The organism is Acinetobacter indicus (assembly GCF_009914475.1).
GTDB lineage: Bacteria > Pseudomonadota > Gammaproteobacteria > Pseudomonadales > Moraxellaceae > Acinetobacter > Acinetobacter indicus.
On record NZ_CP045198.1, the window covers coordinates 230686 to 461371 of the forward strand.

Below are 230686 nucleotides of genomic sequence, written 5' to 3' on the forward strand. Positions count from 1 at the left end.
GTAAAAACGGTTCAAACAAAGGTTTAAGCACAGAACAATTCAAGTTTTACCAACAGGCGTTAGAAGCACAAAGCCAGTCCTTAAAACAGCAGATGCAGGAATTGATTAACTCGCTTGTATGGTCAAATAAAGCCAAAATTGCGGTGCAAAAGTCCAAAGGGCAACTCAATATTGAGCAGTTGTATAAACAGATTGATGCGGATGTGTCGAACGTGAAGCATCAGTTAAAAGCGGAGAAGCAACGGCTGAGTTTTATGGGGAAAGAGAGTGGGCTAGGGATGTTGTTGGAGCATGGGGTTTTGTAAAGAATATAGTTTTTTTGAACTAAGCAAAAAGTTTGTATGCTATTCATTATGCTAAAATATTACAGAAATTAAGATTAGCGTTGAAGTCAGTGAATGAGCAATTTAGATTTAAGCATTTATCAAACGAGTGAAAAATTATCGGCACAACAAAAAAAGTTTAATCGGTTGCTTGAAAAAATTGAGCAATTACAAATGGTATTGGCGGACTGGCAACAAACGCAAAAACAAGTTCAAGAGGATGCAAGAGATGAGCTATTACCTTTATATCGTCAGTGGCACCACGTTTTGTTCGCTCAATTAGAGACGCTTTGGCAATATAAAAATACGCATAAAATCGCAAAAACATATTTAGTGCGTTTAGATGAAAAAATTTCAATTTTAGCGAGTCAGCTGCTTAATAATCCGAATCTTTCTGAACAACAACATGAGTTGACGCTTATCATTGCTCAACATTATGAGCTGATAGAAGAAAGTGCTGATGCTGAAGAAGTCAGCTCTCATGTAAATGATCATTCGCATCAAGCGCATGATGCTGATGAAATGATGCAAAAACAAGCCATAAAAGAAATGATAGCAGACCAAATCGGGGTACCCGTAGCTTGGCTTGACTTTGATTTGGATCTCAATAATCTCGACGCGTTTATGGAAAAAGTAAAAGATAAATTAGATCGAGAAGAAGCAAATTTTATTCAAAATCAGCTTAATGAAGATGAGCGTGATGAATATCAAAAGTTTGTTGAAAAGGAAAAAAAGAAAATTTTAAAGAAGCAAACACAGCTTGAAGAAGCGAAAAAAATGGCAGGGCAATCTCTAAAAAGCATTTATTCAAAAATTGCTGCCTTAATTCACCCTGATCGAGAGCAAGATGAACAAAAGCGCATTGAAAAAACCGAATTATTACAGCAAGCAAATGCTGCATTAGAGGAAAAAGATTTGCTTACTCTTTTGAAATTGCGTGTTTTTACAGCGCAAGGTGATCAGGAACAGGCAACAAAAATCGCGAATGAGCATTTGAAATCTTATAATTTATTGTTGGAAGAGCAAGTAGAGAAATTGCAATTTGAAATAGATGATATTATTTATTCATTTGATTGGATCGGCTCTGGTTTTTACAAACAGCGTTTTAAACCTGTTGATTTGATAAAAAAATATCAACGCGATTTAGCAGATATTCAAGCAAAACTGTTAAGAGATGAAAAGCGTTTAAATGATTATAAGGATTTTGATTACTTAAAAATTTTACTGAAAAGCAGAGCATTTAGTTGGTCATTTGAGTAATTTTTAGCATTGATTGTCATTCAGAGCATCGTCATTTTGACGATGCTTTTTTATGCACTTTAACCCGCTGATTATTCGCCTTCGCCAAATCCATGCGTCACACTGCCACCGATGCAGAACATTTAATGTGGCAACTTCTACGCGCCAAACGATTTATGAATCTTAAATTTCGTCGTCAGCATGTGATCAAACCTTATATTCTAGATTTTTACTGTCATGAAATTGGCTTGGTGATTGAGGTAGATGGTGGACAGCATGGAATAGATGATGCTATTGAATATGATGCTGCACGAACCAAGTTTTTAGAGGCTTTGGGTTTAACCGTTGTACATTATCGGAATCATGATGAGTTGGGGCGGACGGATATGGTTTTAGAAGATTTGTGGTAGAGATGTTTTGAACTAAAACAGACCTCTCCCTACCCCTCACTTGCGCTTTGTTTTAAAGCAGTGCTTTAAAACTTGTTCAGGAGAGGGAACTCGATTTTGAAATTCATATTGGCATTAAATCAAATGACGTTCGCTCTCCTTATGGGTGAGAGTTGGGGTGAGTGTATAATCAAGAGGATTGAATATTAATTTTATATAGGGAAAATAATGTCGTATTTGAATCTAGCTACACATCAAGTATTACTACGAAGTTATGAGGAATTAGCTATATTACATAATAGAAAAAATAAGCCTGAAAACTCAAAATTAACTGATGATAGATTTAGCGAGAGTTACTTGAAAGTATTTTGTAAGGAAGAAAAAATAATAGATAATTATGTGTATAACTTCCCATTACTTTCACTAAATGCTGCAATAGTAGAAGGTGCTTTACGATATATTTTATCTCAAAATTTAAGACAGGAAATTAATAAACATATTGAAGAAAATTTAAGAAGGGGTGCTACAGGTAAATCTCCCTATGAAAATATATTAGACACTTTTCTTATTAAATTAGAAAATGAAGGTGGGATTGAGAAATTATTTAATTTTTATATAGGATTTTTAAAATTTAATATTAATAAAGAAGTTAATCCTGATATTTGTAATAAAATCAGAATCTTATTTAGTTTAAGAAATATATTGGCACATGGAACAACATTTGTTGAAATTGATCCTGAGTTAATCGACGAAAATAATGAAGCATTCTTCAAGCAACAGAAAACTTTGGAGGCAGTAAGAAAATTATTGAATGAATTATATGGTCAAGATGATTTATTAAGAAACTTAAGTCATTTTGAGTTGCCAAAATATTTTATGGGAATCACACAAGAGTTTTTAAAAGAATTCAAAATTAAATTTGGTAACAAACACAAGTTATCTGATGATGATAATCGTTTTTTGGATAAGATAATTGAATACTCTTGGGGATATAGATTAGTTTGACTCGGCTTTGTTGCACAAAGATTTCATAACTATATGATTTTAGAAGTTTTGATTATTTTTTGATCCAAAATTAAATTTATTTAAATCAGATGCTTACATATTTATGCAACAAAGCCGTTTGACTCTAAAAATAAAGGGCTGAATAATCAGCCCTTTATACTATAAATTAGATCAAACTAACAATACATTAAAGCGCTGCAATTTGCTCCATATTCGCTTTAATCTTCGCTAACTGATCCGCAAACTCAGCAAGTTTCACTTTCTCGCCTTCAACCACAGCAGCAGGTGCTTTCGCCACAAAACCTTCATTGCTAAGTTTAGTGGCAATTTGGTCATGCTGCTTTTGAACCTTGTCTAAGTCTTTTTGTAGACGACTCAATTCCGCTTTAGGGTCAATTAAACCTTTCATTGGAACGAATACAGACACATGACCGACAACAGATGAAGAAGACAATGGTGGTTGTTCGCCATCAGCTAAGAATGTAATGCTTTCAACTTTAGCCAAGGCTTTAAACAATGGTTCAATACGAGCAATCTGCGCTTTTTCTGCATCAGTGGTGTTTTGAAGAAGAACAGGCAACAAACGCGCATTCCCTAGGCCCATTTCACCACGGATGTTACGTACCGCACCAATCAAACCTTGCAGCCATTGCATATCTGCTTCAGCTTGTTCATTCACTAATGCTTGGTCAGCAACAGGGTACTGTGCGAGCATAATCGTTTCGCCAGAAATGTTGAGTTTCGGCGCAAGTGTTTGCCAGATTTCTTCTGTTAAGTAAGGCATCAACGGATGTGCCAAACGTAAAGAGGCTTCCATTACAGAAAGAAGCACACGACGCACTTCAGCTTTACGTTCAACCGATACGTTTTCGTCATTCAGAACCGGTTTCGTCAGCTCGACATACCAGTCACAGTATTCATTCCAAATGAACTCGTAAATCGCTTGTGCAGCCAAGTCTAAACGATAGGTCGCAAAGGCTTGTTGAACCGCAGCTTCCGCTTTTTGTAGACGGCTGACAATCCACTGCTCAGGCAATTCCCAAAGGTCTTGACGAACGTCTTGACCAATCACTTGCTCTTCGCAGTTCATCATCACGAAACGGGTTGCGTTCCAGATTTTGTTGGCGAAGTTACGGTAACCTTCAACACGTTTCATGTCGAACTTAATGTCACGACCTGTGTTGGCAAGCGCACAGAAGGTGAAACGAACTGCATCTGTACCGTAAGATTGAATCCCTTCAGGGAATTCTTTACGGGTCGATTTTTCAATCTTCGCTGCTTGTTTCGGATTCATCAAACCTGTGGTACGTTTTTGTACTAAAGTTTCAAGATCAACACCATCAATCAAATCTAATGGGTCAAGCACGTTACCCTTAGATTTAGACATCTTCTGACCTTCGCCATCACGTACCAAACCGTGTACATACACAGTTTTGAATGGTACTTGTGGCGTGCCATCTTCATTTTTCATGAAGTGCATCGTAAGCATGATCATACGAGCAACCCAGAAGAAGATAATGTCAAAACCTGTCACCAATACATCAGTCGGGTGGAAAGTATTTAAGAAATAGTTTTCTTTGTCTTTCGCTTCGTCACCTGTCCAACCTAAAGTTGAGAATGTCCAAAGACCAGAAGAGAACCATGTATCCAATACGTCTTCGTCTTGGTTCAATTCAACTTCAGGGGCAATACCGTTTTTCGCACGAACTTCTTCTTCGTTACGACCCACGTAAACATTACCTTCTGCATCGTACCAAGCAGGGATACGGTGACCCCACCACAATTGACGCGAGATACACCAGTCTTGAATATTATTCATCCACGCCATGTACATGTTGCTGTACTGCTCAGGCACGAATTTGATACGACCGTCTTGAACCGCTTCAATCGCAGGTTTCGCAAGCGGTGCAATTTTTACATACCATTGATCCGTCAATAACGGTTCAACGATGACACCTGAACGGTCACCGCGAGGTGGTTTCAAGGTGTATGGTTGAATTTGGTCTAACCAGCCTTCAGCTTCTGCTTGTTCGACTAACTTTTTACGTGCTTCAAAACGCTCTAAACCAATGTAGTCTGCAGGGGCAGGAATGGTTTTAGAAATTTGCTCGCCCGCTTTCGCGATGTATTCAAACTCAGCCAACACTTCAGCATTTTTGTTGAAGATGTTGATGATTGGCAATTCGCAGCGTTTACCGACTTCATAGTCATTGAAGTCATGCGCAGGGGTAATTTTTACACAGCCGGTACCGAATTCTTTATCAACGTATTCATCTTTAACGATTGGAACCGCACGACCAGTAATTGGCAGGATGATATTTTGACCGACCAAGTGCGCATAACGTTCATCATCAAGGGCAACCGCAACCGCTGTATCACCCAACAATGTTTCAGGACGCGTGGTTGCAACCACGATGTGATCTTTACCATCGTGCGTGCGAAGTGACTTATCTTCAAAGAAGTATTTGAAGTGCCAGAGTGAACCTTGTTCTTCTTTATCAGACTCAACTTCTAGGTCAGATAGAGCAGTTTGCAGTTTAGGGTCCCAGTTCACCAGGCGTTTACCGCGGTAAATCAAGCCTTCTTCGTGAAGTTTTACAAACACTTCTTTCACTGCGTTTGATAAACCTTCATCCATGGTGAAGCGTTCACGTGACCAGTCGACAGAAGAACCTAAACGACGGATTTGACGGGTAATGTTACCGCCAGATTGTTCTTTCCATTCCCATACTTTTTCGATGAACTTTTCACGGCCCAAGTCATGACGGCTAATGCCTTGCGCACCGAGCTGACGCTCTACCACCATTTGCGTTGCAATACCTGCGTGGTCGGTACCCGGTTGCCATAAGGTATTTTTACCTGACATACGGTTATAACGGGTTAATGCATCCATGATGGCATTGTTAAAACCATGACCCATGTGCAAGCTACCGGTGACGTTTGGTGGCGGAATCATGATACAGAAAGACTCGCCTTTTTCAGACGGCTTGAAGTAACCGCGCTCTTCCCACGTTTGGTACCATTTTTTCTCGATCTCGGTCGGATCGTAAGTTGTAGCAATATTTTGCGCTGAATCAGTCATAGTTCGAACAGATCAAAAGTAGATAAAAAATTGCATCTATTGTAGCAAAAAAAATGGCGACTTAGGCAGCCTGAATCATTGGCTTGTTTAAGCAATTGGCATCTGCACTTACTCGTCGTATGATGTAGGCAAATAACAATGCGCAAAGTTCGCAGAACAACGACGAAAAAAAGCGAGAACAACAATGACCTATTCAATCGCACTAAAATTAAGCCCCGCTACCTATCAGCGTTTTCAGCAGTTACATCAACAGTTTAACCAGGGTAATCCGCACAGTCTGGCCAAGCCTTTAGGCGAGGTGCTGTCACATATTTCCTGTGAAATTGTCGATCAGGTGTTTGGTGAAATTGCCCGGACCAGCAGCTCGCCCGACCGTGAATCGGAAAAGATTGTGCAGCAGGTGATGGATACCGTGCAAAAATATATGCCATGGTCGGTGTCATTTTTTGGCAATGACCGTCTGGTGCCGATGGTGAATTATCTGCAACAGAAAACCTATGAAAAAGAGGGGCAGGCCTATGTGGCCTATCCGGTCGATAATGTGCTGATTAAAGAAACCTTGGGTTGTGTCGAACAAATCCGGCAGGGCAATAGTGCCTATATCCAGCCAGCCTTTCGGGCTTTTACCCAGATTGTCGATCAGGGCGTGACCAGTCTGGTCCGCGAGCCAAAGAAAATGCTGAAGTTTAATTTTATGGTCGATAAAACCCTGACCGGGGTGATTCAGCTGACTACCCAGCTTGGCTATAAGCGGCTGGAAAAACTCGGCACCCAGTTTGATACCCGCATAACGGAACAGTATTTCAATCATTTTCTGGGCTTTGTGGGCAATGACCCGCAGCCAGAGCGCGGTTACACTGATATTCATCACAACAAATGAACGTATAGAGGGACAGATTCATGGCCAAGCAGGATTTAACAGGAAAAGTGGTGTGGATTACCGGGGCATCTTCCGGATTGGGCAAAGCCTTGGCCAAAGAGTGTGCCTTGCAAGGCGCTGATGTCATTCTGACCGCACGCCGTTATGAAGAATTGGAAAAGGTGCGTGTGACTTTACTGAATCCTGAACGGCATGTGTCAGTTTGCGCCGATATTACCGATGAATCACAGGTGCGACATGCTTATGCGCAGGTGTTAGCGGCTAAAGGCCGGATAGACTGGCTGATTAACAATGCCGGTCTTAGCCAGCGCGCGCTGATTCAGGACACCACCATGCAGACAGAACGTGCCATTATGGAAGTCGATTATTTCTCGCAGGTGTTCCTGACCAAAACCGTGTTACCGACCTTTATTGCCCAGAAATCGGGACGGATTGCCTTTGTCTCTAGTGTCGCCGGTTTGCTCGGCACCCAGTACCGTGCCTCTTATTCGGCGGCCAAAGCCGCAATTCATATGTGGGCCAACAGTTTGCGTGCGGAAGTGGCGCAAGATGGCGTCGAGGTTTCGGTAATTTTCCCGGGCTTTGTCAAAACCAATGTATCTTTTAATGCCTTAAATGGCGAAGGCAAACCGCAGGGCCATCAGGATGAAGCAATTGAAAACGGTCTGGAGCCGGACCTGTTTGCCCAGACCACGGTCAGTGCCTTGCTGGCGGGTGAGGAATATATTGTGGTCGGTGGCGCCAAGGAAAAACTGGGGGTTTGGGTGTCGCGTCTGTCGCCAAGTACGCTGTATAAAATGATCCGTAAAATGAAGGTGAAGTAATACGTTCCAGAGCATTTGACGAGATGAAGACAGATCAGGCCATCAGCTTATTTCTTGATGGCCGTCCCATACGCAAACACTTCCACCATCCCACCTTGCATCCCCAGTTCGGTGGTGCTTAAACGCAGGCCTAAAATCTGGGTGGCGCCCATTTTCTCGGCTTCCAGCTTTAAGCGTACAATTGCTTCGCGGCGCGCACGTTCCACCACACTTTCATAACTGGTCAGGCGGCCACCGAGTAAATTCTGCACATTGGCAATTGCATATTTAAAGTAATCATGTGAAATCACCACATTGCTGCTGACCAGTTGGCCGGGTAGGTCAGTGCTTTTAAAGCGGCTGCTGTCGAGCTGGATATAGGCCAGTCGCTGTTCCTGTTCAGCCAGATATTGAAAATGCTTGCGTTCGTTATAACGGCCAAAACCAAAGCCAACGGCAAACAGGACCGCAAAAATCAGCAGCTGCAGGAGCAATCCATCCATGACTTAGTCCTGTGCAGGGAAGGGATCAGGCAGTTTTGGCATGATTGGATCGACAATCACCGCCGTGCCATAAACAAAAAGTTCAGATGCACCCTGGGCAATGTTGGAGGTGGAAAAACGGATTCCGACAATCGCATTGGCCCCCATGCTGCGCGCTTTGTCGATCATCCGGTTCATGGCTTCCTGACGCGATTCTTCCAGCAGTTCGGTATAGGCTGTCAGCTCACCACCGACAATATTTTTCAGTCCGGCCAGCAGGTCACGGCCGACATGCTTGCTGCGTACCGTGCTGCCATATACCACATCAATTTGCTGGCGAATGGTGTGTCCGGGTACAGATTCCAAATTACTCAGTAACATGTGATGACCAATAACAATAGATTGCTGATGAAGATAGAAAAACTGCGGGTAAAATGCAATCAAAAACATCTCTTTTGTAGTTTTATGCGGGCAGATGTGCATCCAATCCTTTGGCGAGTCACTACAAGCAAAACATGATTTCTTTGCTCTAATCATCACTGTATTGAACTGCTTTGATCTCATGGATGATCCAGGCACATCATCAGGCAAAGAAAAAGCCAGTCAGCGCGGGGCTCACTGGCTTGATCATCAAGCGGTGAGGATGAAATCACCCTGCTGCTTGAGGCTACAACTCAGACAATCTTATTGCTGAGCAGCGCGGCGTTGTTCTGCCACAGACGGCTGCTGGGTCACTTGATCTGAAGTGTTAGCTTTCAGGCCGCCACCTAAGGTTTTATACAGTTCCACCTGATTGTTCAAATTGGCCTGTTCCAGCAATAATAGCCCTTGCTCGGCCGCATAAGAGGCACGCTGTGCATCCAGTACGGTTAGATAGCTGTCAATGCCGGCACGGAAACGGGCTTCCGACAGACGATAGGTGGTATTGGTGGCTTCCACCAGACGGCGCTGTGCGGCAATCCGGTCACCAATATTTTCACGCACTGCCAAGGCATCATTCACTTCACGGAAAGCGGTCTGAATCGACTTTTCATAATCTGATAGCGCAATCTGCTGATCGGTTTCTGAAATGCGGATATTGGCCTGACGTGTGCCCCAGTCAAAGATTGGAATATCCAGACTTGGACCAATTGACCAGACAAAGTTGCCTGATTTGAACAGGTCACTTAAATCGGCCGAGGCATAACCGGCTGAACCGGTCAGGCTGATGGTCGGGAACAGACGGGCACGCGCTGCGGCAATATTGGCACCTGCGGCAGACAGACGGTATTCTGCTGCACGGACATCGGGACGGTTTACCAGCAGATCACTTGGTAAGCCCGCACCAATTGCCGTATTGGAGGTAATGCGGGTAATGCGCTGTGCCGGCAGCAGATTGGCCGGAACCGGTTGACCCACCAGCAGATTCAGCAGGTTTTGTGCCTGCGCCACCTGAGTCTTATAGTTAGCTACATCATTACGCGCGGTTTCGACTGAAATTTGCGCCTGACGTACCGGCAGTTCGCTGTCGATGCCAACGTCAAAACGTTTTTTGTTCAGGTTATACGATTCAAGCTGGGCCTTTAAAGTTTGCTCGGCCAGTTTCAGGTTGGCATTGGCAAAGGAATAGCTGAGCCAGGCCTGAGATACCTGACCAATCAGGGCAATTTGCGTGGCATCACGGGCGCTCTGGGTGGCCAGGAAATTATCCAGTGCATTGTCACGCAGGCTACGGACCCGACCCCAGAAATCCAGCTCATAGGCGGTGACCCCTAAACCTACGTTATAGGAGGTGCTTGGGCCACGACCCTGATTGCTCATGGTGTCCTGACGTAACACGCTGCCACTGGCGCCAATGGTCGGTAACTGGTTATTTTCAGTAATCTGGTACTGTTGCTGGGCACGCTGGATGTTCAGCGCCGCAGTACGTAAATCACGGTTATTGGTCAAGGCCAGATCCAGCACCTGTAGCAGGCGCTGATCGGCAAAGAAATCTTTATAACCCTGTTCTGCAACAGAGCTTCCGGAAGCATTGCTATAGCTGCTCGGAATATTCGCCTGAGCAACCGGCTCTGGCCCGCGCATACTCTGACAGGCTGTCAAAGCAAGCGCAAGGGCAGAAACCGCAATACCACGGCCTGTAAGAGACCATAAGTTTTGCATCACGATACATGCTCCTGATGATTTTGTTGTTTTGGTTTGTATTTAAAGATACTTCGAATCCACACGTAGAATACCGGGATAAAGAAGATACCCAACAAGGTCGAGCTGATTACGCCGCCCAGAACACCATAACCGACCGAGTGCTGGCTACCTGCACCTGCACCTGAAGACAGGGCCAGCGGCAGTACACCAAAACCGAAGGCTAAAGTGGTCATGATAATTGGACGTAAACGCATTTTTGCCGCATGTAAAGTGGCTTCAAACAGGTCTTCACCTTTTTCCTGCAACTCTTTGGCGAATTCGACAATCAGGATCGCGTTTTTCGCAGACAGACCAATCACCGCAATAATCGCCACCTGGAAGTAGATGTTATTCGACAGGTTCGGGTTCTGGAACAGCACCATCCCGCTGAAGGTCAGGAACAGGGCACCGACAATACCTAATGGTACGACCAGTAATACCGAGAACGGAATTGACCAGCTTTCATACAGCGCTGCCAGACACAGGAAGACGATTAACAGCGACAGGGCATACAGGAATGGTGCCTGATCACCCGATTCACGTTCTTCCAGTGACAGACCGGTCCATTCATAGTCGAAACCTTGCAAGCCCATGTCTGGCAGCTTGGCAATAATTTCTTCCATGGCCACCATCGCATCACCCGAGCTGACGCCAGGCGCTGGTGTACCCTGAATGTTCATGGAGGATACGCCGTTATAACGCTCTAAACGTGGTGAACCATAAGTCCATTCACCGGTTGCAAAGGCCGAGAATGGTACCATTTCGCCGCGGTTATTACGTACATACCATTGATCGAGGTCTTCCGGCATCATACGTGAGCCTGCTTCACCCTGAACATAGACTTTCTTGACACGACCGCGGTCGATAAAGTCATTGATGTACGAACCACCCCAGGCCATGCCCATGGTGCTGTTAATTTCAGCAATACTCACGCCCAAGGCACCGGCCTGCGCATGGTCCACAATCACGCGGTACTGTGGTGTATCTTCCTGACCATTTGGACGAACCCCGGCCAGACGTGGATCTTTGGCTGCTTCACCTAAAATGATGTTACGTGCCATGGTCAGTTTTTCATGACCCTGACCACTGGCATCTTTCAGCTGCAGGTTAAAGCCGGCACTCACGCCCAGTTCAGGCATGGCAGGCAATTGCAGTGGCATGATGTAAGAAGCATCTTTAACAATCATGTTCAGTGCCATACCACGCTGGATAATCGCACCGACCTGAGATTCTGGCGAAGTACGTTCTGACCAGTCTTTCAGCTTAATGAAGGCCAGACCTGCGTTTTGTCCAACCCCGGTGAAGGAGAAGCCGGCCACACTAAACACAGACTCGACATGCTCTTTCTCATTTTCCAGGAAGTAGTTGGTCATGGTGCTGACGACTTTGTCAGTCCGTTCCAGACTGGCATTTGGTGGCAATTGCACCAGTGTCATCACCACACCTTGGTCTTCATCCGGCAGGAACGAAGATGGCAGTTTCTGGAATAACAGCACAATCACAACCAGCACTGCACCGTAAATAATCCCGGAGAAAATCTTGCTGTGGGTCATACGGTTCACACCGCCCTGATATTTCACCGACATCTTGTCAAAGCTGCGGTTAAACCAGCGGAAGAAACGCGCAAACAGACCGTTGCTTTCCGGCTTGTTCGGATCATGCTGTTTCAGCATGGTCGCACACAGGGCAGGGGTAAAGGTTAAGGCTACAATCAGCGACAGTACCATTGCCGTGACCAGGGTCACCGAGAACTGACGATAAATCACCCCGGTCGTACCACCGAAGAATGCCATTGGTACGAATACCGCAGACAGCACCGAGGTAATCCCGATTAACGCGCCAGAAATCTGTTTCATTGACTTTTCAGTGGCTGCCACAGGGTCGAGATGTTCTTCGACCATGACACGTTCCACGTTTTCGACCACGACAATTGCGTCATCGACCAGCAGACCAATCGCCAGAACCATCGCAAACATGGTCAGGGTGTTAATCGAGAAGCCGAACATATTGATGACGGCAAAGGTTCCCAAGACCACCACCGGTACAGCCATGGTTGGAATAATGGTAGCGCGCCAGTTCTGCAGGAACAGGAACATTACCAGGAATACCAGAATAATCGCTTCAATTAAGGTTTTAACAACACTCTTAATCGACAATTCAATAAATGGTGTGGTGTCAAAGGCCAGCTGATCGACCATCCCTTGCGGGTAGTTTGGACGTAACAGCTTTAAGCGCTCTTCAACGGCTTGGGCGGTATCCAGCGCGTTGGCACCGGTTGCCAGTTTAATCGCAACACCACCGGCAGGTTTGCCGTTGAATTTGGAATCAAACTGATAGTTGTCTGCACCGAGTTCTACACGAGCTACATCACCCAGACGCACCTGTGCACCTGAAGCAGTATTTTTCAGGAAGATATTGCTGAACTGTTCTGGGGTTTGCAGCAGGCTTTGTGCCGTTACGGTTGCGTTGAGCACCTGACCTTCTATGGCGGGTGCACCACCTAACTGACCGACAGCGACCTGGGCATTCTGGGTACGAATGGCTGTGGCAATATCACTTGGGGTGACTTGCAGGCTGGCCATTTTGGCTGGGTCCAGCCAGATGCGCATTGCATAGGAACCACCAAACACCTGAACTTCACCGACCCCCGCCACACGGCTTAAGGGTTCAGAAATATTGGAGTTAACATAGTCTTTGATGTCATTTGCTGACATGCTGCCATCAGGCGAATAGAAGGCCAGAACTTGCAGGAAGCTGGCGCCTGATTTGGTGACCCTCACCCCTTGACGCTGGACATCTTCCGGCAGCAGGGCGGTGGCAGACTGTAATTTGTTCTGTACCTGAACCTGGGCAATGTCAGGATCGACGCCTTGTTCAAAGTTCAGCGCAATAGACGCAGAACCGTTACCGGCACTGTTCGATGAAATATAACGCAAGCCATCGAGACCATTCATCTGCTGTTCAATAATCTGGGTTACTGTGTTTTCAACAGTTTCAGCCGAAGCACCCGGATAGGTCGCAGAAATGGTGACCGTTGGCGGCGCAATGGTCGGATACTGGGCAATGGGCATATTGGATAGGGTTAGAATACCCGCCAACATGATCACCAGTGCAATCACCCATGCAAAAATCGGGCGATGAATAAAAAATTGAGCCATTGAAGTCTACCCCTTATGTATTTGAAGTAGCTTTTTGTTCAGCTTGAGCATCCGCCTGATCTGCTGGTTGTTTTGCTTTATCTGATGCAGCAGGTTGCTGGGCACCTTGTGGCGCGGCAGCTTGCGGTTGATATGGTTTGGCTACCACTTTCTGTTCCGGCTTGACTTTGGCAATACCTTCTACAATAACTTTATCGCCAGTTTGCAGACCTTCAGTCACAATCCAGTCTTTACCCTGAATACCGGCTGTGGTCACTGGACGTGGTTCAACCACACCTTTGGCATTGACCAGCATCGCCATGGCCTGACCGGTTGGGGTACGGGTAATGGCAGCTTGTGGAATCAGCACGGCATTTGGAATTACCCCTTGCACAATCTGTGCAGTGGCAAACATGCCTGGCAATAACAGATGGTTTGGATTCGGGAATACTGCACGTAAAGTCACGGTACCCGTATCCGGATTAACGCTGGCATCGGAGAATGCCAGACGGCCTTCAACCGGATAATAGCTACCATCTTCCAGTTTCAGCTTGACTGTGGTGTTGTTACTGCTGTTTAAATCACCTTTACTCAGCTGCTGGCGTAAACGTAGCAGTTCAGCACTCGACTGGTTGATATCCACATAAATCGGGTCCAGACGCTGAATGGTCACTAACGGTTCCTGCTGGCTGGCAGTCACTAATGCACCTGCCGTCACGGTAGAACGGTTGGTCTGACCTGAAATTGGTGCACGTACGGTTGAATAACCCAGGTTAATTTCTGCATTGCGCAGTTCGGCACGGGTGGCCGCGACATCTGCTTCAGCCAGTTTCACCTGCGCCACAATGTCATCATATTCCTGTTTGGAAATGGCATTGCTGCCCACCAATTGACGATAACGGCCTTCTTTGACACGTAAAACGTTCAGATTGGCCTGCTGACGTGCCAATGCTGCACGGGCACTATCTACCGATGCACGGTTGGTCCGTGAATCAATTTCATATAAGGCCTGACCTTCACGTACATAGCTGCCTTCGGTAAACAGACGTTTCTGCACCACACCGCTGGTTTGCGGGCGAACTTCAGAAATTTCAAAGGCAGTGGTACGGCCGGAAAGTTCAACAGACTGCTCGACACTTTGTGGCTGTACAACAATGACCCCAACTTCTGTTGGAGGCATTTGCTGCTGGGCTGCAGCTTGCTGCGCATCATTTGGATCTTTGCTACAACCCACAAGCGCGATGCTTGTGGCCAATGCGCAAGCAGTGAGGGCAGGGGCCCAAAGCTTTGCAGACATCATTCTTCCACCTCAATTAGATTTTTATCTATCTAAAAATTATTCATTGGTTTGCGCTGGCTGTACTTGATCAAGATCAGATAGAGCAGCGTGATCCAGATAAAACTTATGCTCCAGCCTGACAGGACATCTGAGGGAAAATGTACGCCAAGATACACTCTTGAAATTCCCATCAGCAACATCCACATAACAGCACATATTACAATGGCTTTATGTGCGGGATGTTGCATTGACACATAAATTGCAAGACAGCCCAGCGTTGCGGCATAAAAACTGTGTGCGCTGGGAAATGAGGCACCATAGCTATTGACCAGATGATACATTTCTGGCGGGCGCTCTCTTGCAATCAGATACTTGAGTATCCAGGCAGTGGCAAAACTCCCCATCAGTCCAATGCTGACCAGCACGATATTTGCATATTCCTTCTGCCTGGCCAGATACAGACACCAAAGACTGGATAAAAATAATACAAATGGCATGCCACCAACGACAGATAATCCCGTCATTAGTGAATTCAACATCTCGTTACGGTGCTGGCTGAACCAGTCTACAATTGCCGAATCAAGGGCAGTGAGCGCTGGAACATAAAGCATTAACACGCTGAAAAAACACAACAAACCACCGAGATAAAGCAAAAAATTAGGCATGCCGAAATCCTGGTTAGTTTAGCTGATCCGAGCGCAGTCCGGTAATGGATTAAAGTGTACTCGCCAGTACACTTCATTTCAAGCCTGTATAAATTATGCTAATTTCTTTTTCAATTCTTTTTAACACATGACAAAATAAATTAACAAATTCCTTAATGATGACCCTTGGCCGGGCCAGATTGTTCTTCAACTTCAACAGGTTGCTTCGGTGGCCAGAAAAAGTCACTGGGCCGGGTCAGGAAATGGGTCATGACCAGTTTGGCCAATGGCTTCCACTGTTCAAAACGTACCCGACGTGCGCGCAGGGCCACAATAATGGTGAGGGTAAAGCTGACAAATAAGTTGGTCAGGCCAATTAACAGTACACCCAGGAAAGACACAATAATCAGGCCAATTTCCGGACTACCGTTGACGTTCATCAAACCCTGAATAAAGTTGGCCGAGGCAAAGGCAATATGCCGGATATCTAAAGGCAGACCCAGAATATAACCAATTGTGCCCATACTGCCGAGCATAACCCCGAACAGGAAATTACCGGCCAGTGCGCCCAAGTTCCGTTCAATATAGGCGGCAAAACGGTCCAGCCGTTCCTGACTCATCCATTTTTTCAGTTTGGCATGCGCCTGTAGCCGTGGCCCGACTTTGCGATACACCGCCATATTATCGAAGTAACCGGCAATCAGGCCCGATAAAAACAGACATACCCCGGCAATGGCTGCGTGTGGAATTGCCAGAGAGGTAAACGGATTCAGGTCATGCAGCATTTTACTGGCTTTGGCATGGTTCATTAAAGGTTCATGCAACGCCGCATCCCACATAAAGGCAATTAGGGCGGCCACCGGAATGGCAATCGAGATATTGCCCAGAATGGCAATAAACTGGGTCCGGATAATATTGATAATCAGCGCGGCCAGCTCGGCAATTTGCGCCATTTTCGAGCCTTTGCGATGCTGTACGGTCGAAGCCAGTGCGGCAGCGGTCATCGCCGGCTGTTTGGTGGCCACAGTAAAGTGCAGCACATGAATCAGCATAAAGCCCAGCGAGTAGTTCATGCTGTTAATAAAGGCCTGCATCAGCGGCGCCAAGGTTAAACGTGCCGCCAGCACCTTAAGGGTGGCCATGGTGGCAATAATCACCCCGGCCCCGGCAGCCGATTTATACATTTCCAGAAAGCCGGCCTTGTCGGTACTTACATAATGTTCACCGGTTTTACTGGCATTTTCAGTCACCTGCAAGGCCATCAATTCACTGTTGGTAGCCAGCAGGGAGCGGACACTGCGTTCGCTATACAGCGCGGTGGTAATATCGACCAGTAGCTCGCCCATGGCGCTATAACGCACATCATCTTCTTCAACAATCAGGTTCAGCAGCAGTTCAATCCGGTCCAGACACTGTTCCAGTAAGGACAGCAAATAGGTCAGGCTGACACTGACCCCAATCCGTTTGGTGGCCCGGCGAATTTTATGGCTGACGTTACGGCACTGGTCAATCATTACCAGCGCCTGTGAGGCATCCGGTGGAATTACCGCTTCAAATTTGTCGGCACTTTGATGCAGGTTTTTATACTGCACAATGAAATCGTTGATTTCACGGTTCTGCACTAAAAATGGTGATTCGTATTCGGTCAGTTCCGGATGGGCATTAATAAATTCCGGATATAAACCAATCCCGCTGACCCGATAGGACAGCACGGTAATGGCTTTAATGATTTCCTGACGAATCAGTTTTTTATCATCCTGATTACGATGGCCCTGATTCAGCAGGCGAAACAGCTGCTGCCACTGCTGATCTTCAATATCATCCAGCCAGTATTTATCACTGCGCTGATGGAAAATGCGGCGCAGCAAGTCCTGCAGCTGGCTCTGATCATTAATCAGCGGTAAAAAATGCGCCCCTAGGCGCTGGAACAGCTGGCTCCAGAAACCATCTAAAGACAGGATGCCGGTATCGGCATACAGGCTGGTCTGTTTGTACTGGCTGATTAAGCAGAGCACAAAACTTTGTAAGGTATTGGCGGCATTGGGCGTAATCAGCAGGGCATGTAAAAAGGCCTGAAACTTTTCTTGTATTTCTTCGCTATTTTCGGTGTTGGCTGGTCGAATGCGGTTGACCAGCTCAATGAGCAGTTGCTCGTCAAGATCAGCGGGCGTGGTTTCCAGCTGATCCTGCATGTTCAGGAATAGGTCATAAAATTTTATATGCATAGGCAAGGATGAAGCTATTTATTGAATTCGGTGCAGGGCCAGCTTGGCCAGATTGACCAAGGCCTGACGATAGATTGTATCTGGCAAGGCATTTAAGGCCGCAATTGCGGCTTCGGTTTCTTCCGTGGCACGTTGCTGGCAATAATCCAATGCACCTGACGTCTGTACAATCTCGATAACCTGCGCCAATTCGGAGGTTCCACCCGTAGCAATACTGCGGCGGATAATTTCATGTTGCGCACCACTGGTATTTTTCAGGGCGGCAATTAAAGGCAAGGTCGGTTTACCTTCCATCAGGTCATCGCCGATATTTTTACCCAGGGTTTCGGCATCTGAGGTGTAATCCAGAATATCGTCAATGATCTGGAAGGCATTACCAAAATGGCCGGCAAAGACACGTAACGGTTCACGGTATTCCGGCTTGCCGGTTAAAATGGCGGCACCTTCGGTGGCCAGTTCAAACAGGCGCGAGGTTTTGCCGTGAATAATATCTAAATACGTCTGTTCGGTGGTGTCCGGCTGATGCTGTGATTGCAACTGTAGTACTTCACCTTCGGCAATTTCACAAGTACCGGTCGAGAAATCTTTTAGCAAGGTCATGTTGTTTAAATCGACCAGCAGGTCAAAGGCACGTGAAATCAGGAAGTCACCGACCAATACGGCGGTCTGGTTATTCCAGGTGGCATTGGCGGTTGGACGGCCACGACGCAAGCCAGATTCATCGACCACATCATCATGCACCAGGGTTGCGGTATGCAGCATTTCAATAATCGCCGCCAGTCTGCGCGCCTGTTCCAGATCTTCTGCGCCGCAGGCTTTGGCCGCCAGTAAGCACATGATCGGACGCATACGTTTGCCGCCGGCTTCCACCACATGCTTGCTGACCGCCATAACCAGTGCGACTTTTGAGGTAATGCCTTCATTAATAAACTGATCCATCGCGGCAAAATCGGAAGCAACAGGCGCGAGAATATCTTGCTTAAAGTCGATGGTCATGTGAAGGAGAACCTCAATTGTGTCAAGTAACAACGATATAGTGTAACAATGAAAAACGTCTGGACAGGAAATCTGCAATCTGCGGTGCGGCCATTGTGGTTGTCGTTATGAAGTACGAGGCAATGGTCTGCTTTCCTGTTCGTGCTGGCGCTGATGGCCTCCCGGTGACAGGCAGCGGTGATAGCATCAGCATGCTGGCGTTTTCGATTCTAACAAGCAATTTGATTAGATCAATGAAAAATGTAGGGTTTTGACCATTTTTGTTGCTTTTCGTTGCATGTTTATAAAATAAACAGCCGGCTGATGCAATATTTTGGCTAAATCTCTTGTTGTTTGCAGCGTTATCCCTTAAAATCTCTGCCCTTGTATAACCCCAGTGGCGTTCGTTTTAAGATCGGTATATCCCTTTACCGGCACGACGACACGGGCATGTTTGGAGTACATTATGTACGCAGTAATCCAAAGCGGTGGTAAACAGCACCGTGTAGTTGAGGGTGAAACCCTTAAAGTTGAATTATTGAAAGCTGAAACTGGCGCAACTATTACGTTTGATGACGTATTAATGCTTGTAAACGGTGATAGCATTCAAATCGGTGCTCCAGTTGTAGCTGGCGCTAAAGTAACTGCAGAAGTGGTTGGCCATGGCCGTCACGACAAAATCCGCATCATCAAAATGCGTCGTCGTAAGCACTACCGTAAGCAACAAGGTCACCGTCAATGGTTCACCGAGTTGAAAATTACTGGTATTTCAGGCTAATCACTAGGAGTAATGAGACATGGCATCTAAAAAAGCCGGTGGTTCTACTAAGAACGGTCGTGATTCGAATCCTAAGATGTTAGGTGTTAAAGTTTACGGTGGTCAAACTGTAACTGCAGGTAACATCATCGTTCGTCAACGTGGTACAGAATTCCACGCTGGTGCAAATGTAGGTATGGGCCGTGACCATACTTTATTTGCTACTGCTGACGGCGTAGTAAAATTCGAAGTGAAAGGTCAATTTGGCCGTCGCTACGTATCTGTTGAATAAGATTCAATAGAACAAAAACCCACAGTCTTCTGTGGGTTTTTTTATGCATGTCGCATCGGGAAAGAGAGCAACCCTGATCTTCATGATGATGGATAAAAAAGAACATTTGATATTAATAAACATACAAAACTTCTTATTTTCTCTAAATTTAGGCACTTTATTTGGTTTAAGATGAGTCCATGAATACATTGCGATATGCAACAATAAAAGGTGAATCTATGAAAATGCTTCGTCAAACCATGTGTGCTATGGCATTGGGTGCTGCAACGCTGGCACCAGTGATGAGTACGACTGTGTATGCTGCGCCTGTGGCAGCATCGGAGCAGCAAGCCACTGCCAATCTGGTCAAACAATTGAGTCATATTAAAAGTATGACCGCCAACTTCGAGCAGACCACCAAAACCAGTGGCAAAGCGCCTAAAAACAAGGGCCTGACTGCCCAGCATATGAATCAGGAATTTAAAGGCATAATGAAAGTGGCGCGCCCGGGTAAATTCTATTGGGAAACCACCAGTCCGGCCAAACAGACCATTGTGACCTCAGGGAAAACCGTCTGGATTTATGACCCGGACTTGCAGCAGGCCGTGCGTCAAAACCTGGATGAGCAGGTTGCCAATACGCCAGCACTGTTATTATCGGGCAATACCAACCAGATTATGCAGTCATACCGGGTGACCCAGCCAAACAAAGGCAAAACCTATTACACCCTGTATCCAAAAAGTGATGACGGTGCTTTCCAGAGTCTGACCATCAGTTTCGGTGCCAACAAAGCACCAAGCCTGATGATTCTGGAAGATTCTTTAGGTCAAACCACCTATGTACGTTTTAACAATGTGAAGGTGAACCCGAACATTGCCAACTCGACCTTTAATTTCACCCCGCCAAAAGGCACAGATATTATTGATCAATAAGGGATGATGATCATTTCTTAAAAAAGATTTTATCTGTGAAAGCAAAAACATAAAGGAGCCATTTTAATGGCTCCTTTATTTTTAGGTGAATAATCGTCCAATGGTAGGATTGAACGGAAAGTCAATTGAGCGAGTTGAGCCATGCGGACATGCATGAAATGGCAATAAAAATTGCCCTCCCTGAAAATGGTTAAAAATTAACCAAAAATAAGGGTTAACCAGAATCACGGCTGATCTGTCTGCTTTTGCTCTGTGAAAGAATCCACAATTTCTGTGGATAAATCTTGGGATAATTTATTTTTCCCGTTGAATGGGCCGCAGATGCACGATTAGGGTGCAGTCAGAATTTGATTTTATTTTAAAATTATCATTATGAATTTTAATGGAATATTATAAATTTTGGTATGTACCGCTGCGGATGGTTTTTGGTTGATTTTTCATTTTTTATCGCAGGTTACAGAACTGCTCTAGGATCGAACAGCAGGAGTTTTATATAGTGGTAAATAGCTAAATTGAGCGTATACAACGCCTTTGCGGGGTGAAAACTGCTGAAAATTGCAGCATGAACATAGGGGAAATGCAATGCAACATCTGAAATCAAATCTGCTCACCACGACCATCGCACTGACCACGGCATTAATGTTAAGCGCCTGTCAGCCGAAGCAGGATGCCGCACCTCAGGTGGAGGCCGAGCAAAGTCAGACTCAGGCAGCTGCCATTCCCGTGATTCAGGCCAAAGTGGTGCCGGTGGAACTGAAACAGCAGCAGCGCTGTGATGAAGAGGGCTGTACCGAATACGATATTCAGACGGTCAATACCAATGTGCCGTGGATCAATGCGTATTTTATGCAGCGGATTAAAAAGGCTGACCCGATTGCATTTAGTGAAGATGCCGCTTCTACTGCGTCAGCATCGTCAGCATCGTCAGCATCGTCAGCATCGTCAGCATCGTCAGCATCGTCAGCATCGTCAGCATCAGAGGCCAATAGCACAGAGGAGCCTAACCGTCTTAGCCTGAGTTCTACCTATGTACGTTATATTGGCCAGCATGGCCGTCTGGCTACCTTTAGCATGCAAAGCTATAGTTATCCGGCCGGGGCGGCGCATGGTATGCATCATCAGGAATTTGTGACCTTTGATTTAAACAGCAAGAAACGTCTGGCCTTGCAGGATATTCTACTGCCGAATAGTGAAGCCAAACTAGTACAAGAACTGTTTAACCATAATTACAACTGGCTGAATGAGCACGACATCCAGCGTGACAAACTGCGACTGAGTGACAATTTCTATTATGGTGCCAATGGTCTGGTGTTTGTCTATCCATTGTATGAGCTGGCTTCCTATGCAGAAGGCATGCCGGAACTGGAGCTGCCGTATTATGCGGTGGACAAACTGATTAAAGCTGAATATCTGCCAAGTTTGCCGAAGTATCCGGCCCAGTAAATTGTGAAAAAACTGCGCCAGATTGCTGTAATAAGCCCCAGCCGTGAAGCGGATTACTGTATTTTTTAACCCGAAGCGCTTACACTATAGCCAGTTTTTTTCTTTACAAAAGATTGGCTATGATCGACCCGAAATTACTCAGAAATAATATTGAGGCTGTAAATTTAGCCTTGGCAAAACGTGGTGTGCAACTCAATGTAGAAGAATGGGCATCATTGGAAGCTCGCCGTAAAGAAATCCAGTCCAAAACGGAAGCTCTACAGGCCGAGCGTAATGCCGGTGCCAAACAGGTCGGTCAGATTAAAAAAGCCGGTGGTGATGCTTCAGAAATCATGGCACGTATGTCAGCCATTGGTGATGAAATTAAAGCAGCCGAAGTGGCTTTAAATGAATTACAGGCGGAAATTGAAACCAAATCACTGACTATTCCTAACCTGCCACATGAATCTGTGCCGGAAGGTAAAGATGAAGCCGATAACGTGGAAATCCTGACCTGGGGTACACCACGCGAATTTGATTTTGAAATCAAAGATCATACCGACTTAGGCGAATGGATGGGTGGTCTAGAATTTGAAACCGCGACCAAGCTGACCGGTTCTCGCTTTAGCGTTTTAAAAGGGCCATTGGCGCGTCTGCAACGTGCTTTAACCCAGTTTATGCTGGATACGCATACCCTGAAAAATGGCTATACCGAAGCCTATGTACCGTACCTGGTCAATGCCGATTCTTTACGTGGTACCGGTCAATTACCAAAATTTGAAGAAGACCTGTTTAAGCTGCAAGGTGAAAAAGAGTTCTATTTAATTCCAACCGCGGAAGTGCCAGTCACCAACTTTGTCCGTGACGAAATTATTGATGCGGACCGTTTACCGCTGAAATATGCTGCGCATACCCCATGTTTCCGCAGTGAAGCTGGTTCTTATGGTCGTGATACGCGTGGTTTAATCCGTCAGCACCAGTTTGATAAAGTAGAAATGGTGCAAATCGTTAAACCTGAAGATTCTATGCAGGCACTGGAAGAGTTGACCGGTCATGCAGAAGGCATTTTGCAGGCGCTGGGCTTGCCGTACCGTAAAATCATCCTGTGTGGTGGTGATATGGGCTTTGGTGCGACCAAAACCTATGACCTGGAAGTGTGGGTGCCAAGTCAGAATACCTATCGTGAAATTTCTTCGTGTTCCAACATGGGGGATTTCCAGGCGCGTCGTATGAAAGCGCGTTATCGTGCTGACCAGAAGAAAACTGAATTTGTCCATACCTTGAATGGTTCAGGTCTGGCGGTTGGACGCACCTTATTGGCCGTGATGGAAAACTATCAGCGCGCGGATGGCTCAATTGAAGTGCCTGAAGTGCTACGTCCGTACATGGGTGGTGCAGAATATATCGACTAAATTCAGGTCGATGTACAGGATGCACCAATTTGTGCACAAAATTTGCTTAAGACAATCAGAACTAAATTACTGAGGTAGTGTGTGGATATTTTTCCAATCTCGTTAAAGTTGCAACAGCAACGCTGTCTGATTGTCGGTGGCGGCCATATTGCCTACCGTAAAGCCGGTTTACTGCAAAAAGCAGGCGCTATTATTGATGTGGTGGCGCCGGACATTGATGCCGCTTTACTGGAACTGGTTCAGCAGAGCCAGGGGCATTATGAGGCTGCTGCCTTCAATACTGAAATTCCGCTGCGCCAGTATCGTCTGGTGATTGCCGCCACTGATGATGCAGCAATCAACCGTCAGGTGTTTGAGGCTTGTGAAGCTGAAAATGTGCTGGTTAACAGTGTCGATGATCCGCCACATTGCCGCTTTATGGTGCCGGCTATTGTCGACCGTTCGCCTTTGCTGATTGCAGTGGCCACGAATGGTGCATCACCGGTGTTGTCGCGCCAGATTCGCACCCAATTGGAAACCAGTATTCCGCATGGCATGGGCAAACTGGCGAGTTTTTCCGGTCAATGGCGTGCTGCGGTTAAGGCCAAAATCCAGAATCCGGATGAACGCCGGATTTTCTGGGAAAACCTGTATGCCAGTCCGCTTAAAGAGCAGGTCTTTAATGACAATCTGCAAGAAGCCAATCGTTTGATTGAGCAGGCCTTGCAGGAATGGACCACGCCAAAAGGCGAAGTGTATCTGGTCGGTGCCGGTCCGGGTGATCCGGAGCTGTTGACCTTAAAAGCACTGCGCTTGATGCAGCAGGCCGATGTGGTGATTTACGACCGTCTGGTGTCTGATCCGATTATGGAGCTGTGCCGCCGCGATGCTGAAAAAATCTATGTCGGGAAGGCGCGCTCCAACCATGCTGTGCCACAAGAGGGCATTAATGCCTTGCTGGTCAAATATGCGCAGGAAGGTAAACGTGTCTGCCGTTTAAAAGGCGGGGATCCGTTTATTTTTGGTCGTGGCGGTGAAGAAATTGAAGAACTGTTTGCTGCAGGTGTGGCTTTTCAGGTGGTGCCGGGCATTACCGCAGCCTCGGGTTGTTCAGCTTATGCCGGTATTCCTTTAACCCATCGCAACTATGCGCAAAGCGTACGTTTCCTGACCGGGCATTTAAAAGAAGGTTCACCGGAACTGCCGTGGAGCGAGCTGGTCTATGAAAACCAGACTCTGGTGCTGTATATGGGACTGGTGGGACTGGAAAAAATCTGCCAGAAACTGATTGCCCATGGCCAGCGTCCGGATATGCCAGTGGCCTTGGTGTCTAAAGGCACCACACCGGAGCAGAAAGTGGTGGTCGGGACTTTGGCGGATATTGCATCTAAAGTTACTGAACATCAAATTCAGGCACCCACTCTGACCATTATTGGTGAAGTGGTGAAGCTGCGCGAACAACTGCAATGGCATGAGCGAGGATAAAGCAACACAACGTGTTGCCCGAGCGCAAGACGAAGGCTATGCCTGAGTAAAGAGGATAAAGCAACGCACTGCGTTGCCCGAGCGCAAGACGAAGGCTGCGCCTGTCAAGTGGCAGCTATGATGAATCATGGTTGCCGGAGATGCAAAAGGGCAATACTGCGTAGCGCTTTAACCCTGACAGCATCCTTGTCCCATCAAGAAAGTTTAATTGCTTAAATCAACCAGATAGTGAGTAAAAAGTGATCCACGTTGTGTTATATGAGCCTGAAATTCCTGCCAATACCGGTAATATTATCCGGCTTTGTGCCAATACCGGTGCTCAGTTACATCTGGTCAAGCCCCTGGGTTTTGAGCTGGATGATAAAAAGCTGAAACGTGCCGGTCTGGATTACCACGAATGGGCACGGATGCAACTGTGGGATTCAATTGAAGACTGTCTGGCCAATTTGGCCAGCAAAGGCATAGGCGTGGATGCGGTGTATCCATTAACCACCAAGGGTACAGAAACCCCGCATACTTCGGATTTAAACCGTCCTGTGGCCTTGTTGATGGGACCAGAAACCCGCGGTTTGCCTGAGCATGTGCGTTTGATGTTCCCACAAGAGCACTGGATTCGCTTGCCGATGGCAGAAAACTCCCGCAGTCTGAACCTGTCAAATGCCACAGCAGTTATTGTTTATGAAGCCTGGCGTCAGCAGGGTTTTCAGCCTTTAAGCTAGGGCAGATCATCGCGAAGAATAAAAAAACAGGATCACTGATCTTGGTTTTTTTATCGCTATTTATTTTTTCAGTGAGCAGGATCAAGCCGTCAAAACTTGACCTGAAACGTAGAAACAAAAAAGGTGCCGAAGCACCTTTTTAAATGACTTAAACTTAGAGTTTATCGTCAAATTCATTGTGTTGTGGCGCAGGGTGTTTAAAGCCTTTGGTTTTATAACCCAGGTATAAAATACCGGCCATTGCCCACCATAAACCATATTTCAATGATGTTTCATCAACCTCAAGCCACAGTGCAAACACCGCGATAAAACCACAAAGCGGCACCACCACAAAGTTCAGAATATCTTTAACGTTGCGGGTACGTCCATCACGCAGCGCATAGCGTGAAATGACTGACAGATTGACGAAACTGAATGCAGTCAGGGCACCAAAGCTGATCAGGGAAATCACGAAATCCAGATCCATAAAGCCTGCAGTTAAGGCCACCGCACCGACAATCAGAATGTTATAAGACGGTGTGAAGTTACGTGGGCTGATATGACCAAAGATTTTCTTGTTGATCACGCCATCACGGCCCATCACGTACATCAAACGGGATACACCGGCATGTGCAGAAATACCCGAAGCCATCACCGTTACAATTGCGAAGGTCAGTACATAGGACTGGAACAGTGAACCACCCACCAGCATCAGAATTTCTGGCTGAGTTTCAGCAATATTCTTGAAGTAGCTGCCCGGTTCATTCGGGAAGTAAATCTGCATGAAGTAGGTGCTGACAATAAAGATGATCCCGGCAATTAACGCAGTCAGGAAAATCGCTTTTGGCAGGGTCTTTTCGGTATCTTTGGTTTCTTCTGCCAGCGAGCTTAAGGAGTCAAAACCGGTGAAGGAGAAGCACAGTAAGGTAGCACCGGTAATCAGCGCACCGACTGAGGTCAGCTCATTCCAGAACGGTTCCAGGCTCCAGAGCTGATAACGCTGTTCGGCACTAATCGGGCCATCGGCATTAAAACCGGCCTGCAGTTTGGTAAATACCATCCAGGTAAAGATCGCGATGACCAGAAGCTGGATAAATACGATCAGACTGTTGAAGTTGGCGACAAAACGCGCACCACGCAGGTTGATGCCGGTCATAAACGCGGTCAGTACAATGACCCAGACCCAATGATTAACATCCGGGAACAGCGCTTCCAGATAAATCACGGCCAGAATAATATTCACCATTGGCGACAGCAGGTAGTCGAGCCAGGATGACCAGCCCACCATAAAGCCAACATTGGGGTGAATGGATTTCTGCGCATAAGTATAGGCAGAACCCGAAGATGGGTAGCGGCGAATCATGTGACCATAGCTTAACGAGGTCAGCAAGATTGCAACCAAGGCAAAAATATACGAGGTGGGTACATGAAAATGACTTTCTTCCGATACTAAACCGAAAGTGTCAAATAAGGTCATTGGCTGAATATATGCTAAACCAATAATAATGATGTGCCAGAGCCCTAGCGTTTTTTGCAGTTTAGCTGCCGATTGAGTCCCAGAGATATTTGTCAACGGCGTTATCCTCTTAATCGTTGATCAAGGATCAGTCATGTTCCTAAGGATCGTTTGAGACGAACGATCCCCCCTATCAATAAAACAAAAGTCCGCCAATCTACTCCAAAATGGTTGCTTTTGTCAGTAACTTTTTCAGAAATTTTTAGCAGAAAATATGCCAATCATCTGAATAAATAAGAACTTTTTCTTGGGTATAGTAAAAGCCTGATGCTTAAAAAAACATCAGGCTTCTAGAAATTTTGGCTATATTCGCCTATTTGCTGGAAATTACCAAGCCTTTTTTAAGATAGATTTCAAATCTTCCAGACTGGCTTCTTTCGGGTTGTAAATGATCGAGCCATCGTTTAGGGCTTTTTCGGCCACTTCATCTAGCTGTGCTTCTGTAACCTTGCCGGTTTCACTCAAGGTGCGTGGCAATTTGGTCATGGCATACAGACGGTCGCGCATGGTCAGCAGGGTAGCAATGGCTTTATCGGCACGCAGATGCGCCGGAGTCTGGGCATAAATATCCGGGCCGGCCAATGGCAGCAGCAGTTCGGCAATTTTGTCGCCATTGACATCTTTGTTGTATTCCAGCACATAGGGTAAGAACAGGTTCATGCACAGTCCATGCGGCAGATGAGCCACTGCACCTAAGGCATGCCCGAGGGAATGTACCAGACCCACCATCGAATTGGAGAAGGCAATACCAGCCATGGTCGAGGCCTGTGCCAGTTCCAGACGGCCATAGGCATCGCTTGGATTGTCCAGCACTTTAAACAGGTTATTGCTGATTTTCTTGATCGCGGCGGTGGCATAGGCATCCGAAATCGGATTCGAGGCCATGCAGCTATAAGCTTCAACCGCATGGGTCATGGCATCCATAGCTGTCATTGCCGTTAAATGCGGTGGCAGGGTCTGGGTCATGCGCGGGTCCAGAATCGCGGCATGCGGCATCAGGTAATAAGAGGCGAATGGCATTTTGACATTCTTTTCAGTATCTGACACCACCGCGACCATGGTGACTTCTGAACCGGTGCCTGAAGTGGTCGGAATCACGAAGAAGGGCTTTAATGGTTTTGGCAGATTGTGCGCACCGGAATATTTCAGCAGGTCATCGCCGCCTTCCGTCACCAGAATATTGGTAGCTTTAGAGGTGTCAATCACCGAACCGCCGCCGACAGCAATAATGGCATCACAGTTGTGGTCACGATACAGCTGCGTGGCTTTACGTACCGTGTCCAGACTTGAATCCTGTGGCACATCATCAAAAATATAGCCAATTTCAGCATCAGTCGATTCAAAAGCCGCTTCAACCGGGGCCAGCAGGTTGTTACCACGGACGCCTTTGTCGGTAATGATCAGCGGGCGTTTCGCACCTAAAGTCACCAATTCAAACGGAATGTGTTCCAGTGCGGCATTGCCGGCAATGACTTTGACTGGACAAAAAAATTCGTAATAAGGCTTCGCCATGTTATGCACTCCGTTGGAAATAGGACTGAGCCACTTTCAGGTAAATATGGGCAGCTCCGCTGAGTTTTTCTTTTAAGTTAAGTTCGGATGGGTATTGTTTGACGGCCAGCTCTGCCAGCAGTTTAGGCAAAATCAGGGCTTCCATTTTGTTCAGGCAACGCACCAGACGAATGGCATAAGACAGGTCACCATCGGCAATCATGCGGTCATGGGCAAAGGCCTGTGCCGTACTTTCCTGAAACGAGAACACCAAAAAGGCATGGGTCAGATGCTTGAAGGTAATGACCAGATCGGGTTTGCCATCCAGTTCAGGCAGCAGTTCGAGCTGATGATCTTCAGTCACCCGGGCAATGAACGCAGGTCCATTGGGAAACACTTTCATGGACAGGATAAAATTTGCGGGAAACTTTGCAACTTCCTGTTTTATTTCTTGATCGACCTGGCTTGCCATCACCAGACCTCTGCCAATCACATCCATCATGAGTTTGACATAGGCCTGTTGCAAAGCGGGCTTCACGGTTTTGCTTGAAATCACTCGCTGAGTCCCTTTGTTAACATCTATTATTGGGTTTAGAGTAAATACTCTAATTTATTTCTTATTCAAAAGTAAAGTCATTTAGGCTTGAATGGTTTGAACCTCACTAAAGTAACCACTGTGCTCTAAAGTTTCAATGATATCTCGGCATAAAGTTTCAAACGATGGATAGTCTGGGACTAAATCCTGAATGCGCACCATTTCCAGACCGGCATACCCACAGGGGTTAATGGTTTGAAAACCACTCAAATCACAGTCAATATTCAGCGCTAGTCCATGGTAACTACGGCCTTTGCGGATTTTAAAGCCCAATGAGCCAATTTTACGCTCCGCGACATAGACACCCGGCGCATCTGCTTTGGCATAAGCTTCAATACCATATTTTTTGAGCAGCGCAATCATCAGGTTTTCGGCATACGATACCAGCGTGCGGACATTCCAGCCCAAACGGTTCAGGTCAAACAGGAAATACGCCACCAGCTGGCCCGGACCATGCCAGGTCACCTGTCCACCACGGTCGGTTTGTACCACCGGAATATGGCTGGGAATCAGAATATGTTCTGCCTTGCCGGCCTGACCTTGGGTCAGCACCTCATGATGCTGCAAAATCCAGAGCTCATCGGGGGTATTGGCATCACGCTGTTCAGTCAACTGCTTCATCTCTAAAAAGCGGTCTTGATACGGTGTTAATTGCGAATACTGGCGAATAATGAGGGTCGGTTTTTGAAGCGCATCGGTCACAGGCTGCGTCCTTAAAAATGAAATCTGCTGATGTGAATTATAATGATTCAGAATAGGAATAGGAGTGTGCCTGCTTTAAATTACTGCGCTTGCACGGCACGCCATAAAAAAACACGCATGAAGCGTGTTTTTTTGAAACTTAAAGCGCGGTTTTAATCAGCGGGCAGGCAGCTAAATCGGCATAGACCGCATGCACCTGTTCCAGCTCCTCGAAACGCAGCTGTGCGGTAATCGAGTGGTATTTACCGGTACGCGACGGGGTCACGGTCATTTTGTCGCCATCAAAGTCCGGGAAGTGTTTCACGAAAATATCGTTCACCGCTTGACGCAGCTCTGCACCGGCCAGACCAATCAGTTTAATCGGGTAATCCATCGGAAAAACCCAAAGATGCTCTTGTAATTCACGAGAGGGAGTGCGGTCAATCATAATTACCTCAAAAGATTGAAAAACGCCTGCAAGGCGCAGGCGTTTTGGCATTGCTACTTAAATGGGGATGGATTGATCCCAATTCAAGCCGCTGCTGACTTAGTCGTTTTCCAGGAATGAACGCAGGTGTTCAGAGCGGGAAGGGTGACGTAATTTACGTAAGGCTTTGGCTTCAATCTGACGGATCCGTTCACGGGTCACATCAAACTGCTTACCGACTTCTTCCAGAGTATGATCGGTTGGCATATCAATACCAAAACGCATTTTCAGGACTTTGGCTTCACGTTCAGTCAGGTTTTCCAGCACTTCGCGTGTTGCTTCTTTTAAGCCTTCTGAAGTCGCTGCATCGACTGGAGAGGTGATGTTGCTGTCTTCAATAAAGTCACCCAAATGCGAATCTTCATCATCACCAATTGGCGTTTCCATGGAAATCGGTTCTTTGGCAATTTTCAGGACTTTACGTACCTTCACTTCGTCCATTTCCAGACGTTCACCGAGTTCTTCCGGTGTCGGTTCGCGGCCCATTTCCTGCAGCAACTGACGAGAAACACGGTTAATCTTGTTAATGGTTTCAATCATGTGTACCGGAATACGGATGGTACGTGCCTGATCGGCAATCGAACGGGTGATCGCCTGACGAATCCACCAAGTCGCATAAGTCGAGAACTTGTAACCACGACGGTATTCAAACTTGTCTACCGCTTTCATCAGACCGATGTTACCTTCCTGAATCAGATCCAGGAACTGCAAGCCGCGGTTGGTGTATTTCTTGGCAATCGAGATCACCAGACGCAAGTTGGCTTCGACCATTTCTTTCTTGGCGCGACGTGCTTTGGCTTCACCCACCGCCATACGTTTGGCAATGTCTTTAATGTCTTTAACATTCAGACCCAACTCTTTTTCGATGTCGGCAATTTTTTGCTGGAAGGCCAGTACGTCAGGACGCACTTTTTCCAGGTAGCCTTTCATCTCTGCAGGAGCTTTGGCAATCTGTTCGTCTAACCATGCCGGATTAGATTCCTGACCCGGGAAAGTCGTACGGAACTGGGTACGGTCCATACGGCCACGACGTACTGCATAACGCATTACTTCACGCTCTGCTGCACGAATCTGGTCATGCGTGCCACGAATCATTTCTGAAATAATATCAAACAGGCGCGGCGCAAATTTGAACATCATGAACACGCTGGCCAGAGCCTGTAACGCAGCTTCCGCTTCTTTGCTGTTACGGCCATGCTTTGCAATGACGTCTTTGGTGTTTTTCCAGGCTTCAGTCAGCTCGGCAAAACGTACTTTGGCAATTTCAGGGTCCGGACCAGAATCCGCTTCAGAATCATCATCCGATTCTGACTCTTCTTCTTCATCGTCGTCATCAAGTTTGACATCTTTGGTTTTGGTGCTCTTGCTGCTCGATTCTTCTTCATCGTCGAGCACGGCTTCATCTTCCAGCACTTCCGGAATTTCTTCATCGGTTTCAGGATCTAAGTAACCTGAAAGCAGATCGGCCAGGCGGCGTTCGCCATTTTCATAATCTTTGTATTCTTGTAGAACCACTTCAACGGCATTTGGCCAGTACGCAATTGAATGCAGCACATCACGGATGCCTTCTTCAATACGTTTCGCGATACTAATTTCGCCTTCTCGCGTTAACAGCTCAACGGTCCCCATTTCACGCATATACATACGCACAGGGTCCGTGGTACGGCCAGGCTCATTTTCTACAGAAGCCAGTACTGCCGCTGCTTCTTCTTCAGCGACTTCATCTGCAGCTTCTGTGGTGTCTTCGAACATCGCATCATCAGATTCAGGTGCACGTTCATGCACAGGAATGCCCACGTCCTGAAGCATCTGGATGATGTCTTCAATCTGTTCGCTTTCCGTGATTGAGTCTGGGAGATGATCGTTAACCTCGGCATAAGTTAGGTAACCTTGCTCTTTGCCTCGGCTAATCAGAGCCGCTACTTGCGAAGTAGGGGAAGTCATATCGCTCATCTTTGCTTACTCTTCGTTGAATCTGTGGCAGTGAAAAACCGTGCATGATAGCACAATTTGCTGTAAAAGTTTCTGATTTGATCAATCAAGCATGATTTTATAAAAATGTTTGAAAGCAAAACTGAATAGGAATATGGGGCATCTTGCCCGGTTTTCAAGTCTGGCATCCGTTTTGTCCGCGAAATATTCTTGTCATATGCTTTAAACTATACTTATTCAGATAAGGTCTTCATAAATACACAAATTTTAGCGCGAAATACAAGCCAAAAATAGTCGGGAAAAACAAAAAATATAAATAAAACTTGACAACTTTTTCAAAGGCAGATAAATAGCGGCTAAACCCATTCACATTTTTTCATTCTGAGGTAGTTTTAGTGTCTTCAACAGATTTTGAACTAGATGATAACTACGGTGATGATGATGTCAGCTTCGATGAAGCGGCAGGTAAAATCAGTGCGAAAGAATCGTTAGAAAAACGTCGCCTGATTGATGATCTGCTGGCACAGCGTCGACTGGAGCGTGATCTCAAGGATTTTGATTATGACTTCGACGAAGATGATTTTGACGACGAAGATGACTGAAATTTGGGTTCAGTAAAGTCTTCGGAAAATGCTATGCTATACCTTGTATAGACGATTTTTGGATTTAAGATGAGTGCTTTAGATTTAGACCTGTTGAGTGAATATCTAGATGGTGACCAGAACGAATACGGTCTAGATTTTGCTGCCACTCATGGTTTTTTGTGTGCCATTGCAGTCGGCCCGCAATTTGACCAATGGCTGGATGAACTATTTGAAGGCAACCAGAAAAAAGTGCCGGCAGAAATCGTAGCGCAGGTGAAAACCTGGCTCGAATCCATTCGTCAAAACCTGGCCAATGAAGAAGGCATCGAATTTCCATTCGAAATTGAAGAAGCAGATGTAGAATCGAGCTTGGGCGACTGGAGTGTGGGCTTTGTGGATGCCATGTTCCTGAATGAAGAAGCCTGGTTCACGCCAGAATTTGAAGAACAGCTGGTAGATCTGACTTTACCAATCATGGTGTTTAGCGGCATTGATGAAGAAGACCCGCAAATGGAAAGCTTCCGTCGTAATGGTCAGTTAATGGATGAGCTGGCGGAAGAAATTCCGGACAACCTTAATGAACTGTATTTGATGTATCACACTCCAAACTGATGCAAACCGAATAAATAAAAAAACACCTCCTCGGAGGTGTTTTTTTATAGCCGGATTACATTAGCGGGTCATACGGTTCCAGGCATCACGCACCGCATGTTTGGCATCTTCCCAGGCCAAACGGGTATCGCCCTTGGTGGACTCCCATTCGCTGCGTAAATCGGGTTCTACATCTTCAAAGCGTGTACCCGGTTCATAGCGTGAGCGCTGGGCATAACCGACCCGATAGGCGGCCTGATAATCGCGCTCATAGCTTAAGTCCGGATGTGTGTTTTGCAGGCTGGTATAGTAAGGCTGGCTCTGGCTGTGTTCACGCCAGTAAATATCTTCATCACCTTCGGTCGGGTTTTCGGCTTCTGCAGCGGTTTTACCAACCAGACCGCCCACCACGGCACCAATGGTACCTCCGACCACTGCGCCAATCGGGCCGGTGGTGGCCCCGACTGCGGCACCTGTAGCTGCACCGCCGACCGCACCGACACCGGTGCCTACCGGATGGGTGCCGGTTTCACCGGTTTTCGGGTTGGCATTCAGCTGTTGCTGCTGCTGTTTTGGCAGCTGTTTGACCTGTTCGCGTTTTTGTTCCTGCTGGCGCTGGGTTTCTATTTCTGGATTCGTCATGTCTGCATCCTCTTGGGTCTGATGATGATCTAAGTAAAATGAATCAAAAAATTAAGATCAAGCGGATCTCTTGAGGTTTAACTTAGATCAGACAGCACCTAGCGCGGGCAGGAGAATTGCACCTTTCACGTTAAGATAAATAACTTATGTCGGTTTCTGGTGACGAAAAGCAGGGCTTACTTACATACGGTTAAATTTTCTATGCAGATGCGCTGTCCGGAAGTCACCCATCTGCACGAAAGAATTTACTTCAGGATAATTTGATTTAACAGTGTCTGAAAATCGACTAACTATTACTGTTTGGCGCAATAAGCGGCATACCAGACGTAGGCGGCATAAAATACCGCACCATGGATGGCGACCATACATAGCATCAACACTGCCATGAGGGCCAGTCCCATTTTCTCAGCCGATTGAATAATCTGCTCTGCATAGGGGTTCATCAGCACCATAAAAAAGATAAACAGGCTGCCAATGATGATGGTCACGGCACTGCTGCCCCAAATCAGCTGAATTCTTTCATCTGAGGTCGGCAGGCGTTTTTCACGTTTTACAAAATGTTTGGCATTGATCAGCGCGACCACCACCAGTGTTGGAAAAAGGGTTAATACCCCAAGATTTAAACCATAAACTAGAACCATGGTCAGCAGGACCAGCGCAATGCTGTAGACCGCAGCCAAATGCAGCAAATAGTGTTTCATTGAATCCCCAAGTTTGGCCTGTAGCTCGGCCAATGCACATCACGAAGCGCGTTTACGCATATACCTACGGTATAGAATCCAGCCGATAATCGCAATCACAATTGCAATAATGACATAGCCGACCTGGCTAAAAATTTTCTGCATCAGCGCCTGATTTTCGCCAAAATAAAACCCCACCGCAGCCAGAAAAGTGGTCCAGATGATGGTGCCGAGGCTGCTGTAGAACATGAATTTCCAGAAGGGCATCCGGCTCATGCCGGCGGGAATACTAATTAAAGAGCGTACCGCCGGAATCATGCGTCCGGCAAAGACAATGCGATGCCCATACTGCTCGAACCAGTCCAGTGATTTTTTGACATCGGCCGATTTTAGGAACAGGTATTTTCCGTAGCGGTCGACAAAGCGGAAAATCGCATCATGTTCGAATTTATAGCCGACCAAGTACAGCAAGGCCGCGGCCAGTAGCGAACCGAAACAGCCGGCAACCACGACACCAACAAACAGTAATTCACCTTGTGAGGCCGAATAACCAGCAGAAGGCATAATAATTTCGGAAGGAATAGGGGGGAATACGTTGTCCAGAAACATAAGCAGGGCAATACCGAAGTAGCCCAGCTGTTCCATAATGGAAATAATCCATTCGGTCAGGTTCATAAAGTCAAGAAGGCCTAAAAATTAGACCTTCATGCTAAAGAGGATTGGTTTTTCAGTAAAGAGCTGAAACGTAACTAAAAATCTTCCTCAGCGGTATGCGACAGGGTGTGCACATAGACTTTTCGAAGCCCATACGCCACCAGCAGCGGCAAGACAGCGACAATCAGGTAACCACTCCAGATATTGGAAAGGTGATAGGCAATAAACATTGCCAGAATCGCGCCGAGCACGGTGCCAAACCCCACAATAAACAAGTGTGAACGCTGTTCAAGCTGCTGTTTCAGGTGGTGCAATTGCAGATCTTGCTGCTGATGCGCTCGTTGCAGTAAGGCAGTACGGAATTGGTGTTTATAGCGTGTTGTTATCGTTCTTTGCATAAGTCAATCCTTGTCCATGGGTGAGAATCTGTACGTCAAAATAAAACTGCATTGTTTTTGTTGTGATTTGGAGTTTAGCCTAAGCATGATTGGCTTCTGTTAGTACCAGAGGGTGCTTTGGTATTGAATTGATTCTGGTATGTGAATAGACGTAAAAAAAGCCCTATAAATAGGGCTTTTTGTAAAATTATTTGTACTGGTTTACATTATTACAGACGTTTGCGTTTTGCCGCTGCAATCTGAGATTGACGCATACGGAAGCCGGCTTTCTGTTTTTCTGTGGTTTTATCAATACAGTATTTACAAGATACGCCGTGTTCATAGCTTGGTTCTGCCACTTCTTCTGGCAGTAAAGGCCAACCACAGGCATGACACTTGGTATTTTGACCTTCTTCCACACCATGCGTAACCGCAGTACGACCATCAAATACGAAACATTCACCTTCCCACAGGCTTTCTTCTGCCGGGGTTTCTTCGAGGTATTTCAAAATACCGCCTTTCAGATGATAAACTTCCTGGAAGCCTTCTTGTAGCAATAACGAAGTGGATTTTTCACAGCGAATCCCACCGGTACAGAACATGGCAATTTTCTTGTCTTTGTGCTGTTCCAGTTCTTTTTTCACATAGTCTGGAAATTCACGGAAGGTTTCAGTTTGTGGATCAATCGCGCCTTTAAAAGTCCCGGCCTTGTATTCATAGTCATTGCGGGTATCAATTAAAATTACGTCATCACGTGCAATCAGTTCGTTCCATTCTTTCGGGTCCAGATAATGGCCGACCAGATCACGTGGTTTGACCTCTACACCCAAAGTCACAATTTCTTTTTTCAGCTTGATTTTCATTTTACGGAAAGGCTTGTCGGCGCTGTGCGACTCTTTATATTCCATCGCGCTAAAGCCTTCGTTTAAAAGAAACTGATGTACCTGATCAATGGCTTCGCGGTCGCCCGCCACCGTACCATTAATCCCTTCACCCGCCACAATGAGAGTACCGCACAGGTTGATGCTATTTACCAAGTCTAAAAGACGTTGTTGTAGATCCGCAGGATCTTGAACTTCTTTGAATTGATAAAGTGCGGCAACAACCCAACCAGAGGTCGCTTGCTGTTCTACAGGTGCAAGCTGTTCTACAGTAGCGTTCATGGAGTACTCCAATGTGATATAAAAAATTTGAGGGGCATATTTTAGCGTGAAAGTGCCCAGATAGCGAGAAATCCAGAACAGAAATATGGTTTTAAATCTGCGATAGAGTCGGCTATGATGCCTATCCTCGCCTATGATTTTACCAAAAGTAATACGGCCGCATTCAGGCCGGCATTACTGCGCTTTTCTGGAGTATATTTTGAGTACGGATCGTCGAATCGCCTCATTGACCCCGTGTGCAGGCCGCTGCTCTACGGTATTTGGTGATTCAGTGTGTCGTGGTTGTCGTCGTTTTAATCATGAAGTGATACGCTGGAATGGCTATACCTCCGAACAGCAAACGGCTGTCTGGCAGCGTCTGGATGCCCAGTTGGACCAGATTCTGGTACCAATGTTGCCATTTTCCCGTTTGCCGCAGGTAGAGCATTTTGTGCTGTCGAAGCGGGTGCGTTTACGTCCTGATGCCAGCGCAGGCCGCAAGTTATATCATGCGCTCAAGTTATGTGAAAAAAACAAGCATCTGGCCGATGACAGTGGCCTTGGCATTCAGGCCGCGCAGGTTAAACCACTGTGGCAGGAATTTGAGCGTCGGGTACTGGCACTGGCGACCGCGAGTTATGACCTGGCGTTTTTACGTGCCGATGGCATTAGCCAGCATTTATTAAAAGTCAGTCTGGAAGAGGATGACTAGTTTTTCATCCTAAGGTTTAAGCAAGAGTAGCGCAGGAGTACCACAGATGATCAATATGGCTGAATATCTGTTGTACTGTCTGGCGGTGGTGATCATGATTGCCACCCCGGGCCCGGTGATGATGCTGGTGATTGGTGCCGGACTCAAAGGGGGATACCGGCGGGCGTTTCAGACCATTGTCGGGACCAATTTAGCTTCTTTGCTGTTAATTGCCTGCTCGGTGCTGATTTTAAAAGGCATCTTCAATATTCAGGCCTTCTGGCTGGATTTAATTAAGCTGCTGGGCTGTGTCTATATTGCCTATTTGGGGGTGGACATTCTCAAGGAAAGCAGAGCTATTGCCGGACCGAAACTGGAGATGGCCAGCGCTGTAGGCGGATTTCGGCAGGGTTTTCTGGTCGGGATTTCCAATCCGAAAGATATTCTGTTTTTTAGTGCCTTTTTCCCGCAATTTATTCAGGTCACCAATCATTTTAATGACAGCTTAATCTTGCTGACCGCCAGCTGGATTGTGCTGGATTTTCTGACTTTATCCTTGTTGTATTTGGGTTTTTATCGTTTAACGCTATCACGCGGTTATCGGTCGGTGCTGGCGCTGTGCGGTGCTCTTTTAATTCTGATTGCGCTATATGGTCTGATTAGCACAGCAGGGCAGTATCTGTTTTAAATGATCCATGATCTAGATGCTATAAAAAAGCCCGCAATGTGCGGGCTTTTTCGTAGGATGATCTTAGGTCTTAAGCGACTTGTACCGGAATACAGTTGGCGGTGTGGCTCACGGTGTTGTCCGGGTTGGCATATACCAGACGTGGTTTATGCGCATTGGCTTCTGCTTCAGTGAAATCACCGAAAGTCGCAATAATGATGATATCGCCGACATCTGCCTGATGTGCTGCGCCACCATTGACTGAAATGATGCCTGAATTGTCTTCACCACGAATCGCATAAGTGGTAAAGCGTTTGCCGTTGGTCACGTTCCAGACGTGAATTTCTTCGTATTCGCGAATGCCAGCTAAATCCATAAGTTTGCCATCAATTGCACATGAACCTTCATAATGAAGTTCCGCATGTGTCACGAAAGCACGGTGAATTTTGCATTTTAATAAACGAGATAGCATGGCTAGCGTCTCCTTAGTGGACCTAAGATCTTTATCTTATGGTTGAATCAATCACTGCGACCGAATCAGCCGACGAGCGCATTTTGCGCCCAATTTTGCCAGATGGCAAGCAGGATTGTTCAACAATTATTAGGTTATTCGTTGGGTTTATAGGCATTAATCTGGTTCATGGCTTGCTGAATCTCACCATTGACCAGTAATTTCATGCGAGACAGCGCGTGGCTGAGGGCATCGTCCATCAAGCCTTGTTCCTGACTTGGGGCTTTGCTGAGCACATGACCGGAAACACGTTCTTTAGACCCCGGATGACCAATACCAATGCGTAAACGGTGGAAATTTGGACCGGTGTGTGGAACGATGTCACGTAAACCATTATGACCACCATGACCGCCGCCAGTTTTCAGGCGAATAATCCCCGGATTCATATCCAGTTCATCATGGGCAATCAGCATGGCTTCAGGTGCGATTTGATAGAATTTGGCGAAGGGCACAACACTTTGACCGGAACGGTTCATAAAGGTTGTTGGTAATAGCAGACGAACGTCCTGACCTTCAATATTACCGCGACCGCTGATGCCTTTGAATTTCGGATCAGCTTTTAAAGAGATGCCATATTGATCTGCAAGGCGTTCAACAAACCAGAAGCCTGCATTATGGCGGGTTTGGGCATACTCAGCACCTGGGTTGCCCAAACCAACAATCAGTGAAATATTTGACACTAATTTACACCATTAACACTTATGCGCGTTTGAAGTCAGCGTGCATTGGTGTGTTTTTAGCAGGGTGACGTTGTAACGCTTGGATTTTCACGTTTTCAACTTTGTCGCCTACTTTGATTTCTACAACTTCTTCAAAGAAAGCATTGCTTTCTAAAGCTTTTACAAGCTCACGAAGTTCTAAAGTTACTGCTACTGGCTCAGCGTCGCCACCATAAATGATAGCTGGAACTTGAGCAGCGTGACGAAGGCGGCGGCTCGCACCTTTCCCTTGGTTAGCTGCTTCACGCGCTTGAGCGTTTAATACGAAGTTTGCCATGATAGACATCCTATTTCAGGTTAAATAAACCAGACCTGCGACCGATCTGGTGATAGAAAGCCCTGCATAAAGCAGGGCTTTTGAAAATTTAGCGCACTATTATAGATAAGAATCGAACATTGCGCTAATAGATTCTTCGTTGTTAATACGACGAATTGTTTCAGCAACCATGCTTGCGACTGAAACCTGACGAATCTTGCCAAGGTTTTGAGCTTCTTCTGATAATGGAATGGTGTCAGTAACAACCAGTTCATCAATCACAGAATTCTTTAAGTTCTCAATCGCTTTACCAGACAGCACCGGGTGAGTAGCATAAGCAACCACTTTACGCGCACCAAAAGTTTTGAGTGCATCTGCTGCTTTACACAGGGTACCTGCGGTATCGACCATGTCATCCACGATGACGCAGTCACGATCTTTCACATCACCAATCAAATGCATCACTTGTGATTCATTGGCTTTTTGACGACGTTTATCAATGATCGCAAGGTCGATATCCCCCATTTGCTTGGCAACAGCACGGGCACGTACGACACCACCCACGTCAGGTGAAACCACCATCAGGTTGTCGTGTGACTGCTGGCGTAAGTCAGCAAGCAGCGCTGGCGTACCGTAAATGTTGTCTACAGGAATATCGAAGAAACCTTGAATCTGGTCAGCGTGCAGGTCAATCATCACCACGCGGTCAATACCGACAGTGGTCAACATATCTGCAACCACTTTTGCAGTAATTGGCACACGGCTTGAACGAGGACGACGATCTTGACGGGCATAACCGAAATAAGGAATCACGGCAGTGATACGGCCAGCACTTGCACGACGCAATGCATCTGCCATCACCAGGATTTCCATCAGGTTATCATTGGTTGGGGCACAAGTAGGCTGAACGATGAAAACGTCTTTACCACGTACATTCTCGGTAATTTCTACAGCAATTTCACCGTCAGAAAACTGACCGACTGAGGCAGCACCTAAAGGAATGTGAAGATGGCTTACGACTTTTTGGGCGAATTGTGGATGCGCAGTTCCACTAAAAACGACAAGATTGGGCATGAAGCACCCTTGGCGGTTGGAATGTATGGAAATAGATGGCAGGGGTAGCTGGATTCGAACCAACGAATGGCGGGATCAAAACCCGCTGCCTTACCACTTGGCGATACCCCTAATGCGGCAGAACTTTAATATTTTTGCTGGTCGATGTCAAGGTAAATTAACAGCAGAACAGCAAACCAATGCTCTGTCTTTTTCGAGAAAATGGCAGGGGTAGCTGGATTCGAACCAACGAATGGCGGGATCAAAACCCGCTGCCTTACCACTTGGCGATACCCCTAAATTTGATGACTGTAAGATGGCAGGGGTAGCTGGATTCGAACCAACGAATGGCGGGATCAAAACCCGCTGCCTTACCACTTGGCGATACCCCTAATACAGTACATCTACAGGTGAAAAATGGCAGGGGTAGCTGGATTCGAACCAACGGATGGCGGGATCAAAACCCGCTGCCTTACCACTTGGCGATACCCCTATTCAACTTTGAAATGAATTAATGGTGATTCGGCTAAACTGTGGACCAGGTAAGCTTTACATGGTGCCTGAGCCAGAATCTCATCAATCTTCATTTCTGAAGTCACTTCAATAAAAACACAGGCACCTGTACCTGTAAGCTTGGCAACTCCGAACTGATCCAGATATTGCATGGCTTCATCGACTTCAGGATATAAGGCTCTGGCCAGTGGCTCAAAGTTGTTTCCGAAATCAGATGGCTTCAACTGATAGGCGCAAAATTTAGATGGCTTCGTATCTCTTGTCAACGTTTTTTGTGAAAAAAGCAGTTGAGTGCTGATAAAACAGTCAGGTTTTAGCACTATGTACTGTTTTTGTTCTAAGTCTATGAATGTTAAGTGTTCACCAATACCTTCTGCCCAGGCATTGCGGCCATGGACAAAAATCGGCACATCGGCGCCCAGTTGCACCCCTAAATCGGCCAGCTGCTCAGAATTGAGTCCACATTGCCACAGTTGGTTCAGCACAATGAGGGTGGTGGCGGCATTGGATGAGCCACCACCAAGTCCGGCACCCATAGGAATCTGTTTGTCCAGCCGGATTTTTAAACCGGTCGGCGCTTGGGCAAAAGGTTTTAAGATCTGCGCCGCCCGATAAATCAGGTTCTGTTCCAGATCGACTGAATTTAAACCGTCGATCTGAATCTCGGCTGTATCCAATGGCTCAAATTCAAGCCAGTCGTAGAGATCGATCAGCTGGAAAATGCTTTGCAGTTCATGATAGCCATTTTCACGGCGGCCAGTAATATGCAAAAACAGGTTCAGTTTGGCAGGTGAGGGAACACGAATCATGACAGCACAAAATTAACGGTTTTGGATCACCATTGTAATACGGTTCTCCTGACCGGATTCAAATGTTTGCTTTAAAATTAAACGGTTTGGCAAACGCGCCTGTTCGTTATAGCTTAAATCAACGGTCCAGCCATCTTCTAGAAACTGGGTTGGACGACGCTGGCTATCGTAAGCGACTTTGGCCTGTGTGGTGGCCGGACGTGCCTGCACCCAGTCAATGATATGACTGATTGGCGCTTGCCAGCCGGTGGCCCGCTGCAGCAGTTCTTCGGCTGTTGCTGCCTGAATGGTGCCGGTTTTGGCGCTATTCAGTGTGACTTGTCCCGGCTGGCCGGAAATCTGTGTTTTACCGACGCCTAAAATGCCGCTTAGTTCAATATCAAACTGTTCCTGCTGTTGCAGCCAGTTAAAAAAGGCGCTGCCTGACTGCTGTGGTGTGCGTACCCCGATTTTTCCTTGCAGATGAAACTGATTTTCTGCCTCAACCATTGGGCTTGCGGGTGTTTGCGGTTGGGTGAACTGCTGACAACCACCCAGCACCAGGGTGCTGACCGTGACAAGACTAAGACTGAGTTTGGAAATAAGTTGCATGCGTATTAACTCTGAGGGCTGTGTTGCGGTAACAATAACGAATGAAGCTGTTCTAATTGCGGATCATTTGGATATTTTTGTTGGAGTTGTTGTAAAACTTGACTAAATTTTGTCAAATTGCCCTGCATATACAGCGCCTTGGCATAACGGACCCCAATTTTGACTGTTGCACTTAAGGCAAAAGCCTTTTCCAGCACCTGGGCAGAGGTGTCAAAATCATTTTGCAGATAGCTGATCAGGCCTAAAGTATCCAGAATTGAGGCCTGTTCCGGGGCGAATTCCAGTGCCTGTTCCACATACTGGCGTGCTTCATCCAGCCGGCGGTTTTGCAGCGCCAGGGTATAGGCATAGGCATTTAAATAAGTCGGACTGTTCGGCTCGACCTGTAACAGCTTTTTCAGCAAGCGGTCCAGTTTGTCTTTGTCCTGATAAGGGTCTAGCAGCAACACTTCTGAATACAGCAGTTCCGGATCATCGGGTAAATTGCGGATGGCTTCATCCAGCAGTCTTAAGGCGGCAGTCTTGTTGTTCATGCGCTTTAGAATTTCCGCCTGAGCCTGATATAAAAAACTGGCATGCTGCGGATAATTGACCCGTTCCTGGGTTAAAAAGCGTAAGGCTTCATGCTGGCGGCTTTGCTGGCTATAAATATTGATCATGCTGCGCCGCGAAACGGTATACAGGCTGCCATCGACCAGACGGTAATAGGCTTTGGCGGTTTCAAAATGCTGTTTACGCTCGGCATTGACCGCCAGATAGTAATAGGCTTCATTTTGATACTGGTTGGAATAGCGCAACTCGACCAGATATTTCTCGGCCTTTTCATACTGCTTCAAGTCAATACTGGTCAGACCAGCCAGAAACAGGGCTTCATCTTCCTTTGGCCATTTTTCCAGCATCGCTTCCAGTTTGGTCAGGGCCAATTCCGGCTGATTGGTTTTTAACAGATATTTGGCTTCAGCCAGACGTACTTCCAGATTGTTTTTATGTTTGCGGCTGGATTTGGCATACCATTCCTGGGCAGCTTTCGAGTCTTGCAGCGCACTTAGCAGGCTGGCTTTGAGCAGGATATAACCGGTCACTTTCGGACGTTTGCGTAGCACCCGGTTGACCGTTTCCAGCGCTTCTTCTAACTGGCCATTCTGGGCTTTTAAACCGGCAATCAGAATCAGAATTGAGGGATTATCTTTTTCTTTGCTGGTGCGTAGTGCCTGAATCAGAAACTCACGATCTTCTGGCGACTCCGGGGCAATACCGGCCAGAATCTGTTCTAAATCGGCAGTGGCATCAATGGCCAGAATCTTGTCCAGGGTTTCAGCGGCCAGGTCATATTCATGCGCTTTCAGGGCAATATGCGCCAGATAAAACAGGGCTGGAACATCTTCCGGTTCCTGAATCACCCAGTGGGTGGCAATGTCCAAAGCTGCATTTAAGTCATTGTGTTCCAGTGCAATATTCAGTGCGCGCTGTTTAATACTGGTTGAATTACTTTTAATTGCCAGTACAGTATAGTTATGTAAGGCGGTGGCCACGTCATTTGAGGCGAGGGCAAATTCCGCCACCATGCTTTGTTTTATGGCATTCAGATTTGTAGGTGCATGGAAAAAATCTCCAGATGCTCTAATATGAGCACTAGAAGCCATGCTACCCACGAGTAAGATTGTGGTAGAATATTGCTTAATTGTCGCGCCGCTAAGCCGGCTGGTTGTTTGACGCAATTTTTCTTGATCCAAGTAATGCTTTTTATGACACCGTTATTGCACAATAGCATAAATTTAGCGAAATGATGATCTGATATGTCTTTCTTTGCATTGGGTGTCAACCATCAAACCGCCTCTGTAGAATTGCGTGAGCAAATTGCTTTTAACCCTGAAAAGTTAACTCAATTACTTGCCGAACAAAGCCAGAGCCACCTGTTAAATGACATGGTGGTGGTTTCTACATGTAACCGAACTGAAGTGTACGCCATGTCTGACCATGCAGACACGGTGCTGGGCTGGCTCGCCCAGGTAAATGGTCTGGATGTCAAACAACTACAAAATCACGTTTATCGCTATGAAAATGCGCAGGCTGTCACCCACTTAATGCGCGTTGCCAGCGGCCTCGATTCCCTAATGCTCGGTGAACCGCAAATTCTGGGGCAGGTCAAATCGGCCTTATCTTTGGCCAAAGATGCCCACACGGTTTCGCAAGATTTAAACCATATTTTTGAATACGCCTTTTATGCGGCCAAACGGGTGCGTTCTGAAACGGCAGTCGGCAGTCATGCGGTGTCCATGGGCTATGCAGTAGCACAGTTGGCGCTACAGGTGTTTAGCCATCCGGACAAGCTGACCGTGCTGGTGGTGGCGGCAGGTGAAATGAACAGTCTGGTGGCCAAACATCTGGCGGAAATGGGCGTGGCCAAGGTCATGATCTGCAACCGCACCCGTGCCCGTGCTGAAAATCTGGCCCAGGAAATTGCCCATCGGGTAGAAGTTGAAATTATTGAATTTGAACAGCTGGCAGAACATTTGCATCGCGCCGATGTGATCTCCAGCTGTACCGGCAGCCTGCATCAGGTGATTGGCTATAAAGAAGTCAAAGCCGCGCTGAAAAAGCGTCGTTACCAGCAGATGTTGCTGGTCGATCTGGCTGTTCCGCGTGATATCGACCCGAAAGTCGAATCACTAGATGGTGTGTATTTATACGGTGTCGATGACCTGCAAAGCGTGATTGATGAGAATCTGGCACAGCGTCGTCAGGCCGCGGTAGAAGCCGAGGTGATGGTGAATCAGTTGGCGACCGAACTGGTAACCCAGCAAAAGGTCAAAAGTGCCGGCAGTACCATTCAGGCTTATCGTGAGCAGGGTGAAACGTTACGTCAGGAAGAACTGCAACTGGCGATGGCGCGAATTGCCAAAGGTGAAAATGCGGCACAGGTGTTACAGGAATTTTCTTACCGTTTGACCCAGAAATTACTGCATCCCACCTCGATTGTGCTGCGTCAGGCGGCCAAAGCCGAAGATCCGGAATACTTTGAAATGCTGCAAAGCGAACTGCAGCAGGTCAGTGCCAAGCGGCGTAAATCTAAACGCTAAGCCATTGTGATGGTTTAGCATTGTTTTAATGCCGCTTATTCTTCCAGTAAGGTCAGAGAACGTTTTTTGTCAATCTGATAAATCTGATGTTTCAGATTACGCATTTCTTCAATACTGCTAAATTTCTTCGAGCGGATTTTTTGCTGTAAGAAATGGTATTGCAGTTTAATGGAAAAGTCTTCGGCCAGCTTATCGGCTTTCTCCGGCGAAGTGGTGTAATCGCCGACATTGGCCTGCTGTAAAATGCGCTGTAATTCGTAGTGATAAGCCGCACAGGCGCCTAGCACATAGTATTTGGCCAGTTCTGGGTCATCCGGTAATTCATCAAAAATTCCGTTAAAGATTTGCAGGATTTTGGCCAGTAACTGATCGGCCGGAATCAGTGCGCGTAACGGTTCAAAATGAATATATAAATACGGATGGTTGATCAGAATCGCCACCACATATTCTTCGGCATCAACCTTGGTGCTAAAGCTGAGTGAGGCATCATTATTGGTATGTGGCTGCCATTTGCGGTTAAAGCCGAGCTTCTCGCGGAAAAACTGTTGCAGCAGATAACGGTAAGAGCCAGTTTTCGGTAACAGTTCGGTCAGCTGTTTTAACTCACCCATCACCTGACTTTTGCCTTCGGGCTTGCTGATATCATGGTTTTGACTTAAATGCGCAAACACAAAATCAGACAGTAGCGGTGCCTGATCGAGCAGGCGGCGGAAATTTTCAATACCTTCACGGCGGATCAGCGAGTCTGGGTCATGATCATCCGGCAGTACAAAAAACTTCAGTTCACGGCCATCATTCAGCAGGGGCAGGGCAATTTCCAGCGTACGTCGCGCTGCTTTCTGACCTGCGGCATCACCATCAAAGGCAATGGTAATGCGCGAGTTCTGCTTAAACAGAATATTCAGGTGTTCGGTATTACTGGCAGTCCCCAGCGTTGCCACGGCGCCATAAATGCCATATTGCTGCAGCGCAATCACATCCATATAGCCTTCCACCATCAGCCAGTCCTGGGCTTTCTGTTTGCGGCCTTCGTATAGGCCATATAACAGCTGGTTTTTGTGGAAGACTTCCGAATCGGGCGAGTTGATATATTTCGGCTTGATCTCGTCATTGAGCGCACGGCCACCAAAACCGACCACACGCCCTTTGTGATCGCGGATCGGGAAAATCACCCGGTCCCGCAGCAGGTCAAAATCACGGCCGGAATCGCTGGTACGAATCAGCCCCAGCAGTTTTAAACCTTCAATATCTTGCGGAAAGGCTTTTTCCAGATGCTGCCAGTCTTCCGGTGCATAGCCCAAACGCCAGAACTGGATGGTCTGTGCGCTTAAACCGCGCTGGCGAAAATATTGCTGTGCCGACTGGCTGTGCGGTAACTGCTGTTCATAAAACTGTGCCACATTTTCCAGCAGATCAAACAGGTTGCCTTCCTGCACCGCCTCCTGATCAAAATCCGGATACTGTTCAAAACCGGCAAAGGGATCATCTGCTGGCTGGAACTGCTCAAAAGGATCAAAATGTGCAGCAGGGACTTGATCAGTTTCGGTCGGTGTGGGTGTTGCTGGCGCGGGTGCAGTTTTGGCCGGTGGCTCCGGTTTTTTGGCCTCGCGTTTATAGACCAGTTTTTTGCTGTCCTGATTGTCTTTTGGCAGCTCGATACCGGTCTGACTGGCCAGATCTTTCATGACATCGACAAAGTTACGGCTGTCGATATCCATTAAAAAGCGAATTGCATTGCCGTTGGCCTGACAGCCAAAGCAGTGATAATACTGTTTGTCGCGATAAACGTGGAAAGACGGGGTTTTTTCCTGATGAAATGGACAACAGCCCGAATAGGTCCGCCCGGTTTTTTTCAGTTTCACGCGCTGACCAATCAGATCGACAATGTCGGTCCGATCCAGAATCTGATCAATCGTGTGTTGAGGAATAGCCATACTGTTTTTATCGGGTCGGTTAAGCGGTAGGTCGAACAGATCGACAGGGTATAGAGATTACAGTGTATTGTTTCCTTTCTATCCGGTTTTGCGTGTTCAGGCAAGTGGCCAAGATAAAAGGGCAAGTATAGTAACGTATGCTTTATATTTTGCAAAATTGAAAAACAGGTTAAAAGCTCTATCCTTACTCGCTATTTTTCAAAGCTGTACTTGTGTTAGGACAATAAAGGGAAGAAAAAAATTTTATTTTAAGTGTGTTGGGCCTCTATTTTCATTCGGCCTGTTAAGGGCTTTGTATGGAGAATTTCCTACTTTGGAAAGACCCAAAGTAGGCAAAAGTCTTTGTTCCCCATACACAACATCCTTGTTGTGATGGGGAACGTGTGGCATCCCTGCCACATCCGCGTATCCAATGGAATGTTTAAATCAAATTTAAGACAGTCATGGATGTTAATTATGTTTACTCGGCCGCTTCACTGTTTTCCTGTTTTTCAGGACGGTCCAGCAAACCAAAACTTAAACGGTTGGTCCAGCTACGTGGTTCTTCCTGCTGGTTGGCCAGTTTTTGCTGCTGTTCGGTGGTGGCCTGTGCTTCACGACCAAAAATACCCAAAGTCGCACGGTTTAGCCAGCTACCTTCATTCCGTGCAGCACGCAGGTTTACAGAGCCCTCGGCTTTAACCAGATTTGGATAGTTCAGTTTTAACAGGTCAATATACTGTTGTGCAGTGGCACGGTCACCCAGTTGGGTATAACCATAGGCTGCGGTGGCAATTGCTTCCGGAATCTGTGGGGTTTGCGGATAATGTTCGATTACCCAGAGTGAACGTTCCACCGCGGCGACCCAGGCCTTACGTTTAATATTAAAACGTGCCGCATTCATTTCCGCTTCTGCCAGCTCTTGCCCGATAAACTGCATACGTTGTGCAGCATCCACAGCATAGGTGCTTGATGGATAACGGCGAATGAAATCGACAAAGTTCTGATAAGCCACTTTTAAATAGCTGACATCACGATGCGCCTGTTTTAACGAGGTATAACGGATTAAACCATCATAGTTCTGTTCCATATTGGCCACGCCGCGCACATAGTAGGCATAGTCAGCATTTGGATGCTGCGGGTTCATCCGGATAAAACGGTCGGCCAGTGCGACTGCACCTTCATAATCTTTTTGCTGGAATTTTGCATACAGCAGCTCAAGTTGTGCCTGCTGGGCATATTCACCGGTAGGATAATAGGTTTCTAATGCTTCAAGATGCTGGATAGCATCGGTATATTGCCCGCGTTCCAGTGCTCGTTCTGCTTTTTGAATATAAACTTGTTCGCTAGATTGCGGACCTGTATCGACCACTTCTTTTTTTGGATTACTGCTACAGCCCACGATTGCAGATGCAACGCCAAGTGAAAGAGCTAGCATGGTAATTTTATAACGTGGTAGCGACATAAAAATTCCTCTGTTATTACGGGCAATGAGCTACAATTGCGCTATTAAACCACTTTTGTCTGAATGATCAAATGTCTCAAGCACAATCTTCCAATTCCAACATCCCTGAAACTGACTTCAATTTACTTGATGATTCTGAGGATGCAGATAATCATACTTCAGACCCAACTGCAACACGTTTATCGTTGCAATTTCAACTGGATGAAAGCTATCTGGGGCAACGTATCGACCAGGTTGCAGCTCTCATCTGGAGTGATTTTTCACGTGAAAAACTGAAACAGTGGCTAAAAGATGGCCATTTGTTGGTGAATGGTAACACTGTCAAACCAAAGTACAAGTGCGAAGGCAATGAACTGTTAAGTTTAAATGTTGAACTTGAAGCACAGACCAACAGTCAGCCTGAAAACATCCCTTTAGATATTGTCTATGAAGATGATGATATTTTAGTGATTAATAAACCGGTTGGCATGGTGGTGCATCCTGGTGCGGGCAATATTACCGGCACACTGGTCAATGCCTTGCTGTTCCATTATCCAAAATCGGCAGAATTGTCACGTGCCGGGCTGGTACATCGTATTGATAAAGACACCAGCGGTTTGCTGGTGGTGGCGAAAAATCTGGAAGCGCAGTTTGACCTGAGCAAGCAGCTGGCCAACAAGTCGGTGTACCGGATTTATGACGTGGTGGTATATGGCAATATCATTGCCGGCGGCACCATTGATGAACCGATCAAGCGCCATCCGGTCGACCGTGTCAAAATGACAGTGCTTCCGGGCGGGAAAGATGCCGTGACGCACTATAACGTGAAAGAGCGTTTCCAGCATTTCACCCGGGTTCAGGCGCGTCTGGAAACCGGCCGTACCCATCAGATCCGGGTTCATTTCAGCTATATTGGTCATGGTCTGATTGGCGATCCGGTGTATATGCCACGTGTGCGTGTGCCGGCTGGAGCCTCCGAGCTGCTGAATGAAACCTTGCGCGGTTTTAAACGTCAGGCACTGCACGCGGCCAAACTGGGGCTGGTGCATCCACGTACCAAACAGGACATGATGTTTGAAGCGCCGTGGCCGGAAGATTTCAGCCAGCTGGTGGATGTGTTGCGTAGCGAAAACGCTGCCTATTAAACCGTTCTGCGGCGTTGAGAAAGTATGATCTCAACGCCGCTTTTAAGTGAACACAGGAGCTGAGATGCAATTTATTCAGGGATTACCGGCACAGGTTTATGTGGCGCAAACGCGGATTCAGCATCAGCAGGCCTTGCCAGCGCAAGTACCGGAACTGGCCGGTTTTAACCTGGCCTTGCATGTGCAGGATGCAGCGGAACGGGTGCAGCAGCATCGTATGCTGTTACTGGAACAGCTGGCCGAATACGGTGTTAATACAATCAGCTGGATGAACCAGACCCACAGCACCTTGTGTCATGTGATAAATGATGAGCTGCATTTTAATGCACCGGAAGGCGATGGACTGGTCACGCAGCGCAAAGGCCATGCCTTAATGATGATGACCGCCGACTGCCTGCCCATTGTGCTGGGCAATCAGGATGGCACTGAAGTGGCCAATTTACATGCCGGCTGGAAAGGTCTGGCACAGGGTATTGTTGAAAATACCATTGCCGCCATGCAGCACCCACCGACCTGGGCCTGGTTAGGCGCGGCCATTAGCCAGCCGTGTTTTGAGGTAGGGGCCGAAGTAAAGCAGGTATTTTGTGAGAAATATCCCGCATTAAGCAGCGCCTTTCAGGCAGGGAAACAGGCCGGAAAATTCTATGCCGATTTATATGCGATTGCCCGCTATATCCTGACCGAGCAGGGGGTAACCACCATTTTAGGTGGTGATCAGTGTACCTATCGGCAGGCCGAGGAGTATTATTCGTATCGTCGTCAGGCCAAAACCGGACGCATGGCAACATTCGTTTTTATCGCTGATCAATGCTAAACTTGACTGAATTATTGGGTTTTTAAAGTTTCCATGTCTGTTACTGATCAAACATCTGTGTCGCAAGTAAAAGTCTGTGTTGTGTATCATAGTCCCTATGGCCATACCGCCAAGGTGGCACAGCATATTGTGCAGGGCGCCGAAAAAGCCGGAGCTGAGGTACATTTAATGGCAGTGAGCGAGGTCGATTGGGATGTGCTGGATCAGAGCGATATTCTGGTCATGGGCTGTCCGACCTATATGGGCAGTCTGACTTCGTCGCTGAAACAGTTTATGGAACAATCTTCAAAGCGCTGGCTGGCACGAAGCTGGCAGGGCAAAATTGCCGCAGGCTTTACCAATGGCGGCGGTTTAAGCGGTGACAAGCTGGCGGTGTTACAGCAGATCAATTTATTTGCCATGCAGCATGGCATGTTATGGTCGGGCTTGCCGTTTATGCCGACTGGCCGTAGCCCGCATGATATTAACCGGATGTCGAGCTTTCTGGGGCTGATGACCCAGTCTGACAATGCCAGCGTTGAGGTCACCCCACCAGAAGGTGACCTGGAAACAGCGGTGAAGTTTGGCGCTTATCTGGTGGGTTTAAAACAGAACTAAGCCTGATTCCCAATGACGCCATAAAAAATGCCTCCCATGTTGGAGGCATTTTTACATCAAGCACTTGTGTTCAGGCGTGCTTATTTATGCATTAAACGGGCTTTATCACGCTGCCAGTCGCGGTCTTTTTCAGTGGCACGTTTATCATGCAGCTGTTTCCCTTTCACCAGGGCAATTTCCAGTTTGGCCAGTGGACCTTTCCAGTAACAGACCAGCGGCACACAGGAATAACCTTTCTGATTCACCGCACCGAGCAGTTTGGCAATTTCTTTGCGGTTCAGTAACAGCTTGCGGGTACGGGTCGCTTCCGGCACCACGTGGGTCGAAGCAGACAGTAAAGGCTGAATCTGGGCGCCAAATAAGAAGGCTTCACCATTTTTAAAGGTGATATAGCTTTCGGTCAGGCTCATACGACCGGCACGCAAAGACTTGACTTCCCAGCCTTGCAGGGACAGTCCGGCTTCAAATTTTTCTTCAATAAAATAATCGTGGCGTGCACGTTTGTTCTGTGCAATCGTGCCACTGGTATTTTTTTTAACTACAGTTGCTTTCGCCATAATGAGTCACTTCCAACGTTAGGCCTATTGTGCCCCAAACACAGGCATGCTGACAATTCCAAAATCAGCGCTGAATTGCAGCACTATCGCAGGATTTTTGTGAAATTGGCCGAGTTTATTCACCAATAAATCAAGTTTTTGCTAAAATATGGCTCTACAAAACCAACTAGAGTAAAAATGGATGTCTAAAACTCGCGTGATTTATCCGGGGACCTTTGATCCAATCACCAATGGTCATATCGATTTAGTAACACGGGCGGCCAGAATGTTTGATGAAGTGGTGGTCGCAATTGCCATTGGTCATCATAAAAATCCGGTGTTTACTCTAGATGAGCGGGTAGAACTGGCCAAAACCTCACTCAGCCATTTACCCAATGTAGAATTTGTCGGCTTTGATGGCCTGCTGGTGAATTTCTTCCGCGAACAGCAGGCCACTGCCGTACTGCGTGGTTTACGTGCAGTGTCTGACTTTGAATACGAGTTTCAGCTGGCCAATATGAACCGTCAGCTGGATACCAATTTTGAAGCGGTATTTTTAACGCCGTCAGAGCAATATTCGTTTATTTCATCCACGCTGGTGCGTGAAATTGCGCGTTTAAAAGGCGATGTCACCAAGTTTGTGCCGCAAACCGTGGTCGAAGCCTTTGAACGCAAACATCAACAAGGTTGGTAGCGTGTCTTTATATATTACCGATGAATGCATTAACTGCGATGTCTGTGAACCTGTGTGCCCGAATGAGGCTATTTTCATGGGCGAGCTGATTTATGAAATCAACCCGGCGCTGTGTACCGAATGTGTCGGGCATCATGATAAACCGCAGTGTCAGTTATTCTGTCCGGTGGACTGTATTCCGCATGATCCCCATCATGTCGAAACCCAGGAACAATTGCTGGAAAAGTATCAAAAACTGATTGATCAAAAAAGCACGAGCAATTAGTGCATTTATTTGTTAAGATGCGCCCTCGAAGTGAACCAGACGATCGCTGCTGTGGAGGTCTCCGTGACTAAAGCAGGGGAGGAAAGTCCGGGCTTCATAGGGCAGGGTGCCAGGTAACGCCTGGGCGGCGTGAGCCGACGGAAAGTGCAGCAGAGAGTAGACCGCCTTCATTCAGGTTTCTTTTTCGGAAGAAATCGAAGGTAAGGGTGAAAGGGTGCGGTAAGAGCGCACCGCATGACTGGTAACAGTTCATGGCATGGTAAACCCCACCAGAAGCAAGACCAAATAGGAATCCTGAGGTACGGCCCGTACTGGATTCGGGTAGGTCGCTTGAGCGTATGAGTGATTGTACGCCTAGAGGAATGATCGTTCTCGACAGAACCCGGCTTATCGGTTCACTTCACCAAATTTTGTACAATTAGCCTGTAGAAGGGCTTGACGTTATAAACATTACAGCAGATAATGCGCGCACAGTTTACGGCTATGTAGCTCAGTTGGTTAGAGCACCGCACTCATAATGCGGGGGTCACAAGTTCAAGTCTCGTCATAGCCACCATTTTTAAAGATCACATCCTTATGTGATCTTTTTTTTGTCTTTAAAATCTGTGCTCGCAGTTGAGCTGCTGCACATCCAGCTTCAGCGTCTGCTGTAGCTGTTGAATCTGTTGCCAGCGTTGCTGCTGGTCGGCATAGACAAAAATTTTCTCATCGACCTGATCCAGTTTGGACACGGTAATTTTTTGTGCAGCACAATAACGGCCTTCATAGCGTTCCTGTGCAAGCGCCTGTTGTGCTTCAGGACTTAGGCGATCTGCGGTTAAAATCTTCTGCTGGCCTTTGGCATACTCGACCAGAATGCGTTTTTGCGGAATGGTGAACCAGAGATGACCATTAATAAATTCTGCGACATCGCGGCGTACCCCGTTATAGTCCACCATGAGTGGGGCAACCAGCTGACAGCCCGATAATGTCGCAACTAGCAGACTACTGATCCATATTTTTAACTGCATTGTGTTCAAATGATTGATCCTGGAAAGTTTCATCATAGTCAGCGAAAGGGTTTGACCCAAGTAAAAAATTGCAAATCCGGTTAAAAATTAATAAAAACGTCATGTTTTGCTTAAACAGTGTTCATTTGAGTAGATAAATATCTTGACGATAAAGTCCGAACTTTAGATAATGCGCACACAGTTTACGGCTATGTAGCTCAGTTGGTTAGAGCACCGCACTCATAATGCGGGGGTCACAGGTTCAAGTCCCGTCATAGCCACCATTTTAAAAGACCAAGCTCTCAGCTTGGTCTCTTTTTTTGTCTGTTCAAAAAGTCCAAAAAAATGTTGTGCAAACTCTCCGCGCAATTTAGATACCAGCGATGAGTAAAATGCTGGCTTAGGAATTCAGCTGTTGCTGTACCCAGCTTAAGAATTCCTGTTTATGCGCAAGGGCCGGCGCTTTAGAACCATCAATCACTTTAGGCTTGCCATTAAATATACCTTTAAACAGATAAGACTGCCCAGCTTCAAACTCGATACTGCCTGTATCATGGATTTCGGCGAAAAACGCGTTCAGGCGCTCATACTGGCTATAGCGATGAAAATGCGGACGTTCATTAAATAATGATAAATCTGTTCTAAAGTCTGCAGGGTATTTCTTAGTGTCATATGAAATCCATTGCATCCAATTTTAGCTCATGCATATCTTGAACATAGGGTTAAACATAGACCGTTGTCTATCTGTTTTTAGTCAACCTAGACGATTCATTGATATTGGTTTTTTTGAATGACGTAGAACTCAAAAATATAGGATCGGTTTAGATGGCAGGGGAAGATGCGTATTCTAAGTAGCCTCATTCCAGCAGACAATAAAAAACCCCAAGACTGGCTTGAGGTTTTTAGGATGGATCAGATCAGGAGCTTATAGGCCCGGTTTCCAGCCATTGACTAATGGATAACGGCGTTCACGGCTAAAAGAACGTGATGTAATGCGCGGACCAATTGCGCCCTGACGGCGTTTGTATTCATTGCGGTCAACCAGACGCACCACTTTTTCAACCACAGCCTGATCAAAGCCTTTGGCAATAATATCGTCCTGGCTCAGGTCTTCTTCAATATAGGCATACAGGATCGCATCTAGCACATCATACGGTGGCAAAGAGTCCTGATCTTTCTGGTCCGGGCTCAGTTCAGCTGATGGCGGACGGCTAATTACACGCTCCGGAATCACCGGCTGTTCGCTTATACTGTTCCGGTATTTGGCCAGTTCAAACACGATGGTTTTGTAGACATCTTTGAGAACTGCATAACCACCAACCATATCGCCATACAGGGTGCAGTAACCGACTGACAGTTCAGATTTGTTACCAGTCGACAGGACCAGGTTGCCAAATTTATTGGATAAGCCCATTAGCAACGTACCGCGGGCACGGGCCTGCAGGTTTTCTTCGGTGGTATCAACCGGGCTATTGCCAAAGAATGGATACAGGGTTTGCATAAAGCTGTTCACAATCGAGTGAATTTCGGCAATGCCAAAGGTCACACCCATGGTTTTGGCTTGCTGTGCAGCATCTTCTACACTAATTTGCGCGGTATAGGTATACGGCATCATCACCGCTTGTACTTTGTCTGCACCCAGGGCATCAACCGCAATGGCCAAGGTTAGTGCAGAGTCAATCCCGCCAGATAAACCCAGAATCACGCCTGGGAAACCTGAACGTTGTACATAGTCACGTGTTGCCAGCACCAGACCCTGATAAATTTCAGCCATGGTGTCGAGGGCTGCCGCCTGTTCGCCCGTTTTATAGCGCTGCTGTTCGGCTTCATACTCCACCACAAACAGGCCTTCCTGATAGGTTGGCGCACGTAAAGCCAGTTCACCGTCTTTGCTGATCAGGAAGCTGGTGCCATCAAAGATCAGATCATCCTGACCACCAACCTGATTGACATAGGCCAGGTTCAGATTCAGCTGTTTGGCCAGCGCAGTCATGGTATCAATACGGTGCTGTGGTTTACCAACTTCGTATGGCGATGAATTCAGCACCAGCACGGTTTCTACATTCAGCTGGGCCAGTTGCTGTACAGTGGCTAAAGACCAGACATCTTCACAAATCAGTACGCCAAATTTATGCCCCAAGTATTCAAAGACCAGATGTTGATGACCTTCGTTAAAATAACGTTTTTCATCAAACACGCCGTAGTTCGGTAAATTCTGCTTGTTATAAATACCCAGAATCTGGCCATCTTTCATTACCGCAGCCGAGTTATAACGCTGGCCATCTTCAGTTTCATTGACAAAACCAAATACCACGACGATGTCTTTAATCTGGCTGAGCTGTTCAAAGGCCTTTTGCGTGCGTTTTTTGAGGCTTGGGCGTAACAGCAAATCTTCTGCTGGATAACCAATCAGAGAAAGCTCTGGGAAAATGATCAGGTCAGCCTGTTGTTTTTTCGCTTCATTTGCTTGTTCAAGCATTTTTTGCGCATTTGCTTCGAGATTGCCAATGTATGGAGAGAACTGTGCAAGGGCAATTTTAAAAGATTTCATTAATTTACGTCCTATTCCTATAGGGTTTTGAATACACCGGCTGCCGCTTGTAATTATGGTGATCGGGCAGCGGTGCATTCTGATACTAAAAAGTACTGCCGACTGGCTCAAGTATAAAAAGTAATACGCATACGACTTGATAAAATCTTATTTTGCAATGCAAAAAATCAGACGGGTTTATTTTATCTTAAATTAATTCAGATGCTAGAGCATATTCAGGATAATTGCATAGTAGCGGCAATTCGCGCCGTGAGAGAAGGCGCATAATGCTTTATTTAGTAAGCTTGAGTAACAAAAGCATGGGTTTGGTGAATCAGGCCTGATGGCACAAAAAAACCGGCAGCTTGCAACATGAAAGCGCTATTGCAGCGCAGTTTAGGCCGGTGGATGCAGAATAATATTGTCAATCTTGTTTAAAAAAATATCGCGGGCAATATCGCCTTGCTGTTCAATGTTGTAGGCAAAAAACGGCTTACCGGGAATTAGCTGGTAACGGTAGGGATTATACCGCCCGGCAGACAGATAAAAAGCGGTTTGCAGCAGCGCACCTTTCAGCAGCACATTAATCTGCTGCTGATGCTGGTAAATATGTGTCATTTCATGAATCAGCACCGCCTGAAAGGCAAGCGGTGCCTGGCTATAATCTTCCCGGTACAATGGATCACGCACATGAATATAACCTTGCGGCGCCATCAGAATATGCGCCGGTTGCCAGGGCAAATAAGGATGATTCATGATGCTGACCCGGCTGTAATCAATCAGCTGCCCGAATACGCGCTGGCACAACGCAATTTCGCCCGGGGTTAAAGCCCGGCAGCGAAACTGCTCCAGTTTAAGCAGGCGCAGTAGCAGCGGTAACAGTTTCAATAACAGCATGGTGAAAGATCAGGTCGGGCCATTCAATTTTCCCAGTTATAACAAAACTGGCAGGCAGATATGTAGCAAAAATTTCATCTGCGGTGGCTTGCCGGTTTTTCTTCATTTCCGCAAACCGTTACAATGCAGTTTTTCGCGCAGGTTCAGGTATTCGATGAAAGCACGTATTCATACACTTATTTCGCAAATGTCTCAGCAGATGTATGAACGTGAACAGGTGATCGCACAAACCTTGCTGGCTGCTGTGGCTGGCAGTCATACCTTTTTATACGGCTTGCCGGGCACGGCCAAAAGCCTGATTTCCAGACGGGTTGCAGCCGCTTTTGAGGTCGATGCCTATTTTGAATATTTGATGAACCGCTTTAGTACACCCGAAGAAATTTTTGGCCCGGTGTCAATTAAAGCCTTAAAAGAAGATCACTATATTCGTAAAACCGAGCATTATCTGCCCTGTGCCGATTTTGCTTTTCTGGATGAAATCTGGAAGGCCAGCCCGGCCATTTTAAATACCTTGCTGACTTTGGTGAATGAAAAAGTCTTTAAAAATGGCGAGCAGCTGCAGCAGGTGCCCTTAAGTGTGCTGATTGGTGCATCCAATGAAATTCCTGAACCGAATCAGGGACTGGATGCGCTGTATGACCGTTTTATTTTGCGTCTGGTGGTCGAACCCATTCAGCAGGCCGGCAATTTTCATCAGCTGCTACAAGCCAAACCGGGCAGTGCTCATTTACAGATGGATGAATCACTTAAAATTACCCAGGCCGAGCTGGCCGAATGGCGCGAACAGATTCATGAAATTGAGCTGCCGGCTTTGGTATTACAGGTGATTGATCTGATTCGCCAGTATTTACAGCAGCATGTCGATGGCCTGTCGGTCTATATTTCGGACCGGCGCTGGCAACGTGTAGCCTATCTGCTCAAAGCTGCGGCATTTTTAAATGGCCGGCCGCAGGTCTTGGTCAGTGATCTGTATCTTCTGAAATCCTGCCTGTGGAATCAGCTGGAAGATATTCGGGAGATGCACAAGCTGATTGATCAGGCCATTCTGGAGATTGGCTTGCACGCCGATTTGCAATTGGAGTCACTAATTCAGCGCAAAGACGAGCTGGAACAGCAGATGCTGAACGCTTTTTACTATACCGATGATGTCTATGAAAGCTATCTGATTCAGGACAAGGAATACTTAAGAGCAGTGACTCACCTGGATCATCATTATCAGGATAAAGTGCTGTATCTGTTATTAAATAAAATGGACAGCAAACAGGATTTCTTTGCTGTGGATGCTTCCGGTGAGGAAATTCGCGGCATCGTGTGTAACTTTAATGGCGGCCGGGTCTGTACCTTAAAAGGCGGCTATTATGGGCTGGAAGAAGTGGTCACACCGTATATTAAATACCCGAAAGGCAGCGCACGCCGTGTCATTGATGAAAAGTTGGTGCAGCAGTTGCGGGGAGAGCTTGCCCAGCTACAAAATGCACTGAGCGAAGATTTAGCCCTGTTACAGCAGCGTTTTGATGCCCAGTCAGCACATTTTGCTTCAGTCTTTGTTGCCGCCGCCGACAGTGCCCAGTTACAACAGCATGTGCAGCAGCAGTTACAGCGCTATCAGCTGCAACTGCAAGACTGCGCGCGGCTGGAACAGCTATGTCAAGGCTAGACCTGCAGCAGCATCAGCGTCAGCATACAGCGTTAGAGCAGTTGACCGGACAGCTGTATCAGGAACTAGCCGACTCCTCCTTAAAACACTGGCTGGATGATCAGAAAGTCAGTCAGCATCTGGATGATAAAGTCCGGGCCTGGGCCTATCAGGCCAAATCCAGTCTCGATCAGCAGCATCCTTATAGGGAAGTGCAGCAGCAACTGGAACACTGGCTGGCGCAGCCCTCCATCAATAGCGCCGAGTTTCAGCAGATGCAGGTGCAATATCAGGATTTTCAGGCTCAGCTGGGGCTGCCTGATTTAAGCCCGTTTTGGACTCAAAGCGCTACTTTCTCTGCCGGACAGCGCGAGCTACAGGCACAGTTATTAACAGAAAAATGGCAACGTAAACTGACCGAAGCCATTGCTCATTGGGAATTTGAGCAGCTGGCCTTGCAGCGGGATGCTTTTCTGGATGAGATTCGCGATTTTCTCAGCCAGATGCAGCGACTGGCCAAATACAAAGATGCCACCGGCATCGAAACCGGTATTTTTATTGACTATTCCAGAGGCCAGTTACAACCACAGGATATCCAGCAGTTTGAGCAATGGGCCAGCTATTTGCAGGAGGATCGTGAGCTGCAAGCCTTGTGTCAGAAAATCGGTTCTGCCCAGCCTGCACATTATCCGCGCCAGGCCGTGCAGCAGCATCGGCCAGAGCAGGAGCTGGAATTGCTGGAGCAGCACTGGCATGAAGAAATTACCGGTATTCAGCTGGCGCAGGATTTGAATCTGGCGCTGCCGAGCGAGCTGGCCTTACTGGCCGATCCCGATCTGGCGCTTTTATTTGACCTGAAATATCTGGAATCCAACCTGATGAGCTTTAACCTGCAAGGTCAGCACAGCAGTCGGGTAATTCAGGATCAAACAGCACGGCACAAGCGTCTGGGGCAAAAAGGCCCGATGATTTTGTGTCTGGACACCAGCGGTTCCATGCACGGCCAGCCGGAGCTGATTGCCAAAGCCATGAGTCTGTATCTGGCAATTCAGGCCATGAAAGCCAAACGCCCGATGTATTTAATTAACTTCTCGACCCAGCTGACCAGCCTGAATTTACTCGAAGGCTATTCGCTGGATGATCTGATTCACTTTCTTAGCCAGTCTTTTCATGGCGGCACCGATGTTATTCCCGCCATCGAACATGCCCTGTCGATGCTGGCCCAGCCAAATTTTCACAATGCTGATGTGCTGGTGGTGTCCGATTTCATCATGGGGCAGTTACCGACAGAACTGATGGCCCAAGTCGAGCAGCAGAAACAGCAGGGCACCGGTTTTTATGCGGTCGCGATTGGTAACTTCCGTTTTGAACATCTGAATCAGGGCCTGTTCGATCATCAGTGGATTTATCAGTCCAAAGAACGCAAAGTGCGTTATCTGCCCAGTAACCGCAGTGACAGAGTGTCCAAATAGGCGCTGACCCCAATTGACAAGGAAATGAGCTCTGCGGAAAAAAGTGTGAGCAAATTGTCAGACAATATTTTTTAAAGTCACGATTTGCCAATTTTATGACGATTTTGGCAACTGGTTTCAATGCAGGGCTGGCTTAGTTTTGGTCTCATTCAGGTCGATGACCACGGTGTCTTGACCTGGCTCAAATGGACAAAACAAAGAGAATAGCCATGCAGATTGCTCAGTTTTTACCTCAGCCTGTTCGCCATTTTTTCAGCACGACACCTTTTGATGCCGAGAAACAGTCGGCTGCCCTCCCAATCCGGCATATGAAATTCGACTTTAAGGCCGAAGAAATAGATCCCAAATTTTACTTGAATGCCGAACTGGCCAGTGCCTATTTTGCCTCGCTGTCGATTTTCCTGACCTATGGCGAAGATCTGGTGATTGACACCGCGCGTTATCATCGTGAGCTGTTAAATGATCCCGTGCTAAAACAGCGGGTCACCTCCCAAATTGGCCAGGAGGCGCTACATTCCAGATTGCATGAAGAGCTGAATGATGCCTTTCGGGATGCCGATCTGCCGGTTGAGCTGTTCCGTTCCTGGGCCAGATTTGTCTTTGATCACGGCTTTAACCGTTTGCCACAGCCGATGAAACTGTCGCTGATAGCTGGCATTGAACATTTCACCGCGGTGCTGGCCGAGTACATGATGAATCATGAGGAAATTTTCTTCCAGTCGCATGATGAAAAGCAGCGTGCCATCTGGATGTGGCACATGCTGGAAGAATCGGAACACAAAGACATTGCCTATGATGTGTTCCAGTCTTTATCCAACAGTTATGGCTTGCGCATTGCCGGTTTCTTCCCGGCGCTCATCACCATCCTGGTGCTGATTTCCATTGCCTCGCTGCTGGTGCCGTTTTATCGCAAACCGTCTAATTTGTTTAGCCTGAGTTACTGGAAAGACCTGCCGCGTAGCATCAAGCTGATTTTTGGTCTGCAAGATGGCGTGTATGGCAGTAGCTGGGTGCATATTCTGGATTATCTGCGTCCCGGTTTTCATCCGAATGACCATGATACTTCGGCCTTTTTAGCCTATTACAAGGAACGTTTGCTGCATCCGGAAAGCGGGGTGTTAACGCCGTATTTCGTCAAGGAATTTACCCCGGCGCTCAAAGTGTAAGGATGAAGAAGGATGATGGGATTATTTGCAAAAAAAGTGCGACTGAGCCAGCAGGCCTATGCGGTGGTGACCGGTGCAGGCAGTGGGATTGGACGCAGTTTTGCGCTGGAACTGGCCAGGCGTGGTGGCAGCGTGATCTGTGCCGATATCAATCTGGCGGCGGCTCAAGCAACCGCCAAGCAGATTGAACACCAGTTTGCGACTGCGGCCTTTGCGTTGCAATGTGATGTGGGTGTGGCCGAGCAGGTGCAGCAACTGGCTGAACAGTCTGAACAGCTGTTGGGCCATCCGGTGACTTTGCTGATCAATAATGCCGGTGTGGGGCTGGGTGGCAAGTTTGATGAAGTCAGCCTGGCCGACTGGCAATGGTGTATGCAGGTCAACTTATGGGGCGTGATCCACGGTTGTCATTATTTCGTACCGAAACTGAAACAGCAGGGTGGTGGTGCGATTATTAATGTCGCTTCGGCTGCTGGTTATACCGCAGCGCCGGAAATGACCGCCTATAACGTCAGCAAGTCCAGCGTACTGGCCTTGTCTGAAACCCTGTCTGCCGAGTTACGTGGCGCCAATATTCGCATCAATGTGTTATGCCCAACGCTGGTGCCGACCAATATCATGAAAAATGGCCGTTTGCCTGCGCATTATTCGGGACTGGCAGATCATTTGCTGACCCATCATGCCTTTGTCAGCTGTGAGCAGGTGGTAGCGCAGACCTTAAACAATTTAGACCGGGGCGAGCTGTATACCATTCCACAGCCAGATGCCAAACTGTTCTGGTGGTTCAAGCGTGCCGCGCCGCGTTTATATACCAAGCTGCTGGGTGTGGGTTATCCATTATTCAATAAATATGTACAAAAATCCTGAGTAGAAAAAAATGAAACAAGATGATCAAGTCACGTTGCAAACGGTCGCTGAGCCGGCCGATCTTGTGCTCAAAAAGCCTAGTCGAAAAGCCAAAAGTGCCAGTGCAGCATCAGCAAGGGCAGGGGCCAATCAGCCAAATTCTCAAACAACTGAGCAGCGCGGTAGATCAACTACTATGCCAAGCCGGGTCTATGACACCATTATTATTGGGGCGGGTATTTCCGGTCTGGCAGCGGCCTATAAACTGAATCAGGCTGGCTATCAGGATTATCTGGTGCTGGAAAAAGCCGGCCGGGTAGGAGGCACCTGGCGGGACAATACCTATCCGGGTTGTGGTTGTGATGTGCCCTCGGCCTTATATTCTTTTTCCTTTGCGCCAAGTCATGGCTGGAGTCATTTATTTGCCAAGCAGCCGGAAATCCTGCGTTATCTGGAAGATGTGGCGACCCGTTTTCAGCTATATGCCAAGATTGAATTTCATAATGAACTGCAAGATGCACGCTGGAATGAGACTGAACAGATGTGGGAGCTCAACACCAGCAAAGGGCGATATCGGGCCAGAACCGTGATTTTCTCTACCGGCCCGATTACCGAGCCGCAACTGCCGAAAATTAAAGGTATCGACAGTTTTAAGGGCGAAATGTTCCATTCGGCACGCTGGAACCATGCCTATGACCTGCGTGGTAAACGCATTGCGGTCATTGGCACCGGCGCCTCGGCCATTCAGTTTATTCCGAAAATTCAGCCTCTGGCCAAAGAGTTATATATTTTCCAGCGTACAGCGCCGTGGGTCCTGCCAAAGCCTGATCTGCCTCTGAATCAGGTGATGAAAAGTACACTGGCCAAGTTTCCGGTCATCCAGCAGCGTTGGCGCGGTGCGGTATCGCAATCTTTGAATCTGATTAATTTTGGCCTGCGTCATCCACCTTTGTTGGAGCCCGTGAATGTACTCAGCCGGCAGCTGTTAAAATTACAGGTCAAAGATCCGGCTTTACGTCAGGCGGTTACCCCCAATTTTTCGGTCGGCTGTAAGCGTTTACTGTTTGCCAATGATTATTATCCGGCCTTGCAGGCCCCGAATAGCACTTTAATTCCGCATGGCTTGGTGGAAATTGAAGGCAATACGGTGATTTCCGCCAATGGTGACCGGCATGAGGTCGATGTGATTATCTGGGGAACGGGCTTTGAGGTGTCACATCCACCGATTGGTCGCCGTGTGCAGAATGCCCAAGGCCAACGACTTTCCGAGCTGTGGCAGAGCAGTTCACCCGAAGCCTTTTTGGGCACCAGTATCCAGCATTTACCCAATGCCTTTTTGGTGCTCGGGCCGAATATTCTGGTCTATGATTCCTTTATTGGCATTGCCGAAGCGCAACTGGACTATATTGTCAGTGGTTTATTGCAAATGAAAGCCAAGGGCTTAAAGCGCATTGAAATCAAGCCGGATGTGCTGAAATACCACAATGCCAAAGTACAGACTCATGTGCAGAAAACTGTGTTTAACCGTGGCGGCTGTCAAAGTTATTATCTGGACCAGAATGGTCGCAACTTTGCCGCCTGGCCGTGGTCACTGGCCGAGTTAAAGCGACGTTTACAGCGCCTAGATCTGGAGCATTATCAGGTAGCTTAACGTACTTTTGCGCTGAATATTGGCGTTGCCTCGGTCTGGTCGAAACGCGCATTTAGTTTGAATGTCCATAAAAAAACCACCCAAACGGGTGGTTTTTTCGTCGTTGAACGCGAACCGGATTAACGGTTGATGTCGCGTTGAACTTCGCCAGTGTAAAGCTGACGAGGACGACCGATCTTGTAAGGACCGCTGTGCATTTCTAACCAGTGGCTGATCCAACCAACTGTACGTGCAAGCGCGAAGATCACAGTAAACATTTCTGTCGGAATACCAATCGCTTTCAGGATGATACCAGAGTAGAAGTCTACGTTTGGATACAGGTTACGCTTGATGAAGTATTCGTCAGAAAGCGCGATACGCTCAAGTTCCATTGCTAACGCTAATTGTGGATCGTTGATACCTAATGCACCAAGAACTTCGTCGCAAGTCTCTTTCATTACTTTCGCGCGTGGGTCGAAGTTTTTGTAAACACGGTGACCGAAGCCCATCAGTTTAACTTCTTTAGTCTTCACTTTTTCCATGAAGCCAGCAACGTTTTCTACAGTGCCGATTTCATCCAGCATCTTAAGAACTGCTTCGTTCGCACCACCGTGCGCAGGACCCCAAAGTGCAGAGATACCCGCAGCGATACAAGCATAAGGGTTAGCACCGGTAGAACCCGCTAAACGTACTGTAGACGTAGACGCGTTTTGCTCGTGGTCAGCGTGAAGAGTGAAGATACGGTCCATTGCTTTGGCAAGAATCGGGTTCACTTTGTAGTCACGGTCTGCAGGTGTAGCAAACATCATGTACAGGAAGTTTTCAGCGTAGCTTAAGTCGTTACGTGGGTAAACGAATGGTTGACCAACAGTGTACTTGTAGCTCCAAGCTGCTAAAGTAGGAATCTTCGCGATTAAACGGATCGCAGTGATTTCACGGTGGTTAACATCTTCGATGTCCAGGTTGTTGTGATAGAACGCAGATAATGCACCCACAACACCAACCATGATCGCCATAGGATGCGCATCACGACGGAAACCGTTATAGAAGCGGCTAACTTGGTCGTGAACCATGGTGTGGTTACGAACTTTCGCGTCAAACTCTTCTTTTTGCTCAGCTGTTGGAAGCTCGCCGTTTAATAACAGGTAGCAAGTTTCCAGGTAATCAGCTTTAGTCGCCAATTGATCAATCGGGTAACCGCGGTGTAACAGAACACCTTTGTTACCGTCAATGAATGTGATCTTAGATTCACAAGAAGCTGTCGCCATAAAACCAGGATCAAAAGTAAAGTGACCTGCAGCCAACACATCCTTAACGTCAATTACATCTGGGCCCAATGTGCCGCTGTAAATTGGTAATTCAATTTCTTTGCCATCAAGCTGTAAAACGGCTTTCTTGCCAGTTGCTTCAGACATTCAATAGATCTCCTGTCCTGGTGAATGTTGATCTGACTCGTAGTATCAATCTTTTAATGCGCGAATCAGACGGATCGAAAATTTGCTATAAGATTAGTGTGTACTGAAATTTTGTCAATTATACTTATGGATAAAAAGTGACGCTGACACAGCAGCTTAGTCAAAAAATATTCGTATGAAAAACTGAGTAAAATCACAGCACCGACGCGCTATAATAAGTCAAATTCCCGGGCAGGTGCAGAAAAAAATAATAGGAATGCTTTAATTGTAAGCAATTTTTTAGCGTTAAAAGCTCTTGAAAAGCCGGGCTGCTGGAATTTTAAGCTTTCCGAAATATATCTGTTTTTCATAACTTAGCTGGGCTTTGCCGGTTCTGCTGCTGCTTTGTTATTCATAAATAAAAGCGCTAAGTCTGTCATTTTTTTAGGTTTAACTGGTTAAAAAATAGCTGATTAAATCAGCCATTCAGCCAGTTAACTTGTTCTGATGCGCTGAAATTGCAAGTAAAGTCAGAGCAATCTGTCAGCTTTTGCAAGACTCAAAATCCAAATGCCGGCCTGAAGCGGGAAGCACGGGCAGGGCGCTGAAAATATTTCATGTTGTTTGCCTGATAGCAAATATTCAAGGAAAAAATATTCAGGCACCCAAAGATAAAGTGAAAAGATTCAATAATATAGTGTCTAGACATTTACTGTGCTGCTTTAGTCTAAATATTTCAGTCCGGTGAAAATTGCAATTATAGCTAAAACCAATAGCAGAAATATAAAATAAATTAATAAAAAACAGTGAGATGATGCCTTAAAGATGTATCCGGTTGATGTGTTTCATAAATTACCTATTTGTTAATGATTCTTATTTAAGGGTTTTTTGTTCAAAAAGCCCAGTGCGGTTGTTTGTATTTTAATAGTTGACGTTTTATAATTCAGTGTCGTTTTGAATATAGGCATTCGAATGCCTAGCAATGCCAGCTTTCCTTCGAATTAATTCCAACAAACTCCGGATGGAGTTTTTACTTACAGGATGCCCGCTGTGAAAAGCAACAGACCTGTCAATTTGTCCATGGGTCAAGTTTTATCAGTAAACTTAAAATCACCTGTGGCTATTGCATCAATTTTACACCGTCTTTCAGGTGTCATCGTATTTTTACTCGTACCGGTACTTCTTTGGTTATTAGACAAGTCTTTGTCTTCGCCAGAAGGTTTTGCAGAAGTACAGGAAATCTTTAACGGTTTCTTTGTCCGCTTTATCGTATGGGTATTTGTAGCCGGATTAATCTATCACTTCATCGCTGGTGTCAAGCATTTACTTGCTGACCTTGGTGTTGCAGAGGAACTGCAAAGTGGTCGTGTTGCAGCTACTATCGCATTAGTCTTGTCTGCGATTGGTATTCTCGCAGCCTTTGTATGGATTGTTCTCTAATGAAAAGTGCTACAGGTTTAACGGGTTCAGGTTCTCGCGACTGGTTTATCCAACGCGTAAGTGCTGTTGTTCTTGCTGTTTATACCGTTGTGGTATTTGGTTGGATTCTGCTGAATGGCGGATTTAACTTTGAACAGTGGTACGGCTTTATGATGACATTACCAATGAAGATTTTATCTTTATTGGCAGTCTTATCTCTTGTTGCACACGCATGGATTGGTATGTGGCAGGTATTCACAGATTACGTGACTACTCGTCAGATGGGTCCTTCAGCTTCAGGTTTACGCCTAGTGCTGACTTCAGCAGTGATTATTGCTGTTTTTGCATACGCAATCTGGGCAATCCAGATTTTCTGGGCGAATTGATAGGAAGATATCATGGGCGCGATTAACCCTAAAGAAGATTATTCAAACATTCCACACCAATTTTTTGACGCAGTCATCGTTGGTGGTGGTGGTTCAGGTATGCGTGCATCTTACCAACTTGCTCAAGCGGGTTTGAAAGTTGCAGTACTGACCAAAGTATTCCCAACACGTTCGCACACGGTTGCAGCGCAAGGTGGTATTGGTGCATCTCTTGGTAACATGCAAGAAGATAACTGGCACTACCACTTCTATGACACAGTTAAAGGTTCTGACTGGTTAGGCGACCAAGACGCGATCGAATTCATGACGCGTGAAGCGCCACAAGTGGTTTATGAATTAGAACACTTGGGTATGCCATTTGACCGTAACGCAGACGGTACAATTTACCAGCGTCCATTCGGTGGTCACTCTGCAAACTACGGTGAAAAAGCTGTGCCACGTGCATGTGCTGCTGCTGACCGTACAGGCCACGCGCTGCTTCACACGCTTTATCAAAGCAACGTGAAAATGGGGACTCAATTTTTCGTTGAATGGATTGCACTTGACTTAATCCGTAACGAAGCAGGCGACGTACTGGGTGTAACTGCAATTGACCAGGAAACAGGTAAAATTGCGGTATTCCAAGCTAAAGCGACGCTATTCGCTACTGGTGGTGCAGGTCGTGTTTACCGTGCCTCTACTAACGCGTATATCAACACGGGTGACGGTCTTGGTATGGCTGCTCGTGCAGGTATTCCATTACAGGATATGGAATTCTGGCAATTCCACCCAACAGGTGTTGCTGGCGCAGGCGTATTGTTAACGGAAGGCTGTCGTGGTGAGGGTGGTATCCTTCGTAACGATTCTGGCGAACCGTTCATGGAACGTTATGCTCCAACTTTAAAAGACTTGGCGCCACGTGACTTCGTATCACGCTCTATGGACCAGGAAATTAAAGAAGGCCGTGGTTGTGGTCCAAACAAAGACTACATCTTGCTGGATATGACGCACCTGGGTGCTGACACGATCATGAAACGTCTGCCATCTGTATTCGAGATTGGCAAGAAATTCGCGAACGTTGACTGTACTAAAGAGCCAATTCCGGTTGTACCAACAATCCATTACCAAATGGGTGGTATTCCGACCAACATTCATGGTCAGGTTGTTGTTCCAGAATCTCGTGAAACGACTCCACTGGTTGCCAACTACGACAAAGACACTGACACATATTCTACAAATGCGGAAGGTCGTGACTTTGCGAAACCTGTAAAAGGTTTCTATGCAATTGGTGAATGTTCATGTGTATCTGTACACGGTGCAAACCGTTTAGGTACTAACTCACTGCTTGACCTGGTGGTATTTGGTAAAGCGGCTGGTCAACATATCATTGAGTATGTAACTAAACAGCACGATGGCGAGTACGAACCACTACCTACAACTGTACTTGAAAACACGCTGAACCGTATTCGTAAACTTGACGAATCAACTTCAGGTGAAAACGCTCAAGAAGTTGCGGATGCAATTCGTAACATCGTTCAGGATCACGCAGGTGTATTCCGTACTTCAGCATTGCTTGAAGAAGGTGTGAAACAGATTCTTGCGCTTGAACCACGTGTTCGCAATATCCACCTGAAAGACAAATCTAAAGTCTTCAACACTGCACGTGTAGAAGCATTAGAAGTTGAAAACCTATACGAAGTCGCAAAAGCAACCTTGATTTCTGCTGCTGCGCGTAAAGAGTGTCGTGGTGCGCACACTGTTGTAGACTTTGAATTACCACCAGATCACCCGACTTATTCTTATGGTCGTCGTGATGATGAGTGGATGAAGCACACTCTGTGGTTCTCTGCAGACAACCGTCTTGAGTACAAACCAGTACGTTACAAGCCGCTTTCTGTTGCAGCTATTCCACCTAAACCACGTACATTCTAATCAGGAGAAACAAGATGAGTAGAGGTACTCGTACATTTCATATCTACCGCTATGATCCTGATAAGGATAAAGCACCGTACATGCAAACATTCAAGCTGGAATTGACTGATAAGCATCGTATGTTGCTTGACGCACTTTTGGCGTTGAAAGTACAAGACGAAACTTTAACGTTCCGTCGTTCTTGCCGCGAAGGTATTTGTGGTTCTGATGGTGTAAACATCAATGGTAAAAACGGTTTGGCGTGTCTTTGGAACCTGAACGATTTACCAAATGAAATCACCATTCGTCCATTACCAGGTCTGCCAGTGATCAAAGACCTAGTTGTTGATATGAATCAGTTCTACGACCAGTACAACAAGATTCAGCCATTCTTGATCAACAACCAGCCTGCGCCACCAAAAGAGCGTTTACAGTCTCAGGAAGACCGTGAGCACCTAGATGGCCTGTATGAATGTATTTTATGTGCATGCTGTTCAACTTCATGCCCATCATTCTGGTGGAACCCGGACAAATTCCTGGGTCCTTCAGCGCTGTTGAATGCTTACCGCTTCATCATCGATTCACGTGATACTGCAACTCAAGAGCGTCTGGCGCGTCTTGATGACCCGTTCTCGCTGTTCCGTTGTAAAGGCATCATGAACTGTGTGTCAGTTTGTCCGAAAGGTCTGAACCCAACCAAAGCAATCGGTCACATCCGTAACATGCTTCTGGATACTGCGGGTTAATCTGAACGCCAGTTTGGTGAATTCAAAAAGCACATCTCTGGATGTGCTTTTTTTATGCTGTTTTATTGAACACTTGAATGGGGTTGGTCTGATGAGATGCATTGCTGCATACAAACTGGGTATGAAAAGTGCAGGTGAATAGTTTTAAATCAATCTTCTAAAAAAGTGTAATAGAGTGATGGTATTTTGTTTTAATACGCCCAGAAATGGGGCATGAGACTGCAAAAAGTGGTGCAAGATGTTATTATATAACGCAAGTTGAAGAGGGCAGATTGAAAGATGTGCTCTCTTTTGTTTTATGAAATAAAGAAGCCGTTGGACTTTGGTCTTAATTGCTTCTAATTATTAAATAAAGCACCATATGTTAGAGCAAAATATGTTTCTTGTATTTCGCCAATTTATAGGAGGTATACGTCAAAAAAATCAATTGAGAGTTGGAGATCATGTTACGATTAATAAACTTCTATATTTAAAAATTGAGGTTGAATTTATGTACATTTTTTCAACATTTAAAGAGATGTAGAAAGCCAGAAATTAGAGTAAACCTATTTAGAAAAGCTAATTTGCCGAATTAATTTTTCTAAGTCGATTTGCAAAAAAAATTGCTCGGTTTTGGCCGAGTATAAAATGAGTGATGATGCCAATCAGGGCGTTATGATTCATTATTCACATTGGGTAGTCCTAATGTAGTGATAACGCCTCATGACAGTTGTCGAATGGGGACGAATGTCATGTTACCAATTTGACATTATCAATCATGGGTTTTGCTTAAAAAGCATCCTGAAAAATGTTTTTGCAATAGGAAATGGGTCCACAAATGCAAGAAGTTGCTGACGCTCTGCGTCTTGACACTGAACTTTCCGCTGATAGTGCAGCGTATATTGAAGAACTTTATGAGCAGTATTTAACGTCTCCAGAGTCAGTTGGTGAAGACTGGAGAGTGTACTTCGATAAATTCCCAAAAGGTGATCAACCTCATAGCAATGTACGTGAGCAATTCCTTTTATTGGGTCGCAACTCAAATCGTATTCAGTCTGTGGCTCAAAGCGCGGTAAGCTCTGAGCATGAACGTCGTCAAATAGGCGTCCTGCAACTGATCGCAGCGTATCGTAATCGTGGTCACCAAAAAGCAAAATTAGATCCGCTAGGTTTGGCAAAACGCGAAGAAGTGCCAGATCTTGATCTTGCTGCGCACGGTTTAACCAAATCTGATTTAGATACCGTATTCAACACAGGCAACCTGGCGATTGGTAAAACAGATACCACGCTGGGCGAAATGGTTGAAGCGATGGAAGCAACTTACTGCGGTTCAATTGGTGCAGAGTACATGCACATTGTTGACACCAAAGAGAAACGCTGGATTCAACAGCGTCTTGAGAGTGCCCGTGGTCAGTATGGCTTCAATGCAGAACAGAAAAAACACTTCCTTGAGCGTTTAACTGCCGCTGAAGGTCTGGAAAAATATTTAGGTAATAAATACGTTGGTGCAAAACGCTTTGGTGTGGAAGGTGGTGAATCTTTCATTCCAATGGTTAACGAACTGATTCAACGTGCCGGTGCGGTTGGTTGTAAAGAAGTCGTGATTGGTATGCCACACCGTGGCCGTCTGAACTTGCTGGTTAACATCATGGGTAAAAACCCGGCTGACCTGTTTGGCGAGTTCGAAGGTAAATCTTTACACAAGAAAGGTTCGGGTGACGTTAAGTACCACCAAGGTTTCTCATCTAACGTAATGACCCCAGGTGGCGAAGTTCACTTGGCATTGGCGTTTAACCCGTCGCACCTTGAAATTGTTGGACCTGTGGTTGAAGGTTCGGTACGTGCCCGTCAAGTACGTCGTAAAGACATTGGTGGCGATGACGTATTGCCATTAATCGTACACGGTGATGCTGCATTTGCAGGTCAGGGCGTGAACCAGGAAACTTTCCAGATGTCACAAACACGCGGTTATACCGTGGGTGGTACTGTGCACATCGTAATTAACAACCAGGTTGGTTTCACTACCTCTGATCCACGTGATGCGCGTTCTACAGAATACTGTACCGACATCGCGAAAATGGTTCAGGCGCCAGTATTCCACGTGAATGGTGATGATCCTGAAGCGGTAATCTTCGTAACGCAATTGGCACACGACTTCCGTCATACTTTCCGTAAAGACGTAGTGATTGACCTGTTCTGTTACCGTCGTCGTGGTCACAACGAAGCGGATGAGCCATCTGCAACCCAGCCACTGATGTATCAGGTGATCAACAAGAAAGCCACTACACGTACTTTGTATGCAGACCAACTAGTACAACAGGGCGTATTAGATCGCGCTGCTGCAGACCAAATGGTTGAAGACTACCGTGCCGATCTTGAAGCAGGTAATCACGTTGCCAATGCGCTGGTTCTTGAACCGAACAAGAAAATGTATGTGGACTGGACGCCGTACCTGGGCCATGAATACACTGACGAATGGGATACCACTTTCCCGGCTGAGCGCTTAAAAGAGCTTGGTGAAGGCATGCGTAAACTTCCAGAAGGTTTCGTGATGCAGCGTCAGGTGTCTAAAGTGATTGACGAACGTCTGAAAATGCAGACCGGCGAAATGCCGCTGAACTGGGGTGCTGCTGAAACTCTAGCCTATGCAACACTGCTAGATCAGGGTTACCTGGTACGTATTACTGGTGAAGACGTAGGTCGTGGTACCTTCTCGCACCGTCATGCCAAACTGCATAACCAGGTTGATGGCGAAACTTATATTCCACTGTGCCATGTGAAAGAAAACCAGCCGCGTTTTGCTTTATATGACTCGCTATTGTCTGAAATGGCGGTACTGGCATTTGAATATGGTTATGCGACCACTATTCCACACGGTCTGATCATTTGGGAAGCACAATTTGGTGACTTCGCTAACTGTGCGCAAGTGGTGATTGACCAGTTCATCGCCTCTGGTGAAACCAAGTGGGAACGTGTATGTGGTTTAACCATGTTGCTGCCACACGGCTTTGAAGGTCAAGGTCCGGAACACTCATCTGCACGTTTAGAACGTTTCTTACAGCTGTGTGCTGAAGACAACATGCAAGTGATTACCCCGACTACACCAGCACAGATTTTCCACGCTTTACGTCGTCAAGCGATTCGTCCAATCCGTAAGCCAATGATTGTGATGTCACCGAAATCATTACTGCGTCACAAGCTGGCAACTTCATCTCTTGATGAGCTAGCAACTGGTACTTTCCAGACTGTGATTGACGAAATCGACAGCAACATCAACAAGGCCGACGTGACCCGTCTGGTACTTTGTGGTGGTAAAGTGTATTACGACCTGCTTGAAAAACGTCGTGAAAAAGAATTGAACAACACGGCAATTGTTCGTATTGAACAGTTGTATCCATACCCAGAACAACGCATTGCGGAAATTCTTGAAGCTTATCCAAACGTGAAAGAACTGGTTTGGACTCAGGAAGAACCGAAGAACCAAGGTGCTTGGTTGTTCATCGCGCCGCGTCTATATGATGACGTGATGAAAGCTGGTAAACAGGTTCGTATCAGCTTTGCTGGTCGTGAGGCTTCTGCCGCTCCAGCGTGTGGTTCACCATATTTGCATGCAAAACAACAAGCTCAGCTCATCAATGACGCGCTTGCGATCGTAGCTGAATAACAGGAGATTCGAAGTAATGGCAACCGAAATTAAAGCACCGGTATTTCCAGAGTCAGTTGCAGATGGAACAATCGCGACTTGGCACAAACAACCAGGTGAAGCAGTATCACGTGATGAAGTGATCTGTGACATTGAAACTGACAAAGTTGTTCTGGAAGTTGTAGCTCCTGCAGACGGTACGATTGCTCAAATCATTAAAAATGAAGGCGATACTGTACTTTCAAATGAAGTGATTGCACAGTTTGAAGAAGGTGCTGTATCTGGCGCTGCGCAAACTCAAGCAGTTCAGTCTGAAGAGAAAGTTGAACAGGCCGCTGCGAAAACTGAAGCAGGTGCAGCACCTGTAGTTGAGCGTGCTCAACCAGTTGCGGACCAGGCACCAGCAGTGCGTAAAGCATTGACTGAAACAGGTATCAACGCTGCTGACGTACAAGGTACAGGCCGTGGCGGTCGCATCACCAAAGAAGATGTGGCAAACCATCAGGCGAAACCAGCGGCTGCGCCTTTAACTGCAGCAGTAGGCGAGCGTATCGAGAAACGTGTTCCTATGACGCGTTTACGTAAGCGTGTAGCTGAACGTTTACTTGCAGCGACTCAAGAAACTGCAATGTTGACGACGTTCAACGAAGTGAACATGAAACCAATCATGGAAATGCGTAAGCAATATAAAGACGCATTTGAAAAACGCCACGGTGCGCGTCTTGGCTTCATGTCATTCTTCGTAAAAGCTGCGACTGAAGCGCTAAAACGTTACCCAGCAGTCAACGCATCAATTGATGGCGATGATATTGTTTATCACGGTTACTATGACATCGGTGTAGCTGTATCTTCTGACCGTGGTCTGGTGGTTCCTGTATTACGTGATACAGACCGTATGAACTACGCTGAAGTTGAATCTGGCATTGGCGCTTATGCTGCGAAAGCGCGTGAAGGCAAACTTGCGATTGAAGACATGACTGGCGGTACATTCACCATTACTAACGGTGGTACTTTCGGTTCACTGCTGTCTACGCCAATTCTGAATACACCACAAACTGCTATTCTAGGTATGCACAAAATCCAGGAACGTCCTATGGCAGTCAATGGTCAGGTTGAAATCTTGCCAATGATGTATTTAGCGCTGTCTTATGACCACCGTTTAATCGATGGTAAAGAAGCGGTAGGTTTCCTTGTAACAATCAAAGAATTGTTAGAAGAGCCAGCTAAACTTATCCTTGACTTATAATTTATTAATTAAAAATCTCTCCTAACCCCTCTAAAAAAGAGGGGAAAGGTTCCCCCTTGAGTAAAAGGGGGGATTTAGAGAGATTGATTGGAGATAAAAATGTCTCAACAATTTGATTTAGTTGTTATTGGCGGTGGTCCAGGCGGTTATGAAGCAGCCATTCGTGCGGCTCAGCTTGGTTTTAAAGTGGCATGTATCGAAAAACGCATCCACAAAGGTAAACCATCTTTAGGTGGTACCTGCTTAAACGTGGGCTGTATCCCGTCTAAAGCGCTGCTTGATTCTTCACACCGTTATGAAGATACCGTTCATCACCTGGCTGATCATGGTATTACGACAGGTGAAGTAAACTTTGACCTGTCTAAATTACTGGCACGTAAAGACAAGATTGTTGACCAGTTGACTGGCGGTATTGACCAGTTGCTGAAAGGCAATGGTATCGAATGGTTAAAAGGTACTGGTAAATTACTGGCGGGTAAGAAAGTTGAGTTTGTTCCTCACGAAGGTGAAACTCAGATTCTAGAACCAAAATACGTAATTCTTGCGTCTGGTTCTGTACCTGTGAACATTCCGGTTGCTCCTGTTGATCAAGACATTATTGTTGATTCTACTGGCGCGCTTGAGTTCCCTGAAGTACCGAAGCGTTTAGGCGTGATTGGTGCCGGCGTGATCGGTCTGGAGCTTGGTTCAGTATGGCGTCGTCTAGGTGCTGAAGTTGTTGTATTTGAAGCAATGGATGCCTTCTTGCCAATGGCGGATAAAGCGCTGGCAAAAGACTACCAGAAACTGCTGACCAAACAGGGTCTGGATATTCGTGTAGGCGCGAAAGTGTCTGGCACTGAAGTCAACGGTCGTGAAGTGACTGTAAAATACACCCAAGGCGGCGAAGAGAAAGAACAGACTTTCGACAAGCTGATCGTGTGTGTGGGTCGTCGTGCGTATGCTGAAGGCTTACTGGCTGATGACTGCGGTATCAAACTGACTGAACGTGGTCTGGTTGAAGTGAACGACTGGTGTGCGACTTCTGTTGAAGGCGTATACGCAATTGGTGACTTGGTACGCGGTCCAATGCTGGCACACAAAGCCATGGAAGAAGGCGTAATGGCAGTTGAACGTATTCACGGTCATGCTGCTCAAGTGAACTATGACACCATCATCTCTGTCATCTATACACACCCTGAAGCGGCGTGGGTAGGTTTAACAGAAGAGCAGGCCAAAGAAAAAGGTCATGAAGTGAAAACCGGTCAATTCGGTTTCGCAGTCAACGGCCGGGCTTTAGCTGCCGGTGAAGGTGCTGGTTTCGTGAAGTTCGTTGCCGATGCTAAAACAGATCGTTTACTGGGTATGCACGTGATTGGACCTGCGGCGTCTGACATTGTTCACCAAGGTATGATCGCGCTTGAATTTGTATCTTCAGTTGAAGATTTACAATTAATGACATTCGGTCACCCAACCTTCTCTGAGGTGGTGCACGAAGCGGCACTGGCCGTCGATGGACGTGCCATCCACGCGATTCAGCGTAAGCGTAAATAAATAAAAAAAGAGCGGTTTCGACCGCTCTTTTTCATTTGGTGGTTGTTTTTGTTTGAATAATCATCTAAAACTAAAACGATAAAACTGTATAAATGTTAATACTCACGACGATGGATGTTGGAGTTTTAGCGAGTCATAAAAAAACGTGAAAAGTAGTAAAAGGTAAATAAATGAATCTACATGAGTACCAAGCCAAAGCGCTATTAAAAAAATATGGTATGCCGGTGCAGGAAGGTCTGCTTGCAACCAATGCAGATGAAGCAGTACAGGCATTTGAACAGCTCGGTGGCAAATTCGCTGTCATGAAAGCCCAGGTGCATGCGGGTGGCCGTGGTAAGGCGGGTGGTGTGAAAGTGGTGAAATCGGCTGAAGAAGCGGCAGAGTATGCTAATCAGCTGATCGGTACTCGACTGGTCACTTATCAGACCGATGCCAATGGCCAGCCGGTGAACAGTATTCTGGTGGCCCAGGATGTCTATCCGGTAGAGCGTGAATTATATTTAGGTGCCGTGGTGGATCGTTCTAGCCGTCGCGTGACCTTTATGGCCTCAACCGAAGGTGGGGTCGAAATTGAAAAAGTCGCAGAAGAAATCCCAGAAAAAATTATTAAAGTTGAAGTTGATCCTCTAGTCGGTTTATTACCATTTCAGGCACGTGAAGTTGCGTTTGCCCTGAACTTAAAAGATGGACAAATCAACCAGTTTGTTAAAATCATGACTGCGGCGTATCAGGCCTTTATTGAAAACGATTTTGCCCTGTTTGAAATTAACCCATTGTCTGTACGTGAAAACGGCGAAATTTTATGTGTCGATGCCAAAGTCGGCATTGATTCCAATGCGCTGTACCGTTTGCCGGAAGTGGCGGCACTGCGTGACAAGAGCCAGGAAAATGAGCGCGAGCTGAAAGCCTCTGAGTTCGATCTTAACTATGTAGCGCTAGAAGGCAATATTGGCTGTATGGTCAATGGTGCCGGTCTTGCCATGGCAACCATGGACATCATCAAATTGTATGGTGGTCAACCGGCCAACTTCCTCGATGTCGGTGGCGGCGCAACCAAAGAGCGCGTGATTGAAGCATTTAAAATTATTCTGGCTGACAATTCGGTTCAGGGAGTATTAATCAATATTTTTGGTGGAATTGTACGTTGTGACATGATTGCGGAGGCGATTATTGCAGCAGTTCAGGAAGTCAATGTCAGCGTGCCGGTGGTGGTACGTCTGGAAGGAAACAATGCTGAACTGGGGGCCAAATTACTGGATGAATCTGGCCTGACCTTAATTTCTGCAAATGGCCTGGCCGATGCTGCAGAAAAAATTGTTGCTGCAGTAAAAGCTTAAGGAGATGCATCATGAGCGTATTAGTAAATAAAGACACAAAAGTATTGGTTCAGGGTTTCACTGGTAAAAACGGAACCTTTCATTCGGCTCAGGCGCTGGATTATGGCACGCGTGTTGTCGGCGGTGTAACTCCAGGTAAAGGTGGTCAAACCCATTTAGACCTGCCAGTATTTAACACCATGAAGCAGGCTGTCCGTGAAACTCAGGCTGACGCTTCGGTGATTTATGTACCCGCACCTTTTGTACTGGACTCGATTGTTGAAGCAGTCGATGCCGGTATTGAACTGATTGTGGTAATTACTGAAGGTGTACCGACCCTAGATATGCTAAAAGCCAAACGCTATCTGGAAACCAATGGTAATGGTACACGCCTGATTGGCCCGAACTGTCCGGGTATTATCACCCCGGGCGAATGTAAGATCGGGATTATGCCAGGTCATATTCATCAGCCAGGGAAAATCGGGATTATCTCGCGTTCAGGAACGCTGACCTATGAAGCGGTTGCGCAAACCACCAAATTGGGTCTGGGCCAGTCGACCTGTATCGGCATCGGCGGTGATCCGATTCCGGGCATGAACCAGATTGACTGTCTGAAACTGTTTCAGGACGATCCTCAAACTGAAGCCATTATCATGATTGGTGAGATTGGCGGCACAGCCGAAGAAGAAGCAGCCGAATACATTCAGGCGCATGTGACCAAGCCTGTGGTGGGCTATATTGCCGGTGTAACCGCACCAAAAGGCAAACGCATGGGCCATGCTGGCGCGATTATTTCTGGCGGTAAAGGAACCGCAGAGGAGAAATTTGCTGCCTTTGAACGTGCCGGAATGGCTTATACCCGTAGCCCGGCCGAGCTCGGTTCAACCATGCTGAAAGTATTGCAGGCCAAAGGTTTGGTGTAAAACCTACCTGACTAAAAAACCCCAGTTCTTGGGGTTTTTTATGGCAAAGAACATAGATAATGATGACGCTTCTATTGAGGAAAAAGTAAAGCATACAAAACAAATAAAATGATTGTTTTAGTAATTGTGATTTACATCACACTTTAATAGAATATCGAGCAATAATTATCAGAAACTTGAGAATTTATATGATCAAAATAACAACGATCATGCCGATTCAGTGTCTGTCGCTTTGCTCTTTTTTATTTTTTTCTTCTGCTCATGCCAATACGCTTGATCAGCAACGTGAGCACGCGGTGGAGATGGTTCGGTCCGGGCAGGTGGTCTCTGGACTCAATCGCTTGCAGGCGTTATTAGCTCAATTTCCCACAGATCAAAAGTTAATTGCGGATTATCTAGTTTTGGCCTATGGTCAGCCTGTGGTACATCCACAGGATTTATACCGCCTAACGCAGCAGATTCAACCTAAAACCTTTCCTGCCTATGCCCAGGTCAGCGCTATCAAGGTGCTCCGTGATGCCAAGCAGTACGCTCAGGCCAAAGCGTATCTGGCCCGGTTTCAGCCTTTAAATACCCAGGCCAGCGGCAAAGTCTGGCACGCGGTACTGGAAGCCGAGTCGGGTCAGGCAGCAGCCGCTAAAACGTTGCTGAAAAACCTGCAATGGCAACAGCTTAGTGCCGATGACCTGAGTTTATTGTCTTATACCTATCGTATCCTGAATATGCCGGTACAAGCCTTGCAGGCAGCCGAAGCCGGATTAAAAAAGCAAAGCAGCATTGCAGGCCATGAACAATATGTACTGTCGCTGATGCTTAATGGCAAGCATCATGCAGCAGAGCACTATCTGCTGCAACAACAGTTAGCACAGAGCCATCCTCGTTTGTTACTGCAAGTTAAACAGCACCAGTTTTCTACCCGGATTCAGAATGCAGTACAGGCCTATAAAACGGCACAACTGCGCAGTGAATATGCAACAGCCTATACCGAGCTGGATGCGGTACTGGCCGATATGGCTGCACATGAACCACAGGTGGCAGCTGACACCGAACTGCAGCGCGCATTCTATGCCGATTATCTGTATGCCTTGGGACAGCGTAAGCGTCATCAGCAGGTCTTGAAAATTGTGCAACAGCAGCATCAGCCAATTGCAAACTGGCCGGCTTATGTACGCCATGCCATTGCCGATGCCTATCTGGCCACCCGACAACCGGAACTGGCTGAACCGGTGTATTTAAGCCTGTTTCAGGAAAAGAACTATGCAGACTATACGGTGTATGCCGGTTTGTATTATGCCTATATCGAACAGGAAAAATTCAAGCAGGCTGATCAGCTGATTCAGGACATGGACCGTCAGTTACCGCGTTATCGTTATAGCGAGGCCAAAGGCGTGGACCGCAGTACCCATGAAGACCGGGAGCAGTATCTGGCTTTAAAAGGGCTGAACTATGCCTACCGCAACGAACATGCCAAAGCCGAGCAGTATTTTGAAACCCTGGTTTCAATTGCACCGAATAATCTGGCCTATCAGAACAATCTGGCACAAATTCAGCGCTGGCGTGAAAAACCACTGACTTCCCAACAAACGCTGGAGCAGTGGAATGGCCTGGATCAGGTCAGTCAAATCACCCAGATTAACCAGATGCAAAATGCCCAAGCCCTGAATGATATTAGGGGCTGGCGTCAGCTGAATCAGGCCTTGTTACAGACGGCTGCAGATGATACCGGTGTGCAATTAAGCCGCAAAGAATTAAAGGATCGCGATCATTTCAGCATTCAGCATGAAAGTTATTTTTCTGAAAGTCGTTCCGATCAGGAACAGTTGCTGAACCGTTTAAAAGGTTCAGAAGAGCGTACCCATTGGACCCGTCTTAACAGCCCGTGGCTAAATGAGCATTATCAGGTTTTTATTGACCATCAGCATCGGCAGGGGCGTTATGAAGATGGCACCCTGGATGATCCGCGTTTAGGTCTGGGTGTGGCCTGGTCCAAAGATCGCAAGTATGCCAGCCTGTTGCTGTCTCAATCTTTAGATGAAGACCGTGTGGGCGCTGCACTGGACTGGTCACACTGGTTAAATGATCATTGGCAATATCATCTGGCGGTGAATACCCAGGCCGATATTCCGTTGCAGGCAATGGCCAAAGCACATGAAGGACAGTCGTATCGGGCGGGTTTTAACTGGCAGGCCAACGAGTCGCGTAAAGCCGGTGCACAATTTCAATTGACCGATATTGATGATGGCAACACCCGTCAGGAATATCAGGCCTATTTTAGCCAGCAGTTTTATCAGGCCCCGCATCATCTGAGTCGTGCCACGCTCAGCGGCTATTATGGAAAAAATAAGCCCGTCGCCGTGGATTATTTTAATCCTGAATCCAGCCATAGTTTAGAGCTGAAACTGGAACATGACTGGATGACCTGGCGTCGTTATGAGCAACATTTTAATCAGCATTTTGAACTGACGCTGGGCACATTTGGACAGAAAGACTATTCCAATGAGCCGATATATAACCTGTTTTATCGCCATGACTGGCGTGTGTCACGAACCTGGAAACTGCACTATGGCATTGGTTGGGGCAGCCATCCGTACGATGGCAAAACAGAAGAAAAAACCTATGCAGTATTCGGCTTTGAAGGACGATTCTAATGCAAATGAAACCCGCTTTACTCCTGAGTGCCTGTATCGCTGCATGTGTTTATTCTCCTTTGACCGTGCAGGCCGAGACCAGCACAGCGCCAGCAGCAACTACAGCGCCGCTTGATGCGCAGGCCTATGAATTTGTTACCTTAACTTTTCATGATGTGCGTGATGACGTTGCCAAACAGGGTGACCGTGATTTATACGCCATCAGTACCCATAACTTTGCCCAGTTCCTGCAATGGATTAAAGAACATGGCTGGCAGCCCATTCGGCTAGAAGATGTCTGGCGGGCCCGTCAGCACAAGACAGCCTTACCGGAAAAAGCAGTATTAATTACCATTGATGATGGCGCACTCAGCAGCTATAGCCATATTTTTCCCTTATTAAAGCTGCATCAGGTTCCGGCTGTTTTTGCCATTCCGACCAGCTGGATTAATGGCAATACCAAAGATGCCTATGAAGCCTATGGGGAGGGCAACCTGATGAACTGGCCGCAGATGCGTGAAATGCAGCAATCCGGTCTGGTCGAGTTTGCCTCACACAGTGATGACTTGCATCACGGGATTATTGCCAATCCGCAGCTAAACCAGCAGCCAGCCGCGATTACCCGTGAATATTTCCCGGCCCAGCAGCGTTATGAATCTGATCGCGCCTATGCGAAGCGAGTGGTAAAAGACTTGCGTCAATCAAAGCAGATTCTGGATCGTGAGTTGGGAATCAATACCCGTGCCATTTTCTGGCCGTATGGTGCGGTGACCAAGGAAACTGAAGCGCTGGCCCGTGAAGCCGGTCTACCAATGTCGTTTAGTCTGGGCAGCGTACTGACATTGGCTGATGCCGATACCACCTATCAGCGTGCCCTGATTACGGAAAACCCATCACCTGAAGAAGTGTTTGGTGAAATTAAAGACTTCTTAATGAATAGCCGGGCGCCGCATAAGCAGCGTAAAAGTTTATTACGCATTAACCTGGCAGATCTGGCGGGGAGCAATATCACCGCATCAGAAGCACATCTGAGCCAGCTGCTCAATCAGGTCAATGCCTTTCAATCCAATACGCTGGTCCTGAATGCGGTGGCCGATCAGAATGCCGATGGCAAAATTGATGTAGCTTATTTTCCGAATCGAAGCTTGCCAGTGGCTCAGGATTTGCTGAACCGGGTGGTATGGCAGGCCCGGACCCGGATTGCTAATCGGGTATATGCAGAAATGCCGCTGAGTCTGGAAACCCGGCAAGGTTATGATCTGGCAGAATTGACCGCAGATCTGGTGAAAAACAACAGCTCGATTGAAGGGCTGATGATTGAAACCGGCGATGCGTTACATTGCGCCGTATTTCAGGCCGAATGGAGTGCAAGCTGTCAGGCACAGCTGCAACAGGTGTTGAGCATCAAGAACCGGACCAAAAGCCAGGGTAAATACTATGCCAATATCAGTAATAACTATCAGACTGCATTAAAGCTGGAGATTCAGAATCAGCCACTTGACGGACTGAAAAAACTGCTGCAGCAACTGCCGGATCATGCCGATTTCCTGTATCTGGCTGTCGATCCGTTGGCATCCCCCCAAGCCATCAAACATCTGCATCAGGCTTTAAACCAGTTAAATGATCGTGAAAAGCAGCATTTGATGATTAACTTGCAGATCAATCCGGACAGCACTGCAACAGACTGGCGGTATTATCAGCAGATGTATCAGCAGCTGAGACGTCAGGGCATTCAAAAAATTGGTATTGATAATTATCAGCCGACCCATGGGCAGGCCGTGCATCAGCACCTGTACCGGGCGTTGAGCCTGAATGCAAGTCCGCTGAGTTATCGTGATCCCTATGTCCTGGAACAGGGAGAGCCGCAATGATGGAAGTGTTCTCGAAATTGAGTTTTAACGATTTTTATTTTGGTTTTGCATTTTTATATCCTCTGCTGATGGCCTGGCTGTGGATTGCGGGCGGGATCTGGTTTTATTTTAAACGGGAATACCGTCAGGATCATTTCCCTGAACCGAGCGATGAAGGCTGCAGTATTATCATTCCTTGCTTCAATGAAGAAGAGCAGGTCAGACGTACCATCAAGTTTGCCATGCAAAGCCAGTATCCGGAATTTGAAGTGATTGCAGTCAATGATGGCAGTCAGGACCGGACTGCAGCAATTCTGGATGAGCTGGCCACGCAATATCCAAAGCTACGGGTGGTCCATCTGGCCGAAAACCAGGGCAAAGCCTATGCCTTAAGAGCCGGGGCAATGGTTAGTCGCTATGAATTTCTGGTCTGTATTGATGGTGATGCGCTGCTGCATCCACACGCAGTATTCTGGATGATGCATCAGCTGACCAGCTTTCCGCGTGTCGGGGCGGTTACCGGTAATCCACGGATTATTAACCGTTCCAGCGTGCTCGGTAAAATTCAGGTCGGTGAATTCTCTTCAATTATTGGATTGATTAAACGCGCGCAGCGTACCTATGGCCGGATTTTTACCGTATCAGGTGCGATTGCCGGTTTTCGTAAAACCGCGCTGGACCGGATTGGCTACTGGCGTGATGACATGATTACTGAAGATATTGATGTTTCGTGGCGTTTGCAGTTCGACCACTGGGATTTGCAGTATGTGCCCAAAGCCCTGTGTTATATCTATATGCCGGAAACGTTTAAAGGTCTCTGGAAACAGCGCTTACGCTGGGCACAAGGCGGGATTGAAGTGCTAATTGCCTATGTGCCAAAACTGTTTAAATGGCGCCTTAGACGGATGTGGCCGATTGTGATTGAATCGATCATCAGCGTGCTATGGGCCTATGTGATTATGGGCATCTTTGTGCTGTATTTTTATGGGCTGTTTTTCCCCTTGCCGGGCGAGTGGGCAATTCAATCGATTCTGCCGCAGTGGTACGGGGTGATTTTGGGCCTGACCTGTTTGCTGCAGTTTCTGGTCAGCTTAATGATCGATCATCAATATGATAAAAACCGTACCTTGAGAACCTATTTCTGGGTAATCTGGTATCCGCTATTTTTCTGGCTGATTACCGCGCTGACCACGGTGGTGTCTGTGCCAAAAACTTTGCTGAAAAAGCAGAAACGTGCACGCTGGGTCAGCCCGGACCGTGGTTTTACCAAGGAGCACGAGCATGGCTAAATTTAAAATGATTGAGGATGAAGCTCAGCTGGAGCTACCAGAATATATTGATGAGCCGCGCTATGTACGTAACAAGGCCGCAGGCTATGGACTATTCTTTCTGGGCTGGCTGGCCTGGATCTGGTTATTCCTGCCTCTGATCACTATGTTGCTGTGGCTGTTTCAGGGCTATACCGTATATGAGCAGCTGTTTGTGATGTCGGCACCGCAAAGCTCGTTCAGCCTGTTTTATCTGGGGCTGGCGATTATGGTGTTTATTCTGATTCTGCTGATCTGGGCTGTGTATAACTGGTTACGTTTTCGTGACAATGAGCGCCGGGCTTTTCCGGAGCATATTCAGACTGAGCAGCTGGCGGAAAGTTTTCAGGTCGACACAACTGAAATGGCGTATTTGAAGCAGGCCAAAAATCTGACCTTACATTATGATCAAGATGGACAGCTGGAAAAATTTGAAGTTCATCAGCCACTGTCTTCATCATAGAACATTGAAAAACAGCCATAAAAAACGCAGCCTTAGCTGCGTTTTTTTATTCACCTCATTTAAGTTGATGAAGTTTCCTGATTGATTTTCGGCTGAGATTTCAGGCTTTGGGTCAGACCGTTAATATCACCGCCATGAATACCCAGTTCACTCATCAGGCTGTCAATTAACGGCGCTTGCGAACGATAGCGCAGGGCACTGTTCACCACCTGATCAGACAGGGCCACTTGACCATGACCGTGTTCGCTGCCATCGACATGTGCGCTGCCCATCCCATTTAAACCATTGACGTGCAGAATCTTGATGTCATCAATATTTTCCATTGGCTTGACGCTTTCACGGATAATTTCTGGCAGGTATTTCAGCATGGCCAGACGTACCTGCATTTCGACCTGTTCCGTCGACAGGATGTTATTGGCTTCGTTGACTGCACGGGTACCTTCAGCATCAACCTGATACTGTTTTTCCATCGCTTGTGCCAGCAGGACTTTGGCATCGGCTTCACCACGCGCTTTTAAACGCAGCTGTTCTGCATTGGCTTCTGCGGTAATCCGCACCGCTTCCGCTTCATCGACCGCCGCCTGTTTGCCGGCTTCAGCAGCAACGGTAATGGCAATCGCATCTTTTTCAGCGGCCTGCTTGGCAGCCACCAGCTCGACTGCCTTGGCACGTTCTGCGCGCTGGGTTTCACGTACGGTAATCACTTCTTCTTCTGCTTTTACCGCTTGAGCACGGGCTAAATCGGCCTGCGCTTTGGCTTCAGATTCGGCACGGGATTTTTCCGCAATGGCAATGGCGCGGTCCTGTTCGGCCAGCTCAATGGTTTTCTTCTGTTCCACTTGGGCTTTTTGGACTAGCTGTTCTTTTAAAATATTTTCATTGGCGACATCACGTGCTGAGCCAATCCGTTTCAGTTCAATTTCACGTTCAGCAGCAATGCGGGCTTCTTCCGCTTCACGTTTTTTGGCTGCTTCCTGGGCTGCAATTTCCGCCATCTGTTCAGCACGGCGTACCGAAATTTCACGTTCTTGCTGTAACTTGGCATATTCTTCTTCACGAAGAATCTGCAGGCGCGCCTGTTCGGCTTCCAGGTTTTTGGCTTTAATGGCTAAGTCGGCATCCTGTTCAATGTCGTTACGTTTACGACGACGGTCTTCAATGGTTTCGGTTAATTTGGTCAGACCTTCGGCATCGAAAGCATTTTGCGGGTTAAAGTAGCGGAAACTGGTCTGATCCAGTCCGGTTAAAGATACAGTTTCCAGTTCCAGACCGTTTTTAAACAGATCTTCCGACACCACCTGCTGTACTTTCTGTACGAAGTCGACGCGTTTTTCATGCAGTTCTTCCATCGCCATTTCTGCGGCTACGGCACGTAAAGAATCGACAAATTTGCCTTCGACCAGATTTTTTAATTCATTCGGGGACATGGTTTTTTGCCCCAGCGTTTGTGCTGCGGTGGCAATAGATTCAGCGGTCGGTTTAACCCGCACATAAAATTCGGCCATGACATCGACACGCATACGGTCGCGGGTAATCAGGGCCTGATCTTCAGCACGGCGCACTTCCAGACGCAGGGTATTCATATTGACCGGAATAATTTCATGCAGCACCGGTAACACAATCGCCCCCCCGCCGAGAATGACATGCTCACCGCCAAAACCGGTACGCACAAAGGAAATTTCCTTGCTAGAGCGGCGATACAGGCGGGCCAGGATTAAACCAATCACAAATAAGGCCAGGAAAATAATTCCGGCAATAATCAAGACGTTATACATATTTGAACTTAACATTGTTATCTCTTGTGTTTTTCAGTTGTTAATTTAAATGCATGGCATAAAAGCCAATTTTGGTTCTCCCCGTTAAAATTACGGATTGACCCTGTTGAAAACTTTCGTCCTGTTCCGGTTCTACCAGAATATAGTGGGTCAGACCATGCTGATCCTGCACTTTGGCTTCTGCCGGAGAATTGGGAGTAGCCACACCTAAAATAATGGTGGCTGTGCGGCCAATCAGCTCGTCACTATAAATGGCGGTGGTTTCATCTTGCGGTAAAATGCGGGCAATCAGCATGGCGCTATAACGCACCAGGGGCATGCTCAGAAACAGACAGGCCGGTGCCATTATCCAAGCTGTAATATATTGACCGATCCATTGAAACAGCACTGATTGTAAAATCAGGCCAGACAAACCATATAAGGTCAGGAAAATAATCAGCCAGATCAGCAGCGGTACCCGGCCAATGTACAGCCAGTCTAACAACTGGACCAACAGGCCACTAGAACCATCAATATTCACTTCTACATCTTTATGCGGAATTAAGTCATCTGGCAGGAACTGGTCCAGAATGCCCTGACTGCCGCCACCGGCCAGTAACAGAAACACTTCCAGCAGGGCAAAGAAAAACAGCAGGCAGATACAGACACTAAAAATCAGATTGGAAGGGTGAGTGAGCAAATCCCACATAACTGAATACTCTATTGTTCTGTTGTGTTTAAATTATTGATATTCAAAATATATATTATTATTGAATGCGCCTAGCATAGCATTAGGCCGCGTTTTTGTCTAAAAAACCTGCATATTTTAGGCAAAAAAATACGCAATGATTGGGGTGATCATTGCGTAGAACAACGAATCTGCTTGCACAGTTTCGGTAAAGGAGAAATGTTATGAATTAGGATTGCTCCTAGAACATGTGACTAGAATACGCCGGCGTTGGGCTGGGTTCAGCAGCGTTCAGGTAAATTCATGTTAAAGATTGTTGCTTCTATAAAAAATTGTGTGACATTTCTCTCCATATTTTCTCCATCATTGTAAACGTGGCATAAAAAAGCCTTTCGCGAGGAAAGGCTTTTCAAGATCAGCATGGGGCTTAGAAGCGGAACACCCCTAAACCGGCTTTAACTTCATCTAAAGTAGCTTGAGTAATATCACGGCACTTATCAGTACCGGTTTTTAAGATATCCATGATGTAATCCGGATCTTTGGCCAGTTCTAAACGGCGTTCACGGATTGGACCAATCAGCTCTTTTAAAATGCCTTCCAGACGTTTTTTCACGGTACCATCACCCAGACCGCCACGGCGATAATGCGCTTTTAATTCTTCCAGTTCTTCTTTGTTCGGATCGAAAGCATCTAGGTAGGTAAATACCACGTTGCCTTCAACCTGGCCCGGATCTTCAATGCGGAGGTGGTTCGGGTCGGTGTACATGGCATTTACTGCTTTTTTAATGTCTTTGTCAGTGGCATCGAGCACAATGGTGTTGCCCAATGATTTTGACATTTTGGCTTTACCATCAAAACCAGGTAAACGGCCAACATTCGACAGCAGTGCTTTACATTCAGGCAGCAGGTCCTGACCTACCTGACGGTTAATGCGGCGTACAATTTCGTTGGTCTGTTCGATCATAGGAATCTGATCTTCACCCACGGGCACTACAGTCGCTTTAAACGCGGTAATATCGGCCGCTTGGGCAACCGGATAGCACAGGAAACCAGCTGGAATATCACGTTCAAAACCACGCATCTGAATTTCAGATTTAATGGTCGGGTTGCGCTCTAAACGTGCCACAGTGACAAAGTTTAAATACAGCATGGTCAGTTCATTCAAGGCCGGCAGGCAAGACTGAACACAAATGGTGGTTTTGGTCGGGTCAATGCCCACGGCCAGGTAATCGGTCGCCACTTCAATAATATTACGACGTACTTTTTCAAAGTTGTCGGCGTTATCAGTCAGGGCTTGAGCATCGGCAAGTAAAAGATGTTGATGGTGAGAATCCTGTAAACCTACACGTGAACGTAAAGAACCTACAAAATGACCGAGGTGAAGTTGTCCGGTTGGACGGTCGCCAGTCAAAATAACAGGACGATTATCTTGATTACTCATTATCTCTTCCAAGTCGTTGTTACGACATTTCTATACCGATGATTGGGCTACATTGTACGGCATAATATTTTTGAATGTCACGGGATAAGCCGAACAGAATCAACAATTGTCTGGAAATTTTAAAGATTTATTAATGAAGTAAATACAAAGTTTTGGAAGATTTCTCCTTAGAATAAGCCTAGAACACGATAAGGATAAAAATTATGGCGAGTAGCTTATTACTATTATTAGATGATATTGCCACTGTTTTAGATGATGTGGCGGTCATGAGTAAAATGGCCGCAAAGAAAACGGCCGGTGTACTCGGTGATGATCTGGCCCTGAATGCCCAGCAGGTCAGCGGTGTACGTTCGGAGCGGGAACTGCCGGTGGTCTGGCGCGTGGCCAAAGGTTCTTTTGTCAATAAACTGATTCTGGTGCCTTTAGCTCTACTGATTAGCGTGGTGGCGCCGTGGCTGATTAACCCGTTACTGGTCGTGGGCGGTTTATTCTTATGTTATGAAGGGGTTGAAAAAGTCCTGCATTCCTTGCACAAGAAAAAAGCCAAAACTGCCGAAGAAGCGCAGCAGGAATTAATTAAAACCGAAACCGATCTGGCCACGTTTGAAAATGAAAAAATCAAAGGGGCAGTCCGGACCGACTTTATTCTCTCGGCAGAGATTATTGTCATTTCCTTGGGTACTGTAGCTACCGCGGCCTTTGGTGTAAAAGTCACAGTGCTGAGTATTATTGCCATCGCCATGACCATTGGGGTCTATGGGTTAGTGGCATTTATTGTCAAGATTGATGATATTGGGCTGCATCTCTCGGAACAGGCTTCTAATTTTAAACAGTCGGTCGGGCGCGGCTTGTTGGCCTTTGCGCCAATCTTGATGAAAATCCTGTCGATTGTCGGGACTCTGGCCATGTTCCTGGTGGGCGGCGGGATTATCAACCACGCTATTCCATTGGTACATCACTTTACCGAAGACAGTGTGGAATACGTGCAGGAAATTCCCAATATCGGCAGTATTTTTGGTGCGCTTACTCCAACCTTGATCAATTTTGCTGTGGGCTTTATTGCCGGTTTGATTGTGGTGGCGCTAATTGGTCTGGTGAAAAAGGTCTGGCCACGTTCCAAAGCCTCTTAAACTATGTAAAATTCTAGCCAAGAGATAAAGATAATAAGGAGATTGCTATGCGTTGGAAAGGTCGTCGCGTCAGTAGCAATGTAGAAGATCGTCGCGGTGGTGGCGGTGCCAAAGCCGGCGGGATCAGTATTCTGGGTCTGGTGGTGGCTTTTGTGGCCTGGAAGTTTTTTGGGGTCGATCCGCAAACAGCCTATCAGGCCACCAAACAGGTGACCAATCAGGGGCAGAGCGCGGAAACGCGTGGTCTGGAAAATCCGACGCCGGAGCAGCAGGAATCGATGGAGTTTATTGGTACCATTCTGGCCGATACCGAAGATACCTGGACGCAGGTGTTTGCCCAGCAGCTGAACCAGCAATATGTGCCACCCAAACTGGTGATGTTTAATGGTGCGGTCAGTTCCGCCTGTGGCAATGCCAGCGCTGCCATGGGGCCGTTTTATTGCCCGGCCGATCAGAAAGTCTATTTAGATACTGGTTTCTTTAAAGATATGCGCACCCAGATGGGAATTTCCGGCGAGCAGAACCAGACCGAATTATCGCGTCAGGATCAGGCTGGAGATTTTGCCCAGGCTTATGTGATTGCACATGAAGTCGGCCATCATATTCAGACCATTCTGGGGATTTCCGGACAGGTACAGCAGATGCGTCAGCGTGCCAGTCAGGTCGAAGGCAACCAGTTATCGGTTCGTCAGGAACTTCAGGCCGATTGTCTGGCCGGTGTCTGGGCGCATCATAACCATCAGCGTACTCAATTCCTGGAACAGGGCGATGTACAGGAAGCGATGGATGCCGCACATAAAATTGGTGATGACTATTTGCAGAAACGTTCGAGTGGACAAGTAGTGCCGGATAGCTTTACCCATGGTACCAGTGCCCAGCGCGTGCAATGGTTTAATACTGGTCTGAAGTCGGGCAATATGAATGATTGCGATACCTTTGGACAAGCCATCTAAAGCGTTGCATCCGCTTTTTAACTCAAGGTGAATACAGGAGGATGTGCAACTGCATGTCCTCTAGTTTTTTAAGCCTAGCTTTTCTAACCAGCACAGCTTTTCATCCCAATAGATTTCAACACTCTAAGATTCTTTTTATGTCTATTCCAGCACGTCCCAGTCAGGAGTTGGCCGCTTATATCACCGCGGTGATTGCCCAGATTCCACCTGGTAAAGTTGCCACCTATGGTCAGATTGCAAAACTGGCCGGTTTGCCGAAACATGCGCGTCTGGTGGGTTATGTACTGAAACATCTGGCACCGGGGCATGTGTTGCCATGGCATCGGGTGCTAAATGCGCAAGGGAAAATTAGCCTAAGCAAAATCAATGCGCAGGGTGAAAATATACAGGCGTTAAAACTGATACAGGAGGGTGTAGTGGTCCTGAATAACAAGGTGAGCTTAAAGCAGTATCAATGGCAGCCCTAAAAATAAAAAATTCCCCATACCCGCAGGTACAGGGAATTTTCTGGAGGAAAGATTAACGTACGATGAGTACAGGAACATTACCTTCGCCCAGTACGCTTTGCGCGACGCTACCGAGGAATAACTTTTTCAAACCGGTACGGCCATGAGAACCCATCACAATCAGGTCTGCATTCATTTCAGTTGCAGCACGTGCAATTTCACGATGAATCACTTGACCTTCAAGCAGACGAGACTCAACTGCTACACCTTGTTCCTGGAATTTTGCTTTGGCTTCATCCAGTGTTTTGAGAATAGACACACGCGCACGTTCAATCAGGTCATTGGTCTGGCCTGCTGAAATGTATTCTGATGCAATATATGGATCGAGTGTTAACACCTGTGCAACGGTTACTTTACTGCCGAAAGCTTTGGCAAGCTCGACTGCTTTGGCAACTGCTGCGTAAGAAGTTTCAGAACCGTCCACTGGAACTAAAATGTGTTGAAATGTCATCGTTATTTCTCCTTATTGTGTCATTCAACAATAAAAAATTGAGGGAACACTTTCTATTGCCTTAATCTTATCTTAGCGCTTATTTTTAAATAATAAAACCCAGTAATTTCATAGGGATAATTATTTTTTTAAGGAAGTTTAAGCCTTTCTAATTTAACATGTTTTTGAGTAATTAATCAGCAGTTTACACTAAAGTTGAAGGCTTATTTCATTAAGTCTGGCTTTAGAATGTGTTTAGCTCAGGTTTTTTGAGTTTTAATATCGATTAGATGAAAGTTTTGACCTGATGCTTGGCCTAAGCAAAAGTCCAAGGGAATAATCAGCAGTCTTTGAAATAATCAACCAAAGCAGCAACATCCTCTGTCTGCAACTGTTCCCGCATCTTTAAAAACTGCTTTTCATCCATCTCGTAAATTTTAAGGGAAAGCAGTTTTTCTATATCTTCTTGTGGAAAGCGATATTTAATAATTTTGGCAGGAACTCCTCCCACCACGGCATAAGGTGGAACGTCTTTTGTTACGACCGCACCAGTTGCCACAATTGCACCTTCACCCAGCGTCACGCCTTGCATAATCATGGCACGTGAGCCAATCCAGCAACCATCACCAATAACAGTATCGCCAGCAGGTACAAAACTGCGCGTATCAAACGGAAAGGCAGAAATCCAGTCAGTTCGGTGTAACTGATTACCGCCCATCATAATCACGCATTCTGCCCCAAAACACACGAAATTGCCAATATAAAGCTGATCAATTGGCTTCTCAGGCGTAGAAGGCTTGTCATGCAAATAACGCACAACACAACGCTCAAAACCCTGATCCCAATAAGCAGAATAATAAGAATAGTTTCCCTTAATGTGAATATTAGGGTTTTTCATAGTTTTAGAAATAAATTCGAATTCACACCAATGCTTAACAGGGGAATTAATTAAGGGTTCAGCCATAAGAGCAATCAAAGAACAAGCGTAACGCCATTATAGCCGAAGTTAACTCAAATGCTTAAAGGCCTCAATTGCACGAACACGACTGCTTTTTAAATCTACAATCGGCTTTGGATAATCCAATTTTAGTTGTGGATTTTTCGCATAAGGTTCGTGAATTTGTTTCGCATTTAAATGTGAAATTTCAGGTACCCATTGACGAATATAATCGCCATTTGCATCAAACTTTTGCGACTGACTTACAGGGTTGAAAATACGGAAATACGGTGCAGCATCTGTTCCTGTAGATGCACACCACTGCCATCCACCGTTATTGGCAGCTAAATCACTATCAATTAAATGCTGCATAAACCATGATTCGCCTAAACGCCAATCTATCAGTAAATTTTTGCTTAAAAACATCGCGCAAATCATACGAACACGGTTATGCATCCAACCCGTTGCAAGTAACTGTCGCATGCCAGCATCTACAATTGGGATACCTGTTTGCCCATGCTGCCAAGCCTGTAAATCTTCAGGAGCATTGCGCCATACAATGCGTTGAGTGTCTAATTTAAATGGTAAGTTTTTCGATACGCGAGGGTAGTCGAATAAAATATGCTGATAAAACTCACGCCAAAGGAGTTCATTTAACCAAATTTGTTGCCCATTGTTTTCAAATTCCATACAGCCGTGACTGTGGCGAAACAAAGCTTGTAAACATTGGCGAATAGAAAGAATGCCAATATTTAAATAAGCTGCAAGTTTACTCGTGCTATTCAAATTCGGGAAATCACGTTCAATATGATAATACTCAACTTGATTTTCAATAAACTCATCTAAAAGTTCCCAAGCATGATGCTCACCAATTTGCCAAAGATTCTGTAGGTTTTCGCTGATTACTTTTTCTTCTGAATCTGAGTAAATATCACTTAATTGTGGAACTTCTCTTGTAAAGTCATTGTGCTGTGGAATTGGTTTTTGAACCTCAATAGTTGGGTAGCATTGTGGCAAGCTTATGCTGAGTTTCTCATAGCATTGCTTTTTAAATGCACCAAATACTTGATATGGATGACCAGTTTTATTACGAATGCTTCCAACAGGGAAAATAGTTCGGTCATGATACAACTCAAAACGAATATTATTCTTTTCTAATAGCTGTTGAGTTTGAGCATCGCGTTTTAATTCATTTACACCCAATTCTATATCGGCATGAACAGCTTGAATATTATGATTTTGGCATAAGCTTAATAATTGATTTGGCAGGTCTTTCCATAATGGAATAGTTAAAATAACAAGTGGAATATTTAACGTGGCAAGTTCATTTTTTAGATGATTCAGTTGTCTTAAATAGAAGTCAATTTTAATTAGCGCATCATTGTGCACTTGCCATTGTTTTGGCGATAGCACGACTAAGGCAATGCAAGGGCCAGCTTCGCGAGTATGCCAAAGAGCTGCATGATCATGAATTCTTAAATCTTGACGGAACCAAATAAGCTGCATTTTAAAATTTATAGAAAAATATTGACTATTAAAGCATATACATTTGCTGTAATTTTTTCGTGAACTTTTGTTTGAAAGATAATAAAAAAACCCCTCAGAAGAGGGGCTTTGGGATGTCAAACCATCTAAGGATTAGATGTATTCAACGCTGACGATTTCGTACTCAACTTCACCTTGTGGTGTTACAATTTTTGCTTCATCGCCTTCATTTTTACCTAAAAGACCACGAGCAATAGGAGAGTTCACAGAGATTTTATTAATTTTAAAATCTGCTTCATCATCACCTACAATTTTGTAAGTTTTACGTTCTTCTGTGTCAAGGTTTTCAATGGTTACTGTTACCCCAAATACAACACGACCATTTTGCTCAAGTTCTTTTACATCAATGACTTGGCAAGCACCGAGTTTACCTTCGATGTCTTGAATACGCCCCTCACAGAAACCTTGCTGCTCACGTGCTGCATGATACTCTGCATTTTCTTTTAGGTCGCCGTGTTCACGTGCTTCTGCAATCGCAGCAGTAATACGTGGGCGTTCAACAGTTTTTAACTGGTGTAATTCTTTCTCTAAGGCGACTTTGCCTTCAGGAGTCATAGGATAACGTTGCATTGTTGTCCCTCAAGTTGAATATTAGAAAAATACAGCTCTATAAATGAAAAAAAGCCCGCCACCGAGAGGTGACGGGACTTCTCGGTAGACAATTAACCTTTGCTTAAATCTTGCAAACGATAAACATCCATCGGCAATTTAATGGCTAACGCTTGGCATACCGCATCGGCACCATTCAGGGTAGTCGTATGATAGACCTTACCTTGCAGGGCAGAACGGCGGATTGAGAATGAATCCTGCTGCGCTTGTTTGCCTTCAGTGGTATTGATAATGAGGTGAATTTCGCCATTTTTCAAGCGGTCCACAATATTCGGACGACCTTCAGTTACTTTATTCACACGTTCACATTCAATTCCTGCGGCTTTGATCACATCATAAGTACCGCCGGTAGCGATAATTTTGAAGCCAAAGTCTGCAAGCTGTTTGGCAATACCTGCTGCACGTGGTTTATCAGAATCACGTACCGAAATGAATGCATGCTTGATTTCGCCTTCGGTTGGCAAACCTGGTAAGCGTTCATTCGAGCCTAACACAGCTTTGTAGAATGCTTCACCAAAAGTTTTACCCACACCCATCACTTCGCCTGTCGATTTCATTTCAGGGCCAAGGATTGGGTCAACACCCGGGAACTTGTTGAATGGGAACACCGCTTCTTTAACAGAGAAGTGTTCAGGAATAATCTCGGTCGTGAAGCCTTGCGACTCCAGAGATTGACCCGCCATACAACGTGCAGCAATTTTCGCTAATGATTCACCGATACACTTAGATACGAACGGCACGGTACGAGATGCACGTGGGTTCACTTCTAAGATGTAAACGTCATCGCCTTTTACCGCGAACTGTACGTTCATTAAACCGATAACACCCAGCTCTTTGGCCATCGCTACGGTTTGACGACGCATTTCGTCCTGTACTTCGTTTGATAACGAGTAAGGTGGAATCGAACATGCAGAGTCACCTGAGTGAATACCCGCTTGTTCAATGTGCTGCATGATCCCGCCGATCACCACATCCTTACCGTCAGATACGCAGTCTACGTCAACTTCAATCGCATCATCCAGGAAGCGGTCAAGAAGAACAGGGGCATCATTAGACGCTTGAACGGCATCACGTAAGTAACGCTTTAACTCTTCTTCGTTGTACACGATTTCCATCGCACGGCCACCTAGTACGTATGATGGACGTACCACCAGTGGATAGCCCACTTTCGCCGCTTCAGCAATACCTTCTTCAGCAGATTTTACGATGCTGTTGTTTGGTTGACGCAGTTGCAGACGTTGAATCATTTGCTGGAAACGTTCACGGTCTTCGGCACGGTCAATCGCATCTGGAGATGTACCAATGATTGGTGCACCAGCCTCTTCTAACGCACGCGCCAGTTTCAGCGGTGTTTGACCACCGTACTGTACGATAATGCCTTTAGGCTTCTCGGTACGCACGATTTCAAGCACATCTTCCAAAGTAATTGGTTCGAAGTACAGACGATCTGAGGTGTCATAGTCAGTAGAAACCGTTTCAGGGTTACAGTTCACCATGATGGTTTCATAACCGTCTTCACGCATCGCAAGCGCCGCGTGTACACAGCAGTAATCGAATTCGATACCCTGACCAATACGGTTAGGACCACCACCGATGACCATGATCTTGTCTTTCGCAGATGGATTCGATTCACATTCTTCATCGTAAGTTGAATACATATAAGCGGTATCAGATTCGAATTCTGCCGCACATGTATCCACACGTTTGTAAACCGGAGTCACGCCCAGGTTCCAGCGGTGTTTACGGAATTGTTTTTGTGAAATACCCATCAGGTTGGCGATACGCAGATCCGATAAACCTTTGCGTTTGAACGCACGGATATTGTCTGCGTTTAAGTCGCCGAAACCTAAAGTTTTGATCTGGTTTTCAGTATTGATGATGTCTTCAATCTGAATCAGGAACCAGCGGTCAATTTTGGTCGCTTCAAATACTTCGTCTAAAGTGAAGCCATGACGGAAGGCATCGGCCACGTACCAGATACGCTCTGGGCCTGGAACTTTAAGTTCTTGCAGGATTTTCTCGCGCGCACCTTCAGTACCCACTTCGATTTTTTCATCAAAACCAGAAGCACCGACTTCTAGACCACGAAGGGCTTTGTTGACAGACTCCTGGAAGTTACGGCCAATTGCCATTACTTCACCCACAGATTTCATCTGAGTCGTCAGTGTTGCATCTGCTTGCGGGAATTTTTCGAAGTTGAAACGTGGAACCTTGGTTACAACGTAGTCAATTGATGGCTCGAACGATGCAGGAGTTGTACCGCCAGTGATGTCGTTTTTCAGCTCATCCAGGGTATAACCCACTGCCAGTTTCGCTGCGATTTTCGCAATCGGGAAACCTGTTGCTTTAGACGCAAGGGCAGATGAACGCGATACACGCGGGTTCATTTCAATGATAACCATACGGCCATCTTTCGGGTTAATACCGAACTGAACGTTAGAACCACCGGTTTCTACACCAATTTCACGCAGTACCGCTAAAGACGCGTTACGCATGAGTTGATATTCTTTGTCGGTCAATGTTTGTGCCGGAGCAACTGTGATGGAGTCACCAGTATGCACGCCCATTGGGTCAAAGTTTTCGATTGAACAGACGATAATACAGTTGTCGTTTTTGTCACGAACAACTTCCATCTCGTATTCTTTCCAGCCAATGAGTGATTCATCAATCAATAACTGGTGAGTCGGAGACAGGTCGAAACCACGTTCACAGATTTCAAGGAATTCTTCGCGGTTGTACGCGATACCGCCACCAGAACCACCCATGGTGAATGATGGACGAATAATCACAGGGAAACCGAAGCGCGCCTGAATGTCCAGCGCTTCTTCCATAGATTCCGCAATCGCAGCTTTTGGACATTCCAGACCAATTTTACGCATTGCTTCGTCAAACAGTTTACGGTCTTCTGCTTTTTCAATCGCTTCTTTAGTCGCGCCAATCAGCTCAACATTGTATTTTTCTAAAATACCGTTGGCATCCAGAGCAAGGGCACAGTTCAGTGCAGTCTGGCCGCCCATGGTTGGTAAAACTGCATCTGGACGTTCTTTTTCAATGATCGCTGCAACGGTTTGCCAAGTGATTGGCTCGATATAGGTTGCATCCGCCATTGCCGGGTCAGTCATAATCGTCGCCGGGTTCGAGTTCACCAGAATGACGCGGTAACCTTCTTCACGCAGCGCTTTGCAGGCTTGAGCACCCGAGTAGTCAAACTCACAGGCCTGACCGATAACAATAGGACCAGCACCAATAATTAAGATGCTTTTAATATCCGTACGCTTTGGCATTATTTGCTCCTTAATTACTTCTTAGCTGCTTCAAGAAGTTCGATGAAATGATCGAACAGTGGGGCACAGTCGTGTGGACCTGGGCTGGCTTCAGGGTGACCTTGGAAGCTAAATGCCGGCTTATCTGTACGGTGGATACCCTGGTTGGTACCATCGAACAGTGAACGGTGGGTAACACGCAAGACTGCTGGCAGGTTGCTTTCATCCACTGCGAAGCCGTGGTTTTGCGAGGTAATCATCACTGTACCATCTTCGATGTTTTGTACAGGATGGTTGGCACCGTGGTGACCGTGCGCCATTTTCATGGTTTTTGCGCCAGAAGCCAGAGCAAGAATCTGGTGACCTAAACAGATACCAAACACAGGGAGATTGGTGGTTTCAACAATAGTTTTTACAGCTTCAATTGCATAATCACAAGCAGCTGGGTCGCCAGGGCCGTTCGACAGGAACACGCCATCTGGATTTAACGCAAGTACGTCAGCAGCAGGGGTTTGTGCAGGCACAACGGTCAGTTTACAGCCGCGGTCTGCCAGCATACGCAGGATGTTGGTTTTGACACCGTAGTCGTATGCAACCACATGGAATTTAAGTTCAGGTTGAGTAAAGCCTTTGCCAAGTTCCCATGAGCCTTCGGTCCATTCAAAACCGTTCGGGTCACAGCATTCTTTTGCAAGGTCTAAACCGTTTAAGCCGCCAAATGCACGTGCTTTTGCAATTGCTTCTTCTTCAGTGATATTTTCACCAGCCAGAATACAACCGTTTTGCGCACCTTTTGCACGTAAAATACGAGTCAGTTTACGCGTGTCGATATCGGCAATGGCAACCACATTGTGTTGCTTCAGGTAATCCGCTAAAGACTGTGTAGAACGGAAGTTGCTATGCAATAAAGGCAAATCACGAATGATTAATCCGTTGGCCCATACTTTATGAATACGACCAGATTCTGCGTCTTCTTCATTACAACCTGTGTTACCAATATGCGGGTAAGTTAAAGTCACAAGTTGCTGTGCATAACTCGGGTCAGTCAAAATTTCTTGATAGCCAGTCATGGCAGTGTTAAAAACGACTTCACCAGTCGTACTACCCGATGCACCGATTGACGTTCCTTTGAAGATCGTACCGTCGGCAAGGGCTAAAATGGCGGGGGTGCTCAAACCAAAGCTCCTGAAATTTAGGCTGTAAAAAAGCGAGTAGACGAAAAAAAAGGAAGGCTACTATACAACCTACCCTCCTCACATCTGCTCGCTTGAACTTAACAGCGCATTATACGCACCAACTCTGAAAAAGTCCACGTTATTGAAGCGGAATATCCAATAAAAAAGTATTCTTTTGGTGCAAAAGCATGTTTGTCACGCAATGTCACAGAAATGTAAGCATTTAATAATTGTCTAACAAATCAAAACTTAAATTTTATCTGTTTCTACTATGCTGTGGTCTTTCATAATAACAGGCGGGTGAACGGCAATGACAGCAGAACAAAAACAGCCAGCGGCTAAAAACTCCTTAAAAGACGTGGTGGCAGAAGGCACTGAAAAGCTTGAACAGGCAGCGCAAGAGGCCAAGCAGCAGGTTACTGAAGCAGTCGGGGAGACCCAGGAAAAACTGCAGACCGAAGCGAAAAAATTTAATGGCAGCGTGCAGGAGCAGCTCAGTCAGCTCAAGAAAGAGCTGCTACAGAAAATTGAATCGCTCAAGGAACATTTTGGCAGCTCACAAAAAGATCTTGGTGAACTGAAAGAGTTTGTGAAAACCGAGTTTAATGCGGTGATTGAAGATTTGAATAAAATTGGCAAAGAGCTTAAAGCCGATGTCAGCCAGATTTCAGTCAAGCATAAAGACCAGTTAACCGAAACCTTCAAGCGCTCCAAAGAACATACCTTAGAAACCTGGAAAAAAGTTGTACCAGCAAAAGAGGCGGCATCTGCTTCTGAAACCGACACCACCCTTAAAAGCTAAGGCGTGTTGTAGCGGGTGCGTGCGATGCAGGCAATAAAAAAGTGAGGTCATGTGCCTCACTTTTTTTATACTGCGTTTTAGTTCAGACATAATGCCTAGAACTGATGCAGCCAATCGCGCTTGTTATGAAAATCGGCCTGTGGGCTGCTGTGCTGCATGGCGTAATAGTGTTCACCTTCAGAAGTGTTTAACACGGCAGTTAAACCAATGAACAGATCCGACCACTTTAATTTATGCTTGGCCATGAATTCGCCCAAGTCCAGACTGACATTCAGTCCATAATGGGTGCGTTTCAGCTGGTTGAGCTCAATATCATAGGCGGCTTGCGGCGGCATATCTTCCGGATAGCGATATTCCTCAAACTGATAGGCCTGCCAGGCTTGAGATGGAGAAAGATTAATTTCACGATAAAAATCTTCCCCATGAACCCCAATAAACACTTCAAAACAGGTGTTCTGCCAGAGAAAATCCTGACGCGGATGCGCAGACACCAGATCGGGCCACTGCACATACTGGTTCGGATCACGCAGCCAGTAACCAATATTCAGGTTAAACGGGCTTTGCTGCTCAATCGCCCCGACCAGGGAGATGGCCTGAAAACGGCGATCAAAAGCACTCAGTTCATAACTTGCCATAAGGAAAAATTATTTTGCCAGATGCGCGTGACGAACCAGGTTCGATAATTTTGGATTTTGCGGTTTGGCTTTTTTATACAGCAGGGCAATTTTACCAATGGTCTGTACCACTTCTGCACCAGTCGCTTCTGCAATTGCCTCAATTACAGCTGCACGTGCTTCACGGTCTTCACCGCCAATTTTCACTTTAATCAGTTCGTGGTCGTTTAACGCACGTGTGGTTTCTTCAATGACATTTTCAGTAAGCCCTTGTCCGCCAATCATCACAACCGGATTGAGTGCATGACCGATTTGACGTAAACGCTTGCGTTCCTGAATAGATAAAGCTGCCATAAAAATAACCTGATTTTAAAAACGGCTTAGTATAGCAAATCCCAATTTGAAACGCTGTAAAATCTGCGCAAATAATCGATGCAAATAATAGAAAAAATCACACCCTCTACGTCCATTTAACTACACATCTGTACTGCAAGCGCGGCAATTTTCACGTACAATTATAAATTAGAAGGTTTTTAATATTTAGAGAGTTATGGCAACACGCATTACCAACCAGAAATTATCCAAAAGTAGTCGTGCGTGGATGAGAGAGCACCTGGATGACCCTTTCGTGAAAAAAGCCCAGAAGGAAGGTTATCGTGCGCGTGCTGCGTATAAACTGCTAGAGATTCAGGAAAAATATAAAATTATCAAACCCGGCATGACGGTGGTCGATCTGGGTGCTGCGCCCGGCAGCTGGTCGCAAATTGCCGGCAAACTGGTCGGTGACAAAGGGCTGGTGATTGCATCGGATATTTTGCCTATGGATGCCTTACCAGATGTGACCTTCCTGCAAGGTGACTTCCGTGAGGAAGAAGTTTTTGAAAAATTGTTAAATATTTTAAATGGCCGGACTGTAGACGTTGTAATTTCCGATATGGCCCCCAATACATCAGGTAATAGAGCAGTAGATCAGCCACGACAAATCTATTTATGTGAACTGGCTTTGGACTTTGCGCAAAAAGTGCTGGGGCCAAACGGACAGTTTGTTGTGAAGGTGTTCCAGGGTTCTGGCTTCGATGAAATTCGCAAACAGGTCGTCGACAGCTTCGATGTATTAAAGACTGCAAAACCGGCAGCTTCTCGTGCACGTTCGAAAGAAGTGTTTTTGATCGGACAGGGCCGGAAGAAGGCATTCAAATAAAGTTTACTTGCCAAGCCGTTAAAAATTGTGCATTTTGTACGTTTTTAAGAGTTTTGTAGGCTGATCTTCAGCTTTAACATTAAGGTCACCCTGTAAAGGGCATGATCAAATTAGATTGATATGGGAATAAAGCTTTGAGCGATCTCTTCAAGAATGCCGTATTGTGGCTAATTATACTTGGTGTACTGATTCTGATTTTCAGTAACATCAATGGCAGTGATAAGCCAACGTCAATGAACTATTCCGAGTTCGTTGCGGCGGTGGATGCTGGTCAAATTAAAAAAGTTACAATTGATGGCGAAAGAATTAGTGGTGAAAAAGCCAATGGCTCACCATTTGAAAGTATTCGTCCGGCGGTTCAAGATCCTGAACTCATGCCGAGCCTCATTGAAAACAACGTTGTTGTTGAAGGTACTGCACCTCAACGTCAAGGTTTGTTGATGCAACTACTCATTGCTAGTTTCCCTGTACTTTTAATCATTTTGTTATTCATGTTCTTTATGCGCAACATGGGTGGCGGTGCAGGTGGTAAAAACGGCCCAATGAGCTTTGGTAAGTCCAAAGCGAAAATGCTGTCTGAAGACCAGATTAAAGTAACCTTTGCCGATGTTGCAGGTTGTGATGAAGCCAAACAGGAAGTAGTAGAAATTGTCGACTTCCTGAAAGATCCGGCCAAATTTAAACGTTTGGGTGCAACCATTCCGAAAGGCGTGTTAATGGTTGGTCCTCCGGGTACCGGTAAAACTTTGCTGGCAAAAGCCATTGCTGGCGAAGCTAAAGTGCCATTCTTCAGTATTTCAGGTTCTGACTTCGTAGAAATGTTCGTGGGTGTGGGCGCCTCTCGTGTCCGTGACATGTTCGAGCAGGCGAAACGCCACGCGCCATGTATTATCTTTATTGATGAGATTGATGCGGTCGGTCGTCACCGTGGTTCAGGTACCGGTGGTGGTCACGATGAGCGTGAGCAGACCTTAAACCAGATGCTGGTCGAAATGGACGGTTTTGAAGGCAACGAAGGTATTATCGTCATTGCCGCAACCAACCGTGCCGATGTACTGGATAAAGCTTTATTACGTCCAGGTCGTTTTGACCGTCAGGTGATGGTGGGCTTACCCGATATTAAAGGTCGTGAGCAAATCTTGAATGTTCACCTGAAAAAATTGCCTTCAACCACAGGTGTGGATGTAAAAGTCCTTGCACGTGGTACACCGGGCTTCTCGGGTGCACAGTTGGCCAACTTGGTGAACGAAGCAGCGCTATTTGCTGCACGTCGTAACAAGAACACGGTCGACATGCATGACTTTGAAGATGCCAAAGACAAGCTGTACATGGGTCCTGAACGTAAATCAATGGTGATTCGTGAAGAAGAACGTCGTGCAACGGCTTATCATGAAGCAGGCCATGCCATTGTGGCAGAAATGCTGCCGGGTACGGATCCTGTGCATAAAGTCACGATTATGCCGCGCGGTTGGGCGCTGGGTGTAACCTGGCAGTTGCCTGAGTTTGACCAGACCAGCCATTACAAAGACAAGATGCTGAAAGAAATTTCAATCCTGTTTGGTGGTCGTATTGCTGAAGAAATTTTCATTAATCAGCAATCTACCGGTGCATCGAACGACTTTGAGCGTGCAACCAAAATGGCACGTGCCATGGTGACCAAATACGGTATGTCGGACAAACTAGGTGTGATGGTTTATGAAGATGATTCACAGCAATCCTTCATGGGCAGCCTGGGTAGCCGGACCATTTCTGAAGCGACGCAGCTGGAAGTGGATCGTGAAGTGCGCCGCATTCTGGATGAGCAATATAAAGTGGCCTGGGATATCCTGGAAAACAACAAAGAGATTGCCCATGCTATGGTAAAAGCGCTGATGGATTGGGAAACCATTGATCGTGAGCAGATTCGTGACATTATGGAAGGTCGTGAACCACAGCCACCAAAAGTATATGTTGCAGAAAATCCGGTGATTGATGTAACTCCAAGCAATGGTCCAAGCACACCACCACCATTGCCAGCCAACTAAGAATATTTTAAGAAAACCACCTTCGGGTGGTTTTTTTATGCATGAAATTTGCATGTATTTATCGGTAGCTGACCCAATTAGTTAGATGAAAGGTCTATGCAAGCCATAAACCCGGACAGGAGAAAAGACAACAATTAAAGATTGTAGAAATTTTTATCCTTTGTCATATTAAAAACGCAATAAAAATACCACGTGCCACAAGCACACACATGCCATTCACCACAGACCATAAGTACAGGGTGAACAGGGGATTCTCAACATGAATAACCAATCTAATCCAAGCGCGCTAAAAGCTGCACCTCTACCATCGATGCATCCGCTTAAACATAGTTATATGGATGACAGTCTGGCCCTGTTTTCGGGAACGCTGTTTGTCGGAATTACCCTGATTCTGTATGAACAGGCAGGTCTGCTGACCGGCAGTACCGCAGGGATTGCTTTTGTGCTGCACTATGCAACTGGCTGGTCGTTTAGTTTGCTGTATTTCCTGATTAATCTGCCATTTTACTGGTTTGCGTGGCGCAGGTTGGGCAAAAGCTTCACGCTGAAAACCTTTATTTGTGTGGCCTTACTTTCTTTATTGACCTATATTGTGCCGCAATATTTGGACATTCATTATTTGCATCCACTTTTTGCCGCCATTGCCGGTGGCTTAATGCTGGGAACTGGTATTCTGTTTTTGGCCCGGCATCAATCGAGTTTGGGCGGCGCCACCATCTTGTCGCTGTATTTGCAAGACAAAGCTGGCATCAGTGCCGGTAAAGTACAAATGGCCATTGATTGTGTGGTCGTTGCATTGGCCTTTGGGGTAATGCCGTATCAGCAGGTGTTGTGGTCTATCTTGGCAGCGGTGATTATGGGTATCTTTTTGGCCCTCAATCATCGGCCGGGGCGTTATCAAGGTCAGTCATAATCTCCTGTCTTTAATAGGGGATCTATCAGCTGTTTTGTCGGACGAAAAAAATGATCCCTTTTGTGAAATTAAGCCGACTGTCCAAGCTGTTGCAATATGCAAATAAGCCGCAGTTTGACATCTAAGGCTTTACTTTACTGAATTATCCATAAGACAATATTTGCCTTATTGTGAATGAGGAGAAAAACATGCAGCTGATGCCATTACCGCAGCGTCAATGGAGCTTTGGAGCTTTAACTTTGGATCTGTCTCAGCCGCATGTGATGGGAATCTTGAATGTAACCCCGGACTCGTTTAGTGACGGGGGGCAGCACAATGAAAAAGAGCAGGCGATTGCCCGTGCCAAACAGATGATTGCTGAAGGTGCTACCGTCATTGATGTGGGGGGGGAATCGACCCGTCCCGGCGCAGCGGTGGTGGAAATTGAGGAAGAAATCCGCCGGGTGGTGCCTGTGGTCGAGGAGCTGGCCAAACTGGATGTGGTGATTTCAATTGATACTTCACAGCCGGAAGTGATTCGTGCGGCAGTAGCGGCCGGTGCACATATCTGGAATGATGTGCGGGCTTTAACCCGTCCTCAGGCGCTGGAAACCGCAGCTGAATTAAATATTCCGGTGATCATCATGCATATGCGCGGTGAGCCAACCACCATGAATAATCTGGATCAATATGAAGATGTCACTACAGATGTTATTCGTGAACTCTCGCAACGGGTTCAGGATGCACTGGATGCCGGGGTCAAGGCTGAAAACATTATGATTGATCCGGGCTTTGGTTTTGCCAAAAATGCCCAGCAAAATCTGCAATTGCTAAATGAGTTCCATAAACTGACTGACATGGGTTATCCAATTTTATCTGCCTTGTCGCGTAAACGTTTTATTGGCAGTGTGCTGGATGCCGCAGAGCCACAGCAACGTGCAGTTGGTTCAGCTACTGCGCATTTGCTCAGTATTCAGCAGGGTGCCTGTATGGTGCGCGCGCATGATGTGAAAGCTACCGCCGATGCCATTAAAATCTGGCAGGCGATGCAATTGGCTTAAGGGCTGCTCTATACCAGCCTGCTTTATATCATATAGGTATTCAAATCTCGCTCAGTTTGGCTTTTCAGGGGCTTTGTGCTATATAGCCTGTCTTGAATTTGACCTTTTGTAGTTTTGAGTGCCTGTATGTTTACAGATTTACTTCTCCCCATGTTTGACGATGACTATTATCCCGATATTCTGGTCGCTGAAATCAAACAGTCCATTGAACAGTTTGCGAAAAAAGTCGCCAAGCCGAATTTATCCGAGGCTGATATTTATCACTTCGCACATGAAACGGTAAACGTTATCAACAAGATGAAACCACAATTTGAAGATCTGGATTCCTCACTGGATGATACTGCGGCGGACTATATTGCCGAAGCGATGATGATGGTGCTGCAAGATGCTGGCTATTTTGAGCTGGAAATGGAAGAGCTGGTATCGAATCGAGAGTGGTAAGCCGCTCTCTTTTTTTATGATGGGGTGATCTGGGTTTGAGATGATTCTATCGCTCAATCTTACAGGGTGTACAGTAAATAGCAGCTCTGTTTCGGATATGCTTTAGTCCTCTCATCTACCTGCACGACCTACTCAGTGTGTTACTCTGCTGTACGGGCGTTTCTTGATCATATTAAATGCTTGATTCATCGGCGGCATAAATGCTTGAAAAACAGCTTGGCAAGGTGAGTAGGGTGACCTGATATTTCATTCTTCTTTTTATATTTCTTCTCTTTCTATTCAATCTGTTTTATTAAATTTCGGGCATAAAAAAACCAGCTTGACGCTGGGTAATTTATTGCACCATTTTAAGATCTATTAAAATGGTGCCCGAGGCCAGACTCGAACTGGCACGCTTTGAGGGCGGGGGATTTTAAATCCCCTGTGTCTACCGATTTCACCACTCGGGCATGTGCGCAATAATAGAGGACGATGGAAAACTTGGCAAGTAAATTTGCTTACAATTGCTTTCTTTTCAAGCAAATCATTGTATTAGCCTAAACTCGAAGCAGGCTGGATGTCGACTGTCATCATTTTTTCATCAAAATGAGATCAAAGCTAAACCTCGGTTTTCTAAGGTAGATCAAATAAAAACAACAGGAAAACCGTATGACAACGCACATGAACCGTCGCGAACTGATTCAAAAAACCATTGCTGGTTTTGGGGCACTGTCTTTGCCACTCAGCTTAACTGCCTGTGGCGATGATGATCCAGAGCATTCATCTCCTGATGCGCCACAAATACAATTTTTACATGGCGTGGCCAGTGGTGACCCATTGGCAGACCGGGTGATTCTATGGACCCGTCTTAGCCCCGAAGATACGGCTATGCGTCTGGAAGTACAGTGGGAAATCGCGACTGATCAGGCGTTTCAGCACATTGTAAATACGGGCAAAGTGCTGACCACACAGGCGCAGGACTTTACCGTCAAAGTTGATGCAGACGGTTTAGAAGCCAATCAGACCTATTTCTACCGTTTCCGCTATGGCGCACAAAGCTCACTGGTGGGCCAGACCAAAACCTTGCCGCTTGATACCGCTGCCGTAAAGTTTGCAGTCTGTTCTTGCTCTAACTATCCGGCCGGTTATTTCCATGTCTATAAGGAAATGGCCAAGGAAAATCTGGATGTGGTCATCCACCTGGGTGATTATATTTATGAATATGGCGCCGATGGTTATGCCACTGAAGATGCCGAAAAACTGGGACGTACCCTGGCCGCCGATAACAATCAGGAAATTATCCGTTTAGATGATTATCGCAAGCGTTATGCTCTGTATCGTGGAGATGCCGATTTGCAGGCAGTGCACCAGCGTCATCCGTTTATTGTAATCTGGGATGACCACGAGCTAACCAATGACACTTGGATGGAAGGGGCGGAGAATCATCAGGACAACGAAGGTGATTTCTTTGCACGCAAGTTGGCTGCATTGCAGGCCTATTTTGAGTGGATGCCAATTCGTCCGGTCTCTGAAAATGACCATCTGAATATTTACCGCCAGTTCAATTTCGGTCAGCTGGTGCAGTTGAATATGCTGGATACGCGGGTACTAGCACGTCACAAGCAGCTGGATTATGCCCATTATTTAACCGCGACCGGTCTGGATGCCGCCCGATTTAGCGCAGATTTAACTGACACTAACCGTACCTTGCTTGGACGTACTCAGTTTGCCTGGCTGGCCCAGCAGCTGACTCAATCTCAAGCCACCTGGAATGTGCTGGGGCAACAGGTGCTGATGGCGAAAATGCTGATTCCGGCGGAAATCTTGCAGGTGCTCGGGCAAATCACCAGTGGTCAGGCAACCGTAGAGACCTTGGCCAATGTCGAGCGGATGCTGGTAGAACTGGTCACATTGAAAAGCCGTTATTTACAGGGCGATCCCACTTTAACCGCACAGGAAAAGGCCTGTATTTTGACCGTGGTGCCGTATAATCTGGATGCCTGGGATGGCTATGCTTATGAGCGTGAAGCACTGTATAGCGTATTGGGTCAACTGGGTAAAAAAGTGGTGGTGCTGGCGGGCGATACTCATAATGCCTGGTCTGCACAGCTGTATGATGCCCAGCAGAACTTTGTCGGGGTGGAGCTGGCCACCAGTTCGGTGTCCTCTCCGGGGATGGAAAAATATCTGCAGATTCCGGCGGCCAAGCTATACGAATTTGAATTTGCCTTTAATACCCTGATTGATGAGCTGAGTTATTGCAACCTGAATCAGCGAGGTTATCTGACCGTCAGCTTTACGGCAGATGAGATGCTGGCCGAGTGGAAATTCGTGAACACGGTCAAAGCAGCAGATTATCAACTGGATGATGCGCGTTATCACCGTCTGCAATACACGCCGGCTCTGGTGGAAATCAAAGACCTGCCGGCCAGTGCTTAAACCCTGTTTCTATAAAAAACCGGGCATGTCCCGGTTTTTTTATTGGCTGATTTCGTTGAGATAACTGTCCAGATCAATAAATTTAATCTGCTGCGCAAACTTGTGTTCAACCTGCATGATTTGCTGATGCAGATTGGCATATTTCATCCGCTGTACCGCCAGGTCTGCATAGCGTGCCGAACTTTTGGGATAAAAGTACATTTTTAGGTGGGTATTACGAAGCTGACGATATGACCAGTACGCTGCACGGCGAATCTGCTGCAAACAGTATTGCTGTTCTGGTGTAGCCTCATGACGAAACAGGTTTTCTTTATAAAAACGTACAAAGCCAAAACTCAGGGCAAAAAAGAACAGTATCCCTTGCAATAGCATGCTTTGCCAGTAATAGACATTTAGCGCCTGCACTAAAATCACGATCGCCAGTTTGATTGGGGTATGGCGGAGCATGCGATATAAGGCCGCTGCACTGTGTTTGAGTTGATAAATCACATAGGGTGTCGTGAGCATCAACAGCAACATGAGCGCTAAAATTGCCATACTTTTGCTTTGTGCGGCATCAAACTGTGGCAAGTGCTGCTGAATCACATCTGCAAGGACCATCGACAGCGGAATAAAAATCAGCAGGGCCAGCACCCAGGGGAGGATTTCTTTCCACTCATCCAGCATGCCTTTGATTTTTATTGCGCCATACAGCAGAAAATTGCGTTTAAATGCAGCCGGATGGTGTTGTTGTAGCTGTTGTAGAAAAAGCAGGGGCTGTTGTGGGGTCATGGACAGGGTCAACGCAGAAGCTAAATTGCAGGCATAAAAAAACCAGCTTGACGCTGGATTCTTTACTGCACCATTTTAAGATCTGTTAAAATGGTGCCCGAGGCCAGACTCGAACTGGCACGCTTTGAGGGCGGGGGATTTTAAATCCCCTGTGTCTACCGATTTCACCACTCGGGCATTTTTACCAAGATTGGAGGCGGAGGTCGGAATCGAACCGGCGTCCACGGAGTTGCAGTCCGCTGCATGACCACTCTGCCACCCCGCCACGTCTTGGTGATGCACATATTAGCAAGCTCTGGAAAAAAAACAATACTATAAATCGCGCATATGCACATAAATTCGGCATATGAAAGAAAATTGCCTAAATTATCATGTATTATTTGCAAAATTGATTCCTATCAACATTTGGAGATGTGCCGTGGCATTAGTTTTGGATGGTCGTGCATTAGCAAAGCAAATTGAAGCTGACTTGTTAACACGCGTAGAAGCATTAAAGGCGAAAACAGGTCGTACCCCAATTCTGGCGACTATTTTGGTAGGTGACGACGGTGCATCTGCAACTTATGTACGTATGAAAGGGAATGCCTGCCGCCGTGTCGGTATGGACTCTTTAAAAATCGAGCTTCCACAGGAAACCACCACTGAGCAGTTACTGGCTGAAATTGAAAAACTCAATGCCAATCCTGATGTACACGGTATCCTGTTACAGCATCCGGTACCGGCACAAATTGATGAGCGTGCCTGCTTCGATGCCATTTCACTTGAAAAAGATGTCGATGGTGTGACTTGTTTGGGTTATGGTCGTATGGCGATGGGTGAAGCGGCCTATGGTTCGGCAACACCAGCGGGCATCATGACTATTCTGAAAGAAAACAACATCGAAATCGCGGGTAAACATGCAGTGGTGGTTGGTCGTTCGGCTATTCTGGGTAAACCAATGTCGGCGATGCTGCTAGAAGCCAATGCAACTGTAACCACCTGTCACTCACGCACACAAAACCTGGCTGAATTCGTGAAGCAGGCAGACATTATTGTGGGCGCAGTTGGTAAAGCTGAACTGATTCAGAAAGACTGGATTAAGCCAGGTGCAGTGGTCGTTGATGCGGGCTTCCACCCACGTGAAGGCGGCGGTGTTGGTGATATCCAACTCGTTGGTATCGAAGACATCGCTTCTGCTTACACACCAGTGCCAGGTGGTGTTGGTCCGATGACGATTACAACCTTGATTCGTCAAACCGTAGAAGCGGCTGAGAAGGCTTTGGGTTAATAAATTGACCTCTCCCTGACCCTCTCTTGCGCTTCGATTTAAAAGCAGTGCTTTAAATCTTGCTCAGGAGAGGGAAAATTCATTGTAAAAATAATGGATACTCCTTCTCTTGCGCCGTATACGGCTCAGGGAGAAGGTTGGGATGAGGGTAAAACCTCTAACATCAGATTTTTGCTGAAATACATAAAGAATAAAAACCCAATGAGCTGCACCTTTCAATTTCCTAAAGCCCCTGAACATCTATTAAGTGCTTTGCATGATGTGATTCCACATTGTGAACTGCAGGCACAGCAATTGCCTGAAACACCGATTTCACTTTGGTTGATTCCGCCGGTTTTTCCCACCGATAAACTCGATGATGAAGTCATCCGCCGGATCTGGAATGATACGCCGTACTGGATTTTCTGCTGGGCCTCAGGATTGGCCATGGCGCAGTGGTTGCTGGCTGAACCACATCATGTGAAAAATAAAGTGGTGCTGGATTTTGGCGCAGGTTCAGGTGTGGTGGCGATTGCTGCCAAAATGGCAGGTGCCAAGCGGGTGATCTGCTGTGATATTGATCAGGTCAGTCTGGATGCCTGTCGAGTCAATGCCGAACTCAATGATGTCGAACTGGAATATCTTGATGATCTCTACAAAGCCGAGCAGGTTGATGTACTACTCGCAGCGGATGTGCTATACGATCAATGCAACCGTTTTTTCCTGGATGAGTTTTTAAAATTTGCCCCAGAAGTGTGGGTGGCGGACAGCCGGGTGAAAAACTTTAGCCATCCCAAATATGAAAAGCTGGATGAGCGTAGTGCCACCACTTGGCCCGATTTAGATGAGTCGCCCGAATTTCGTAATGTCAGTTTTTATAAGACGCTGTAAACAGCGTCTTTTTTATTGGCTTGCAGAAGCTTAAGAGCAGGTATAGCGCACCACAGTTAAAGTGCTTGGGCGGGCAGTGAGGGCATCACGTGTGGCCGGATTTTCACTGCTGTGCAGGCTAGGGGTATTCGACAGGCTGAAGGTGGCACGGGTATCGCCAATTTGACGTCCTGGAGCAGTAAGATTATTACCGGCCGCCGGGTTGGCAATTTCATTGACGCTGAGAATATTTAATTTAAAGACTTTATTGCTGGCCAGCACTTTCTGGCAGGCACGTTGTAGGCGCTGTTCATCTAATTGCTGATTGTTGCGTGTTGCAAGGGTGTAAGCCAAGGTGGCTGTGCTGTCAGTGCGGCTTTCGATCTGATAACCGACATTGCCATTAAATTCGCGTGGCCCACTCTGGCAGGCAGTGAGCAGGGTAACCGTACAGGCAAGTCCTAAAAGTTTATAAGTATTGTTCATCGCTATTATGGCTCATGATCTCTAATTTATACTTTCAAGTATGCCATAAAAGCCTGACCTGGGGACGACTGCTTTCCTCAATGATGTGTTGAAATTTATTGCCGGTAAAATGTAGCGTGTATAGGCAGGCAATAAAAAAGGCCGCTTTCGCGACCTCTTTCATGTTAATCAGCAATTAAGCAGATTTAACCGCTTCTAAAAGCTCAGCTTGACGTTTTTTCAATGCTTCTGGTAAACGATCACCCAGTTTATTGAATAACTCAGTGTGGCTTTCCAGTTCTTTGATCCATTGATCTTTGTCTTGTGCTGTCACAGTTTCAAATTGCTCTTTAGAGAAATCTAAACCAGTCCAGTTCAGCTGTTCGTAAGTTGGAACGCGGCCAATTGGAGTGTCTACAGCATCTGCACGACCTTCACAACGGTCAATGATCCACTCAAGTACACGCATGTTTTGACCGAAACCAGGCCATACGAAGTTGCCTTCAGCATCACGACGGAACCAGTTCACGTTGTAGATACCAGGCAGTTTGTTACCTGCAGCTTCAGCTTTCGCACCCACTTTCTCACCCATTTCTAACCAGTGAGAGAAGTAGTCCGCCATGTTGTAACCCGCGAATGGCAGCATTGCGAATGGGTCACGACGAACGATACCTTGTTGACCAACCGCAGCAGCAGTGGTTTCAGAACCCATGGTTGCCGCTTTATACACGCCATCAACCCAGTCAAATGCTTCTGAAATTAGAGGCACTGTGTCTGCACGGCGACCACCGAAGATGAATGCAGAGATTGGAACACCTGCTGGATTTTCCCAGTCAGCATCAATTGAAGGACATTGACCTGCAGATACGGTGAAACGCGCGTTTGGATGCGCTGCTTTTTCTTCACCAGTGTGTGGTTGACCTTTCCAGTTGGTCAGGTTGGCAGGTGCTTCTTTAGAAAGACCTTCCCACCATACTTCGCCGTTGTCTGTTACAGCAACGTTGGTATAGATCACGTCTTTGTGCAGCGTCGCCATACAGTTCGGGTTAGTTTTGGTGTTTGTACCAGGTGCTACACCGAAGAAACCAGCTTCAGGGTTGATTGCGTATAGACGACCATCTTCACCTGGTTTGATCCAGGCAATATCGTCACCTACAGTTTCAATCTTCCAGCCTTCATAACCAGCTGGTGGAATCAGCATCGCGAAGTTGGTTTTACCACATGCAGATGGGAATGCCGCTGCGATGTAGTGTTTTTCGCCTTGAGGATTGGTCACGCCAAGAATCAGCATGTGTTCAGCTAACCAGCCTTGTTGACGACCCATGAACGATGCAATACGTAACGCCAGGCATTTTTTACCTAACAATGCGTTACCGCCGTAACCTGAACCGTAAGACCAGATTTCACGTGTTTCTGGATAGTGCACGATGTATTTTTCTTTGTTGCAAGGCCATGCAACATCTTTTTCACCTTCGGCAAGCGGAGCGCCTACAGTGTGTACACATGGAACGAATTCGCCATCTGTACCTAATACGTCATAAACAGCTTTACCCATACGAGCCATTTTAGACATGCTGACTGCAACATAAGGAGAGTCAGTTAACTCGATCCCGATGTGTGCAATGTGTGAACCGAGTGGACCCATTGAGAATGGAACCACATACAGCGTACGACCTGCCATTGAACCGTCAAATAAACCGTTCAATTTTTCGCGCATTACTGCAGGCGCTTCCCAGTTGTTGGTCGCACCGGCATCTTCCTGGTTTTCAGAGCAGATGTAAGTACGGTCTTCAACACGAGCTACGTCAGAAGGATCAGAGTTTGCAAGATAAGAACCAGGGTGAGTTTCTTGGTTAAGCGCTTGCATTGTGCCGTTAGCGATCATCAAGTCGATATAACGTTGATATTCTTCTGCGCTACCGTCACACCATTCAATTTTTGCTGGTTTTGTTAATTTAGCAATCTCTTCCACCCAAGCAATAAGCTTAGGGTGACGAACGAATTCTGGTGCGTTCACTTGGGTCATGGTGAGGCCTATCTAAAATGTGTACAAACTGTTGTACAAAGTACAATCTGAGAGATGAAATGAACCGCTCAGATGAAATATGAAAAAAAAGTGGCTGTATTAAAGCACAAAATGACGAAAAAAATAAGACTAAAGGACTAAAGGAATTATTTTGGTAGTTAATGCAATCTAAATGATAAGTTTATAAAAAACAAAAAGATAATGTTTAAATAAGGGTTTGTCTTATTTATTTTTTATATTTATGTATATTATTTAATTTATTTATTTCTTTTTAAAACAATAATTTATATCTAAATTTTTTCTGAGAATCATTATTGATTAAATAAATGGTGGTAATTCGATTTTTACATAAAGGTGCTTTAAATTTCCACTTAATTGGCTGAAATTAGAACAAATGCTTTAAAGATGTGGACAAAATGTCTGAACAATTCAAGCCATTGTCTATTGTGTATAACAAAAAATCAGGCTTTCATGCGACCCATAAAACCGAGGTATATGAAGAGCTGATTCAGATTTTTTCCCAATACGGTTTTGAAATCCAGTCCTTTGATATCGAACAGTATTCTAGTTTTGATGAATTAATGGCGCAGGTATTTTTACGTCATCAGGACCCGGACAATTATGGCGTGGTGGTAGCTGCAGGAGGAGATGGCACCTTGAATGCTGTGGCCGCCAAACTGCTTTATACCGATATTCCCATGGGCATTTTACCTTTAGGTACCTTTAACTATGTGGCCCGCGTATTTGATATTCCGGTGGATATTATTCAGGCAGCGCATGTGATTGCAACCGGCCGGCCACGCAAGGCGCATATCGCGCGGATCAATGAACATATCTATTTAAACAATGCCAGCCTGGGGCTGTATCCTTTATTTATCCAGAAACGGGAGCTGTATAACCGCTATCTGGGCCGTTTTCCTTTACATGCCTATACCTCCGGTCTGGATGTGCTGATTCGTCATCGCAAGGAACTGAAATTAAAAGTTGAAGTGGATGGCAAGCTGTTTCCAGTGAAAACCCCGCTGGTATTTTTTGGCAATAACCAGCTGCAATTGTCGGAGATGAATTTGCGTATTGCCACAGCGGTAGCACAGGGCAAGGTGGCCGGCATTGTGGTGGCGAAAAGTGATAAGCTGACCCTGTTTAAAATTTTATGGCAGCTGGTGAAAGGGGAAATTGAACAAGCACCCGATGTATATACTTTTGCTGCAGATCAGGTGGTGATTCACGCACAACTAAAAACCATGCAGGTGGCCATTGATGGTGAAATTGTCCGGATGCGACCACCGCTAAAAGTCACAGTGGAAAAAAATGCCTTAAATATGATGGTGCCTTATGATTCTGCATCTGTCTGATTTGCATTTTGGCACCGAAAAGCCGGCCTGCATGGCAGCCATCCGGCAATTTTGCCTAGAGCATCAGCCTGAAGCGATAGTGGTCAGTGGCGATTTAACCCAGCGTGCGCGTTTTAAACAGTTTTATGACTGTAAGCAGTTTCTCGACAGCCTGGAGCGGCCGTATCTGGTGGTGCCGGGCAATCATGATATTCCGCTATTCGATTTATGGACCCGCTTTGTTAATCCATTTGCGCGTTATCAGCTGTTTTTTGGCAAGATGGAAACCGTGCTGGAAACCGAGCATTTTTTTCTGATTGGTTTAAACAGTATCCGGCGGCGTTACCATACCCGCGGGCATATTTCGCTGGCGCAAATCCAGTTGGTCGATCAGATTCTGGCCGCGGCACCGGCGCATAAAATCAAGCTGATTGCAGCGCATCAACCGTTTTATACCCCGCCGGATGATCCGCATGGGGTAAAAGACTGCCCGATGCTTGGCAAAATGGCGCTGGAAAGCTGGAGTCAGCATGGCCTGTTCGGGCTGTTGCATGGTCATCTGCATCAGTCCGCAGTCTATGATTTAAACCAGATTTATCATTTGCAGGCCAGTCATCCGGTGCTGGATATTCATGCCGGTACGGCGCTGTCTTATCGTCTGCATCATCGTTTTAATAACAGCTTTAATGTGATTCATGACAGCGGTGAAATTCAGGCCTATTTTTTTAATGAACGCACGCAAAAATTTGAACCGTATTAGAAATATGGGGAATAAAGCGACAGTGGTCTGATGGCTGGCGAAAAAAAAGACAAAAAACAGATTTTTTTTCATTTTTCCCCTTGAAGCGTTTTTTTCCATCCCCACAAAAGTGACATCTAAAATTCATTTTGATGATGACCAAAGGAATAAATAAGTCGTCATCAGTTATCTAACGAAGACTTAGTCTGATGGAGTTATTTATGAGCAACATTCGTCCATTACATGACCGTGTAGTAATTCGTCGTGTCGAAGAAGAAACAAAAACTGCTGGCGGCATTTTATTGCCAGGTTCTGCTGCTGAAAAACCTGCTCAGGGTGAAATCATTGCAGTTGGTAATGGTCAAATCACAGACAATGGCGTACGTGCATTAGATGTGAAAGTTGGCGATAAAGTATTGTTTGGTACCTATGCCGGCACCACTGTAAAAGTAGACGGTGAAGAACTGCTTATTATGAAAGAGTCTGACATTTTAGCTGTTTTAGAAGGCTAATTTCTCACTAACTCAATGGTTATCAGATTTAGTTAAGATTTAAAATTGGAGTAAATCATGTCAGCTAAAGACGTAAAATTTGGTGATTCAGCTCGTAGCAAAATGATTGCGGGTGTCAACATTCTTGCAGATGCAGTGAAAGTAACTTTAGGTCCTAAAGGCCGTAACGTGGTGATCGACCGTTCTTTCGGCGCACCGCACATCACTAAAGATGGTGTTTCTGTTGCGAAAGAAATCACGTTAAAAGACAAGTTCGAGAACATGGGTGCGCAACTGGTTCGTGAAGTGTCTTCTAAAACCAATGACATTGCAGGTGACGGTACCACAACTGCAACTGTATTGGCGCAAGCCATCCTGAACGAAGGCATCAAGTCAGTGACTGCGGGTATGAACCCAATGGACTTGAAACGCGGTATCGACATCGCGGTGAAAACTTTAGTGGCTGAAATCAAATCAACTGCACAACCTGCATCTGATTCGAAAGCAATTGAACAAGTCGGTTCGATCTCTGCAAACTCTGACACCACTGTAGGTGCTTTAATTGCACAAGCAATGGAAAAAGTGGGCAAAGAAGGCGTAATCACTGTTGAAGAAGGTTCAGGCTTTGAAGATGCGCTTGACGTTGTAGAGGGTATGCAGTTTGACCGTGGTTATATCTCTCCATACTTCGCCAACAAACAAGATACGCTCACTGCTGAACTTGAAAATCCGTTCATCCTGCTGGTAGACAAAAAAGTCAGCAACATCCGTGAACTGATTACGGTTCTTGAAGCGGTTGCAAAAACAGGTAAGCCACTATTAATTATCGCTGAAGATGTTGAAGGTGAAGCGCTTGCGACGCTTGTTGTGAACAATATGCGCGGCATCATCAAAGTATGTGCGGTGAAAGCACCTGGTTTCGGTGACCGTCGTAAAGCAATGCTGCAAGACATCGCGATCTTGACTGGCGGTACTGTGATTTCTGAAGAAATCGGTATGCAGTTAGACCAAACAACGCTTGAACACTTAGGTACTGCACACAAAGTAACTGTATCTAAAGAAAACACCGTGATTGTGGATGGTGCGGGTAACGCAGGCCAAATCGCTGAGCGTGTTCAACAAATCCGTGCGCAAATCGAAGAATCGACTTCTGAATACGATAAAGAAAAACTTCAAGAACGCGTTGCTAAATTGGCAGGCGGTGTAGCAGTGATCAAGATCGGTGCTGCAACTGAAGTTGAAATGAAAGAGAAAAAAGACCGCGTAGACGACGCGCTTCATGCAACTCGCGCTGCAGTTGAAGAAGGTGTGGTTGCTGGTGGTGGTGTTGCACTGGTACGTGCTGCCAAAGCACTTGACGGTGTAACAGGTGCCAACGATGACCAAAACGTAGGGATCAACATCCTGCGCCGTGCAATCGAAGCGCCGCTTCGTCAAATCGTGGCAAACGCAGGTGATGAACCATCTGTTGTGATCAACGCTGTGAAAAATGGTGAAGGTAACTTCGGTTATAACGCTGCAACTGGTGAATACGGCGACATGCTTGAAATGGGTATTCTTGACCCAGCGAAAGTAACCCGTTCTGCACTTGAGCATGCTGCATCTGTTGCGGGCTTAATGCTCACAACTGAGTGCATGATCACTGAAATCCCAGAAGAAAAACCAGCAATGCCTGACATGGGCGGCATGGGTGGTATGGGCGGCATGATGTAATACATCTGCTGGTCATTCGATCATAAAAATCCCCGCAATTGCGGGGATTTTTTAATTTTAAATAAAATAAAAGTGAGATTTTTGTGAAAAATATAGTAAAATTTGAGACATAAGTTGAATCTAGCTTAGAAAATGCCAACAGGACATCTTTTTCTATTTTAAAATTGATTAATGTTTATTTTTGTAAGATTTGATCTTGGTTTATATGAACTTTTGATTTATTATTTAATCAAAATATAATTGATATGTGGCGATATGAACAGTACAGTTATAAATAACGAGGGAAAAAGTTCAGAAGATCATTCTGAACTGATATTAATTCGTAAATGTGAATTAAAAGCTTTATACCGCAAATTAAAAGAGTATGAAGATCGCATAAGTGGGTACGAACGTGAACATAAAAAAATTTTAGCTTATTTCATGAATAAAACTTATAATTGATTCAATTCATCAATCAATTTTTTAATGATATCTTTGTGATTCTTTTTTAAAGAGCGAAATTTTAGGTAATAGTCTAGATCTCCAACATCATGTTCTGCAATCTGAACACTATGATTAATATTTTCGTCTCCAAATCTAAGCCATTGATTAGATACATTTAACCAAATCGCTAAAATAGAGAGTTTATCTTGGCTAGGGATGGCCTTACCTAATAACCAGTTATTTGCAGATTGCACCGAAATAGACGTGCCATCATAACGGTTATTAAACTCCTTGGATAAATAAGTCGGACTAATAGGGTGTCCGTTATCCATTAAAGCTTGTTTCAAACGTTCGGCAAATAATTTTTTTTCTTCTTGACTGCTCATAAAACCCATTCTCTCTCTTTCTAAACCATCATACATTTTTAAATTCTATCTTAAAAATGTATTTTGAATGCCACAATATTTTTCAGAGCCCAATTTTAAGAAAACTCTATTCATACTTCAATTGTAACAAAGTCCTTTAGCTTATCTTGTTGTAATTATTTGTAATTTTTATTTATTTCTACACTTTATATTGAATTCAACTAAATAAAAATATTAGTCAATCAATCTGTGAATTAATCAATATTAATTTATAATTTTTAAATTTTAATTGTTTTAAAAACATATGCTTACATGGAATCATTGGTTTTTATTACTTCATTAATCAACTTTAAATTGAAAATAAATCAAATTTTGATTGATATTTTTGTTTCAGTTTGTATATTATTGCCTCAGGACCGCTAGAGCAGCGGTAACCGGGTGGATGGAATTCTCCAGAACAACCAGACATTCAACTCAGTTTTACTGGTTTACATCATCCTAGGGTAGGCCAGTCTTTTTATAAAAATTGAAGGAAATTTATATGAAATTTCAGAAAACTCTCTTAGCTGTAGCTCTTTCTATTTCAGCTGTAGCAGTAACAGCAGCAGAAGTTACACCTGTAAAAGGTAAAACACCAGTTTACCAGTATGGTAAAACTACTGATATCGGTGCTACTGATGTTATCTACAAAATCAATGATGTAGCGTATACTTTAACTGGCGAAGGTTTTGTTAAGTTTGAAGGTGATGCTTCTGAATACAGTAACCTATTACGTGGTGGTCTGGTTGACTCTTCTCAAGTAATCGGTGTAGAAGAAGAACAAATTATTTCTGGTGGTTATACAGCAGAAACAATCTATGCTGGTAAATGGAAAGACACTATCGTTTTTAATGAAGGCGGCCTAACATCACTTAATGGTACAATTACTGCGCCTGAAGCTAATACTGAAGAGAAAATTTCAGCTGATATTAATGTACCAGGATATGACTACCTTAAAAAATCAGAATATCAAGATTTTACAGCTGGTAACATCAGTGAAAATAGTGTTGGTGTAGCTGTTGTTGATGGGGTTGATATTTATGATCAAGATGAAAACCTCGTTTCTTCTGTGGGATCAGGTTCAGCGCTTACTTCAAAAGGTTTAGGTCTAGTTCATGAAGTAAATACGCTTAATCCTAATGTATTAGTTGATCTTGATAAAGGTCTGGTAACAGAAACTAAAATTACTGGTGTAGAAACTCCAAACCAAGAAGTGAAAGCTTACGGTACTGGTACAGATATTAAAGTTATTGAAGTTGCTGGTAAATTCTATAACGTTGGTGAAAAAGGATCTTTGACTGAAACTACTGATGCTGGTGGCTTGGCGCTAATTGGAGCTGGTGCAGCAACAGGTTTTAGCGATTCAAAAACTGAAATCAAAACAAATCAAGCATTTGTTGGTGCTCAAAATGTAAAATATGGCGAGTCTAAAGTTTCTTATGACAATGCTAATACTATTACAGTTGGTAATGCTGATGTAGGTAGTGTTTTAGCAGCTGGTACAGAATATACAATCGGTGGTGCTAACGCTAACCGTGTCGAAACTGCTCACTCAGTAACTACTGGTATTATTGGTGCAGATCAAAATGCTAATAATGTATACGGTTTAACTGTTGCTAAAACTGAAACTGGTAAAGCAGATCAATTTACAACTGTAACTGCAGCTGGCATTGAAACTACTGGTGACATCGCTTTTGTTGATGCTGCTACTGGTTCAAAAACTTCTGTGAAAGGCTACTTAGAAGAAACTTCTAAAGCTGTTGATGCTAAAGTTGATGCTGCTTTAGTAGAAGTTGATTCTCGTTTAACTCAATTCAATTCTACAGCAGCTCGTTTAAACAGCCGTATTGATGACGTAGAGCAAACTGCTTACCGTGGTATTGCGATTGCGTTAGCTGCTCAACAACAAATTCCTAACATCGGTGCTGGTCAATTCGCAGTATTCGGTGGTGTAGGTCACTATGAAGGTGAAACTGCCGGTGCTTTAGGTGTTGCAAGCGTATTCGCTGATGGCCGTACTTCTCTAAGTGCTGCTCTTGGTTTCGCTGGCGGTAACGAAGTTGGTGGCCGTGTAGGTGTTTCATATGTGTTTGGCGGTAAATAATTTACCTTCAACATAGTTGAAATAAAATCCCCGCAATTGCGGGGATTTTTTTATATGCAGGTCAATAAAAAACACAATGCAGTAAAACTAAACTTAATGCATAAAAAAGTAAGAAATAGATAAATGGTTCAAAAATAATTAAATGTATGATGAGCTTTTGTATTAAATTGGTAGGGCTTAATGTTTAAGCTGGGGGAGAGATGAAAGAACAAGAACACCAGATCATTGGGTTAATTTATGATGCCGCGATGGATACGCGTTTATGGCCGCAAGTAATTGAAGCCATTGTGCACTACACCAACAGTAAAACCGCGATTTTTACCGCTTTGGACCAATTGAGTCCAAGTTATGACTTTGTGCATACTTATAATATTCCGCAAGCCTGTATTGATGCCTATCAGGACGAACGGATTAAAGTCATTGATATGAAACTGCATGCGCCGTTATGGCAGCAAATCGGGGTGGGGGATACTATTGAACAAAACTTGCAGTCCTATGGCCAGATGCCAGGCACAGATGAATATATCTTTTATGAGCGCTGTCTGGAACCAACCGGGATTTGTCATATCGCAGCTGTTTTACTTGATCAGGGGCAACATCGTTGGGCGGTCTTGGGTATTCACCGGGCGCCAGATGTAGCGCCGTATCAACAAAAAGAGTTGGATTTTTTAAAGCATTTGGGTGTGCATTTGCGCCGTGCTTTACAAATCCATCGTCAGTTTAGTTTAGTTAAACAAGAAAATTTAAGTTTGTATAGCGTGCTCGATCATTTAAAAACAGGTGTGATTTTGCTTGATCATCAGCTGAGTTTGACTTATTCAAACCCTTTAGCTCAAAGCATGCTGCAACACGATTCATGTTTAGATTTGGACTTGTATAATCGTTTAAAAACCCATGCTTATGATCAAAATCGTTTAGATCAATTATTACATTCAGCGTTGTTGGGACAGTCGGCTTTAAACGCAGATGTAGGCGGTGTATTGGCTTTGTCAGATGCGAAAGGACAACAATTAATGCTGACTATCGTACCTTTTTCTAAATTAAAAAATATGCAGCATCAAAATGCAGGACAACATCAAATTGCGGTATTTCTGACCGATAAGCATCAGCACTATGCCTTGTCTAAAGCCTATTTGCAGCAAGCTTATCAATTGTCTAAACGTGAATTTGAGTTGTGTGAGTTGTTGGTCAATGGCTATAAATTGGAAGAAATAGCAGAACATTGTGGTATTACTCTAAGTTCAGTGCGGACCTATTTTAAAAATATTTATGAAAAGACGAGTTGCACATCGCAAATTGAACTCATGCATTTGTTGATGGGCTGTACTATTCATTTTGAGCATATCGGTTAAAGCTGCCTAAATTTGATTAGGCAGCTTTATCGTGTTTAATTGCTACGTTGTAGAGTGACAGGGTCTTCACCTTGAGGATGTAAGGTCAAGCTTGTACCTGAAATACTATAAGTTGCATTAACTTTGCTGTTATCCCAAGGGTCATGCAATCCACCACAGTCATTGGTGTCATATAAAATTTCTGTTGCAGAGAGTGTATTGGCGGTCGTGGTATATTTACCATATTCAATACCTGGGTTAGCGCAATCATCATCGCCTTCTGTGTCTAAGAAGAAATAGTATCCTGTGTCAAAGAAAGCGAACAAATGAGTTTGATTGAGTTTCCAAGTGCCAACTAAGCCTGTGGATTGTTTTACTTTGTTGAAAATATAGATGCTATTACTTCCTACGTCAGTCAGTACTAAATTTGTACCGTTATAATTTAAGCGGAAATGACCATTATTGTCTGGGTGGGAAAGCCCGTAGTCACCATTGGTATCTTCTGAAATGAGTGGTATGAGAGTGCTGTCAATTGAGTTCCAATTGAGTCGGCCCATTTCAATACCTGCATGCCCAGTTTCATCCGTTATATCTGCTTCACCTAGCGCATAACGTCCGTCTGGTAAAATATGTAATATGACAGCAGTGCTTTCAGTACGCCCAATTTCCCAAGTGCCTGCAATATCTTTATAGAAAGTGGCTTGGAAGTTTTCTGCAGCTTTTTCTGGTGTCACGATTCGATCTAGTGGGATATCGGTTTTAGGGATCACTTCATTCACAAACGTAGTTGAAAACTCTGCGGGTGCTTGCTCGAAATTCATATTCACAGCGGTTAAGGCTGTTTGAGTGTCTGCAGTAATTTTAATTCCATTGCTATGGTCGCCATCATCATCTAAGGTTTGTAAAAACACCATTAAATTTGTTCGGGCATTTTCTGATTCAGCTAAATCTAATGGTGTAATACGTGCTTTGGCTTCAATCGCTTCACCCAGTTGTACATCACCAATAAAGAAGCGGACAGTATCTCCCTCATTGTATTCAAATTCGCCATCTAGATTGGTTGTACCCTCAATACTTTCACCTGTGCTGCTGGTTCTGACATATTTAACACCGCCCACTGGTCCATCAGTCAGTACCCCAATTTGTGAAGCAGTGGATGGTGGTGGAGATGGCGGACTGTTATTGCTTGAGTCATTGTCGGAACCACCACAAGCAGTCAGTAAGGCTGCTAAGGTTATGCTAAGTAATGTTTTTTTCATCATGATTTCCTTGTCGTCGCGTCAGCTATGCACTGAGTTTAAAAAAAGGAAAATCCGGGCTGTATCCTAAAACTAGGAGGGTAGGTGACTAAATATGTGAGAAATTATGTGGAAACCACAATATTTTTGTGTCAAAAGCACATTTTTTAATATGTAGTCACAGAAGTTGTATTGAGCTGTGTTAATTTGAAATACGGTTTAAATAGTTTTGTTGCATACAAAAACTTGATGATTCCGCGATTTGAAATTCAACACTGCCACCTAAAAGTGACCCTGTTTTATGCTGTCTAAATTTTTTATTGAACGTCCGATTTTCGCTGGTGTGCTCGCAATTATTGTGATGGCGCTGGGGATTTTTTCAGTATTAAATTTACCTGTAGAACGCTATCCAGATATTGCTCCGCCACGTATTACCGTCAGTGCGACCTATACGGGTGCTTCTGCTGAAACAGTTGAAGAAAGTGTAACGCAGATCTTAGAGCAGCAAATTAAAGGGCTAGATCATTTACTGTATTTCAGTTCTAGCAGTGATTCTTCAGGGCGCAGCCGTATCAGCATCAGTTTTGAAAATGGCACAGACCCAGATACCGCACAGGTGCAGGTGCAAAATGCGATTAACAGCGCCATTAACCGTTTGCCTGAAGATGTACAGCGCCAAGGCGTGAATGTGTTTAAATCTCTGGGTGATACCCATATGGTCATCGGGTTGTATGACAGCGCTGGTCACAGTTCCAATATTGAACTGTCCGATTATATGATGACCCATCTGGAACAGGATCTGGCGCGTATTGAAGGCGTGGGTGAGGTGGATGTCTTCGGTTCGCAATATGCCATGCGAATCTGGTTGAATCCTTTAAAACTGAAACAGTATGCCTTAATGCCAAGCGATATTCGGGCCGCTGTTGAAGCCCAGAATACCCAGGTGGCAGCCGGCAGTATTGGCGATTTACCCACCGCAACCGATCAGTATTTAAATGCCAAAGTCACCTCCGGTTCACGTTTAAAAACTGTCGAAGAATTTGAAAATGTAATTTTAAAGTCGGCCCAGGACGGCAGTTTTGTTTATTTAAAAGATGTGGCGCGGGTCGAGCTGGGGGCAGAAAATTATCAGTCCTTTAATACGATTAACGGCTATCCTTCAGCTGCGCTGGGCATTTCCCTGGCCTCTGGCGCCAATGCACTGGCGACATCGGCTTTAATCCAGCAGGAAATTGATCATCTCTCCAAACAGTTGCCCGAAGGCTACAAGATTGTCTATCCACGCGATAATACGCCGTTTGTGAAGGAGTCGATGAAAGAGGTGGTAAAAACCCTCATTGAAGCGATTATTCTGGTGGTGATCGTGATGTTCCTGTTTTTACAGAACTGGCGCGCTACCTTAATTCCGACCATCACCGTACCGGTGGTGATTTTAGGTACCCTGACAGTGCTGTATGTGCTGGGCATGACCATCAATACCTTAACCCTGTTTGCGCTGGTACTGGCGATTGGCCTGCTGGTCGATGATGCGATTGTGGTCGTAGAAAATGTTGAGCGTTTGATGCATGAGCAGCAGCTTTCAGCCAAACAGGCGGCAATCCAGTCGATGCAGGAAATTAGCGGGGCACTGGTCGGGATTACCTTGGTGCTGACCGCGGTGTTTATTCCGATGGCATTTTTTGGTGGCTCGACCGGGGTCATCTACCGTCAGTTTTCCATCACCCTGGTGGCCGCGATGTCCTTATCTTTGCTGGTGGCACTGATTTTAACCCCGGCCTTATGTGCCTTAATTTTAAAGCCAAAGCAGAAAACCGCCCGATGGGCCGCCTGGTTTAATCAGAAACTGGAAAATCTGAAACAGCATTATCTGCGTTCTTCAAGCTGGACCCTGCAACATCGCACCATCTGTCTGGTGATTTTTGTGGCTTTAATCGGGGTATTTGCCTTGTTCTATCGAGCCTTGCCGACCAGCTTTATTCCAAGTGAAGATCAGGGCATGCTCACGGTGCAATTTAAGTTGCAAGAAGGCGCACCACTGTCAAAAAGCCGTGAAGTTGGTGAAACGATTCGTGCCTATTTTATTGAACAGGAACAGGCCAATGTTGATCTAGTGATGATTCGCTATGGCCGTAATTTCTCAGGTACTGGTCAGAACTTGGGGCAGGGCTTTATTGCGCTGAAACACTGGGATGATCGTCCGGGCAGTGACAATGCTGCGCAGGCAATTCGTGAGCGGGCCATGCAGCATTTCCAGCGTCATCCAGATGCGCAGATTATGATTGGGATGCCGGCCTCGGTGCGCGGTTTAGGCCAGACCGATGGCCTGCAGTTTTGGCTGCGAGATTTAAATGGGCAGGGCCGTGATTATCTGGAGCAGCAATTCCAGAGCCTGCGCAGTCAGGCCGACCGTTATTCCAGCTTTGCCAATCTGGATAAAAAATCCAATCCGGAAAAAGCCGAGCTGAATGTCAATATTCATCAGAAACAGGCCATGGCCAATGGCCTGAGCCAAGGCGCGATTAACAGCACCTTGTCGGCGGCATGGGGCGGCAGTTATATCAATGACTTTATTGATCGTGGCCGGATTAAACGGGTGATTATGCAGGGTGATGCCGAGTTCCGTGCCACCCCGGAAGATTTGCAGGCCTGGTCGGTCCGTAATGCCAACGGGCAGATGGTGCCGTTTGGTAATTTCTCTACCCTGAGCTGGGGCGGCGGACCAGAAGTGGTGAACCGGTTTATGGGCTATACCGCACTGGAAATGGAAGCCGATACCGCAGCCGGTGCCAGCTCTGGTCAGGCCATGCAGGATATTCAGCAGCTGGTTGACCAGCAGGACGGTGTCGATCTGGCCTGGAGCGGCTTGTCCTTTGAAGAAAAGCAGTCCAGCAATCAGGCTTTATTGCTGTATCTGGTATCAATTGGTTTTATCTTCCTGTGTCTGGCAGCGCTGTATGAAAGCTGGACCATTCCAACTGCGGTGATGAGCGCGATTCCACTGGGTATTGGTGGTAATATCCTGTTCAGCTACCTGGCCGGGTTCCCGAATGATATCTATTTCCAGATTGCACTGCTGACCACCATCGGCCTGTCCTGTAAAAATGCGATTCTGATTGTCGAGTTTGCTTCGATGGCGCAGCAGCAGGGGCGCAGCGCCGTGGAAGCCGCACTGGAAGGAGCGAGTCTGCGTTTACGTCCTATTCTGATGACCTCGCTGGCCTTTGGGGCCGGGGTCATTCCGCTGGTATTTGCCTTTGGTGCCGGTGCGGTCAGCCGTCAGGAAATTGGCGTGAGTGTGCTGGGTGGGGTGATTTTCGGTACGGTTCTGGTGCTGATCTTTATTCCCTTTATGTATGTACTGGTGCGTTCGATCTTTAAACTGAAACAGGCCTGATCCGCCGGGTTTATACAGAGAAAAATGCTGCTGCTTCAGGGACACTGCGGCAGCACGCAGATGCAGTGCAAATCACTTTACATTTTAAAAAATAACCAAGAATAATGATGAGAGTTTATGCTGAATCCTTTTGAACTTCAGGCACTGGAACAGGCCATTTTGCAGCAGCATCCAGAGCGGGTACAGACCCTGATTGCGCATATGAATCCGGCCGATTTGGCGGTCTGGATTGAACAGCTGTCGCTGCAAGCGCAGGTTCGGTTGATTCCCACCCTGGAGCAGGCCGCGCTGATCTTTGAGTTTTTGCCAAAAACTGTGCAGGCGCAAATTGCCGAACAGCTGGACCCAGCCGATTTGTTGCAGCTGATGAGTGCCATGCATTCAGATGACCGGACCGACCTGTTTAAAGGTTTGAGTCCGACGCTACAGCCGTGGATTCTGGCCGAGCTGGCCCCGGAAAAACGTCAGCAAATTCAGCAGCTGGCGGCTTACCCGGAAGAATCTGCCGGGGCGATCATGAGTTCGGATTTTGTGACTTTATCCCCAGAGCTGACGATCCAGCAGGCGATTGAACAGTTGCGTCAGGTGGCGGCAGACCGGGAAACCCTGTACCTGATTTATATTGTCGATGCGCTACAGCATCTGCTCGGTGTGGTGTCCTTGCGGCAGATTATTCAGGCCGCGCCAGAGGTACAGCTGCAGCATCTCATGACCACGGATCTGGTGATGGGCCAGGTCGATGAAGATCAGGAACAGATTGCCTGGAAGCTGGCGCATTATGATTTTCTGGCCTTGCCGATTGTTGATCAGGCGCAGCGTCTGGTCGGGATTGTCACCTATGATGATGCCATGGACATTGTCGAGGCCGAAACTACTGAAGATATTTTAAAATCCGGTGCGATTGAATCCTTGCCCAACCTGAGCCTGAAAAATGCACCAATTTTATCTTTATATCGCCAGCGCGTGTTCTGGCTGGTATTTCTGGTGTTTGGCAGTTTGCTGTCCGGTTTTGGGATTGCCCATTTTGAAGAGATTATTGCCACGCATATTGTGCTGGTGTTCTTCTTGCCCTTGCTGGTCGGTAGTGGCGGGAATGCCGGGGCGCAATCGGCGACCTTAATGGTCCGTGCTTTAGCCACCGGCGATGTGCATTTTCGTGACTGGTTCTATCTGCTCGGGCGGGAAAGTCTGGTGGCGCTTTGTTTAGGTGGCACCATGGCACTGGCCGTGTCGGTACTGGGTTATGTGCGTGGCGATTTGATGGTGGCGGTGGTGTTGGCCTTAAGTATGCTGGGCATTGTGCTGATGGGCTGTCTGGTTGGCATGAGCCTGCCGTTTATTCTCAATAAGCTGAAACTGGACCCGGCCAGTGCGTCGGCACCTCTGGTGACCTCAATTTGCGATGCCAGCGGGGTGGTGGTTTATCTGTTTATTGCCTCACAGCTGTTGTTTTAGCCTGTATTTACAAAGCAGTAAAACGTTTGAGCAGCGCGCTCGAGTATAGTAAAAACATGACATAAATAGATAAAAATCAGGTTGATTCATGACAGAGCTGCACAGCCCCAAACCCAAACTTTCCCGGCAAGAGGTGATTCGCCTGGAGCGTGATCTGGCCAAGTTTGCCAATATGATGGATTCGGTGGTGCGGATTCCGTTTACCAAACAGGGCGTGGGCGCTGATGCGGCTTTAAGTACCATTCCGGTGGCCGGCGATCTGGCCGGTTTTGTGCTGACCTGTTATGCAATTTATAAAGCCAAACAGGTCGGCGTGCCACAAGCCAAACTGAATCCGGTCATGAAGCTGGCGGTTATGGATGCGGTGGTGGGCTTTATTCCGATTGCCGGGACGATTTTTGATATTTTTATTCGCCCTAGCCGTAAGGCGCTGGATATTGTGCATGATCATATCCGGCAGGAATATGATATCCAGAGTGACCATCATGTGGTGCATCCTTTCTTGCATGAAAAACTGGAGCAGAAGCAGCAATATTCGGCATTCTGGCGTAATCCTGTGGTGGCCTGGCTGTGGATTCATCTTCCTGATTTATTAGGCCTGTTGTTCCTGATCATTCTGGTGGTGGCGACCTTGGCCGGGCTGCAATGGGTCTGGCAGTGGATGCAGGGTTTAAATCTTTAAGTAAGCTGTCATCATTCCAACCAGTATCTATCACACATAAAAACAAAAGCCTCCATATGGAGGCTTTTGTCTATTTAACGGTTGGGCATTATTATTAAGGCAGGTTTAACTGCTGTAATGCCGCCACACGCTGTTCAATGGTCGGGTGGGTCTGGAATAACGCTGCCAGACTAAACCCTTGTTCCTGACCGGCAGAAATCGCGAAGGCTTTCATTTCTTTTGGCATTGCATCTGGCATTTCAGATTCGGCCTGTAAGCGTAACAGGGCAGAAATCATGGCCTGTTTGCCAGCCAGACGGGCACCCGCTTCATCGGCGCGGTATTCACGTTGACGCGAGAACCACATCACAATGGCCGAAGCCAGAATACCAAACACGATATCCAGCACAATGGTAATCACGAAGTAGGCAATGCCTGGCGCTTCGCCATCTTCACGGCCAAATACGTTACGATCAATGAAATCACCGGCAACACGGGCAAAGAACATCACGAAGGCGTTGACCACACCCTGGATTAACGCCAGCGTAACCATGTCACCATTGGCCACGTGACCAATTTCGTGCGCCAGTACGGCACGTAATTCATCTTTGTTCATACGCTCCAGCAGACCGGTTGAAACCGCCACCAAAGCATCATTCTTGTTCCAGCCGGTTGCAAAGGCATTCGACTGATAAGAAGGGAAGATACCCACTTCTGGCATTTTAATGCCAGCACGTTGCGACAATTGTGCAACTTCATTTAATAACCACGCTTCAGCCTGGTTACGTGGGGCATTCGGGTCAATCAGCTCTGTACCGGTGGTTTTTTTCGCCATCCATTTAGACATGAACAGGGAAATTAAAGAACCGACCATACCGAAGACAAAACAGATGACCAACAGGTTGCCTAGATTTAAGCCACCCGCGCCATGGTAACTACCGACACCGAAGAGTGACAAAATAATGCCAGCTACAACCAGTACCGCGAGGTTGGTTAGCAAGAACAAACCAATCCGCATCATTGAGTAAATCCTCTTAAAATGAAAATGTAATCTGATTCATAAATCATGCAAGTAAATATGCGGTGAATGTATTAAAAATTCAAGAAAAAATCGTGAAAATCAACAAAAAATCATCTTAGTCCGAAATGGTGATTCGGGCTGCAGCAGAGGCATGTGCCGTGGCATAGGAGCGGACCGGTGCATCGGTAAAGCTGCCATCTGCGGCAACAATAATTTCACGCGATGGGCGTGCAGGCTGGGCTGCAGTTAAATGCGAACCAGAAGAAAGCGTATTGGATTGGGCCAGTAACGGTCCCTGATCGCTACTGCTGACACCACCGGCATACAGATTGTGATAACGGCTGGTCACGCGGCGCACATAGTCCTGAGTTTCACGGAAGGGCGGAATGCCACCGTATTTGGCGACATTGCCTTCACCGGCATTATAACCGGCCAATGCTAAGGATGTATTACCGTTAAAACGTTTTAGTAACCAGGCCAGATATTTGGCCCCGGCCATAATATTTTCATAAGGATCGTAGGCATTAGAAACCTGAAAACGTTTGGCAGTGGCCGGCATCAGCTGCATTAAGCCTTGGGCCCCGACCGGAGAGCGAGCATTGACATTAAAGCCGGACTCGGTGTGCATGACGGCTTTAATCAGCCCAGACGAAATACCGTGGCGCTGCGCGGCCTGCTGGATAATATGGTCAAAGGCATTTTTATTGCGGCTATAGCTTGGTAAGACCGATGCTTCAGAGCTGCCCCAGTTGCTATAACGATGAATATTGCTGTCGGGATAATACGTCACTTTGACTTTTTTCAGGGACTGGTCTGAACTTTTACGATTGGTCAGCAGGGTAGAGCCATTATTGTCTTTATAGACATAAATCTGTCCGGCATGACTGTGCGATGCAACCGCAAGCAGCGTCACACATCCCCAAAAAGCCAGTTGTTTAAAATGTAATCTTTTATACATTATCGTATTCATTATGGTAACGAAGTTCATACTGTCCCCAAACAGGTGGTTTGAGTTTAACAAAAAAAACATTGATGAAAAGAGTCTTTACATTTATTTCCCCGTTTACTTTGTAAAAATCAAGCCCTGTTTGCTGACAGAACAATCAAAAAAAATATTTATTTTTTTTATTCTGGTCTGCTTGACACACTTAAACCATTGATTTTAATTATAAATAAAATTGATTAAAAAATGATCAATTTAAATAGAAGCCTTCAATTGCAGGCAAGTGACCTTGTCAAGTTGTTTTAAATCCACAAAGTTATCCACAGCTTTTGTGGAAAACTGTGGAAAAGTCCAAAAGATAAGCATCTTGCTTAAAAGATGAACGCAAACGTTCAAATTAGCATAAAAATAAAGACAGCGAGATGACAAAAAATGACAAGCAGGAAATTACATTCTTTTGATGCGTGCCGGGACTGAATCGGCTAAAATTGCGCGGTATTTTTTTTATGGGTAAATCTCGTCTATGTTCTCGCCAGTTGAGTCCGATCAAGGATTTAATTTTAAACCAGAACTGCCAACCAGCTCTGCGTATTACCGTTTGCTGAAAAAGCTGCGTCGCCAGGTGGGTCATGCCATTCGTGATTACAAGATGATCGAAGACGGTGACAAGGTCATGGTGTGTATTTCGGGTGGTAAAGACAGTTATACCTTACTGGATATTCTGTTGCAGTTTAAACGTATTGCCCCGATTCATTTTGATGTGGTGGCGGTGAATCTGGACCAGAAACAGCCGGGCTTCCCTGAAGATGTGCTGCCGCGTTATCTGGAAGAAAATAATATCCCGTATTATATTCTGGAAAAAGATACCTACAGTATTACCAAGCGTCTGACCCCGGAAGGCAAAACCTACTGTGCAGTGTGTTCGCGTCTGCGTCGTGGTTCACTGTACGGCTTTGCCCAGGAAATTGGGGCAACCAAGGTGGCACTGGGGCATCATCGTGATGATATTCTGGCGACTTTCTTCCTGAACCTGTTCCATGGCGGCAGCTTAAAGGCGATGCCACCGAAGCTGTTATCTTCCGACAAGAAGAATATGCTGATTCGTCCACTGGCTTATGTGGAAGAAAAAGACATCATCAAATACGCGCAAATGCGCCAGTTCCCGATTATTCCATGTAACCTGTGTGGTTCGCAGGAAAATCTGCAACGTGCGATTATCAATGACATGCTGCGTGAATGGGACAATGCCCATCCAAAACGTCTGCACAGTATTTTTGGTGCATTGCAAAATGTATCACCATCGCAACTGGCAGACCGCGAGCTGTTTGACTTTGAAGCACTCGATAGCGAGCGCGAGTTTGACTTTAAAGGCAGTTATTCGCACGAGAATGAAGATGGTCAGTCCAACCGCATCAACATGGTCAATTTAGGCTATGCAGCTGACTAAATAGTCAAAAAAAGCATTGAACTTCAGTTCAGTGCTTTTTTTATATATTTGAATTATTTCAATATTGTATTAAAAATATAAAATTTGAACGCATCGTACAAAAAATCTTAGCCATCTTTTATGATTACATGCTATAACAGGTCACAAGCATCATTGCTTCACAAAAATGTTGTCTGGACAGGCGACACAAATGAACAAATAAATTGAGGAATAATCATGCCTGCTTTTTTATCTGATGATTGGTTTGCAACCGTAGAGAACCTGACGGCTCAAGCTGGTGACTTAAATTTACCACCTGCGCTTGCGAATCTTGCAATTAATTTGGTTGTTACGGATGCTTCAGGCAATACAGAATTAGCTTTAGATGGTGGCAAAATCCAGAAAGGATTGTCTGCAAATGCAAAAACAACCCTGAATATGGATGCTGAGACCTTACGTAAAGTGTTCCTGGAGTTTGATATGGCTGCAGCCATGCAAGCCTTCATGACCGGTAAAATCAAAGTACAAGGCGATATGTCTCAATTAATGGCATTGCAAACTGCAAAACCAAGCCAAGAGCAAAAAGACCTGTTCAAAAACGTTTTGGCGCAAACCACCTGATTGTGACCCGACACAAAAAAGCTTACCCGAAGGTAAGCTTTTTTTTGCCTTGAAGATCAACGGTGAAGCATTTAAATATTCACCAGCTGCGGCGTGGTCTTGATGTGTTCCAGATAGGCACGGATACGGGTCACGTATTGTAAGGCCTGACGATAACGTCCGTTCTTGGCTTTATTGCCGTCTAAGTAAGCATACAGGTTGACCCAGTTGTTCGGGTTTTTACCGGTGGCCTGAATACGCTTCTGAATCTGGCTCACGGCACCCGGACCCATGTTATAGGCCACCAGTGCATACCAGTTACGGTCTGGAAACGGAATATGCTTATAACGGTTCAGCATCAGGTTGTAATACTTGGCACCGCCCTGAATGCTCTGGGTTGGATCGGTACGGTTACTGACGCCCATGGCTTTGGCTGTGCTGTTGGTCAGCATCATCAAACCACGAACACCGGTTGGTGAAACAGAGTTCGGCTTTAAGTACGATTCCTGATAACCAATGGCCGCCAGTAAATGCCAGTCCAGATCATACTGCTGCGCAGTGCGCTGGAAGCTGGCCTTATATAAAGGCATGCGATTGCTTAAGTCACGCTGGATAGTATTCCAGGATTCCTGCTTAACCACATTCTGGTTATAGAACGAGGCCAGCTGGTTGATGGCACCGCTTTGTTTGCCACGGCAGACAAAGGCACTGGCGGTCTGGCTCAGCGGATCATCGGCATGTTTAAATACCCAGTTTAAATTGCTGTTTAGGCCATTTTTCTGCAAGGTGTTTAAATCGCCACAGGTGGCCGAAAAACCGGTCAGATGCTTGTTTTCAATGCTCTGAATACTGGCAGTGGTCATGGCAAAGTTGGCTTTACCTGACGCCACCCATTGCAACGCTGTCGCATTGTCCGGTACGGTTTTAAACTCGAGTTTGACATTCAGGCTATGCGCATAGTTGCGCACCAGGTCATAACCAAAGCCATGCAGATGCTGACTGTTCTGAAACACGGTGGTCGGATTCGAAACAGAAACCACGGTCAATTTATTGTGATTGACCACGCGATCAAACTGATACGCTGCTTTACTTGCATTAATACTATGAAACGGAATTAACGCACTGCTTAATACTAAGACTTTTAAAGGGAGAGAGTTGAAAAAAGAGTGAAGGCCAAGCCTCGACCCAGAAGTTGAACTACTGTGCATGTTGTCTCCGCTACAAGTAATTTATGCCCTACAAAGCAGGAGGCAAAAGGCCTCAGACTTTTTCAAGTTTGATAAATTCAATAAGAGGGTGGGCACTCATGACGTCATTCAAAATGACATGGGATGAAAGATAAAAAATGTGGCTACGCCACACAGGTTAAAAAATGATCATAATTAAAAGATGTGCGCATAATAAAGACCAAAATTTGAGTTGTCAAATTTTGTCCATAAAAAAATAAAAAACTGTTTCATAAGTAAATGATTCTATTTAGGAAAAATATTTTATAAACTTTAAAAGTGGAGTAATTGGGGAGAAGGCAGCAGTTTTTGGTAAGCTACAGGCATATTTTTCTGCTGTTAAAGGCCATGAAATCGAGCTTAATTACCCGTGGTGGACATGACAAACTGGTCGCGGAACTTCAGCATTTGTGGCATGAAGAACGCCCTGAAATTACCAAAAAAGTGAACTGGGCGGCCAGTCTCGGCGATCGTTCGGAGAACGCCGATTACCAATATAACAAGCAGCTGCTGCGCAAGATTGACCGTCGGGTACGTTACCTCGGCAAGCGGCTGGAAGAGCTGCGAATTATTGATTTTTCACCTGAACAGGAGGGCAAGGTCTATTTTGGCGCTTGGGTCGATATTGAAAATGATGATGGCGAGCAGAAAACCCTAAGAATTGTCGGGGTTGATGAAATTTATGATCATCATCCACAACATATTTCAATTGACTCGCCAATGGCGCGCGCCTTGCTGGGCAAAAGTGTGGATGATGAAGCAGTAGTGCAGACGCCATCAGGTGCAAAACACTGGTATATTGTCGACATTCGCTATGAAAAGTTTGAAAATTCAGCAAATTAAACGATTTTGATTTTATTTTGTACAGTCGGTTGCGAAAACCTGGAAAAATATTTGCCAAGTTAAAATTTTCTTTATATGATAGCCGCCATTGGAAGCGTGGCAGAGTGGTTTAATGCACCGGTCTTGAAAACCGACGAGGGTGTGAGTCCTCCGTGAGTTCGAATCTCACCGCTTCCGCCAAATTCAAAAAGCCCTGACATTGTCAGGGCTTTTTTTATTGCGCTCCGTTTTATTTTTATATTCTTTATATGGAGCTGATTTGTTTTAAAGAGGAGAGCTAAACATATTTTATAGGTATTATATAAATACCTTTAAGATATATTATTTTGCTTCGAATATCTAAAAATAAAAATCCATAAAATATGAAAAACGAATATTTATATAGATTGCTTTTCTATAAAATAATCATCGATAATCTTTCACCTGTCGCAATGTATATGCGATAGATGAAGATTAAAATCAATTATTTAAATTTTATAGGTTGACAGTAATATATTGGTTTCACTGTTATAAATCCCTGAAATACTTCTGATCCGACTTAAAATTAAATCAAAATTCACCAAATTGTCGGACTGGATTTCTACCAGTAAATCCCATTTGCCATTCGTCGTATGTAAGGTCTGAATAGCCGGATCGAGACGTAGCTCCTTGATGACGGCCTGTGCCTTGTTGCCTTCCACCATAATACTCATCCAGGCCTGAATAAGCTGCGGATTCAGGTTCGGTTTAATGCGTACCGTATAGCCGGTAATGATGCTAGTCGCTTCCATGTACTCGATTCGCTTTTGAACCGTGGCCCAGGAATTTCGGGTTTTCTGCGCAATTTCTGTAATTGAGATACGTGCATTTTCTCTTAACAATCCAAGTATTTTATTGTCCGTTTTATTTTTTTAAACGGATGAATAATTGGTTTTTAATTCTTGATTCTTAGTTATTATTGAATAATAAAAAAAATAATTGGATTTAAGGATAATATTCTAAGCACTATCTGCCTAAACTATTTCTGAATAAAATTCTTTATCCCAAGCTTATTAAAAATCAAAAGTGTATCTCTATTTTATAAGGCTATTCTCTTTAAACGATTTTCACTATAAAAAGAGAGAAGGCTAAACTTGCACTCAATGTTGAAGCAGAGTTTAGCCAGTTCATCTAGTTCAGATTAACGTACAGTTTTCCCCAACCGTGCCAGTAAAATCACTGGAATCAGTCCGACCAGAACAATCAATAAGGCTGCAATTGCGCCTTCTTCATAGGTACCACGTGAGGCTTCGGCATATAACTGCGTGGCCAGGGTTTCCATATTCAGCGGACGTAGCAACAATGTGGCCGGCAGCTCTTTCATACAATCCACAAAAATCAGTAAGGCTGCTGAAATCAGTGCAGGACGTAATAAAGGCAAATGGATACGGGTCAGAATCCCGCCTTTGCTCTGGCCCAGATTACGTGCGGCATCATCAAAAACGCCATGAATCCGGTTATACCCCGATTCAATCCCGCCAATTGAAATGGCTAGAAAGCGTACCGCATAGGCGTAAATTAAGGTGAAACTGGTGCCTAAAAACAGCAGGCCGGTATCCAGACCAAGCTGGAATTCCAGAAAATCCGCTACGGCGTGATCAATCGCGCCCAAAGACAGCATCAGGCCAATGGCCAGTACGGTGCCCGGAATGGCATAGCCCAAACTGGCAACCCGGCTTAGCCAGCTGCTTCGGCTAAACCGTGCGGTACTCACAATCATAAAGCCAATCAGCATGGTCACAAAAGTGGCAATACTGGCTAAGGTAAGCGTATTGATTGAGGCTTGCAGCAGATATTCAGAGAAACCGGCATATTGTAAACGCTGATAAGATTCAACCAGTAAATGACTGATCGGAATTAGAAAACCAATAATCACCGGAATCAGCCCTAGGCCGAATAGCAGCCAGGCTTTGGCGCCGGTCACTGGCTGGGCGGGCATCAGCCGGCTACGCTGGGCCGAGTTCATATAGCGCTGTTTGCGTCGCCCCAGCCGCTCTACCAGTACCAGCAGGCTAATGATCAGCAACATAAAAATTGCAATCTGGGCGGCACTGGCCAGATCGGACTGGTTGGTCCAGGTCGAATAAATTGACAGGGTCAGGGTTTTAATGCCCAGAAATTCGGTGGCACCAATATCATTGATGGTTTCCATCAGGGCCAGACTGGCACCAACCGCAATGGCCGGGCGAGCCAGCGGAATCGCAACCCGGAAAAATACCTGTTCCGGTTTTAATCCCAGACTGCGCGCTACTTCAATCAGGCTGGCTGACTGCATCAGGAACATGGCACGGGTGCTTAAATAGACATAGGGATACAGCACAAAACTAAGCAGAAAAATCGCGCCCCAGAGCGAGCGGATATTCGGAAACCAGAGCTGCTGCATTTCTAGCTGAAGCCAGTCCCGCAGCAGGGTCTGCACAGGACCAATCGGATGCAAAATATCAATATAGCTATAGGCAATAATATAGGTCGGTACGGCCAAGGGCAGTAACAGTGCCCAGTCCAGAAAACCACGGCCACGGAATTGATAGGCCGTGACCAGCCAGGCACTGCCGGTACCAATCAGAATCGTCAGAATCCCGACACCAAACAGCAACAGGCCGGTTTCAATCAGGGTGGGAGGAATCACATATTGCAGCAGATGGTCCCAAATCTCGCTATTGCCCTGTAAGGCCGTCCAGAGCAAAGCCAGCACAGGCAGACAGGCCAGCAGGGTAAACAGGCCACTGAGTGAAAAAAGTGTAGTTACAGGAGATTTTTTCTGGGTCATCGGGGGATCAACAGGCTGGACATGGACACAAGACTGATAGCACGAGCAGCAGTCTGCCCGCGCTATCTGATGATTCAGGTTTAGTGATTAAACTGGACTTTATCAACCAGCAGATTGGCTGCCTTACGATGGCGAGCAATCTCACTTAAACGCAGTGAATCAATATCTAACTTGCCGAAACTGGCGATAATCGGATCAATCTTCACGCCTGGTTTGACCGGATATTCATAACCACTTTGTGCATACATGGCCTGGGCCTGATCTGAGGCCAGGAACTCCAGTAACTGTACCGCTTCTTTGCGGTTTGGCGCATGTTTGGCTACAACTGCACCAGAGACATTGACATGGGTGCCGCCATTTTTAAAGCGCGGTAACACCACATTAATGGCATTGCCCCAGCGCTGCTGTTCAGCATTGCCATTGCGCATGGTGCCCACATAATAGGTATTGGCCACACCAATATCACAGATTTTACCCAGAATATCGCGCGCCACATCGCGGTCACCGCCACTGGCTGGACGCGCCAGATTGGCTTTAACGCCGCGTAACCAGGTTTCTGCCGCTTTTTCACCATGATGGGCAATATAGGCGGCAATTAACGCGGTATTGTAGGGATGGCTACCCGAACGGATACAGATTTTACCTTTCCATTGCGGATTGGCCAGATCTTCATAATGAATGGCGTTCAGCGGCGTACGTTCTTTGGAGGCATAGACTGCACGGGCACGCATTGACAGGGCATACCAGTGGCCATTGGCTGCACGTAAATTGGCCGGAATGGCATTATTTAATACTTTGGAATTCACGCGCTGGGTGAGGTCCGCTTCGACCAGATCCACCAGATTGCCAAAATCGACGGTCAGCATCACATCGGCCGGTGAACGGCGTCCTTCAGCTTTCACTCGCTCCAGCAGACCATCTTTAATAAATACGGTATTGACCTTAATGCCGCTGCTTTCGGTAAATTCTTTCAATAAGGGCTGAATCAGCACCGGTTCACGCGTGGTATACAGGTTTACCTGCGCGGCTTGCGCCAGACCGCTCAGCGCCAGCAGGCCGCTGGCCAGCAGTGGAATTTTGATTGTTACTTTCATCGTTTTTCATTCCTTATTGTCAATTTAAAAAGCGTTGGCCACTTCAGCCGTGGTGGTTGTATGGGCTTTCGGCTGTGAATCTTGAGCGAAGAAAAAACACTGCTGCAGATCGAGGCGCACATAAACCTGTTCCTGATAAGCGGTCTGTGCCGGGCTGACCTGCGCCAGAATAATAGTCTCGGGGTCCAGTTGCAGGCGTAACTGTTCGGCATGGCCCATAAAGCTGGAGGACAGCACCGTCGCCGGGATTGCGCCGGCTGTCGGCTGGCTAAACACCTGCACCTGATGTGGACGGAAACAGCAGCGGATTGGCTCTTGGTGCTGCACCAGCGCTTCACTGATGGGATGTGTGCCAAAACAGGTCTGTAACTGCTGCGCGACACGCTGCGCCGGAATTTCATTCAGGGCAGAAAAATAACGGGCGGCAAATAAGGTGGCTGGCTGTCGGTATAGGGCTTTCGGCGTACCGATCTGAATAATTTCGCCCTGATGCATCAAAATAATCTGATCGGCAATTTGCAGCGCCTCTTCCGGATCATGGGTGACAATGACTGTAGTGGTGCCAGTCTGCTTCAGAATTTCGATGGTATTTTGCCGGATCTGGTCGCGCAGGCGATGATCGAGATTGGAAAAAGGTTCATCCATCAAAAGCACCTGCGGTTTAGGTGCCAGGGCACGGGCCAGGGCCACGCGCTGCTGCTCGCCACCAGACAGGGTATAGGGATAACTGTGCAGATGATGCTGCATCGAAACATGCTGTAGCGCCTGTTCGGCCACCGCCTGACGCTGTGCTTTGGGCAGTTTTTTCAGGCCAAACATGACATTGTCCAGTACGCTTAAATGCGGAAACAGGGCATAGTCCTGAAACACCAGGCCAATATTGCGCGCTTCGGCTGGAATCTGCTGCTGTTCGTTCCACAGGATTTGCTGTTCAAGCTGGATTGAGCCACTGCTTGGGGTTTCTAATCCGGCAATCAGACGTAACATGGTGGTTTTGCCACAGCCCGAATGGCCCAGCAGGCAGATAATTTGTCCGCGCTGTGCAGACCAGCTGGCCTGATGCACCGCAAAACGAGAGCCGAATTGTTTGCTCAGTTGCCGAATGGTCAAGACATTGGCCTGAGCTGCAGTATAAGCATTCATGGTCAATTCACAGGATGATTTTTATGCAGTTATTATAACTGAGAATTTTTCTCATGTAGAGTATTTTTACCAATGAGAATGTAAATAGTTTCAGTTTTTTCTGGTTTTATCGGATTGCAGGCAATCGGCCGATTTTCTTCAGTTTATTTTCAGAGAGAGGGTTTTTTATTTGTTGTAACGCGTTCAGCTTAAACAGGCTGTTCACACTCAGGTAAAAGTCAATCAAGGCCAGTTTTAAGATATAAAAATAGCCGCTCGATGGAACGGCTATTGGGCCAAAATCATTATGACCCATGGGAGAGAAAAATTGGCTTATTTGCCCGGTAAGTCAAACCAGATCATCTGGCTTTCTTCGATTGCCTGAATATCCGCATGTTCCGCGAATAACAGTGCATCACCAGCTTTAACCGTATGTTCACCAATCTGCACTTCACCACGAATCACATGCACATAGTTGAGCTGCTGGGTCGCCTGTACGTTTAGGCTTTGGCCGGCTTCAAGTACCGCGGTTTTCACTTCAGCCTGCTGGCGAATATGCATTGGAGCCTGTTCGTTCGGGCCAACAATCAGGTGCCATTGGTTCGGCTGTTCACGTGGGTCGAGTTTAATTTGCTGATAATTTGGCTCTGCATCACGCACATTTGGATGAATCCAGATTTGCAGCATATGCACTGGTACATCGCCCTGGTTGATTTCACTGTGCTGAACCCCGGTTCCGGCGCTCATCAGCTGCCATTCACCCGCACTGATATGCCGTTCATTGCCCATGCTGTCTTTATGTGAAATGGTGCCATCCAGTACACAGGTTAAAATTTCCATGTTGTCATGCGGATGGGTACCAAAACCATTGTGGGCAGCAATCCGGTCATCATTAATCACACGAAGCACACTCACACCCATGTATTTCGGGTTGTACCAGCTGCCAAATGAAAAGCTGTGTTTGGTGTCTAACCAGCCGGCTTTAACATGACCACGTTCTTCACTACGATGTAAGTAGGCGTTCATCAGATAATCCTCTAATTCTTTTTGAGCTTGAGGCTATCTTAGTGTTTTACCTGGTGCCTGTTCTAGGCATGGAATGCAACATATCGTTCCAGATTCGCAACGTCATAGATTCAAACCTCCGTAATCAAAAAAGCCTGCATCGGCAGGCTTTTTATGGGGTATAAGCAGATTATTCGAGGAATTTAACCGTAACCCCTGAACGGACTTTACGGCCCAGGTCGTTGGCATCCCAGTTGGTCAGACGGATACAGCCATGCGAATAGGATTTAGAAATCATCGACGGGTTTGGCGTACCGTGAATACCAAAGGATTTTTTGCTCAGACCAATCCAGATATTCCCCACTGGACCGTTTGGACCTGGTGGTAAGGACAGTGGCTTCATGTTTTTGCCCTGGATAAAGTTACTTGGCGAGTAGCTGTACCACGGGTTTGGTGCCACACCAGTCACTTTATAAGTCCCGGTTGGTGAAGGGGTGTTGGTATTACCAATACTGGCCGGGAATGATGCGATCATCTGGTTGCGGCTGTTAAATAGATACAGCTGTTTAGCGCCTTTGTGCGCCACAATCAGGTGGATATCTTCTGGCAGGTCATTACGCACATTGGCCACAATCAGTTTTTGACCGGCTTTGTTAAAGTTGGCATTTGGATTGAGCTTTTTCAGGAAGTTCTCATCCATATGAAACTTTTCACCCAGCATTTCAGTGACGCTGGTATAGTGCAGGCCTTTCATTTTGGCTTGCAGTGCATAATCGCCCGGAATTGATTTCACATACGGACCTTTCAGGTCATCTTCAGTAATGGTGTATTCCACGAAAGCCGGTTTTGAACCCTGACGGGCAATTAAAGCATCCCAGGTTTCCTGCGTCAGCACACCAGTCGGTTTAATCCCGTTCATCTGCTGGAAAGAGGCAATCGCTTTCAGGGTATTTTTACCGCTGGTTCCATCAATCGCACCCGGAGAAGCATGAGCATTATTGAGCATCACATGCGCGCGCGCATAGACCGGGAACTGGCCTTTGCCAATATTTTCATACCAGCTGGCATTGTTCAGGCCATCTAAAGTCCAGGAGGCTTTGGCTGGCGCTGTGTTGGCTGAAGTTGTTGCAGGCGCAGCAGTTGTCGGTGCGCTGCCGATATCAGCCTGGGTATCTTCGGCATTTTGCAGGTCTTCTAGGGTCGCTGAAGCCTTGTTTAAATCTTGTTCTTCTTGTTGCGTAATTTGCGTTTCAACTTCTGAAGGTACGACTGCCGCTGATGCGTCTGTTGCAAGCGGATCAATCGGATCTTCAACCGCTGTATCGCTAATCAATTGAGGATTCAACGGCTGTTCAGCAGTGGTTGCAGCCAGGGCTGTACCAGCAAACATGCAACTTAAACTCATGGCGAGTACTGTGCGAACGAACATGTAAGTCAACCTTAAGAATTATTCATTTACATTTTAAAAACTACACAAGTATTACAGAAAAAATGAGGAGATGCAGTATCTGTTTTGTGTAAATATCACTTTTATCTTTTACAGTCCGGCATTTTTAAAGGACTAAAGAAGTTATTAAAATTTCTGCCTTTTTGATATGATGGATGCAAGATTCAGTCGAAGTTAGGAAAGTAAATGACGGCCTTAAAAAATGATCGTTTTCTACGTGCCTTGTTGCGTGAACCCGTAGATACCACGCCGGTATGGATGATGCGTCAAGCAGGACGTTATCTGCCTGAGTATCGTGAAACCCGTGCCAAGGCCGGAGATTTTCTTTCCTTGTGCAAAAATACCGAATTTGCCTGTGAAGTGACCTTACAGCCTTTGCGCCGTTATGAGCTGGATGCAGCCATTCTATTCTCCGATATTTTAACCGTACCGGATGCTTTGGGCTTAGGTTTGTACTTTGAAGCTGGTGAAGGTCCGAAGTTTCATAAAACCGTGCGTACCGAGCAGGATGTCGCCAATCTGCCGAATTTTAATGCCAAGTCAGATCTGGACTATGTCATGAATGCGGTGTCGACCATTCGTTCGGCTCTGGGCGGACAGGTGCCGTTAATTGGTTTTTCTGGCAGTCCGTGGACGCTGGCGACTTATATGGTTGAAGGTGGTTCAAGCAAGGATTTCCGCTTTACCAAGCAGATGATGTATGCCCAGCCGGAAGTGCTGCATGCCTTGCTCGACCGTCTGGCAGTCGCCGTGATTGACTATTTGAATGCGCAAATTGATGCTGGCGCACAAGCGGTACAGATTTTTGACAGCTGGGGCGGGGCACTGGCGCATCGTGAATATATCGAGTTCTCGCTGAACTATATGCAAAAGATTGTAGCGGGTCTGCAACGTGAAAAAGATGGCCGTAAAATTCCGGTCATTCTATTTACCAAAGGCGGCGGTCAATGGCTGGAGCCAATGGTGGCCACCGGTGCCGATGCCTTTGGTCTGGACTGGACCACGCCATTAAATGTGGCGCGCCAAACCGTGAATGGCCGTGCTGCCTTACAGGGCAACCTGGATCCAGCCACGTTATATGGAAGCCCGGACTCAATTGCCAAGGCGACCAAAGCCATGCTGGATGATGCCTATGCGCATGGTGAAAAAACTGGCTATATTGCCAACCTTGGACATGGCATTACCCAATGGGTGGATCCGGCCAATCCGAAAGTCTTTATTGATACGGTGCATGAATACAGTGCCAAGTACCTTTAAGAAGATGCAACAATATTAGGATTCAGCCTTGATCACAATTTTAAAATCAGGTTTTGAATTCGCTTATAAGGCAGCTTCGGCTGCCTTATTTGGAATTTTATTGCTGATTGCTTTTGCTTTTACCGCCAGTCTGGGTAGCCAGGACTATTACGGTTTTTTCCGTTATGACTATTTGCTGTTTTATGCGGTCCTTATCCAGATTTTACTGTTGTATCTCAAGCTGGAATCCTGGGCCGAGGCCAAAGTCATTGCGCTGTTTCATCTGCTGGCGATGATTATGGAAATTTTTCTGACCCATCCGGCGATTGCGTCCTGGCAGTATCCGCAGCCGGCCGTATTTAAAATTATGACCGTGCCGCTGTTTGCCGGGTTTATGTATTCGGCTGTCGGCAGTTTCTTTGCCCGGTCCTTGCGTTTGTATCGGGTATCTTTTACTCGCTTGCCGGGTTTTGCCAATATGCTGAGTCTGGCGGTGCTGTCTTATATTAATTTTATGAGCAAGTTTTTTGTGCCGGATATCCGCTATGTGCTGTTTGCCTGGAGCGTACTGATATTCTGGAAAACCCGTATCCAGTTTGAATTGCAGCATCACCGGATGCAGCTGCCGATGTTACCGGTCTTGTTGTTACTGGCCTTTATTATCTGGATTGCAGAAAATATCAGCACCTTTTACCAGATCTGGCTGTATCCAAGTCAGGTCGACAGCTGGCATATGGTTGGCTGGGGCAAGTTGGGGTCCTGGTATCTGCTGTTATTGCTGAGTCTGGTGCTGGTCTTGAAAATTCTGGGTGATCGTCAGCCAAATGGCATCTGGCAACTGAAACCTGCGCACTTAAAGGATACAGAAAAATAATTTTTCCACTTTGGTATAAAGTGTTTTGTGTTCGCTGGCGGATGCGTTATCTTTAAACAGTGTAATAAAAATTACACATTGTGAAACAATAACAAACTCAGATAATAAATTCTGGAGACTTTTATGTTAAAAAAATTAGCTTTGGCAGCAGTATTGGCAGCAGGTTCAACAGCAGCATTTGCAGACGCTGATGCCGGCTGTGGTATTGGTTCTCAAGTTTGGGCAGGTCAGTCTGGTAAAGTGCCTAAAATTTTAGCTGCTACAACCAATGGTATTTTTGCAAACCAGTTGTTCGGTATTACCTTCGGTACTTTAGGCTGTAGCGGTACTGGTACTGTAACTGCGCAAGTGGTGACATTTACCAATGAAAATGCCGAAACGCTGGCGCGTGATATGGCTGTAGGCGAGGGTGAAAGCCTGAACGTACTGGCTGAATTACTGAGCATTAAAGCAGAAGACAAAGCACGTTTCTTTGCAGTGACCAAACAAAACTTCTCTGAAATTTATTCAGCTGACAACCAGACTTCTGTTGAAGTGCTGGCTTCTTTACAGTCAGTGATGGCACAAGACGACATCTTAAAAGCCTACGTCTAATTAAGCATCCCATAAAACCCTGTCTTCTGGCAGGGTTTTTCTCTATATAAGAACCGAATAAGAATTGATCTGCTGAATGAAACCTCTTGCTTTTGTATGTGCTGCTTTGTTATCTCCTGTGGCGTATGCCGCGACGTCTTCTCCTGAATCTTCAACGCCGGCACAGTTGTATATCCAGCGTGCTGAACAGCAGCAACTGGCACAGCAAAATACCTGGCAACGCTTAATGTATGCCAATACTTCCGGGCAGAGTACTGTCAGCTATGCCGGCTATTTTTTAACAGAGGCCAAAACACCCGATTTAAATCAGGAATTACAGGCGCATATTGCAGCGCTGTTTCAGCAGGCCGAGCCAAATCAATCGGTACAATGCCGTTTTCCGGCACGTAGCCGCTGGCTGGTGCAACAACTGAATATTCCACAGACGGAACTGGCTGCCGTGGCCTGTCCGGAACTGGATGAATGGATTGGCCAGATTCGTCCATACAAAACCACTTTAATTTATGCCACCGATTTTATGGGCAATCCCAGCTCCATGTTCGGGCATACCTTGCTGCGACTGGACCCGAAAGATCAGCAGGAACTGAACCTGATTTCCTATGCGGTAAATTATGCGGCCACAGTGCCGGGTGAGCAAAGCTGGTCCTATGCCTGGAAAGGTCTGACCGGACAGTATCCGGGTGAATATTCCCTCATGCCGTATTACCGCAAGGTTAAGGAATATGGTGATCTGGAAAGCCGCGATTTATGGGAATACGAGCTGGATTTAAGCCCGGATGAAACCCGTTTTCTGGTGGAACATATCTGGGAAATGAAGCACGTCAGCTTTCCCTATTATTTTGTCAGTGATAACTGTGCCTATCGTTTATTGGGCCTGATTGATCTGGTCCGTCCAGAGCTGAATTTACAGCAACAGTTTAAAGTGGCGTCGATTCCAGTTGAAACCATCAAGGCGCTGGCAGATTCAGATCTGGTCAAAGACACCGTGTATCGCCCGGCGCTAGAAACCCAGTTACTGGATCAAGCCCGCCAGCATGGTACAGACCTGGCGCAAGCTGCACATCAGCTGGCTTTTGCCGAATCTGCCGATTTAAATACGTTATTACAGTCTTATACCGCATTAGAGCAGGCCAAAATACTGGAAATGGCCTACGATGATCTGTACCTGCAGTTTTTAGCCCGCAAGGTCGAAACCGGTTTTGCCCAGCCACGTTTACGCCAATTACTCAGCCTGCGAAGCCAGCTTCAGGTCGACAAGCAGCGCCGCGCGCCGGACGTCCCAAACGTTGATCCAAGCCAGGGCCATCATGCGCGTAACCTGACGCTAAGTACCGGTGAAGTACAGGGACAGTCCTTTATCGAACTGGGGCATCGGCAAGCCTATCATGATCTGCTCGATCCGCAAGGTGGTTTTCGTACCGGGACTCAATTGCTATTTTTACAGGGTGCGCTGCAATATCGGGATGAAACCCTAAAACTGAGTCAGCTCGATGTGCTGGCGGTGAACTCCTATAACCCGATTACGCCGTTTAAAACACCATTGTCCTGGGGTTTTAATCTGGGCTGGACCCAGGAAGCGCTCGATCAGCATGGTCAGTTCAGCACTAAGGAACAGCATGGCGTGGCCAATTTACAGGTCCAGATGGGCTATAGCTGGGCCAGTGCCGACCGCGAGCATATTTGCTATGCCCAGCTACAAAACCATCTACAGGCCGGTAAAGCACTGGATCGTGGCTGGCGCGTGGGTGTTGGGCCAACAGTGGGCTGCCAGAATATCTGGAGTCCGCAGCTGAATAGCGTGCTGCAAGTAGAATTACCGTATTGGGAAGATACCCAGCAATGGAATTTGAGACTGCACAGCCAGCTGCAATATGTGCTGAATCCGCAGCATGCGATTCGTCTGGGCTGGGAATATCAGCAGCAGGATCAACAGGACTGGCATCAGACCAGTCTTGGTTATGCCTGGTTCTTTTAAGCTGAAGTCGTGAAGTCAGGCTTGAAAATCCAGATTGTTATTAAGTGAATATTCATTTAATTCACAAAAGAATTGTCTTATGTGACAGCTGCGTTAAAATCTGCGCTGTAATTCATCTGTGTGAGCCGGTTGTATGAACCAAGAGCGTATAGAGGAACTTGCAGCGCAGTGGCAGGCGATTTGCGGGCAATTTTCTGAAACCGATTTAAGCTATAGCTTCGAGTTCATTCAACAGCATGTCACGGTGCTGGTGGCCGAATTTTATCGACAGATGATGCAGGAGCAGGAAGCCTCTTATTTCCTGTCCGATGAACTGGTGCGTAGCCGCCTGAAAAATGCCTTGCAGCAATGGCTGCTGGACAGTTTTGCAGTTCCGTTCAAGCAGGATTTTAAAGCCATTGTCGCCAAGCAGCTGAAAGTTGGGGAAGTGCATGCGCGTATTGGCGTTCCCTCCTGGCTGATTATTCGCGGCATCCGCGAAATCCAGCGCAAAAGTTTTGCCTTTTTTCTGCAAACCCCGCAGGCCGATGTACTGGCTGCTGCCGATTATATGACCCAGGTGCTGAGCCTGGCCGCGGAAATTATGTGCCGCACTTATGAGGCCAAGGTGGAAATTCATAATGATATGAAACACACCTACCGCCTGTTTTCTGCCATGCAGGATGTGGCCGTGCAAAAAGACCGCCAGCGCGGTTGTCTGCTGGACTGGGAAAATGAGCTGATGTTTAAAGCCTTTTCTGACCAGTCACAGCTGTTTCATCCGCCACTCTCCAAATCTGAATTTGGCCTGTGGTTCATTCATAAAGCAGCCTATGCTTTTGCCAGCGCCGAGCAGGTCGAGTTTATTATCCAGCGGATTTATCAGGTGGATCAGTTGAACCAGCAGCTGCTGGACACTTCCGATCAGCAGCAGATGCTGTTACTGATTCAGCAGATTCGCTGTAAAAACCGCGAAATCCAGCATCTGGTCGATCAGCTGTTTCAGGTGGCGGAATATATCGGCACGGGCAATGATTCGCTGACCCAGCTGTTAAACCGGCGTTATTTAAATACCATCCTGATTCGTGAAATCCAGTTCTCGCGCAAAAACCGCTCACCTTTAAGTCTACTGGCGATTGATGCCGATTTCTTTAAAGAGATTAATGACCGCTATGGCCATGCCGCCGGTGATCTGGCCTTGCAGTTTATGGCCGAAGTGCTGCTGGAATCGAGCAAGGGCAGTGATTATGCTTTCCGGGTTGGTGGGGAAGAGTTTTTATTGCTGCTGGTCGATAGTGACTGGAACCGGGCCCAGATGATTGCCGAAACCATCCGTCGCCGGGTTGAAGATACCCCAATCCGTTCTGCTGAAGGTGAGAGTTTTAAATTTACCGTGAGTATTGGCGCAGTGCAGTATGATGGCCATCCGGATTATCAGCGTTTTCTGGATGCCGCAGATGCAGCCTTATATAGCGCCAAAAATGCCGGACGTAATCAGGTCTATCTGGCCAAATAAGCCTTTTAAGTCTCATCCCGGCATGAAAAAACGCCCAAAACTGTCGGGCGTTTTTTATATCAAAGCAGCAAGATAAAACCAGCCAAAACATCAAAAAGCTCAAGCGGTATTTTAGGCCTCAACCACCACATAATATTTTTTCACTGCTGCAACCACTTCAAAGGTACCGACAAAACCCGGTGGAATAATTCCGGCCTGACCGGCGGTAACTTCAATATATTGTCCGTGCTGGTCATGAATACGCACCACGCCTTCAATCACATTAAAGAATTCCTGTTTATTGTCAGCAAAGACAATATTCCAGGCGCCGACTTCGCACTGCCAGATGCCACAGCTCATATTGGGATGTTCATAGGCACTATAGGTATCACGTTTGGGATTGACTTTGACCAAACGATCCGGACGCGGGAAGTCGACACTGCATTCACTTTGGGTCAGGCCCTGACCGGCTAAATAAATTGAAGACATTTGCATTCCTTAAAATAATAGGGAAACCAGCGGTAGTATAAGAAACAGGACATAAAAAAGCCCCAACAGATGTCGAGGCTCCAGCATTATTTAGGTTTAGTAACTTTCAGGTACGGCACTTAAAAATTCACGGCGTGCATCTTTATCAGTTTTAAAGTCACCAATAAATGACACGGTACGTGTGGTCGATTCCTGCTTGCCAACACCACGCATCATCATGCACATGTGTGCAGAGTCAATCACTACCGCAACACCGCGGGCTTTGGTCACTTCAGCCACGGCTTCTGCAATCTGCTGGGTCAGGTTTTCCTGAATCTGTAAACGGCGCGCAAACATTTCAGTAATACGGGCAAATTTAGACAGTCCCAAAACATTGCCTTCCGGTAAATAGGCAATATGCACACGGCCATAAAATGGCAGCAGGTGATGCTCGCATAGCGAATAGAATTCGATATTTTTGACCAGCACCATTTCACGGTTATCAGACGGGAACACGGCGTTGTTGGTCACTTCAGCCAACGTCTGGCTATAACCCGAGGTTAAATACGAAAATGCTTTAGCAGCACGCATAGGCGTATCTTTGAGACCAGGGCGATTTAAATCTTCACCAACGGCAGTAAGAATGTTTGCGTAGGATTGCTGCATAGACATAAGACGTGTTCACTTACACTGATATTGAACAAGGACGGCATTGTAGCAGAAAACCGCAACAATGCCTGCTTTTGAGGAAAAATCCGCTTATTGTTTAAACTTTGGATTCTTTTCTGCACGTTTTAGCAGAACCAGCACCGCACCGGTGCCGCCCTGTTTTTCCGGCGCACTGACAAAGGCCAGAACATCGCGATGCTGACGTAACCAGCCATTGACATAGGTTTTTAAAATGGCTTCCGGGCCTTTCCCATGCACAATTTTAATCACGTTCTGATTTTCATCTTTGGCCATCTGAATAATTTGCAGCACGGCCACCCGGGCTTCTTCCACGGTACAGCCATGCAGGTCGACCGCTTCAAACCAGCGCAAATTGCCAGCTTTTAAATCTTCAAACACCTTATGCTGCAAGGTGGCAATGCGGTAGCTTAAACTGGCCTGACTGCCCACCGGATTAAGCATGGCTTGCGTGTCCGACAAAATGGTCTCATCAGTTTGCATGGGGCCTTCGGCGGCTGCGCGTTTAGCCAGGGTCTGGGCATCCAGCTTTTTCTTGGCCGGTTGGGCCACTGGCGCGATATTGCCATGATCCATTTTCTGGACCCCACGCATTTCTTTTTGAAACAGCTCAAAATCTTCGGCCTGTTCCTGTTCGGCAGTTTTGATGGCCGGCGCTGCTGGCTCTACGCGCGGATGCGGATTACTGATCTGCTTTTTAAAGTCTTTGAGTAATTTAAACTGTTCTTTCGATAGCGAAGAATCGTGTTTGCTCATAATCGAAAATAGGAGGATAAAATTTCAATCCAGTATAGTCTGAATTACGCCTGATTTGAACTGAAACGGATTCAGCTTGGCGCTGCATCTGGCTTGAAATGAGAGATGTTAAGATGGGGCGATATAGGAAGATGACCGCCCTATGAAAGTAGGGCAGTGCAATCGCACAGTTCAGGATAAACCTGCCTCCTGAACTGCACCAAGACTTAGACCTTTTGCGGCGTACCAAACAGCTCGCTAAAGGCCTGATCCGGACACGGTTGTTTCATAAAGCTTTCACCGACCAGGAAGGCATGAATGTCATGCTCCTGCATCATCTTGACATCTGCCGGGGTGGCAATACCGCTTTCGGTTACCAGTAAACGTGCTGGATCGAGTAATTTTTTCAGACGCAATGAGGTGTTTAAATCCACATCAAAGGTTTTTAAATTACGGTTGTTCACGCCAAGCAGACAGCGATCACTTAAACGCAAAGCGCGTTCCAGCTCTTCTTCGTCATGCACCTCAACCAGTACATCCAGATTGTGTTCAAATGCGGTTTTCGACATTTCTTCCAGTTGCTGGTCTGACAGGCAGGCTACAATCAGCAAGATACAGTCGGCATGTAGCGCACGAGCTTCAACCACACCATAAGGATCAATCAGGAAGTCTTTCCGCAGTGCAGGCAGGCTGCAATGGTTGCGGGCCAGCGCGATATTTTCATCAGCGCCCTGGAAAAAATCGACATCGGTCAGTACAGACAGACAGGCAGCACCGGCAGCTTCATATTGCTGGGCAATTTCAGCCGGATTAAAGTTTTCACGAATAATCCCTTTAGATGGCGAGGCCTTTTTTATTTCTGCAATCACGCCCGGACGTTTGCTTTTCAAGCTTTGGGCAAAACCGCGCACCGGTGTGGCGGCCTGGGCCAGTTGTTCCAGATCATTCAGACTGCGCTGTTTCAGACGTGCAGCAAACTCTTCCTGTTTGCGATCAACAATTTTACCTAAAATGGTATTTGCGATATCCACCATGATTTTATCCTGCCGTCTTAAGCTTCGTACTGTTTTAAGGTTTTGGTAAATTCGGCCAGTACGCCCATTTTTTCCAGTGCCTGACCGCCATAAATAATGTCATGCGCCAGTGCCACACCCTGTTGATAGGTTTTGGTCAGACCAGACACATAAATCCCGGCGCCGGCATTCAGGGCAATCATGTTGGCCGCTTTTTCACCGCGTTCAGATTTATTTTTGCCAAGTGCATCTTTAATCAGGGCCAGACTTTCTGCCGAATTTTCCACCACCAGACCGGTGAGGGTTTGCGATTCAATGCCCACTTCTTCTGGAGTAATGGTCCATTCGGTGATTTCCCCATTTTTCAGTTCTGCTACGGTCGTGGCAGATGCCAGACTGATTTCATCCAGACCATCACGTGAATGCACCACCAGCACGTGTTCAGCACCCAGCTGGTTCATCACTTCAGCAATCGGGCGGCAGAGTTCGCTGGAGAATACGCCAATCACAAAACGTTTAACTCCGGCCGGATTCGTAAGCGGGCCGAGCAGGTTAAAAATACTGCGAATACCCAGTTCTTTACGTGGGCCAACTGCATATTTCATGGCTTTATGATGGTTCGGCGCAAACAGGAAACCTACGCCCATATCGCGGATACAGCGTTCAGTTTGCTGCATGTTCAGGTCAAGGTTAATTCCGGCCTGTTCCAGCAGGTCAGAGGAACCTGATTTGGTCGATACGCCGCGGTTACCATGTTTGGCAATGGTGGCGCCAGCGGCTGCAATCACAAAGCTGGAGGCCGTCGATACGTTAAACAGGTTCTGGCCATCACCGCCGGTACCGACAATATCGACCAGATACGGAATATCGCTAACGTCAATTTTAATCGCGAACTCACGCATCACGCGCGCGGCTGCGGTAATTTCATCAATACTTTCACCTTTCAGGCGCAGGCCCATCATCAGGGCACCAATTTGTGCATCGGTGGCTTCGCCCGACATGATGGCACGCATCACATCTTCCATTTGTGGCTGAGTCAGGTGAATCTGTTTTGTAATATGATTTAAAGCTTGTTGAATATTCATGGTGTTCACTTTGTTCAAATTAGGCATAAATTTCTAAAAAGTTCTGGAAGATTTTGTGGCCATGCTGGCTCAAAATGGATTCCGGGTGGAACTGCACGCCTTCAACCGGCAATGTCTTATGTTTCACGCCCATAATTTCTTCCATGGAACCATCGGCTTCATTGGTCCAGCAGGTGACTTCCAGACATTCTGGTAAGGTCGCCTGATCAATCACCAGCGAGTGGTAACGGGTCGCAGAAAACGGGCAGGGCAAATTGCTGAAAATTCCCTGATCGCTGTGATACATATCCGATAAACGGCCGTGCATCACTTTTTTGGCCCGTACAATGTTGCCGCCAAAGGCCTGACCAATACTCTGATGGCCCAGACATACGCCCAATAACGGGATTTTGCCGGCAAAATGCTGAATCGCTGGAATGGAAATGCCTGCTTCAGATGGTGAGCACGGACCGGGACCAATCACCAAATACTTCGGTTGCCATCGCTCAATATCTTCTAATGTGACGCTGTCATTGCGAACGACTTTAACTTCTTGATTTAACTCGCCAAAATACTGGACGATGTTGTAAGTAAAGCTGTCGTAATTATCGATCATCAAAAGCATGAGCTTAACCTGTCAAAATTTATGCACCTGACTGTGCTTGAAGAATTCCCTGAAATGCCTGGTTTTCCAAAGTGGAGGGAGGTCACAACACGGCTATTTTTCGAGCGAAAAAATGCGGGGAAAACGCAGTGCAAATCATCATAGCAAAAAATAAACATGTGCGGCTGAACATTTTCAAGCAGAATAGCTTTTATACAGATGAAATCTTTTAAGTTTATGGCTGAGCTGCATTCAGCTTGTGGCTTTTACGTGTCCGCTGTGATGTTGACCCCTCTTGCTGCCAAACCCCTAAAATGATGCATAATGACGCAGATTCACCAAAATGGCGCATTTTAAAATGGGCATAAAAATTTAGCTGAGCACGACTTGCGAAAAGCGCACAGAAAAGCACTTGAAGAAAAAATAAGCAGAAATAAATGAAAATCTGATTTTTACTGGAAAAAAGAGTTTTTATCTATAAATCACTCAATTAATCCAGTCTGAAATTCATTAGAAAAATTGCATGAAGCGCGAAATTGGCGAAATAAACAGCAGTATTATTAAGCTGTGTTAAAATGAAACCTGATTATTTGCACTATTTTGATACACACGAGAAATCTTTTGCAGGAAAAATCGCAAAGAGTGCTTGAATATGGTGCATTTCAGTATAGCCCTAGTATAATAGGCACAAAGCAAAATCCCTAAATCTTAATTTCTCATAAGAAATTCAATATTTTAACTTTGCTTTTAAAAGTTGGTACGGTAATTGCTTAATAACTGCCAACTACTAACACGCACTTGGGTGTGCAACAAAATATCATTGGAGCAAAATGAGCATGGCGAACAAGGTCCTTCAACTCATACAAGAAAGTGGTGCAAAATGGGTCGATTTCCGCTTTACTGATACTAAGGGTAAAGAGCAGCACGTAACTTACCCTGCAGACAGTATCGATGAAGATACCTTCGAAGACGGTAAAATGTTTGATGGTTCTTCAATTGCTGGTTGGAAAGGCATTGAAGCATCTGACATGATTTTACGTCCAGACGCTGAAACTGGTTTCATCGACCCATTCTTTGCGGAACCAACAGTTGTCGTGACTTGTGATGTCATCGAACCATCTACAGGTCAGGGTTATGAACGTGACCCACGCTCGATTGCTCGCCGTGCAGAAGATTACTTAAAGTCTACCGGTATTGGTGATACTGCATTCTTTGGCCCAGAACCAGAATTCTTCGTATTTGACGAAGTGAAATGGGACATCGATATGTCTGGCGCACGTCACACTTTAATTGCTGAAGAAGCGGCTTGGTCTACAGGTAAAGACTACGAGTCTGGTAACTCTGGCCACCGTCCACGCGTTAAAGGCGGTTACTTCCCGGTTCCTCCAGTTGATTCTCACCACGATATGCGTGCAGATATGTGTGCAAAAATCGAAGAGATCATGGGCCCAGGTCGTGTAGAAGTACATCACCACGAAGTTGCATCTTGCCAGTTAGAGATTGGTGTGAGCTTCAACACCATGGTGCGTAAAGCTGACGAAGTGCAACAGTTCAAATATGCGGTGTGGAACGTAGCGCACCAATACGCGAAAACTGCGACGTTTATGCCTAAACCAATGGTAGGCGATAACGGTTCAGGTATGCACGTGCATATGTCGATTTCTAAAGACGGCAAAAACCTGTTCGCGGGTGATGAATACGCTGGTCTGTCTGAAATGGCACTGTACTTCATTGGCGGTATCATCAAGCATGCCCGTTCATTGAATGCGATTACTAACCCTTCGACTAACTCGTACAAGCGTCTGGTTCCGCACTTCGAAGCACCGATTATGCTGGCTTACTCAGCGCGTAACCGTTCTGCTTCTATCCGTATTCCTTACGTGTCTAGCCCGAAAGGCAAACGTATTGAAGCACGTTTCCCAGATCCAATGATGAACCCGTACTTAGGTTTCGCGGCACTGTTAATGGCGGGTATTGACGGTATCCAGAACAAGATTCACCCAGGTGAAGCTGCGGACAAGAACCTGTACGATCTTCCACCGGAAGAAGAAGCAAAAATTCCAACCGTTGCTCACAGCCTTGAAATGGCGCTGGAAGCACTGGCCGCTGACCATGACTACCTGTTAAAAGGTAGCGTGTTTACAAAAGAAATGCTCGATGCTTATATCGAGCTGAAAACTGAAGAAGTTCGTCGTCTGAACACGACTACTCACCCAGTTGAATTAGACATGTACTACAGCCTGTAATTTGACCTCAGATTCATGCTCAGAAAATCCGCGCTTGTCGCGGATTTTTTTATGGCCTTCATATTCATTTAGGTGAGGTAGATTGATAGTGAATATGACATTTGCGCTTTTTGGCTGAAAAGCCCATGGTTTAGTAACAGATTTCAGTTACACTAGGCCAAGCGATAAAAGGGGAATAAGTGATGCGCGGCCAGCAGACCTGTCAATTTCAGGATCAGACCATTCCTGCAGGATTGAAGACATGGCTGTATGCACCGGGCTCTCTGACACAACAATTAACCGATCTGGCCGGTGGCCAGTTTCAGGTACAGCCACTGCGCGAAAGTTTCCAGCGCCTGAGCTTTGAAGATGCCAAATGGCTGGGCATGCCGCATCAGCATACCTCCTGGGTGCGGGAAAGCTATTTATATGGCTGTGAAGAGCAGCCCTGGGTTCAAGCCAAAAGTATTTTTCCGATTTTAAGCCTGCAAAAAAAAGCACGCCTGTTCAAGCATATTGGTAAAAAGCCGATTGGCCGGTTTTTGTTTCAACGTACCAATCCGGCCTGTGAGCGCCGGGTGATTTTATTGCCCGAAGGCTGGACCAGACAGAGCTGCTATACTTGGCATGGCTGTAAATTTATTGTGCAAGAAAGTTTCTTGCCCAGCTTTGAGCAATTTCTACATTCTTCTTTTCAACAGCAACGTGGTTAAGGACAGTCATGGCAACTGCACATTCAATTACCTGGCGTGAGCGCTTGGAAGCCTATTACTATTTATGCCGTTTTGATAAGCCGATTGGCACCGAACTGGTGTTCTGGCCAACCATGTGGGCCTTATGGATTGCTGCTCAGGGAACACCGACCATAGGTGTGCTGATTCCAATGATTCTGGGTGTGATCTTTATGCGTGCGGCAGGCTGTGCCATTAATGACTTTGCCGACCGTAAAGTCGATGCCCATGTTGAGCGCACCAAAACCCGTCCTTTGGCCACCGGCATCATTAGCGCTAAAGAAGCGGTGATGGTGTTTCTGGTGCTGGTTGCTGCCAGTGCCTGCCTGTTGTTGTTCTTGCCGCTTGAAACCTTTTACTGGTCGTTTGGGGCGTTATTTCTGGCTTTTATCTACCCGTTTATGAAACGCTATACTCATTTACCGCAGGTATTTCTGGGCGCCGCATTTTCATGGTCTATTCCTATGGCCTATACCGCGGTGGGTGCAACCCCGGATTTAACCTGCTGGTTATTGTACTTTGGCAACCTGGCCTGGACTGTGGCCTATGACACTCAATATGCGATTACTGACCGCGAATATGATCTCAAAATTGGGGTGAAATCGACCGCCATTTTATTTGGCCGTTATGATATTGAGATTATTTCTGCCTTGCAGCTGATCAGTCTGCTCCTGATTGGCGCGGCGTTGTGGATCGAAAATCTGTTCATGCCATTTGGTCTGGTGGCACTGGCTGCGGTGGCACTGGATTTTATCTATCAATGGCACAAAACCAAAGACCGCAATCCGCAGCAATGTTTCTGGGCTTTTCGGCATAACCGTTGGGTTGGGCTGATGATTTTTGCCGGAATTTTTCTTGCACTTCTCTAGGTTTATGCATTTGGTCTGATCTTGCAAAAAGCCAACAAAGCATCCGAGCAGGATGCTTTTTTTTTATGCTTAATTCAAAGAACTCAGGCTGAGTACTTAACAACAAGAAGAAAAAGAGGAATTCAAGATGACAACGACATTTAAAAAACTGTTATTGGCGGTAACCTGCTCCTCGGCGCTGTTATTTACAGCATGTGGTGGCGATGATAATGACTTTAACTTTATCCGTGACAAAACTTTTGTATCTGATGCTGCCTATACCCAAGATGGTATTGAAGGTGCGATCATCCGGGTCATGACCTATAAAATGCCAAATGTACGTGACCAGAAAACAGAAGCTACCGCCATGGTATTTTATCCGTCCGCACCTCGTCCGGTAGATGGCTGGCGTGTGGTGGTCTGGGAACATGGAACAGTGGGCATTGCTGATCATTGTGCACCGAGTCGCAACAGTTTAAATCCGCGTTTTAAGGCCATGGCGGAAAGTTTACTGGCCGCAGGCTATGTGATTGTCGCGCCAGATTATGAAGGGCTGGGCACGCCGGGCATTCATCCGTATTTACATTTAGAAAGTGCGGCCCAGTCTGCTATTTATTCAGTACGCGCCTTAAAAGAAGATCTGGGTGCACACATGCATGGTGCCTGGATGTCGGTGGGGCAGTCACAGGGTGGTCATGCCTCTTTAGGTACTGCGAAATTTGCCAATCAGGATGCCAATTATAAAGGTGCAGTGGCAGCAGCACCGGCTTCGAGTCTGGGTTATATCATTGCGGAAGTCGCGCCGGCGGCCATTCGTGATCTGGAACTGGCAGAGAGTGTTGGTCTGTATCCGGTTGGAACGGCCCGTAATGTCTATGCAGAACTGATGGCCTATGCTGCCTATGAACCGGACTTTAATTACCTCAGCATCTTCCAGCCGGAATCGCAGGATATTGTGCCAGAAGCCGAAGGCAACAATGGTGAAAATGGCCAATGTCTGGACGAGCTGATGCAGTCCTTTAGAGAAGATATAGATGCCTTTACTGAAAATAGTGGTCTTGCTGTGGCTGATTATCCGGGACTGACGGCAAATTTCTAGGACAATGCAACCATTAAGCGCTTCCTGGCCATTAACCAGCCGGCCACCAAAAAGCTGGATACACCGATTATGGTGATTCAGGGTGAGGCAGATACTGCTGTACCGGCAGCTGTCACCACGGCACTGGTAGATAACTTAAGAGAAATGGGGACGACGGTTGAATATGAATTGGTCCCGGGTGCCTCGCATACCCAGGCCATTGTGCAGAGAAATGCCGAGCTGGTGCGCTTTATTCAAACCCACATGCCTGCGCAATAATGTCCTCCTGAAAAACTCGCTGATCAGTCCGGAAGATCGGGGCTGATCAGCTCTCAGTGACCGAGATTTCGAGTTTGGCCAGTTCCTGAGTAATGAGCTGCAGTGCCAGATTATGGTTATTTTTACGGTAATTGGCATATAGATGGAGCGGCTGAACTTCAAAATCGGTTTCAATGATCGCCACATGCTCATTCAGAAAGCGCAGCAGATATTCCGGCACAAAACTGTAGCCCATCCCCAGATTAATCAGATTAATATGCTGCAATACATTGGTGACCCAGAGTAACTGCTCGGCCGGCATCTGTTCAATCGGCACCTGCCGGGTGACCTGTTCATAAAACACCGGAGAAGCGGTTTGCTCGCACATAATCAGCCGCTGTTGCAGCAAGGCTTCAGCACTCATCCGCGACTTGGTCGGTGCAGATTTTTGCCCTGACACCAGATAGATTTTCTCTGACAAAATGGGAAGATCGACAAAATCATCCTGCTGAATGGCATAGCGGGTCAGGCTTAAATCCAGCTCAGCATTTTTCAGGCGCTGAATCTGCTCCAGACAGGTCAGGCTCTGGATATGAATCTGCAGATTGGGAATGGCCTGTTTTAAGCGTTCTAGCATCAGCGGCAGCACTTTCAGCTCGGCCACGTTCAATAAGCCAATATGAATCTGGTTGTTTTTCTGATGCGCCACCTGACGCGCTGCGGCAATTGCAAGTTTGGCGTTTTCAATCGCTTGCAAGGCATAAGGTAAAAAGGCCCGGCCTTCATCGGTCAGTTGAATCTGCCGCGCGGAGCGATCCAGCAAACGAACCCCGACTTCTTCTTCTAAATCCTTAATCTGCTGGCTTAAAGAGGGCTGGGCGGTAAAGAGTTTATCGGCTGCTTTGGTAAAACTCTGTTCTTCTGCCACCGCTGCAAAATAGCGTAAATGCCGTAATTCCATGACTTTCATCCACCGTGCAGATCATCGCCCTAGTGTAACCCAACACAGTCTGAACTGCATTTCACATCAGCCGATGTGTTTTATCCAGCAGCTGACTAGAGCTAAAACCAATAGCACTATCGTTTATACGCATAGAAATAGGCGGTCTGGATGGGGCGGATTACACTGCATACAAATATTCTGCAACAGATACAGCGGGGAAAGGAGTCCGGAATGTCTACACACTATGATACTGATGTGCTGGTAATTGGTACGGGGCCGGCGGGTTCTACTTTGGGACTGGCCTTGGCCAGTTATGGCATCAGGGTGCAGCTGTTTACCCAGTTTAACTGGCTGGCCAACAGTCCGCGTGCGCATATTACCAATCAGCGTGCGATGGAAGTTCTGCGTGACTTGGGCATTGAAGAGCAGGTCAAAGCCATTGCCACGCCGTGGCAGCAGATGGGCGAAAGTTTACTCACCACCAGTCTGGTCGGGGAAGAAATTGCCCGGATGAGCTGCTGGGGCACGGGCGATGAACGTCATGGCGATTACATCAAAGGCAGTCCATGTCCCTTTGTCGATCTGATCCAGCCGAAAATGGAAGCACTGCTGGTCAAGAATGCGGCCGAACGCGGTGCGATTTATAACTTCAATACTGAATATTTATCACATACTCAGGATGAGCACGGCGTAACCGCGACCTTCCTGAATCGGGTGACCCAAACTGAATTTAGCCTGCGAGCCAAATATTTAATTGGTATGGATGGGGCGCGTTCGAAAATTGTCGAAGAGTTGAAGCTGCCCTTAGAAGGAGTGATGGCGCGTGCCGGAACCGTGTACGTCACTTTTAAAGCCGACCTGTCCAAATACGTGGCGCATCGTCCGGCCATTTTACAATGGATTGTGAATCCGGAAGCCAGTTTTGGTGACTTGGGCATGGGATTGCTACGTGCCATTCAGCCCTGGAATGAATGGATTATGGGCTGGGGCTTTGATATCAGCAAAGGCGAGCCGCAAGTCACCGAAGCCCAGGTTCGGGCGCGACTGAACACCTTTGTGGGTGAAGAGGTGCAGCAGGTCGAAATTGAAAAAGTATCTTACTGGTATGTCAATCAGACCTGGGCCACCCAGTATTCGGTGGGGCGTGTGTTCTGTGGTGGCGATGCGGTACATCGTCATCCGCCATCGAGTGGTTTAGGTTCCAACACCTGTATGCAGGATGCGTTTAACCTGGGCTGGAAGCTGGCTTATGTGCTTAAAGGCTGGGCCAAGCCAGCGCTACTGGACTCTTATAGTGATGAACGGGCGCCGGTGGGCAAGCAGATTGTGGCGCGTGCCAACCAGTCCCGTTTTGACTATAAGCACTTAAAAGCAGTATTTGGTTTTGATCAGGGCGTGCAGACCCAGGCCGAGATGTTGCAGCGGATTTTTGCGGAAACACCGGAAGCGGCCGAGATTCGGGAAAAGCTGTATCAGGCGCTGGCGATTAAACATTATGAGTTTAATGCTCAAGGGGTGGAGCTAAACCAGCGTTATCTGTCCAATGCCGTGCTGGCAGAAACAGATGAAGAAATCTTTGTACAGGACCCGCAGCTGTATTTGCAAGCCACCACACGTCCGGGTGCCAAACTACCGCATACCTGGCTGATTGATGCGCAGGGCTATAAACATTCCACCCTGGATATTGTCGGTAAAGGGCGCTTTACGCTACTGACCGGTTTATCGGGTGCAGCATGGAAAGCGGCAGCGGCCCGGTTAAAGCTGGACTATCTGGATGTGATTCAGATTGGTTCACGTGAACATCGCGATGTCTATGCCACCTGGCAGCAAAAATCGGAAATTGCCGATGCCGGTGCCGTGCTGGTACGTCCGGATGGCTATGTGGCTTGGCGGATGCAGGACACACCAGAACAAGGCTTTGATCATCTGGCCTGTTTAACTCAGGTTTTTGGCGAGATTCAGCTGAACCTCTAATCGGGTAGATGAGCAGTCTGACGTGATCTGTAACGCAGCCGTCTGTAGCCGTACAGGCGGCTGTGTTGTATCTTCAGGTTCAAGCAAACATCAACAGAGGCTTTGTCCTCGAAAATGATTTTGTTATATTGAGCGTCATTTTGATGCATCTGACAGAGGACTCTCTCATGACCGCGCCTGAACAGCAACGACCGAATCAGCCACCCAATACCAAAAAGATTATTCTGTTGGCCAGTTTAGGTCTGCTGATTCCTGTTTTTCTGGTCAGTATGGCGTTTCTGGCTGTCAACAGCGATGCGAAAAATCAGGAAAAATACAAACAGCAGCAGGCAGAGATGATTGCGCGGATTAAAGCGCGTGAAGCGGCTGAACAACAGCAGGCGCAGCAACAAGCTCAACAACAAGCCGATGCAAACCCAGCAGCTTCTGAAGCTGTAGCGCCTTAATTAAAGAATATCCTGCTGCAATTGTCTGATACTCGGAATCTCCGTGTATCGGATCACCTGATAGCCCGCCTCAAGCAACATGGCATCCCGCTCGGCATCTTCGCTTTCTTTGCCAATATGAGTGGGATCATCCAGTTCAATAATAATCACCACATTCATCTGCTGATCCAGCAAAACAAAATCGGTGACCTTGCGATTAAAGCGGGAACGGATCTTGTAGTTACTATTGGTAATTAACGCACTAAAAGCAACTTGAGCCAGAATATGATGTTCGGGAAAAGCCTGCTTTAAGCGGGCAAACATCTTGGCTTCAAACGGGGTAATGACTTTTTTCGGAAAATATTTCTGTTTGGGGCGCAAATAGGAGGCCGCCACCAGCAGCATCAGCACCAGTGTGGCCAGGCAGCCAATAAAGAAGAAAGTCGACTGAGCGCTATTGAACACAACACATACTTGTATAAAGAAAAAACCCACTCAAATGGAGTGGGTTTTTAGAATCTTGGCTCTCCCACCTGGGCTCGAACCAGGGACCTGCGGATTAACAGTCCGTCGCTCTACCGACTGAGCTATGGGAGAATCTGAAACGCATTCTAGGCGGCAAAGGGCAGGTGGTCAAGTCCGCGGCCTGAAAAAATGTAGTTTTTCAGTTTAACTGAATTAAAAATAAACGAATGAAGGCGTTTGGAAGCAGAAAGCTTGGTGTGTGGCTTTTACTGGTCTATGACGGGCAGGGTGCCGTGGTACAGGTAGGGGCTATTTTAGGATGATGATTCTCATTGAATCCCCCAATCTAAACGCCATAAAAAAACCCACTCAACTGGAGTGGGTTTTTAGAATCTTGGCTCTCCCACCTGGGCTCGAACCAGGGACCTGCGGATTAACAGTCCGTCGCTCTACCGACTGAGCTATGGGAGATTAGATGGCTCTCCAACCTGGGCTCGAACCAGGGACCTGCGGATTAACAGTCCGTCGCTCTACCGACTGAGCTATTGGAGAATCTGATGCGCATTTTAGGGAGGAATGCGCCGGTCGTCAACCAGATTATTTAAACAAATGAATCATTTGCCTTAGATTTATGCAGTTATTCCCTAAAAATAAAAAAATCACCCTTAAAGGGTGATTTTTTACACAGAAAAATAAAATTATTTTTCTACGCCAGCTGGTTGGCCTGCGAGTTTCGCGTTGGCATAATCCCAGTTCACCAGGCTTTCAAGGAAAGTCGAGATGTACTTAGGACGTGCGTTACGGAAGTCGATGTAGTAAGCGTGTTCCCAAACGTCAATAGTTAATACTGCAATTTTGCCGTGCGCCATTGGCGTATCTGCATTTGAAGTTTTCATGATTGACAGTTTGCCGTTTACGTCGTCAGCCACTAACCATGCCCAACCTGAACCGAATTGAGTTGCAGCAGCAGTTGCAAATTCTTCAGCAAATTTTTCGTATGAACCAAAAGCTTCATCAATTTTCGCTGCAATTGCACCAGTAGGTTTACCACCACCGTTTTTCGCCATACAGTTCCAGTAGAATGTGTGGTTCCATACTTGTGCAGCATTGTTGAAAATACCTGCTTTAGAAGCATCGCCAGCACTTGCCTTGATGATTTCTTCTAAAGTTTTACCTTCAAGCTCAGTACCTGCGATCAGGTTGTTCAGGTTCACAACATAGGTGTTGTGGTGCTTGTCATGGTGAAATTCTAAAGTCTCTTTGCTGATGTGCGGCGCAAGATCTTCGTAACCATATGGTAATGCTGGTAAAGTAATCGTTGTCATGTTTTCAATTCCTTGCTTATGCTGGGTTTTGAGTTTAAGTCGGCTTATTGTAATAGATTATTCAACAAAATTGCGCATTGCTTATAAATAACATTACACAATAAATCCTTAATTTATACGTATAAGCCAGCCTCAATTCATCTCCCAAGTTTTAAATCGGATTATTCAATTCGAAATAGACATATTCGAGATTAAATTCGCGTGCCAGCGCCTGTCCCAAACGCTGTACACCGTAGCGTTCAGTCGCGTGATGGCCGCAGGCATAATAATGGACGCCCAGTTCTTTGGCTTCATAAAAGGTACGTTCTGACACTTCGCCAGAAATATAGGCATCACAGTCTTGCGCTGCGGCTTTATGAATATAATCCTGCGCGCCGCCGGTACAGAAACCGACTTTGCGGATTTCGGTTGGATTGGCCGGTAAATGAATGGTATCAAACCCCAGTTTTTCACTTAACAGGGCTTTAAACGCTTCTGGTGACATGGCCTGTTTTAAATAGCCAATATTGCCAATCGGATGACGTTCACTCGGGTCCAGTGCTTCCAGTTGCTCCAGTCCCAAAATATCAGCAATGGCCGCATTATTGCCCAGTTCAGGATGTGAATCGAGCGGTAAATGATAACCTACCAGTGAAATATCATGCTGGATTAGGCTTTTAATGCGTTTACCGCGCATTCCGGTAATCGGGTAGGGTTCACCTTTCCAGAAATAGCCATGATGCACCAGCAGCACATCGGCTTGCTCGGCAATGGCGGCTTCAATTGCATCTTGTGATGCAGTTACCGCACACAGAATTTTTTTGACTTCCGGTTTGCCTTCAATTTGCAAGCCGTTTGGGGCATAGTCTTTAAACTCGGCTGATTTTAAGGTTTGATCACACCAGCGGATCAGGTCATGCAGCTTAGCCATAAATCTCTCAAAAGCCTTAAATTTTGTTGTCATCAAAACATATTTTGAATTGTAACTAAAGCAGCACAAAACTCTTTAGTGATTTTTATGTTTCCTTATGTATTTCGCTTTACAATAGGTCATAAATTACTTAGTCATCAATGAATTAAAAAATTTTAGAGGATAGAGCTGTGCGCCGGACCTTTACATGGTTACCTTGGGTGTTACTTATTATTGTGATTATTGGCTTTTTGGGCTGGCAACAGTTTCAAAAACCGAAAGCTCCCGTTGCCCCGGATGGGGTGAAAATGCCTGCTGAAAAAGTAGAACCGCTGATTGATACCACCCGTACTGGCGGGGTGGTGTCTTATAGTGCTGCCGTAAAAGTAGCAGCACCGGCCGTGGTCAATATTTTTACCACCCAGAAAATCAAGCAGCCTAATCATCCTTTATTTAATGATCCGGCATTCCGTGAATTTTTTGGTGATCAGTTGCCGGAACAGTATCGTCAGGGACCTAATGAAAACAGCCTCGGTTCTGGGGTGATTGTACGTGCCGATGGTTACATTTTGACGAATAACCATGTGATTGCCCAGGCCGATCAGATTGTGGTGGCCTTGCATGATGGCCGTCGTGCCGAGGCAAAAGTGGTCGGCACCGATCCGGATACCGACTTGGCGGTAATTAAAATTGAGCTGGATCAGTTACCGGTTTTACCATTTAAACTCAGTGGCAATGAAGTCGGTGATGTGGTGCTGGCGATTGGTAACCCGTTTGGGGTAGGCCAAACCGTCACTCAGGGGATTATTTCCGCGACCGGTCGTTCGGATTTAGGCATTAATACCTATGAAGACTTTATTCAGACTGATGCTGCCATTAACCCGGGGAATTCCGGCGGTGCGCTAATTGATGTGGCCGGGAACTTAATTGGGGTTAATACCGCAATTTTCTCGCAATCGGGCGGTTCTTTGGGCATTGGCTTTGCTATTCCGGCACAGGTCTGTCAGCAGGTACTGAACTCGATTTTAAAAGATGGTCGCGTGGTACGTGGCTGGTTAGGTATTAGCTTATTGCCGGTACAGCAACAGAATATTCTGGAGCCAAAACAAAGTGGCGTGGTGGTGGCAGATGTCTTGGCCAATGGTCCTGCGGCCAAAGCCGGTATTCGCCGTGGCGATAAAATCCTGAAAGTGAATGATGAAGAGATTAGCTCAACATCACACCTGATTAATTATGTGGCGCTGCAGCAACCGAACCAGCCGGTGAATATCCTGATTGAACGTGAAGAACAGTCTTTAGAGCTGCAAGTGGTGGTTGGTGAGCGTAAAGTGCAAAACAGTGATAAACAGTTTATTCCATTACCAGAATAAGCTCGCAGTACGCGCTGTAAATTAAACATGAAAAAGCTCCGCAGGTCGGGGCTTTTTTTAATGGGTGAATTTTATCAGCAGTCTGTTAGTGAAGAGCGATATTGTAAGCTCAAGCGAAAATACGTAGGAACGTACTGAATGGCGCAGAGCAGACATACCGTCTTATAGAGATGATCGCTGTATCACATCTCTAGCTCTTTCCATCCCTCGAGATAATCGGTTGGGGACAAAATAAAGCAACTAAATGAATAACATTCCGCAGGCGGTGCAAAAACAAAAACAGCGGCCGAAGCCGCTGTTTTTGATCTTAGGTTTAATTAGTGTTCTTGCTGGATACCCGCAACCAACCAGTCCTGGCTAGAACCTGCTGGCTTAACAAAATGCCAGATTTCAGTGAATGGCTGTGGCAAGCTGTTTAAATCTTCACTCACCGTACCGGTAAAGCGCACACTCACTACATACTGACCATTTTCAGTAGCAGAATCGACCACCATCGCATTCAGGTTAGAAAACTCAGCCACATCCTGATCCTGATTGGCCATGATGTCCTGATACATTGACTGGTACAGATCAGGGGTTAAATAACGCTGAATTTCAGCAATATTGCTGGCCGTATTCATAGACTGAATATGGTTAAAACGCTGACGTGCAACACGCAGAAAGGCTGCTGGCTCCGTACCATCTGGTAACTGGTTACCACTGTTGGTGTACGCGGTACCAAAGGCAGCGTTATTCACTGGTGCTGCACCAAATGGCGCATTGTTGGTTGGGGCTGAACCACCGACGTTCTGGCCAAAGATATTGGTGTTATCGCCACCGGCACGTGGTGCAGCAGCAGATTGACCAAACGGTGCGTTATTGGCACCGTTATTTGGCGCATACGGGTTATTGGCTGCTAATTTTTTTTTTGCGCCCATCTTGCGGAAAATGAAGAAGGCGACTGCTGCAGCGAGGAGAATCCAGATCCAGCCTGGGATTCCACCTTCTTCCTCCTGTTGAGCCTGTGCCTGGCTGGCTGGCTGATCATCTGCTAAGGCATTGGCAGCCACTGCACCAATCGCAGCACCTGCAACACCCGCAGCGACCATACCACCGACACCCGGACCAGATTTTTGCTGCGCAGGCGCAGTAGCTGGAGCGGGCTGTTGTGCAGGAGTAGCTTGACGAGGCTGTTGGTAAGATTGAGTTGGTGTTGCTGAACGGCTCATGCCATGGCTTTTACCACCACCGGCACGTTTTGCTTCGGCTGCTAAAGGGGCAACCAAGAGGGCAGCTGTTAAAATACCAGCCATCAAACCACGCTGTCGAACTTCCATCAATTTTTCCTATTTAAAAAAAGAAATTTATCGCCCTGTATTTATGCAGGCATTTGTCCCGAATTTCAATACAGAATTCAGCTTTTTTCACATGAAAAGCTCAAAAAATAGGGCAAAGGCTCTAGTGCAGTTCTTCACTTAAACTCATGGCCTCGCTCAGGGCTTCATGCAAACGGGCCACCGCAATCACCTGCACCCCTGGAATCGCTTTTTGCGGTGCATTGGCACGTGGCAAAATAATATATTTAAAGCCATGTTTAATCGCTTCTTTTAGACGTTCCTGACCATTCGGCACCGGACGGATTTCACCGGATAAACCGACTTCACCAAACACCGCCAGTTGCTGGGGCAGGGCTTTGCCGCGAATACTCGAAGCACAGGCCAGCAGCACCGCCAGATCGGAGCCGGTTTCGGTAATTTTCAGCCCGCCGACAATATTGACATAGACATCCTGACCGGACGTCTGCACGCCGCCATGGCGATGCATCACCGCCAGTAGCATATTCAGCCGGTTTTGTTCTAAGCCAAGTGCGACCCGGCGCGGCTGACCATGTGCATCATCGACCAGTGCCTGTACTTCCACCAACAGCGGACGGGTGCCTTCGCGGCTAATCATCACAATTGAGCCGGGAATGGCTTCATCATAACGGCTCAGGAAAATCGCTGACGGATTGGCCACTTCACGCAAGCCTTTATCGGTCATGCCAAACACGCCCAGTTCATTGACCGCGCCAAAACGGTTTTTGACCGCACGAATCATCCGGTAGCGGGAATCGGACTGACCTTCAAAATACAGCACACAGTCCACCATATGTTCCAGCACACGTGGCCCGGCCAATGCACCTTCTTTGGTCACATGACCGACAATAAACAAGGCTGTGCCACTATTTTTGGCAAAACGGGTCAGGAGCGCCGCCGATTCACGGATTTGCGATACGCCGCCCGGTGCAGACTGCAAGGTTTCAGTATATAAGGTCTGGATGGAGTCCAGAATCGCCACCGCAGGACGTTGCTGGGCCAGTACCTCACAAATCCGTTCCACACAGGTTTCAGCCATCACTTTGAGCTGATCGGTCGGTAAATCCAGACGCTGCGCGCGTAAGGCCACCTGTGATAAGGATTCTTCACCAGTGACATATAAGGCAGCGCTGTTGCTGGCGGCCATATGGGTCGCGGTTTGCAGTAAAATGGTCGATTTACCAATTCCGGGATCACCACCAATCAGCACCACTGAACCAGTGACCAAACCACCACCAAGTACCCGGTCAAATTCGCCAATACCGGTGGCAAGGCGGGTTTCGGTAGAGACTGAAATCTGGTTTAAAGTAGTTACAGTTGAGGCCTGACCGGCATAGCCGCCGCCCATACGTGGCTGGGCACGATGGGTCACCGCAGGGGCAATGCTGACTTCGGTTAAACAGTTCCATTCACCACAGTCTGAACATTGACCAGCCCATTTAGGATGATCTGCGCCGCATTGTTCACAGCGATAGACACTTTTTGCTTTTGCCATAAATAAACGTCTGGAATGTGTTTTTTAAATCTTGCCCCACAGCATACAGAGGAAATGCCGATTTTCAAATTGTTGATACGCCGGCAAAGAAAAACCACCCGCAGGTGGTTGATCTTGTAGTTTGATTTGAACGCTTTAGTAGAGTTCGCCGGATTTGCGTCGTGCAATAAAATCTTTCGATTCTTTGGCAATTACACCCGACAGCAGCAATAAGGCAATCAAGTTCGGTACCGCCATTAACCCGTTAAAGGTATCGGCAAACAGCCAGACTAGATCTAGGGTTGCGACACAGCCAATAAACACCGACGCAATGTAAATTAGGCGATACGGCAGTACAAATTTTTCACCGAGCAGATAGGTCGCACATTTTTCACCATAATAGCTCCAGCCTAAAATAGTCGAATAGGCAAAGAAGATGACCCCGAAAGTCACCACCCAGCCCCCGATTCCCGGCAGCAGTTTGTCGAATACGCTAATGGTCAGTACCGCACCGTTCTGATCACCAAAAGACTGACCGGCCATAATAAAGCCCATGACCAGCACAATACCGGTAATTGAACAGACAATAATGGTGTCAATAAAGGTACCAGTCATTGAAACCAGACCCTGACGTGCCGGATGGTCGGTTTTGGCGGCAGCGGCGGCAATTGGGGCAGAACCCATACCGGCTTCATTGGAGAAGACCCCGCGCGCAACACCATAACGGATCGCGGCACCAATCGCACCACCTGCGGCAGCTTCACCGGTAAAGGCATAGGTGACAATCATTTTGAGCGCTGGCACCACCAGTTCAAGGTTATTCAGGATAATGACCAAACCGCCGGCCACATAACCAACGGCCATAATTGGCACAATAACCGAAGAGGCTTTGGCGATGGACTTAATCCCGCCCAGAATCACCAAGGCTGAAAATACAGTAATGATCACGCCGGTAATCCAGGTTTCCAGGCCAAAGCCATTTTCAACGGCCAGCGCTACGGTGTTGGACTGCACCGAGCTGCCAATCCCGAAGGAGGCCACTGCACCGAAAAAGGCGAAAATCAGCGCCAGCCATTTCCATTTCAGGCCGCGTTCAATGTAATACATTGGACCACCGGACATTTCACCTTTCTCGTTTTTTACCCGGTATTTGACCGCCAAAACACCTTCACCATATTTGGTCGCCATCCCGAACAGGGCAGTCATCCACATCCAGAATACGGCGCCCGGACCACCAAGTACGCAGGCTGTGGCCACACCGGCAATATTACCGGTACCAATGGTGGCAGAAAGTGCGGTCATGAGGGAGGCGAATTGGGAAATATCGCCGGAATGTTTGTCCGGGTGTTTGCCAAAAACCTGTTTAAAGGCCAACGGCAGCATCCGGAATTGCCAGAACAGCAGGCGGAAGGTCAGGAATATCCCGGTACCGACAATCAGCACCAGCATATATGGGCCCCAGACCCAGCCACTAAGGGTTTCCATGAGTGTTTGTAAATCTTGCATCATTGTTTCTTCTTATGTCTCAAAATAGATATTTTGTTTTCTATATAAGCAATTGATATGCCATGCTCATCCTGAGCAAGAGATATAGTTGCGTGCTGCATTTTTATTTGTTACACAGAATTTATGTTTTGACAAGAAAATTGATATAAACCTTGTCAATCCTCCCTTTGGATAAATTGATAACTTTTTGTTATAAGAAAAATAAATTAAATTTAATTATTCCGTAGAAAATATAGATGAAGCGGCATTTCTTTTTGTTTTCTGATTTCTTTTACGTTAGTTTGTCGTGGTTAACACTGAAGTTGAATTCAATAATGTCGTATCAAAATACAAGTTCGTCACAAGAAAAAGGCAATCTGCAGCGAAGCTTATCCAACCGGCATTTACAGCTGATTGCCATTGGTGGCGCCATTGGAACAGGATTGTTCATGGGCTCAGGCAAAACCATCAGCCTGGCCGGGCCATCGATCCTGATTATTTATATGATTATTGGTTTTATGGTGTTCTGCGTGATGCGGGCGCTGGGCGAACTGTTGCTGTCCAATCTGCAATATAAATCCTTTATTGATTTCAGTACCGACCTAATTGGCCCGTGGGCCGGCTATTTCGTCGGCTGGACCTACTGGCTGTGCTGGATCACCATCGGGATTGCAGACCTGTCGGCGATTATTTATTACCTGCAATTCTTTAATGGCGGGATGCCGTTTACGCCTGAAGAAGGGGTGATGATCAGTATTGCAGCTATTGTCTTCATTATGGGCTTAAACCTGGTGACCGTGAAGCTGTTTGGTGAAATGGAGTTCTGGTTTGCGCTGATTAAAATTATTGCCATTATTGTGCTGATTGCAGTCGGTTTATGGATGATTTTTACCGGTTTTACCTCAGATGCCGGCACAGTCGCATCCTTTACACATATCTGGAGTCATGGCGGCCTGTTCCCGACAGGTACTATGGGCTTCTTGGCCGGTTTCCAGATTGCGATTTTTGCCTTTGTTGGGGTAGAACTGGTCGGTACCACAGCGGCTGAAACCAAAGATCCAGAGAAAAACCTGCCGAAAGCAGTGAACTCGATTCCGGTACGTATCATTATTTTCTATGTATTGGCCTTATTAATTGTGATGTCGGTGACGCCATGGAACCAGATTGATCCGAATATCTCGCCTTTTGTAAACCTGTTCAGTCAGGCGGGCATTGCGGCCGCGGCGATTATCATGAACCTGGTGGTGCTGTCTTCAGTGATGTCGTCCATGAACAGTGGTGTATTCTCGACCAGCCGGATGCTGTTTGGCCTGTCACGTGAGCAGCAGGGTCCTAAAGCCTTTGGCCGTTTAAATAAACGTGCAGTCCCGGCCAATGCACTGTATTTCTCGGCGGTGTGTCTGCTGTTGGGTGCAGCGTTACAATACTTTGTACCCGATACCGTGAAAGCCTTTACGTTGGCGACCACGCTTTCGACCATTCTGTTTATTTGCGTCTGGCTGATTATTATCTGGAGCTATATTGTCTATTACAAAACCCGTCCGGAACTGCATGCCCAGTCGACTTTTAAATTGCCGGGTGGCCTGTTTACCTGCTGGATGGTGATCATCTTCTTTATTAGCATGATCTATGTGCTGTCCCTGGAGCCAGATACCTTGCAAGCCTTAATGATCAGTCCGATCTGGTTTGTGATTCTGCTGATTGGCTATTTCGGTTTCTATAAGCCAAAACAGAAATAAGCCATTGCACAACAAAAAACGTCAGTGTCCAACTGGCGTTTTTTTATGGCACAGGCTAATCTCTAGCGTTTAACACTTTGGTCACAGCAGTGATCGCGTTATACTTCATGGAAAATTTTAAATAGGTGGTCAGATGCGTTCTGTCATTTGCTGCATCAGTTTATTGACAGCCAGTTTTGTACTGGTCGGTTGTGGTCAATCGGGAGCTTTACAGTTGCCGAGTGATCCAAATTACGACAAACGTGCCAAATATCTGTTATATCCCAATGTCGATTCAGAGCAACATCCTGAAGAGCCGACACCTGCACCGGTACAGCAACAGTTTGCTGCACCTGTAGCTTCGAATTCCACGACGACACCTTAACGTTCATAGAAAGGATACATTCATGAGTTTCACCCGCATCAATGGGGTTTTGCACGCCGAACAATGTTCTTTACAACAGCTGGCGCAGCAATTTGGCACACCACTTTATGTTTATTCAAAAGCAACCTTTGAAAAGCATTATTTAGATATGGATCGTGCTTTTGGCTTTATCGACCATCAAATCTGTTTTGCGGTCAAGTCAAACTCCAATATTGCGGTGCTGAATGTATTGGCCAAGCTCGGTGCGGGTTTTGATATCGTGACCGGCGGCGAGCTGGCGCGCGTGTTGAAAGCCGGTGGCGATGCTTCGAAAATTGTATTCTCAGGTTTAGGCAAAACCGAAGCTGACATTAAAAAAGCACTGGAAGTGGGCATTGCCTGCTTTAACGTTGAATCCTATGCAGAGCTGGATCGGATTCAGAAAGTGGCGGCTGAACTGAAGGTTAAAGCGCCAATTTCTTTACGTGTGAATCCGGATGTCGATGCCAAAACCCATCCTTATATTTCAACCGGTTTAAAAGAAAACAAATTCGGTATTCCATCAGATAGCGTATTTGATACCTATCAATATGCAGCGTCGTTACCTAATCTGGACATTGTCGGGATTGACTGCCATATCGGTTCACAGCTGACCGAAACCCAGCCTTTTGTCGATGCGCTGGATCGGGTCATGCTGATGATTGAGCAGCTGAAACAGATGGGCATCACACTCAAACATATTGATATTGGTGGTGGTTTGGGCGTGACCTATAAAGATGAAACTCCGCCATCGGTCGAAGAATATGCCAATGCACTGCGCCCGGCTTTAGAAAAACTGGGCCTGAAAGTGTATATGGAACCGGGCCGGAGTATTTCCGCCAATGCCGGTGTGCTGCTGACCAAAGTCGATTTACTCAAACCGACCAATCACCGTAATTTTGCAATTATTGATGCGGCAATGAATGACCTGATTCGTCCTGCTTTATATGAAGCGTGGATGGACATTCAGCCGGTGACGCCACGTACCGATGTCGAAACCCAACAGTGGGATGTAGTCGGTGCCATCTGTGAAACAGGTGATTTCCTTGGTAAAGAGCGTGATCTGGCCATTCAGGAAAACGATGTACTGGCGGTGCTGGGTGCCGGCGCTTATGGTTTTGTGATGAGCTCCAACTACAACAGCCGTGGCCGTGCTGCAGAAGTGATGGTCGATGGTGATCAGGCACATCTGATTCGTGAACGTGAAACTATTGAATCACTCTGGGAACGTGAGCGTTTATTGCCTTAAGGAGTAAATCAGGATGTTTTTAGAATTTACCAAGATGCATGGTCTGGGCAATGACTTTATGGTGGTTGATTTAATCAGCCAGCGCGCCTATTTCGATAGCCTGACCATTCAGCGTCTGGCCGACCGTCACTTTGGTGTGGGGTTTGACCAGTTGCTGGTGGTTGAGCCACCTGATGTTCCGAATGCCGATTTTAAATACCGTATTTTTAATGCCGATGGCTCAGAAGTCGAGCAGTGTGGTAATGGCGTACGCTGTTTTGCGCGTTTTGTGCATGAGCGCCAGCTGACCAGCAAAACCAAAATCAAGGTGCAAACCAAAGCCGGGATTGTTGAGCCGGAACTGGGTCAAAATGGCTGGGTGCGGGTAAATATGGGGCAGCCGAAATTCCTGCCGCAAGAAATTCCGTTTATTGCCGATGAACCGGATAACTTATATGACCTGATGCTGGCCAATGAAGAGAAGCTGAGCATTGATGTGGTCAATATGGGGAATCCACATGCCGTGACCATTGTGCAGGATATTCTGACGGCTGATGTCGCACGTTTAGGTCCACAAATTGAATCGCATGAGCGTTTCCCGCAGCGCGTGAACGCCGGCTTTATGCAGATTCTGGATGAGCAGCATGCCCGTTTACGTGTGTTTGAGCGTGGTGTCGGTGAAACGTTGGCCTGCGGTACGGGCGCGTGTGCGGCAGCGGTTTCCGGGATGCGCCGTGGCTTACTGGCCAGCAAAGTTGAAATTGAGCTGGCGGGTGGCAAGTTACAGATCGAATGGAAAGAAGGCGATGTGGTCTGGATGACCGGTCCAACTGCCAATGTCTATGAAGGCCGTCTGGATTTACGTTATTTCCAGGGCTAATCTGACTATCTCCTATACAAAAGCACCGTTCTATTCACGGTGCTTTTTTATGTTAGGATGATTTGAGTTTTGCCTGCAGAGCCATGATGATGCACAAACTTGTTTTTCTGCCGGGTGCCTCAGGAAGTCAGCAATTCTGGCAGCCGTTAATGGCTCGGTTGCCAGCATTGGCCCGGAAAACCGTGATTGCTTATCCTGGTTTTGATGGGGTAGAACCTGATGCCAGCATTCAGAGTCTGGCCGATCTGAAAACGCGGGTGATCAGTCAGATTGAAGAGGACAGCATTCTGATTGCCCAGTCGATGGGCGGAGTGTTGGCCATAGCCGCTGCATTGCAGCAGTCGAATAGACTTCGGGCCTTGGTGTTAATGGCTACTTCGGGTGGACTGGATTTGACTCCGTTTCAGGCCGAAGACTGGCGTGAGATTGCCCCCCTGCAATGGGCCAAACTGCCGCAGTGGTTTGTGGAAGATCAGACCTATTATCATCCGGAACAATTGGCCAGTATTGATCTGCCGGTGTTATTGCTTTGGGCCGATCAGGATGAATTGAGTCCGGTTGCCGTTGGTGAGTTTCTGGCCCGGCAGTTGCCGAATGCCCGATTGGTGATTATGCCCGATGCTGATCACTGGTTTGCATCCTCGCAGGCTGAACGTGTCGCCGGGGAAATTAACCGTTTTTTGAACGACTATTTTTGTAAAGCTACTTTTTAAAAGACGATTTTTTTACCAGAACATAGGATGGTGTGATGAAGTTAAGTGCTGAACAGTTACTGGAGATGTGGCTGAAACAACGCGAAATCCAGCATCAGTCGGCACATACTTTGCATGCTTATGCACGTGATGTTGGTGATTTCCTTCATTTTTGTCAGCAGAAAAACATGCCGCTGGCCGATGTGGAAACCGCTGACTTACGTGAGTTTCTGGCGTATAAGGTCGAAGAGCAGCAGCTGAGTTCCAGCAGTTTGCAGCGCATGTTGTCTTCTATTCGCCAGTTTATGAAATGGGCTGAACAGGGGAGTTATTTGGCGTTTAATCCGGCTGATGATTTTCAGTTAAAACGTCAGCCACGTCCTTTGCCGGGCATGGTCGATATTGAAACGGTACAGCAGATTTTAGATCAGCCAGAGCCGGAGTCAGAGCGGCAAAAACAGCTCTGGATTCGTGATAAAGCGATTTTGGAGCTGCTGTATTCCAGTGGATTGCGTCTGGCGGAAGTGCAGGGCTTAAGAATTAAAGATCTGGATTTTAACCGGCAGTTATTGCGGATTACCGGTAAGGGCAATAAAACCCGGGTGGTACCGTTTGGTTCTAAAGCCAAAGGCAGTGTGATGCGCTGGCTACAGATTTATCCGCTGTGGCAGGGTGATTTTGTCCCGGATGCGCAGCTGTTTATTACGGAAAAAGGACAACCACTCGGTGCGCGGCAAATTGAAAACCGGGTCAAATTGCAGGCCCAGCGTGCTGGTGTCAATGTCGATTTGCATCCGCACTTATTGCGACATTGTTTTGCCAGTCACATGTTATCTAATAGCCGTGATTTGCGTGCGGTGCAGGAGATGTTGGGGCACAGTAATTTGACCACCACACAAATTTATACCCATGTCGATTTTGATCATTTGGCGCAGGTTTATGATCAGGCTCATCCAAGGGCGCAGCGCAAAGAGCAGGGCTGAATTGAGGCAAGTGAAAAGGACTTTCAATTCACGGGTGAAAGACTAGAATAGAGGTGTCAGGCATGAGCATGTGCCACCATTGTAGAATAAAAATAAAGGTGGAGATGGCGTATAAAGAGGGTTAATTTTTGACTCGAGTAATATTCAGAACGAGCACAAAAATTCCGAGGACCCAACCTGATTGATGATTTGGGAAAAATGTAAAGGCATAGATATGATTTCGGATATTCAACAAAAATATGAACAGCTGAGTCCGGCGCAAAAAGAAATTTTTGCCGGTTATGGTTTAAGACAGGTGAAACACTTTGTGGAAATTAACCTGCCAGCCATGCAGGCCATTTTACCTGAACAGGCCGTGATTCAAGGCATTAACGCACAAGGTAAGGTGCAGGCAGTTCATACGGAAACAGGTCAAGGCTATTTATGGATTTCCGATCGTCAGTGGCAGGAAAGCCAGCAATTGACCCAAACCGTCGATGCAACTGAAGATTTTATGCAGGTCTGGAAAGTGTTTAATCTGGCTGAATATGACCTGATTGATTTAAGCCACGTGCACCGCGACTTTTTGGATGGTCAGCAGGCTTAAACATAAGCACTACGTGCAGCATAGCAAGAGAAGGTTATCTTGCGTGCTGCAACTTAACAATCTTCAAAATCGCCGGCTAGGCTTATAAATCTTCCAGCGGCAGCTGAAAACTCTGTTTAATAATTTGACTTGGCAAATCGGTTTTGACACTGGTGATGCCATTTTTTTTGGTTAAATGGGTGGACTGAAATTTACGATAACTTTCTAAATCGGGCACCACCACTTTCAGCATCGCATCGCATTCCCCCAAAATAATATAGCACTCCATCACCTGCGGTAATTCTTTCATCGCCTCAATGAAGGTATCAATAGTTTCGGCATCCTGCCCGACCAGCCAGATCCGGGAAAATAAAATCAGTTGAAACCCAATCTTATGCGGGTCCACCACCGTAGTGTAATTCTGGATTACTCCGGCTTCTTCTAAAATTTTCACCCGTCTTAAGCAGGAGGACGGCGACAGGCCAATTTCACGGGCCAAATCGTTATTCTGAATGCGGCCATTGTTCTGTAAAGCTCGAATGATATTTTTGTCGATGCGATCCAGCTTTATTCGAACAGACTTTGGATATTGCTTCATAAATTAGAAGATAATTTGAAAAATTATTTAGATTATAGAATATTTGAAATCCTATTTTATAGCGTTTCGCAGATACTAATTTTCACTTTCTCAAGTACGACGGGAAAAAGGAAATGTCTGTATGGGTACTTTTTGCATTGACTGTGTTGCCGCTGATTTTTACGCCGGGGCCGGATATGTTATTCATTTTGTCGCAAGTGATGGGTAAAGATGCAAAAGCAGGCATGATGGCCACAGTCGGCGTGTGTAGTGGTTATCTGGTGCATTCGATTCTGGTGGCGTTGGGAATTGCCGCGATTATTGTGTCCTTTCCGCTATTATTTGAAGCGATTCGCTGGTTAGGGATTGCATATTTGCTGTATTTGGCGGTGGGTTTATTCAAGTCGGTATTGAGCAAGAAAAAGCTGGCGATTGAAAGTCGCAGCAGCAGTCATCCGGTGCGCAAAGGATTTTTTACGGCACTGTTGAATCCGAAAGGTATGCTGATTTACTTTGCGATTTTACCGCAGTTTATTGATAAGACTGGAAATACCGTTACTCAAGGCTTGTTATTATCCTGCATTTTTATTGGGCTGATTTTTATTGTGTACTGCGCGTTAAGTCTGATCTTTGCCAAAATCACCCAGAAAACCCAGCTGGATGAACGTAAACAGAAGTGGATTGATGGTACATCTGGTGGTTTACTGGCGCTGGCGGCCAGCTGGTTAATGGTCAATTAAGCTGTGAAATTTAGAAAAAGCATGTCCTAGGTCGACATGCTTTTTTATATGGAGAGCGTGAAAAAGAGAATTGTTACAAAAACAGAAATGAACCGATGGTCATCTTAGACCAAAGTCTGGCAGGGGATACAAACTGCTATCCTAAATGACATCAAAATAGCCAGGTTTCGGTCTGCTATGTTAAAAAATGAATAATAATTCATTTTATTGTGCTGGCTAGTTAATCAGAACAACTGATGTGATACATAAGATAAAAAGATAATATAAATCAATGGTTAAAATATAGCTTAATCTGGCTGAAATATAGCTGGGTTAAGCTGGATGAAAAAAGTATGAACGCAACGTTCAGCTATTTTTACGCATTTTTACAGCTTCTTGGGCAATTGTGACTTGACCGAAATGCCAAACCCATTGCAAGATAAGACACCTACAAAAATTTAAGTGAAGAGTTATCTTAACTTTTCTCATCTTTTACATTTACTAAAACAGCCGAGGATTACATGAAGGCTCTTGTTGCTGTAAAACGTGTGGTTGATGCCAACGTTAAAGTTCGCGTTAAACCGGACAATAGTGGGGTTGACCTTACTAACGTTAAAATGTCAATTAACCCATTCTGTGAAATCGCCGTGGAAGAAGCGGTTCGTCTAAAAGAAAAAGGAACAGTTTCAGAAATCGTGGTTGTTTCTATCGGTCCTAAAGAAGCGCAGGAACAAATCCGTTCTGCTATGGCGCTTGGTGCTGACCGCGGTATTTTAGTTGAAACTGCAGATGAAATTGGCGCACTTGAAGTGGCTAAAATTTTAAAAGGTGTTGTTGAGCAAGAGCAGCCACAACTGATCCTTTTAGGTAAACAGGCAATCGATGATGACTCAAACCAGGTGGGTCAGATGTTGGGTGCTTTACTGGGCGCAGGTCAAGGTACATTCGCTTCTGAAGTGAAAGTAGACGGCGACAAAGTACAAGTGACACGTGAAATCGATGGCGGTTTACAAACTGTTGAATTATCACTGCCAGCAATCATCACGACTGACTTGCGTTTGAATGAGCCACGTTATGCGGCACTTCCAAACATTATGAAAGCGCGTAAAAAACCGCTGGATACCAAGTCTCCTGCAGATTACGGTGTATCAGCCGGGACTAAACTGAAAACTGTAAAAGTTGAGTCACCAGCTGAACGTAAAGCGGGCGTACAAGTGAAGTCTGTAGATGAGCTTGTTGAAAAATTAAAAAATGAAGCGAAAGTGATCTAATACAGAAGGATATAAATCATGAGTATTTTAGTTATCGCTGAGCACGACAACAAAGCACTAAATGGTGCAACGTTAAACGTTGTGGCTGCAGCTCAAAAAATCGGTGGTGATATCACTGTATTGGTTGCTGGTTCTGGCGCGCAAGCAGTTGCTGATCAGGCAGCTAAAGTTGCGGGCGTGAGCAAAGTATTACTGGCTGATGATGCTGCCTATGCAAATCAGCTGGCTGAAAACGTAGCAAAACTGGTTGCTGAATTGGGTAAAGGCTATAGCCATATCCTTGCAGCATCTACAACAACAGGTAAAAACATTTTACCTCGCGCTGCAGCATTGCTGGATGTCAGCATGATTACTGACATTATTGCAGTAGATAGTCCAAATACATTCAAGCGTCCAATTTATGCCGGTAACGCGATTGCAACTGTTGAATCTTCAGAAGCAATTGTTGTCGGTACTGTACGTGGTACAGCATTTGATGCGGTTGCTGCGGAAGGTGGTTCAGCTGCGGTTGAAGCTGCGGCATCTACAGGCGATGCAGGTATTTCTAAGTTTGTGAACGAAGAAATCGTGAAATCTGAACGTCCTGAATTAACAGCTGCGCGTATTGTAGTATCTGGTGGTCGTGGTGTAGGTTCAGGTGAGAACTATCACAAAGTACTTGATCCACTGGCAGACAAACTGGGTGCAGCACAAGGTGCATCTCGTGCAGCGGTTGACGCGGGCTTCGTTCCAAACGATATGCAGGTTGGTCAAACAGGTAAAATTGTTGCGCCTGATCTGTACATCGCTGTGGGTATCTCAGGTGCGATCCAGCACTTGGCCGGTATGAAAGATTCTAAAGTGATCGTTGCGATCAACAAAGATGAAGAAGCACCAATTAACGCAGTAGCTGACTACTGGTTAGTAGGTGACTTGAACACTGTAGTTCCAGAATTGGTTTCTAAAATCTAATTCCTGAACTTCGGTTAAAAAGGACGCTCTTGCGCAAGCAGTAAAAGTTTTTACTTTGCTGTTTTGTTCAGGGGCGTTTTTTATGCCTGAAAATAAGGATGACTGTGTCTTATAAAAGATTTGTGTTTCATTTGAATGAAAAGTGATAGAATTCGCCTTTCATTTTTTATCCCGCGTTGTAATGTCCCTGTCCAAAACTGCTCACATCTTATTTATCAGTTTTCTGCTGATCGGCATTTATATTGGTGTTTGTGTTCATACCGCCTTATTTGCACCTGTTCAAGTGACTCAATTCCTGTTTAGCGAGTCGGGACCGTTTGAGACCTTTAGTGCCTGGCTCTGGTATTTGCTGGCTGTACTGTGTGTGCTGAATACGGAGCTGAAGTTAAAGACACGTATTTTTACCGCTTTGGGCGCTGCGCTGTTGGGCTTAAGGGAAATGGATTTTCATAAACGTCTGTTCGATGACAGCTTTATTAAAACCAATTTTTATCGCAGTGCAGAAATTCCTTTTATGGACAAGCTGTTAGGTTTTATCTTGCTATTGGCGATTATTTTCGTATTTTTCAATCTGGCCAAGATTTTTGTGCAGGCCATTCGTCAATTTAAGTCGAATCCGAATATTGCCTACCTGTTTATTGCCTTGACGGTATTGTGTGGTGGTTTGAGCAAGCTGTTGGACCGTACCAGCTCGACTTTAAATGAAGACTTTAATATCAAGCTGATGCAGCATACCGAGGTCATTATTATGACCATTGAAGAAGGCGTAGAGATGCTATTGCCTATTTTGCTGGTGGTTGCGGTCATGACTTACCGGAAAGTACTCAACTAGCCCAATTAAAACATCGCTTTGCTGGGATCAAGCACGTCAATCTGGGGCAGATTGACGTGCTTTTTTAATGGGAAATGCAAAATCCGGGGCTGGCTTATTCTGATAAAAAGTGAATCAAGTTCTACAAATTCGGTTTTTTGAAAATGAGTTAAAATTTAATCATTAAACATTAGAAAATTAACGAGATTAAGATGAACAGGATGACACAAAAATAGGACTATTTATGCTATAATTCCCAGCTAAATTTTCGTTTTTTAACTCAAGTTTTGAGTTAAATTTTTTGCCAAATTTACGATATAAAATGCGGGCAGAAATCTGCTTGTATAACAAGGAGTATGCATGAGCGTATCGGAAATTAGACCGATTGCCATTGAGGATGAACTCAAGCATTCATATCTCGATTATGCAATGAGCGTGATTGTGTCACGGGCATTGCCAGATGTACGAGATGGTTTAAAACCTGTTCATCGTCGTGTGCTTTATGCAATGCACGAATTGGGCAATGACTACAACAAAGCCTACAAAAAGTCTGCCCGTGTTGTGGGTGATGTGATCGGTAAATACCATCCACACGGCGATTTTGCAGTCTATGAAACCATCGTTCGTATGGCGCAAGACTTCAGTCTGCGCTATCAACTGGTGGATGGTCAGGGTAACTTTGGTTCGATTGATGGCGATAGTGCGGCCGCAATGCGTTATACCGAAGTACGTATGACCAAGCTGGCCCATGAACTCCTGGCCGATCTGGAAAAAGATACCGTAGATTGGGTCGATAACTACGATGGCTCGGAGCGTATTCCTGACGTTCTGCCAACCCGTATTCCAAACCTGCTGGTGAATGGTTCTGCCGGTATTGCTGTCGGTATGGCGACCAACATGGCACCGCATAACCTTACCGAAGTGATTAATGCCTGCCTGGCCTATGCCGATAATCCGAATATCAGCATTGAAGGCCTGATGGAACACATCAGTGGTCCAGACTTCCCGACAGGCGGCATCATTTACGGTAAATCGGGCATTGTCGATGCTTACCGTACCGGTAAAGGCCGTTTGCATATCCGTGGTAAATATCATTTTGAAGAAGACCAGAAATCTGGTCGTACCACCATTGTCTTTACTGAAATTCCGTATCAGGTTAACAAAGCCAAAACCATTGAGCGTATTGCTGAACTGGTTAAAGAGAAAAAACTGGAAGGAATCTCGGAGTTACGTGACGAGTCCGATAAAGACGGTATGCGCATTGCGATTGACTTGAAACGTGGTGAGAACGCTGAAGTCATCGTCAATAACCTGTTCCTGAACACGCAGCTGGAAAACTCGTTCAGTATCAACATGGTCTGCCTCGACAACGGCCAGCCAAAACTGATGAACCTGAAAGACATCATTGCTGCGTTTATCCGTCACCGCCAGGAAGTGGTGACTCGCCGTACCATGTATGAACTGCGCAAAGCACGTGAACGCGGTCATATCTTGGAAGGTCTGACCGTTGCTTTGGCGAATATTGATGCCATCATCGAAACCATTAAAACTTCTGCCAACCCGGCCGAAGCGCGTGAGCGTTTACAGGCTGGCGAATGGGCCGCTGGTGGTGTGGTGGCATTGCTGGAAAAAGCTGGTTCCGTGTCTATTCGCCCGGATGAAATTGAAGGTGAAGATTTAAGCCGTCCATTTGGTTTGGATGGAGATGTTTACCGTCTTTCTCCAGCGCAGGTCGGTGCGATTCTGGAACTGCGTTTACACCGCTTAACCGGTCTGGAACAAGACAAGTTACATGCAGAATATTCTGAAATTCTGGCGCAAATCGCTGAATACACTGCTATTTTAAATGACTTTAATTTATTGATGGCGGTGATTCGTGAAGAGCTGGCGCTGGTATTGCAGCAATATGGCGATGCACGTCGCACTGAAATTGTTGAATCCCGCATCGACTTCTCGCGAGAAGATTTAATTCCTGAAGAGCAGGTGGTGTTAACCGTTTCACAATCCGGTTATGCCAAAACTCAGCCATTATCCGATTATCAGGCTCAGCGCCGTGGTGGTCGTGGTAAGTCTGCCACAAGCATGAAAGAAGATGATTATATCCAACATTTAATTGTCACCTCGAACCACGCGACCGTACTGTGCTTTACCGATGTCGGTAAGGTCTATCGCCTGAAAGTATTTGAAGTGCCACAAGCTTCACGTGGTTCGAAAGGCCGTCCAATGGTCAACCTGTTGCCATTAGATGCCAATGAAACCATTACCGCGATTCTGCCAGTAATTGATGCACCGAAGAAATTCAAAGAGCGTCTGGCCGATTTCCGTAGTTTTGTGAAAGCCAACTCAGTACAATTACAGAAAAATCAAGTAATTGCTAGCCATTATGCCGAACTTGAAGCCGCATTTGCAGAACTGGCAGATGGTGATGATCTGTCGGATGCCTTGCGTGTTCAGTTAAAGCAGCTGGGCCTAGAGCTGTCAGCCACAGACCTGGATGATGAAATTGTTGCAGAATTTGCCGAGCAGGCTGAAAATCTGCGCAAAAACTTCTATGTGTTTATGGCAACAGCGTCTGGTACGGTTAAACGTGTCGAGCTGGAGCAGTTCAGCAATGTGCGTTCTAACGGTTTACGTGCCATTGAACTGAACGAAGAAGACACCCTAATTGGCGTGGCGATTACCGATGGCGAGCAGCAGATCATGCTGTTCTCGAATGAAGGTAAGGCAATCCGTTTTGCTGAAACTGATGTTCGTGCCATGGGCCGTTCAGCCAAAGGTGTGCGTGGTATGCGTGTCACCATTGGTGCAGCTCAAGCGGAAGAGGCCGAAGACGATACAGCCGATAGCGAAGATGATGCAACCGATAGCAATTTTGTTAGCCGGATTGTGTCGCTGGTCGTGGTGCCAGAAACCGGTGAAGTGCTGTGTGCATCCGCCAATGGTTATGGTAAACGTACTCCGGTCGATGACTTCCCGACCAAAAAACGTGGCGGTAAGGGTGTAATTGCAATCAAGACCTCTGAACGTAACGGTGAACTGGTCGGCGCGGTGGCCATTGATGCTTCGAAAGAATTGATGCTGATTTCGGATGGCGGTACGCTGGTACGTACCCGTGCTTCGGAAGTGGCGGAAACCGGTCGTAATGCGCAAGGTGTACGTTTAATCCGTTTAGGTGAAAACGAAACGCTGGTGGGTGTAGAAGCGATTGAAGCCGTGGAAGAAGATGAATTTTCTGAAGATTTAGCTGATGAAAATACAGCTTTAGATACGCTAGAGACCGATGCAGCATCTGCTGAGCAGGATGAAAAACCGGCTGAAGAATAATTTCTCTTCTCATGAAAAGGACGCTTCGGCGTCCTTTTTTACACAGTACCGTACAGGAATAACCCAATATGCAGCTTAAATTATGGATGGGCTTGAGTGTTCTGGCTTTGGCCGGATGTGATCAGCTGGGTCAAAAAGCCATGGACGCCATTCCAAACCCGAGTCCGCAGCAGGAGCAGGTGGCACAGGCGGCCTATGACAATTTACGTGATGGCGAGTTCGAGCAGTTTCTGAATCATCTCGAACCAGAACTCAAAAGCCATTTTCAGGACAACCAGAAAGTCATGAAACGCTTTGCCAAGGTGATTCCAAAAGGCGAATATAAATCGCGTACCCTGATGACCAAAAGTATTGAAACCGGTAGTAATCAGCCGGGTCAGTACAAGATTAGCTATGAATATGCATATCCGAAAAATCTGGTGCAATATGACGTCAGCTTTGACCAGCCGGGCGGTAGCAGTAAAATCCGCAACTTGAATATTCAGGTATTTGGTGAGTGAGTGCACTCTTAATCACTACATTTTACTGCGCTTGCCAGATCACTGCCTATTACTGCATATATATTCAAGATCAGTGCAAAATGTATTTAAGTAATAGAAAGAGGTCATCCACATTGGGCTAGATATAGAGTGAGATAGGTTTCCAATCTGCTGGAAAATTTCAAATTATCTTGTGAATCTATATTGATTTTTCGACTGTATCTGCGTGCCAAGATTGAAATAATTTTGTGCAAGCCCGAGCAAGATGTGGTTAAATGCCTATTTTATTGTGTTTCACCTTGACAAGGAAAAATCATGCGCGCGTACAACTTCTGTGCTGGCCCTGCTGCATTACCCACTGCCGTATTAGAAAAAGCTCAAGCAGAAATGCTGGACTGGCACGGCAAAGGCCTTTCGATCATGGAAATGAGCCATCGTAGCAAAGATTATGTTGCGGTTGCAGAAAAAGCAGAAGCCGATTTACGCAAACTCATGAACATTCCTGAGAACTATAAAGTACTGTTCTTGCAGGGTGGGGCATCCTTACAATTCTCGGCAATTCCATTAAACCTGCTCGGTAAAAATAACAAGGCCGATTATATCCATACCGGTATCTGGTCTGAAAAAGCATTAAAAGAAGCACAGCGTTATGGCGATATTCATGTCGTGAACGCAGGTATTCAGATTGATGGTAAACATGCGATTAGCGCGCAAAGCGAGTGGGATTTATCTGCAGATGCAGCTTATGTGCATTATGCCGACAATGAAACCATTGGTGGTCTGCAATTTGCCAGCATTCCTGAAACCGACAAGCCGTTGGTGTGTGACTATTCATCTAGCATTCTGTCTGCACCGCTAGATGTTAGCAAGTTTGGTTTAATTTATGCGGGTGCACAGAAAAATATTGGCCCGGCAGGTTTAACCCTGGTGATTATCCGTGAAGATTTACTGGATCAGGCCAAGCCGGAAATTCCAAGCATCCTGAAATATTCAGATCAGGCAAAAAATGGTTCAATGGTGAATACGCCATCGACCTATGCCTGGTATTTATCCGGTCTGGTTTTTGAATGGTTACTGGAAAATGGTGGGGTTGATGCCATGCATCAGACCAACCTTGAAAAAGCCAAACTGCTTTATGGTTATATCGATTCAAGCGATTTCTACGCCAACCCGATTGTTGAAGCCAACCGTTCGATCATGAACGTACCATTTACGCTGGCCAATGCCGATCTGGAAAAACAGTTCCTGCAAGAAGCGGAAGCCAATCATCTGTTGAATCTGGCTGGTCACCGTTCAGTTGGTGGTATGCGTGCCAGCATTTATAATGCCGTGCCACTTGAAGGTGTTCAGGCACTGGTTAACTTTATGGATGACTTTGCCAAACGCAACGGCTAATCCAGCGTATACGAAAAAGCCCATCATCAGGATGGGCTTTTTTATGGGATATGGAATACGGATTAAAAAATAAATTGATGCAGCAGGTAGGCAGAAATCATCATGCCCAGAACAAAAAACAGGCAGGACATTTTATCCAGACGATAACGCTGACCCATTTGATGTTCAACAGATTGTAAGTTTTCTTCTTGCACGATTTTCATAGATATTATATTCCAGTGATCTATTTATCGTTGATACTTTCGATTTGTCACATATTATTAACATAAAAAATTGGTTAAATAAAGTACTAAATACATTTTCCTTAATAAACTTTTCAGCCGATTTAAAATCAGAACATCATCTCTTCATTCTGTTGACCGGATTTATTCAATATTCAATTTTTAAACAGATTTAATCTAAGTCTATGAAAATCAATAGAGATTAAATAATAAGCTTTAAAATTTAAAACTGTGGATAAATAAGTGATTTTTGAATTTAAAATAGTGCTATTTAGAATAAAACTGTGGATAAAATATAATCAAATAAATTCAAAAGATACAAAAAAGACCTGCTTCAAGCTGAAAGCTCATATTGAAGCAGGTCTTTCTTTAAATATAAATTATTGTTTTTTCGCGTAAATACTGACCTGAATCCAGATATTGCCGCGAATGAACTGGCCAATTTCAAAATCAGCAAACTTGGGTTCTTTGGTCGCAATACGGATTAAAGTGGCTGGCTGGTTGTCTTCATGAATCAGGCAGACATCATACAGGGTGTAATCCTGATTCATAAATTGCGCTTGGGTTTTACCGACCACATTGCCCTGGAACCAGGCTTCATCTTCCTGTCCTAAGACTTCACCATATAAATAGGCCACCATTTTGGAGAAATTCACGGTCACCGGGGCTTTATCTTCTTCAGATTTTGGCTCCCAGGCATCAATCTGTTCCTGCAAATTGGCCGGGGCAACACCATTATTGGCCGCCAGAATATCATTTAAGGCACGGTGATGTTTAATCGAGGCCGGATCATCAACAATCAGTTGCTCATCTTCTGCCACGGCTTCCAGCTCGTAAGCCCAACCATTCAGATGCGCGATATAAGTCTGGTCTTTTTGGTACTGGTGGTGATTGACGCTATACAGACTGTCAAAGGCATAGACCGTGGTGTTTTCACCCAGATTTAATCCCAAAACCGCCTGGGTATTGGAAGGGCAGCTAATAATCCGTTCAATGGTCACCGGGGTTTTATACGGGCTTTCAAAACATGGAAAGGCCGTTTTAACCGCTTTCGGCTGATTGGCCTCTACGGCAATGACCTGCGCCAGTTGAATCGGCTGTTTGACCGGACCCTGAATCAGCCAGGTGCTGTCATCCATATCACATTCTTGTGCGCATAGCCCCATTGGCATGATGGGTGCATCCAGTGCCTGACCTAACCATTTGGGAACATCAACATTCGGCTGATCGGTGAGCAGCGTCCAATGCTCTACATGGCTGCCAAAACTTTGATCTTCAATGGTAATAATGTCTGGTCTGTTCTGATTTTTCATAAGCACGTTAAGAGAATGTCGAGTGGCCTTAATCTATTTAATCGAGGGTGTTTTAAATTTTTCAAGTCTGGGCACCGATTTCTCCTTTGAAAATGCCCGAAATGATGAGAAAAGTCAAAAGATGAGCTTAAGCTGCTTAAGCACAATCAGCTGATCCAGCGTGTTATTACTCTAGCAGCATCTTGGTGAAAAAGCCTGTATTTCCCGCCGCGGCGTTGAGTGAATTTTGCTACACTAGGGACATCAAAATTGCCGGAATTGAAAGTGCTGCCATTTAAGCTGTGGGTGGATGCCGATGCCTTACCAAGAATTTTAAAAGATGTGATTATCCGGGCTTCTGACCGCTATCAGCTCGAAGTAATTTTTGTAGCCAATCAGAATGTGGGCATTACTCCATCGGTGCGGATTAAATCCCTGCAGGTCATGAGCGGCGCAGATGCGGCCGATCAGGAAATTGTTGAGCGGATGCAGGCCAACGATATTGTGGTAACTCAGGATATTCCACTGGCAGCGCAGGTGATTGAAAAGGGCGGTATTGCGATTCATCCACGTGGTGAAATCTATACCACTGCCAATGTTAAAGCGCGGCTGCATTTACGTGATTTTATGGATACTCTACGCGGCGCTGGCGTGCAGACCGGTGGGCCACCGCCAATTTCTGAGCGCGATAAACGTGAATTTTCCAGCAGTCTGGATCAGACCATTCAAAAACAAAAACGTAAAACCGGCTGAATTACATGCCTTCAAAAAATAATATTGCCCTGACTTATATGCTGCTGGTGTTTATCTGGGCCTCGACACCGCTGGGGATTGTCTGGAGTGTGTCGGATTTGCATATGCTGTGGGCGCTGGCTTTACGTTTTTTTATTGCCTTGCCGCTGGCCTTTGTCTTTTTATTGCTACTCAAAGTGCGTTTTCCGGTTGATCAGACTGCTCTGCACAGTTATGTGGCGGGTTCCTGCAGCCTGTTTGGTTCCCAGATTTTTACCTATCTGGCCACCAGCTATTTAAGTTCGGGCATGATTGCACTGATGTTTGGTCTGGCGCCGATTATTGCCGGCCTGATTGGGCGTTTTGCCTTTCAGCAGCGCCTGAAAAAACTGCAATGGTTCGGGATGCTGGTTGCGGTACTGGGACTGGGCATTATCTGTTTGGGCGGAGAAAACCAGCATGTACAGCCGGTCGGGATTGGTCTGATGCTGCTGAGCGTGCTGATTTATGCCATGTCCATTTTCTGGGTCAAAAAAGTGAATGCCAAGGTGGAACCTGTGGCACAGGCCACTGGTTCAATCCTGATTTCAACCTTGATGGCAATTTTGATGTTGCCAATAATCTGGCCTTATGCACCGACTGAAATTCCGGAAACCAAGGCTTTATTCTCTTTACTGTATACGGTGGTGATGGCTTCACTGATTGCCATGTTCTGTTATTTTAAGCTGGTACAGAATATTCAGGCGACCACATTGTCACTGACCACTGTCATGACCCCAATGCTGGCCCTGCTAATTGGTGCATTTCTGAATCAGGAAGCCCTGAGCTTGACAGTGCTGATCGGAGCTTTGGTCTTATTGTTTGGCTTGTTCTTATATTTCTTCCATGATTTACGTGCAAGCCGGGCGTTGGCACGTAAACAGGCACATCCTGAAACTTATTTAGATTGACACTGCTGGATGACTTCGGCCAGTTTGCTGCGGTCTTGCGGGTGTAAAGTAATAAAATAGGCCCCGGTACGATAGCGGCCATTATCTTCGGCATTGCTATAGACCACCTGGGCAGTTGCAGCAATATGAAAGAAGTTTTCCGGATGACTTAAGGTCACGTGAATATAGCTGCCATCGGCAATTTCACGCTCGCTATAGAAGCTTAAACCGTTTTCGGAAAAGTTGACCTGTTCCGGTACAGGTAACATGCTTTGTACAATTGCATCGTATAAAGAACCGGTAATCAGGTTTAATTTTTGGTTGAATAAGGATAAGATTCGAGCAATTTGTTGATCTTTTTCAGATAATTGTTCTAATTCGTAGTTAAGCGCATGATCAAATTGATCTAATTCAGCGAGTAGTAGAAAATAACGCGGCAACATAAAATTAGGATCGTAAGGATCATTAAGAGCAACTTGATCAGAAATAAGCTGATAGTTGATTCTCAACGCAGCATCGATACGTGACATCACGCGACGTTCATTTTGAGCGTTTTGATGCTGTAAATTTTCCATAATGTATTACCTCGGACTAGATGGTATGTTTAAACCAATCTCGCTATATATAGGGTTGAGATATACGCGCGCTCGGCGCAGTAATCACTTTATTTCTTTTATTGCTCTGGTTTCAATGATCGGTCTCACTTTAGGTGTTGCTGTTCTGATTACAGTGTTATCTGTGATGAACGGATTTGACCGTGAATTGAAGAACCGGGTCTTGGGGATGATTCCGCAAGCGACTGTTTCATCTACCCAGATTTTAACAGATTGGCCTGAACTTGCAAAAAAAGTTGAGCAACATGAGCACGTTACAGGTGTTGCACCGTTTACCCAATTACAGGGGATGTTGACTGCACATGGCCAGGTTTCCGGCATTATGGTGACCGGTATCGAACCGGAATATGAGAAGAAAGTTTCGATTATTCATCAACATATGGTGGAAGGCAGTATTGATAACCTGAAAAAAGGCGAGTTTGGGATTGTGCTGGGCAAGCAAATGACCGATGCCTTGGGCCTCAGTTTAAATGACAGTATTACTTTGGTCTTGCCTGAAGCAACGCCATCACCGGCCGGTGTGGTGCCACGTTTTAAACGTTTTACCATTGTGGGGATTTTCAGCATTGGTGCCGAAGTTGATTCGATGATGGGCTATATCGCCCTGAATGATGCTTCGACCTTGTTACGTCTGCCGGATGGCGCACAAGGCGTACGCATGAAGCTGGATGATATTTTTGCTGCACCCACCGTTGCCAACGACATTGTGAGTGAACTGCCAGCCAATTTCTATGCCTCAGACTGGACCTATACCCATGGCAACCTGTTCAGTGCGATTCAGATGGAAAAGGCCATGGTCAGCCTGTTACTGTTCTTAATCGTACTGGTCGCAGCCTTTAATATTGTCTCTTCTCTGGTGATGGTGGTGACTGACAAAAAAGCCGATATCGCAATTTTACGGACCTTAGGTGCATCTCCGGGCACGATTACCCGAATCTTTATGGTGCAAGGGACCGTGATTGGCGTGATCGGGACAGTCTCCGGCGCGATTCTTGGAATTATTTTTGCCTCCAGCATCAGTGGTTTTATTGCCTGGCTGAACAATGTTTTGGGCTTGAATCTGTTTGATGCCTATTTCATTAACTACTTACCATCGCATTTAAGATGGCAAGATGTCGTGGTCATTGTCAGCCTGTCTTTAATTTTAAGTTTCCTGGCCACAATTTATCCGGCGTTACGCGCGGCGAAAATTCAACCTGCAGAGGCGCTTCGTTATGAATAAAACTGTACTAGAAGCCAAACAGGTCACTAAACATTTTACTGACGGCAAAACCACAGTAGATGTACTGCGCGGCCTCGATTTAAAAATCGAACAGGGACAATTTGTGTCGATTGTCGGCGCCAGTGGTTCAGGTAAAAGTACCTTGCTGCACGTCCTTGGCGGGCTTGATCGTCCAAGTCAGGGCGAGGTTTATTTAAATGGCCAGCGCTTTGACAATTTAGGCGAAGCTGAGCGTGGTTATTTGCGTAACCAATATCTGGGCTTTGTTTATCAGTTCCACCATTTGCTACCTGAATTTAGTGCGCTGGAAAATGTGGCAATGCCCTTGATGCTGCGTAAGGAAAGCAACTTTAAAGAAGTCAAACAGCAGGCCGAATATCTGCTGGATCGGGTGGGCTTATCGCATCGATTGACCCATAAACCGGGTGAACTGTCGGGTGGTGAACGTCAGCGTGTGGCCTTGGCGCGTGCCATTGTCACCAAGCCGGCAGTCATGCTGGCTGATGAACCGACCGGGAACCTGGACCGTAAAACCGCCATCAAGATTTTTGAGCTGTTACGCGAGCTGCGCCGTGAGTTTAATATGGCCATGCTAATTGTGACCCATGATGAAGAGCTGGCCAAATCGGCCGATACCATTTTGCATATGCAGGATGGCATCTGGGTACCCGACTAAAACCCGATTATCAGATCAATGACCCTTGAAGCCCACTCCGGTGGGCTTTATGCTTGCTCAAAATAAAAATAAGACAGAAAACGACATGTTCAAAATCATGGGTGCCGGCTGGATTGTAGGTATTGCCTGTATGGGCACAACGCTATGGCCGATGCTGGATTTCCCGCTCTGGTTGTCAGGCCTGTTACTGATTATCCTGCTTTTACAGCAAATAGCTGCTTTACATTGGTCCCATCTGGGCATCCAATTGATTAATACCTGTGTGGCATTTGTCATTACATTTTTGTTGGGGCTGAATTTTGCCCAAAACCAGTTGCAAGAGCGGTTGATATTTCGTGAACTGACCCGCCAGCCGGCAGAGGTGGTGGTCTATGTCCAGCAAATCAATCAGCTGGGTAGCAGCCAGCTCCGGCAACCGGTTCAGGTGCTGAACCGGCATAGCCAGCCGGTGCAATGGCTGGCCTTGCTGCCGGCTGAACAGGAACTACAGCTGGGGCGTTATTATCGTTTACAGGGGCAGACCTTGCCGGCGCACAGTTTTGCCGTTCCGGGTGCGTTTGATGTAGAGCAGTGGTATCTCCAGCAAAATATCATGAGCGGCTTTCAGGTCCAGTCGATTGTGGAACTGACTGAATCGGAACTGTATCGGCTGGGATTTGGGGGCTATTTAAGACAGCAGCAGCAACTCTGGCCGCAGTTTAAATTGTGGATCGAAACGCAGCGTTTACAGATTCGTGACTTTATCCAGCAGCAGGCATTGCGGCATCCCGGTTTAATGCTGGCACTGCTGACTGGCGATAAAAGTTTACTCGATGAAGCCACCGAGCAGCAGTTTCAGCGTTTCGGGATGAGTCATTTGCTGGCGATTTCCGGGCCGCATGTGCTGATTTTTGCCGCCATGCTGTGTTTTGTGCTGCAGCGCCTGGTCACTCGCTATTGGCCCGAATTATATGCGCGATTGCCCCGAAGTTATCTGCTGTTGCTGCCGTTTATGGGCTGTGTATTTGTATATTGTGCCTATGTTGGGTTTGAAATTCCTGCGCTCAGAACTTTACTGATTTGTCTGGTGGCAGGCGCCTGCCTGTTGCTAAAGCAGCCGATACAGCCGCTGTCTTTGCTGATTGGTAGTGCTTCGTTATTGCTGCTGCTTGATCCGTTGAGTGTGCTGTCGGCGGCATTCTGGCTGTCTTATGGCGCCTGCTTTGTGCTGTTAAGGATTTACCAGACCCTCCGGCAACAACCGGTGCATCCGCAGCAGACGTTGATGCAGAAATTGTGGCAGGGCTTCCGGCTGTTATTTGAATCGCAATGGAAAATTTTTATTGCGCTGTTTCCGCTGATGATCATCTTCTTCAAGCAGATTGCCTGGATTGCGCCGCTGAGTAATCTATTGGCCATTCCCTGGATCGGTCTGGTGACTGTACCGCTGGATATTCTGGCCGGTTTAAGTTTTTATCTGGCGGAACCGCTGAGCCAGTTGCTGTTTCAGCTCAATGACTTGGCGCTAAGTCTGTTATTGGGTTGTTTGCAGTTGCTGGATTTGCTGTTTGTGCCGCAACTGATTCCGGTTGCGCTGAGCCCACCGATGCTGCTGAGTCTGGTGCTGGGACTGATGATTTTATTTCTTCCCGCAGGTCTAGTGCCTAAAGCCTGGTCAGCGCTGTGCTTGTTGCCTTTGCTGTTTCAGGATCAGTTTTCTCGGCAGGTGGAACTTACTGTGCTGGATGTTGGGCAGGGGCAGGCAATCTTTTTACGCTATCGTGAACACAGCATGATGATTGATATGGGCGGTCATTATGATGAACAGAAATGGAGTATCGGCCGGCAGATTATCCAGCCCTTTTTAAGTGTCAAAGGCGTGCAGCAGTTAGATTATTTATGGTTGACCCATCTGGATCAGGATCATAGCGGCGCTTATCAGACCTTAAAGCCACAGTTACAGGTGCAACAGGTCTATGCCAATGCTCAGCTTGAAGTAAATCCTCATAGCCATTTTGACTATTGCCAGCAAGGACAGCAATGGCAGTGGCAGCCGGGCATCCAGATACAGATACTCTCTCCGAAACCGGAGCAGTTAAATCCTGTAGAACAGCAGAAAAATGAAAGTTCCTGTGTGCTGCTGGTCGAGTTTGCACAGGCTCAGCCTTATTCTCGCTTTTTATTGATGGGTGATGCAGGCTGGCCGACTGAATATCAGTTATTACAGGATTATCCGGATTTAAAAGTGGATGTGCTGGTGCTTGGCCATCATGGTAGCCGGCACAGTTCATCTTACCAGTTTTTAAAACAGCTGGAGCCTAAACTGGCAATTGCATCGGCGGGGCTAAATAACCGTTATGGGCATCCGAGCACACAGGTACAAGCCCGACTGAACGCCTTAAAAATTCCATTATGGCAGACCGCGCAGCAGGGTAGCATCCAGTTTTATCCCACTGAGAATGAGGTGCTACCGTATCGGCATATGCGGGTTTGGCTGCGGCGTGATTAAGCGGAATTAGCTTTGGTATTTTGAATTAACGCCAAGGCTTCATCCGTAGGAATATCATAAATCCGTCTTAAGGCTGGATGTGCCTTAAAGCGTTTATAACTCCAGTGATAATGTTCCGGATGCTGGGCAATCAGCTGTTCAATCTTCTGGTGAATCATTGCGGTGCCTTCATTGGCAGAACAGCCGTAGAGCCGTGCGTCCATGGCTTCAATGAAAATATCAAAACCTTGCTGTTCATTGCGCAGTGCATACAGAAACAGGGCAGCGGCTTTAGTTTTTTGAATCAGCTTGGCGCTCAGGTTGCTGGATTCAAGTGGCAGACCAAAATAGTGAATCATTTCACCCCCCAAATGCGGGGTGTGGTCCGGCAGAATTACCGTGGTTCCGCCTTGTTTCAGTGCCTTAAAAATCTGACGAATACCGCTGTCATTGGTCGGCACCAGATTGGCCTGTTCACGGCTGCGAGCGTTACGGACAAACTCATCAGCCGATGGATTTTTCACCGGTTTATACATGATGGTCATTTCGGTGTGCTGCGCCACCCAGGCATTCATGATTTCCCAGGTGCCAAAATGCGGCACAATCAGTACCACGCCTTTTTGCGCAGCCAGTGCCTCATGTAACAGCTGTTCGCCATGCACCTGATGAATGCGGGAAATATTCTTGTGGTTTTCTGCGCCCCAGATATTAAAAAACTCAAAATAAGAGGTGAGTTCATTGCGAATGGCCTGACGCGCCAGCTGTTCACGCTGGGTCGTATCTAAATGCGGCAGGGCAATATTTAAATTGAGGCGAATGACCTGAGAGGTCTTGCTGAGCTGAAAGACATTCAAAAATGCCGCCAACACGCGGGCCGCCCAACGTGAAAGGCTGAGGGGTTGTCGACTGACAAAATGAAGTAAACGAGAGATAGTCGTTGGGGCGAGTTTATCAGTCATTCAGTATAGTGAAATCTAAAGAACAGGTTAAAAATGAAAATATTATAGGGGAAAACATTCAATTTAGACAGCAATCAGTTTTTCGGCGTATATAATGGAGGAAAATTAACTCGAGTTTTGGATTGTTTTTATGTCCGATTGGCCGCCTAAACCAGAAAATGAAATCAAGAATAGCCATCCACCCACAGCACAACAACCGACAGGAAACGAATGGAAGTTACTGGAAAAAGCGGTTTTAGCCTCTGTTGAAGAACAGCGCCGCGCCAGACGCTGGGGAATTTTCTTTAAGTTCCTGACCTTTGCCTATATTTTTATTCTGCTGGTGATTATGGGTAAAAGCTGTAGCAATAATTCTGCTACGGCCGTGACCAGCAGTTCGCATATTGCCGTGGTCGATATTGTGGGCACCATCGCAGCGGATAAACAGAGCGTCAATAGTGAAAATACCATTAAATCACTGCGTAAAGCCTATGAAGCAAGCGGCAGTAAGGCGGTGGTGCTAAATATTAATTCACCGGGCGGATCACCGGTTCAGTCCGATGAAATCTGGCAGGAAATCCAGTATTTAAAACAGCAGCATCAGGATAAAAAACTGTATGCGGTGATTGGCGATACCGGCGCTTCAGGCGCTTATTATATTGCTTCAGCTGCCGATGAAATTATTGCCAATCCATCCAGTCTGGTTGGCTCGATTGGGGTGATTATGCCGAATTATGGCGTTAGTGGCTTAATGCAAAAGCTGGGTGTTGAAGATCGCACCATGACCTCCGGTGAAAATAAGGCGCTGCTGTCGATGACACAACCGGTGGATCCGGCACAAAAAGCCCATGTTCAGGGTGTGCTGGATAATGTGCATGCGCATTTCATTACTGCAGTCAAACAGGGCCGTGGCAACAAGTTAAAAGCCAATGATCCAACCTTGTTTTCCGGTTTATTCTGGACCGGTGATCAGGCGTTGAAACTGGGTATTATTGACCGTCTGGGCAGTATGAATACGTTAAAACGTGAATTAAAAGTCGACAAAACCGTCAACTATACCATTGAATATAATCCGCTGGATTCGATGCTGGGTCGTATGGGCACTGCGGTAGGTCAGGGGATGGCCAGCGCTGTATCGCAGCAGATTCAATCTGAACAAAGTACCAAATTACAATGAAACCATTAATCCATTTTGCTCACGCCAATGGCGTACCGTCACGGGTCTATCAAAAACTATTTCAGCATCTGCAAGATGATTATGACGTGATTGATGTGCCTTTGCTCGGGCCAGATAAACGTTATCCAATCGATAATCACTGGAACAGTCTGACCCAGCAGGTGATTGACAGTATTGTGCGGCAGGCACAAGGCCGCAAGGTGATTGCACTGGGTCATTCACTTGGTTCGGTGCTGAGCTTTCAGGCCGCGCAGCAACGCCCGGAACTGTTTTCCCAGCTGATCATGCTGGATCCGCCAATGATCATGGGTAAAGAAGCCTTAGTGATGCATGTAGCGAAACTGTTGAAGCTGAAAGCCCTCGATAAAATGTCACCGGCGGGATTGTCTAAACGCCGCCGTGATCATTGGGAGTCACGTCAGCAGGCGGCCGAGCTGCTCAGACCCAAAGGCTTTTATCAAGATTTTGATCCGGACTGTTTTCAGGCTTATATCGACCATGCACTGACAGAAGATCCTGTACGTGGTGGGGTGACGCTTACCATTCCTAAAATGGATGAAGTACAGATTTTCCGTACCAATCCATCTTTATGGTGGTTGCCACAGGCCAAATTGAAAGTACCGGCACAACTGGTGGTGGCCGAGAAAGGTCCGTTTCTGGCCCGCAAGTTTCCGCAGCAAATTGAGAAGAAATTCGGGATTCCTTTTCATGTTGCGCCGGGCGGTCATATGTTCCCACTGGAACAGCCTGAGCAAGTGGCACAGATGATTAAATCCTTATTAAAGGATCAGGCACCTTAAGATTACTTTTGGGAAAAATCAGGTCATAAAAAAACGCATCCGAGGATGCGTTTTTTTATAGATATTACTTTTTATTTTAGCGCTGACAGAACTGTAGCGGTTGCGCTAACACCTGACCACGATACAGCACCGCGTTTGGTGTGTGCTGCAGCGTACCACTACAAATCCATTCCACCACTTGCGGATAAATCAGATGTTCCAGCACATGCACACGATTGGCCAAGCTTTCCACGCTGTCCTGATGCGATACAGTAAGTACCCCTTGGGCCAGCGCCTGACCGGCATCCAGCTCGGCAGTCACATAATGTACCGTACAGCCATGATAGACATCACCCGTGTTTAACACCCGTTGATGAGTATGCATGCCTTTGTAATGCGGCAGCAGAGAAGGGTGAATGTTCAGCATTTTCCCTTCCCAGGCTTTAACAAACTTGGCGCTTAAAATGCGCATAAAGCCTGCCAGCACCACCAGATCAACCTCCCAGTCTAAAAGCTGTTGATGCATCACATCATCAAAACTTTCACGGTCTGGGTATTGCTTGTGTTCAATTACCGCAGTGGCAATACCGGCTTTTTGGGCACGTTCCAGCGCATAGGCTTCAGGCTTGTTGGAAATGACCCCAACAATTTGCCCGGAAAGACGGGCATCAATCAGGGCTTGTAAGTTCGATCCACTGCCTGAAACAAGTACAGCAATTTTCAACATAGACAATTACGCAAAAATCACACGGATTTTTTCGTCAGCACCTTCAACAGATTCTGCATTGTCAACAATGTGACCCATGGCCCAGGCTTTTTCGCCTAACTGGTTCAGCAATTCAACAGTTTTGTCTGCATCTGCTGCATCCACTGCCAATACCATACCAACGCCACAGTTAAAGGTACGGTACATTTCGAATTGTTCAACACCGCCTTCTTTTTGCAGCAGTTTGAACAGTTCTGGCCATTCCCAAGAGGATTCGTTAATTACCGCTTGCGCACCATTTGGCAGAACGCGTGGTAAGTTACCAGGTAAACCGCCACCGGTGATGTGCGCCATTGCGTGAACATCAACAGATTTAAGTAATTCAAGAATCGGTTTGACATAAATACGGGTTGGTTCCATCGCTGCATCTGCCAGCGGACGGCCATCTACGATTTGAGTCAGGTCAACGTTTTTCACGTCCAGAATTTTACGAAGCAGAGAATAGCCGTTTGAGTGTGCACCTGAAGACGCAACACCAATCAGAACATCACCCGCTTTGACTTTAGAGCCATCAATAATTTTGCTTTGCTCAACCACGCCTACGCAGAAACCTGCAAGGTCATAATCTTCGCCTTCATACATGCCTGGCATTTCAGCAGTTTCACCGCCAACCAGTGCACAGCCCGCAAGCTCACAACCTTGACCGATCCCGGTAACTACATTGGCTGCAACATCAACGTTTAAGTGACCCGTTGCATAGTAGTCGAGGAAGAACAGTGGTTCTGCGCCACAAACCAGCAGGTCGTTCACACACATGGCCACCAGATCCTGACCAATAGTGTCATGACGGTTTAAATTAAGGGCTAAACGTAATTTTGTACCAACACCGTCTGTGCCTGATACGAGAACAGGTTCTTCATAACCTTTAGGAATTTTACAAAGTGCGCCAAAGCCGCCTAATCCGCCCATCACTTCAGGACGAGTGGTGCGTTTCGCAACAGATTTAATTCGATCGACTAACGCGTCACCGGCTTCGATGTCGACACCAGCATCTTTATAGCTTAAACCAGGGGTAGGGTTAGAAGTTGAGTTGCTCATAATGAAGTCTCCGCATTCGCGCGGGGGATTATAACCCGAATATACGAAACTCTTATGTTATTTATGCGCTAAAATGCTATCTTTATTAAAATATTTTACTTTATATAACGATTACACTGCAAAAAGGCGAGATTCTATGGCAGATCGTACTTTACGTCGCATTTTTATCCTTGCCGGGATAGCTTTAATTTTTTGGATTTTATATTTACTCAAGCCGGTCGTTATTCCATTTATTGTCGCCTTTCTTGTGGCTTATCTGTTCAGTCCGCTGGTTGATACTTTATATCGGGTCGGGGTGCCGCGCTGGTTATCCATCAGCATCGTTTTTGTCGGAATCGGGATTCTACTGACCGTGGCAGTCTGGTACATCATTCCGCTGGTCTGGAAACAGCTGATGATTGCCCGCGACAGTATTCCGGTCGGAATTAACTGGATCAATACCACCTTTTTGCCTTGGATTTCTGAAACCTTTAATGTCGATGAGATGGAAATTGATACCACGCATATGTCAACCATTATCATGGACTATGTGCAGACCAATTACAGCGCCGACAGCATTCAGGCCATGATTTTACGGGTGGCGCAGTCCGGTCTGAACTTTATCCAGATTGGCGGGACCATTGTTTTAATTCCAATTATTGCCTTCTATTTTCTGCTCGACTGGGACCGTATGCTGGACAGTCTGCGCCGTTTAATTCCACGTCCGTATGAGCGCAGCACCCTGCATATTGTGAATGAATGCCATAACGTATTAGGCGCGTTTGTCAAAGGTCAGTTCCTGGTGATGATCCTCCTAGGTGTGGTCTATGCCACCGGTCTGCAACTGATTGGTCTGGACGTTGGCCTGATTATCGGGATGGTGGCAGGTCTGGCCAGTATCATCCCATATTTAGGTTTTGCGGTCGGGATTATTGCTGCGGTCATTGCCACCTTATTGCAGTTCGGTATCGACTGGATGCAACTGTTCTTGGTGCTGGTGGTGTTTATGATTGGTCAGGCGGTAGAAGGCTACGTGCTGCAACCGTTTTTACTGGGCGATAAAATTGGACTGTCACCGGTAGCAGTGGTATTTGCTGTACTGGCTGGTGCGCAACTGGCCGGTTTCCTCGGGATGTTAATTGCCTTGCCGGTTGCCGCGGTAATTGTGGTCTTGCTGCGTCATGCCCGGGATTGCTATGAACGCAGTCAGTGGTATGGACAGTCGACGGCTATCATTCATCATGACCAGCAAACGGGCAGTATCAGCATAGAAACTGATCAGGTGGATGTCGATATTGATCTTGAGAAAGATCAGACAAAGCCACTGCAACAGACTGAAAAATCGAGTAAGATGAATCCTCTTGATCCTAAAGATGTTTAACGAAGGCCTATTCTGTATATGCGTCAACTGCAGCTTGATATAGAACCTCAACTCGATGCCCGAATCAGTGATTTTTCTGGTCCGGGCTGGGGCCATGTAATTGACGCAGTGCGCCAGTTGCATGCGGGGCTGGTTAACCGTTTTTATGTTTATGGCGGTGCGGGTACCGGCAAAAGCCATCTGCTTTCGGCGATTTGCGATTCTTATCTGGAAATTGGCAAATCCGCGATTAAAGTCTCTTTGCTGGAACTTCTGGATGCCCCGACCGAAGCCATTACCTCTTTAGATCATTTTGATCTGGTCTGTCTGGATGATATTGAAGCGATTAGCGGCGTGCCGCATTGGCAGCGCGCGGTATTTCATTTAATCAATTACAGCAATGAAATGGGCGGGCAATTGGTGTTTTCATCACGTTTTGCCCCGATTGAACTGAAACTGGAATTGCCCGATTTACAGTCCCGTTTAACTCAGGCTGTGAGTGTGAAAGTGCCGACCGGCAGCCTGTTTGCCGACCGTCAGGCTTTGGTAACTTCGGTGCTGCAACGTAAAGGTATTCAGATTGATCAGCAGATTATTGACTACTTGCTGCTACATGGTCCGCAGCAGACCTCAATGCTGTTACAAAGCCTGCAACAACTGATTCAGCTACTAAAAGGCGAAAAAACCAAACTGAGCGGCGCGAATTTGCGCCAGATCTACGCATTAATTGACGAATATCGGTAAAATACAAAAAAACTTGAGTAATTACTCTAGCTATGACAAATTACACTCAAAATAAGTCTTAGTTGCAAGGAAGCTGCAACTTAAAAATAAAAATGAATAAATAGGTTAAGGAGTAAGCTTATGCTCAAGCGGAGCATCGGCATTGGTATGCTGTTTATTGCGGGACATGCTTATAGTAGCAATATTGTTGTCACCATCACTGAAGATATTCAAGCCAATGATAAAGAATGCTCACTGCGCGAAGCAGTCGAGTATATTAATTTGGGGTTGCCGGAAGAAGGTCATAATGGCTGCGGTGGCGAAAATTCCTCCAATGTCATTCTGTTAGAAAAACACGCCGTTTATAAACTCAATCAGCAGTTAAAAATTACCCAACCCTTAAGCATTAAAACCACCTATGACACCGGCTTGAAAGAAAACAATATCAAAGGCCTGAACAATGCCATTATCGAAATGGCTGGTAATGAACGTATTTTTCATATTGAAAGCAGCGATGATAAACGTATTCAGGTCAACCTGAGCGAAGTCAGCCTGCAAGGCTGTGGCAGCGACAGTTGCCGTCCCAATCAGGGCGGTCTGATTCTGAACCATGAATACCTGGTGCTGGATTATGTCAAGCTGAGTCAGGGCCGAGCCAACCAGGGCGGTGCCATCTATAATCTGGCTGAAGTGGGAGAGAATATCGCGCCAGCCTTTATTGAAATTAAAAACAGTTTAATCCAGCACAACCATGCCACCGAGGGTGGCGCCATCTATAGCCGACTGCCAAGCTTCCGGATTTATGCAGCGGTGTTTAGCGACAACAAAACCAGCGATCTGGCATCTGCCAACCTCTACACCCAGTTACCTACAGAAGATGTCGAAAATCTCAAGCTGCTGGCCGCTGCCAATACCATCAGCAGTACGACCTTTAACCGCAATGAAGGCTATGTGCTGAACCTGAGAGACAATATCGGGGTCAATAACGTCACTTTAATGGGCAATAGCGCAGGGGTACGTTTAGAAGCCCCGGCAGGAAAAGGCTATATTGCCAACAGTATTCTGCTGGCCAATCCACATCCTGTGACGGCGCAGTCTGCTAACTGTAGCAAAGAGGCAGCCGATCAAAGCGTGCTGCAAAACAATCTGGTCTCTGAAGAATGTGGACTGGGTGATACCAATTACCCGAACCAGATCTGGCAGGGTAGCCATATTTTTAGCGGGAATATCCTGGAAGGCGCCTGTAAAGTGCTGAGTGAAGATGAGGACGCCTTATTCTGCCCGTATCAGGTTAAAGAAGAACAGTTCTTGGGCTATATCCGCCCACGTATTTTACTGAATTACCAGGCTCTGGCTGACTCTCCAATCGTCAACAAAGGCTATGCACAAGTGGGTACCACTGAGCAGGTTACTTGTGCCTCGGCAGATCAGCGCGGGGTGAACCGAGCTTCGGATAATACCTTGTGTGACCGTGGTGCAATTGAAATTACCGTACCTGATGCCTCAGGTCTCATTGGTCGGGATATTCTGGCCGGTGAAATTGCCGAAATGTCGGTCAGCGATTTAATTGGTGATAGTGATCTGGTACCAGCCGAGTTCTGTGACAGTCTGTTTAGCAGCAATCCGACTGGGAAAGCCTGGCAGGCCGGTTGTGTGCAGATTGAGCAGACCCAGACCAGTTCCAAGGGTCAACTGACGATTGATGAGCAGGGCAAGATTATTTATACCCCGGATTCTGCCTGGCATGGCGCAGATGTTTTTAAAATTAAACTGGTGACCACCAGTACACGTTTTAATACCACCAAACCATATGTAGAAATTCGTGTACAAGTAGTTCAGGCACCTGAAAACCACATGGACAGTGACAAAATTAAAACATCTGGCGGAGCAGTGGCTGGCTATGGCGTGCTCATATTGATGTTACTGGCAGCTTGGCGCCGTAAAAAATAAAAACAGGGAAAGGGAATGAAAAATTATAAAAAAGCACTCTTGGGAGTCATGATTGTCAGTGCCATGTCATTAATGGCCGCAGAAGACCGTACTATTTATGTCACTACATTTGCCGATGAAAATGGTGAAAACCCGGATAAATGTTCGCTACGTGAAGCCTTGGTGGCGGCCAAACAGAACAAAGCCTTTGGGGGCTGTAGTGTCGGCAATACCAACTATATTGCAGTGGATTATATCCGTCTGCAAGCGGGTGAATACAAGTTAAATGCTGAATTACGCCCGCAGTCCAATGTGCGGATTATGGGCGCAACACCGCTTGATTACAGCAAGAAAGATCCTATTACCCACCGTTATCCGGCGCTGATACCGCATCAGACCATTATTAACGGCCAGGGGCTGCATCGTATTGTTAATACGCTCGACAGTCAGGCCAATGTTATGTTTGACGATCTGACCCTTAAAAATGGCTATAGCGATGGGCTGGGTGGGGCTTTACTGGTTGCCGGACCGTTGACCTTAACCAATACCGCAATTCTGGACTCGCAGGCAGCGCGGGGTGGTGCACTGTATATTGCTGCCCATAATCAGGAACAGCCAATTACGGTGGTGAATAGCCTGATTCAGGGGAACAGCGCCAGTGTCGGCAGTGTGCTGGCGATGGACTGTACGGCAAATCTGGCAGATACCCAAGCCAATATTACCATTCAGCAAAGCAGTGTCATTCAGAATGGCAACAGCAACAGCCTGAGTAGCTTTGATTTTTGTGGCAAGCCGCGTCTGACTTTAACCAATACCACAGTGGCTAAAAATAAAGCGAACTTAACGCAGGGGCATATTTTTAACCTGGCCAATGGCCCGGAACACCGCCTCAGTACGCAATCGGTCTTCAGTTTAAATAACAATACCATTGTCGAAAATGAGGCCGCCAGCACCTTCTATTATGATGATTCAGGCATTAAGGTGTTAAGGTTTAATGTGCTGGCATTTAATACCGGAAAATCATGCCGTTATGCGTTGAATAATGGCAATTTAACCGAGCGGCAACCGAATATCAGCTCATCACGCAATGCGCTAATTTTCCCGAATGCACAAAGTGTAGAGCAGGGGGTATGTGACCTGCCGGAAACGCTCGCGAGCACAGAAGAAAACTCAATGAGCTCGGTGAATCTGAGTGGCAAGCAGTTAAGTGATGTGCTCTATCCAATGCAGCCGGCTTCAGCCTACAACTTATTCCTGCCGTTATATTATCCAAAAAATCTGGACAATGATGCGGACCTGGTCAATGTCGAAGGATTTGGCTGTGAAGTGTCAGATCAGCGTGGTTTACAGCGTGTGACTGATGGCACCCTGATTTTAGATCCAGAACAGAAAAACAGCTGTGAAATTGGTTCGGTTGAACTCATGCGTATGACCGCAGCAGATATTGTCAATCTGAAAAACGTGTCGCATGTGACCTTGTTTGACAGCTATCAGCAGGAGATTGACCGTTTAAAAGCGCTGGTTCAGGCACCAGAGAAAAATAAAGAGCTGTTGGCCCAACATCAGGCAGATCTGCAAAACTATGAAAATTTACTTAAATTTTCCAAGCAAAAACAGAAGTATCGGACTATTTATATCGATCCATTTGCACTGGCCCTCAAGCATGATGAACCAAATGCCGATGGTAGCGTGGCACAATTGCTGGAACTAAAACCGGAACACTTTAATATCAGTACAGAAGTCTATGGTATTGGCGGTGGTTTAGAAGATGTGGCCTTTGACCGCAGTAAACTGCTGCATGATCCAAACCTGAAATGCGAATGGGATGCCGATGTAAAACGGATTCTGTTCTATCGGGTCGATGATCAGGTGACCCAGAATATTGATTCTGCCTATTGTGCCTATACCATTACCTCGGTGACGGATCCAACTGTTCAGTCGAGTGGTTTGCTTGAAGCAAAATTCATGAACATCAAACCGATTGCCAAAGCCGACCGCTACACCATTGAATATGGTTCGGATTTGAAAATTAATGTCAATCCGCTGGAAAATGACAGTGATGATGGCGATGGACCTGTCAATACACTGCTGTCTGGACAAAATAAACCGGCCTTTTATACCGATAGCAATGGACTTGAATTGCCAATCCGTTTAACCAATTTGCCTTCAAGTGTACTGGTCACGGCAGACCGGAGTGGTCCATGTCCAGGGGATTATGTGCGTGAAACTGAAACTGAAACTTGTTATGGCGGAAACCTGCAGATTCAGGTGCGTAACAGCTATAGCCCGTTTGATTATGAGCTGAAATACAAGGTATTTGATGCTGAACAGGAGCTGTCTAATGAGGCGACCATCAGCCTGATCAATACCGCGAAAAACAGCAATACTGAAGGAAGCGGTGGTGGAAGTCTAGGGCTTGCTGGATTATTTGGTTTATTGGGCATGGCGGTATATCGTGTACGCCGTCAGTTTAAGTCCTAAATCATGAATTCAGTGAGTGTAAAAAAGCCTCTTTCAAGAGGCTTTTTTATGGACCAGCATTGGGTTGATGTGTGGCTTAACCGCTTAGTATTCCGTCGGCGTGATATATTTATTGATATATTCTTCACGAATCAGCACGCGTTCTTCAGGCGTGGCCTTCTGCATTCTTTGGCCGAGTTCCTTGCGTTCCTGGGTACTCATTTTTTGCCAGGTTTCACGCATTTTCTGCTTTTCTGCATCGGGTAGCTGAATAAACCAGTCCATACGCTGTTGCAAAGAAGCACTTTTATCGGACGGCAGTTCTTTTAAATTCTGATAACGTTTGATTAAGGCCAATTGTTCTTCATCTGAGAGGGTTTCCCAGCTTTCAACAATTTTTGTATCTGCATCTTTGGAGAAAATCCAGAAACGCTCAAAGCCAGCAAAGCTGGTTTGTAAAAAGCCCAGCGCACAGAAGGCGAATGCTAAACGTTTAGCTGCCATGTTGAACTTTATCCTCACCCAGCACCAATAACATTTCTAGATCTTCCATCATTTGCGGTGAAAGTTTTGGCGTAGCCACCACCTGATTTTGCGGTTGTGCGGTCATTTCTACCGAATTTGGTAAAATGACGAACCCTGCAATGGCAGCCGCAAGTGCAAAACCGGACATTTTCCACAGGCCATAGCGTGATGTCTGCTGGTCCTGAATCTGATCCAGAACATGATTCATCACCACGGCTTTGTCTTTGTGGTGGTGGGCGAGTCCATCAAGTTTGGAAGTCACTTGTTTTAAGAAATCATCTTGTTTCATTCTGATGATCCTCCCAGATATGGATTCATATGTGCCAGAGTCTGGCGTAAAGCCTGAATAGCACGATGATAATGGGTTTTTACACTGCCTTCAGAACAATTCATAATCTGGGCAGTGGTCTGAGTATCGAACCCTTCCCAGGCCCGCAGCATAAACGCTTGTTGCTGACGCACCGGAAGTTTGGCGATTGCCTCCTGAATTTCTTCAGCAGTCATGGCTTGGTCCAAAAACTCAGCAGGATTGAGTGCACGTTCATCGACCAGATCATTTTGTTCGACATCATCGTCATCCAGGCTGACTTTGCGGAAAAATGAAAAGGGTTGTGCACGACGGGCTTCTTTACGTCGCCAGTCCTGTAATTTGTTATTTAAAATGGTGTAGAACAGCGGATACCACTCATCTGTGCTTTTATCGGCATAGGATTTGTGCAGGGAAATAAAGGCTTCCTGAACCAGATCCATCGCGATGCCATGCTGTCCCTGAGTGGCACTTTCCATCATCACTAAGGCGCGCCCGGTGACCTCGTGCATAAAAGTTTTCAGGCGTTGTTCAGCCGTACTCTTCAGAGTACTCAAACTTTCAGGTTGAGACTTTTTGGGTGCTAAATCCATAGAGATGGAAAATCCTGTCATTGGATACCCACCATTATTTTTAACTTCATGGCACTATTAACGTTAAAAATAATGGTTCGGTTGACATTACAAGTTATTATTTTTCTAGTGTAATCTATTTTTTTAATAGGGCCAGCCTATTTAATATAAATTAACGTATTAGAGTCGTTGACGTACCATTTCAAAAAAACAGACTGAACCGGCAATCGCGACATTTAAGGATTCCTGTCCGCCCGGTTGGGGAATGGTAACGGCTTCTGCATGTGCTAGTGCGTAATCCGATACACCTTGACCCTCATTGCCGAGAATCCATACGCATGGCTGGCTTAAGTCTTTGACATACAGGCTGGTGGAACGGTGTGAGCTGGTGACATAGACCGGAATTTTAAACTGTTCCAGAATCTCCTCGAGCTGGATATTTTCAAAGGTCTGCAAAGAAAAATGCGCACCCATCCCGGCACGTAATACCCGTGGTGACCATAACGAGGCGGAGCCTTTGGTGCAGACAATTTGCTGGATGCCGGCTGCAGCAGCCGAGCGTAGCAGGGTGCCGACATTGCCCGGGTCCTGGACATTTTCCAAGATTAAGGTATCGGCCTGATAGTCAAGCGCCTGACTGGAACTTGGCAAATCGACAATAGCCAGACAGGCAAGGGTGGTGCCCAAGGTACTTAAATCTTTATATAAAGACTCGCCAATTACAAACACCGTACCCTGATACTGGTCCAGAATATCGTTCAGATCAGGATGTTTCAGGGCATTTTCGGTGGTGAAAATCGCGTTAATTTTCCGGTTTTGTTCTAACCATGCCAGACAAAGGTGCGAACCTTCAAGCACAGTCTGACCTTGTTTTTTACGGTAGCTGTTTTGTTCAATCAAGCCACGTAGGTGCTTAATTTTAGGATTATCTTTCGATTCGAGAAATAAGGTAGGCATGGAGAACATCCACACCTGTGAGCACAGACCCACAGGTGTTATCAGAAAAAATTAAGCGTGGTAGCCAGTAACAAGATCAACTTCGTTTTTAGAACCAATGATCACTGGTACACGTTGATGCAGATCGGTCGGTTCAATTTCCAGAATACGTACACGACCTGTTGTCGACGCACCACCGGCTTGTTCCATGAGCATACTCATCGGGTTGGCTTCATACATTAAACGTAAACGGCCAGCTTTTTTCGGGTCTTTCAGGTCATATGGATACATGAAAATCCCGCTACGGCACAGAATACGGTGAATATCACCTACCATACAGGCCACCCAGCGCATGTTAAAATCTTTTTCACGCGGACCGGTTTTACCTGCTAGCAGTTCATCAATATAACGTTGAACGGGTGCTTCCCAATGACGCTGGTTAGATGCATTAATCGCATATTCTTTGGTGTCGGCTGCCACCTGGATATTTTCTGAAGTCAGCAGGAATTCCTGAGCTTCCGGGTCAAAGGTAAAGAACACTACACCTGCACCGACGGTTAAGGCCATCATGGTCGATGGACCATACAGTACATAACCGGCAGCAACCTGGTGAATGCCCGCCTGCATGAAATCAGCCGCTTGCGTGACGGCATTTTTTGCCGGAAGAATCGAGAAAATGGTGCCGACACACATATTGATGTCGATGTTGCTTGAACCATCTAGCGGATCGAACAACACTAAATATTGACCATTTTCCTGTGCCGGAGTGAACTCATCCAGTTCTTCTGAGGCTAAACCGCCGACATTAGGATGTTTCTGTAAAGCATCAATCAGGTAATCATTGGAAATGACATCGAGTTTCTTTTGCTCTTCGCCTTGCACGTTCTCATTTTGTGCGCTGCCCAGAACCCCAGCCAAGGCACCTTTTTGTAAAGCCTGATCAATGGTTTTGCAGGTGTTGGCAATGGTCTCAATCACCTGTGCAAGTTCAGGGGTTAAATTTCCGCTTTGTTGTTGTAGAAATTGGGACAGGGTGCGATAAGACATAATAGGAAAACTCCGAATAAGAATCGATCGGGCATGATCAAAAAAGCTTTGTCCGATATTTTAGATGAGAACAGCTTAAAAGAAAAATTAAACTCAACTATTTGACGTGATTTTGCCCTTGCAAGTCTGCTAGAAAGTGCTATGTTGATGTGAAGGAACAGAATCAACCAGTATATAGGAGCACACATATGACAACGTTAAAGTTTGATGCGACTCCAACCCCAAGCGAAGGCATTAGTTTAGATGAAATTAGCGCCGACAAGGTCAAAGAGGCCTGGAAGGGGTATGAAGCAAAACCAGAGTACAAGAAATTTAACAAGCACGACATGATTGAGTCGATGCAACCCGCCAAAGATGAAGAAGATGCACAGGCAGATGCACCTTAAATAGAATTTGACTCAGCTCTTGTGTTTGAGTATTAAAAAAGCGCCCGATGGAGCGCTTTTTTATATTGAGCAACTCTGCTCAATGGTGCAATCTTAACGCAGTAAAGGTGGTACCGCTTCGTAGTTGATTTCAACACGGCGGTTTTCTTTCCAGGCACTTTCATCATGACCTGGGTTAACCGGCATTTCTTTACCATAGCTGACCGGTTCTAATTGACCCGGATTCACGCCCGTGGTGACCAGGAAGCTTTCAACCGCTTTGGCACGACGCTCACCAAGGGCCATGTTGTATTCACGGGTACCACGTTCATCGGTATGACCTGTAAGCGCGACTTTCGAGTTGGCATTGGCCATCAGGAATTGTGCATGTGCCTGTAGGGTTTGTAGGTCTTCATTCGACAGTTCGCTGCTGTCATAGTCAAAGTGCACCACACGTTTTGCCAAGAATGCTTTATTGGCTTCAGTTACACCTTTGGCAGATGCACCGGCCAGGTTTTGTGCATTCAAGGCTGCATCATCACTTAAGCCTTGTGTATTGACCGTGGTTGAAGAGGTCGGTGTTTGTCCTGCTTGAACATCGGTTGCAGGCTTACGGTTGGCACAGCCAGTCATCACCAGCGCTGAGGCCAGTACAGGCAATACAAATAATTTTACTGCGTTCATTTTCATCTCCATGAAACTTGGTTGTTCAGTTGCTCTTATTTTGGTGCCCAAGCCGGTTCACGCACTTCACCTTGTTCACTTGGCAAATTCATACGGAAACGACCATCTAAAGACATAATGGACAGCAGGCCACGCGCACCTTCACGGGTTGCATAGACCACCATCTGTCCATTTGGTGAGAAGCTTGGAGATTCATCCAGGCTGGTTGGGGTGAGGATATTGGTAATGCCGGTATTAATGTCCTGAATCGCAACTTTATAATTGCTGCCACTTGGACGATGAACCAGCGCCAGTTTTTTACCATCGGCACTTAAAGTACCACGCGCATTAAATGCGCCGCGGAAGGTCAGACGTTTGCTGCTGCCCGTGTTCAGGTCATAGCGATAGATTTGCACTGAGCCGCCACGATCTGAAGTAAAAATAAACGATTTACCATCGGGTGCGTAGCGTGCTTCTGTATCAATGGCGCTGTCATTGGTCATGCGCTTGAGTTGACGCGTGCCCAGATCCATCTCGTAAATTTCCGGATTGCCGTGCATTGAAGCAGTAAACAGCATGCGTGAACCATCTGGAGAGAAGCTTGGTGCGCCATTTAAGCCACGGAAGCTGGCCAGTTTTTCACGTGAACCGGTAGATAAATCCTGAACATAAATCGCAGGGCGTTTGGTTTCAAAGGACACGTAGGCAATTTTCTTGGCATCTGGCGTCCAGGCCGGCGACAAGATTGGATCGCGTGAAGTCAGAATGGTTCTTGGCTGTTCACCATCGGTGTCGGCAATTTGCAGGGTATAGCGCTGCTCCGGAGTGGCCGGATTCCGCAAGACATAGGCAATACGACCACTGAAATCGCCTTTAATACCGGTCAGTGCTTCATAGATGGTGTCACTGATCATGTGCGCAGCCTGACGGGTACGTGAAGCCGGTACAGTCAGTAATTCGTTTAATAAATACTGCTGCTTTTGCACATCATACAGCTGATAGTGAATTTCAAAGCCACCATCTGCGGTTGGCTTGCTGGTACCAGTCACCACATAAGGTACACCGGCGGCCTGCCAGGCAGCGGCATTCGGACTATTATTTGCTGCACTTGCCGGCAAGTTTTTTGATGAGCTGGTGAATTTGCCGGAACGGTTCAGGTCATTTTCAACAATCGGGTAAATGCTTTGATCATTACTAAACGGAATGATGGCAATTTTCGGGGCTTCTGCAGGTGCTTTGGCAATTTCCAGATGTAGCTGGGCATGGGTTTGAGAGACCATTATTGGACCCAAAGCAGTAAAAATTGCCAAGTAAAGTAGATGTTTAGGCTTCATTTCCATCATTCGCTATTTACTCAAAACATAATTCTTGTTGATGTGATTGTTCTACATAATGCCATGCTTATTTGAGATTTAAAGCAGAGAATTATGACCAAACTGTTATAACACTGTGAAAAGTGAATAAAATTTTGTCGCTTGTTGTGCAGTGTAACTGAAAAATAACAGGCCATCCCGGCTTTTGACAGGATGGCGAGTCAGCTTATTTGGCAGTAAAGCTGGAGGTAAAACTGCGTGCTTCACGGCGTGCATCCGGGTCCGAAGGCATTGGATAGGGTGCAGCGGCACGTACCGCGGCCTCGACACTGGCTTTCATGTCCGGATCACTGGAGTTCACAATCACCGAGGCTACCGAACCGCTGTCGGTCAGCGTAACCCGTGCCGTGGCAGTTTTGCCAGAAGAGCCGACCGGAATATCCCAGGCCCGACGGATCTTGTTTTCAAAATCGCGTTTGGCTGTAGAGGCAATCCGTTTGGCTTCAGCTTTCTTTTGTGCCGCTTCTTCAGCCGCCTGTTTGGCCGCCGAAGCTTTGGCTTCTGCTTCAGCGCGGGCTTTGGCCTCTGCATCCGCTTTTGCTTTCGCAGCTGCATCGGCTTTGGCTTTTTCAGCTGCTTCGGCTTTGCGTTTGGCCTCCGCTTCAGCCTTGGCTTTGGCTGCTGCTTCTGCTTTGGCCTTATTCGCAGCCTCGGCTTTGCGTTTCGCCTCTGCATCTGCCTTCGCCTTGGCTGCCGCATCCGCCTTGGCCTTATCTGCCGCTTCGGCTTTACGTTTGGCTTCCGCTTCCGCCTTACGACGTGCATCAAGTTTGGCTTTTTCTGCTGCTTCTGCCTTACGCAGGGCTTCAGCTTCGCTGCGGCGTTTGGCTTCTGCCTCGGCTTTGGCCTGTGCAGTGGCCTTGGCTTTTTCAGCGGCTTGGGCTTTACGTTCAGCTTCAGCCTTGGCGCGCTGGGCCTGTTGTGCCTGTAATTTTTCTGCTTCCGCTTGTGCACGTGCTTCCAGGCGTTTTTGCTGTTCGGCCTGTTGCTGTGCTGCGGTATTGCTGGCCTGAGCTTTGGCTGGTTCTGGTTGCGGCAGAGGTGGCGGTGCGACCGGAATTACCGGGGCATCTTCAACCGGAGTCGCGGTTTGCTGAATCTCGGCTTCCACATTTTCATGTGCAGTTTCAGCAAACTCGGTTTCTTCACGGGTAACAGGGGGTAAATCTTCCGGTTTAATCAGCACGGTCCGAATCTGTTTGGGTGGTTCCGGTGGCTGGCTCATGCCCAGATAAAGTAAACCCACCACGGCAATGACATGCACGCCAATGGTAAATCCCAGAGCGAGTGCATTGTGCTTAAAAGGTGGCTTTTTAAAATCTTTCATAGCTTATTGTACAGATTCGGTGAGTAAGCCAACTTGTTCAAGCCCCGCCTCTTGCAAGCTTGCCATTAATGCAATGACATCGCCATAGGGACGCGTATTGTGTCCACGAATCACCACATTTAATTTTTTATTTTCAGCAGAAGCAGTCGTTTGTGCTTCTGTTAAAATTTCGGTGAGCTGAGCTAAAGTCAGTGGCTCTGCCTTATATTGTTTGTATTCAAGATAATAATGACCATCTTTGTCTAAAGTGACCCTGGCTGGCGCATCTTTGGATTCAATCGGATTGCCATTGGCCTGCGGCAAATCGACATTGATGCCGCTGGTAATCATTGGGGCAGTGACCATAAAAATGACCAGCAGCACCAACATCACGTCGATGTAAGGCACCACGTTCATATCACTTTTTAAGGGCTTTTTAATACGCTCGAAGCGTCCGGAACGTTGAATGGCCATTAGTCATGTTCCCGTGCTGAACCCAAAGACTGACGTTGTAATAAGGCCACCATTTCTTCAGCAAACAAGGCACGGTCTGAATAGAGACTTTCACCTTTGGCGGTGTAATGGTTAAAGGCCAGGACTGCTGGAATTGCGGCAAATAAACCAATTGCGGTGGCAATCAGCGCTTCGGCAATCCCCGGTGCAACGGTAGCCAGTGTTACCTGATCGACATCGGCCAGGCCAATAAAGGCATTCATAATGCCCCACACGGTTCCAAATAAACCAATATACGGTGCCACAGAGCCAATGCTGGCCAGCGCGCCTAAGCCTTGTTCCAGTTGGCCTTGGTCACGGCTTAAACCGACACGTAAAATACGCTCTGTACCTTCCAGACTTTGTGCAGTCGGGGCATGACGTTTTTTCAATTTGAGAAATTCACCCAGACCCTGATAGAAAATATCTTCCAGGCCGGTGCGTTTGGAATTGAGTTGGGCGTTGTTATATAGCGTATTTAATTCAGCACCAGACCAGAAGATTTTCTGGAAATGATCATCATCAGCCTGGGCTTTTTTATAACTGAGATGTAACTTGGCGATCAGATACCAACTATACAAGGAGGCCAGTAACAGCACCAACATGACCAGTTGTACCACAGGGCTTGCCTGCAAAATAAGATCAGAGACTTGTAGAGATGATTCTAATTGTGTTGCCATAGTTACGTAGTGCCATAAGTTTTTAGTCTTGGTCCTGTCCTAGCTCTTTTAGAATCAGGCCACGAATTTCATCCGGAAGGCGACGTGGACGCATTTCAGAACTTAAACATGCCAATTCCACCTCACCAGAAGCAAGCATGATTTCACCACGATAAATATTTTGTTGCAATACAAATGACGTTGCTTTACACGAAACAACACTTGCTGTAACAGTAATCAGATCATCCATTAAGATTGGACGCATATATTTGACATTAATTTTATGCACGACAAAGTTATAGTCGTTTTGATGCCAATAATGATCGACGCCGGAAGCACGCAGCCATTCGGTCCGGGTGCGCTCCATGAAACGAATATGATTGGCATGGTATACAATCCCGCCTGCATCGGTGTCTTCCATATAGATACGAATTTGAAATTCAAATTTATTCGCCATGATACTGTTCCATTACAATTTTCAGTTTTGGTCTGGAAGGGCCGTACAGAACTGGATTGAAGTTGTCTGAGGTTCTGTCAAATGCCCGACTGGGTTGGCTTTGCAGTTTAGCATAATGACTTTTTGCTCCTATGGCACAAGGTGTCAAATCCAGTGGCAAAGGTATAAAGAATGTAGAGCCAAGATTGGATATTTATCGTTCGGTACAGGTTGAATTAGGTGAATTGGCACGTGATTTATGCTTTTTTTGCCATACCGCCTGTGCTTGACTATTGGCAATTTTGATAGCGCGGTTTTAGGCACTGTCCGGATGACTGAGGTACAGCCGCTCCACCGCATAATCGCGTAGATGCAAGGCGAAATAGCTGCTGATCACGAAAGTTCGCTCAAACTGCTGAGGCTGCTTATTGGCAAAATATTGCCGTAGCTAAAGTAAGCCATACCAGATCATACTAAGAAAGAACGCAGCCACAGATAAGACAATCCCTACAGCGTCTTGCAGCAGATAACAGCCAATTCCGCCCAGCACAGCCATTAATGTCAGAATAAGGGCAAGCTTCTGTTTCGGTTTTACTGAAGCGGGTGGTTGGGTATAGGTTTCAATAAAGGGTTTAAGTTCTTCGGAAAAATACAGGCTAATCCAGTGGATGGCGCATAGCTGATCAAAATGGATGGCGTCGATAGACCAGTGCCCATGCCGATGCAGGTCGATCTGTTCAATGCCAGCTTGATCTGCATCAATGATTTTGCCGCGTTCATTTTTAAAATCGAAGCTCAGCCAGTGACTGAGATCGCCTTGCAAAAGCTGGTTCAGATAGTTCAGTTCAGATTCACTGAAAAACTGGAATGGTTTGCCATAAGGTAGGGGGCGGATTGGCTGCAATTGCTCTATCAGCTCATCAAAATGCTGCTGAAGGTGTTGAATTAGTTGTTGTTCGGTCATCATTATTGTTGTTCGAGCATGTATTCAAGTTGTTATTTATCAAAGACCTTCATTACCTCACAGGCAATGAAGGTCCGGGATGGTTGTTATTTGGGTTCCGGTGGAGTCATGCCAAACTGTAAATAAGCCATATTGGTGGCAATCCGGCCACGTGCGGTACGCATCACATAACCTTGCTGAATCAGATAAGGCTCAATCACATCTTCCAAGGTGCCTGAATCTTCCGCCATGGCTGCGGCCAGTGCTTCAACCCCGGCAGGTCCGCCATCAAAACGTTCCAGTAACATCGACAGATAGCGACGGTCTAAGGTGTCTAGGCCATCTTTATCGACATTGAGCATATCCAGAGCGCGCTGGGCCATTGCATGGGTGACTTCGCCGGTGCCTTTGACCTGGGCATAGTCACGTACCCGGCGCAACAAGCGGTTGGCAATACGCGGTGTGCCGCGGGAACGGCGGGCAATTTCTGCCGCGCCTTCTTCGGTCATCGGGACATCCATTAAACTGGCAGAACGTTTTACGATATGGGTCAGATCTTCCACCGAGTAGAATTCTAAACGCTGCACAATCCCGAAACGGTCACGCAGCGGCGAAGTGAGCAGACCGGCCCGCGTGGTGGCGGCGACCAGAGTAAATGCCGGCAAATCCAGTTTGATCGAACGCGCTGCCGGGCCTTCACCAATCATGATGTCCAGCTGGTAATCTTCCATCGCCGGATAGAGGATTTCTTCAATCACTGGTGACAGGCGATGAATTTCATCAATAAACAGTACATCGCCTTCTTCAAGGTTGGTCAGCATGGCTGCCAAGTCACCGGCACGTTCAAGCACAGGCCCCGAAGTCGATTTCAGGTTGCCGCCCATTTCACGGGCAATGATATTGGCTAGGGTGGTTTTACCTAAGCCCGGTGGGCCGAAAATCAGGGTATGATCGAGGGCTTCGCCGCGGCCGCGCGCTGCACCAATAAAGATTTCCATTTGTTCACGCACCACCGGTTGACCGATGTAGTCATCGAGGGAGGTGGGGCGGATGGCGCGATCAATTTGATCTTCGGGTTTTTCAGAACCACTGATAAGACGGTCTTGCATATATTATGTAAACTTCAGGTAAATACAGTTTAATGGGTCAGACGTCAAAAGCGCTTTTTGACGGATGTTCCAAGAAAATTAAATTTCGGGAATAACCTGTGGTTGGCCTTACCTTGCGAAATATATTTCTCATTCGGCAAAAAGTAAGCAAAACCATCGTCATTCGCAAAACTCGTCAAAAGATGATTCGTCTCGACTATATCGCAGAAACATTTTTGTGCAAATGCTTCCTGCCTCAAACAGTTGCGAATGACATTTTCGCGTATCTCATGCTGGCCTTGAGGCAAGATAGAGCTATCTATTTGTTCATCGACTTTAATGCTGCCCGGATAATGTCGCTGGCTTCGGTGAAGTCGCCTTTGGCAGCACTAACCAGTTTCTGTGCTTCAGCCGGTTTATAACCTAAAGATTGTAAAGCTGCTTCGGCTTCGGCCACGGCAGAGTTGCCCATAAACTGGATTTGTGCGCTGCTGGTGTTGCTTGGTGTATTGCCGGCAGCCATCGCTTTAAAGCGGTCGCGCAGTTCAATCATCAGTCGTTCAGCGGTTTTTTTGCCGACACCCGGTACTTTGACCAGGGTGTTAATATCTTCATGTTCAACCGTGTGAATCAGCATGTCGACGCTTAAAGTCGATAGAATGCCGAGTGCCATTTTTGGACCAACACCGTTGACCTTGAGCAGGGTGCGGAAAATGGTTTTTTCCTGCGCATCAAGAAAACCATATAGCAGTTGAGCATCTTCACGGACTGCTAAATGGGTCCATAAGGTGACTTTCTGGCCTTTTTGTAATTGGCAAAATGTAGACAGCGGTGTATCGACTTCATAGCCCACACCATTGACATTTAATAAGACCGTAGGGGCTTCGAGGGCAAACACCTCACCAATCAGACATCCAATCATTCAGTTTATTCACTTCTATTCGGTTAAATTTTTCAGCTCCGAGCCTGTCGTCTGCATCTTGAAGTCATCCACTTTTCTGTGATGCTCTGCAATATACAGCCGATGGGCCGGGGTGTTGCACAAGCAATGTCAGCACGCGCAAAAGTATAAAGCAGTTTTGGAGGTTCTCCCAAAACGGCAGGCTGTACTTAAAAGAATCCGGCTTTATTGCCTTGTAATTCCTGCGCCAGGTTATACGCCTGATGATCCGAGAGTTTTGAGATAATATCCAGCACCTGCATGATATTGTCATAGTGATCTGGACCAAAATGGGCACCGGAACGCTGCAAAATCGCCATCAGCCGCTGCTCTTTAAAGCTTAAGGTTTTATGCGGTGTGGTCAGCGGAATAAAGGCATCCAGAATACTTTGCAGGCTCTGATGGGCAATAATTTCCAGACCGGCTTTTTGCGGATGTTCAAAAATTTTATCACGCGCCAGTTCTTTGGCCCGGTTAATGCCAATTTCAATATCGGCCGAGCAATATTGCAGTAAGGTCCCTTTCAGCTGGCCCGAAAGAATTTGGTCATGCTGCTTGGCAAAGGCACTGGTGACTTCATCGACCAGACGTTTCATCACCCGGCCACGTAGCGCGGCAATTTTCTGCTGCCAGGTGGTGCTGTCCAAAGACAGTTCTTCCGGCATGCCATAATCGCCAATCAGGTTCAGGAAAATCGGCTCGACTTCATCATAGCTGAGCATGTTCAGGATAATGCCATCTTCCAGATCAATCAGTGCATAGCAGATGTCATCTGCGGCTTCGAGTAAATAGGTCAGCGGATGGCGGCAATAACGATAAGGTCCGATTTCAATCAGGCCGAGCTGTTCGGCAATCTGTTTCAGAATGTCTTTTTCTGCCTGATAGCAACCGAATTTGGCGCGCTGACTGGCCGGACGATTGCCCTGCGAGGCCATGGTTTTCGACAGCCACGGATATTTTAAATAGGCACCCAAGGTGGCATAGGTCAGACGCATACCGCCATCATGCGGATGATAGTCAATTTTGGTCAGCAGGCGCAGGCCTTGGGCATTGCCTTCAAACTGGCGTACATCGGCTTCCTGTTCCGGACTTAGGTCCTTTAAAAAGTCGGTATGCGAGGCATCATCAAACCATTCACGAATGGCATATTCACCGGCATGACCAAAAGGCGGATTGCCAATATCATGCGCCAGACAGGCAGCCTGAATAATCGCGCCGACATCGGCCGGGGTAATCCACGGAGGCAGTTGATCCTTGATTTTTTCTGCTGCCAGCATCCCCAGTGAACGGCCAATACAGGACACTTCCAGCGAATGGGTCAGGCGGGTATGAATACCATCATGTTGGGTAAGCGGATGGACCTGGGTTTTGCGGTTCAGCTGCCGGAAACTCTGCGAGAAAATAATACGGTCATAATCTTTATGAAACGGGCTACGCGCCTGTTCAGTACTTTGCTTTTTACTACCAATCCGAACTGTCGAAAGCAGTTCTAACCAACGCATCTGTGTCATTTATCATTATTCAATTATTTACTGCTTTGCATCATGCCAAAAAACCAAGCCCAGTACTAGAGTGAGGCGACATGAATTGTCATGGGAATGAAAAGCAGAAAAAATCTTGCTCCTCAATATAGACAAGTGATTCAAACAATATGAAACGGCCATAAAAAAACAGGCCAAATGAGCCTGCTTTTTCATGAAGAGTTAAAATTACACCAGCCCTTCACCAGTTTCCTTGGCTTGTTGTGCATCTTTATAGACATTCAAGCAAATTGTGAACAAGACCAGGCTTGCGATCAACGGCCAAAAAAGTACATATAGGGTCAATAATTGACTAGTCATCTGAAATCTCCTTATTTACTTTTCTCAGATAGCTGGTGAAATTCAATCACCATCTTGTTGATTTGTTTAAAATCAAATCGTTCTTTACTGTAGACCAAGGTCAGAACAGTACAGACCAGAGCACTACTGCCATAAGCAGTCAGTGAACTTAATAAGGTGCCGTATTCACGCAAGAAGCCGATGGTCCATGGCATGAAGCCAATACTGGCCAAGATACCCACCACCAAACCGACTTTTTTGCCGAAGAAACCAAAGGTCATCAGACCCAGCACCACACCAATACCCAGGGTTGCAAGTAGCTCAAAGCCAAGCGCAATCAAGCCCTGGATTGGAATCCATTCAAAACGGACAATCAGGAAGCTGACGAAGGCGAGACCGACCGACCAGTTAAAGGCACGAGCATTCACTTTGTCCCAATACAGGCTGACAATTACCGGAAATACAATAGACCCCCAAAGTGCACCCACAAAAATCAGCATTGATAAAATGTCAAATTTTAAAGTGGCGATAATGATCCCAAGCATGGTGGCGACAATCATGGTCATACGACCAATAAACAGCATTTTCTTGGGATTAGGTTGGTTCTTGGCAATCTGTTTTCCATAAATGTCAGTCATCACAATCGCAGATAACGCAGATAGATCCGAGTCAGCCGTTGAAGACAGCGCACCGATCACCATGATAAATAACAGGGCCACCATAAATGGAGAGAGATACGTCGCTGCCATTTGTGGAATCAGGTTATTCAAGTTGCCATCAATCGGTTGAATTCCGGCAAACAGGGCCAGTAAGCCGAGCATACCCAACCCGATCACAATCGCGGCATAACCAATCGTCGCCGTAATAAAACTGGGTTTAATCAAGTCTTCCCGTACCGCAAATAAACGCTGGGCAATGGTCTGGTTACCGATGGCATACGCCAGGACTGCGACGAAGAAAGGCGCACCTTGTTCTAGAAATGCAGTTTTAGAGAAGAAATCGAGCTGTTCAGGCTGCAGGTTGTGAATACCCGTTTGAAACAGGGACGGTCCGCCCAAAGTGAAGAACAGCGTTGGGATAATGATCACCGCCGCCACGATCATCGCCACCAGCTGGCCAAAATCGGTAAATACAGAGGAACGGAAGCCAGACCAGAGGGTATAAGACAGCACACCAATCCCGGTGATCAAGACGCCATGTACAAAGCTTAGGGGAGATAAAATTTCGACCAAGGCACCTGCTGCAGTAAAATTCACCATCAAACTGATGACACTTCCCACAATATTGGAACCTGCCAAAATCATCTGGCTCTGGTTGCCATGGCGGGCATGCATAATTTCTGCCAGCGTATGTGCATTGGGTGCCAACTCACGAAAGCGCTTACCAAAAGGATAAATAAACAAAATCATCAGCGCGCCCCAGAGGCCGTAGTGCAAGGCACCGGAAACGCCGTATTTATAACCTGAAGAGGCAGCTGCATAGAATGACGCTGCCCAAATCCAAGTTGCGGTCATGCTGGCCGCAGACATACCAAAGCCAATAGAACCATTCGAGACCATATAGCCATCGACATTTTCATTTTTTTGTTTAATACGTAACGACAGTACAAAGGTAATGCCGTAAAAAAGCACCATCAATAGTACAGTGGTTGTACTAGTGAATTGAAACATAATTACTCCTTAAGCGAGGCACCTTTATTTTAAAAAACAAATCTTTTGGTGACGGACTAAGGCTCTAAAACAGGCAGAGCATAAAGCTGCAGAAAATGAGAAATCTGGTGTTTAAATATCTAGCCGATATTTGATCCACAGCATAAAAAGATGTACGTAGGTGAGTCCAAAAATGGACCTTGCCTCAGCAATTGAGCTAGAGCTTAACATAAAACCATCAAATTCACTGATGAAGTCAGTGGGAAATAAGGTTTTTTGCTGATATAGGGGTGATTTTTAGATAAAAAACTATGATTTTGCAGGGTTAAATATATGAATATTTTTTTTAGGGATTACAGTAATTTATAGATTGGATTAAAACTTGTTGAAGTTTGCGTTAATTTAAAATGTTAAAAAAAGTAACAAAAATTAAAAATTCATATTTTTTCGATTTTTACTTGTTGGTCAAAGCTTATATTTTAAACCAATTCTTGTAGAATGAATTGGATGAAATTTATTTTAAATGTTATTTCTTCATATTATTGACAAGTTTTTTTTATGAAAGGTAAGTAATCATTTATCAAATAGATGCAATGATAATTTTAGGGTGGATATTTATATAGGGCTTTTTCCTTGAGAATATCTATATATTATCTACTAGATTATCCCTGATATTAGGAAGTGAAATACATAATGGAAAGAACTCTTGTGAAATATTCGTGGTATGAGATTATAAGGGTTGGATTTGCATATTTTCATTCTTTCTTTTAGGTGAATAAATCAAGTTAAACTCAAGAGAATACAGGACGAAAAATAATAGAAATATTGAACGTAAAAATCCCATCTAAGAGGGTGAAGTCTCAGGGTTCAAGGTTCACAAAGGCAAAGACCAAAGGGATCCTGAGCGGATGACAGCAACGCTCTCTTCGGGTGGATATGAGTACTCAGCTTTCAGGATGATTAATTCGTACAAAAAATTTAATTTCTGGTTCTGCAGCAGGCTATTCAGACAATCTAGGACTAGCTTTCATCATGCTTATAGAACTGTTGAAAAATAAGACAATTTTTCTGATGCAAAAAATTATCAATACAGTTTTACTCGATATGAAACAAAATATGATAATCTGCGCGGCCGGTTCAATTTTTTTGACTGGAAATAAACAGATTTTTATCAAAACTCTGATCGTTTCGCTGTCAGATTTATCAAATCCTCTCTAGCTGATTGGCTCATTTCACAGTAGAATATGCGCTCTCTTCAAGTCACATTGTGGCGAGGTCTAAAAGATCTGCCCGTGGAGCCAAAATCAGCATGTTTATCGTGGCCGGTGCACCTGCACATTCTTCTTTTAAGAAAACTCAACTATTATCACGTTTATCGTCAATTAGTTCTGTTCAATCTTTCGATAGCCAATGGATCTATCTGTTTGACCAAGCGCTCAACGAGCAGCAGCAACAATCAGCTTTAGAGCTGTTAAATGATGGCGCATCTTTTGAATTACGTCAGCCTGCCAGTGACGAAGTCCAAATTTTAGTGACCCCACGTGTCGGTACCATTTCGCCGTGGTCATCCAAAGCGACGGATATTTTTGCCAACTGTAATATTCCAGTGCACCGTATGGAGCGCGGATTGCTGTTTACCCTAAAAGGTGTAAAAGCGCTTTCTAAAGAAGCATTACAGATCTTGCATGACCGCATGACCGAAAGCGTGTTTACTGACATTGCAGATGCAGCCGCACTGTTCGTGGAAACCGCACCAAAACCGTTAAACTCGATTGATATTCTGGGTCAGGGCAAAGAAGCACTGGTTAAAGCCAACAATGAATTTGGTTTTGCACTGTCTGAAGATGAAATTGATTATCTGACTGAAGCTTTCACCAAACTGGGCCGTAACCCGAACGACATCGAACTGATGATGTTCGCGCAAGCCAACTCTGAGCACTGCCGTCATAAAATCTTCGGTTCAGAATGGACCATTGATGGCGAAGTTCAGCCGTTGTCTTTGTTCCAGATGATCAAGAACACCTATAAAGAATCACCAACAGATGTATTGTCAGCATATAAAGACAACGCATCGGTGATTGTAGGTTTTGATACCCAGCGTTTCTACCCAACGCAAGAAGAAAACGGTCAATACGTTTATAAATACAAGAGCCAGGCGGCTCACATCCTGATGAAGGTGGAAACCCATAACCACCCAACCGCAATTGCTCCATTTGCTGGTGCGGCAACCGGTTCAGGCGGTGAAATCCGTGATGAAGGCGCAACCGGTCGTGGTGGTAAGCCTAAAGCAGGTTTAACTGGTTTCACCACATCGAACCTGAACATTCCAGGCTTTGAACAGCCATGGGAAGATAACTACGGCAAACCATCACGTATGGCCTCTCCGCTGCAAATCATGATTGAAGGCCCACTCGGTGGTGCAGCATTTAACAACGAATTTGGTCGTCCTGCTTTAAATGGTTACTTCCGTACCTTTGAACAAAACGTCAATGGCGAAGTCAAAGGCTTCCATAAGCCAATTATGATTGCTGGTGGTTACGGGAACATCCGTCCGGATCATGTCGAAAAAGATGCAATTCAACCGGGCGATCTACTCATCGTGCTTGGTGGTCCAGCCATGCTGATCGGTTTAGGTGGTGGTGCAGCGTCTTCTGTAGACAGCGGTACCATGGGTGAGAGCCTGGACTTCGCTTCTGTACAACGTGAAAACCCGGAAATGGAACGCCGTTGCCAGGAAGTAATTGATACCTGCTGGCGCATGGAAGATGAAAACCCAATCGTATCGGTGCATGACGTTGGTGCGGGCGGTATTTCAAACGCAATGCCAGAACTGGTCAACGATCATGAGCTCGGTGCGGTACTGGATTTACGTAAGATTCCATCGCTTGAGCCAGGCATGTCGCCAATGGAAATCTGGTCTAACGAAGCACAAGAGCGTTATGTACTGGCAATCCGTCCAGAATCTCTAGCGTTGTTTGAATCGATCTGTGCGCGTGAACGTTGTCCGTTTGCGGTACTGGGTGAAGCGACTGAAGCGCGTCATTTAACCGTTGAAGATCCACTTTTTGGCAACAAGCCAGTGGATATGCCAATGCAGGTGATGCTGGGCGGTACACCACGTATGAGCCGTTCATATGAAAGCATCGAGCGTAAAGGCGATGATTTTGATGCAGCTCAAGTGACAGATCTGAAAGATGCGATTTACCGTGTCCTGAAAAACCCGACCGTTGCCTCTAAATCGTTCCTGATCACCATTGGTGACCGTTCGATTACCGGTATGGTGGCACGTGATCAGATGGTTGGCCCATGGCAAGTGCCTGTAGCGGATGCTGCAGTAACAACCACAAGCCTGGTGGGTTATACCGGTGAAGCGATGGCCATGGGTGAACGTCCACCAGTGGCATTATTGAACCCGGCAGCGTCTGCACGTTTAGCGGTGGCTGAAGCAATCAGTAACCTGATGTCTGCAAAAATTGACCAGATTGGCGACATTAAACTGTCTGCAAACTGGATGGCTGCTGCAGGTCAAAAAGGTGAAGATCAGGCACTGTTCGAAGGCGTAAAAGCAATTGGTATGGAAATGTGTCCAGCACTGGGCATTGCCATTCCTGTTGGTAAAGACTCACTGTCTATGCGTACGACTTGGAATGACGAAGGTGAAGACAAATCTGTCACTTCGCCAATGTCAGGCGTGATCACTGCATTTGCACCTGTGACTGATGTGCGTAAGACATTAACACCAGAACTGAAAAATCTTGAATCTGTACTGGTACGTATCGACCTGTCTAAAGGTCAATTCCGTCTGGGCGGTTCGATCCTGGCGCAAGTGTACAAAGCGATTGGTTCAGTGACACCAGATGTCGATAGCTTCGATGACTTCAAAGCCTTCTTCGCATTGGTACAAGACTGGAACAACCGCGGCCTGATTAAAGCCTACCACGACATCGGTGATGGTGGTTTATTAGCGACTGTTGCAGAGATGATGTTTGCGTCACGCTTGGGTGTGGCACTGGAAGATCAATCGACTGCAAGCCTGTTTGCTGAAGAAATTGGTGCTGTGCTGCAAATTACCAAAGCAGATTGGGATGCATTACAAGCTGAAGTTGCAGCGTCTACATTGAAAGATGCGATTACGGTTGTCGGTACAGTCAACAATTCTGACCAGTTGGCGGTAAACGGTTTGGTGCTGGAACGTACTGACCTGCAACAGGCATGGGCAGAAGTGTCTTATCAGATCCAGCGTTTACGTGACAACGTTGAAAATGCCGATCAGGAATTTGCCTTAATTGCCGATAAAGCCCATCAGGGGATTATCGCACAGCCAACTTATGACCTGAACGAGCCGGTTGAAGCACCGTACATCAACACCCGTCGTCCAAACATGGCGATTCTGCGTGAGCAAGGTGTTAACGGTCATGTTGAAATGGCGGCTGCGTTTGATAAAGTCGGTTTCAACACCGTTGACGTACACATGAGTGACCTGCTGGCCGGTCGTATCAGCCTGGATGACTTTGAAGGTCTGGTCACCTGTGGCGGCTTCTCTTACGGTGACGTTTTAGGTGCCGGCGGTGGCTGGGCGAAATCGGTGCTGTTCAATGCCAAACTGCGTGACCAGTTCGAGAAATTCTTTAACCGTCAAGAAACTTTCAGTGTGGGTATCTGTAACGGCTGTCAAATGCTGTCACAACTAGCACCACTGATTCCGGGTGCAGAGCATTGGCCACGTTTCCATCGCAATACCTCTGAAGTGTTTGAAGCGCGTACTGTGAACGTGCGTGTAGAAAAATCAAACTCGATTCTGTTTGATGGCATGGAAGGTTCAATTCTGCCAATCGCGGTTGCGCATGGTGAAGGTCGTGCTGTTGCCAGCGCTGAAGACTTTGCCGCATTAAATGCTGGCAACCAGATCAGCCTGCGTTATGTCGACAGTCAGGGCAATGTGACCCAGCACTATCCACTGAACCCGAACGGTTCTCCAGAAGGGATTACTGGTGTGACCTCTAAAGATGGTCGTGCCACGATTATGATGCCGCACCCGGAGCGTAACTTCCGTGCCGTACAACATTCTTGGAAACCTGAAGAATGGACTGAAGATGGTGCATGGTTACGTATGTTCCGTAACGCACGTAAATTCATTGGTTAATTGACCTTATTTTGAAAAGCCACCTTCGGGTGGCTTTTTTATCGGCATTTCATCCCAAAATGGGGATAGCTGATTTTGCCTGGCACCGTACAATAAACAGCATAATTATAAAAGTGGATAACAAAAATGCAGATGCGAACGGTCATTCCTATTTTTACCAGCTTGATTATGCTGAACGGTTGTGGTGGTGAGAGTGCCAAGATTCAGGAGTCTGTCAGATATGCTCAGCCGCTGCATTCCAGTTTAACCCAGTCCCAGTCTGGTACGCAGCCACAAGGCGAAAAGTGGTCGGTTTCAGGTCAGGTATTTGATGCCAGTGGGCAGCCTGTTGCTCAAGCCAAAATCTATGTGCAGCTGGGCGAACACAACTATTACACCTATTCTCAGACCGATGGCCGTTACACTTTATATCTGCCTCGTGAATATGATTATCCGGATCATATTGCCGGCACGGTCTGGATGGAGGGCTATCAACCGGAAATCCTGTTGCTGTCCTATCAGAACCAGCATTTATATATTGATCAGCATAGCCATCTGGTTCAGCTCAAGCCTTTAACCGAAGCGCATGTGGTGTTTCAGCAGGGGCTATATTTAATTCATTTGGGTGATGATTCACTGGTGAAAAACCCGGAAACCCGAATTCAGACCGCGCCACAAGGACTGGTCTGGAGTGATGGTTTTCAGTATACGCAGGCGCTGCAAAAACAGTATAACCAGCTCTGTATCCAGCTGTATGGAAAGGGCATTCAGAGCCAGTATGCCAATCAGGATAAGATTTCCATCTCCAGAAAAAATGACTTGCGTTTAAGTATTACTCAATTGCTGTCGAATAGCCCAAGTTCGGGTGCCTATAGTGCCAATGAGCACTGTTTTCCGTTAAGGCATTTTCAGGTGAATGATCATATCCAGGTGCAAATCAAGTCACATACTCTGGACACCGATCAGGATAATTTTGAGATGCTGAATATTGTGGGTGTCTTAAGAAAAATTTAAAGTAGATTACCTTGCTGAGATAAATAATGGGCTCAATGGAATAGCCTAAGCAAAGAAAGGATCTAATCGATTTTGAAGATTCAATAATTCTCGCTATTCCATTGCCATGTTTCATCCAAACCCATAGCTAAAGCTGGGCAATTGTTTGGGATCAGTACTGTATCTATTCAAACAGATGTAGCGCTATTCAGGATTTAGGTCATTTCTTGCAAACAGCAGATGACAACAGGCCAGTCAATACGGTATGAAAGATAGATCAATACCGGGAGTGACTATGCTAAAACTGATTTTTTATGTGCCTGAATCGCATCTGGAAGCCACCAAAGCTGCTGTATTTAAAGCCGGTGGTGGGGGAATCGGCGATTATGAACACTGTGCCTGGCAGGTGCTGGGCACCGGGCAATTTAAACCCTTACGTGGCGCAGACCCGTATATTGGGGAAGTCGGCACGCTTGAAAAAGTAGAGGAATGGCGGGTGGAAATCATTGTACCGGAAGATAACGCAGCAAATGTAGCCCGTGCCTTAAAAGATAGCCATCCTTATGAAGAACCGGCATTCGAGTTTATTCAGATGATAGATGTGCAGTTTTAATTATTGAATATTGGAATATCTGACAGAGAGGGAGAGCCTTTTAATCAGCTCTCCCTTGTGCAGCAGTCCCGCTTCTCTCTTAAAGAAAAGTGGGACTTTTTACATCTTGTTTAAACTTTCTGAATAAACAACTCCCGGTCAAACCGGTATTGCGGGAAGAACACGCCATCTTTCGCACGTTCACCGGCAGCAATTACCATCACCACATATTGCTGTTCATTCAGCTTTAAGATTTTACGCACCATTGGCTCATCAAAACCTTCCATCATACAGCTGTCAAAGCCATAAGCGCGTAAGGCCAGCACCAGATTTTCACAGGCCAAAGCGGTAGTTTTCGAGGCCCACAGTTTGGCATCGGCCGGATGAAATGCCGACACTGGCAATTGCTTGTCCAAGCTACGTGCCACTTTAAAGGCCACTTTTTTGAAATGACCGAAGGCATTGAAATAGCCAGTTTTATAATTATAGGGAATAAATTTATAGTATTTTTTTACCGGGGCTGGCGCTTCAGGAAACGGGAACTCGGAAATATTGAGTTTGGCCATTTCATCAATGCGGTCGGTGCGTGCTACACAAACAATCAGCTCGGCCGCAGTTCTGGCTGCCAGCTGACTCAGACAGGCTTTGACCAGCTGCTTTTTCTTGGCCGGATTCTGGACCACATAAAAGGTCCACGGCTGTAAATTGGAGGAGTTCGGTGCCAGTAAGGCTAAATCCAGGCAGGCATCTAAAATATCCGCTGGAATGGGCTTGTCGGTAAATTTACGTACCGAACGGCGGCTGGTGATGACTTTACGAAAGTTTTCGACATCAATATCTTGTGGTGCCGGTTCGTAATAGCGTTTTTTCTCGGTTGAAGATGATGCAGAGTTTAAAGATGAGGGATCTGACGAATTTGACATGGGAACCATCACAAAAGAAATAAAAGAAAGAGAAAACAACTAAACCCTAAAAAACGTAGGCACAGCGACTGCACCTACGTTGATGAGCATAATACTTAATGAAACTGGGTAAAGTCAGGTTTACGTTTTTGCATAAAAGCCTGTACAGCTTCCATCATTTCCGGTGAACCGACCCGTTTCATGAAGATTTCCGCTTCATGATCAATACAGTCAATGATCTCATCCAGATTGTGTTTCATTAGCGCTTTGGTCTGTTTGAGAGAGGCCAGTGGCAAGGCGGCCAGAATATGCGCCTGTTGCTGGGCAGTGGCATATACATCCTCTTCAATGCTATTGACCAGACCGGCACTCAGCGCTTTATCACTATTAAACTTCTGTGCAGTCAGCAGCAATTCTGCGGCTTTATGGAAACCGGCCTGCTGTACCAGCAGTTTGCTGGACGCACCTTCTGGGGACAGGCCGAGGCTCACAAATGGAATCTGGAACAGGGCAGTGTTGTCGCTATAGACTAAATCTGCATGTAATAACAGCGTGACCCCAATGCCAATGGCTACACCACGCACCGCAGCAATTAGCGGTTTGGAAAAACGTGCAGCAGCTTTTAGCAATACAAAGGGTGGCGTATCTCCAGCTTTGCCTTGCAATGGTGTTTGAATAAACTTCATGAAGTCCTGCATGTCGTTACCGGCACTGAAATCAGCATCGGCTCCGCGTAAAATTACTACGCGGACGTCTTTATTCTGATCGGCTTCGTCCAGTGCCTGCGCAATCCAGAGATACAGTTCACCATACAGGGCATTTTTGGCTTCCGGGCGCTGAATGGCTAAGGTCAGTACGCCATTGTCTAAATTCGCATTCAAATGTGGATGGGGTTGTTGAATACAGCTCAGTGTCATCGTACTATCCTTGCTTTCAATTAATTTGAATTTATGGGCTTATTATGGCGAAAATTATTATTGACGCCACAACTGGTGAGTTCATAAAAGTTGATGTGCTATGAATTATAAATTTGATTATCTTGTGTTTATTGGCCGCTTCCAGCCTTTTCATCTGGCACATATGCAGACCATTTTAATCGCGCTGGAGCAAAGTGAAAACGTGATTTTGGCACTGGGCTCTGCACAAGATGAACGCAATATCAAAAATCCGTTTACTGCCGCTGAACGCCAGCAGATGATTCTGTCCAACTTTAGCCCAGAGCAGCAGCAGCGGATCAAATTTGTGCATGTGGTCGATGTATATAACGATGAAAAATGGCAGAAACTGGTGAAAATGCTGGTGGCCACGGTGGCCGGACCAGAAGCCAAAGTCGGTTTAATTGGCCATTTTAAAGATGAGTCTTCCTATTATCTGCAATTTTTCCCGGAGTGGGAGATGGTCGAGCTTGACAGTCTGGAAGGTGCCATGTCTGCCACGCCGGTACGTGAAGCCTATTTTCGTGGAGAAATCTGGACCGATGCCTTCCCGCCGGGCACAATCAAATTTTTACAGAATTTTCAGCACACGCCGGTTTATCAACAATTACAAGACAAATATCATGCGCAAGACCGTAGTAATCTCACCTAAGCTCGCCGGCTCCATCTTGTTAACGAGATAAAGCAAGCCAGCTGTGTAGCAAGGAGATAAGCGATGAACTTGAACCCGTCACATGTAGCAAGGTCAAAGACCAAATGCTTACTGGGTGCGGCTATTATGCTGTTGGGTATCAGCCCGGCCTATGCCGAGCGCTGGACCTTGACCCCAAAAAGTGAAGTTGGTTTTGAGATTAAGTCCATGGGCGTGCAACTGGTCGGAGGGCAGTTTAAAGAGGTGCAGTCAGTCATGCATTTTGATCCAAAAGCACCGCAGCAGGCCTCAACCCAATTTGTGCTAAATGTGGACAGTC

207 protein-coding genes, 13 tRNA genes, 1 other RNA gene and 1 pseudogene (2 of these 222 running past the window's edge) are annotated in these 230686 nt (G+C 46.3%); 113 read left to right on the plus strand and 109 right to left on the minus strand.

Annotation, left to right across the window (positions count from 1 at the left end; translation table 11 throughout):
* The 4 genes and pseudogenes from GA693_RS01590 to GA693_RS01605 form a co-directional block, all read left to right on the plus strand.
* Positions 1-305, plus strand: a pseudogene (locus GA693_RS01590) (molecular chaperone DnaJ) (its annotated part extends 271 nt beyond the left edge of the window); the annotation flags it as partial.
* Positions 306-398: 93 nt separating this feature from the next.
* Complete coding sequence (locus GA693_RS01595) at positions 399-1583, plus strand: molecular chaperone DnaJ (RefSeq protein ID WP_075174402.1); 1185 nt, start codon at positions 399-401, stop codon at positions 1581-1583.
* A gap of 92 nt (positions 1584-1675) precedes the next feature.
* Positions 1676-1972 (plus strand): endonuclease domain-containing protein, encoded by a 297-nt coding sequence (locus GA693_RS01600; protein WP_075174403.1) that lies wholly within the window; start codon positions 1676-1678, stop codon positions 1970-1972.
* 207 nt (positions 1973-2179) lie between these two features.
* Complete coding sequence (locus GA693_RS01605) at positions 2180-2956, plus strand: hypothetical protein (RefSeq protein WP_104473729.1); 777 nt, start codon at positions 2180-2182, stop codon at positions 2954-2956.
* A gap of 187 nt (positions 2957-3143) precedes the next feature.
* Here the strand turns inward: GA693_RS01605 and GA693_RS01610 are convergent, their stop codons facing one another.
* The gene (locus tag GA693_RS01610; RefSeq protein WP_075174406.1) at positions 3144-6038 is read right to left on the minus strand and encodes a valine--tRNA ligase; all 2895 of its coding nucleotides are present in this window, start codon (positions 6036-6038) and stop codon (positions 3144-3146) included.
* A gap of 184 nt (positions 6039-6222) precedes the next feature.
* On the opposite strand from GA693_RS01610, the gene GA693_RS01615 reads away from it, so the two are divergent.
* Positions 6223-6918, plus strand: a complete 696-nt coding sequence (locus GA693_RS01615; RefSeq protein WP_005176074.1) for a hypothetical protein — start codon at positions 6223-6225, stop codon at positions 6916-6918.
* Positions 6919-6938: 20 nt separating this feature from the next.
* Positions 6939-7742, plus strand: coding sequence for an SDR family NAD(P)-dependent oxidoreductase (locus GA693_RS01620; protein WP_160241550.1), 804 nt, complete (start codon positions 6939-6941; stop codon positions 7740-7742).
* A 47-nt stretch (positions 7743-7789) separates the two neighbouring features.
* Here GA693_RS01620 and GA693_RS01625 read toward each other — a convergent pair whose 3' ends face one another.
* The 8 genes from GA693_RS01625 to sdsA all read right to left on the minus strand — a co-directional run bounded on the left by GA693_RS01625 (position 7790) and on the right by sdsA (position 18647).
* Entirely contained in the window at positions 7790-8224 is a 435-nt protein-coding gene (locus GA693_RS01625) for a YbjQ family protein (protein WP_005176078.1), read from the minus strand.
* Positions 8225-8227: 3 nt separating this feature from the next.
* Positions 8228-8584 carry a YbjQ family protein gene (locus GA693_RS01630; RefSeq protein WP_005176080.1) on the minus strand — a complete coding sequence of 119 codons (357 nt, stop codon included), beginning with the start codon at positions 8582-8584 and terminating at the stop codon, positions 8228-8230.
* Positions 8585-8887: 303 nt separating this feature from the next.
* A complete protein-coding gene (adeK, locus tag GA693_RS01635; RefSeq protein WP_005176082.1) occupies positions 8888-10345 on the minus strand; it encodes a multidrug efflux RND transporter AdeIJK outer membrane channel subunit AdeK in 1458 nt (485 codons plus the stop codon).
* Positions 10345-13524, minus strand: coding sequence for an efflux RND transporter permease subunit (locus tag GA693_RS01640; RefSeq protein WP_075174408.1), 3180 nt, complete (start codon positions 13522-13524; stop codon positions 10345-10347). The genes adeK and GA693_RS01640 overlap by 1 nt, the downstream gene beginning before the upstream one ends.
* Before the next feature lie 13 nt (positions 13525-13537).
* Entirely contained in the window at positions 13538-14803 is a 1266-nt protein-coding gene (locus GA693_RS01645; RefSeq protein WP_005176086.1) for an efflux RND transporter periplasmic adaptor subunit, read from the minus strand.
* A 29-nt stretch (positions 14804-14832) separates the two neighbouring features.
* A complete protein-coding gene (locus tag GA693_RS01650) occupies positions 14833-15447 on the minus strand; it encodes a phosphatase PAP2 family protein (RefSeq protein ID WP_005176089.1) in 615 nt (204 codons plus the stop codon).
* A 152-nt stretch (positions 15448-15599) separates the two neighbouring features.
* Positions 15600-17651: a site-specific recombinase gene (locus tag GA693_RS01655; RefSeq protein WP_160241549.1), complete on the minus strand. Its 2052-nt coding sequence runs from the start codon at positions 17649-17651 to the stop codon at positions 15600-15602.
* 18 nt (positions 17652-17669) lie between these two features.
* The gene (gene sdsA / locus GA693_RS01660; RefSeq protein WP_104470409.1) at positions 17670-18647 is read right to left on the minus strand and encodes an All-trans-nonaprenyl-diphosphate synthase; all 978 of its coding nucleotides are present in this window, start codon (positions 18645-18647) and stop codon (positions 17670-17672) included.
* Positions 18648-19092: 445 nt separating this feature from the next.
* Here sdsA and rplU point away from each other — a divergent pair, with 445 nt between their 5' ends.
* From rplU to GA693_RS01695, 7 genes are all read left to right on the plus strand, one after another.
* Complete coding sequence (rplU, locus tag GA693_RS01665) at positions 19093-19404, plus strand: 50S ribosomal protein L21 (RefSeq protein WP_005176105.1); 312 nt, start codon at positions 19093-19095, stop codon at positions 19402-19404.
* 19 nt (positions 19405-19423) lie between these two features.
* Positions 19424-19675 (plus strand): 50S ribosomal protein L27, encoded by a 252-nt coding sequence (rpmA, locus tag GA693_RS01670; protein WP_005176106.1) that lies wholly within the window; start codon positions 19424-19426, stop codon positions 19673-19675.
* Between the two features lie 218 nt (positions 19676-19893).
* Positions 19894-20586, plus strand: coding sequence for an outer membrane lipoprotein chaperone LolA (lolA, locus tag GA693_RS01675; protein ID WP_160241548.1), 693 nt, complete (start codon positions 19894-19896; stop codon positions 20584-20586).
* Between the two features lie 582 nt (positions 20587-21168).
* Positions 21169-22029, plus strand: a complete 861-nt coding sequence (locus GA693_RS01680) for an RsiV family protein (protein WP_160241547.1) — start codon at positions 21169-21171, stop codon at positions 22027-22029.
* Between the two features lie 119 nt (positions 22030-22148).
* Positions 22149-23420, plus strand: coding sequence for a serine--tRNA ligase (gene serS / locus GA693_RS01685; protein WP_016659896.1), 1272 nt, complete (start codon positions 22149-22151; stop codon positions 23418-23420).
* 81 nt (positions 23421-23501) lie between these two features.
* Positions 23502-24884, plus strand: coding sequence for a siroheme synthase CysG (gene cysG, locus GA693_RS01690; protein ID WP_160241546.1), 1383 nt, complete (start codon positions 23502-23504; stop codon positions 24882-24884).
* A gap of 239 nt (positions 24885-25123) precedes the next feature.
* The gene (locus GA693_RS01695; RefSeq protein ID WP_005176117.1) at positions 25124-25603 is read left to right on the plus strand and encodes a tRNA (cytidine(34)-2'-O)-methyltransferase; all 480 of its coding nucleotides are present in this window, start codon (positions 25124-25126) and stop codon (positions 25601-25603) included.
* A 154-nt stretch (positions 25604-25757) separates the two neighbouring features.
* On the opposite strand, the gene GA693_RS01700 is transcribed toward GA693_RS01695, so the two are convergent.
* From GA693_RS01700 to rpoD, 6 genes are all read right to left on the minus strand, one after another.
* On the minus strand, positions 25758-27155 hold the full coding sequence (locus GA693_RS01700) for an APC family permease (protein WP_005176119.1): 1398 nt from the start codon (positions 27153-27155) through the stop codon (positions 25758-25760).
* A gap of 270 nt (positions 27156-27425) precedes the next feature.
* On the minus strand, positions 27426-28610 hold the full coding sequence (locus GA693_RS01705) for an iron-containing alcohol dehydrogenase (protein ID WP_160241545.1): 1185 nt from the start codon (positions 28608-28610) through the stop codon (positions 27426-27428).
* Position 28611: 1 nt separating this feature from the next.
* Positions 28612-29145, minus strand: coding sequence for a hypothetical protein (locus GA693_RS01710; protein WP_160241544.1), 534 nt, complete (start codon positions 29143-29145; stop codon positions 28612-28614).
* 81 nt (positions 29146-29226) lie between these two features.
* Complete coding sequence (gene lipB / locus GA693_RS01715) at positions 29227-29886, minus strand: lipoyl(octanoyl) transferase LipB (RefSeq protein ID WP_005176127.1); 660 nt, start codon at positions 29884-29886, stop codon at positions 29227-29229.
* 139 nt (positions 29887-30025) lie between these two features.
* Positions 30026-30313 (minus strand): YbeD family protein, encoded by a 288-nt coding sequence (locus GA693_RS01720; RefSeq protein ID WP_005176130.1) that lies wholly within the window; start codon positions 30311-30313, stop codon positions 30026-30028.
* Positions 30314-30412: 99 nt separating this feature from the next.
* The gene (gene rpoD / locus GA693_RS01725) at positions 30413-32305 is read right to left on the minus strand and encodes an RNA polymerase sigma factor RpoD (protein ID WP_127799634.1); all 1893 of its coding nucleotides are present in this window, start codon (positions 32303-32305) and stop codon (positions 30413-30415) included.
* Between the two features lie 374 nt (positions 32306-32679).
* Between rpoD and GA693_RS01730 the strand changes: the two genes are divergently transcribed.
* Entirely contained in the window at positions 32680-32886 is a 207-nt protein-coding gene (locus GA693_RS01730) for a PA3496 family putative envelope integrity protein (protein WP_005176134.1), read from the plus strand.
* Positions 32887-32955: 69 nt separating this feature from the next.
* On the plus strand, positions 32956-33480 hold the full coding sequence (locus GA693_RS01735) for a YecA/YgfB family protein (RefSeq protein ID WP_005176137.1): 525 nt from the start codon (positions 32956-32958) through the stop codon (positions 33478-33480).
* A gap of 60 nt (positions 33481-33540) precedes the next feature.
* On the opposite strand, the gene GA693_RS01740 is transcribed toward GA693_RS01735, so the two are convergent.
* The 5 genes from GA693_RS01740 to trhO all read right to left on the minus strand — a co-directional run bounded on the left by GA693_RS01740 (position 33541) and on the right by trhO (position 36975).
* A complete protein-coding gene (locus GA693_RS01740; RefSeq protein ID WP_016659900.1) occupies positions 33541-34101 on the minus strand; it encodes a glycine zipper domain-containing protein in 561 nt (186 codons plus the stop codon).
* A 293-nt stretch (positions 34102-34394) separates the two neighbouring features.
* On the minus strand, positions 34395-34802 hold the full coding sequence (locus tag GA693_RS01745; protein ID WP_160241543.1) for an ABZJ_00895 family protein: 408 nt from the start codon (positions 34800-34802) through the stop codon (positions 34395-34397).
* Positions 34803-34841: 39 nt separating this feature from the next.
* Positions 34842-35456 carry a DedA family protein gene (locus GA693_RS01750; protein WP_160241542.1) on the minus strand — a complete coding sequence of 205 codons (615 nt, stop codon included), beginning with the start codon at positions 35454-35456 and terminating at the stop codon, positions 34842-34844.
* 74 nt (positions 35457-35530) lie between these two features.
* Entirely contained in the window at positions 35531-35833 is a 303-nt protein-coding gene (locus GA693_RS01755; protein ID WP_005176151.1) for a hypothetical protein, read from the minus strand.
* Positions 35834-36042: 209 nt separating this feature from the next.
* A complete protein-coding gene (gene trhO / locus GA693_RS01760; RefSeq protein WP_005176153.1) occupies positions 36043-36975 on the minus strand; it encodes an oxygen-dependent tRNA uridine(34) hydroxylase TrhO in 933 nt (310 codons plus the stop codon).
* A gap of 199 nt (positions 36976-37174) precedes the next feature.
* Between trhO and GA693_RS01765 the strand changes: the two genes are divergently transcribed.
* Together GA693_RS01765 and GA693_RS01770 are read left to right on the plus strand one after the other, a co-directional pair.
* Positions 37175-37666 carry a DUF1289 domain-containing protein gene (locus GA693_RS01765; RefSeq protein WP_160241541.1) on the plus strand — a complete coding sequence of 164 codons (492 nt, stop codon included), beginning with the start codon at positions 37175-37177 and terminating at the stop codon, positions 37664-37666.
* A gap of 49 nt (positions 37667-37715) precedes the next feature.
* Positions 37716-38333, plus strand: a complete 618-nt coding sequence (locus GA693_RS01770) for a LysE family translocator (protein ID WP_171261342.1) — start codon at positions 37716-37718, stop codon at positions 38331-38333.
* Positions 38334-38403: 70 nt separating this feature from the next.
* On the opposite strand, the gene panD is transcribed toward GA693_RS01770, so the two are convergent.
* The 11 genes from panD to GA693_RS01825 form a co-directional block, all read right to left on the minus strand.
* Entirely contained in the window at positions 38404-38784 is a 381-nt protein-coding gene (gene panD / locus GA693_RS01775) for an aspartate 1-decarboxylase (protein WP_075167216.1), read from the minus strand.
* Positions 38785-38918: 134 nt separating this feature from the next.
* A complete protein-coding gene (pth, locus tag GA693_RS01780) occupies positions 38919-39503 on the minus strand; it encodes an aminoacyl-tRNA hydrolase (protein ID WP_016659905.1) in 585 nt (194 codons plus the stop codon).
* 19 nt (positions 39504-39522) lie between these two features.
* Positions 39523-39819, minus strand: coding sequence for a 50S ribosomal protein L25 (gene rplY, locus GA693_RS01785; RefSeq protein ID WP_005176167.1), 297 nt, complete (start codon positions 39817-39819; stop codon positions 39523-39525).
* A gap of 99 nt (positions 39820-39918) precedes the next feature.
* Positions 39919-40872 (minus strand): ribose-phosphate pyrophosphokinase, encoded by a 954-nt coding sequence (locus GA693_RS01790; RefSeq protein WP_005176171.1) that lies wholly within the window; start codon positions 40870-40872, stop codon positions 39919-39921.
* Between the two features lie 36 nt (positions 40873-40908).
* Positions 40909-40983 (minus strand) — tRNA-Gln (locus tag GA693_RS01795).
* A gap of 91 nt (positions 40984-41074) precedes the next feature.
* A tRNA-Gln gene (locus GA693_RS01800) sits at positions 41075-41149 on the minus strand.
* Positions 41150-41168: 19 nt separating this feature from the next.
* Positions 41169-41243 (minus strand) — tRNA-Gln (locus GA693_RS01805).
* A gap of 26 nt (positions 41244-41269) precedes the next feature.
* Positions 41270-41344, minus strand: a tRNA-Gln gene (locus GA693_RS01810).
* On the minus strand, positions 41343-42173 hold the full coding sequence (gene ispE, locus GA693_RS01815; RefSeq protein WP_005176175.1) for a 4-(cytidine 5'-diphospho)-2-C-methyl-D-erythritol kinase: 831 nt from the start codon (positions 42171-42173) through the stop codon (positions 41343-41345). Before ispE ends, GA693_RS01810 begins: the two co-directional genes overlap by 2 nt.
* Positions 42174-42185: 12 nt before the next feature.
* The gene (gene lolB / locus GA693_RS01820; protein WP_016659907.1) at positions 42186-42764 is read right to left on the minus strand and encodes a lipoprotein insertase outer membrane protein LolB; all 579 of its coding nucleotides are present in this window, start codon (positions 42762-42764) and stop codon (positions 42186-42188) included.
* 5 nt (positions 42765-42769) lie between these two features.
* Positions 42770-44482 carry a tetratricopeptide repeat protein gene (locus tag GA693_RS01825; RefSeq protein ID WP_035363052.1) on the minus strand — a complete coding sequence of 571 codons (1713 nt, stop codon included), beginning with the start codon at positions 44480-44482 and terminating at the stop codon, positions 42770-42772.
* 78 nt (positions 44483-44560) lie between these two features.
* Between GA693_RS01825 and hemA the strand changes: the two genes are divergently transcribed.
* Positions 44561-45844, plus strand: a complete 1284-nt coding sequence (hemA, locus tag GA693_RS01830; RefSeq protein ID WP_016659909.1) for a glutamyl-tRNA reductase — start codon at positions 44561-44563, stop codon at positions 45842-45844.
* A 35-nt stretch (positions 45845-45879) separates the two neighbouring features.
* Here the strand turns inward: hemA and GA693_RS01835 are convergent, their stop codons facing one another.
* Both GA693_RS01835 and GA693_RS01840 read right to left on the minus strand, forming a co-directional pair.
* Complete coding sequence (locus tag GA693_RS01835; RefSeq protein WP_160241540.1) at positions 45880-47778, minus strand: DNA primase; 1899 nt, start codon at positions 47776-47778, stop codon at positions 45880-45882.
* 460 nt (positions 47779-48238) lie between these two features.
* Positions 48239-49222, minus strand: coding sequence for an outer membrane protein assembly factor BamD (locus tag GA693_RS01840; protein WP_160241539.1), 984 nt, complete (start codon positions 49220-49222; stop codon positions 48239-48241).
* A gap of 71 nt (positions 49223-49293) precedes the next feature.
* On the opposite strand from GA693_RS01840, the gene rluD reads away from it, so the two are divergent.
* From rluD to GA693_RS01855, 3 genes are all read left to right on the plus strand, one after another.
* On the plus strand, positions 49294-50346 hold the full coding sequence (rluD, locus tag GA693_RS01845) for a 23S rRNA pseudouridine(1911/1915/1917) synthase RluD (RefSeq protein WP_104470400.1): 1053 nt from the start codon (positions 49294-49296) through the stop codon (positions 50344-50346).
* Between the two features lie 64 nt (positions 50347-50410).
* Positions 50411-51160 (plus strand): peptidoglycan editing factor PgeF, encoded by a 750-nt coding sequence (gene pgeF, locus GA693_RS01850; protein ID WP_005176194.1) that lies wholly within the window; start codon positions 50411-50413, stop codon positions 51158-51160.
* A 33-nt stretch (positions 51161-51193) separates the two neighbouring features.
* Complete coding sequence (locus GA693_RS01855) at positions 51194-51757, plus strand: flavodoxin family protein (RefSeq protein WP_160241538.1); 564 nt, start codon at positions 51194-51196, stop codon at positions 51755-51757.
* A gap of 80 nt (positions 51758-51837) precedes the next feature.
* Here the strand turns inward: GA693_RS01855 and smpB are convergent, their stop codons facing one another.
* Positions 51838-52314 (minus strand): SsrA-binding protein SmpB, encoded by a 477-nt coding sequence (gene smpB / locus GA693_RS01860; RefSeq protein ID WP_005176206.1) that lies wholly within the window; start codon positions 52312-52314, stop codon positions 51838-51840.
* A 181-nt stretch (positions 52315-52495) separates the two neighbouring features.
* Here smpB and coaD point away from each other — a divergent pair, with 181 nt between their 5' ends.
* From coaD to GA693_RS01880, 4 genes are all read left to right on the plus strand, one after another.
* On the plus strand, positions 52496-52987 hold the full coding sequence (coaD, locus tag GA693_RS01865) for a pantetheine-phosphate adenylyltransferase (protein WP_005176208.1): 492 nt from the start codon (positions 52496-52498) through the stop codon (positions 52985-52987).
* Position 52988: 1 nt separating this feature from the next.
* Complete coding sequence (locus GA693_RS01870) at positions 52989-53252, plus strand: YfhL family 4Fe-4S dicluster ferredoxin (RefSeq protein ID WP_034597403.1); 264 nt, start codon at positions 52989-52991, stop codon at positions 53250-53252.
* Positions 53253-53279: 27 nt separating this feature from the next.
* Positions 53280-53658: RNase P RNA component class A (gene rnpB, locus GA693_RS01875), an RNA gene on the plus strand.
* Positions 53659-53731: 73 nt separating this feature from the next.
* A tRNA-Met gene (locus GA693_RS01880) sits at positions 53732-53808 on the plus strand.
* A 40-nt stretch (positions 53809-53848) separates the two neighbouring features.
* Here GA693_RS01880 and GA693_RS01885 read toward each other — a convergent pair.
* Positions 53849-54262 (minus strand): hypothetical protein, encoded by a 414-nt coding sequence (locus GA693_RS01885; RefSeq protein ID WP_225876425.1) that lies wholly within the window; start codon positions 54260-54262, stop codon positions 53849-53851.
* A gap of 186 nt (positions 54263-54448) precedes the next feature.
* On the opposite strand from GA693_RS01885, the gene GA693_RS01890 reads away from it, so the two are divergent.
* A tRNA-Met gene (locus tag GA693_RS01890) sits at positions 54449-54525 on the plus strand.
* Between the two features lie 116 nt (positions 54526-54641).
* Here GA693_RS01890 and GA693_RS01895 read toward each other — a convergent pair.
* The 3 genes from GA693_RS01895 to GA693_RS01905 all read right to left on the minus strand — a co-directional run bounded on the left by GA693_RS01895 (position 54642) and on the right by GA693_RS01905 (position 57668).
* Complete coding sequence (locus GA693_RS01895) at positions 54642-54929, minus strand: hypothetical protein (protein WP_087662151.1); 288 nt, start codon at positions 54927-54929, stop codon at positions 54642-54644.
* Positions 54930-55166: 237 nt separating this feature from the next.
* On the minus strand, positions 55167-56792 hold the full coding sequence (locus tag GA693_RS01900) for an NAD+ synthase (RefSeq protein WP_005176221.1): 1626 nt from the start codon (positions 56790-56792) through the stop codon (positions 55167-55169).
* A gap of 375 nt (positions 56793-57167) precedes the next feature.
* Entirely contained in the window at positions 57168-57668 is a 501-nt protein-coding gene (locus GA693_RS01905) for a hypothetical protein (RefSeq protein ID WP_016659914.1), read from the minus strand.
* Positions 57669-57822: 154 nt separating this feature from the next.
* Here GA693_RS01905 and GA693_RS01910 point away from each other — a divergent pair, with 154 nt between their 5' ends.
* From GA693_RS01910 to GA693_RS01930, 5 genes are all read left to right on the plus strand, one after another.
* Positions 57823-59325 carry an AAA family ATPase gene (locus GA693_RS01910; RefSeq protein ID WP_160241537.1) on the plus strand — a complete coding sequence of 501 codons (1503 nt, stop codon included), beginning with the start codon at positions 57823-57825 and terminating at the stop codon, positions 59323-59325.
* Positions 59313-60776: a VWA domain-containing protein gene (locus GA693_RS01915; protein WP_005176227.1), complete on the plus strand. Its 1464-nt coding sequence runs from the start codon at positions 59313-59315 to the stop codon at positions 60774-60776. Before GA693_RS01910 ends, GA693_RS01915 begins: the two co-directional genes overlap by 13 nt.
* Positions 60777-60985: 209 nt before the next feature.
* Positions 60986-61942 carry a metal-dependent hydrolase gene (locus GA693_RS01920; protein ID WP_160241536.1) on the plus strand — a complete coding sequence of 319 codons (957 nt, stop codon included), beginning with the start codon at positions 60986-60988 and terminating at the stop codon, positions 61940-61942.
* Positions 61943-61957: 15 nt separating this feature from the next.
* Entirely contained in the window at positions 61958-62809 is an 852-nt protein-coding gene (locus GA693_RS01925; RefSeq protein ID WP_034597594.1) for an SDR family NAD(P)-dependent oxidoreductase, read from the plus strand.
* A gap of 175 nt (positions 62810-62984) precedes the next feature.
* Positions 62985-64439 (plus strand): flavin-containing monooxygenase, encoded by a 1455-nt coding sequence (locus tag GA693_RS01930; protein ID WP_168383302.1) that lies wholly within the window; start codon positions 62985-62987, stop codon positions 64437-64439.
* A 119-nt stretch (positions 64440-64558) separates the two neighbouring features.
* On the opposite strand, the gene gltA is transcribed toward GA693_RS01930, so the two are convergent.
* Positions 64559-65833: a citrate synthase gene (gltA, locus tag GA693_RS01935; protein ID WP_005176240.1), complete on the minus strand. Its 1275-nt coding sequence runs from the start codon at positions 65831-65833 to the stop codon at positions 64559-64561.
* A 1020-nt stretch (positions 65834-66853) separates the two neighbouring features.
* On the opposite strand from gltA, the gene sdhC reads away from it, so the two are divergent.
* From sdhC to pgaD, 13 genes are all read left to right on the plus strand, one after another.
* On the plus strand, positions 66854-67252 hold the full coding sequence (gene sdhC / locus GA693_RS01940; protein ID WP_005176242.1) for a succinate dehydrogenase, cytochrome b556 subunit: 399 nt from the start codon (positions 66854-66856) through the stop codon (positions 67250-67252).
* Entirely contained in the window at positions 67252-67617 is a 366-nt protein-coding gene (gene sdhD / locus GA693_RS01945; RefSeq protein ID WP_005176252.1) for a succinate dehydrogenase, hydrophobic membrane anchor protein, read from the plus strand. Before sdhC ends, sdhD begins: the two co-directional genes overlap by 1 nt.
* 12 nt (positions 67618-67629) lie before the next feature.
* The gene (locus GA693_RS01950) at positions 67630-69528 is read left to right on the plus strand and encodes an FAD-binding protein (protein WP_005176254.1); all 1899 of its coding nucleotides are present in this window, start codon (positions 67630-67632) and stop codon (positions 69526-69528) included.
* Positions 69529-69542: 14 nt separating this feature from the next.
* Positions 69543-70253, plus strand: a complete 711-nt coding sequence (locus GA693_RS01955; protein WP_005176256.1) for a succinate dehydrogenase iron-sulfur subunit — start codon at positions 69543-69545, stop codon at positions 70251-70253.
* An 817-nt stretch (positions 70254-71070) separates the two neighbouring features.
* Complete coding sequence (locus tag GA693_RS01960) at positions 71071-73896, plus strand: 2-oxoglutarate dehydrogenase E1 component (RefSeq protein ID WP_216071805.1); 2826 nt, start codon at positions 71071-71073, stop codon at positions 73894-73896.
* 16 nt (positions 73897-73912) lie between these two features.
* The gene (odhB, locus tag GA693_RS01965; protein WP_104471741.1) at positions 73913-75121 is read left to right on the plus strand and encodes a 2-oxoglutarate dehydrogenase complex dihydrolipoyllysine-residue succinyltransferase; all 1209 of its coding nucleotides are present in this window, start codon (positions 73913-73915) and stop codon (positions 75119-75121) included.
* A gap of 99 nt (positions 75122-75220) precedes the next feature.
* Positions 75221-76654, plus strand: coding sequence for a dihydrolipoyl dehydrogenase (gene lpdA, locus GA693_RS01970; RefSeq protein WP_005176261.1), 1434 nt, complete (start codon positions 75221-75223; stop codon positions 76652-76654).
* 170 nt (positions 76655-76824) lie between these two features.
* Positions 76825-77991: an ADP-forming succinate--CoA ligase subunit beta gene (gene sucC, locus GA693_RS01975; RefSeq protein ID WP_160241533.1), complete on the plus strand. Its 1167-nt coding sequence runs from the start codon at positions 76825-76827 to the stop codon at positions 77989-77991.
* A gap of 11 nt (positions 77992-78002) precedes the next feature.
* On the plus strand, positions 78003-78893 hold the full coding sequence (sucD, locus tag GA693_RS01980; RefSeq protein ID WP_104471739.1) for a succinate--CoA ligase subunit alpha: 891 nt from the start codon (positions 78003-78005) through the stop codon (positions 78891-78893).
* A 188-nt stretch (positions 78894-79081) separates the two neighbouring features.
* Entirely contained in the window at positions 79082-81541 is a 2460-nt protein-coding gene (gene pgaA, locus GA693_RS01985; protein WP_160241532.1) for a poly-beta-1,6 N-acetyl-D-glucosamine export porin PgaA, read from the plus strand.
* Positions 81541-83391: a poly-beta-1,6-N-acetyl-D-glucosamine N-deacetylase PgaB gene (gene pgaB, locus GA693_RS01990; protein ID WP_160241531.1), complete on the plus strand. Its 1851-nt coding sequence runs from the start codon at positions 81541-81543 to the stop codon at positions 83389-83391. Before pgaA ends, pgaB begins: the two co-directional genes overlap by 1 nt.
* Positions 83391-84659, plus strand: coding sequence for a poly-beta-1,6-N-acetyl-D-glucosamine synthase (pgaC, locus tag GA693_RS01995; RefSeq protein WP_171260915.1), 1269 nt, complete (start codon positions 83391-83393; stop codon positions 84657-84659). The genes pgaB and pgaC overlap by 1 nt, the downstream gene beginning before the upstream one ends.
* Complete coding sequence (pgaD, locus tag GA693_RS02000; RefSeq protein ID WP_160241530.1) at positions 84652-85140, plus strand: poly-beta-1,6-N-acetyl-D-glucosamine biosynthesis protein PgaD; 489 nt, start codon at positions 84652-84654, stop codon at positions 85138-85140. Before pgaC ends, pgaD begins: the two co-directional genes overlap by 8 nt.
* A gap of 59 nt (positions 85141-85199) precedes the next feature.
* On the opposite strand, the gene GA693_RS02005 is transcribed toward pgaD, so the two are convergent.
* The 3 genes from GA693_RS02005 to trpS form a co-directional block, all read right to left on the minus strand.
* Entirely contained in the window at positions 85200-86930 is a 1731-nt protein-coding gene (locus GA693_RS02005) for a flotillin family protein (RefSeq protein WP_160241529.1), read from the minus strand.
* Positions 86931-86955: 25 nt separating this feature from the next.
* Positions 86956-87603: a YqiJ family protein gene (locus GA693_RS02010; RefSeq protein ID WP_160241528.1), complete on the minus strand. Its 648-nt coding sequence runs from the start codon at positions 87601-87603 to the stop codon at positions 86956-86958.
* A gap of 406 nt (positions 87604-88009) precedes the next feature.
* On the minus strand, positions 88010-89023 hold the full coding sequence (gene trpS, locus GA693_RS02015) for a tryptophan--tRNA ligase (RefSeq protein ID WP_005176282.1): 1014 nt from the start codon (positions 89021-89023) through the stop codon (positions 88010-88012).
* A gap of 203 nt (positions 89024-89226) precedes the next feature.
* Between trpS and GA693_RS02020 the strand changes: the two genes are divergently transcribed.
* The 3 genes from GA693_RS02020 (at position 89227) to GA693_RS02030 (ending at position 91573) form a co-directional block, all read left to right on the plus strand.
* Positions 89227-90153, plus strand: a complete 927-nt coding sequence (locus GA693_RS02020; RefSeq protein ID WP_075174426.1) for a DUF808 domain-containing protein — start codon at positions 89227-89229, stop codon at positions 90151-90153.
* Between the two features lie 47 nt (positions 90154-90200).
* Positions 90201-91106: a KPN_02809 family neutral zinc metallopeptidase gene (gene ypfJ / locus GA693_RS02025; protein WP_005176288.1), complete on the plus strand. Its 906-nt coding sequence runs from the start codon at positions 90201-90203 to the stop codon at positions 91104-91106.
* A gap of 137 nt (positions 91107-91243) precedes the next feature.
* A complete protein-coding gene (locus GA693_RS02030; RefSeq protein ID WP_168390664.1) occupies positions 91244-91573 on the plus strand; it encodes an MGMT family protein in 330 nt (109 codons plus the stop codon).
* A 52-nt stretch (positions 91574-91625) separates the two neighbouring features.
* On the opposite strand, the gene GA693_RS02035 is transcribed toward GA693_RS02030, so the two are convergent.
* The 6 genes from GA693_RS02035 to carA all read right to left on the minus strand — a co-directional run bounded on the left by GA693_RS02035 (position 91626) and on the right by carA (position 99571).
* Positions 91626-92063 (minus strand): universal stress protein, encoded by a 438-nt coding sequence (locus GA693_RS02035; protein ID WP_160241527.1) that lies wholly within the window; start codon positions 92061-92063, stop codon positions 91626-91628.
* A gap of 319 nt (positions 92064-92382) precedes the next feature.
* Entirely contained in the window at positions 92383-93006 is a 624-nt protein-coding gene (locus tag GA693_RS02040) for a CatB-related O-acetyltransferase (protein WP_005176296.1), read from the minus strand.
* 42 nt (positions 93007-93048) lie between these two features.
* Positions 93049-94485 carry a cryptochrome/photolyase family protein gene (locus tag GA693_RS02045; RefSeq protein ID WP_016659939.1) on the minus strand — a complete coding sequence of 479 codons (1437 nt, stop codon included), beginning with the start codon at positions 94483-94485 and terminating at the stop codon, positions 93049-93051.
* A gap of 132 nt (positions 94486-94617) precedes the next feature.
* Entirely contained in the window at positions 94618-95094 is a 477-nt protein-coding gene (greA, locus tag GA693_RS02050) for a transcription elongation factor GreA (RefSeq protein ID WP_016659940.1), read from the minus strand.
* Between the two features lie 92 nt (positions 95095-95186).
* A complete protein-coding gene (carB, locus tag GA693_RS02055) occupies positions 95187-98417 on the minus strand; it encodes a carbamoyl-phosphate synthase large subunit (RefSeq protein ID WP_016659941.1) in 3231 nt (1076 codons plus the stop codon).
* 14 nt (positions 98418-98431) lie between these two features.
* A complete protein-coding gene (carA, locus tag GA693_RS02060) occupies positions 98432-99571 on the minus strand; it encodes a glutamine-hydrolyzing carbamoyl-phosphate synthase small subunit (protein ID WP_005176309.1) in 1140 nt (379 codons plus the stop codon).
* A gap of 310 nt (positions 99572-99881) precedes the next feature.
* On the opposite strand from carA, the gene GA693_RS02065 reads away from it, so the two are divergent.
* Positions 99882-100373, plus strand: coding sequence for a hypothetical protein (locus tag GA693_RS02065; protein ID WP_160241526.1), 492 nt, complete (start codon positions 99882-99884; stop codon positions 100371-100373).
* 95 nt (positions 100374-100468) lie between these two features.
* Here GA693_RS02065 and GA693_RS02070 read toward each other — a convergent pair whose 3' ends face one another.
* On the minus strand, positions 100469-101008 hold the full coding sequence (locus tag GA693_RS02070; RefSeq protein ID WP_075167187.1) for a DOMON-like domain-containing protein: 540 nt from the start codon (positions 101006-101008) through the stop codon (positions 100469-100471).
* Between the two features lie 9 nt (positions 101009-101017).
* Positions 101018-101341, minus strand: coding sequence for a ribosome assembly RNA-binding protein YhbY (yhbY, locus tag GA693_RS02075; RefSeq protein WP_005176314.1), 324 nt, complete (start codon positions 101339-101341; stop codon positions 101018-101020).
* A gap of 196 nt (positions 101342-101537) precedes the next feature.
* Here yhbY and rlmE point away from each other — a divergent pair, with 196 nt between their 5' ends.
* The 5 genes from rlmE to GA693_RS02100 all read left to right on the plus strand — a co-directional run bounded on the left by rlmE (position 101538) and on the right by GA693_RS02100 (position 106606).
* A complete protein-coding gene (gene rlmE, locus GA693_RS02080) occupies positions 101538-102188 on the plus strand; it encodes a 23S rRNA (uridine(2552)-2'-O)-methyltransferase RlmE (protein WP_160241525.1) in 651 nt (216 codons plus the stop codon).
* Positions 102189-102322: 134 nt separating this feature from the next.
* Complete coding sequence (ftsH, locus tag GA693_RS02085) at positions 102323-104212, plus strand: ATP-dependent zinc metalloprotease FtsH (protein ID WP_160241524.1); 1890 nt, start codon at positions 102323-102325, stop codon at positions 104210-104212.
* Positions 104213-104471: 259 nt separating this feature from the next.
* Complete coding sequence (locus GA693_RS02090; protein ID WP_016659947.1) at positions 104472-105125, plus strand: YitT family protein; 654 nt, start codon at positions 104472-104474, stop codon at positions 105123-105125.
* Between the two features lie 188 nt (positions 105126-105313).
* The gene (gene folP, locus GA693_RS02095) at positions 105314-106165 is read left to right on the plus strand and encodes a dihydropteroate synthase (protein ID WP_104471725.1); all 852 of its coding nucleotides are present in this window, start codon (positions 105314-105316) and stop codon (positions 106163-106165) included.
* A 126-nt stretch (positions 106166-106291) separates the two neighbouring features.
* Positions 106292-106606: a DUF5713 family protein gene (locus tag GA693_RS02100; protein WP_045796482.1), complete on the plus strand. Its 315-nt coding sequence runs from the start codon at positions 106292-106294 to the stop codon at positions 106604-106606.
* 363 nt (positions 106607-106969) lie between these two features.
* Here GA693_RS02100 and GA693_RS02105 read toward each other — a convergent pair.
* Positions 106970-107055: transfer RNA gene (locus GA693_RS02105), tRNA-Leu, on the minus strand.
* Between the two features lie 199 nt (positions 107056-107254).
* On the opposite strand from GA693_RS02105, the gene GA693_RS02110 reads away from it, so the two are divergent.
* On the plus strand, positions 107255-109024 hold the full coding sequence (locus GA693_RS02110; RefSeq protein WP_160241523.1) for an alkaline phosphatase D family protein: 1770 nt from the start codon (positions 107255-107257) through the stop codon (positions 109022-109024).
* A gap of 39 nt (positions 109025-109063) precedes the next feature.
* Here GA693_RS02110 and GA693_RS02115 read toward each other — a convergent pair whose 3' ends face one another.
* From GA693_RS02115 to GA693_RS02125, 3 genes are all read right to left on the minus strand, one after another.
* Positions 109064-109795, minus strand: a complete 732-nt coding sequence (locus GA693_RS02115) for a hypothetical protein (protein ID WP_160241522.1) — start codon at positions 109793-109795, stop codon at positions 109064-109066.
* 91 nt (positions 109796-109886) lie between these two features.
* A tRNA-Leu gene (locus GA693_RS02120) sits at positions 109887-109972 on the minus strand.
* A gap of 14 nt (positions 109973-109986) precedes the next feature.
* A tRNA-Cys gene (locus tag GA693_RS02125) sits at positions 109987-110060 on the minus strand.
* Between the two features lie 153 nt (positions 110061-110213).
* Between GA693_RS02125 and folD the strand changes: the two genes are divergently transcribed.
* Both folD and GA693_RS02135 read left to right on the plus strand, forming a co-directional pair.
* Positions 110214-111062 carry a bifunctional methylenetetrahydrofolate dehydrogenase/methenyltetrahydrofolate cyclohydrolase FolD gene (gene folD, locus GA693_RS02130; RefSeq protein WP_005176331.1) on the plus strand — a complete coding sequence of 283 codons (849 nt, stop codon included), beginning with the start codon at positions 110214-110216 and terminating at the stop codon, positions 111060-111062.
* 201 nt (positions 111063-111263) lie between these two features.
* A complete protein-coding gene (locus GA693_RS02135; protein WP_160241521.1) occupies positions 111264-111932 on the plus strand; it encodes a class I SAM-dependent methyltransferase in 669 nt (222 codons plus the stop codon).
* 30 nt (positions 111933-111962) lie between these two features.
* On the opposite strand, the gene GA693_RS02140 is transcribed toward GA693_RS02135, so the two are convergent.
* Together GA693_RS02140 and GA693_RS02145 are read right to left on the minus strand one after the other, a co-directional pair.
* Positions 111963-112397, minus strand: a complete 435-nt coding sequence (locus GA693_RS02140; protein ID WP_160241520.1) for a hypothetical protein — start codon at positions 112395-112397, stop codon at positions 111963-111965.
* 175 nt (positions 112398-112572) lie between these two features.
* Positions 112573-114402 carry a phosphoenolpyruvate carboxykinase (GTP) gene (locus GA693_RS02145; RefSeq protein ID WP_104470892.1) on the minus strand — a complete coding sequence of 610 codons (1830 nt, stop codon included), beginning with the start codon at positions 114400-114402 and terminating at the stop codon, positions 112573-112575.
* A gap of 416 nt (positions 114403-114818) precedes the next feature.
* Here GA693_RS02145 and GA693_RS02150 point away from each other — a divergent pair, with 416 nt between their 5' ends.
* The 4 genes from GA693_RS02150 to groL all read left to right on the plus strand — a co-directional run bounded on the left by GA693_RS02150 (position 114819) and on the right by groL (position 118679).
* Positions 114819-115757 (plus strand): diacylglycerol/lipid kinase family protein, encoded by a 939-nt coding sequence (locus GA693_RS02150; RefSeq protein WP_160241519.1) that lies wholly within the window; start codon positions 114819-114821, stop codon positions 115755-115757.
* Positions 115738-116496: a metallophosphoesterase family protein gene (locus tag GA693_RS02155; protein ID WP_160241518.1), complete on the plus strand. Its 759-nt coding sequence runs from the start codon at positions 115738-115740 to the stop codon at positions 116494-116496. Before GA693_RS02150 ends, GA693_RS02155 begins: the two co-directional genes overlap by 20 nt.
* 200 nt (positions 116497-116696) lie before the next feature.
* On the plus strand, positions 116697-116987 hold the full coding sequence (locus tag GA693_RS02160; RefSeq protein WP_004810787.1) for a co-chaperone GroES: 291 nt from the start codon (positions 116697-116699) through the stop codon (positions 116985-116987).
* Between the two features lie 57 nt (positions 116988-117044).
* Complete coding sequence (gene groL / locus GA693_RS02165; RefSeq protein ID WP_127798938.1) at positions 117045-118679, plus strand: chaperonin GroEL; 1635 nt, start codon at positions 117045-117047, stop codon at positions 118677-118679.
* A gap of 431 nt (positions 118680-119110) precedes the next feature.
* Here groL and GA693_RS02170 read toward each other — a convergent pair whose 3' ends face one another.
* On the minus strand, positions 119111-119524 hold the full coding sequence (locus GA693_RS02170; protein ID WP_160241517.1) for a hypothetical protein: 414 nt from the start codon (positions 119522-119524) through the stop codon (positions 119111-119113).
* Between the two features lie 484 nt (positions 119525-120008).
* Between GA693_RS02170 and GA693_RS02175 the strand changes: the two genes are divergently transcribed.
* Together GA693_RS02175 and GA693_RS02180 are read left to right on the plus strand one after the other, a co-directional pair.
* Complete coding sequence (locus tag GA693_RS02175; protein ID WP_160241516.1) at positions 120009-121610, plus strand: YadA-like family protein; 1602 nt, start codon at positions 120009-120011, stop codon at positions 121608-121610.
* 200 nt (positions 121611-121810) lie between these two features.
* A complete protein-coding gene (locus GA693_RS02180; RefSeq protein WP_160241515.1) occupies positions 121811-122962 on the plus strand; it encodes a helix-turn-helix transcriptional regulator in 1152 nt (383 codons plus the stop codon).
* Positions 122963-122997: 35 nt separating this feature from the next.
* Here GA693_RS02180 and GA693_RS02185 read toward each other — a convergent pair whose 3' ends face one another.
* Positions 122998-124200: a hypothetical protein gene (locus tag GA693_RS02185; protein ID WP_160241514.1), complete on the minus strand. Its 1203-nt coding sequence runs from the start codon at positions 124198-124200 to the stop codon at positions 122998-123000.
* Between the two features lie 280 nt (positions 124201-124480).
* Between GA693_RS02185 and GA693_RS02190 the strand changes: the two genes are divergently transcribed.
* The 3 genes from GA693_RS02190 to GA693_RS02200 all read left to right on the plus strand — a co-directional run bounded on the left by GA693_RS02190 (position 124481) and on the right by GA693_RS02200 (position 129710).
* Positions 124481-127573, plus strand: a complete 3093-nt coding sequence (locus tag GA693_RS02190) for a multidrug efflux RND transporter permease subunit (RefSeq protein ID WP_160241513.1) — start codon at positions 124481-124483, stop codon at positions 127571-127573.
* 117 nt (positions 127574-127690) lie between these two features.
* A complete protein-coding gene (mgtE, locus tag GA693_RS02195; RefSeq protein WP_160241512.1) occupies positions 127691-129028 on the plus strand; it encodes a magnesium transporter in 1338 nt (445 codons plus the stop codon).
* An 88-nt stretch (positions 129029-129116) separates the two neighbouring features.
* Positions 129117-129710 carry a DUF4112 domain-containing protein gene (locus tag GA693_RS02200; protein WP_160241511.1) on the plus strand — a complete coding sequence of 198 codons (594 nt, stop codon included), beginning with the start codon at positions 129117-129119 and terminating at the stop codon, positions 129708-129710.
* Positions 129711-129804: 94 nt separating this feature from the next.
* On the opposite strand, the gene htpX is transcribed toward GA693_RS02200, so the two are convergent.
* Positions 129805-130710, minus strand: a complete 906-nt coding sequence (htpX, locus tag GA693_RS02205) for a protease HtpX (RefSeq protein WP_005176364.1) — start codon at positions 130708-130710, stop codon at positions 129805-129807.
* A 115-nt stretch (positions 130711-130825) separates the two neighbouring features.
* Entirely contained in the window at positions 130826-131668 is an 843-nt protein-coding gene (locus tag GA693_RS02210; RefSeq protein ID WP_034597413.1) for a lytic transglycosylase domain-containing protein, read from the minus strand.
* A gap of 508 nt (positions 131669-132176) precedes the next feature.
* Between GA693_RS02210 and ttcA the strand changes: the two genes are divergently transcribed.
* Together ttcA and GA693_RS02220 are read left to right on the plus strand one after the other, a co-directional pair.
* Positions 132177-133100 carry a tRNA 2-thiocytidine(32) synthetase TtcA gene (gene ttcA, locus GA693_RS02215; RefSeq protein ID WP_005176370.1) on the plus strand — a complete coding sequence of 308 codons (924 nt, stop codon included), beginning with the start codon at positions 132177-132179 and terminating at the stop codon, positions 133098-133100.
* A 216-nt stretch (positions 133101-133316) separates the two neighbouring features.
* A complete protein-coding gene (locus GA693_RS02220; RefSeq protein ID WP_016659963.1) occupies positions 133317-133700 on the plus strand; it encodes an SCP2 sterol-binding domain-containing protein in 384 nt (127 codons plus the stop codon).
* A gap of 71 nt (positions 133701-133771) precedes the next feature.
* Here the strand turns inward: GA693_RS02220 and GA693_RS02225 are convergent, their stop codons facing one another.
* Positions 133772-134887, minus strand: coding sequence for an MltF family protein (locus GA693_RS02225; protein ID WP_005176374.1), 1116 nt, complete (start codon positions 134885-134887; stop codon positions 133772-133774).
* A gap of 366 nt (positions 134888-135253) precedes the next feature.
* Between GA693_RS02225 and greB the strand changes: the two genes are divergently transcribed.
* Positions 135254-135748, plus strand: a complete 495-nt coding sequence (gene greB / locus GA693_RS02230; RefSeq protein WP_005176376.1) for a transcription elongation factor GreB — start codon at positions 135254-135256, stop codon at positions 135746-135748.
* 90 nt (positions 135749-135838) lie between these two features.
* Positions 135839-135928, plus strand: a tRNA-Ser gene (locus GA693_RS02235).
* A 287-nt stretch (positions 135929-136215) separates the two neighbouring features.
* Here GA693_RS02235 and GA693_RS02240 read toward each other — a convergent pair.
* From GA693_RS02240 to GA693_RS02265, 6 genes are all read right to left on the minus strand, one after another.
* Positions 136216-136617 (minus strand): Lrp/AsnC family transcriptional regulator, encoded by a 402-nt coding sequence (locus GA693_RS02240; protein WP_160241809.1) that lies wholly within the window; start codon positions 136615-136617, stop codon positions 136216-136218.
* A 290-nt stretch (positions 136618-136907) separates the two neighbouring features.
* Positions 136908-138536: an ABC transporter permease gene (locus GA693_RS02245; protein WP_160241510.1), complete on the minus strand. Its 1629-nt coding sequence runs from the start codon at positions 138534-138536 to the stop codon at positions 136908-136910.
* An 80-nt stretch (positions 138537-138616) separates the two neighbouring features.
* Positions 138617-139630, minus strand: a complete 1014-nt coding sequence (locus GA693_RS02250; protein WP_016659966.1) for an extracellular solute-binding protein — start codon at positions 139628-139630, stop codon at positions 138617-138619.
* Between the two features lie 24 nt (positions 139631-139654).
* On the minus strand, positions 139655-140773 hold the full coding sequence (locus GA693_RS02255) for an ABC transporter ATP-binding protein (protein ID WP_160241509.1): 1119 nt from the start codon (positions 140771-140773) through the stop codon (positions 139655-139657).
* A 312-nt stretch (positions 140774-141085) separates the two neighbouring features.
* Positions 141086-141778, minus strand: coding sequence for a pirin family protein (locus tag GA693_RS02260; protein ID WP_160241508.1), 693 nt, complete (start codon positions 141776-141778; stop codon positions 141086-141088).
* 169 nt (positions 141779-141947) lie between these two features.
* Positions 141948-143186 carry a L,D-transpeptidase family protein gene (locus GA693_RS02265; RefSeq protein WP_005176462.1) on the minus strand — a complete coding sequence of 413 codons (1239 nt, stop codon included), beginning with the start codon at positions 143184-143186 and terminating at the stop codon, positions 141948-141950.
* 204 nt (positions 143187-143390) lie between these two features.
* On the opposite strand from GA693_RS02265, the gene hemE reads away from it, so the two are divergent.
* From hemE to GA693_RS02290, 5 genes are all read left to right on the plus strand, one after another.
* Positions 143391-144461, plus strand: a complete 1071-nt coding sequence (gene hemE, locus GA693_RS02270; RefSeq protein ID WP_005176463.1) for a uroporphyrinogen decarboxylase — start codon at positions 143391-143393, stop codon at positions 144459-144461.
* 28 nt (positions 144462-144489) lie between these two features.
* A complete protein-coding gene (locus tag GA693_RS02275; protein WP_005176465.1) occupies positions 144490-145314 on the plus strand; it encodes a DUF817 family protein in 825 nt (274 codons plus the stop codon).
* 123 nt (positions 145315-145437) lie between these two features.
* Positions 145438-145908 carry a DUF3015 family protein gene (locus GA693_RS02280; RefSeq protein ID WP_005176467.1) on the plus strand — a complete coding sequence of 157 codons (471 nt, stop codon included), beginning with the start codon at positions 145438-145440 and terminating at the stop codon, positions 145906-145908.
* Positions 145909-145984: 76 nt separating this feature from the next.
* Complete coding sequence (locus GA693_RS02285) at positions 145985-147883, plus strand: Lnb N-terminal periplasmic domain-containing protein (RefSeq protein WP_160241507.1); 1899 nt, start codon at positions 145985-145987, stop codon at positions 147881-147883.
* 133 nt (positions 147884-148016) lie between these two features.
* A complete protein-coding gene (locus GA693_RS02290) occupies positions 148017-149378 on the plus strand; it encodes a diguanylate cyclase (RefSeq protein ID WP_156188869.1) in 1362 nt (453 codons plus the stop codon).
* 111 nt (positions 149379-149489) lie between these two features.
* On the opposite strand, the gene GA693_RS02295 is transcribed toward GA693_RS02290, so the two are convergent.
* The 6 genes from GA693_RS02295 to GA693_RS02320 form a co-directional block, all read right to left on the minus strand.
* Positions 149490-149846: a cupin domain-containing protein gene (locus GA693_RS02295; protein ID WP_160241506.1), complete on the minus strand. Its 357-nt coding sequence runs from the start codon at positions 149844-149846 to the stop codon at positions 149490-149492.
* A 96-nt stretch (positions 149847-149942) separates the two neighbouring features.
* Positions 149943-150491, minus strand: a complete 549-nt coding sequence (folE, locus tag GA693_RS02300) for a GTP cyclohydrolase I FolE (protein WP_005176473.1) — start codon at positions 150489-150491, stop codon at positions 149943-149945.
* 93 nt (positions 150492-150584) lie between these two features.
* A complete protein-coding gene (locus GA693_RS02305) occupies positions 150585-151268 on the minus strand; it encodes a Smr/MutS family protein (RefSeq protein WP_005176474.1) in 684 nt (227 codons plus the stop codon).
* Positions 151269-151474: 206 nt separating this feature from the next.
* On the minus strand, positions 151475-152281 hold the full coding sequence (gene trpC / locus GA693_RS02310) for an indole-3-glycerol phosphate synthase TrpC (RefSeq protein WP_005176475.1): 807 nt from the start codon (positions 152279-152281) through the stop codon (positions 151475-151477).
* Positions 152282-152298: 17 nt separating this feature from the next.
* Positions 152299-153345 carry an anthranilate phosphoribosyltransferase gene (trpD, locus tag GA693_RS02315; protein ID WP_160241505.1) on the minus strand — a complete coding sequence of 349 codons (1047 nt, stop codon included), beginning with the start codon at positions 153343-153345 and terminating at the stop codon, positions 152299-152301.
* Positions 153346-153364: 19 nt separating this feature from the next.
* On the minus strand, positions 153365-153949 hold the full coding sequence (locus GA693_RS02320) for an anthranilate synthase component II (RefSeq protein ID WP_005176479.1): 585 nt from the start codon (positions 153947-153949) through the stop codon (positions 153365-153367).
* A gap of 809 nt (positions 153950-154758) precedes the next feature.
* Between GA693_RS02320 and glnA the strand changes: the two genes are divergently transcribed.
* The 5 genes from glnA to GA693_RS14985 all read left to right on the plus strand — a co-directional run bounded on the left by glnA (position 154759) and on the right by GA693_RS14985 (position 159089).
* Positions 154759-156174 carry a type I glutamate--ammonia ligase gene (gene glnA, locus GA693_RS02325; protein WP_171301053.1) on the plus strand — a complete coding sequence of 472 codons (1416 nt, stop codon included), beginning with the start codon at positions 154759-154761 and terminating at the stop codon, positions 156172-156174.
* 182 nt (positions 156175-156356) lie between these two features.
* Positions 156357-156866 (plus strand): chorismate--pyruvate lyase family protein, encoded by a 510-nt coding sequence (locus GA693_RS02330; RefSeq protein ID WP_016659978.1) that lies wholly within the window; start codon positions 156357-156359, stop codon positions 156864-156866.
* A gap of 8 nt (positions 156867-156874) precedes the next feature.
* A complete protein-coding gene (gene ubiA / locus GA693_RS02335; protein ID WP_104488826.1) occupies positions 156875-157753 on the plus strand; it encodes a 4-hydroxybenzoate octaprenyltransferase in 879 nt (292 codons plus the stop codon).
* 127 nt (positions 157754-157880) lie between these two features.
* Positions 157881-158831, plus strand: coding sequence for an alpha/beta hydrolase family protein (locus GA693_RS02340; protein WP_323843893.1), 951 nt, complete (start codon positions 157881-157883; stop codon positions 158829-158831).
* 69 nt (positions 158832-158900) lie between these two features.
* A complete protein-coding gene (locus GA693_RS14985) occupies positions 158901-159089 on the plus strand; it encodes an alpha/beta hydrolase family protein (RefSeq protein WP_323843895.1) in 189 nt (62 codons plus the stop codon).
* Between the two features lie 46 nt (positions 159090-159135).
* Here the strand turns inward: GA693_RS14985 and GA693_RS02345 are convergent, their stop codons facing one another.
* Positions 159136-160029, minus strand: coding sequence for a LysR family transcriptional regulator (locus tag GA693_RS02345; RefSeq protein WP_016659982.1), 894 nt, complete (start codon positions 160027-160029; stop codon positions 159136-159138).
* A gap of 213 nt (positions 160030-160242) precedes the next feature.
* Here GA693_RS02345 and GA693_RS02350 point away from each other — a divergent pair, with 213 nt between their 5' ends.
* Together GA693_RS02350 and GA693_RS02355 are read left to right on the plus strand one after the other, a co-directional pair.
* Complete coding sequence (locus GA693_RS02350; RefSeq protein WP_075167159.1) at positions 160243-161985, plus strand: FAD-dependent oxidoreductase; 1743 nt, start codon at positions 160243-160245, stop codon at positions 161983-161985.
* A 167-nt stretch (positions 161986-162152) separates the two neighbouring features.
* The gene (locus tag GA693_RS02355; RefSeq protein ID WP_045795172.1) at positions 162153-162431 is read left to right on the plus strand and encodes a hypothetical protein; all 279 of its coding nucleotides are present in this window, start codon (positions 162153-162155) and stop codon (positions 162429-162431) included.
* Here the strand turns inward: GA693_RS02355 and GA693_RS02360 are convergent, their stop codons facing one another.
* The 6 genes from GA693_RS02360 to GA693_RS02385 form a co-directional block, all read right to left on the minus strand.
* A complete protein-coding gene (locus GA693_RS02360) occupies positions 162432-162875 on the minus strand; it encodes a DUF2726 domain-containing protein (RefSeq protein WP_005176498.1) in 444 nt (147 codons plus the stop codon). It abuts the gene before it with no gap.
* Positions 162876-162931: 56 nt separating this feature from the next.
* Positions 162932-163007: transfer RNA gene (locus tag GA693_RS02365), tRNA-Asn, on the minus strand.
* A 263-nt stretch (positions 163008-163270) separates the two neighbouring features.
* Positions 163271-163346, minus strand: a tRNA-Asn gene (locus GA693_RS02370).
* Positions 163347-163351: 5 nt separating this feature from the next.
* Positions 163352-163427: transfer RNA gene (locus GA693_RS02375), tRNA-Asn, on the minus strand.
* A gap of 146 nt (positions 163428-163573) precedes the next feature.
* A complete protein-coding gene (locus GA693_RS02380; protein ID WP_005176500.1) occupies positions 163574-164200 on the minus strand; it encodes a superoxide dismutase in 627 nt (208 codons plus the stop codon).
* A gap of 151 nt (positions 164201-164351) precedes the next feature.
* Positions 164352-165110 (minus strand): Nif3-like dinuclear metal center hexameric protein, encoded by a 759-nt coding sequence (locus GA693_RS02385; protein ID WP_005176501.1) that lies wholly within the window; start codon positions 165108-165110, stop codon positions 164352-164354.
* Positions 165111-165280: 170 nt separating this feature from the next.
* On the opposite strand from GA693_RS02385, the gene GA693_RS02390 reads away from it, so the two are divergent.
* Positions 165281-166459, plus strand: coding sequence for a trypsin-like peptidase domain-containing protein (locus GA693_RS02390; protein WP_005176504.1), 1179 nt, complete (start codon positions 165281-165283; stop codon positions 166457-166459).
* A 317-nt stretch (positions 166460-166776) separates the two neighbouring features.
* Here the strand turns inward: GA693_RS02390 and GA693_RS02395 are convergent, their stop codons facing one another.
* From GA693_RS02395 to GA693_RS02405, 3 genes are all read right to left on the minus strand, one after another.
* A complete protein-coding gene (locus GA693_RS02395; RefSeq protein WP_005176505.1) occupies positions 166777-167775 on the minus strand; it encodes a Tim44 domain-containing protein in 999 nt (332 codons plus the stop codon).
* A gap of 121 nt (positions 167776-167896) precedes the next feature.
* On the minus strand, positions 167897-169288 hold the full coding sequence (gene radA, locus GA693_RS02400) for a DNA repair protein RadA (RefSeq protein WP_016659986.1): 1392 nt from the start codon (positions 169286-169288) through the stop codon (positions 167897-167899).
* A 135-nt stretch (positions 169289-169423) separates the two neighbouring features.
* Positions 169424-170773 carry an alanine/glycine:cation symporter family protein gene (locus tag GA693_RS02405; RefSeq protein ID WP_045795220.1) on the minus strand — a complete coding sequence of 450 codons (1350 nt, stop codon included), beginning with the start codon at positions 170771-170773 and terminating at the stop codon, positions 169424-169426.
* 314 nt (positions 170774-171087) lie between these two features.
* Between GA693_RS02405 and GA693_RS02410 the strand changes: the two genes are divergently transcribed.
* The 7 genes from GA693_RS02410 to GA693_RS02440 all read left to right on the plus strand — a co-directional run bounded on the left by GA693_RS02410 (position 171088) and on the right by GA693_RS02440 (position 177242).
* The gene (locus GA693_RS02410) at positions 171088-172491 is read left to right on the plus strand and encodes an amino acid permease (RefSeq protein WP_104488820.1); all 1404 of its coding nucleotides are present in this window, start codon (positions 171088-171090) and stop codon (positions 172489-172491) included.
* 133 nt (positions 172492-172624) lie between these two features.
* A complete protein-coding gene (gene lptM / locus GA693_RS02415; RefSeq protein ID WP_016659988.1) occupies positions 172625-172855 on the plus strand; it encodes an LPS translocon maturation chaperone LptM in 231 nt (76 codons plus the stop codon).
* A gap of 22 nt (positions 172856-172877) precedes the next feature.
* Positions 172878-174122 carry a diaminopimelate decarboxylase gene (gene lysA, locus GA693_RS02420; RefSeq protein WP_016659989.1) on the plus strand — a complete coding sequence of 415 codons (1245 nt, stop codon included), beginning with the start codon at positions 172878-172880 and terminating at the stop codon, positions 174120-174122.
* 13 nt (positions 174123-174135) lie between these two features.
* A complete protein-coding gene (gene dapF / locus GA693_RS02425) occupies positions 174136-174981 on the plus strand; it encodes a diaminopimelate epimerase (RefSeq protein WP_016659990.1) in 846 nt (281 codons plus the stop codon).
* A gap of 89 nt (positions 174982-175070) precedes the next feature.
* Positions 175071-175694: an alpha/beta fold hydrolase gene (locus GA693_RS02430; RefSeq protein WP_228718904.1), complete on the plus strand. Its 624-nt coding sequence runs from the start codon at positions 175071-175073 to the stop codon at positions 175692-175694.
* Between the two features lie 35 nt (positions 175695-175729).
* A complete protein-coding gene (locus tag GA693_RS02435; RefSeq protein ID WP_160241503.1) occupies positions 175730-176656 on the plus strand; it encodes a tyrosine recombinase XerC in 927 nt (308 codons plus the stop codon).
* 214 nt (positions 176657-176870) lie between these two features.
* Positions 176871-177242: a hypothetical protein gene (locus GA693_RS02440; RefSeq protein ID WP_034597425.1), complete on the plus strand. Its 372-nt coding sequence runs from the start codon at positions 176871-176873 to the stop codon at positions 177240-177242.
* Between the two features lie 82 nt (positions 177243-177324).
* On the opposite strand, the gene GA693_RS02445 is transcribed toward GA693_RS02440, so the two are convergent.
* Positions 177325-177819, minus strand: coding sequence for an Lrp/AsnC family transcriptional regulator (locus tag GA693_RS02445; RefSeq protein ID WP_045795165.1), 495 nt, complete (start codon positions 177817-177819; stop codon positions 177325-177327).
* A 113-nt stretch (positions 177820-177932) separates the two neighbouring features.
* Here GA693_RS02445 and GA693_RS02450 point away from each other — a divergent pair, with 113 nt between their 5' ends.
* The 7 genes from GA693_RS02450 (at position 177933) to serC (ending at position 186748) form a co-directional block, all read left to right on the plus strand.
* The gene (locus GA693_RS02450) at positions 177933-178538 is read left to right on the plus strand and encodes a LysE family translocator (RefSeq protein ID WP_016659994.1); all 606 of its coding nucleotides are present in this window, start codon (positions 177933-177935) and stop codon (positions 178536-178538) included.
* 500 nt (positions 178539-179038) lie between these two features.
* On the plus strand, positions 179039-179788 hold the full coding sequence (locus GA693_RS02455; RefSeq protein WP_005176529.1) for an electron transfer flavoprotein subunit beta/FixA family protein: 750 nt from the start codon (positions 179039-179041) through the stop codon (positions 179786-179788).
* Between the two features lie 18 nt (positions 179789-179806).
* A complete protein-coding gene (locus GA693_RS02460) occupies positions 179807-180739 on the plus strand; it encodes an FAD-binding protein (RefSeq protein WP_005176532.1) in 933 nt (310 codons plus the stop codon).
* 181 nt (positions 180740-180920) lie between these two features.
* Entirely contained in the window at positions 180921-181571 is a 651-nt protein-coding gene (locus GA693_RS02465) for a hypothetical protein (RefSeq protein ID WP_160241502.1), read from the plus strand.
* A gap of 339 nt (positions 181572-181910) precedes the next feature.
* The gene (gene gyrA, locus GA693_RS02470; protein WP_160241501.1) at positions 181911-184874 is read left to right on the plus strand and encodes a DNA gyrase subunit A; all 2964 of its coding nucleotides are present in this window, start codon (positions 181911-181913) and stop codon (positions 184872-184874) included.
* A 68-nt stretch (positions 184875-184942) separates the two neighbouring features.
* Complete coding sequence (locus GA693_RS02475) at positions 184943-185374, plus strand: DUF3887 domain-containing protein (RefSeq protein WP_160241500.1); 432 nt, start codon at positions 184943-184945, stop codon at positions 185372-185374.
* A gap of 294 nt (positions 185375-185668) precedes the next feature.
* On the plus strand, positions 185669-186748 hold the full coding sequence (gene serC / locus GA693_RS02480) for a 3-phosphoserine/phosphohydroxythreonine transaminase (protein ID WP_045795159.1): 1080 nt from the start codon (positions 185669-185671) through the stop codon (positions 186746-186748).
* A gap of 62 nt (positions 186749-186810) precedes the next feature.
* Here the strand turns inward: serC and GA693_RS14750 are convergent, their stop codons facing one another.
* Both GA693_RS14750 and GA693_RS02485 read right to left on the minus strand, forming a co-directional pair.
* Positions 186811-186951 (minus strand): hypothetical protein, encoded by a 141-nt coding sequence (locus GA693_RS14750; protein WP_005176552.1) that lies wholly within the window; start codon positions 186949-186951, stop codon positions 186811-186813.
* Positions 186952-187349: 398 nt separating this feature from the next.
* Positions 187350-188282, minus strand: coding sequence for a hypothetical protein (locus GA693_RS02485; RefSeq protein WP_075168247.1), 933 nt, complete (start codon positions 188280-188282; stop codon positions 187350-187352).
* Positions 188283-188546: 264 nt separating this feature from the next.
* Between GA693_RS02485 and GA693_RS02490 the strand changes: the two genes are divergently transcribed.
* A complete protein-coding gene (locus GA693_RS02490) occupies positions 188547-189014 on the plus strand; it encodes a YaiI/YqxD family protein (protein ID WP_005176559.1) in 468 nt (155 codons plus the stop codon).
* A 5-nt stretch (positions 189015-189019) separates the two neighbouring features.
* Entirely contained in the window at positions 189020-189943 is a 924-nt protein-coding gene (locus tag GA693_RS02495; RefSeq protein WP_160241499.1) for a DMT family transporter, read from the plus strand.
* Here the strand turns inward: GA693_RS02495 and GA693_RS02500 are convergent.
* Positions 189931-190497 carry a PilZ domain-containing protein gene (locus GA693_RS02500; RefSeq protein WP_160241498.1) on the minus strand — a complete coding sequence of 189 codons (567 nt, stop codon included), beginning with the start codon at positions 190495-190497 and terminating at the stop codon, positions 189931-189933. The two genes, GA693_RS02495 and GA693_RS02500, sit on opposite strands and share 13 nt — an antisense overlap.
* A 25-nt stretch (positions 190498-190522) precedes the next feature.
* On the opposite strand from GA693_RS02500, the gene GA693_RS02505 reads away from it, so the two are divergent.
* The 3 genes from GA693_RS02505 to GA693_RS02515 all read left to right on the plus strand — a co-directional run bounded on the left by GA693_RS02505 (position 190523) and on the right by GA693_RS02515 (position 194922).
* Entirely contained in the window at positions 190523-191758 is a 1236-nt protein-coding gene (locus GA693_RS02505) for a lipoprotein-releasing ABC transporter permease subunit (protein WP_160241497.1), read from the plus strand.
* Complete coding sequence (gene lolD, locus GA693_RS02510) at positions 191751-192434, plus strand: lipoprotein-releasing ABC transporter ATP-binding protein LolD (protein ID WP_005176563.1); 684 nt, start codon at positions 191751-191753, stop codon at positions 192432-192434. The genes GA693_RS02505 and lolD overlap by 8 nt, the downstream gene beginning before the upstream one ends.
* Positions 192435-192519: 85 nt before the next feature.
* Positions 192520-194922 (plus strand): DNA internalization-related competence protein ComEC/Rec2, encoded by a 2403-nt coding sequence (locus GA693_RS02515; protein ID WP_171502413.1) that lies wholly within the window; start codon positions 192520-192522, stop codon positions 194920-194922.
* On the opposite strand, the gene GA693_RS02520 is transcribed toward GA693_RS02515, so the two are convergent.
* On the minus strand, positions 194919-195860 hold the full coding sequence (locus GA693_RS02520) for a lysophospholipid acyltransferase family protein (RefSeq protein WP_160241495.1): 942 nt from the start codon (positions 195858-195860) through the stop codon (positions 194919-194921). The two genes, GA693_RS02515 and GA693_RS02520, sit on opposite strands and share 4 nt — an antisense overlap.
* Positions 195861-195990: 130 nt before the next feature.
* Here GA693_RS02520 and sppA point away from each other — a divergent pair, with 130 nt between their 5' ends.
* Positions 195991-197016 carry a signal peptide peptidase SppA gene (gene sppA / locus GA693_RS02525; protein WP_016660002.1) on the plus strand — a complete coding sequence of 342 codons (1026 nt, stop codon included), beginning with the start codon at positions 195991-195993 and terminating at the stop codon, positions 197014-197016.
* Positions 197013-197816: an alpha/beta fold hydrolase gene (locus GA693_RS02530; protein ID WP_160241494.1), complete on the plus strand. Its 804-nt coding sequence runs from the start codon at positions 197013-197015 to the stop codon at positions 197814-197816. The genes sppA and GA693_RS02530 overlap by 4 nt, the downstream gene beginning before the upstream one ends.
* Positions 197817-197892: 76 nt before the next feature.
* Here GA693_RS02530 and purN read toward each other — a convergent pair whose 3' ends face one another.
* Positions 197893-198522, minus strand: a complete 630-nt coding sequence (purN, locus tag GA693_RS02535) for a phosphoribosylglycinamide formyltransferase (RefSeq protein ID WP_104500385.1) — start codon at positions 198520-198522, stop codon at positions 197893-197895.
* Between the two features lie 6 nt (positions 198523-198528).
* Positions 198529-199599, minus strand: a complete 1071-nt coding sequence (gene purM / locus GA693_RS02540) for a phosphoribosylformylglycinamidine cyclo-ligase (protein WP_005176576.1) — start codon at positions 199597-199599, stop codon at positions 198529-198531.
* A gap of 136 nt (positions 199600-199735) precedes the next feature.
* Here purM and cxpE point away from each other — a divergent pair, with 136 nt between their 5' ends.
* The 4 genes from cxpE (at position 199736) to GA693_RS02560 (ending at position 206071) form a co-directional block, all read left to right on the plus strand.
* On the plus strand, positions 199736-200959 hold the full coding sequence (cxpE, locus tag GA693_RS02545) for a chloramphenicol efflux transporter CxpE (protein ID WP_005176578.1): 1224 nt from the start codon (positions 199736-199738) through the stop codon (positions 200957-200959).
* 18 nt (positions 200960-200977) lie between these two features.
* Positions 200978-201682, plus strand: a complete 705-nt coding sequence (gene hda, locus GA693_RS02550; protein ID WP_005176580.1) for a DnaA regulatory inactivator Hda — start codon at positions 200978-200980, stop codon at positions 201680-201682.
* A 120-nt stretch (positions 201683-201802) separates the two neighbouring features.
* A complete protein-coding gene (rbtA, locus tag GA693_RS02555; protein ID WP_160241493.1) occupies positions 201803-203611 on the plus strand; it encodes a rhombotarget A in 1809 nt (602 codons plus the stop codon).
* Positions 203612-203626: 15 nt separating this feature from the next.
* Positions 203627-206071 (plus strand): CSLREA domain-containing protein, encoded by a 2445-nt coding sequence (locus GA693_RS02560; protein ID WP_160241492.1) that lies wholly within the window; start codon positions 203627-203629, stop codon positions 206069-206071.
* An 84-nt stretch (positions 206072-206155) separates the two neighbouring features.
* Here GA693_RS02560 and GA693_RS02565 read toward each other — a convergent pair whose 3' ends face one another.
* The 5 genes from GA693_RS02565 to GA693_RS02585 form a co-directional block, all read right to left on the minus strand.
* Positions 206156-206554, minus strand: a complete 399-nt coding sequence (locus GA693_RS02565; protein ID WP_005176585.1) for a DUF3106 domain-containing protein — start codon at positions 206552-206554, stop codon at positions 206156-206158.
* Positions 206544-206864 (minus strand): hypothetical protein, encoded by a 321-nt coding sequence (locus GA693_RS02570; RefSeq protein WP_016660007.1) that lies wholly within the window; start codon positions 206862-206864, stop codon positions 206544-206546. Before GA693_RS02570 ends, GA693_RS02565 begins: the two co-directional genes overlap by 11 nt.
* Positions 206861-207475, minus strand: a complete 615-nt coding sequence (locus GA693_RS02575) for an RNA polymerase sigma factor (RefSeq protein ID WP_005176588.1) — start codon at positions 207473-207475, stop codon at positions 206861-206863. The genes GA693_RS02570 and GA693_RS02575 overlap by 4 nt, the downstream gene beginning before the upstream one ends.
* Before the next feature lie 159 nt (positions 207476-207634).
* Positions 207635-208411 carry a TrmH family RNA methyltransferase gene (locus GA693_RS02580; protein WP_034597428.1) on the minus strand — a complete coding sequence of 259 codons (777 nt, stop codon included), beginning with the start codon at positions 208409-208411 and terminating at the stop codon, positions 207635-207637.
* 51 nt (positions 208412-208462) lie between these two features.
* Positions 208463-209437, minus strand: a complete 975-nt coding sequence (locus tag GA693_RS02585) for a class 1 fructose-bisphosphatase (RefSeq protein WP_160241491.1) — start codon at positions 209435-209437, stop codon at positions 208463-208465.
* Between the two features lie 188 nt (positions 209438-209625).
* On the opposite strand from GA693_RS02585, the gene GA693_RS02590 reads away from it, so the two are divergent.
* On the plus strand, positions 209626-209823 hold the full coding sequence (locus tag GA693_RS02590; protein WP_005176594.1) for an NF038105 family protein: 198 nt from the start codon (positions 209626-209628) through the stop codon (positions 209821-209823).
* 93 nt (positions 209824-209916) lie between these two features.
* On the opposite strand, the gene pal is transcribed toward GA693_RS02590, so the two are convergent.
* From pal to GA693_RS02645, 12 genes are all read right to left on the minus strand, one after another.
* Positions 209917-210486, minus strand: coding sequence for a peptidoglycan-associated lipoprotein Pal (gene pal / locus GA693_RS02595; protein ID WP_005176597.1), 570 nt, complete (start codon positions 210484-210486; stop codon positions 209917-209919).
* Between the two features lie 35 nt (positions 210487-210521).
* A complete protein-coding gene (gene tolB, locus GA693_RS02600) occupies positions 210522-211805 on the minus strand; it encodes a Tol-Pal system beta propeller repeat protein TolB (protein WP_373366853.1) in 1284 nt (427 codons plus the stop codon).
* 199 nt (positions 211806-212004) lie between these two features.
* A complete protein-coding gene (gene tolA, locus GA693_RS02605; protein ID WP_160241490.1) occupies positions 212005-213165 on the minus strand; it encodes a cell envelope integrity protein TolA in 1161 nt (386 codons plus the stop codon).
* Positions 213166-213168: 3 nt separating this feature from the next.
* Positions 213169-213618 (minus strand): protein TolR, encoded by a 450-nt coding sequence (tolR, locus tag GA693_RS02610; RefSeq protein WP_075167772.1) that lies wholly within the window; start codon positions 213616-213618, stop codon positions 213169-213171.
* Complete coding sequence (gene tolQ, locus GA693_RS02615) at positions 213618-214316, minus strand: protein TolQ (RefSeq protein ID WP_005176608.1); 699 nt, start codon at positions 214314-214316, stop codon at positions 213618-213620. The genes tolR and tolQ overlap by 1 nt, the downstream gene beginning before the upstream one ends.
* A 22-nt stretch (positions 214317-214338) precedes the next feature.
* Positions 214339-214752, minus strand: a complete 414-nt coding sequence (ybgC, locus tag GA693_RS02620; RefSeq protein ID WP_005176609.1) for a tol-pal system-associated acyl-CoA thioesterase — start codon at positions 214750-214752, stop codon at positions 214339-214341.
* A 427-nt stretch (positions 214753-215179) separates the two neighbouring features.
* A complete protein-coding gene (locus GA693_RS02625) occupies positions 215180-215695 on the minus strand; it encodes a hypothetical protein (protein ID WP_228718903.1) in 516 nt (171 codons plus the stop codon).
* 86 nt (positions 215696-215781) lie between these two features.
* On the minus strand, positions 215782-216783 hold the full coding sequence (gene ruvB, locus GA693_RS02630; RefSeq protein WP_005176611.1) for a Holliday junction branch migration DNA helicase RuvB: 1002 nt from the start codon (positions 216781-216783) through the stop codon (positions 215782-215784).
* Between the two features lie 298 nt (positions 216784-217081).
* Positions 217082-217684, minus strand: a complete 603-nt coding sequence (gene ruvA / locus GA693_RS02635) for a Holliday junction branch migration protein RuvA (protein ID WP_160241488.1) — start codon at positions 217682-217684, stop codon at positions 217082-217084.
* Positions 217685-217872: 188 nt separating this feature from the next.
* Positions 217873-219213, minus strand: a complete 1341-nt coding sequence (locus GA693_RS02640) for a deoxyguanosinetriphosphate triphosphohydrolase (RefSeq protein ID WP_160241487.1) — start codon at positions 219211-219213, stop codon at positions 217873-217875.
* Between the two features lie 198 nt (positions 219214-219411).
* On the minus strand, positions 219412-219543 hold the full coding sequence (locus tag GA693_RS14815) for a putative transporter small subunit (protein ID WP_005176614.1): 132 nt from the start codon (positions 219541-219543) through the stop codon (positions 219412-219414).
* Positions 219544-219554: 11 nt separating this feature from the next.
* Positions 219555-221192 carry a sodium:solute symporter family protein gene (locus tag GA693_RS02645; protein ID WP_104489720.1) on the minus strand — a complete coding sequence of 546 codons (1638 nt, stop codon included), beginning with the start codon at positions 221190-221192 and terminating at the stop codon, positions 219555-219557.
* Positions 221193-222480: 1288 nt separating this feature from the next.
* On the opposite strand from GA693_RS02645, the gene purL reads away from it, so the two are divergent.
* The 3 genes from purL (at position 222481) to GA693_RS02660 (ending at position 227899) form a co-directional block, all read left to right on the plus strand.
* Positions 222481-226314, plus strand: coding sequence for a phosphoribosylformylglycinamidine synthase (purL, locus tag GA693_RS02650; RefSeq protein ID WP_160241486.1), 3834 nt, complete (start codon positions 222481-222483; stop codon positions 226312-226314).
* Positions 226315-226440: 126 nt separating this feature from the next.
* Positions 226441-227307 (plus strand): carboxypeptidase-like regulatory domain-containing protein, encoded by an 867-nt coding sequence (locus tag GA693_RS02655; RefSeq protein WP_160241485.1) that lies wholly within the window; start codon positions 226441-226443, stop codon positions 227305-227307.
* 274 nt (positions 227308-227581) lie between these two features.
* Positions 227582-227899, plus strand: a complete 318-nt coding sequence (locus GA693_RS02660; protein WP_005176621.1) for a hypothetical protein — start codon at positions 227582-227584, stop codon at positions 227897-227899.
* A gap of 110 nt (positions 227900-228009) precedes the next feature.
* Here GA693_RS02660 and GA693_RS02665 read toward each other — a convergent pair whose 3' ends face one another.
* Positions 228010-228801 carry a nitroreductase family protein gene (locus GA693_RS02665; protein ID WP_005176623.1) on the minus strand — a complete coding sequence of 264 codons (792 nt, stop codon included), beginning with the start codon at positions 228799-228801 and terminating at the stop codon, positions 228010-228012.
* Positions 228802-228896: 95 nt separating this feature from the next.
* Positions 228897-229697, minus strand: coding sequence for an enoyl-CoA hydratase (locus tag GA693_RS02670; protein WP_160241484.1), 801 nt, complete (start codon positions 229695-229697; stop codon positions 228897-228899).
* 100 nt (positions 229698-229797) lie between these two features.
* Between GA693_RS02670 and GA693_RS02675 the strand changes: the two genes are divergently transcribed.
* Both GA693_RS02675 and GA693_RS02680 read left to right on the plus strand, forming a co-directional pair.
* Positions 229798-230367, plus strand: a complete 570-nt coding sequence (locus tag GA693_RS02675) for a nicotinate-nicotinamide nucleotide adenylyltransferase (RefSeq protein WP_075174739.1) — start codon at positions 229798-229800, stop codon at positions 230365-230367.
* Positions 230368-230430: 63 nt separating this feature from the next.
* Positions 230431-230686, plus strand: the 5' end (the start) of a protein-coding gene (locus GA693_RS02680) for a YceI family protein (RefSeq protein ID WP_160241483.1). 329 nt of this gene lie beyond the right edge of the window; 256 of the gene's 585 nt are visible here — the first part of the coding sequence; it begins with the start codon at positions 230431-230433; its stop codon lies off the right edge, out of view.

Bases quoted from the DNA above. Each gene is read 5' to 3' on its own strand.
- pgaD (WP_160241530.1), top strand. From the start codon at position 84,652: ATGGCTAAATTTAAAATGATTGAGGATGAAGCTCAGCTGGAGCTACCA.
- GA693_RS01745 (WP_160241543.1), bottom strand. From the start codon at position 34,802: ATGAAACACTATTTGCTGCATTTGGCTGCGGTCTACAGCATTGCGCTG.
- GA693_RS01895 (WP_087662151.1), bottom strand. From the start codon at position 54,929: ATGCAATGGATTTCATATGACACTAAGAAATACCCTGCAGACTTTAGA.
- GA693_RS01630 (WP_005176080.1), bottom strand. From the start codon at position 8,584: ATGTTACTGAGTAATTTGGAATCTGTACCCGGACACACCATTCGCCAG.
- htpX (WP_005176364.1), bottom strand. From the start codon at position 130,710: ATGATGCGGATTGGTTTGTTCTTGCTAACCAACCTCGCGGTACTGGTT.
- GA693_RS02665 (WP_005176623.1), bottom strand. From the start codon at position 228,801: ATGTCAAATTCGTCAGATCCCTCATCTTTAAACTCTGCATCATCTTCA.
- GA693_RS02260 (WP_160241508.1), bottom strand. From the start codon at position 141,778: ATGAACGCCTACTTACATCGTAGTGAAGAACGTGGTCATGTTAAAGCC.
- ybgC (WP_005176609.1), bottom strand. From the start codon at position 214,752: ATGGCGAATAAATTTGAATTTCAAATTCGTATCTATATGGAAGACACC.
- sppA (WP_016660002.1), top strand. From the start codon at position 195,991: ATGTCCGATTGGCCGCCTAAACCAGAAAATGAAATCAAGAATAGCCAT.
- adeK (WP_005176082.1), bottom strand. From the start codon at position 10,345: ATGCAAAACTTATGGTCTCTTACAGGCCGTGGTATTGCGGTTTCTGCC.
- GA693_RS02585 (WP_160241491.1), bottom strand. From the start codon at position 209,437: ATGTCTTATCGCACCCTGTCCCAATTTCTACAACAACAAAGCGGAAAT.
- GA693_RS02465 (WP_160241502.1), top strand. From the start codon at position 180,921: ATGTCCCTGTCCAAAACTGCTCACATCTTATTTATCAGTTTTCTGCTG.
- GA693_RS01790 (WP_005176171.1), bottom strand. From the start codon at position 40,872: ATGCCCAATCTTGTCGTTTTTAGTGGAACTGCGCATCCACAATTCGCC.
- GA693_RS01915 (WP_005176227.1), top strand. From the start codon at position 59,313: ATGTCAAGGCTAGACCTGCAGCAGCATCAGCGTCAGCATACAGCGTTA.
- trpD (WP_160241505.1), bottom strand. From the start codon at position 153,345: ATGAATATTCAACAAGCTTTAAATCATATTACAAAACAGATTCACCTG.
- smpB (WP_005176206.1), bottom strand. From the start codon at position 52,314: ATGGCGAAAGCAACTGTAGTTAAAAAAAATACCAGTGGCACGATTGCA.
- GA693_RS01750 (WP_160241542.1), bottom strand. From the start codon at position 35,456: ATGAACCTGACCGAATGGATTATTTCCATTATGGAACAGCTGGGCTAC.
- trpC (WP_005176475.1), bottom strand. From the start codon at position 152,281: ATGGTGGATATCGCAAATACCATTTTAGGTAAAATTGTTGATCGCAAA.
- GA693_RS02530 (WP_160241494.1), top strand. From the start codon at position 197,013: ATGAAACCATTAATCCATTTTGCTCACGCCAATGGCGTACCGTCACGG.
- GA693_RS02560 (WP_160241492.1), top strand. From the start codon at position 203,627: ATGAAAAATTATAAAAAAGCACTCTTGGGAGTCATGATTGTCAGTGCC.
- GA693_RS01910 (WP_160241537.1), top strand. From the start codon at position 57,823: ATGAAAGCACGTATTCATACACTTATTTCGCAAATGTCTCAGCAGATG.
- purN (WP_104500385.1), bottom strand. From the start codon at position 198,522: ATGTTGAAAATTGCTGTACTTGTTTCAGGCAGTGGATCGAACTTACAA.
- GA693_RS01650 (WP_005176089.1), bottom strand. From the start codon at position 15,447: ATGCCTAATTTTTTGCTTTATCTCGGTGGTTTGTTGTGTTTTTTCAGC.
- GA693_RS01920 (WP_160241536.1), top strand. From the start codon at position 60,986: ATGCAGATTGCTCAGTTTTTACCTCAGCCTGTTCGCCATTTTTTCAGC.
- yhbY (WP_005176314.1), bottom strand. From the start codon at position 101,341: ATGGCAGCTTTATCTATTCAGGAACGCAAGCGTTTACGTCAAATCGGT.
- GA693_RS02435 (WP_160241503.1), top strand. From the start codon at position 175,730: ATGAAGTTAAGTGCTGAACAGTTACTGGAGATGTGGCTGAAACAACGC.
- cxpE (WP_005176578.1), top strand. From the start codon at position 199,736: ATGGCAGATCGTACTTTACGTCGCATTTTTATCCTTGCCGGGATAGCT.
- GA693_RS02200 (WP_160241511.1), top strand. From the start codon at position 129,117: ATGACAGAGCTGCACAGCCCCAAACCCAAACTTTCCCGGCAAGAGGTG.
- GA693_RS02250 (WP_016659966.1), bottom strand. From the start codon at position 139,630: ATGAAAGTAACAATCAAAATTCCACTGCTGGCCAGCGGCCTGCTGGCG.
- sdhC (WP_005176242.1), top strand. From the start codon at position 66,854: ATGCCCGCTGTGAAAAGCAACAGACCTGTCAATTTGTCCATGGGTCAA.
- ubiA (WP_104488826.1), top strand. From the start codon at position 156,875: ATGGCAACTGCACATTCAATTACCTGGCGTGAGCGCTTGGAAGCCTAT.
- GA693_RS02625 (WP_228718903.1), bottom strand. From the start codon at position 215,695: ATGACCGAACAACAACTAATTCAACACCTTCAGCAGCATTTTGATGAG.
- pgeF (WP_005176194.1), top strand. From the start codon at position 50,411: ATGCAATTTATTCAGGGATTACCGGCACAGGTTTATGTGGCGCAAACG.
- GA693_RS01610 (WP_075174406.1), bottom strand. From the start codon at position 6,038: ATGACTGATTCAGCGCAAAATATTGCTACAACTTACGATCCGACCGAG.
- hemE (WP_005176463.1), top strand. From the start codon at position 143,391: ATGACGGCCTTAAAAAATGATCGTTTTCTACGTGCCTTGTTGCGTGAA.
- GA693_RS02070 (WP_075167187.1), bottom strand. From the start codon at position 101,008: ATGGCAAGTTATGAACTGAGTGCTTTTGATCGCCGTTTTCAGGCCATC.
- tolQ (WP_005176608.1), bottom strand. From the start codon at position 214,316: ATGGCAACACAATTAGAATCATCTCTACAAGTCTCTGATCTTATTTTG.
- GA693_RS02565 (WP_005176585.1), bottom strand. From the start codon at position 206,554: ATGGCAGCTAAACGTTTAGCATTCGCCTTCTGTGCGCTGGGCTTTTTA.
- mgtE (WP_160241512.1), top strand. From the start codon at position 127,691: ATGCTGAATCCTTTTGAACTTCAGGCACTGGAACAGGCCATTTTGCAG.
- GA693_RS02135 (WP_160241521.1), top strand. From the start codon at position 111,264: ATGAGCTGCACCTTTCAATTTCCTAAAGCCCCTGAACATCTATTAAGT.
- ttcA (WP_005176370.1), top strand. From the start codon at position 132,177: ATGTTCTCGCCAGTTGAGTCCGATCAAGGATTTAATTTTAAACCAGAA.
- GA693_RS02180 (WP_160241515.1), top strand. From the start codon at position 121,811: ATGAAAGAACAAGAACACCAGATCATTGGGTTAATTTATGATGCCGCG.
- GA693_RS02645 (WP_104489720.1), bottom strand. From the start codon at position 221,192: ATGTTTCAATTCACTAGTACAACCACTGTACTATTGATGGTGCTTTTT.
- rplY (WP_005176167.1), bottom strand. From the start codon at position 39,819: ATGGCAAACTTCGTATTAAACGCTCAAGCGCGTGAAGCAGCTAACCAA.
- GA693_RS02170 (WP_160241517.1), bottom strand. From the start codon at position 119,524: ATGTATGATGGTTTAGAAAGAGAGAGAATGGGTTTTATGAGCAGTCAA.
- GA693_RS01605 (WP_104473729.1), top strand. From the start codon at position 2,180: ATGTCGTATTTGAATCTAGCTACACATCAAGTATTACTACGAAGTTAT.
- GA693_RS02410 (WP_104488820.1), top strand. From the start codon at position 171,088: ATGTCGTATCAAAATACAAGTTCGTCACAAGAAAAAGGCAATCTGCAG.
- GA693_RS02655 (WP_160241485.1), top strand. From the start codon at position 226,441: ATGCAGATGCGAACGGTCATTCCTATTTTTACCAGCTTGATTATGCTG.
- GA693_RS02290 (WP_156188869.1), top strand. From the start codon at position 148,017: ATGAACCAAGAGCGTATAGAGGAACTTGCAGCGCAGTGGCAGGCGATT.
- GA693_RS02155 (WP_160241518.1), top strand. From the start codon at position 115,738: ATGATTCTGCATCTGTCTGATTTGCATTTTGGCACCGAAAAGCCGGCC.
- pgaC (WP_171260915.1), top strand. From the start codon at position 83,391: ATGGAAGTGTTCTCGAAATTGAGTTTTAACGATTTTTATTTTGGTTTT.
- pgaA (WP_160241532.1), top strand. From the start codon at position 79,082: ATGATCAAAATAACAACGATCATGCCGATTCAGTGTCTGTCGCTTTGC.
- greA (WP_016659940.1), bottom strand. From the start codon at position 95,094: ATGCAACGTTATCCTATGACTCCTGAAGGCAAAGTCGCCTTAGAGAAA.
- GA693_RS01655 (WP_160241549.1), bottom strand. From the start codon at position 17,651: ATGCATATAAAATTTTATGACCTATTCCTGAACATGCAGGATCAGCTG.
- lysA (WP_016659989.1), top strand. From the start codon at position 172,878: ATGAGTTTCACCCGCATCAATGGGGTTTTGCACGCCGAACAATGTTCT.
- GA693_RS02475 (WP_160241500.1), top strand. From the start codon at position 184,943: ATGCAGCTTAAATTATGGATGGGCTTGAGTGTTCTGGCTTTGGCCGGA.
- sdhD (WP_005176252.1), top strand. From the start codon at position 67,252: ATGAAAAGTGCTACAGGTTTAACGGGTTCAGGTTCTCGCGACTGGTTT.
- folE (WP_005176473.1), bottom strand. From the start codon at position 150,491: ATGCAGCAATCCTACGCAAACATTCTTACTGCCGTTGGTGAAGATTTA.
- GA693_RS01885 (WP_225876425.1), bottom strand. From the start codon at position 54,262: ATGCAGTTAAAAATATGGATCAGTAGTCTGCTAGTTGCGACATTATCG.
- hda (WP_005176580.1), top strand. From the start codon at position 200,978: ATGCGTCAACTGCAGCTTGATATAGAACCTCAACTCGATGCCCGAATC.
- pgaB (WP_160241531.1), top strand. From the start codon at position 81,541: ATGCAAATGAAACCCGCTTTACTCCTGAGTGCCTGTATCGCTGCATGT.
- GA693_RS01680 (WP_160241547.1), top strand. From the start codon at position 21,169: ATGCAACATCTGAAATCAAATCTGCTCACCACGACCATCGCACTGACC.
- GA693_RS01925 (WP_034597594.1), top strand. From the start codon at position 61,958: ATGGGATTATTTGCAAAAAAAGTGCGACTGAGCCAGCAGGCCTATGCG.
- serC (WP_045795159.1), top strand. From the start codon at position 185,669: ATGCGCGCGTACAACTTCTGTGCTGGCCCTGCTGCATTACCCACTGCC.
- GA693_RS02255 (WP_160241509.1), bottom strand. From the start codon at position 140,773: ATGAATGCTTATACTGCAGCTCAGGCCAATGTCTTGACCATTCGGCAA.
- trpS (WP_005176282.1), bottom strand. From the start codon at position 89,023: ATGAGTAATCAAGATAATCGTCCTGTTATTTTGACTGGCGACCGTCCA.
- GA693_RS01735 (WP_005176137.1), top strand. From the start codon at position 32,956: ATGAGTGCTTTAGATTTAGACCTGTTGAGTGAATATCTAGATGGTGAC.
- GA693_RS02140 (WP_160241520.1), bottom strand. From the start codon at position 112,397: ATGAACAATACTTATAAACTTTTAGGACTTGCCTGTACGGTTACCCTG.
- GA693_RS02575 (WP_005176588.1), bottom strand. From the start codon at position 207,475: ATGGATTTAGCACCCAAAAAGTCTCAACCTGAAAGTTTGAGTACTCTG.
- GA693_RS02675 (WP_075174739.1), top strand. From the start codon at position 229,798: ATGAATTATAAATTTGATTATCTTGTGTTTATTGGCCGCTTCCAGCCT.
- GA693_RS01625 (WP_005176078.1), bottom strand. From the start codon at position 8,224: ATGGATGGATTGCTCCTGCAGCTGCTGATTTTTGCGGTCCTGTTTGCC.
- GA693_RS02220 (WP_016659963.1), top strand. From the start codon at position 133,317: ATGCCTGCTTTTTTATCTGATGATTGGTTTGCAACCGTAGAGAACCTG.
- GA693_RS02065 (WP_160241526.1), top strand. From the start codon at position 99,882: ATGACAGCAGAACAAAAACAGCCAGCGGCTAAAAACTCCTTAAAAGAC.
- folP (WP_104471725.1), top strand. From the start codon at position 105,314: ATGCAGCTGATGCCATTACCGCAGCGTCAATGGAGCTTTGGAGCTTTA.
- tolA (WP_160241490.1), bottom strand. From the start codon at position 213,165: ATGAAAGATTTTAAAAAGCCACCTTTTAAGCACAATGCACTCGCTCTG.
- GA693_RS02035 (WP_160241527.1), bottom strand. From the start codon at position 92,063: ATGACATTTCAACACATTTTAGTTCCAGTGGACGGTTCTGAAACTTCT.
- GA693_RS02280 (WP_005176467.1), top strand. From the start codon at position 145,438: ATGTTAAAAAAATTAGCTTTGGCAGCAGTATTGGCAGCAGGTTCAACA.
- GA693_RS02440 (WP_034597425.1), top strand. From the start codon at position 176,871: ATGATTTCGGATATTCAACAAAAATATGAACAGCTGAGTCCGGCGCAA.
- GA693_RS02030 (WP_168390664.1), top strand. From the start codon at position 91,244: ATGTCTATTCCAGCACGTCCCAGTCAGGAGTTGGCCGCTTATATCACC.
- gltA (WP_005176240.1), bottom strand. From the start codon at position 65,833: ATGTCTGAAGCAACTGGCAAGAAAGCCGTTTTACAGCTTGATGGCAAA.
- rlmE (WP_160241525.1), top strand. From the start codon at position 101,538: ATGGCAACACGCATTACCAACCAGAAATTATCCAAAAGTAGTCGTGCG.
- GA693_RS02445 (WP_045795165.1), bottom strand. From the start codon at position 177,819: ATGAAGCAATATCCAAAGTCTGTTCGAATAAAGCTGGATCGCATCGAC.
- GA693_RS02570 (WP_016660007.1), bottom strand. From the start codon at position 206,864: ATGAAACAAGATGATTTCTTAAAACAAGTGACTTCCAAACTTGATGGA.
- coaD (WP_005176208.1), top strand. From the start codon at position 52,496: ATGTCTAAAACTCGCGTGATTTATCCGGGGACCTTTGATCCAATCACC.
- GA693_RS02320 (WP_005176479.1), bottom strand. From the start codon at position 153,949: ATGCTTTTGATGATCGATAATTACGACAGCTTTACTTACAACATCGTC.
- GA693_RS14985 (WP_323843895.1), top strand. From the start codon at position 158,901: ATGGTGATTCAGGGTGAGGCAGATACTGCTGTACCGGCAGCTGTCACC.
- hemA (WP_016659909.1), top strand. From the start codon at position 44,561: ATGTCTTTCTTTGCATTGGGTGTCAACCATCAAACCGCCTCTGTAGAA.
- GA693_RS01615 (WP_005176074.1), top strand. From the start codon at position 6,223: ATGACCTATTCAATCGCACTAAAATTAAGCCCCGCTACCTATCAGCGT.
- glnA (WP_171301053.1), top strand. From the start codon at position 154,759: ATGAGCATGGCGAACAAGGTCCTTCAACTCATACAAGAAAGTGGTGCA.
- sucD (WP_104471739.1), top strand. From the start codon at position 78,003: ATGAGCGTATTAGTAAATAAAGACACAAAAGTATTGGTTCAGGGTTTC.
- ruvB (WP_005176611.1), bottom strand. From the start codon at position 216,783: ATGCAAGACCGTCTTATCAGTGGTTCTGAAAAACCCGAAGATCAAATT.
- GA693_RS01855 (WP_160241538.1), top strand. From the start codon at position 51,194: ATGTCTGTTACTGATCAAACATCTGTGTCGCAAGTAAAAGTCTGTGTT.
- rluD (WP_104470400.1), top strand. From the start codon at position 49,294: ATGTCTCAAGCACAATCTTCCAATTCCAACATCCCTGAAACTGACTTC.
- GA693_RS02460 (WP_005176532.1), top strand. From the start codon at position 179,807: ATGAGTATTTTAGTTATCGCTGAGCACGACAACAAAGCACTAAATGGT.
- GA693_RS02580 (WP_034597428.1), bottom strand. From the start codon at position 208,411: ATGCCTACCTTATTTCTCGAATCGAAAGATAATCCTAAAATTAAGCAC.
- GA693_RS02500 (WP_160241498.1), bottom strand. From the start codon at position 190,497: ATGGAAAATTTACAGCATCAAAACGCTCAAAATGAACGTCGCGTGATG.
- GA693_RS02245 (WP_160241510.1), bottom strand. From the start codon at position 138,536: ATGACCCAGAAAAAATCTCCTGTAACTACACTTTTTTCACTCAGTGGC.
- GA693_RS02590 (WP_005176594.1), top strand. From the start codon at position 209,626: ATGACAACGTTAAAGTTTGATGCGACTCCAACCCCAAGCGAAGGCATT.
- GA693_RS02145 (WP_104470892.1), bottom strand. From the start codon at position 114,402: ATGACCCAAGTGAACGCACCAGAATTCGTTCGTCACCCTAAGCTTATT.
- tolB (WP_373366853.1), bottom strand. From the start codon at position 211,805: ATGGAAATGAAGCCTAAACATCTACTTTACTTGGCAATTTTTACTGCT.
- GA693_RS02485 (WP_075168247.1), bottom strand. From the start codon at position 188,282: ATGAAAAATCAGAACAGACCAGACATTATTACCATTGAAGATCAAAGT.
- GA693_RS02515 (WP_171502413.1), top strand. From the start codon at position 192,520: ATGTTCAAAATCATGGGTGCCGGCTGGATTGTAGGTATTGCCTGTATG.
- GA693_RS02330 (WP_016659978.1), top strand. From the start codon at position 156,357: ATGCGCGGCCAGCAGACCTGTCAATTTCAGGATCAGACCATTCCTGCA.
- GA693_RS02090 (WP_016659947.1), top strand. From the start codon at position 104,472: ATGAATAACCAATCTAATCCAAGCGCGCTAAAAGCTGCACCTCTACCA.
- GA693_RS01755 (WP_005176151.1), bottom strand. From the start codon at position 35,833: ATGCAAAGAACGATAACAACACGCTATAAACACCAATTCCGTACTGCC.
- GA693_RS01840 (WP_160241539.1), bottom strand. From the start codon at position 49,222: ATGTCGCTACCACGTTATAAAATTACCATGCTAGCTCTTTCACTTGGC.
- ypfJ (WP_005176288.1), top strand. From the start codon at position 90,201: ATGCGTTGGAAAGGTCGTCGCGTCAGTAGCAATGTAGAAGATCGTCGC.
- purM (WP_005176576.1), bottom strand. From the start codon at position 199,599: ATGAGCAACTCAACTTCTAACCCTACCCCTGGTTTAAGCTATAAAGAT.
- GA693_RS14750 (WP_005176552.1), bottom strand. From the start codon at position 186,951: ATGAAAATCGTGCAAGAAGAAAACTTACAATCTGTTGAACATCAAATG.
- GA693_RS02040 (WP_005176296.1), bottom strand. From the start codon at position 93,006: ATGGCTGAACCCTTAATTAATTCCCCTGTTAAGCATTGGTGTGAATTC.
- GA693_RS02395 (WP_005176505.1), bottom strand. From the start codon at position 167,775: ATGGAAGTTCGACAGCGTGGTTTGATGGCTGGTATTTTAACAGCTGCC.
- GA693_RS02265 (WP_005176462.1), bottom strand. From the start codon at position 143,186: ATGTTCGTTCGCACAGTACTCGCCATGAGTTTAAGTTGCATGTTTGCT.
- GA693_RS02385 (WP_005176501.1), bottom strand. From the start codon at position 165,110: ATGGCTAAGCTGCATGACCTGATCCGCTGGTGTGATCAAACCTTAAAA.
- GA693_RS02005 (WP_160241529.1), bottom strand. From the start codon at position 86,930: ATGTTAAGTTCAAATATGTATAACGTCTTGATTATTGCCGGAATTATT.
- GA693_RS01640 (WP_075174408.1), bottom strand. From the start codon at position 13,524: ATGGCTCAATTTTTTATTCATCGCCCGATTTTTGCATGGGTGATTGCA.
- GA693_RS02355 (WP_045795172.1), top strand. From the start codon at position 162,153: ATGACCGCGCCTGAACAGCAACGACCGAATCAGCCACCCAATACCAAA.
- GA693_RS02175 (WP_160241516.1), top strand. From the start codon at position 120,009: ATGAAATTTCAGAAAACTCTCTTAGCTGTAGCTCTTTCTATTTCAGCT.
- serS (WP_016659896.1), top strand. From the start codon at position 22,149: ATGATCGACCCGAAATTACTCAGAAATAATATTGAGGCTGTAAATTTA.
- dapF (WP_016659990.1), top strand. From the start codon at position 174,136: ATGTTTTTAGAATTTACCAAGATGCATGGTCTGGGCAATGACTTTATG.
- GA693_RS02210 (WP_034597413.1), bottom strand. From the start codon at position 131,668: ATGTATAAAAGATTACATTTTAAACAACTGGCTTTTTGGGGATGTGTG.
- GA693_RS02150 (WP_160241519.1), top strand. From the start codon at position 114,819: ATGTCTGAACAATTCAAGCCATTGTCTATTGTGTATAACAAAAAATCA.
- panD (WP_075167216.1), bottom strand. From the start codon at position 38,784: ATGCTATCTCGTTTATTAAAATGCAAAATTCACCGTGCTTTCGTGACA.
- GA693_RS02495 (WP_160241499.1), top strand. From the start codon at position 189,020: ATGCCTTCAAAAAATAATATTGCCCTGACTTATATGCTGCTGGTGTTT.
- rplU (WP_005176105.1), top strand. From the start codon at position 19,093: ATGTACGCAGTAATCCAAAGCGGTGGTAAACAGCACCGTGTAGTTGAG.
- radA (WP_016659986.1), bottom strand. From the start codon at position 169,288: ATGGCAAAAGCAAAAAGTGTCTATCGCTGTGAACAATGCGGCGCAGAT.
- GA693_RS02225 (WP_005176374.1), bottom strand. From the start codon at position 134,887: ATGCACAGTAGTTCAACTTCTGGGTCGAGGCTTGGCCTTCACTCTTTT.
- GA693_RS02295 (WP_160241506.1), bottom strand. From the start codon at position 149,846: ATGTCTTCAATTTATTTAGCCGGTCAGGGCCTGACCCAAAGTGAATGC.
- rpmA (WP_005176106.1), top strand. From the start codon at position 19,424: ATGGCATCTAAAAAAGCCGGTGGTTCTACTAAGAACGGTCGTGATTCG.
- GA693_RS14815 (WP_005176614.1), bottom strand. From the start codon at position 219,543: ATGACTAGTCAATTATTGACCCTATATGTACTTTTTTGGCCGTTGATC.
- sdsA (WP_104470409.1), bottom strand. From the start codon at position 18,647: ATGACCATCGACTTTAAGCAAGATATTCTCGCGCCTGTTGCTTCCGAT.
- GA693_RS02670 (WP_160241484.1), bottom strand. From the start codon at position 229,697: ATGACACTGAGCTGTATTCAACAACCCCATCCACATTTGAATGCGAAT.
- GA693_RS02010 (WP_160241528.1), bottom strand. From the start codon at position 87,603: ATGTGGGATTTGCTCACTCACCCTTCCAATCTGATTTTTAGTGTCTGT.
- GA693_RS02505 (WP_160241497.1), top strand. From the start codon at position 190,523: ATGTTTAAACCAATCTCGCTATATATAGGGTTGAGATATACGCGCGCT.
- GA693_RS02305 (WP_005176474.1), bottom strand. From the start codon at position 151,268: ATGAGCAAACACGATTCTTCGCTATCGAAAGAACAGTTTAAATTACTC.
- GA693_RS01930 (WP_168383302.1), top strand. From the start codon at position 62,985: ATGCCAAGCCGGGTCTATGACACCATTATTATTGGGGCGGGTATTTCC.
- gyrA (WP_160241501.1), top strand. From the start codon at position 181,911: ATGAGCGTATCGGAAATTAGACCGATTGCCATTGAGGATGAACTCAAG.
- GA693_RS02345 (WP_016659982.1), bottom strand. From the start codon at position 160,029: ATGGAATTACGGCATTTACGCTATTTTGCAGCGGTGGCAGAAGAACAG.
- lpdA (WP_005176261.1), top strand. From the start codon at position 75,221: ATGTCTCAACAATTTGATTTAGTTGTTATTGGCGGTGGTCCAGGCGGT.
- rbtA (WP_160241493.1), top strand. From the start codon at position 201,803: ATGCTCAAGCGGAGCATCGGCATTGGTATGCTGTTTATTGCGGGACAT.
- GA693_RS02660 (WP_005176621.1), top strand. From the start codon at position 227,582: ATGCTAAAACTGATTTTTTATGTGCCTGAATCGCATCTGGAAGCCACC.
- GA693_RS02340 (WP_323843893.1), top strand. From the start codon at position 157,881: ATGACAACGACATTTAAAAAACTGTTATTGGCGGTAACCTGCTCCTCG.
- GA693_RS02430 (WP_228718904.1), top strand. From the start codon at position 175,071: ATGCACAAACTTGTTTTTCTGCCGGGTGCCTCAGGAAGTCAGCAATTC.
- carB (WP_016659941.1), bottom strand. From the start codon at position 98,417: ATGCCAAAGCGTACGGATATTAAAAGCATCTTAATTATTGGTGCTGGT.
- purL (WP_160241486.1), top strand. From the start codon at position 222,481: ATGTTTATCGTGGCCGGTGCACCTGCACATTCTTCTTTTAAGAAAACT.
- odhB (WP_104471741.1), top strand. From the start codon at position 73,913: ATGGCAACCGAAATTAAAGCACCGGTATTTCCAGAGTCAGTTGCAGAT.
- pal (WP_005176597.1), bottom strand. From the start codon at position 210,486: ATGAACGCAGTAAAATTATTTGTATTGCCTGTACTGGCCTCAGCGCTG.
- GA693_RS02185 (WP_160241514.1), bottom strand. From the start codon at position 124,200: ATGAAAAAAACATTACTTAGCATAACCTTAGCAGCCTTACTGACTGCT.
- greB (WP_005176376.1), top strand. From the start codon at position 135,254: ATGAAATCGAGCTTAATTACCCGTGGTGGACATGACAAACTGGTCGCG.
- GA693_RS02115 (WP_160241522.1), bottom strand. From the start codon at position 109,795: ATGACCCCACAACAGCCCCTGCTTTTTCTACAACAGCTACAACAACAC.
- GA693_RS01595 (WP_075174402.1), top strand. From the start codon at position 399: ATGAGCAATTTAGATTTAAGCATTTATCAAACGAGTGAAAAATTATCG.
- GA693_RS01955 (WP_005176256.1), top strand. From the start codon at position 69,543: ATGAGTAGAGGTACTCGTACATTTCATATCTACCGCTATGATCCTGAT.
- ispE (WP_005176175.1), bottom strand. From the start codon at position 42,173: ATGATTCGTGTTCCCTCACCTGCCAAACTGAACCTGTTTTTGCATATT.
- ruvA (WP_160241488.1), bottom strand. From the start codon at position 217,684: ATGATTGGATGTCTGATTGGTGAGGTGTTTGCCCTCGAAGCCCCTACG.
- groL (WP_127798938.1), top strand. From the start codon at position 117,045: ATGTCAGCTAAAGACGTAAAATTTGGTGATTCAGCTCGTAGCAAAATG.
- GA693_RS01835 (WP_160241540.1), bottom strand. From the start codon at position 47,778: ATGGCTATTCCTCAACACACGATTGATCAGATTCTGGATCGGACCGAC.
- GA693_RS02100 (WP_045796482.1), top strand. From the start codon at position 106,292: ATGTTTACAGATTTACTTCTCCCCATGTTTGACGATGACTATTATCCC.
- GA693_RS01900 (WP_005176221.1), bottom strand. From the start codon at position 56,792: ATGAAATCTTTTAAAATTGCCCTTGCACAGTTCTCTCCATACATTGGC.
- GA693_RS02045 (WP_016659939.1), bottom strand. From the start codon at position 94,485: ATGCAGCTTATTTGGTTCCGTCAAGATTTAAGAATTCATGATCATGCA.
- GA693_RS02520 (WP_160241495.1), bottom strand. From the start codon at position 195,860: ATGACTGATAAACTCGCCCCAACGACTATCTCTCGTTTACTTCATTTT.
- GA693_RS02640 (WP_160241487.1), bottom strand. From the start codon at position 219,213: ATGACACAGATGCGTTGGTTAGAACTGCTTTCGACAGTTCGGATTGGT.
- GA693_RS02450 (WP_016659994.1), top strand. From the start codon at position 177,933: ATGTCTGTATGGGTACTTTTTGCATTGACTGTGTTGCCGCTGATTTTT.
- GA693_RS02110 (WP_160241523.1), top strand. From the start codon at position 107,255: ATGACAACGCACATGAACCGTCGCGAACTGATTCAAAAAACCATTGCT.
- lptM (WP_016659988.1), top strand. From the start codon at position 172,625: ATGCGTTCTGTCATTTGCTGCATCAGTTTATTGACAGCCAGTTTTGTA.
- GA693_RS02455 (WP_005176529.1), top strand. From the start codon at position 179,039: ATGAAGGCTCTTGTTGCTGTAAAACGTGTGGTTGATGCCAACGTTAAA.
- trhO (WP_005176153.1), bottom strand. From the start codon at position 36,975: ATGAACGCTACTGTAGAACAGCTTGCACCTGTAGAACAGCAAGCGACC.
- tolR (WP_075167772.1), bottom strand. From the start codon at position 213,618: ATGGCCATTCAACGTTCCGGACGCTTCGAGCGTATTAAAAAGCCCTTA.
- GA693_RS02380 (WP_005176500.1), bottom strand. From the start codon at position 164,200: ATGACAACGATTACTTTACCAGCATTACCATATGGTTACGAAGATCTT.
- GA693_RS02285 (WP_160241507.1), top strand. From the start codon at position 145,985: ATGAAACCTCTTGCTTTTGTATGTGCTGCTTTGTTATCTCCTGTGGCG.
- GA693_RS01620 (WP_160241550.1), top strand. From the start codon at position 6,939: ATGGCCAAGCAGGATTTAACAGGAAAAGTGGTGTGGATTACCGGGGCA.
- rpoD (WP_127799634.1), bottom strand. From the start codon at position 32,305: ATGAGCGATATGACTTCCCCTACTTCGCAAGTAGCGGCTCTGATTAGC.
- GA693_RS02160 (WP_004810787.1), top strand. From the start codon at position 116,697: ATGAGCAACATTCGTCCATTACATGACCGTGTAGTAATTCGTCGTGTC.
- sucC (WP_160241533.1), top strand. From the start codon at position 76,825: ATGAATCTACATGAGTACCAAGCCAAAGCGCTATTAAAAAAATATGGT.
- lolB (WP_016659907.1), bottom strand. From the start codon at position 42,764: ATGCAACTTATTTCCAAACTCAGTCTTAGTCTTGTCACGGTCAGCACC.
- lolD (WP_005176563.1), top strand. From the start codon at position 191,751: ATGAATAAAACTGTACTAGAAGCCAAACAGGTCACTAAACATTTTACT.
- GA693_RS01950 (WP_005176254.1), top strand. From the start codon at position 67,630: ATGGGCGCGATTAACCCTAAAGAAGATTATTCAAACATTCCACACCAA.
- GA693_RS01600 (WP_075174403.1), top strand. From the start codon at position 1,676: ATGCGTCACACTGCCACCGATGCAGAACATTTAATGTGGCAACTTCTA.
- GA693_RS02020 (WP_075174426.1), top strand. From the start codon at position 89,227: ATGGCGAGTAGCTTATTACTATTATTAGATGATATTGCCACTGTTTTA.
- lolA (WP_160241548.1), top strand. From the start codon at position 19,894: ATGAAAATGCTTCGTCAAACCATGTGTGCTATGGCATTGGGTGCTGCA.
- GA693_RS02350 (WP_075167159.1), top strand. From the start codon at position 160,243: ATGTCTACACACTATGATACTGATGTGCTGGTAATTGGTACGGGGCCG.
- GA693_RS01740 (WP_016659900.1), bottom strand. From the start codon at position 34,101: ATGACGAATCCAGAAATAGAAACCCAGCGCCAGCAGGAACAAAAACGC.
- GA693_RS02190 (WP_160241513.1), top strand. From the start codon at position 124,481: ATGCTGTCTAAATTTTTTATTGAACGTCCGATTTTCGCTGGTGTGCTC.
- GA693_RS01645 (WP_005176086.1), bottom strand. From the start codon at position 14,803: ATGATGTCTGCAAAGCTTTGGGCCCCTGCCCTCACTGCTTGCGCATTG.
- GA693_RS02405 (WP_045795220.1), bottom strand. From the start codon at position 170,773: ATGCAAGATTTACAAACACTCATGGAAACCCTTAGTGGCTGGGTCTGG.
- GA693_RS01705 (WP_160241545.1), bottom strand. From the start codon at position 28,610: ATGGCGAAGCCTTATTACGAATTTTTTTGTCCAGTCAAAGTCATTGCC.
- GA693_RS01720 (WP_005176130.1), bottom strand. From the start codon at position 30,313: ATGATTGACCGCACTCCCTCTCGTGAATTACAAGAGCATCTTTGGGTT.
- GA693_RS01960 (WP_216071805.1), top strand. From the start codon at position 71,071: ATGCAAGAAGTTGCTGACGCTCTGCGTCTTGACACTGAACTTTCCGCT.
- GA693_RS01905 (WP_016659914.1), bottom strand. From the start codon at position 57,668: ATGCTGTTATTGAAACTGTTACCGCTGCTACTGCGCCTGCTTAAACTG.